The 230,686-nt window shown below is 73.8% G+C and carries 193 protein-coding genes and 1 other RNA gene (1 of these 194 cut by a window edge); 74 read left to right on the top strand and 120 right to left on the bottom strand.

Features of this window, described 5'->3' with window-relative positions; genetic code table 11:
* The 3 genes from HS048_RS09920 to HS048_RS09910 all read left to right on the top strand — a co-directional run.
* Positions 1 to 1,443, top strand: partial view of a hypothetical protein gene (locus HS048_RS09920; protein ID WP_196466770.1) — the 3' portion only. The gene continues 48 nt to the left of window position 1, outside the view; only the last 1,443 of its 1,491 coding nucleotides appear in the window; its start codon lies off the left edge, out of view; the stop codon is at positions 1,441 to 1,443.
* Positions 1,444 to 1,636: 193 nt separating this feature from the next.
* Positions 1,637 to 2,383: a class F sortase gene (locus HS048_RS09915; protein WP_196466769.1), complete on the top strand. Its 747-nt coding sequence runs from the start codon at positions 1,637 to 1,639 to the stop codon at positions 2,381 to 2,383.
* A gap of 164 nt (positions 2,384 to 2,547) precedes the next feature.
* The gene (locus HS048_RS09910; protein ID WP_196466768.1) at positions 2,548 to 3,363 is read left to right on the top strand and encodes a crotonase/enoyl-CoA hydratase family protein; all 816 of its coding nucleotides are present in this window, start codon (positions 2,548 to 2,550) and stop codon (positions 3,361 to 3,363) included.
* A gap of 124 nt (positions 3,364 to 3,487) precedes the next feature.
* Here HS048_RS09910 and HS048_RS09905 read toward each other — a convergent pair whose 3' ends face one another.
* Complete coding sequence (locus HS048_RS09905) at positions 3,488 to 5,044, bottom strand: alpha/beta hydrolase (RefSeq protein WP_196466767.1); 1,557 nt, start codon at positions 5,042 to 5,044, stop codon at positions 3,488 to 3,490.
* 189 nt (positions 5,045 to 5,233) lie between these two features.
* Between HS048_RS09905 and HS048_RS09900 the strand changes: the two genes are divergently transcribed.
* Positions 5,234 to 6,409, top strand: a complete 1,176-nt coding sequence (locus HS048_RS09900; RefSeq protein WP_196466766.1) for a sensor histidine kinase — start codon at positions 5,234 to 5,236, stop codon at positions 6,407 to 6,409.
* Complete coding sequence (locus tag HS048_RS09895) at positions 6,406 to 7,077, top strand: response regulator transcription factor (protein WP_068894637.1); 672 nt, start codon at positions 6,406 to 6,408, stop codon at positions 7,075 to 7,077. The genes HS048_RS09900 and HS048_RS09895 overlap by 4 nt, the downstream gene beginning before the upstream one ends.
* A gap of 63 nt (positions 7,078 to 7,140) precedes the next feature.
* Here HS048_RS09895 and HS048_RS09890 read toward each other — a convergent pair whose 3' ends face one another.
* The 6 genes from HS048_RS09890 to HS048_RS09865 all read right to left on the bottom strand — a co-directional run bounded on the left by HS048_RS09890 (position 7,141) and on the right by HS048_RS09865 (position 12,975).
* Positions 7,141 to 7,491, bottom strand: a complete 351-nt coding sequence (locus tag HS048_RS09890; RefSeq protein ID WP_196466765.1) for a hypothetical protein — start codon at positions 7,489 to 7,491, stop codon at positions 7,141 to 7,143.
* A gap of 258 nt (positions 7,492 to 7,749) precedes the next feature.
* Positions 7,750 to 8,865: a nitronate monooxygenase family protein gene (locus tag HS048_RS09885; protein ID WP_196466764.1), complete on the bottom strand. Its 1,116-nt coding sequence runs from the start codon at positions 8,863 to 8,865 to the stop codon at positions 7,750 to 7,752.
* A 106-nt stretch (positions 8,866 to 8,971) separates the two neighbouring features.
* Positions 8,972 to 9,718: an SDR family NAD(P)-dependent oxidoreductase gene (locus tag HS048_RS09880; protein WP_068894634.1), complete on the bottom strand. Its 747-nt coding sequence runs from the start codon at positions 9,716 to 9,718 to the stop codon at positions 8,972 to 8,974.
* A 55-nt stretch (positions 9,719 to 9,773) separates the two neighbouring features.
* A complete protein-coding gene (locus HS048_RS09875; RefSeq protein WP_196466763.1) occupies positions 9,774 to 11,120 on the bottom strand; it encodes an FAD-binding oxidoreductase in 1,347 nt (448 codons plus the stop codon).
* Positions 11,117 to 12,034 (bottom strand): decaprenyl-phosphate phosphoribosyltransferase, encoded by a 918-nt coding sequence (locus HS048_RS09870; protein WP_196466762.1) that lies wholly within the window; start codon positions 12,032 to 12,034, stop codon positions 11,117 to 11,119. The genes HS048_RS09875 and HS048_RS09870 overlap by 4 nt, the downstream gene beginning before the upstream one ends.
* A 20-nt stretch (positions 12,035 to 12,054) precedes the next feature.
* Complete coding sequence (locus HS048_RS09865) at positions 12,055 to 12,975, bottom strand: DUF3068 domain-containing protein (protein ID WP_196466761.1); 921 nt, start codon at positions 12,973 to 12,975, stop codon at positions 12,055 to 12,057.
* A 123-nt stretch (positions 12,976 to 13,098) separates the two neighbouring features.
* Here HS048_RS09865 and HS048_RS09860 point away from each other — a divergent pair, with 123 nt between their 5' ends.
* Positions 13,099 to 14,337: an acyltransferase gene (locus HS048_RS09860; RefSeq protein ID WP_307832408.1), complete on the top strand. Its 1,239-nt coding sequence runs from the start codon at positions 13,099 to 13,101 to the stop codon at positions 14,335 to 14,337.
* 50 nt (positions 14,338 to 14,387) lie between these two features.
* On the opposite strand, the gene HS048_RS09855 is transcribed toward HS048_RS09860, so the two are convergent.
* Positions 14,388 to 16,253, bottom strand: coding sequence for a hypothetical protein (locus tag HS048_RS09855; protein WP_196466760.1), 1,866 nt, complete (start codon positions 16,251 to 16,253; stop codon positions 14,388 to 14,390).
* 143 nt (positions 16,254 to 16,396) lie between these two features.
* On the opposite strand from HS048_RS09855, the gene HS048_RS09850 reads away from it, so the two are divergent.
* Positions 16,397 to 17,140 carry a class I SAM-dependent methyltransferase gene (locus tag HS048_RS09850; RefSeq protein WP_068894629.1) on the top strand — a complete coding sequence of 248 codons (744 nt, stop codon included), beginning with the start codon at positions 16,397 to 16,399 and terminating at the stop codon, positions 17,138 to 17,140.
* On the opposite strand, the gene HS048_RS09845 is transcribed toward HS048_RS09850, so the two are convergent.
* The 7 genes from HS048_RS09845 to HS048_RS09820 form a co-directional block, all read right to left on the bottom strand.
* Positions 17,090 to 18,187 (bottom strand): DUF3068 domain-containing protein, encoded by a 1,098-nt coding sequence (locus tag HS048_RS09845; RefSeq protein WP_196466759.1) that lies wholly within the window; start codon positions 18,185 to 18,187, stop codon positions 17,090 to 17,092. The genes HS048_RS09850 and HS048_RS09845 overlap by 51 nt on opposite strands.
* Positions 18,184 to 22,323, bottom strand: coding sequence for an alpha-(1->3)-arabinofuranosyltransferase family protein (locus HS048_RS09840; RefSeq protein WP_196466758.1), 4,140 nt, complete (start codon positions 22,321 to 22,323; stop codon positions 18,184 to 18,186). Before HS048_RS09840 ends, HS048_RS09845 begins: the two co-directional genes overlap by 4 nt.
* Before the next feature lie 19 nt (positions 22,324 to 22,342).
* The gene (locus HS048_RS09835) at positions 22,343 to 23,689 is read right to left on the bottom strand and encodes a glycosyltransferase family 4 protein (RefSeq protein WP_374058757.1); all 1,347 of its coding nucleotides are present in this window, start codon (positions 23,687 to 23,689) and stop codon (positions 22,343 to 22,345) included.
* A gap of 169 nt (positions 23,690 to 23,858) precedes the next feature.
* Positions 23,859 to 23,981 (bottom strand): hypothetical protein, encoded by a 123-nt coding sequence (locus HS048_RS38055; RefSeq protein ID WP_255529714.1) that lies wholly within the window; start codon positions 23,979 to 23,981, stop codon positions 23,859 to 23,861.
* Between the two features lie 142 nt (positions 23,982 to 24,123).
* A complete protein-coding gene (locus HS048_RS09830; RefSeq protein WP_196466757.1) occupies positions 24,124 to 25,863 on the bottom strand; it encodes a hypothetical protein in 1,740 nt (579 codons plus the stop codon).
* An 85-nt stretch (positions 25,864 to 25,948) separates the two neighbouring features.
* Positions 25,949 to 28,216, bottom strand: a complete 2,268-nt coding sequence (locus HS048_RS09825) for an acyl-CoA dehydrogenase (protein WP_196466756.1) — start codon at positions 28,214 to 28,216, stop codon at positions 25,949 to 25,951.
* Between the two features lie 54 nt (positions 28,217 to 28,270).
* Positions 28,271 to 29,632, bottom strand: a complete 1,362-nt coding sequence (locus tag HS048_RS09820) for a hypothetical protein (protein ID WP_196466755.1) — start codon at positions 29,630 to 29,632, stop codon at positions 28,271 to 28,273.
* Between the two features lie 131 nt (positions 29,633 to 29,763).
* Between HS048_RS09820 and HS048_RS09815 the strand changes: the two genes are divergently transcribed.
* Both HS048_RS09815 and HS048_RS09810 read left to right on the top strand, forming a co-directional pair.
* Positions 29,764 to 31,248 carry an AMP-binding protein gene (locus HS048_RS09815; RefSeq protein WP_196466754.1) on the top strand — a complete coding sequence of 495 codons (1,485 nt, stop codon included), beginning with the start codon at positions 29,764 to 29,766 and terminating at the stop codon, positions 31,246 to 31,248.
* A 163-nt stretch (positions 31,249 to 31,411) separates the two neighbouring features.
* Positions 31,412 to 32,488 (top strand): S1C family serine protease, encoded by a 1,077-nt coding sequence (locus HS048_RS09810; protein WP_196466753.1) that lies wholly within the window; start codon positions 31,412 to 31,414, stop codon positions 32,486 to 32,488.
* 203 nt (positions 32,489 to 32,691) lie between these two features.
* Here HS048_RS09810 and HS048_RS09805 read toward each other — a convergent pair whose 3' ends face one another.
* Positions 32,692 to 33,537, bottom strand: coding sequence for an isocitrate lyase/phosphoenolpyruvate mutase family protein (locus tag HS048_RS09805; protein ID WP_196466752.1), 846 nt, complete (start codon positions 33,535 to 33,537; stop codon positions 32,692 to 32,694).
* A gap of 151 nt (positions 33,538 to 33,688) precedes the next feature.
* The gene (locus HS048_RS09800) at positions 33,689 to 35,056 is read right to left on the bottom strand and encodes a D-arabinono-1,4-lactone oxidase (protein ID WP_196466751.1); all 1,368 of its coding nucleotides are present in this window, start codon (positions 35,054 to 35,056) and stop codon (positions 33,689 to 33,691) included.
* 309 nt (positions 35,057 to 35,365) lie between these two features.
* Here HS048_RS09800 and HS048_RS09795 point away from each other — a divergent pair, with 309 nt between their 5' ends.
* Positions 35,366 to 35,686 (top strand): type II toxin-antitoxin system Phd/YefM family antitoxin, encoded by a 321-nt coding sequence (locus HS048_RS09795; protein WP_196466750.1) that lies wholly within the window; start codon positions 35,366 to 35,368, stop codon positions 35,684 to 35,686.
* The gene (locus HS048_RS09790; protein ID WP_196466749.1) at positions 35,683 to 36,105 is read left to right on the top strand and encodes a type II toxin-antitoxin system VapC family toxin; all 423 of its coding nucleotides are present in this window, start codon (positions 35,683 to 35,685) and stop codon (positions 36,103 to 36,105) included. The genes HS048_RS09795 and HS048_RS09790 overlap by 4 nt, the downstream gene beginning before the upstream one ends.
* 144 nt (positions 36,106 to 36,249) lie before the next feature.
* On the opposite strand, the gene ssrA is transcribed toward HS048_RS09790, so the two are convergent.
* The 5 genes from ssrA to ftsE form a co-directional block, all read right to left on the bottom strand.
* Positions 36,250 to 36,637, bottom strand: a transfer-messenger RNA (tmRNA) gene (gene ssrA / locus HS048_RS09785).
* A 449-nt stretch (positions 36,638 to 37,086) separates the two neighbouring features.
* The gene (locus HS048_RS09780; RefSeq protein WP_307832407.1) at positions 37,087 to 38,946 is read right to left on the bottom strand and encodes a penicillin-binding transpeptidase domain-containing protein; all 1,860 of its coding nucleotides are present in this window, start codon (positions 38,944 to 38,946) and stop codon (positions 37,087 to 37,089) included.
* A 26-nt stretch (positions 38,947 to 38,972) separates the two neighbouring features.
* Entirely contained in the window at positions 38,973 to 39,440 is a 468-nt protein-coding gene (smpB, locus tag HS048_RS09775) for an SsrA-binding protein SmpB (RefSeq protein ID WP_068894618.1), read from the bottom strand.
* Positions 39,441 to 39,462: 22 nt separating this feature from the next.
* A complete protein-coding gene (gene ftsX / locus HS048_RS09770) occupies positions 39,463 to 40,371 on the bottom strand; it encodes a permease-like cell division protein FtsX (RefSeq protein ID WP_068894617.1) in 909 nt (302 codons plus the stop codon).
* 47 nt (positions 40,372 to 40,418) lie between these two features.
* Positions 40,419 to 41,108, bottom strand: coding sequence for a cell division ATP-binding protein FtsE (ftsE, locus tag HS048_RS09765; RefSeq protein ID WP_043620538.1), 690 nt, complete (start codon positions 41,106 to 41,108; stop codon positions 40,419 to 40,421).
* 234 nt (positions 41,109 to 41,342) lie between these two features.
* On the opposite strand from ftsE, the gene HS048_RS09760 reads away from it, so the two are divergent.
* Positions 41,343 to 41,534, top strand: coding sequence for a hypothetical protein (locus HS048_RS09760; RefSeq protein ID WP_068894616.1), 192 nt, complete (start codon positions 41,343 to 41,345; stop codon positions 41,532 to 41,534).
* Positions 41,535 to 41,578: 44 nt separating this feature from the next.
* On the opposite strand, the gene prfB is transcribed toward HS048_RS09760, so the two are convergent.
* Entirely contained in the window at positions 41,579 to 42,697 is a 1,119-nt protein-coding gene (gene prfB, locus HS048_RS09755; RefSeq protein WP_191894230.1) for a peptide chain release factor 2, read from the bottom strand.
* Between the two features lie 123 nt (positions 42,698 to 42,820).
* Between prfB and HS048_RS09750 the strand changes: the two genes are divergently transcribed.
* Complete coding sequence (locus HS048_RS09750; RefSeq protein ID WP_196466747.1) at positions 42,821 to 43,870, top strand: hypothetical protein; 1,050 nt, start codon at positions 42,821 to 42,823, stop codon at positions 43,868 to 43,870.
* Positions 43,871 to 44,007: 137 nt separating this feature from the next.
* Here HS048_RS09750 and HS048_RS09745 read toward each other — a convergent pair whose 3' ends face one another.
* Positions 44,008 to 48,921 carry an NAD-glutamate dehydrogenase gene (locus tag HS048_RS09745; RefSeq protein WP_068894613.1) on the bottom strand — a complete coding sequence of 1,638 codons (4,914 nt, stop codon included), beginning with the start codon at positions 48,919 to 48,921 and terminating at the stop codon, positions 44,008 to 44,010.
* Between the two features lie 639 nt (positions 48,922 to 49,560).
* Between HS048_RS09745 and HS048_RS09740 the strand changes: the two genes are divergently transcribed.
* From HS048_RS09740 to HS048_RS09710, 7 genes are read left to right on the top strand one after another with little or no spacing between them, the layout of a single operon-like run.
* Positions 49,561 to 50,763 carry a sugar transferase gene (locus tag HS048_RS09740; protein ID WP_196466746.1) on the top strand — a complete coding sequence of 401 codons (1,203 nt, stop codon included), beginning with the start codon at positions 49,561 to 49,563 and terminating at the stop codon, positions 50,761 to 50,763.
* On the top strand, positions 50,753 to 52,354 hold the full coding sequence (locus HS048_RS38755; RefSeq protein ID WP_196466745.1) for an O-antigen ligase: 1,602 nt from the start codon (positions 50,753 to 50,755) through the stop codon (positions 52,352 to 52,354). Before HS048_RS09740 ends, HS048_RS38755 begins: the two co-directional genes overlap by 11 nt.
* Positions 52,351 to 54,111, top strand: coding sequence for a lipid II flippase MurJ (locus HS048_RS09730; protein WP_196466744.1), 1,761 nt, complete (start codon positions 52,351 to 52,353; stop codon positions 54,109 to 54,111). Before HS048_RS38755 ends, HS048_RS09730 begins: the two co-directional genes overlap by 4 nt.
* On the top strand, positions 54,108 to 54,824 hold the full coding sequence (locus HS048_RS09725; RefSeq protein ID WP_231647170.1) for a polysaccharide deacetylase family protein: 717 nt from the start codon (positions 54,108 to 54,110) through the stop codon (positions 54,822 to 54,824). Before HS048_RS09730 ends, HS048_RS09725 begins: the two co-directional genes overlap by 4 nt.
* Positions 54,821 to 56,059 carry a glycosyltransferase gene (locus tag HS048_RS09720; protein ID WP_196466743.1) on the top strand — a complete coding sequence of 413 codons (1,239 nt, stop codon included), beginning with the start codon at positions 54,821 to 54,823 and terminating at the stop codon, positions 56,057 to 56,059. Before HS048_RS09725 ends, HS048_RS09720 begins: the two co-directional genes overlap by 4 nt.
* A complete protein-coding gene (locus HS048_RS09715) occupies positions 56,056 to 56,808 on the top strand; it encodes a Wzz/FepE/Etk N-terminal domain-containing protein (RefSeq protein ID WP_196466742.1) in 753 nt (250 codons plus the stop codon). The genes HS048_RS09720 and HS048_RS09715 overlap by 4 nt, the downstream gene beginning before the upstream one ends.
* Positions 56,805 to 58,178 carry a glycosyltransferase gene (locus HS048_RS09710; RefSeq protein WP_196466741.1) on the top strand — a complete coding sequence of 458 codons (1,374 nt, stop codon included), beginning with the start codon at positions 56,805 to 56,807 and terminating at the stop codon, positions 58,176 to 58,178. The genes HS048_RS09715 and HS048_RS09710 overlap by 4 nt, the downstream gene beginning before the upstream one ends.
* Here HS048_RS09710 and HS048_RS38750 read toward each other — a convergent pair.
* Complete coding sequence (locus HS048_RS38750) at positions 58,097 to 59,293, bottom strand: glycoside hydrolase family 26 protein (protein ID WP_196466740.1); 1,197 nt, start codon at positions 59,291 to 59,293, stop codon at positions 58,097 to 58,099. The genes HS048_RS09710 and HS048_RS38750 overlap by 82 nt on opposite strands.
* A 200-nt stretch (positions 59,294 to 59,493) precedes the next feature.
* Here HS048_RS38750 and HS048_RS09700 point away from each other — a divergent pair, with 200 nt between their 5' ends.
* The 5 genes from HS048_RS09700 (at position 59,494) to HS048_RS09680 (ending at position 66,833) form a co-directional block, all read left to right on the top strand.
* Positions 59,494 to 60,783, top strand: coding sequence for an ATP-grasp domain-containing protein (locus HS048_RS09700; RefSeq protein WP_196466739.1), 1,290 nt, complete (start codon positions 59,494 to 59,496; stop codon positions 60,781 to 60,783).
* An 82-nt stretch (positions 60,784 to 60,865) separates the two neighbouring features.
* Positions 60,866 to 62,122, top strand: coding sequence for an NAD(P)-binding domain-containing protein (locus HS048_RS09695; protein ID WP_191894239.1), 1,257 nt, complete (start codon positions 60,866 to 60,868; stop codon positions 62,120 to 62,122).
* Positions 62,123 to 62,308: 186 nt separating this feature from the next.
* Complete coding sequence (locus HS048_RS09690) at positions 62,309 to 63,775, top strand: FAD-binding oxidoreductase (RefSeq protein WP_196466738.1); 1,467 nt, start codon at positions 62,309 to 62,311, stop codon at positions 63,773 to 63,775.
* 251 nt (positions 63,776 to 64,026) lie between these two features.
* Positions 64,027 to 66,207, top strand: a complete 2,181-nt coding sequence (locus HS048_RS38745) for a histidine kinase (RefSeq protein WP_196466737.1) — start codon at positions 64,027 to 64,029, stop codon at positions 66,205 to 66,207.
* Complete coding sequence (locus tag HS048_RS09680; RefSeq protein WP_196466736.1) at positions 66,204 to 66,833, top strand: response regulator transcription factor; 630 nt, start codon at positions 66,204 to 66,206, stop codon at positions 66,831 to 66,833. Before HS048_RS38745 ends, HS048_RS09680 begins: the two co-directional genes overlap by 4 nt.
* On the opposite strand, the gene HS048_RS09675 is transcribed toward HS048_RS09680, so the two are convergent.
* The gene (locus HS048_RS09675) at positions 66,805 to 67,479 is read right to left on the bottom strand and encodes a hypothetical protein (RefSeq protein WP_196466735.1); all 675 of its coding nucleotides are present in this window, start codon (positions 67,477 to 67,479) and stop codon (positions 66,805 to 66,807) included. The two genes, HS048_RS09680 and HS048_RS09675, sit on opposite strands and share 29 nt — an antisense overlap.
* Before the next feature lie 154 nt (positions 67,480 to 67,633).
* Positions 67,634 to 68,257 carry an NAD(P)-dependent oxidoreductase gene (locus HS048_RS09670; RefSeq protein WP_196466734.1) on the bottom strand — a complete coding sequence of 208 codons (624 nt, stop codon included), beginning with the start codon at positions 68,255 to 68,257 and terminating at the stop codon, positions 67,634 to 67,636.
* Positions 68,258 to 68,346: 89 nt separating this feature from the next.
* Between HS048_RS09670 and HS048_RS09665 the strand changes: the two genes are divergently transcribed.
* A complete protein-coding gene (locus HS048_RS09665; protein WP_196466733.1) occupies positions 68,347 to 68,700 on the top strand; it encodes a helix-turn-helix domain-containing protein in 354 nt (117 codons plus the stop codon).
* Between the two features lie 58 nt (positions 68,701 to 68,758).
* Here HS048_RS09665 and HS048_RS09660 read toward each other — a convergent pair whose 3' ends face one another.
* Positions 68,759 to 70,231, bottom strand: coding sequence for an ATP-binding protein (locus tag HS048_RS09660; protein WP_230880791.1), 1,473 nt, complete (start codon positions 70,229 to 70,231; stop codon positions 68,759 to 68,761).
* Positions 70,232 to 70,399: 168 nt separating this feature from the next.
* On the opposite strand from HS048_RS09660, the gene HS048_RS09655 reads away from it, so the two are divergent.
* Positions 70,400 to 71,056 carry a GNAT family N-acetyltransferase gene (locus HS048_RS09655; RefSeq protein WP_068894600.1) on the top strand — a complete coding sequence of 219 codons (657 nt, stop codon included), beginning with the start codon at positions 70,400 to 70,402 and terminating at the stop codon, positions 71,054 to 71,056.
* Here the strand turns inward: HS048_RS09655 and HS048_RS09650 are convergent.
* The 5 genes from HS048_RS09650 to HS048_RS09630 form a co-directional block, all read right to left on the bottom strand.
* Entirely contained in the window at positions 71,041 to 71,889 is an 849-nt protein-coding gene (locus HS048_RS09650) for an endo alpha-1,4 polygalactosaminidase (protein ID WP_307832406.1), read from the bottom strand. The two genes, HS048_RS09655 and HS048_RS09650, sit on opposite strands and share 16 nt — an antisense overlap.
* Positions 71,890 to 72,173: 284 nt before the next feature.
* Positions 72,174 to 73,637 carry an ATP-binding protein gene (locus HS048_RS09645; protein WP_196466732.1) on the bottom strand — a complete coding sequence of 488 codons (1,464 nt, stop codon included), beginning with the start codon at positions 73,635 to 73,637 and terminating at the stop codon, positions 72,174 to 72,176.
* Between the two features lie 64 nt (positions 73,638 to 73,701).
* Positions 73,702 to 75,723 carry an acetoacetate--CoA ligase gene (locus HS048_RS09640; protein ID WP_196466731.1) on the bottom strand — a complete coding sequence of 674 codons (2,022 nt, stop codon included), beginning with the start codon at positions 75,721 to 75,723 and terminating at the stop codon, positions 73,702 to 73,704.
* A gap of 184 nt (positions 75,724 to 75,907) precedes the next feature.
* Positions 75,908 to 76,759 carry a serine hydrolase gene (locus HS048_RS09635; RefSeq protein ID WP_196466730.1) on the bottom strand — a complete coding sequence of 284 codons (852 nt, stop codon included), beginning with the start codon at positions 76,757 to 76,759 and terminating at the stop codon, positions 75,908 to 75,910.
* Positions 76,760 to 76,907: 148 nt separating this feature from the next.
* On the bottom strand, positions 76,908 to 77,837 hold the full coding sequence (locus HS048_RS09630; RefSeq protein ID WP_196466729.1) for a LysR substrate-binding domain-containing protein: 930 nt from the start codon (positions 77,835 to 77,837) through the stop codon (positions 76,908 to 76,910).
* A gap of 108 nt (positions 77,838 to 77,945) precedes the next feature.
* Between HS048_RS09630 and HS048_RS09625 the strand changes: the two genes are divergently transcribed.
* Entirely contained in the window at positions 77,946 to 79,511 is a 1,566-nt protein-coding gene (locus HS048_RS09625) for a penicillin-binding transpeptidase domain-containing protein (RefSeq protein WP_196466728.1), read from the top strand.
* 99 nt (positions 79,512 to 79,610) lie between these two features.
* Here the strand turns inward: HS048_RS09625 and HS048_RS09620 are convergent, their stop codons facing one another.
* The 6 genes from HS048_RS09620 to HS048_RS09595 form a co-directional block, all read right to left on the bottom strand.
* Entirely contained in the window at positions 79,611 to 80,324 is a 714-nt protein-coding gene (locus HS048_RS09620; RefSeq protein WP_196467838.1) for an HAD family hydrolase, read from the bottom strand.
* Between the two features lie 138 nt (positions 80,325 to 80,462).
* Positions 80,463 to 81,098, bottom strand: a complete 636-nt coding sequence (locus HS048_RS09615) for an HAD family hydrolase (RefSeq protein WP_068894592.1) — start codon at positions 81,096 to 81,098, stop codon at positions 80,463 to 80,465.
* 63 nt (positions 81,099 to 81,161) lie between these two features.
* Positions 81,162 to 81,668, bottom strand: coding sequence for a hypothetical protein (locus HS048_RS09610; protein WP_068894591.1), 507 nt, complete (start codon positions 81,666 to 81,668; stop codon positions 81,162 to 81,164).
* A 239-nt stretch (positions 81,669 to 81,907) separates the two neighbouring features.
* Positions 81,908 to 82,552 (bottom strand): HAD family phosphatase, encoded by a 645-nt coding sequence (locus HS048_RS09605; RefSeq protein WP_068894590.1) that lies wholly within the window; start codon positions 82,550 to 82,552, stop codon positions 81,908 to 81,910.
* Between the two features lie 92 nt (positions 82,553 to 82,644).
* Entirely contained in the window at positions 82,645 to 83,853 is a 1,209-nt protein-coding gene (locus tag HS048_RS09600) for an RNA polymerase sigma factor (RefSeq protein WP_196466727.1), read from the bottom strand.
* On the bottom strand, positions 83,850 to 84,221 hold the full coding sequence (locus HS048_RS09595; RefSeq protein ID WP_196466726.1) for a YciI family protein: 372 nt from the start codon (positions 84,219 to 84,221) through the stop codon (positions 83,850 to 83,852). The genes HS048_RS09600 and HS048_RS09595 overlap by 4 nt, the downstream gene beginning before the upstream one ends.
* 221 nt (positions 84,222 to 84,442) lie before the next feature.
* Between HS048_RS09595 and HS048_RS09590 the strand changes: the two genes are divergently transcribed.
* A complete protein-coding gene (locus tag HS048_RS09590; protein ID WP_230880790.1) occupies positions 84,443 to 85,888 on the top strand; it encodes an MFS transporter in 1,446 nt (481 codons plus the stop codon).
* A gap of 163 nt (positions 85,889 to 86,051) precedes the next feature.
* On the opposite strand, the gene HS048_RS09585 is transcribed toward HS048_RS09590, so the two are convergent.
* From HS048_RS09585 to HS048_RS09560, 6 genes are all read right to left on the bottom strand, one after another.
* Positions 86,052 to 87,392, bottom strand: coding sequence for a glycoside hydrolase family 3 protein (locus HS048_RS09585; protein WP_230880789.1), 1,341 nt, complete (start codon positions 87,390 to 87,392; stop codon positions 86,052 to 86,054).
* 145 nt (positions 87,393 to 87,537) lie between these two features.
* A complete protein-coding gene (gene ptsP, locus HS048_RS09580; RefSeq protein WP_196466724.1) occupies positions 87,538 to 89,223 on the bottom strand; it encodes a phosphoenolpyruvate--protein phosphotransferase in 1,686 nt (561 codons plus the stop codon).
* Complete coding sequence (locus tag HS048_RS09575; protein WP_068894585.1) at positions 89,220 to 89,477, bottom strand: HPr family phosphocarrier protein; 258 nt, start codon at positions 89,475 to 89,477, stop codon at positions 89,220 to 89,222. Before HS048_RS09575 ends, ptsP begins: the two co-directional genes overlap by 4 nt.
* Positions 89,478 to 89,734: 257 nt before the next feature.
* Positions 89,735 to 90,181 (bottom strand): PTS glucose transporter subunit IIA, encoded by a 447-nt coding sequence (locus HS048_RS09570; protein ID WP_068894584.1) that lies wholly within the window; start codon positions 90,179 to 90,181, stop codon positions 89,735 to 89,737.
* Positions 90,182 to 90,379: 198 nt separating this feature from the next.
* Positions 90,380 to 90,616 carry a glucose PTS transporter subunit EIIB gene (locus HS048_RS09565; RefSeq protein WP_068894583.1) on the bottom strand — a complete coding sequence of 79 codons (237 nt, stop codon included), beginning with the start codon at positions 90,614 to 90,616 and terminating at the stop codon, positions 90,380 to 90,382.
* A 46-nt stretch (positions 90,617 to 90,662) separates the two neighbouring features.
* Positions 90,663 to 91,697, bottom strand: coding sequence for an SIS domain-containing protein (locus HS048_RS09560; RefSeq protein WP_068894582.1), 1,035 nt, complete (start codon positions 91,695 to 91,697; stop codon positions 90,663 to 90,665).
* 161 nt (positions 91,698 to 91,858) lie between these two features.
* On the opposite strand from HS048_RS09560, the gene HS048_RS09555 reads away from it, so the two are divergent.
* From HS048_RS09555 to HS048_RS09545, 3 genes are all read left to right on the top strand, one after another.
* Positions 91,859 to 92,599, top strand: coding sequence for a GntR family transcriptional regulator (locus HS048_RS09555; protein WP_068894581.1), 741 nt, complete (start codon positions 91,859 to 91,861; stop codon positions 92,597 to 92,599).
* A 93-nt stretch (positions 92,600 to 92,692) separates the two neighbouring features.
* Positions 92,693 to 94,117: a PTS transporter subunit EIIC gene (locus HS048_RS09550; RefSeq protein WP_196466723.1), complete on the top strand. Its 1,425-nt coding sequence runs from the start codon at positions 92,693 to 92,695 to the stop codon at positions 94,115 to 94,117.
* 279 nt (positions 94,118 to 94,396) lie between these two features.
* A complete protein-coding gene (locus HS048_RS09545) occupies positions 94,397 to 94,906 on the top strand; it encodes an Rv3235 family protein (protein ID WP_068894580.1) in 510 nt (169 codons plus the stop codon).
* Positions 94,907 to 95,021: 115 nt separating this feature from the next.
* Here the strand turns inward: HS048_RS09545 and HS048_RS09540 are convergent, their stop codons facing one another.
* Entirely contained in the window at positions 95,022 to 95,615 is a 594-nt protein-coding gene (locus HS048_RS09540) for a helix-turn-helix transcriptional regulator (RefSeq protein WP_068894579.1), read from the bottom strand.
* A gap of 146 nt (positions 95,616 to 95,761) precedes the next feature.
* On the opposite strand from HS048_RS09540, the gene HS048_RS09535 reads away from it, so the two are divergent.
* Positions 95,762 to 97,258 (top strand): MFS transporter, encoded by a 1,497-nt coding sequence (locus HS048_RS09535; RefSeq protein ID WP_196466722.1) that lies wholly within the window; start codon positions 95,762 to 95,764, stop codon positions 97,256 to 97,258.
* 103 nt (positions 97,259 to 97,361) lie between these two features.
* On the opposite strand, the gene secA is transcribed toward HS048_RS09535, so the two are convergent.
* Entirely contained in the window at positions 97,362 to 100,160 is a 2,799-nt protein-coding gene (gene secA, locus HS048_RS09530) for a preprotein translocase subunit SecA (protein ID WP_068894578.1), read from the bottom strand.
* A gap of 264 nt (positions 100,161 to 100,424) precedes the next feature.
* Here secA and HS048_RS36985 point away from each other — a divergent pair, with 264 nt between their 5' ends.
* Complete coding sequence (locus HS048_RS36985; protein ID WP_230880788.1) at positions 100,425 to 100,823, top strand: HGxxPAAW family protein; 399 nt, start codon at positions 100,425 to 100,427, stop codon at positions 100,821 to 100,823.
* Positions 100,824 to 100,927: 104 nt separating this feature from the next.
* On the top strand, positions 100,928 to 102,106 hold the full coding sequence (locus HS048_RS09520; protein WP_196466721.1) for a winged helix-turn-helix domain-containing protein: 1,179 nt from the start codon (positions 100,928 to 100,930) through the stop codon (positions 102,104 to 102,106).
* Between the two features lie 51 nt (positions 102,107 to 102,157).
* Here the strand turns inward: HS048_RS09520 and HS048_RS09515 are convergent, their stop codons facing one another.
* The 6 genes from HS048_RS09515 to mtrA form a co-directional block, all read right to left on the bottom strand.
* A complete protein-coding gene (locus tag HS048_RS09515) occupies positions 102,158 to 102,862 on the bottom strand; it encodes a response regulator transcription factor (RefSeq protein WP_189235314.1) in 705 nt (234 codons plus the stop codon).
* Positions 102,863 to 102,956: 94 nt separating this feature from the next.
* Positions 102,957 to 103,604, bottom strand: a complete 648-nt coding sequence (gene hpf / locus HS048_RS09510) for a ribosome hibernation-promoting factor, HPF/YfiA family (RefSeq protein ID WP_068894575.1) — start codon at positions 103,602 to 103,604, stop codon at positions 102,957 to 102,959.
* 520 nt (positions 103,605 to 104,124) lie between these two features.
* Positions 104,125 to 104,829: a phosphoribosyltransferase family protein gene (locus HS048_RS09505; RefSeq protein WP_307832405.1), complete on the bottom strand. Its 705-nt coding sequence runs from the start codon at positions 104,827 to 104,829 to the stop codon at positions 104,125 to 104,127.
* A gap of 137 nt (positions 104,830 to 104,966) precedes the next feature.
* Complete coding sequence (locus HS048_RS09500) at positions 104,967 to 106,754, bottom strand: LpqB family beta-propeller domain-containing protein (protein ID WP_196466720.1); 1,788 nt, start codon at positions 106,752 to 106,754, stop codon at positions 104,967 to 104,969.
* Complete coding sequence (gene mtrB, locus HS048_RS09495) at positions 106,744 to 108,483, bottom strand: MtrAB system histidine kinase MtrB (RefSeq protein ID WP_191894259.1); 1,740 nt, start codon at positions 108,481 to 108,483, stop codon at positions 106,744 to 106,746. Before mtrB ends, HS048_RS09500 begins: the two co-directional genes overlap by 11 nt.
* A 40-nt stretch (positions 108,484 to 108,523) precedes the next feature.
* Positions 108,524 to 109,201 (bottom strand): MtrAB system response regulator MtrA, encoded by a 678-nt coding sequence (gene mtrA, locus HS048_RS09490; RefSeq protein WP_030907316.1) that lies wholly within the window; start codon positions 109,199 to 109,201, stop codon positions 108,524 to 108,526.
* Between the two features lie 348 nt (positions 109,202 to 109,549).
* On the opposite strand from mtrA, the gene HS048_RS09485 reads away from it, so the two are divergent.
* Genes HS048_RS09485 through HS048_RS09465 form a run of 5 tightly spaced genes read left to right on the top strand, consistent with a single transcriptional unit; the run spans position 109,550 to position 115,580 of the window.
* Positions 109,550 to 111,085: a glycerophosphoryl diester phosphodiesterase membrane domain-containing protein gene (locus HS048_RS09485; RefSeq protein ID WP_196466719.1), complete on the top strand. Its 1,536-nt coding sequence runs from the start codon at positions 109,550 to 109,552 to the stop codon at positions 111,083 to 111,085.
* Positions 111,082 to 111,741 carry a DUF4129 domain-containing protein gene (locus HS048_RS38490; protein WP_231647163.1) on the top strand — a complete coding sequence of 220 codons (660 nt, stop codon included), beginning with the start codon at positions 111,082 to 111,084 and terminating at the stop codon, positions 111,739 to 111,741. Before HS048_RS09485 ends, HS048_RS38490 begins: the two co-directional genes overlap by 4 nt.
* Positions 111,738 to 113,042 carry a DUF4350 domain-containing protein gene (locus HS048_RS09475; RefSeq protein ID WP_307832404.1) on the top strand — a complete coding sequence of 435 codons (1,305 nt, stop codon included), beginning with the start codon at positions 111,738 to 111,740 and terminating at the stop codon, positions 113,040 to 113,042. The genes HS048_RS38490 and HS048_RS09475 overlap by 4 nt, the downstream gene beginning before the upstream one ends.
* A 31-nt stretch (positions 113,043 to 113,073) precedes the next feature.
* Positions 113,074 to 114,258, top strand: a complete 1,185-nt coding sequence (locus tag HS048_RS09470) for a MoxR family ATPase (protein ID WP_307832403.1) — start codon at positions 113,074 to 113,076, stop codon at positions 114,256 to 114,258.
* Positions 114,258 to 115,580 carry a DUF58 domain-containing protein gene (locus HS048_RS09465; RefSeq protein WP_068894570.1) on the top strand — a complete coding sequence of 441 codons (1,323 nt, stop codon included), beginning with the start codon at positions 114,258 to 114,260 and terminating at the stop codon, positions 115,578 to 115,580. Before HS048_RS09470 ends, HS048_RS09465 begins: the two co-directional genes overlap by 1 nt.
* Positions 115,581 to 115,593: 13 nt before the next feature.
* Here the strand turns inward: HS048_RS09465 and HS048_RS09460 are convergent, their stop codons facing one another.
* From HS048_RS09460 to HS048_RS09450, 3 genes are all read right to left on the bottom strand, one after another.
* A complete protein-coding gene (locus HS048_RS09460) occupies positions 115,594 to 115,794 on the bottom strand; it encodes a hypothetical protein (protein WP_196466718.1) in 201 nt (66 codons plus the stop codon).
* Between the two features lie 38 nt (positions 115,795 to 115,832).
* On the bottom strand, positions 115,833 to 116,735 hold the full coding sequence (locus HS048_RS09455; protein ID WP_307832402.1) for a hypothetical protein: 903 nt from the start codon (positions 116,733 to 116,735) through the stop codon (positions 115,833 to 115,835).
* 146 nt (positions 116,736 to 116,881) lie between these two features.
* Positions 116,882 to 117,874, bottom strand: a complete 993-nt coding sequence (locus tag HS048_RS09450; RefSeq protein WP_196466717.1) for a stage II sporulation protein M — start codon at positions 117,872 to 117,874, stop codon at positions 116,882 to 116,884.
* 80 nt (positions 117,875 to 117,954) lie between these two features.
* Between HS048_RS09450 and HS048_RS09445 the strand changes: the two genes are divergently transcribed.
* Entirely contained in the window at positions 117,955 to 118,959 is a 1,005-nt protein-coding gene (locus HS048_RS09445; RefSeq protein ID WP_196466716.1) for an RDD family protein, read from the top strand.
* 114 nt (positions 118,960 to 119,073) lie between these two features.
* On the opposite strand, the gene HS048_RS09440 is transcribed toward HS048_RS09445, so the two are convergent.
* A complete protein-coding gene (locus tag HS048_RS09440) occupies positions 119,074 to 120,495 on the bottom strand; it encodes an LVIVD repeat-containing protein (RefSeq protein WP_196466715.1) in 1,422 nt (473 codons plus the stop codon).
* Between the two features lie 182 nt (positions 120,496 to 120,677).
* Here HS048_RS09440 and HS048_RS09435 point away from each other — a divergent pair, with 182 nt between their 5' ends.
* On the top strand, positions 120,678 to 121,313 hold the full coding sequence (locus HS048_RS09435; protein ID WP_196466714.1) for a DUF305 domain-containing protein: 636 nt from the start codon (positions 120,678 to 120,680) through the stop codon (positions 121,311 to 121,313).
* A 182-nt stretch (positions 121,314 to 121,495) separates the two neighbouring features.
* Here HS048_RS09435 and HS048_RS09430 read toward each other — a convergent pair whose 3' ends face one another.
* Both HS048_RS09430 and ahcY read right to left on the bottom strand, forming a co-directional pair.
* Positions 121,496 to 122,737: an adenosylhomocysteinase gene (locus HS048_RS09430; protein ID WP_068894564.1), complete on the bottom strand. Its 1,242-nt coding sequence runs from the start codon at positions 122,735 to 122,737 to the stop codon at positions 121,496 to 121,498.
* A 101-nt stretch (positions 122,738 to 122,838) separates the two neighbouring features.
* Positions 122,839 to 124,266 (bottom strand): adenosylhomocysteinase, encoded by a 1,428-nt coding sequence (ahcY, locus tag HS048_RS09425; RefSeq protein ID WP_068894563.1) that lies wholly within the window; start codon positions 124,264 to 124,266, stop codon positions 122,839 to 122,841.
* Positions 124,267 to 124,368: 102 nt separating this feature from the next.
* On the opposite strand from ahcY, the gene HS048_RS09420 reads away from it, so the two are divergent.
* Positions 124,369 to 124,704, top strand: a complete 336-nt coding sequence (locus HS048_RS09420) for a MerR family DNA-binding transcriptional regulator (protein ID WP_196466713.1) — start codon at positions 124,369 to 124,371, stop codon at positions 124,702 to 124,704.
* Positions 124,705 to 124,980: 276 nt separating this feature from the next.
* Here the strand turns inward: HS048_RS09420 and HS048_RS09415 are convergent, their stop codons facing one another.
* The 5 genes from HS048_RS09415 to HS048_RS09395 all read right to left on the bottom strand — a co-directional run bounded on the left by HS048_RS09415 (position 124,981) and on the right by HS048_RS09395 (position 129,036).
* The gene (locus HS048_RS09415) at positions 124,981 to 125,916 is read right to left on the bottom strand and encodes a cation diffusion facilitator family transporter (RefSeq protein ID WP_196466712.1); all 936 of its coding nucleotides are present in this window, start codon (positions 125,914 to 125,916) and stop codon (positions 124,981 to 124,983) included.
* 42 nt (positions 125,917 to 125,958) lie between these two features.
* Complete coding sequence (locus tag HS048_RS09410; RefSeq protein ID WP_068894560.1) at positions 125,959 to 127,065, bottom strand: SIS domain-containing protein; 1,107 nt, start codon at positions 127,063 to 127,065, stop codon at positions 125,959 to 125,961.
* Positions 127,062 to 127,235: a Trm112 family protein gene (locus tag HS048_RS09405; RefSeq protein WP_084008000.1), complete on the bottom strand. Its 174-nt coding sequence runs from the start codon at positions 127,233 to 127,235 to the stop codon at positions 127,062 to 127,064. The genes HS048_RS09410 and HS048_RS09405 overlap by 4 nt, the downstream gene beginning before the upstream one ends.
* A gap of 4 nt (positions 127,236 to 127,239) precedes the next feature.
* On the bottom strand, positions 127,240 to 128,604 hold the full coding sequence (locus HS048_RS09400; RefSeq protein WP_068894559.1) for a phosphomannomutase/phosphoglucomutase: 1,365 nt from the start codon (positions 128,602 to 128,604) through the stop codon (positions 127,240 to 127,242).
* A gap of 63 nt (positions 128,605 to 128,667) precedes the next feature.
* Complete coding sequence (locus HS048_RS09395; protein ID WP_068894558.1) at positions 128,668 to 129,036, bottom strand: DUF3499 domain-containing protein; 369 nt, start codon at positions 129,034 to 129,036, stop codon at positions 128,668 to 128,670.
* A 310-nt stretch (positions 129,037 to 129,346) separates the two neighbouring features.
* Between HS048_RS09395 and HS048_RS09390 the strand changes: the two genes are divergently transcribed.
* Positions 129,347 to 129,802 (top strand): metallopeptidase family protein, encoded by a 456-nt coding sequence (locus tag HS048_RS09390; protein ID WP_084007999.1) that lies wholly within the window; start codon positions 129,347 to 129,349, stop codon positions 129,800 to 129,802.
* 69 nt (positions 129,803 to 129,871) lie between these two features.
* On the opposite strand, the gene HS048_RS09385 is transcribed toward HS048_RS09390, so the two are convergent.
* The 6 genes from HS048_RS09385 to HS048_RS09360 all read right to left on the bottom strand — a co-directional run bounded on the left by HS048_RS09385 (position 129,872) and on the right by HS048_RS09360 (position 138,157).
* Positions 129,872 to 130,282 carry a VOC family protein gene (locus tag HS048_RS09385; protein WP_068894556.1) on the bottom strand — a complete coding sequence of 137 codons (411 nt, stop codon included), beginning with the start codon at positions 130,280 to 130,282 and terminating at the stop codon, positions 129,872 to 129,874.
* A gap of 20 nt (positions 130,283 to 130,302) precedes the next feature.
* The gene (locus HS048_RS09380) at positions 130,303 to 130,737 is read right to left on the bottom strand and encodes a helix-turn-helix transcriptional regulator (RefSeq protein ID WP_153054077.1); all 435 of its coding nucleotides are present in this window, start codon (positions 130,735 to 130,737) and stop codon (positions 130,303 to 130,305) included.
* Between the two features lie 121 nt (positions 130,738 to 130,858).
* Entirely contained in the window at positions 130,859 to 132,343 is a 1,485-nt protein-coding gene (locus tag HS048_RS09375) for a DUF5719 family protein (protein ID WP_196466711.1), read from the bottom strand.
* Entirely contained in the window at positions 132,340 to 135,195 is a 2,856-nt protein-coding gene (locus tag HS048_RS09370) for a glycosyltransferase family 2 protein (RefSeq protein WP_196466710.1), read from the bottom strand. Before HS048_RS09370 ends, HS048_RS09375 begins: the two co-directional genes overlap by 4 nt.
* A 178-nt stretch (positions 135,196 to 135,373) precedes the next feature.
* On the bottom strand, positions 135,374 to 135,634 hold the full coding sequence (locus HS048_RS09365) for a WhiB family transcriptional regulator (protein ID WP_068894552.1): 261 nt from the start codon (positions 135,632 to 135,634) through the stop codon (positions 135,374 to 135,376).
* 222 nt (positions 135,635 to 135,856) lie between these two features.
* Positions 135,857 to 138,157 (bottom strand): hypothetical protein, encoded by a 2,301-nt coding sequence (locus HS048_RS09360; protein ID WP_196466709.1) that lies wholly within the window; start codon positions 138,155 to 138,157, stop codon positions 135,857 to 135,859.
* Positions 138,158 to 138,408: 251 nt separating this feature from the next.
* On the opposite strand from HS048_RS09360, the gene cofD reads away from it, so the two are divergent.
* The 4 genes from cofD to HS048_RS09340 all read left to right on the top strand — a co-directional run bounded on the left by cofD (position 138,409) and on the right by HS048_RS09340 (position 143,240).
* A complete protein-coding gene (cofD, locus tag HS048_RS09355) occupies positions 138,409 to 139,473 on the top strand; it encodes a 2-phospho-L-lactate transferase (RefSeq protein WP_196466708.1) in 1,065 nt (354 codons plus the stop codon).
* On the top strand, positions 139,470 to 140,798 hold the full coding sequence (locus HS048_RS09350; RefSeq protein ID WP_196466707.1) for a coenzyme F420-0:L-glutamate ligase: 1,329 nt from the start codon (positions 139,470 to 139,472) through the stop codon (positions 140,796 to 140,798). The genes cofD and HS048_RS09350 overlap by 4 nt, the downstream gene beginning before the upstream one ends.
* Positions 140,799 to 140,888: 90 nt before the next feature.
* Positions 140,889 to 142,379 carry an ATP-binding protein gene (locus HS048_RS09345; protein WP_196466706.1) on the top strand — a complete coding sequence of 497 codons (1,491 nt, stop codon included), beginning with the start codon at positions 140,889 to 140,891 and terminating at the stop codon, positions 142,377 to 142,379.
* A gap of 42 nt (positions 142,380 to 142,421) precedes the next feature.
* Positions 142,422 to 143,240 carry a sugar nucleotide-binding protein gene (locus HS048_RS09340; protein ID WP_068894549.1) on the top strand — a complete coding sequence of 273 codons (819 nt, stop codon included), beginning with the start codon at positions 142,422 to 142,424 and terminating at the stop codon, positions 143,238 to 143,240.
* A gap of 72 nt (positions 143,241 to 143,312) precedes the next feature.
* Here HS048_RS09340 and HS048_RS09335 read toward each other — a convergent pair whose 3' ends face one another.
* The 6 genes from HS048_RS09335 to HS048_RS09310 form a co-directional block, all read right to left on the bottom strand.
* Complete coding sequence (locus tag HS048_RS09335; protein WP_307832401.1) at positions 143,313 to 144,983, bottom strand: substrate-binding and VWA domain-containing protein; 1,671 nt, start codon at positions 144,981 to 144,983, stop codon at positions 143,313 to 143,315.
* Positions 144,984 to 145,144: 161 nt separating this feature from the next.
* Positions 145,145 to 147,730, bottom strand: coding sequence for a bifunctional FO biosynthesis protein CofGH (locus tag HS048_RS09330; protein ID WP_230881336.1), 2,586 nt, complete (start codon positions 147,728 to 147,730; stop codon positions 145,145 to 145,147).
* A 557-nt stretch (positions 147,731 to 148,287) separates the two neighbouring features.
* On the bottom strand, positions 148,288 to 149,196 hold the full coding sequence (locus tag HS048_RS09325) for a DNA-3-methyladenine glycosylase (protein ID WP_196466703.1): 909 nt from the start codon (positions 149,194 to 149,196) through the stop codon (positions 148,288 to 148,290).
* Between the two features lie 91 nt (positions 149,197 to 149,287).
* The gene (locus HS048_RS09320) at positions 149,288 to 150,382 is read right to left on the bottom strand and encodes a sugar phosphate nucleotidyltransferase (RefSeq protein ID WP_068894547.1); all 1,095 of its coding nucleotides are present in this window, start codon (positions 150,380 to 150,382) and stop codon (positions 149,288 to 149,290) included.
* A 122-nt stretch (positions 150,383 to 150,504) separates the two neighbouring features.
* A complete protein-coding gene (locus tag HS048_RS09315) occupies positions 150,505 to 151,434 on the bottom strand; it encodes a lysylphosphatidylglycerol synthase transmembrane domain-containing protein (protein ID WP_196466702.1) in 930 nt (309 codons plus the stop codon).
* Positions 151,431 to 152,285: a class I SAM-dependent methyltransferase gene (locus HS048_RS09310; protein ID WP_196466701.1), complete on the bottom strand. Its 855-nt coding sequence runs from the start codon at positions 152,283 to 152,285 to the stop codon at positions 151,431 to 151,433. Before HS048_RS09310 ends, HS048_RS09315 begins: the two co-directional genes overlap by 4 nt.
* Before the next feature lie 102 nt (positions 152,286 to 152,387).
* Here HS048_RS09310 and HS048_RS09305 point away from each other — a divergent pair, with 102 nt between their 5' ends.
* A complete protein-coding gene (locus HS048_RS09305; RefSeq protein ID WP_230880787.1) occupies positions 152,388 to 153,365 on the top strand; it encodes a lysylphosphatidylglycerol synthase domain-containing protein in 978 nt (325 codons plus the stop codon).
* Here HS048_RS09305 and HS048_RS09300 read toward each other — a convergent pair.
* The 5 genes from HS048_RS09300 to HS048_RS09280 form a co-directional block, all read right to left on the bottom strand.
* Positions 153,308 to 154,417: a glycosyltransferase family 4 protein gene (locus HS048_RS09300; protein ID WP_196466700.1), complete on the bottom strand. Its 1,110-nt coding sequence runs from the start codon at positions 154,415 to 154,417 to the stop codon at positions 153,308 to 153,310. The genes HS048_RS09305 and HS048_RS09300 overlap by 58 nt on opposite strands.
* Positions 154,418 to 154,430: 13 nt before the next feature.
* A complete protein-coding gene (locus tag HS048_RS09295) occupies positions 154,431 to 155,360 on the bottom strand; it encodes a glycosyltransferase family 2 protein (RefSeq protein ID WP_068894544.1) in 930 nt (309 codons plus the stop codon).
* Positions 155,361 to 155,444: 84 nt separating this feature from the next.
* Positions 155,445 to 156,371: a permease-like cell division protein FtsX gene (locus HS048_RS09290; RefSeq protein WP_196466699.1), complete on the bottom strand. Its 927-nt coding sequence runs from the start codon at positions 156,369 to 156,371 to the stop codon at positions 155,445 to 155,447.
* Positions 156,355 to 157,323 carry a permease-like cell division protein FtsX gene (locus HS048_RS09285; protein ID WP_196466698.1) on the bottom strand — a complete coding sequence of 323 codons (969 nt, stop codon included), beginning with the start codon at positions 157,321 to 157,323 and terminating at the stop codon, positions 156,355 to 156,357. Before HS048_RS09285 ends, HS048_RS09290 begins: the two co-directional genes overlap by 17 nt.
* A 95-nt stretch (positions 157,324 to 157,418) precedes the next feature.
* Positions 157,419 to 159,566 carry a hypothetical protein gene (locus HS048_RS09280; protein WP_196466697.1) on the bottom strand — a complete coding sequence of 716 codons (2,148 nt, stop codon included), beginning with the start codon at positions 159,564 to 159,566 and terminating at the stop codon, positions 157,419 to 157,421.
* 216 nt (positions 159,567 to 159,782) lie between these two features.
* On the opposite strand from HS048_RS09280, the gene HS048_RS09275 reads away from it, so the two are divergent.
* The 5 genes from HS048_RS09275 (at position 159,783) to HS048_RS09255 (ending at position 166,846) form a co-directional block, all read left to right on the top strand.
* Entirely contained in the window at positions 159,783 to 161,237 is a 1,455-nt protein-coding gene (locus HS048_RS09275) for a hypothetical protein (protein ID WP_230880786.1), read from the top strand.
* 174 nt (positions 161,238 to 161,411) lie between these two features.
* Entirely contained in the window at positions 161,412 to 163,001 is a 1,590-nt protein-coding gene (locus tag HS048_RS09270; protein WP_196466696.1) for an LCP family protein, read from the top strand.
* Positions 163,002 to 163,228: 227 nt separating this feature from the next.
* A complete protein-coding gene (locus HS048_RS09265) occupies positions 163,229 to 164,932 on the top strand; it encodes an acyltransferase family protein (RefSeq protein WP_084007995.1) in 1,704 nt (567 codons plus the stop codon).
* 100 nt (positions 164,933 to 165,032) lie between these two features.
* Positions 165,033 to 166,124: a glycosyltransferase gene (locus HS048_RS09260; protein ID WP_230880785.1), complete on the top strand. Its 1,092-nt coding sequence runs from the start codon at positions 165,033 to 165,035 to the stop codon at positions 166,122 to 166,124.
* On the top strand, positions 166,109 to 166,846 hold the full coding sequence (locus tag HS048_RS09255) for an acetoacetate decarboxylase family protein (RefSeq protein ID WP_196466694.1): 738 nt from the start codon (positions 166,109 to 166,111) through the stop codon (positions 166,844 to 166,846). Before HS048_RS09260 ends, HS048_RS09255 begins: the two co-directional genes overlap by 16 nt.
* A 101-nt stretch (positions 166,847 to 166,947) precedes the next feature.
* Here HS048_RS09255 and HS048_RS09250 read toward each other — a convergent pair whose 3' ends face one another.
* The 6 genes from HS048_RS09250 to HS048_RS09225 form a co-directional block, all read right to left on the bottom strand.
* The gene (locus HS048_RS09250) at positions 166,948 to 167,829 is read right to left on the bottom strand and encodes a glycosyltransferase family 2 protein (protein WP_084007994.1); all 882 of its coding nucleotides are present in this window, start codon (positions 167,827 to 167,829) and stop codon (positions 166,948 to 166,950) included.
* A 196-nt stretch (positions 167,830 to 168,025) separates the two neighbouring features.
* Positions 168,026 to 168,793 carry a CDP-alcohol phosphatidyltransferase family protein gene (locus tag HS048_RS09245; RefSeq protein ID WP_068894537.1) on the bottom strand — a complete coding sequence of 256 codons (768 nt, stop codon included), beginning with the start codon at positions 168,791 to 168,793 and terminating at the stop codon, positions 168,026 to 168,028.
* Positions 168,771 to 169,811, bottom strand: coding sequence for an iron-containing alcohol dehydrogenase family protein (locus HS048_RS09240; RefSeq protein WP_068894536.1), 1,041 nt, complete (start codon positions 169,809 to 169,811; stop codon positions 168,771 to 168,773). The genes HS048_RS09245 and HS048_RS09240 overlap by 23 nt, the downstream gene beginning before the upstream one ends.
* Positions 169,812 to 169,816: 5 nt before the next feature.
* Positions 169,817 to 170,551, bottom strand: coding sequence for a sugar phosphate nucleotidyltransferase (locus tag HS048_RS09235; RefSeq protein WP_068895200.1), 735 nt, complete (start codon positions 170,549 to 170,551; stop codon positions 169,817 to 169,819).
* Positions 170,552 to 170,641: 90 nt separating this feature from the next.
* On the bottom strand, positions 170,642 to 171,304 hold the full coding sequence (locus HS048_RS38050; RefSeq protein WP_255529572.1) for a DUF5941 domain-containing protein: 663 nt from the start codon (positions 171,302 to 171,304) through the stop codon (positions 170,642 to 170,644).
* A complete protein-coding gene (locus HS048_RS09225; protein ID WP_196466693.1) occupies positions 171,301 to 172,992 on the bottom strand; it encodes a CDP-alcohol phosphatidyltransferase family protein in 1,692 nt (563 codons plus the stop codon). The genes HS048_RS38050 and HS048_RS09225 overlap by 4 nt, the downstream gene beginning before the upstream one ends.
* A gap of 149 nt (positions 172,993 to 173,141) precedes the next feature.
* On the opposite strand from HS048_RS09225, the gene HS048_RS09220 reads away from it, so the two are divergent.
* Entirely contained in the window at positions 173,142 to 173,924 is a 783-nt protein-coding gene (locus tag HS048_RS09220; protein WP_230880784.1) for a 2-C-methyl-D-erythritol 4-phosphate cytidylyltransferase, read from the top strand.
* 56 nt (positions 173,925 to 173,980) lie between these two features.
* On the opposite strand, the gene HS048_RS09215 is transcribed toward HS048_RS09220, so the two are convergent.
* Positions 173,981 to 175,003, bottom strand: a complete 1,023-nt coding sequence (locus tag HS048_RS09215; RefSeq protein WP_196467831.1) for a glycosyltransferase family 2 protein — start codon at positions 175,001 to 175,003, stop codon at positions 173,981 to 173,983.
* 64 nt (positions 175,004 to 175,067) lie between these two features.
* Between HS048_RS09215 and HS048_RS09210 the strand changes: the two genes are divergently transcribed.
* Positions 175,068 to 176,579 (top strand): LCP family protein, encoded by a 1,512-nt coding sequence (locus HS048_RS09210; protein ID WP_084007993.1) that lies wholly within the window; start codon positions 175,068 to 175,070, stop codon positions 176,577 to 176,579.
* A 58-nt stretch (positions 176,580 to 176,637) separates the two neighbouring features.
* The gene (locus HS048_RS09205) at positions 176,638 to 176,997 is read left to right on the top strand and encodes an STAS domain-containing protein (protein WP_084008061.1); all 360 of its coding nucleotides are present in this window, start codon (positions 176,638 to 176,640) and stop codon (positions 176,995 to 176,997) included.
* A gap of 239 nt (positions 176,998 to 177,236) precedes the next feature.
* Here HS048_RS09205 and HS048_RS09200 read toward each other — a convergent pair whose 3' ends face one another.
* The gene (locus tag HS048_RS09200) at positions 177,237 to 178,400 is read right to left on the bottom strand and encodes an acyl-CoA dehydrogenase family protein (RefSeq protein ID WP_068894531.1); all 1,164 of its coding nucleotides are present in this window, start codon (positions 178,398 to 178,400) and stop codon (positions 177,237 to 177,239) included.
* A gap of 149 nt (positions 178,401 to 178,549) precedes the next feature.
* Here HS048_RS09200 and HS048_RS09195 point away from each other — a divergent pair, with 149 nt between their 5' ends.
* A complete protein-coding gene (locus tag HS048_RS09195; RefSeq protein ID WP_068894530.1) occupies positions 178,550 to 179,869 on the top strand; it encodes a UDP-glucose/GDP-mannose dehydrogenase family protein in 1,320 nt (439 codons plus the stop codon).
* 83 nt (positions 179,870 to 179,952) lie between these two features.
* Positions 179,953 to 180,249: a YciI family protein gene (locus tag HS048_RS09190; RefSeq protein WP_068894529.1), complete on the top strand. Its 297-nt coding sequence runs from the start codon at positions 179,953 to 179,955 to the stop codon at positions 180,247 to 180,249.
* Between the two features lie 55 nt (positions 180,250 to 180,304).
* On the opposite strand, the gene HS048_RS09185 is transcribed toward HS048_RS09190, so the two are convergent.
* The 5 genes from HS048_RS09185 to HS048_RS09165 all read right to left on the bottom strand — a co-directional run bounded on the left by HS048_RS09185 (position 180,305) and on the right by HS048_RS09165 (position 183,963).
* Positions 180,305 to 180,727, bottom strand: a complete 423-nt coding sequence (locus tag HS048_RS09185; protein WP_196466692.1) for a PIN domain nuclease — start codon at positions 180,725 to 180,727, stop codon at positions 180,305 to 180,307.
* Positions 180,724 to 180,939, bottom strand: coding sequence for a type II toxin-antitoxin system VapB family antitoxin (locus HS048_RS09180; protein ID WP_231647153.1), 216 nt, complete (start codon positions 180,937 to 180,939; stop codon positions 180,724 to 180,726). Before HS048_RS09180 ends, HS048_RS09185 begins: the two co-directional genes overlap by 4 nt.
* 148 nt (positions 180,940 to 181,087) lie before the next feature.
* Positions 181,088 to 181,570: a 5-(carboxyamino)imidazole ribonucleotide mutase gene (purE, locus tag HS048_RS09175; protein WP_068895197.1), complete on the bottom strand. Its 483-nt coding sequence runs from the start codon at positions 181,568 to 181,570 to the stop codon at positions 181,088 to 181,090.
* Positions 181,571 to 181,614: 44 nt separating this feature from the next.
* Positions 181,615 to 182,772 (bottom strand): 5-(carboxyamino)imidazole ribonucleotide synthase, encoded by a 1,158-nt coding sequence (locus tag HS048_RS09170; RefSeq protein WP_307832400.1) that lies wholly within the window; start codon positions 182,770 to 182,772, stop codon positions 181,615 to 181,617.
* Between the two features lie 207 nt (positions 182,773 to 182,979).
* Positions 182,980 to 183,963 (bottom strand): hypothetical protein, encoded by a 984-nt coding sequence (locus HS048_RS09165; RefSeq protein WP_196466691.1) that lies wholly within the window; start codon positions 183,961 to 183,963, stop codon positions 182,980 to 182,982.
* 322 nt (positions 183,964 to 184,285) lie between these two features.
* Here HS048_RS09165 and HS048_RS09160 point away from each other — a divergent pair, with 322 nt between their 5' ends.
* The gene (locus HS048_RS09160) at positions 184,286 to 184,783 is read left to right on the top strand and encodes a GtrA family protein (RefSeq protein WP_307832399.1); all 498 of its coding nucleotides are present in this window, start codon (positions 184,286 to 184,288) and stop codon (positions 184,781 to 184,783) included.
* 108 nt (positions 184,784 to 184,891) lie between these two features.
* Here HS048_RS09160 and HS048_RS09155 read toward each other — a convergent pair whose 3' ends face one another.
* The 9 genes from HS048_RS09155 to HS048_RS09115 all read right to left on the bottom strand — a co-directional run bounded on the left by HS048_RS09155 (position 184,892) and on the right by HS048_RS09115 (position 192,181).
* On the bottom strand, positions 184,892 to 186,169 hold the full coding sequence (locus HS048_RS09155; protein WP_068894523.1) for an ATP-binding protein: 1,278 nt from the start codon (positions 186,167 to 186,169) through the stop codon (positions 184,892 to 184,894).
* 3 nt (positions 186,170 to 186,172) lie between these two features.
* Entirely contained in the window at positions 186,173 to 186,841 is a 669-nt protein-coding gene (locus HS048_RS09150) for a response regulator transcription factor (RefSeq protein WP_012888073.1), read from the bottom strand.
* A 259-nt stretch (positions 186,842 to 187,100) separates the two neighbouring features.
* Entirely contained in the window at positions 187,101 to 187,583 is a 483-nt protein-coding gene (bfr, locus tag HS048_RS09145; RefSeq protein WP_068894522.1) for a bacterioferritin, read from the bottom strand.
* A 15-nt stretch (positions 187,584 to 187,598) separates the two neighbouring features.
* Positions 187,599 to 187,778, bottom strand: a complete 180-nt coding sequence (locus HS048_RS09140; RefSeq protein WP_084007991.1) for a bacterioferritin-associated ferredoxin — start codon at positions 187,776 to 187,778, stop codon at positions 187,599 to 187,601.
* A gap of 198 nt (positions 187,779 to 187,976) precedes the next feature.
* Positions 187,977 to 188,588, bottom strand: coding sequence for an MBL fold metallo-hydrolase (locus HS048_RS09135; protein ID WP_068894520.1), 612 nt, complete (start codon positions 188,586 to 188,588; stop codon positions 187,977 to 187,979).
* Complete coding sequence (locus HS048_RS09130) at positions 188,585 to 189,670, bottom strand: S-(hydroxymethyl)mycothiol dehydrogenase (protein WP_196466689.1); 1,086 nt, start codon at positions 189,668 to 189,670, stop codon at positions 188,585 to 188,587. Before HS048_RS09130 ends, HS048_RS09135 begins: the two co-directional genes overlap by 4 nt.
* 115 nt (positions 189,671 to 189,785) lie before the next feature.
* Positions 189,786 to 190,766, bottom strand: a complete 981-nt coding sequence (locus tag HS048_RS09125; protein WP_068894518.1) for an adenylate/guanylate cyclase domain-containing protein — start codon at positions 190,764 to 190,766, stop codon at positions 189,786 to 189,788.
* Positions 190,763 to 191,284, bottom strand: a complete 522-nt coding sequence (locus tag HS048_RS09120) for a PH domain-containing protein (protein ID WP_196466688.1) — start codon at positions 191,282 to 191,284, stop codon at positions 190,763 to 190,765. Before HS048_RS09120 ends, HS048_RS09125 begins: the two co-directional genes overlap by 4 nt.
* A 33-nt stretch (positions 191,285 to 191,317) precedes the next feature.
* Positions 191,318 to 192,181 (bottom strand): biotin--[acetyl-CoA-carboxylase] ligase, encoded by an 864-nt coding sequence (locus HS048_RS09115; RefSeq protein ID WP_196466687.1) that lies wholly within the window; start codon positions 192,179 to 192,181, stop codon positions 191,318 to 191,320.
* A 179-nt stretch (positions 192,182 to 192,360) separates the two neighbouring features.
* Between HS048_RS09115 and HS048_RS09110 the strand changes: the two genes are divergently transcribed.
* The 3 genes from HS048_RS09110 to HS048_RS09100 all read left to right on the top strand — a co-directional run bounded on the left by HS048_RS09110 (position 192,361) and on the right by HS048_RS09100 (position 197,201).
* A complete protein-coding gene (locus HS048_RS09110) occupies positions 192,361 to 194,598 on the top strand; it encodes an FdhF/YdeP family oxidoreductase (protein ID WP_196466686.1) in 2,238 nt (745 codons plus the stop codon).
* Positions 194,595 to 195,632, top strand: coding sequence for a formate dehydrogenase accessory sulfurtransferase FdhD (fdhD, locus tag HS048_RS09105; RefSeq protein WP_307832398.1), 1,038 nt, complete (start codon positions 194,595 to 194,597; stop codon positions 195,630 to 195,632). The genes HS048_RS09110 and fdhD overlap by 4 nt, the downstream gene beginning before the upstream one ends.
* A 102-nt stretch (positions 195,633 to 195,734) precedes the next feature.
* Entirely contained in the window at positions 195,735 to 197,201 is a 1,467-nt protein-coding gene (locus HS048_RS09100; RefSeq protein WP_068894515.1) for an ATP-binding protein, read from the top strand.
* 199 nt (positions 197,202 to 197,400) lie between these two features.
* Here the strand turns inward: HS048_RS09100 and HS048_RS09095 are convergent, their stop codons facing one another.
* The 3 genes from HS048_RS09095 to HS048_RS09085 form a co-directional block, all read right to left on the bottom strand.
* Positions 197,401 to 200,037 (bottom strand): phosphoenolpyruvate carboxylase, encoded by a 2,637-nt coding sequence (locus tag HS048_RS09095; protein WP_068894514.1) that lies wholly within the window; start codon positions 200,035 to 200,037, stop codon positions 197,401 to 197,403.
* A 75-nt stretch (positions 200,038 to 200,112) separates the two neighbouring features.
* Positions 200,113 to 201,888, bottom strand: coding sequence for a hypothetical protein (locus HS048_RS09090; RefSeq protein ID WP_307832397.1), 1,776 nt, complete (start codon positions 201,886 to 201,888; stop codon positions 200,113 to 200,115).
* Positions 201,864 to 202,646, bottom strand: coding sequence for an ABC transporter ATP-binding protein (locus tag HS048_RS09085; RefSeq protein WP_068894513.1), 783 nt, complete (start codon positions 202,644 to 202,646; stop codon positions 201,864 to 201,866). The genes HS048_RS09090 and HS048_RS09085 overlap by 25 nt, the downstream gene beginning before the upstream one ends.
* A gap of 143 nt (positions 202,647 to 202,789) precedes the next feature.
* Between HS048_RS09085 and HS048_RS09080 the strand changes: the two genes are divergently transcribed.
* The 5 genes from HS048_RS09080 to HS048_RS09060 all read left to right on the top strand — a co-directional run bounded on the left by HS048_RS09080 (position 202,790) and on the right by HS048_RS09060 (position 207,931).
* Positions 202,790 to 204,382 carry an acyl-CoA carboxylase subunit beta gene (locus HS048_RS09080; RefSeq protein ID WP_196466685.1) on the top strand — a complete coding sequence of 531 codons (1,593 nt, stop codon included), beginning with the start codon at positions 202,790 to 202,792 and terminating at the stop codon, positions 204,380 to 204,382.
* Complete coding sequence (locus tag HS048_RS09075; RefSeq protein ID WP_191894313.1) at positions 204,379 to 204,576, top strand: acyl-CoA carboxylase subunit epsilon; 198 nt, start codon at positions 204,379 to 204,381, stop codon at positions 204,574 to 204,576. Before HS048_RS09080 ends, HS048_RS09075 begins: the two co-directional genes overlap by 4 nt.
* A gap of 101 nt (positions 204,577 to 204,677) precedes the next feature.
* The gene (locus tag HS048_RS09070; protein WP_068894511.1) at positions 204,678 to 205,619 is read left to right on the top strand and encodes an NYN domain-containing protein; all 942 of its coding nucleotides are present in this window, start codon (positions 204,678 to 204,680) and stop codon (positions 205,617 to 205,619) included.
* Positions 205,620 to 205,800: 181 nt separating this feature from the next.
* On the top strand, positions 205,801 to 207,402 hold the full coding sequence (locus HS048_RS09065) for a DNA-3-methyladenine glycosylase 2 family protein (protein ID WP_196466684.1): 1,602 nt from the start codon (positions 205,801 to 205,803) through the stop codon (positions 207,400 to 207,402).
* A 28-nt stretch (positions 207,403 to 207,430) separates the two neighbouring features.
* Positions 207,431 to 207,931: a methylated-DNA--[protein]-cysteine S-methyltransferase gene (locus tag HS048_RS09060; protein ID WP_068894509.1), complete on the top strand. Its 501-nt coding sequence runs from the start codon at positions 207,431 to 207,433 to the stop codon at positions 207,929 to 207,931.
* Between the two features lie 94 nt (positions 207,932 to 208,025).
* Here the strand turns inward: HS048_RS09060 and HS048_RS09055 are convergent, their stop codons facing one another.
* Both HS048_RS09055 and HS048_RS09050 read right to left on the bottom strand, forming a co-directional pair.
* The gene (locus HS048_RS09055; protein WP_196466683.1) at positions 208,026 to 208,691 is read right to left on the bottom strand and encodes a response regulator transcription factor; all 666 of its coding nucleotides are present in this window, start codon (positions 208,689 to 208,691) and stop codon (positions 208,026 to 208,028) included.
* Between the two features lie 96 nt (positions 208,692 to 208,787).
* A complete protein-coding gene (locus HS048_RS09050) occupies positions 208,788 to 209,765 on the bottom strand; it encodes a HAMP domain-containing sensor histidine kinase (RefSeq protein WP_068894507.1) in 978 nt (325 codons plus the stop codon).
* 216 nt (positions 209,766 to 209,981) lie between these two features.
* On the opposite strand from HS048_RS09050, the gene HS048_RS09045 reads away from it, so the two are divergent.
* The 4 genes from HS048_RS09045 to HS048_RS09030 all read left to right on the top strand — a co-directional run bounded on the left by HS048_RS09045 (position 209,982) and on the right by HS048_RS09030 (position 213,335).
* Positions 209,982 to 210,698, top strand: coding sequence for an SPFH domain-containing protein (locus HS048_RS09045; RefSeq protein ID WP_196466682.1), 717 nt, complete (start codon positions 209,982 to 209,984; stop codon positions 210,696 to 210,698).
* 41 nt (positions 210,699 to 210,739) lie between these two features.
* Positions 210,740 to 211,012 (top strand): hypothetical protein, encoded by a 273-nt coding sequence (locus HS048_RS09040; protein ID WP_068894505.1) that lies wholly within the window; start codon positions 210,740 to 210,742, stop codon positions 211,010 to 211,012.
* 137 nt (positions 211,013 to 211,149) lie between these two features.
* Complete coding sequence (locus HS048_RS09035) at positions 211,150 to 211,608, top strand: CBS domain-containing protein (protein WP_196466681.1); 459 nt, start codon at positions 211,150 to 211,152, stop codon at positions 211,606 to 211,608.
* Positions 211,609 to 212,048: 440 nt separating this feature from the next.
* Positions 212,049 to 213,335 carry an SLC13 family permease gene (locus tag HS048_RS09030; RefSeq protein WP_196466680.1) on the top strand — a complete coding sequence of 429 codons (1,287 nt, stop codon included), beginning with the start codon at positions 212,049 to 212,051 and terminating at the stop codon, positions 213,333 to 213,335.
* A 34-nt stretch (positions 213,336 to 213,369) separates the two neighbouring features.
* Here the strand turns inward: HS048_RS09030 and HS048_RS09025 are convergent, their stop codons facing one another.
* The 12 genes from HS048_RS09025 to HS048_RS08970 all read right to left on the bottom strand — a co-directional run bounded on the left by HS048_RS09025 (position 213,370) and on the right by HS048_RS08970 (position 224,897).
* On the bottom strand, positions 213,370 to 214,356 hold the full coding sequence (locus HS048_RS09025) for a hypothetical protein (protein WP_068894502.1): 987 nt from the start codon (positions 214,354 to 214,356) through the stop codon (positions 213,370 to 213,372).
* Positions 214,353 to 215,039: a hypothetical protein gene (locus HS048_RS09020; RefSeq protein ID WP_196466679.1), complete on the bottom strand. Its 687-nt coding sequence runs from the start codon at positions 215,037 to 215,039 to the stop codon at positions 214,353 to 214,355. The genes HS048_RS09025 and HS048_RS09020 overlap by 4 nt, the downstream gene beginning before the upstream one ends.
* Positions 215,040 to 215,197: 158 nt before the next feature.
* Positions 215,198 to 218,149: a hypothetical protein gene (locus HS048_RS09015; RefSeq protein ID WP_196466678.1), complete on the bottom strand. Its 2,952-nt coding sequence runs from the start codon at positions 218,147 to 218,149 to the stop codon at positions 215,198 to 215,200.
* A gap of 66 nt (positions 218,150 to 218,215) precedes the next feature.
* Complete coding sequence (locus tag HS048_RS09010) at positions 218,216 to 218,632, bottom strand: pilus assembly protein TadG-related protein (RefSeq protein ID WP_231647149.1); 417 nt, start codon at positions 218,630 to 218,632, stop codon at positions 218,216 to 218,218.
* Entirely contained in the window at positions 218,629 to 219,072 is a 444-nt protein-coding gene (locus HS048_RS09005; RefSeq protein WP_196466677.1) for a TadE/TadG family type IV pilus assembly protein, read from the bottom strand. The genes HS048_RS09010 and HS048_RS09005 overlap by 4 nt, the downstream gene beginning before the upstream one ends.
* Positions 219,069 to 219,539, bottom strand: coding sequence for a pilus assembly protein (locus tag HS048_RS09000; protein WP_307832396.1), 471 nt, complete (start codon positions 219,537 to 219,539; stop codon positions 219,069 to 219,071). The genes HS048_RS09005 and HS048_RS09000 overlap by 4 nt, the downstream gene beginning before the upstream one ends.
* A 34-nt stretch (positions 219,540 to 219,573) precedes the next feature.
* A complete protein-coding gene (locus tag HS048_RS08995; RefSeq protein WP_230880783.1) occupies positions 219,574 to 219,843 on the bottom strand; it encodes a Flp family type IVb pilin in 270 nt (89 codons plus the stop codon).
* A complete protein-coding gene (locus HS048_RS08990) occupies positions 219,840 to 220,826 on the bottom strand; it encodes a type II secretion system protein (RefSeq protein WP_196466676.1) in 987 nt (328 codons plus the stop codon). The genes HS048_RS08995 and HS048_RS08990 overlap by 4 nt, the downstream gene beginning before the upstream one ends.
* Before the next feature lie 29 nt (positions 220,827 to 220,855).
* A complete protein-coding gene (locus HS048_RS08985; RefSeq protein ID WP_068895181.1) occupies positions 220,856 to 221,743 on the bottom strand; it encodes a type II secretion system F family protein in 888 nt (295 codons plus the stop codon).
* A complete protein-coding gene (locus tag HS048_RS08980; protein ID WP_196466675.1) occupies positions 221,740 to 223,041 on the bottom strand; it encodes a CpaF family protein in 1,302 nt (433 codons plus the stop codon). The genes HS048_RS08985 and HS048_RS08980 overlap by 4 nt, the downstream gene beginning before the upstream one ends.
* Positions 223,042 to 223,093: 52 nt before the next feature.
* Positions 223,094 to 224,191 (bottom strand): hypothetical protein, encoded by a 1,098-nt coding sequence (locus HS048_RS08975; protein ID WP_230880782.1) that lies wholly within the window; start codon positions 224,189 to 224,191, stop codon positions 223,094 to 223,096.
* A gap of 1 nt (position 224,192) precedes the next feature.
* A complete protein-coding gene (locus tag HS048_RS08970) occupies positions 224,193 to 224,897 on the bottom strand; it encodes a hypothetical protein (protein WP_230880781.1) in 705 nt (234 codons plus the stop codon).
* 346 nt (positions 224,898 to 225,243) lie between these two features.
* Between HS048_RS08970 and HS048_RS08965 the strand changes: the two genes are divergently transcribed.
* Positions 225,244 to 225,600: a hypothetical protein gene (locus tag HS048_RS08965; RefSeq protein ID WP_196466673.1), complete on the top strand. Its 357-nt coding sequence runs from the start codon at positions 225,244 to 225,246 to the stop codon at positions 225,598 to 225,600.
* Positions 225,601 to 225,768: 168 nt separating this feature from the next.
* On the top strand, positions 225,769 to 230,631 hold the full coding sequence (locus tag HS048_RS08960) for an FtsK/SpoIIIE domain-containing protein (RefSeq protein WP_196466672.1): 4,863 nt from the start codon (positions 225,769 to 225,771) through the stop codon (positions 230,629 to 230,631).
* The last annotated feature ends 55 nt before the right edge of the window (positions 230,632 to 230,686 follow it).

Below are 230,686 nucleotides of genomic sequence, written 5' to 3'. Positions count from 1 at the left end.
GTACTGACCGCTTCCCCGGCGTTCGCCGACGACATCGACGGCGTCCCGGCCGGTTCCGTCGTCGATCTGACCGAGGCGCGGGGCGACCTCGACGTCACCGCCTCCGAGGGGGTGACCCCCGAGGCCGCGCCCGCCGCCGCCCCGGAGGCCGCCGCCCCGGAGGCGGAGGCCGAGGCGCCCGCCGCGGAGCCCGCCCCCGCGGCCGAGGCCGACCCGGTCCCGGCGCAGGCTCCCGCCGAGGAGCCCGCCGAGGAGCCTGCCGAGAAGCCCGCGCCCGCCCAGGACCCCGTCCCGGCGCCGCCGGCGCAGGACCCCGCGCCCGCCCAGGGCCCCGGGTCCGCGCCGAACCCCCCGCCCGGCGACGTCGTGGAGGTCAAGCGGCCGGTCATCGACTCGGCCGTCGTCACCCCCGGCGCCATCGTGCGCGGCGGCGCCTACACCGTGACGGTCCGCACCCTGGAGGTGCCGAACGGCGCCCGCGTCTTCATCCGGGGCATCGGCGGCAGGAGCGCCGCGGGCATCATCCGCTCGGGCCGGGCCGTCATCGGGATGACCGTCCCGGCCGACGCCCGCCTCGGCGAGCACACCCTGCGCGTCAGCGTCACCCGCGCCGAGCCGGTCGAGACCTGGGCGGTCGTCAAGGCCGCACCGGTCGCCTCGCTGGACCTGCGCACCAGCCCGGGCAGCGTCCGGGCCGGGCAGACCTACCAGGCCGTCGTCAACACGAAGCGGGCCAAGCCCGGCACCGTGGTCACCGTCAAGGACCTGGCCGGCCGCCTCCACCGGGCGAAGCTCGACGCGCACGGCTGCGCGCGGATCACCCTGACCGTGCCCAAGGGCACCAGGCCCGGCCGCTACGCGGTCTCGGCCTCACTGCCGGACGGCGCCCGCGACTCCGCCGCGCTGACCGTCGTCAGGACGCCGCTGCCCGCGGGCCGGATCGCCCTGGACCTGACCCCGGACACGATCACCGCGGGCGGGAAGTTCACCGCGCTGATCGCGACCACGTACGTGGCCCCCGGCACCCGGGTCACCCTGGTCGACCCGGCCGGCCGCAGGTTCACCCTCAAGCTCGACCGGAACGGCGCCGCCATCAAGCGGTTCCACGTCCCGTCCAGCACCGACGCGGGCTCCTACTGGTTCACCGCCAAGCTGCCCACCGGCCAGAAGTCGTCGGCCCGGCTGACGGTCAAGAGCCCGCGGGCGCGCACCGGCGCGCACACGCACGTGCACACGCAGACGAACGTCTACACGAAGATCTACACCTACACCTACACCCCCCGGGGCGGCGCGCAGACCGGCGGCGGCCGCATCGAGCAGAACCTCGCCGCGAACACCACCGGCACCGGTTCATCCCCCCTCGCCGCGCTGGCGCTCGGCGGCACGCTGATCGCCGGCGGCACCGGCGCGGCCCTGTTCGGCCGCTTCGGCCGTCAGGGCTGAGGCTCCACCGGAGCCGACGCTCCATCGGGGTGCGGACCCGATCCCGGGTCCGCACCCCCGGCCCCCGGACGGCTTTCCCCGTCCCGGCCTCCCTCCCAGGCCGCACCCGGCCACCCGTGGTCGCCGGCCCGGTGACCGACCGTCTCCCTCGGACCCGATCCGACCACCCCGACCTGAGGCAGGTGTCCCGGCCATGTCCGGCTCCACTCCGTCCAAGCGCCGCATCGCCGTCACCACGGGAGCGGCCCTGGCGATCTTCTGCGGCGTACTCGTCACCGGAGCCGCCCTGGCCAACGACCCGCCTTCCGCCCTCCCGCTCCCGGGTACGGCCCAGGAGGACTCCGCCGGATCCGAGGCGCCGGAGTCCTCGGAGTCCGGAGGTTCCGAGGACTCCGCCAAGTCCTCGAAGGCGGATGAGTCCAAGAAGTCCGGCAGGTCATCCGGCACCGCCGGCAAGCCGGCGTTCACCACCGCCGAGGCGATGACCGGGTCCGAGCCGGTCAGCCTGGACATCCCGGCGATCGGGGTGAAGGGCGCGCCGATCGACCCGGTCGGCCTGAACGCCGACCGGACCGTCGAGGTCCCCGCACTGGACCGCCCGGAACTCGTCGGCTGGTACAAGCACCGTCCGACGCCCGGCGAGGCGGGCCCCGCCGTACTGCTCGGGCACGTGGACGCCTACGGCAGGCCCGCGGTCTTCGCCAGGACGCACACCCTCGAGCCCGGCGACACCGTCAGGGTCAAGCGCGCCGACGGCAGGACCGCCGTCTTCACCGTGGACGAGCTGGAGCGGGTGGACAAGGACGCCTTCCCCACCGACCGGGTGTACGGCGAGACCGCCACGCCCGAGCTCCGGCTGATCACCTGCGGCGGCGCCTTCGACCCGGCGACCGGGCACTACGAGGACAACATCATCGTCTACGCCCACCTGAAGGCCTGACCTCCGCCCCCTCGCGCTCCCCCGACCTCCTGAGAGCGCCGGGAGTCCCGCGGCTCCCGGGAACGGCCCGCGCACCCCGGATCCGGCCCGGCCGTCTGGCGGTCCGGGCGGCGGCCGATCTAGGATCACCTAGCAAGCGCTTGGGGCAACGACGGAGGTCGTCCGTGGAACAACTGCCGATCAGCACGCCGCACTGCCGGGTCGAGCGCGACGGCCACGTCGTCGTCGTGACCATGGACCGGCCCGAGGCGAAGAACGCCCTCTCCACGGACATGCTGGTCGGCCTGGCCGACGCCTGGGCCTACGTCTCCGACGAGCCGGAGGTCCGGGTCGCCGTGCTGACCGGCGCGAACGGCACCTTCTGCGCGGGCGCCGACCTCAAGGCCATGGGCCGCCCGTCGTCCGATCCGCGCGTCGCCGAGCGGGCCGCGCAGATCCCCGACTACCACTGGAAGGGCCTGCTGCGCGACTCCGGCGCGCTGCCGACCAAGCCGGTCGTCTGCGCGGTCGAGGGCCACGCCGTGGCCGGGGGCACCGAACTGCTCGTCGGCACCGACCTGCGCGTGGTCGCCGAGTCGGCCGTCCTCGGCCTGTTCGAGGCCCGCCGCGCGCTGTTCCCGATGGGCGGCTCCGCGGTCCGCCTCCCCCGGCAGATCCCCTACGCCTTCGCCATGGACATCCTGCTGACCGGCCGGGCCGTCACCGCGCAGGAGGCCCTGGCCATGGGCCTGGTCAACCGGGTCGTCCCGGACGGCACCGCGCTGGAGTCCGCCCTGGAGACCGCCGCGCAGATCGCCGCCTGCGGGCCGCTGGCCGTACAGGCCATCCTGCGCGCCTGCCGCCAGACCGAGGGCCTGCCCGAGCCCGAGGCCCTGAAGGTCTCCGACGCCATCGGCTGGCCGGTCATCGGCTCCGAGGACGCCAAGGAGGGCTCCCTGGCCTTCCGCGAGAAGCGCCCACCGGTCTACCGGGGCCGGTGATGTTCTCCCGGCCGACGAGTACGGACCTGTTCCGCCGGCTCATCCCGGTGCTCCCTCCCCGTCGGCCGTCCGGCCGGAGAGAGGGGCGGGCGGTCCCCGGCCAGGGAAGCCGACGGCATGACGGTCAGGGCCGGGGGCCGTCGCAGGTGACGTCCTCGGCTGGCAGGGTTCCCTTGATCAGGAACGCGACGGTGGCCTTGTCGGCGCAGGTCGAGCCGGTGCCGTAGACGAAGTGGCCGCCGTGCTCGACACCGAGGAAGCCGGCGCGGTCACCCAGGGCCCTGCGCATCCCCCGGCCCGCGGCCCACGGCGTGGCGTTGTCGCGGCGGTTCTGCAGGATCAGGATGTTACGCGGACCGTGCGAGGTGATCTTGACCACCGGCTCGATCGGCTTCTGCGACCAGAACGCGCACGGCAGGATGTTGTCGGGCATGCCAGCGCTCAGCGGGTACTTCGCGCGGGCGGCCGCGGTGGCGTCGGCGTAGGAGCCCACGTCTCGCGACCAGGTGGTGTCCCCGCAGAGCATGGCCAGGACCATGGTGGCCTGGTTGTCCACCGGCACGCCCTTCGCGGCCGGGGTGTCGGCGAGGATCCGCCGGAGCACGGCGACGTCCGCGTCCGCCGGGGCCTTGCCGGCGGACAGGTCGGCCGCCGCCTTCCAGAATCGGGTGAGCGGGGCGAGCATCTCGTTGCGCTGCAACATCTGGTACGTGACGCCGCGCAGCAGCGCCCCGCTGATGGCCACCGGTGTGCCCGGCATCATGACCGGTTTCCGGTCGAGGCGGTCGGCCAGCGCGAGGAAGGTGTCGGTGACCTCGCCGGCGGTGCCGCCCAGCCCGAGGCCGGCGTCGTCCGCCGCGGCCACGCGGGCGGCGTCCGGGAACCGGTCGTTCATGCCCTGGTTCCAGGTGTGCAGCATCTTCGCCCACACCTTGCCCGGGTCGACGTTGCCCTCCAGCACCATCCGGTCGGCGTTGCGGGGGAACAGCGAGGCATAGACCGCGCCGAGGTAGGTGCCGAAGGACTGGCCCCAGTAGGAGATCTTCCGTGCCCCGAGCGCCTGGCGGATGCGATCCATGTCGCGCGCCGTGTTCGCGCTGTTGAAGAAGCGGAGCCTGTCACCGATCGTGGCGCACTGCCGGGCGACGGCGCGCGCGGTGGTGACGTTGTCCTCGATCGAGCCGCCGGCGCCGGGGTAGGGGAAGACGGTGAGAAGACTGGTGCCGGACAGACCGCAGCTCATCGGGGTGCTGTGGCCGACGCCGCGCACGTCGAACCCGATCAGGTCGTAGGAGTCCAGCACCCCCTTCGGGAGCGTGAGTGCCATCTGGCCGGGCATGTCCAGGCCCTGCAGCCCCGGACCACCCGGGTTGAGCAGCAGGTCGCCGCGCTTCCTGCCGTGCTTGGCGGTGGCGATCCTGGAGACCGCGACGGTGATGGTCTCTCCGCCGGGGCGGCGGTAGTCCAGAGGCACCTCGACCGTGCCGCAGGTCTGCCTGGGGTCCCGTTCGGCACCCGGCGCGGGTTCCGGGCACTCACCCCACTTGATCGAGGTCTGGACGTGACCGGCGGTCGCCGCGGCCCGGGCGCCGGCCGGCTGCCCGCCGATCACCGCCCCCGCTGCCGCGACCGCGGTCAGGGCGCCGGCGACGACGACGCGTACGCGGATGGTGTTTCCCATGGTGCTGTCCTCCGAACTACCGATGTGCCGTGATCCGGCCTCGCGGTCGACCGTGGTCGCCGGCCGCTGATGAGAAAGGTAGGAGCGGAGGGCCCTGTCCCGAATCACTGCGTTGCGGACATTCCGTGTAGCTCACATGAGGGACAAGCACGGGAACATCGGGAATCAGAGATCGCTAGGCTCTGAGCCATGTCGGGGACCTGGGCCGGTGACCGCCTGCGGAGGTTGCGGGAGGTGTGGCGCGTCTACGACGCCACGGTGTGGGACCGGTGGCTGGCCGTCGTGTCCACCGGGCTGGCGTTCGTGCCGGCGCTGTCGATCATGAGCGTCCAGTTCGGCGACCTGTCGGGACGCCCGGCCGACGCGTTCCAGATCGTCCTGATCCTGGCCCAGACGGTGCCTCTGGCCGTGCGTACCCGATGGCCCGCCGCGTGTCTGGCGATCAACGGCACGGCTTTCGCGATCCACGAGACGCTCGGCTACCCGATGCAGTTCGGCACCGTGACGGTGTACATCGCGCTGTACTCGGCGGGCGCGCACCAGGAGCGGTTCCGGCGCGTCATCGCCGCCGCGGCATCGGCCGCGTACGTCGTGCTGTGCGCGGCCGCGGTCCTGCTCGGCTCACCGGTCCTGCAGAGCGAGTTCCTGGTGTTCTACCTGCTTTTCGCCGCGTGCTGGCTGGGCGGTGCCTTCGTACGCGGGCAGCGGCTCCAGGAGGCCGGGCGACGGCGGCTCGCCGCCGAGGCCGCGGCCGCCGCAGAGCGGGCGCGCATCGCGCGGGAGCTGCACGACGTGGTGACCCACCACGTCACCGCCATCGTCGTGCAGGCCGACGCCACGCAGTTCGTGGCCACGTCGCCGGAGCGCGTGGCCACGGCACTGTCCACGATCGGCGGCGCCGGCCGCCGGGCCCTGGCCGAACTGCGGTATCTGCTGGACGTGCTGGAGGCGACCGGAGAGTCGGCCACGCCCGTCGTGGGCAACGTGCGAGACCTGGTCGAACGGGCCCGGAGCGGCGGCCAGCCGATCGAACTGGTGGAGGACGGCGACCGGCCCCCGCTCCCCGTCGGCGTGGGGCTGGCCGTGTACCGGGTGGTGCAGGAGGGCCTGACGAACGCCGTCAAGTACGCCGAAGGCCGCCCCACCACCGTTCGCATCGGCTGCCGGGACGACCGCGTGGAGGTCGAGGTGACGAACGCCCCCGCCGCGGTCCCCGTCGGTGCGAGAAGCGGCCTCTCCGGCGGCCGCGGCCTGGCCGGACTGCGCGACCGGATAGGCGCGCTGGGCGGCGCGCTGGCCGCAGGCGAGCAGCCGGACGGCGGTTTCCGAGTCTCCGCGTCGATCCCCGTAGGCGGTGCCGAATGACCATCCGCGTCATGATCTGCGAGGACCAGGAGGTCGTCCGTACCGGCTACGTGACGGCGTTCGACGCGCAACCGGACATGGCGGTGGTCGGCGTGGCCGCCGACGGCCCGGCCGCGGTCGAGGCGGTCGCCGGCCTGAGGCCCGACGTGGTGGTCATGGACATCCACATGCCGCTGATGGACGGCATCGAGGTGACGAGGCGCATCGCCGGCCCCGGTGTCGCGGCGCCGCCGAAGGTACTGGTGGTGACCACGTTCAACGTGGACAAGTACGTCTACGAAGCCCTGCGTGCCGGAGCCAGCGGCTTCCTGCTGAAGGACGCCCCTCTACTGGAGCTGGTGAACGGCGTCCGCACCGTCGCCCGCGGGGAGTCCCTGCTGTCCCCCACCGTGACCCGTACCCTGATAGGTCGCTTCGCCGACCGCCTCCGCCCGGCCGTCCCCACCCCCGACGAGGATCCGCTGGCCGTCCTGGCCCCCCGCGAACGCGAGGTGCTGCGGCTGATCGCCCGTGGCCTCTCCAACGCCGAGATAGCCGCGGAACTGGTGATCAGCTTCGAGACCGTCCGGACCTACGTCTCCCGGATCCTCACCAAACTGGGCTTACGCGACCGCGTCCAAGCCGTGGTGTTCGCCTACCGCACAGGCTTCGCCGACGACGACCGCTGAAACCGGCGAGCGCATTCACCGCCCGCCGTCCACGGCGAACGGCCCAGGCCTCCGGCGGGCATGTCACACGCGAGCCCTGCGGCGGCCGATGACGAGCAGCCCGGCGCCTCCGGCGAGACCGGCGACCGCACCGGCGGCCAGGAGCTGCGCGCCCTGCGTCTGGGAGTCGTGCTCCTCCTGGTCGAGCTCGGCGAACTGCGCGCGCCGCCCGGCCTCGCCCGTCAGCTGCTCGTAGCGGGCCGGGTCGCTCTCCTTGACGGACTCGGCCTCGCGGAGCAGGTCCTCCGACGCCTGGAGGCTCGCGTCGATGCGCGCCGCGGTCTCACCGGCCCGGGAGAACGCGAACGCGCTCAGCCCCGCGGCGACCAGACCGACCACCAGCAGCCCGGCCCCGACCCACGACATCCACTTCACTGCGATCTCCTCCGTACGCGCTCACTCACGGCCCCGGTGACTCCGGGCCGCGCGCAGGCAAGGGTAGTGCCGCGTTTCACCTAGTCGCGCCCGCCGTACGGGTGACCCGGCCTCCCCCGCCCGGGTGACCCGCCGGCGTGCGACCGGGCCGGGGTACGGCCGGGCCCGGGCACGGCCGCCGTCCGGGCCGGAGACCGCGCGGCCGCCGCCGGGCCGGTCGGCCGATCCCGGACGCGTACCGGGCCGCGGCGCCGGAGGTCAGTCCCGCGTCAGGCGCTCCAGGCGTTCCATGGCCTCGACGTACTGCTCGACCATGCCGAAGACCACGTCGCGCGCCGACTTCACCTGGTTCATGGTCCCGATGATCTGGCCGGCCGGGAAGGTGGCCAGCTCCGAGGCGTCGGAGCGGCCGATCCGGCGCAGCGCGTCGGAGATCAGCATGAACTGCAGCGGCATCGGGAGCGTGCCCGGGGACTCGGCCGACTCCCAGGCGTCGGTCCACTCGTTCCTCAGCAGCCGGGCGGGCTTGCCGGTCCACGAGCGGGAGCGGACCGTGTCGCGGGAGGTGGCCGAGAGGATGCGCCGCCGGGCCGGTTCGGGGGTGTCGGCCTCCTCCACGGTCAGCCAGATGGACCCGGTCCACACGCCCTCGGCGCCCAGCGCCATGCCCGCCGCCATCTGGCGGCCGTCGCCGACGCCCCCGGCGGCCAGCACGGGCACGTCCACCGCGTCCACGACCTGCGGGACGAGCACCATCGTGGAGATCTCACCGGTGTGCCCGCCGGCCTCGGTGCCCTGGGCGACGACGACGTCCACGCCGACCTCGACCTGCTTGACCGCGTGCCGGGGGGTGGAGGCGAGCGCCGCCACCTTGACCCCCCGGGCGTGGGCGAGCTCGACGATGTCGGCGGGGGGCGGGCCGAGCGCGTTGGCGAGCAGCGCGATGGGATGCCGGAGCGCCACCTCGACCTGGGGCCGGGCGGTGGCGTCGGTCCAGCCGAGCAGGACCCGGCCCGCCTCGCTCCCCTCCGCCAGCGGCGGCACGCCGTGCGCGGCCAGCAGGTCGTCGACGAACCTGCGGTGGCCTTCGGGGATCATCCCGGCCAAGCGCCCCACCAGGTCCTCCGGGGAGTCCACGCCGAGGTCGGCCCCCGCGTAGGAGGCGGGCATGACCACGTCGACGCCGTACGGCCTGCCGTCGACGTGGTCGTCGATCCACTTGAGCTCCGTCTCGAGCTCTTCCGGGGTGAAGTAGAGGGCGCCGAGCACGCCCATCCCGCCGGCGCGGCTGACCGCGGCGACGACGTCCCGGCAGTGGCTGAACGCGAAGATCGGAAACTCGATTCCGAGCATGTCCGTGACACGTGTCCGCATGCGCCCACGGTACGACCGGCGAGCCGGTAACTGCAACGCGTTCTAGTACAGAATCTTCCGATGAAATTTCCGCCGTACTGACTGGTAACAGCGGCCAGAACAGGTTTCAGCGCGGCATTCTGCGCCAGACCGCCCGGGGCAGCACGCGCATCACCGCGAACATCGCCCGCAGCGCGCCCGGCACCCACACGGTCTCGGCCCCCGACCGGAGCCCCGCCACCACCGCGTCAGCGACCTGGCCCGGTGTCGAGGACAGCGGCGCGGGGGTCATGCCCTCGGTCATCCGCCCCACGACGAAGCCCGGCCGGACCACCATCACCCGGGCCCCCGAGCCGTGCAGCGCGTCGCCCAGCCCCTGCGCGAACCCGTCCAGTCCCGCCTTGGCCGAGCCGTACACGAAGTTGGCCCGGCGCACCCGGATCCCGGCCACCGAGGAGAGCACCACGAGCGTCCCGTGGCCCTGCTCGCGCAGCCGCCGGGCGGCGTACAGCCCGGCCGACACGTGCCCGCCGTAGTTGACCGCGACCGCCTCGGCGGCGGCCACCGGGTCGGCGTCGTAGTCCGCCTGCCGGCCCAGCACGCCGAACGCGGGGATCACCACGTCCAGGTCGCCGACCAGCTTCGCGGCGGCCTCGATCACCTCGCCGTGCGTCTCGGGACGGGAGGCGTCGAAGTCCAGCAGGTGGACCTCCGCGTCCCCGATCACCGGCGGCTCGCCGCCGGCCGCGCCGCGGGCGGCGAGCACGACCCGGCGGGCGCCGTCGCGGACCAGCCGCTCGACGATCGCCAGCCCGATCTCGCTCCGGCCGCCCAGCAGCAGCACCGTGTCCACCGAACCCAGCGCGTTCCTCACGGGACCGCTCTCCTCTCCGTTCCCGGCCGCCGGGGACCGGGATCCGTGCCCGGCTTCACAGCCCGAGCCTCCTGGCCAGATCGGTGCGGAACACCCCGTCGGGGTCCGCCTCGTCGCGGACCTTACGCCACTCGGCGAGCCGGGGGTACGTCGCGGCCATCGTCCCGGCCGCCATCCGGGAGTCCTTCGCCAGGTAGATCCGCCCGCCGGCCTCGGCCACCTGCGCGTCGAGCGCGCGCAGCAGCCCGGCCAGGCCCCGCTGCCCGGCGGGGATGTCCAGCGCCAGGGTCCAGCCGGGCATCGGGAACGAGAGCATCCCCGGCGTGCCGGGGCCGAAGCGCTTGAGCACCGTCAGGAACGAGACCACGCCCTCGGCCGAGAGCCGCGCGACGATCCGCCGCAGCGTCGCCTCCTGGCCGAACGGCACCACGAACTGGTACTGCACGAACCCGCGCGGGCCGTACGCGCGGTTCCAGCCGTCCACGAAGTCCAGCGGGTGGAAGAACGGCGCCAGGCCCTGGACGGAGGTCCCGGGCCTGGACTTGAGGTACCAGGCCTCGTTGAAGGCCCGGACGGTCAGCGGGTTCAGCAGGCCGTCCGGCGCCCACGGCGGGGCCTTGACCAGGGCGCGGGGGGCGAACTCCAGCGGGTCGGCGCCGCGCGGCAGCTCCTCGCGCGCGGCGTGGTCGCCGCGGGTGAGCACGCTGCGGCCCATCCGGCCGCCCCGGGCGAGCAGGTCGATCCAGGCGACCGTGTAGCGGTACCGGCCGTCGGTGGCGGCCATCGTCTCCAGCGTGTGGTCCAGGTCCCGGGTCCGCTCGGTGTCCACCCGGACCCGGGAGGTCTCGATCGGCACGCACCGGAAGACCGCCTCGACGATCACCCCGGTCAGCCCCATCCCGCCGACCGTGGCCCAGAACAGGTCGTCGGCCGGGGTCAGCGTCCGGATCCCGCCGCCGGCGGTGACCAGGGTCAGCGAGCGCAGGTGCGCGCCGAAGGAGGAGTCCACGTGGTGGTTCTTGCCGTGCACGTCCGCCGCGACGGCCCCGCCGACCGTCACGTGCCGGGTGCCGGGGGTCACCGGGACGAACCAGCCGCGGGGCACCAGGGCCGCCATCAGGTCGTGCAGGCTCAGCCCGGCCCCGGCGGTGACCAGGCCGGTGGCCTCGTCCAGGGACCAGGAGGTCAGCGCGGTGCAGTCGACCACCAGCCCGCCGGCGTTCTGCGCGGCGTCGCCGTACGCGCGGCCGAGGCCCCGGGCGGCGACGCCCCGCTCCGGCGCCCGGCGCACGGTCTCGGCGACCTGCTCGGCGGTGGCGGGCCGGACCAGCCGCGCGGGCGTCGGCGAGGTACGGCCCCAGCCGGTCAGGAAGGTCGTCCCGGGCGGCGCGGCGGAGCTCATGTCAGGTAGATACCGATCGTCAGGAGGGCCACGAGGGCCGCGATGAACAGCTGGATGGGCCGGTCGCGCAGGGCGAGCTCCTCCGGCTCCTCCCCGATGCCCCGGTCCACGAGGAGATTGTGCCGCAGCACGATGAGCACGAAGGGCACGATGCTCATCGAGTGGAACGGCCCGCCGGGGTGGTCGTTCAGCGCCCACAGGCAGTAGGTGACGATCATCGCGCCCGACGACATGGTGCGGACCTGCGCGAGGTAGGCGGGGGTGTAGGCGGCGAGGATGGCCCGGGTGGCGTTCCCGGTGGCGTTCTCCGCCGCGGCGCGCACCTCGGCCTCGCGCTTGCCCGCCACCAGCTGCAGGGAGCCGAGCGAGACCACCACCAGGAACCAGCTCGTCACCGGCACGTCCACCGCGATCGCGCCGGCGAAGGCCCGGATGACATGGCAGCCGGCGACCGCGACCAGGTCGACCACGGGCTGGTGCTTGAGCCAGAAGGTGTAGGAGAACGTCAGCGCCAGATAGCCGGCGACGACCGCGGGCAGCCGCCAGTCGCCGGGCAGCGCGGCGACCGCCGGGGCCAGGAGCACCAGCAGGACCCCTGCGACCCGGGCGAGTGCGACCGGGACCAGCCCCGCGGCGACCGGGCGGAAGCGCTTGCGGGGGTGCCGCCGGTCGGCCTCGACGTCGGCGGCGTCGTTGAGCAGGTAGGCGCCGCTGGCGGCCAGGCAGAAGGCGGCGAAGGCGACCAGCGCGCCCCGCAGGCCCGCGGCGGTGCCCAGCACCCCGGCCGCCGCGGGGGCGGCGAAGACCAGCGCGTTCTTCAGCCACTGGCGCGGGCGGCAGGCCCGCAGCAGCGCGACCGGGGAGAACCCCCGGGACGCGCGGACGGCCGCCGGCGGGTCCGCCGGCGGCCGCACGGCCGTTCTCTCCTCGCCGGTCACGCCTTGCCGTCTGCGCCGCGCGCCACGAAGAACCCGGTGACCAGCAGGACCAGCCCCAGCAGGAGCAGGACCAGCGGGATCGTCACCTTGATCATGGAGATCTGGTTCTTGCTCTCGGTGGCGTTGGACACCAGGTCGTTGACCGTCTCGGGGGTCATCCTGATCGTGGCCGCGAGGGCGGTGACGCTGTGGGCGCCGTCCTGGGTGCGCAGCACCTCGTCGCGCCGCTGCTCCTGCTTGACCGGCGAGCCGGTCACCGGCTCGATCCAGAACGTGTTCTTGCCCTTGTAGATCCGGTCCACCTGGACGTCGCCGGTGACGTCGGTGACGCCCATGACGGAGGCGGGCACGCTGCGCGTCTCGGTCTTGGTCTCCGGCACGTCCTGCTCGAACTTGTAGGCGGTCAGGCCGTTGACCTGCTCCTCGCCGACGAACCTGGCGTCGAACGCCCTGCCCGCCACGGAGTTGAAGACCTTGTAGGTCTTCTGCTCCACGTCGAAGGGCCACTTGTAGATCTGGCCCTCCATCGTGACCGGCCTGTCGTCGATGTTCACCGAGCAGCAGGTGACGCCCTCGCCGGTGTACTTGTTGAAGGCGCTGCGCCGCTCGGTGATCGTGATGTTGGGGTTGTTGTTCGTCACGTCGTTGACCGCGGTGAACTCGTCCCAGACGACCGTGTCGCCCTTGGCCTGGCTCACGTCGCCGCGGGTGGTGACCGTGACGCCGAGCTGGGCGGTCATGACCTTGAGGTCCCTGGCGCTGAAGTACTGCGCGCCCTCGGCCTCCAGCTTGCTGATCCCGTACTGTGCGGCGGGCGCGGCGACCAGGCTGCCGGCCACCTGGAACCGCACCAGTGGTGCCAGGACGATGAGAAAAGCTCCCAGGGCTAAGAGAACGATCCCGACTATTCGGCGCATTGATCCTCCTGGGGGGTCCCTGGATGGGCAGGTGGTCATGGGGGGTGAAATGTACTTAAATCGCGAGCTACTGGCCAGTATGTTAGTGACGCCGATCACCCACGTCACCAGGGATGCGGAAAAGTGACCGAAACAAGTTCTAGGTCGGTGCCCGCCGTCCGCCCCGCCGTCCGTCCCGCCGTCCGCCAGGAGGCGGCCGGTGCCGGCGGCCGTCTGGACGCCCTCGACGGGGTGCGCGCGGTGGCCTCGTTCACCGTGCTCCTCTACCACGTGGCGAACGAGACCGGGGCCGCGCTGCAGGAGGGGTTCGCCGGCGCGCTGCTGTCCCGCGGCGACGTGGCCGTGCCGATCTTCTTCGCGCTCTCCGGCCTGCTGCTCTACCGCCCCTTCGCCACCGCGGTCCTCACCGGCGCCCCGGCGCCCCGGGCCGGGGCGTACCTGTGGCGCAGGGCCGTCCGCATCCTGCCCTCCTACTGGCTGGTGGTCGCGGTCGCCCTCCTCCTCTGGTCGCGCGAGCACCTGGCCGACGTCTGGAACTGGATCGTCCTGCTCACGCTGAACCAGAACTACGCGGTCGAATCGTGGTGGCACGGCCTCGGCCCCAAGGGCCTGGCCCAGATGTGGAGCCTGTCGGTGGAGGCCGCGTTCTACCTGGCCCTCCCCCTGCTCGCGGCCGGGATGGCCGCGTTCGCCCGGCGCGGCGGCGCCGACGCCGACCGGCGGGCCCGGCGGCTCCTGGCCTGCCTGGGCGCGCTGGCCGCGACCTCCTTCGCCTGGACGCTGCTGGTCTACTACCCGGAGTACCGGCCCCACCTGAATCTCTGGCCGCCCCGCTCCGCGGTCTTCTTCGCCGCCGGGATGGCCCTGGCCGTCGTCATGGCGTGGGCGCGGGCCCGGCCAGACGGCCCCGCCGCCCGCTTCGGCCGGGGGGTCGCCGCCTCCCCCGGCTCGTGGTGGCTGGTCGCCGCCCTCGCCTACGCCGTCGCGGCCTCCCCGGTGACCGGCACCCGGTTCCTCGGCATCGACGGCGTCTGGTCGGGCCTGTTCGAGCTGCTCCTCTACACGGCCGTGGCCTTCTGCCTGCTCGCCCCGGCGGCGCTGCTCCCCGACGGCGGCTCCCCGGTCCGGAGCCTGCTGGGCAACCGGTTCACGGGCTTCCTCGGGCGCATCTCCTACGGCGTCTTCCTCTGGCAGTTCGTGGCGATCTACGCGTGGTACGGGTTCACCGGGCAGCAGCCGTTCACCGGCGACCTGCTCGCCAACCTGGTGCCCGTCACCGCCCTCACGGTGGGCCTGGCCACGCTGACCTACCTGCTCGTGGAGCGGCCCTTCCAGCGGCTGAACGCCCTGGTGAAACGCTGACCCGCCTGCTCGCGGAGCCGTTCTTCCGGCAGGTCCCCCGGCCGGAGCCCTCAGGCGGGCTCCTCGCCCTCCGCGACCGGGGTGCCCAGCGCCATGCCCGTCAGGCAGACCTGCGCGGCCGGGTCGTCGATGACGATCCGGACGCCCTCGCCCACGCCCCGCACCGGGAAGTGGATCAGGTCGCCCGGCGTCGCCCGCAGGCTGAGCGCGAGGCGCTCCTCCCCCACCTCGAACGTCACCGAGGCGGGCCGTACGGCCGAGTAGGACAGCGAGCCCGCGGTGGCCGGTCCGCCCGGGGCGGTCACGTCGGGGAAGACCACCGCGCCGTCGGTCACCGGCAGGCACCGCTCCCCCGGCCGCACGGCCTGGAAGAAGCCGAAGAGGCCCATGTCCGCCAGCCGGCCGTGCCGGTCGAACACCTTCGCGTCGTGGGTGGGCTCGGGATTGGCCATCCTGAACCGCAGGGCGGGGCGGGCCAGCGGGGCGAGCGCCCGGCTGCTGAGGCGCTCGTCGCCCAGCCACGGCACCATGACGGTGCGCGGCACCGGGGTCGGGTAGATCACCGCGTCGTCCGGCGCGGCGGCGAGCTCCGCCTCCGCGGTGGTGAGGTAGGCCCGGGCCAGATCACCGGTGAGGGTCGCCCGGTAGCCCTCGATCGAGACCGTCGACACCGCCAGGTAGGCCCCCGCGGCCAGCACCGCGGCCACGGCGCGCGAACGGCCCGCCGGCAGCGGGCGGCGGTACGCGTCGCGCTCCCCCTCCACCGGCAGCAGCGCGAACCCCAGGCAGAGCATGAGCATGACGACGGCGTCGGCCACGTAGCGGGGCTCGGCGCCGCTCACCGCCATGGCGCCGCCCCGGGCGACCACCGTGGGGACCGCGTCCGCGGCCAGCAGGTAGGCCCCCAGCAGCACCCAGGCCCGCAGCGCCCGCCGCCGGTAGGCCAGGCTGATCCCCACCAGGGCCGCGGTGACCAGCCAGGCGACCGCGACCAGGGCGTCGGGGGGCGCCGCCAGCCCGCCCGTCGCGCCGCTCCCCGTCCAGGTGAGCGGGCCGCCGACCGCGCCGGCGGGGAAGGTCCGCCCCAGCATGGTCCCGACCAGCTCCAGCGCGACGCCCGGCACGGGCGGACCGCCCCCCGCCTCGGCGGACAGGCTCCGCAGCACCAGGTAGAGCCCGGTGTAGGCGGCCATCACCGCCGCGTAGGCCCCCCAGAGCCGCCGGTGCCCGCGCAGTTCCGCGATCACCGACCGGGCCCAGCCCGTCTCCCGGTCGCGCAGGAAGGCGGTGGTGACACCGAGGAGCACGAAGCCGACGAAGATCCCCTTGGTGCTGAAGGCCATGCCCGCCACGAACCAGCCGAGCGCCCGCAGGCCGTACCGGACGCCCTCGCCGCGGGCGAACCGGACCTGGGCGGTCAGCGCGAGCACCAGCGCGAGCTGGAGCGGGACCGCGTTGATCGCCGCCGCCCACCAGCCGAACGAGGGGATCGTCAGCGGGCAGAACAGCAGCACCGCCAGGAGCGGCAGGATCATCGGGCGGGTGCCGAACAGGAGCCGGAGCAGCCGGAGGGCGAGCACGCCGAGCAGCGCCTGCGCCAGGAGCGTGACCCCGGCGGCCAGCGTCCAGTCGTAGGGGGCGACGCGGGAGAGCACCCAGGTCAGCGCGAGCGAGCCGGGCATGAGGTGGCCGCTGTGGATCCGCGTCACGAAGTCGAGCGTGAGCCCGCTCTCGTAGGCGTTGCCGACGAAGACGAGGTCGTCCTCGACGAAGTAGGAGTCGCCCAGGACCAGCACGCGCAGCGCGAGCGAGACCCCGATCAGCAGCCCCGCGGCGAGCACGACCGGATCGCGGAGCGCCGCCGTGCGGCCGGGCGGGGCGCCGCGCGCCGCACTCCCGAGTGGGACACCGCGCACCGTCCGCGATCCGCCCTTCGCCACTCCCACCGGCCCGTCCCTCCTCGGTCTCCGAATGATCACCCTACGGTCCGGTAACATCGCGCACAATACGGTGTTATGCTCCGGCGCACCCGATTCGTCCATCGCGGTGAGGAGCACCATTGGAGACTCCCCGGGCCCCGTTCCGCGCCACCCTGGGCCGGTCGGTCAGGCTGCTCGGCGCCTTCCGCAAGGAGCAGAGCGACCCGGACTTCTTCTACGGCCTGCTCGCCCGTGACACCGTCGCCCAGCTGGCCTCCTACGCCGACCTGAACGGCGCGCTGGTCGCCGACATCGGCGGCGGCCCGGGGTACTTCACCGACGTGCTGCGGGCCGCGGGCGCCCGGCCCGTCTGCGTGGACTGCGACGCCGGGGAGATGATGGCCCGCCGGGGCGCGGCCCCGGAGGGCGCGGTGCTCGGCAGCGCCCTGGACATCCCGCTGGCCGACGGCGCGGTGGACGTCTGCTTCTCCTCCAACGTGCTGGAGCACGTCCCGGACCCGTGGCGGATGGCCGCCGAGATGGTCCGCGTGACCAGGCCCGGCGGCGTGATCTACCTGTCCTTCACCAACTGGCTCTCCCCGTGGGGCGGCCACGAGACCTCCCCGTGGCACTACCTCGGCGGCCACCGCGCCGCCGCCCGCTACGCCCGCCGGTACGGCAGGCCGCCCAAGAACGTCTACGGCACCAGCCTGTACCCCGTCTCGGTCGGCGCGGCGCTGCGCTGGGCCCGCCGGCGGCCCGACGCCGAGATCCTGGACGCCCTGCCCCGCTACCATCCCCGCTGGGCCACCCCCGTCGTCCACGTCCCGGGCCTACGCGAGATCGTGAGCTGGAACCTGCTGCTCGTCCTGCGCCGCCGCTGACGGCGGCACCGGCCGGCGCAGCCGTACGGCGACCAGCAGCAGCACGGCCCCCAGCAGGCAGAACGCGCCCGGCAGCACGTCCCGGACCAGCAGCGCCCACCGGGTGAAGGCCCGGGCGGCGGCGACCTCGGCCGCGACGTCCTCGGGGGACATGACCAGGTCGGCCCGGAGGCTCACCGCGCGCTCGACGCCGTCCACGGTGCGCAGGGTCTGCCGGTGGCTCTCCATGGTCTTCACCGTCAGGCCGCTCTCCGGTTCGACCCAGAGGGTGCGGGTCACCTCGGCGTACCGGGAGACGCCGAGGGCCGGCCTGCCCGGCAGGCCCAGGGCCCGGCCGGGGAGCGACCCGGGCACGTCCTCGATCTTGATCGGCCCCACCGTGTAGCCGTAGCGGTGGGCGCGGATCCCCTGGACGTCCCCCTCGCCCTCGAACCGCAGGGTGACCGCCCGCCGCAGCACCGTGTCGTACATCGGGTAGGAGCGCGGCTCCGCGCGGAACGGCAGCCGGAAGGCCAGTCCCGACTGCCGCGCCTGGGCGTCCTCGTCGACGTACTCCCCGCAGCAGTTCACCGTCATCGCCGTCCTGCGGTCGAAGGCGGTCCGGCGCTCGTGGTAGTCGATCCGGTTCCCCCGGGCGTCGGCGAGCGAGGTGAACTCCGTCCACACCGCGGTGTCGCCGTTCCCCGCCGCGGGGTCGCCCTTCAGCGTGACCGTGGCCACGAGCGGGACGCCCTCCCTGAAGGAGAGCGTCCCGTGGTCGAAGTAGTCCCCGTCCGACGTGGCCAGGTGGTAGGTCCTGTCCTGCTCCAGCGGCAGCGCCAGGACGCCCTCGTAGACGTGGAGGCGGAGCAGCGCCGCGAGGGTGAAGAGGAAGGCGGCCGCGCCCAGGGCCGCGGTCCAGAGCATCCGCCGCGTCGGCCCGGACCCGCCGGACGCCACCGCCCCGCCGGCCGCGGCGATCCCGCCGCCCGCCACGGGCCCGCCGGACGCCACGAGTTCACCGGTCGCCGCAGGCCCGCCGGTGGCCGCCGTCCCATCGCTCGTCACAGTCCCACCGTCAGTCTCTCCGGCCGCCGCACGGCGGCGACGGGCTGCGGGTGCCGTTCCTCCGGGACGCCCTCGCGGGCGGGGACCGCCGCCAGCAGCCAGCCGATCCCGACGAGGCAGAGCACCTGGGGCACGGCCCCGAGGAGCGCGCTCTCGTCGAAGTGCCCGAGCGCCCGGCCGGCGGCGAAGGACGCCCCGGCCAGGCCGAGCAGGACCACCGAGGCCCACGGCGCGGTCACCGCGGCCGCGACGCCGGGCAGCGGCCCGCTCCGCGCGTGCCGGGCCCGGGCCACCCGGTCCAGCCAGGCGTGCAGGCCCAGCGCCGCGCACACGATCACGGCCCCGGCGAAGCCTCCCGTCCACAGCCCCAGCAGCGGGGCGAGGCCCCAGGCCCAGGCAGCGCGGACCGCGGCGGGGGCCGTGCCCGCCGGGTGCCGCGCCGTACGGCGGGCGGGCACGAGCGCCGCCGCGGCCACCAGGAGCACCAGGACCAGCCCGCCGAGCAGCGCCGCCCGGTAGGCGGCGTCGGGCTCGTAGCGCATGGTCACCACGCCCGTCGCCGCGGGCGCCTCCCAGGCCTGCCGCCAGCCGTCCAGCCGGACCGGGACCAGGGGCTCGCCGTCGAGGTAGGCCTTCCATCCCCGGTTGAAGTTCTCGTTGACCACCAGGTAGGACGGCTCAGAGGTGGAGATGCGCACGCGCCGCTCCGCCGGTCCCCACGTCTCGGTGCCGACCGGCGCCGCGTCCGCCTCCCGCGCGGCGGCCGTCTCCGGCGCGCGCAGGAGCACCGACTCGATCCGGAAGGCGTCGGTGTGCGCGGCGCTCACCCGGGCGGGCCCGGCGGCCAGCTCCACCGGCGCGCAGGAGCGGTACCCGAGCGGACGGCCGTTCAGCACGTCGTCCAGCGTGCCGGTCACGATCTCGGTGGGCACGGCGTTGCCGTTCACGGTGAGCCCCGGGCCGAACCCGCAGGGCAGCCGGATCGGGAAGGACGCCAGCGAGCCGAGCTTCCGCACGCCCGGGATGCCGACCTCCGCCACCTCGATCTGCCGGGCCGCGGAGGAGGTGAACGTGATCTCCAGGCGGTCGGCCCGCAGCGGGGTGAAGGTGATCCGGCCCTCCGCCCCGGTCCAGGCCCGCACCGTGCGGCCGCCGCCCCGCACGGTCACCCTGACCGGCGGCCGCCCCAGATAGGAGTCGGGAAAGAGCACCCGCAGCTGCGAGATGACCGTCTTCCTGCCGAGTTCCACGGTCAGGGTGGGGTTCCGGTCCGCGGGATGGGCGTACCAGAGCGTGCTCAGGTCGCCGTCCACGGCCGCCCGCCCGATGACCGCCGGATGGTCGGTGGCCGTGGAGGAGGCCGTCACCCTCGGGAAGACCCGGGGCAGGGTGGTGAGCCGCCGGGCCGCGACGGGGTCGGTCAGCACGGTCCGCCCGGTGACGGCCCGCGGACCTCCGGTCCTGACGGTGAACTCCCGGCTGAAGCCGTAGCCGTCCTCCCCCAGCACCTCCAGGTGCGGCGCGCAGGTCCACGTCTTGACCCCTCGCATGCAGGCGGACGCGGAGCCCTGGCGGGTGAGCAGCACCGTGCCGGGGTCGCGCTCGGCCGCCGGGGGGACGGTGATCCTGCGGCCCGCCCGCACCCCGGGGACGGTGATCTCGGAGATGCCGACGCGGTTGCCCACCGACATCCCCTCGCCGCGGGCCACCCCGGTCACCCGGATCCTCAGCCAGGAACTCCGGCCCGGCGGCGGGTCGACCGCCTGGGGATCGCTCGTCTCCCGCACCGGGACCCGGCGCGTCCCCGCGGCCGTCTCCACGGAGATCTCCGCCACCGGCGGCCCGACCGCCTTCTCGAACGCCACGGTGATCCGCGGGATCTCGATGCCCTCGACGAACCGCACCTCCAGCCACTGCCCGACCATGCCGTTCCAGCCGTCGGAGCGCCAGCTCGTGCGGTGGTCGCCGTCGATCGCCGCGTACGGCTGCCGCCCGGGATCCCGGTGCGCCCCGATCGCGGTGACGTCCGACTCGGCGGAGGAGGCGAGCACGTCGGCGACGCCCGAGTGGTCGGCCGTGGCGGTGGATCCCTGCCACGCCGGGTCCACCAGGTCGGAGGCGGTGTCGCGCCGCGGGGCCTGCCCCTCGGTGAGGGTGGCCGTGCCGGACCGGCGCAGGTCGCCGAAGACGATCTCGCGGCGGCGCAGCGTGTCGGTCGCCACCGTGTCGCGGGCGGGCAGCGCCCGCGCCCCCGGTTCGTCGCCGACCAGCACGGGCCGGTCGTCGGCCAGCAGCCCCTCCTCCGCCAGGGACAGGACCGCCTCCGGCGCCCCGGTGACGCGGACCGCGCCCTGGCGGGGCACGGTCCCGGCCGTGGGCGCGGGGTCGGGTACGGCGTAGACCTCCAGGGCCGGGTAGGACTGGTCCAGCCAGCCCGAGGCCGTCGGATGGGTCTCGGTGCCGGCCTGCGGCCCGAAGGAGGCGACCCGCCGCAGGCCGGTGGACTCCTCCAGGGTCTCGTGGACCCGGGCGGGCCAGGCCGTGCCGAGCGTCCCGCGCGCCAGGTCGTTGCGGACGAGCAGGTAGGTGACGCCGATCCGGCGCAGCGCGGAGGTCAGGCCGGGTGATCCCTTGCCGGTGGCGAAGCGCTCGTCGACCGCCTGGAGCAGCCGGGCCAGGCCGGGTGATCCCCAGGGCACGTTGGTGTGGGTGGCCCAGCGCACGGTCAGCAGCGACTGCATGGGCTCGTCGATCGGGCGTCCCCACACGTACTCGCCCCGGCGGGAGCCGGGCACGGCGAGCACCATCCCGTCGCCGGTGCGCTCGTTGAGCCAGTCGGCGGCCTGCCGCCAGTAGGCGGGCAGCTCGGCGAACGCCCCCTGCGGGGTGACCCCGGCGGAGGCGACGGGTACGGCGGCCAGCACGACGACGCCGGAGAGCCCGGCCAGGACGGGCCTGCGGAGCGGGAGGCGGACGGTCAGCGGGAACGCGGCGAGGCCGAGCGCGAGCGGGAGCCGTACCAGCGCGTCGAACTTGTGCAGGTTGCGGAAGGGCGCGAGCGGGCCGTCCAGCAGCGCCCGCACCTGGTCGGTCCAGGGGTGGGCCAGCGCGTCGGCGTGGCCGAAGGAGATGACCGCGACCCCGGCGAGCGCGGTCAGCACGAGGAAGGAGCGCTCGGGGGTGGTGCGGGCGGCGAGGCCCGCGACGCCGAGCCCGGCGGCGAGCGCGGTGGCCGCGATCAGCCACGGCACGGTGGCCTGCTCGAACGCGGCGGGCAGCCACGGGCTGCCGTCCACCGGCAGGAACGCCATCCAGCCGGAGGTGCCGCGCAGGATGTTGAGCAGCGAGGTGACGCCGGTGGTGGCCGAGGCGGTCTCGATGAACGGCAGGAAGGAGAAGATGTAGCTGCCCATCACCAGCAGCGGCACCAGCCACCACAGGGACACCGCGCCGACGCACGCCAGCCACCAGGCCAGCAGCCTGCGCCTGCGCGGCCCCCGGCGGCGGGTGAGCAGGTACAGCAGCGGGACGGTCAGCACGGCGAGCTCGGCCACCGCGTTGATCCCGCCGGCGAACAGGAACGCCAGCGCCGACAGGGCCGCCGCCCGGCGCGGGCTCACGTCCCCGGAGGCGGCGCGCACCAGCGGCAGCATGATCCACGGCAGCACGGCGCTCGGCTGGAACTCCGAGGAGTTGATCCCGATCAGCGCGACCGCGTGCGGGGCCAGCGCGTAGGCGAGGCCGGCCAGGATCCGGGTCGCGGGCGTGCCGACGCCCATCGCCCGGGCCAGCCGTTCCACGCCCAGGAAGGCGGCGCACAGCACGGCGGTCATCCACAGGCGCTGGATGTTCCACGGCGGCATGTCCAGCGCCTCGAAGAGGGCGTAGAACGGGCCCATCGGGAAGAAGTAGCCGTGCGCCTGGTTCTGCAGGTGGCCGAAGAACGCCCCGTCCCACAGGTGCACCGCCCTCGACAGGAAGCCCAGCGGGTTGAGCGCCATGTCGAGCTTGGTCTCGGAGATGATCCGGCCGGGCGAGGTGTTGAACGCGACGGCGCCCAGCAGCAGGCAGCCCGCCAGCAGGCGCAGCCGGTGCCGCATCCGCGCGGAGGCGGCGGCCGTGCTGTCAGGGGTCATCGGGAGGTCACCGCGGGGCTCACGCAGGGTCGGTCTCACTTACGGCGAGACGGAGGTCGGGGGCTCCGGCCGGCGGGCGGCCCGCGGACCGGCGTCGACGGTCAGCTATGGAGAGATCTGTGGTGATAAGTCTGGTTATCGTAGCGCCGGTCCGCCCCCAGGTGAACTCCCCCGCCCAGGCCCGGCACGCCCGCTGGATCTCCACCCGCCGCACCGGGTCGGACAGCTCCCGGATCGCCCGCTCGACCGCGGCCGCCAGCGTCTCCCCGTCCCGGACCAGCCAGCCGGTCTCCCCGTCGCGGACCGAGTCGCGCAGACCCGCGACGTCGTAGGCGACCGTGGGCACGCCGAAGGCCGCCGCCTCGATCACCGTCAGGCCCCAGCCCTCGAACTCCGAGGCCGTCACGTTCAGCAGGGCCGAGCTCAGCACGGCGTTCTTGTCCGGCTCGGAGAGGAAGCCGTGCAGGTGGACGCGGTCGGCGACGCCCCGCTCGGCGGCGAACGCGGCCAGCGCGCCGGACTCCGGTCCCCGCCCGACGACGTGCACGTGCAGGCCGGGACGGCTCTCCCCGAGTTCGGCGGCGAGACCGACCACGCGCTCGACGCGCTTGTGGCCGACCAGCCGACCCAGGTAGACCACGGCCGGGTCCCCCGGCACGGTCCGCTGCGTGACGGGCCGGACCGCCGGGCCGCCGTTGGGCACGACCTGGATCGGGGCCGTCCAGCGCAGCCTGGCGCGCAGGTCGTCCCGGGAGGACTCGGAGACGGTGACCGTCATGCGGCGGCGGTAGAGCAGGCGGGCCACCGGCCCCTCGATGAAGCAGCCGATCCTGGCCAGCCAGGCGGGGAAGAACGCGTAGAACTGCCGGTCGTGGACGTGGTGCACCAGGCAGATGACCGAGGTGCGGCGGCGCACGACGAGCGGGGAGAAGAACGGGATGCCGTTCATCGAGTCGATGACGACGTCGAAGGAGCGGCGCCGCAGCAGCAGCCAGAGCGGGACGAGCAGGTAGACCAGGTAGCGGTTGCCCATCCGGTGCAGCGTGATGCCGTCGAGGTGCTCGCTCCCGGCCTGGCCGGGTTCCCGGCTGGTCGCGAAGTGCACCGTCGCACCCTGGGCGACCAGGTGGCGGCTGACCTGCCAGGCGTACTCCTCCGCGCCGCCCGCCACCGACTGCTGCGGCTCCCGGAAGTTCAGCACCGCCACCCTGACGCCCTCCAGCGGGGCCGCGGCGGCCTCCCCCGTCCCGCCCCCGGCCTCCGTCCCGCCGGCCTCCAGGCTCAGCCGGGGCCGCGGTGCGGCCGGCGGGTACGACGCGGCCGGCCGGTACGGCGCGGCGGCCGCCTTCCCACGGGATAGGACCACGATCTCTCCTCCACTCCGCGCTCCGCGCACGGCCGGATCAGGGCATGGCGAAGCCAGGCCCCGAGCTGATCAGGGCATGACGAGGTCAGGCCCCGAACTGATCACTGATGTCCGGCCCCGCCTGGCCGGTGAAGAGGTGCCCTCGGGGGCCGCCGGACGGCCCCCGAGTTCACTTGTCGCCGTAGTTGTACAGCGGCCTGTTGGGCGGCTCCGGCGTGGGCGCGGCCACGTTGACTACTGCCACGGAGGCACCGACCGCAAGGACCGCTCCGACGGCCAGTGCTGCGAGCACGCGTATCACTGGGCTCTCCCTCACAGATTCGGACAGTGTGCCGAGAGTAGAACGTGATTCATCTCATAAGCCATAGGCTTAGTAAAACCGTGACAAAGCAAGTTACCCTCCGGTATGCCTTCCGGGGCCGCGTATTTCCAGGTCAGGACGGGTAATCGAGACGGAGAAGACGGAGCTCCCGACCCCGGAAAACGGGCATGCCGCCCTGGAACGCGTTCTCGGAAGAGTGTTCGAGAACGTATCGCACCCCGAGCCCGGCCAGGGCCGCGGCCCGCCGCTCCGGGTCACCGCGCAGCACCGCCCCGACCCGGACGGCCAGCGGGTCCTCCGCCGCCACCCGGATCCGGCCGCCGCCGGGCAACCCCACCAGCAGCTCGTCGTTCCAGACCACCCGCCGCGCGAACAGCTTGGTCGCCGGGTCCAGGACCACCCGCCCGCCGTTCCAGGCGAACGCCCGGTGCGCCCCCCAGGGCAGCGAGAGCAGCGCCCCCGGGACCGGGTCGGCGTTCACGATCGCCTGGACCCGCCGCCACTCCTCCGGATAGCCGACGGCCTCCAGCCGGCCGAACGCCCCCAGCGCGAAGGTGGGCAGCACCAGCACCGGCACCGCCACCGCGACGACGGCGGCGGCCCGGGAGGCGAGCAGCCGTACGGCCGACGCCAGGCCGAGGGCCTGCAGCAGGGCGAACGGGGCCAGGTAGAGCTGCCCGTCACGGAGCGGCCCGAACCCCGGCCACCAGCCGACCAGCGCCTTCAGCACCCCGGGCGCGAGGGCCCCCAGGCACGCGACGCCCAGCCCGGCCACCGCCGCCCCGGCCACCCCCGCCCGGTACGGCGGGGCCCCGCGGCCCTGCGTTCCGGCCGAGGAGCTCCTGACCCGGGACTCCGACGGCCCCGGGGAGAGCGCCTGAGTCCGGGACCCCGGCGCCGATGCTTCCGCGGCGGAGACCGGCGGCCCGTCACCGCGGAGCCGTACGAAGCCCCAGACGGCGACCCCGGCCAGCAGCAGCCGCACGCCCGCCGACCACCAGGACTCCTGTCCGGGCACCACCGCGTGCGCGTTCCAGATCCCGCCCAGTCCGAGCAGGCTGCCCACCACGCCGAGCGGGCCGTCCGCGCGGGCCGCGAACGCGTCCACCCCGGCGGGGTCGGTCGTGGCCCTGCTGAGCAGGGCGGGCACCAGCCACGGCAGGCTCAGCACGCCCAGGACGAGCGCCGCCTCCCCCGCCCTGCGGACCCGTGTCATCGCACCCGGCAGCGGCCGCGGGGGCGGCGGACCGCCCGCTGCGCGGTCTCCGCGGCCACCGCGCCCCGGGGAGCCCGTACCGCCCGGGAAGCCCGCAGCGCCGGGCAGCGTCACGGCGGTGGCGAGGACGACCAGAGCCGAGACCAGCATGGCCTGGAAACCGCCGACGGCCGCCGGGAGCAGGGCGGCCGCGAGCCGCAGCCGCCCGCCGAGCACCACCGCCCGCACCGCCCAGGGCAGCCCGGCCACGCCCAGCAGCAGCGCCCACTGGCCGAGCAGCAGCCGCTGGGCGAGATAGGCGTTCCAGGCGTAGAAGGCCGCGGCGGCCAGGCGCGGCCCGAGCCGCCCGGAGGGCACGAGTGCCGCCGCCCCCGACGCGGCCAGCACGAAGATCCAGAGCAGGAGCGCCTTCTGCACCGCCTGCCCGGGCAGCACCGCCGACAGCAGCGCGACCACCAGGTCGCTGGGCACGGCCCGGGGGAAGCCCTGCTCCGGAAGGGCGAGCGGCGGATCCGGGACGAACACCATGTCGTAGCGGAGCACGAACCCCGGGCCGAGGGCCGGTCCCAGCGCCAGCAGCCCGAGCAGCAGCCCGAGCAGCGCCGGCGCCAGCGCTTTAGCCCGATCTGTCCGCATATCGCCAGACCTTACGGTAGCCCCGGCAACGTCCGCAGAGGCCGCCGACACCGGTGGTACCGGCACGGTGTCGGCGGCTCCGGGCCTACTTGCCCGGCTCCGGATCGCGCGGCAGGCCGAGCATCCGCTCGGCGATGATGTTCAGCTGCACCTCCGTGGTGCCGCCGTAGATCGTCATGGCGCGGGTCGCGAGCACGGCCCGGTTCCAGAAGCCCGGGTCGCCGAGCTTGACGTCGGCCGCCAGCACCGCCGAGGCGCCCAGCAGCCCCACCGCGCACTCCGAGACGTGCTGCGCGTGCGAGGTCGACAGCAGCTTGCGGACCGAGGCGTCGGCGCCCGGCTCGGCGCCGGCGAGCTGCTTCATCGTCACCCGCAGGCTGAGGGCGTTGATCGAGTGTCCCTCGCAGACCACCCGGGCCAGCTCCTGCCGCTCGGCCGGGTTCAGCTCCCGGCCCAGCCGCCCGGCCAGGCCGAGCAGGTCGGGGACGGAGGCCCCGGTGCCGCCCGAGCCCGACGAGAGCGAGACCCGCTCGTTGGACAGGGTGTTGCGGGCGACCTTCCAGCCCTCGCCGACCTCGCCGACGACCAGGTCGTCCGGGACGAAGACGTCGTCGAGGAAGACCTCGTTGAACAGGTTCTCGCCGGTCATCTCGGTGAGCGGCCGGACGGTGACGCCGGGCGCCTTCATGTCGACGAGGAAGTAGGTGATGCCCTCGTGCTTGGAGCCCTCGGAGGAGTTGCGGGCGATGCAGATGCCCCACTCGGCGAAGTGCGCCACCGAGGTCCAGATCTTCTGGCCGTTGAGCCTCCAGCCGCCCTCGACCCTCTCCGCCTTCATCTGCAGCGCGGCGAGGTCGGACCCGGCACCCGGCTCGGAGAAGAGCTGGCACCAGATCATCTCTCCGGCGAGCGTCTTGGGCAGGAAGCGCTCCTGCTGCTCGCGCGTGCCGTACGCGGCGATCGACGGCACCACCCAGGCACCGATGATCATCTGCGGGAGCTTGACCCTGGCGGCCTTGAGCTCCTGGAAGATCAGCACCTGCTCCAGCGGGCTCGCGCCGCGCCCCCACGGCCGGGGCAGGTGCGGCATGACGAACCCGCCGTCGGCCAGCGCCCGCTTCTGCTCCCTGCCCTCCAGCCGCGCGATCGCGGCGATCTCGGCGCGGATCGACTCGCGCAGCACGGCCGCGTCCTCGGGGAGCTCGATCTCCATCTCGCGGGAGACGCCGTTCAGCGCGAGCTCGGCGACCGACTCGGCCCACTCCGAGCTCGGGCCGAGCAGGGCGCGCAGGGTGAGCGCGCGGCGGTAGTAGAGGTGGACGTCGTGCTCGTAGGTGTAGCCGATGCCGCCGAAGATCTGGACGGCGTCCTTGGCGCACTGCACCGCGGCGTCGGGAGCGGTCACGCCCGCGATCGCGGCGGCGTAGGCCGACTCGTCGCCCGCGCCCGCTCCCTCACCCTCGGCCGCGCCCGCTCCGCCCGCCGCGTCCGCCCGCCGCTCCGTGTCCGTCGTCGCCCGGGCGGCGTCCCAGACGGTGGCGCGGGCCTGCTCCAGTGCGACGAGCATCCGGGAGGCCTTGTGCTTCACGCCCTGGAACTGGCCGATCGGACGGCCGAACTGCACCCGCACCTTGGCGTACTCGGCGGCGGAGGCCACACACCACGACGCGACGCCCGCGGCCTCGGCGCCCAGCAGGATCGCGGCCAGGTTCAGGACCGCCGAGCCCTTAAGCCCGTCCAGCACCCGGTCGGCGGGCACGGCGACGTCGTCGAGCTCGACCCTGGCCACGCCGCGGGTGAGGTCCAGGGACCCGACCGGCGTCACGGTCGCCGCGGAGGCGTCCACCGCCACCCACACCTCGCCCCGGTCGGTGTGCACCGGGAGCACCAGGACGTCGGCGAGCGCCCCGCCGAGGACGAACTCGGCGGTGCCGCCGACGGTCAGCGCGCCGTCCGCGCCCCGCCCGCCGGAGATCGAGCCCCGCAGCGCGACCGCGCCGGTCAGCGTGCCGTCGGCGAGGCCGGGCAGCAGCTCGGCGCCGGCCTTGCCCTCGGCGGCGAGGATCGCGGCACTGGCGAGCACCGTCGGGACGTAGGGGCCGGGGGCGACCCGCTCACCCAGGGCCTCGACGGCCACGGCCGTCTCCAGCAGGCCGTACCCGCTGCCGCCGTGCTCCTCGGGGATGTGCAGTCCCAGCAGGCCCTGGTCGGCCAGGCCGGACCAGAAGGCGGGACGCGCCTCGCTCTCTGCCGCGATCGCGGCCCGTACGACCTCGGACGGGATGTTCCGCTCGGCCCAGCCGCGCACCGACTCGTGGAGCGCCTCGTGCTCCTCGCTCAACCCGATCGCCATGACAGCCTCCAGAAACGATTCAGTAGCAGAACCATATTCTAGAAGGTGCTTCCATCACAACGCGCGGACGCTCGTCACCAGAGGCGCGATGTCCGCCCACAGCCGCTTGCGGCCGTCCGGTACGGTCACCAGGAACACGGCCGGCTCGGCCCGGCGGGTCTCCAGCAGCGCGAGCGCCGCCTGCGAGCTGCGCCGGGCACCGCCGAGCCCGTAGTCGACGCGGTAGCCGAGCACCCAGCCCCGGCCCGCGGCGGGCCGCTGCGAGGCGGTCCACTCGACCCGGGCGCCCGGCGGATAGTGGTTGCGCAGGGCCCACCGCACCGCGCTCAGCGCCGCGGCGCGGAAACCGGCGTCGGTCCGCGGGCCGGTCCACGGCGTCCTGCCGGGCAGCGGGAGCGAGACGGCCAGCGTGCGCGGCAGGCGCACCCCGCCCACCCGCTGGCCCGCGGCGAACGGCGGCACCGGCCCGTCCGCCCACGGCCGCCCCAGCCTGACGTAGGTGATCCCGCTCCCCTGGTCGACGACCGCGCCGACCACCGGGCTCGCCCTGCCGGGCAGCGCCGCCAGGGGCTTGGACCTCGGCGGTTTCGGGAGCCTCGGCCGGACCGCCGCCGCGGGGGACGCGCTCGGCGGGGCGAGCCCGGTGGTCGGCGCCGCGTCCGGGACGGGTTGGCGCAGCGGCACCGGGTCGGCGGGCTCGTCGCCGGAGAACAGGGCGAAGACCGAGAAGATCGCCAGGACCGTCACGACGGCGGCCCCGGCGCTGTAGACCAGCCTGATCGGGATGTCGGCGATCCGCGCCCCCAGCCCGCGCCGCAGGACCCGCCCGGCGGGCGGGTCCTGCGGGAGGAGACCGCCGGCGGGGACCGGAGCGGCGGCCGGGGCCGAGGCGTCGGCGGAGGACCGGGTGGAGGCTTGGGCGACCGGAGCCGGGACGTCGACGGAGGACCGGGTGGAGACCTCGGCGGCCGAGGCCGAGGCCGAAGCGTCGGCGGAGGACCAGGTGGAGACCTCGGCGGCCGAGACGCGCCCGCGCGCGGGCGCGTCGGGCGGAGCCCCGACGCGGAACGGCCCGGCGGCGTCACCGCAGTCACTCGAACCACCGGAACCAGCGGAACCGCCCGAACCACCGGAACCGCCCGAACCACCGGAGTCACGGAAGTCACCGGAACCACCCGCGTCGTCGGCGTCGTCACCGCCGGACGCGGCCTTCGCGGAGCTGGCGGGTTCCGATCCCGACCGGCCGGGACCGGACACCTGGACGTCCGCTCTCTCCTGCGGCCGCCGGGGCACGCGCGGGGTGACGACCGGGTCCCCGTCCGGGCGGACGACGGGCATGGGCGTGGTGGGCGCCTCGTAGGACGGGACCCGCCCGTCCCGAGAGCGTCCGGAGGAGGTGCCGTCAGCGTCCGCCATGGCCGCCAGATTACGTCGGCTGGGTGGCCGACACACCGTTTCCCGCCACGCTTGTGCCGCGAGCACACGCCTCGCCGGAGGCGGCGACCCCCTCTTCCAACACCAGAATCTAGTTCTGTATGGTCGCGCTCATGAGGGGCTTCTACGAGATCGCCGCCGCCGACCCCGCACGCGCCGCCGTCCTGGGAAGCACCGCTCCCGGCCGCGACGCCGTGCCGGTGACGTACGGCGACCTGCACGACCGGGTCAACCGCGTCTCCCACGGACTGCTCGCCCGCGGCGTCACCCCCGGCGACACCGTGGTGACGGTCCTGCCCAACGGCGTCGACGCGATCACGATGATGCTCGCGACCTACCAGATCGGCGCCTACCTCGTCCCGGTGAACTGGCACTACACCGCCGAGGAGATCGGCTACATCGTCACCGACTGCGCGGCCCGCGTCGTGGTCGGCTGCGAACGGTACGCCGACGCCGTACCGGGCGGCTACGAGGAGGTCGACGCGCTCGCCGCCGGCCGCCCCGCCACCCCGCCCGCCGAGCGCCGGGCCGGATCGATGATGCTCTACACCTCGGGCACCACCGGCAGGCCCAAGGGCGTGCGCAAGCGGCTGATCGAGGTCACCCCCGAGGAGCTCTTCCCCATCCTGGTCCGCAAGAGCTGGCGTCACTTCCGGCTGCCGCCCGACGGCGTCCACCTGGTCCTGTCGCAGCTCTACCACTCCGCCCCGTACGGCCAGGCCATGATGGCGCTGCAGTACGGCCACTCGCTCGTGCTGACGGAGCGGTTCGACGCCGAGGAGGTCCTGGAGCTGGTCGAGCGGCACCGGGTCACGAACACCTTCATGGTGCCGACCATGTTCCACCGGCTCCTGGCCCTCCCCGCCGAGGTCAGGGGGAAGTACGACCTGTCGTCCCTGACGCACCTCTACCACGGGGCCGCCCCCTGCCCGCCCGCCACCAAGCAGGCGATGATCGACTGGCTCGGCCCGGTGCTGTGGGAGTACTACGGCTCGACCGAGGCCGCCGCGGTCACCATGGTCTCCTCCGCGGAGTGGCTGGCCAGGCCGGGCACGGTCGGCCGGGCGGTCGAGGGCATGCGGTTCTCCGTCGTCGGCGAGGACGGCGAGGAGCTGCCCCCCGGAGAACCCGGCCTCGTCTACATCGGCGGCATCAACCGGTTCGAGTACCACCGGGACCCGGCCAAGACCGCCTCTTCGATGCTCGGCCGCCTCTACACCGCCGGCGACATCGGTTACCTCGACTCCGACGGTTACCTGTTCCTCTGCGACCGGCGGACCGACCTGATCATCTCGGGCGGGGTGAACATCTACCCCGCCGAGGTGGAGGCGGTGCTCCTGGAGCACCCCGCGGTGGCGGACGTCGCGGTGATCGGCGTGCCGGACCCGGAGTGGGGGCACAAGGTCGTCGCCCTCGTCCAGCCCGCGCCCGGCGCCGAACCCGGCCCGGACCTGACCGCCGACCTGCTGGCCCACTGCGCCGGCCGACTCGCCAGGCTCAAGCACCCCCGGCTGATCGAGTATCGCGAGCGGCTCCCCCGCACGCCCACCGGCAAGCTCAGCCGCACCGGCGTGCGCGAGGCGTACCTGTCGTCCTGACCGGCCCTCCGGGTCTTCCCGGCCTTCCCGGCCCGGCGGGCGGCGGGCGGCGGGCGGCGGGCGGCGGGCGGCGGGCGGCGGGCGGCGGGCGGCGGGCGGCGGGCGGCGGGCGGCGGGCGGCGGAACCGTAATCTTTTCCCATGGGCCGGGAAGGTAAGCCCGCATGGAGAGACCGCTCGCGCATCTCGCGCTGCTCACCGCCGTCGCGGTGGCGCTCACCGGCTGCAGCGCGGACACCGGCGCCCGCCCCGCCGCAAGCCCCGCAAGCCCTGCCGCCACCGCCTCCCCCGCCGCCCCCGGAGGCGAGCCCGCCGCGCTGGAGGCCGCCTACCAGAAGGTCATCGGCGACGTCCTCCCGTCCATCGTGCAGATCAACACGAAGACCGGACTGGGCTCGGGCGTCGTCTACGACACCGCGGGCCACATCGTCACCAACGCCCACGTGATCGGCGAGGCCTCGCAGTTCGAGGTCACCCTGGCCAGCGGCGGCGCCCCCCGGCCCGCCCGGCTGGTCGAGGCCTTCGAGCTCGGCGACCTGGCCGTGATCAAGGTGGACGACCCCACCGGTCTCACCCCGGCGAAGTTCGGCGACTCCGGGAAACTCCGGGTCGGCCAGATCGTCCTGGCGATGGGCAACCCGCTCGGCCTGTCCGGCAGCGTGACCAACGGCATCGTCTCCGCGCTGGGCCGCACGGTCAGCGAACCCCAGACGCAGGGCTCGCCCGGCGCCACGATCACCAACGCCGTTCAGACCTCCGCCGCGATCAACCCGGGCAACAGCGGCGGCGCCCTGGTCAACCTGGCGGGCGAGGTCATCGGCATCCCCACCCTCGCCGCCACCAACCCCGAACTCGGCGGCGGCGCGGCCCCGGGCATCGGCTTCGCGATCCCGTCCAACACCGTGACCGACATCGCCGGTCAGATCATCAAGGGCGGCAAGGTCGTCAACACCCGCCGGGCCGCGCTCGGCGTCTCGGTGCAGACCGTGGTCGGCGGCCGGGGCGGCGCGGTGGGCGTCGGCGTCATGCGGGTGACCGAGGGCGGCGGCGCCGACCGGGCGGGCATCGAGCCCGGCGACGTGATCGTCTCGGTCAACGGCACCGAGACCCCGACCACACAGGCGCTCTCGGAGGTGCTCGCCACCCTCAGACCCGGGGACGAGGCCAAGGTGGGGCTCCTGCACCCCGACGGCTCCACCCCGACCGTCACCGTCACCCTGGGCGAGCTCTCCGAGGAGTGACCCCTCGCCCGTGCCGACCGATCGGGAGGGCGCCGGACCGGGCGCCCCTCCGACCGGCCGGGAGAGTGCCGGACCCGGCACCACCGCCGAAGCGGTGAGGACAGCGGACCCTCAGCCCTCCCGGCGGACCGAAACGGACCCTCAGCCCTCCCGGCGGACCGAAACGGACCCTCAGCCCTCCCCCGGCGGGCCGAAGCGGAGCCTCAGCCCTCCCCGCGGGCCAGGAGGCCGTTGATCTCACCGAACTCGACCCCTCCGGCCAGCGCCGTGTAGGTGCCCTCCTGGTACAGCTCCCGCGCCGCCCGCCGGGCGAGGCCGTAGGCGGCTGCGGCGAGGTCCGCGCCCGCGCTGACCCGCGCCACGCCGAGGGCGGCCAGCTCTCCGACGGGCGGCGCGCCCGGCCCGCAGGGGACGTTCAGCGGCAGGCCCACCCCCTTGACCAGGGCGGCGATCGTGCCGGAGTCGGGCGCGCCGATGACGAAGATCCCGCTGGCCCCGGCGTCCCGGTAGGCGGCGGCGCGCTCCAGCGTCTCCGCCAGGCGCGTCTCCGGGTCTCCGGCGCCGCGCAGATAGACGTCCACCCGGGCGTTGATGTAGAGGGGCACGCCCGCGGCGTCGGCCGCCGCGCGGGCCGCGGCGATCCGGGCCGCCTGCTCCCCGGCCGGGCGCAGCGCCGGGGTAGCCCCGTCCCGGACCGTGTCCTCGATGTTGACCCCCACCGCGCCCGCCTCGATCACGCCGCGGACGGTCTCGGCGAGCGCCTCGGGCGTGTCGCCGAACCCGCTCTCGATGTCGGCGGTGACGGGCACCCGCACCGCGGCGGCGATCCGCGCGACGAGGTCGAGGGCGCGGTCCCGGTCGAGCCGGTCGCCGTCGGGGGCGCCGAGGCTCCACGCCACCCCGGCACTGGTGGTGGCGACCGCCTCCGCACCCGCCTCCTCCACGAGCAGGGCGCTGGCGACGTCCCAGGCGTTGGCGAGGACCAGCGGACGGCTTTCCCGGGTGTGCAGGGAGTGGAAGAGGTCGGCCTTGTCACGGAGATTCGTCATGGTGATCAGTAAACCAGTGTGATCCGGCGGCTTCCGGACGTACCCGGCGGCACGCCACGGCATCTGGTCTCCCACCTTCCCTGGCCCCGCGGCTCGCCACGGCACCGGGCCCGCCGGTGCCTCCGTACCGCCGGGCCCCGGCAAGCCCGTCTCAGAGGTCCCGGAGGAGGTGCCGCTCCAGGAAGTCGCCGGAGAACTTCCCGGCCGGGTCGTACTCGCGCACCAGGTCCAGGAAGTCCGGCAGCCGCTCGTAGCGGGACCGCAGGACGGCGGGCGGGGTGGCGAAGAGCTTCCCCCAGTGGGGCCTGGCCTCGAACGGCTCCAGGACCTCCTCCAGCAGTCCGATCACCGGGAGCACCGCAGGGGTGTCCTTGACCCAGGTGAAGTGCACCGCGACGGTGTCCCTCCGGTAGGACGGGCTCATCCACAGCTCGTCGGCGGCCACCGTGCGGACCTCCGAGACCTGCAGGACCGGGGCGATCCGGTCCCGGACCCGGTCCAGCGCGCGCAGCGCCGCGACGGCGTGCCGCCGGGGCAGCAGGTACTCCGACTGCAGCTCCTCCCCGCTGCTCGGGGTGAAGTCCGGCCGGAAGTGCGGCAGCCGCTCGAACCACGGCCCCGGCACGCCCAGCTGCTCGGTGCAGTGGACGGTGGACATGCCGGGCACGGGGTGGCGCGGGCCGTCCGCCGGCCGCGCGCCGTACAGGTCTGTGAGCCGTGCGCCGTACGGGTCCGTCTCCGGCGCCGGACCGCCGTCCGCGCCCGCCCGGACCACCGCCGGTGCACCACCGGCCGCGCCGCCTGCGGCGGCCGCCCCGTCCGCGCCTTCCGGGCCGATCCGGTGCTTGACCCACACCTGGTCGATCAGCGGGCCGCTCCAGCGGGTGAACAGGCTCACGCTGTACGCGCCGGAGACGATCGCGTCGAAGTGGTCGTCCAGTGCCTCGAACGGCAGCCCCTCGTAGACGTACTGCCGCACGCCGAAGGCGGGCACGACGTCCAGCGTCATCGCGACGACCACGCCCAGGGCCCCCAGGCCCACGACCGCTCCGCGGAACCGGTCGCCGTCCGCGTCCCGGGAGAGGGTCACCAGATCGCCGTCCGCGGTGACCAGCTCGAGCGCGGAGACCGCCGTGGCGAGGTTGCCGTTGGCGTCGCCGGAGCCGTGGGTGGCCGTGGCGCAGGAGCCGGCGACGGAGATGTGCGGCAGGGAGGCGAGGTTGGGCAGGGCGTACCCCGCCTCGTGCAGGCGGCGGCCCAGCTCGGCGTAGCGCACGCTCGCGGCGACCCGCACCGTCCCGGTCCCGGCGTCCGTCTCCACCTCGGGCGGCAGGCCGGCGAGCGAGACCAGGTCGCCGGGCGAGTCGGCGATGTCGTTGAACGAGTGTCCCGTGCCCAGGGGCCGGATCCGCCCGCTCCGCGCGACCAGGGCCCGCAGTTCCGGGACGGAGGACGGACGGTGGACCCGCCCGGCACGGAAGGCTATGTTGCCCGCCCAGTTCGTCGCTGTCGTGGTCATCCTGCGGCCCCTTCCGGCTCCGGCGGGAACGGCGCGTCCCGGCCCTCCGCCTCGCACCTTAGAGCCGGCGCGCCCCCGGCCGATCACCGCCCTCGCACCTCCGGCTTCCGTTGGGCGTCCGGTTTCGTTCTGCCGCCCTCTACGAGGCCACCGGCCGCGCCACCACGCCTCTCAGCGTTCCGGTCTGAGAAGCGCACGGTCACGCGGACGCGACGACGGCGCATGAAGTGTTCCTCCGCCCCACCCCCACTCCCGAAAAGGAGTGCCACTTGATAGCACCATGTAGCACATAAGGCGTAGAGTCGGTGCATGAGCATGCCGGAACCCAGCGGTGCACCTGAGATATCGCAGCGCGACCTGCGTAATCGTTCAGCGGAGATCATGGACGCCCTTGAACGCGGCGAGCGGTTCGCCGTGACCCGGAACGGCCATCACATCGGCGACCTGGTTCCCATCCGCCGACGGCGACGCGCCGTCTCCCGCGCCGAGTTCGCCGCCATGTCACGGGGCATGCCGCGCCTCGACGATCGGAAGTTCCGCGCGGACATGGACCGTCACGTCAACGACGACCTCTACGACCCCTACGATCGCGCCTACGGCAGGGGCGAGTTCTCCGAGGAGCAGCGGTGACCCATCCGCTGGGACTGCTCGACACCGACATCCTCATCCTGCGGGCGGACATCGACCCCGACGAGCTGCCCGACGAGATGATGATCAGTGCGATAACGACGGCGGAGCTCTCCGTCGGGGTGCTGGTGGCCGACGGACCGCAGGAACTCGCCCAGCGGATGAAGATCCTGCAGGGCGCCGAAGCCGAGTTCGATCCTCTGCCGTTCGACGACACCGCCGCCCGTGAGTACGGTCAGCTCTGGATCTCCGTCGTCGCCTCGGGCCGCAAACCTCGCCCTCGGACCGCGGACCTGATGATCGCCTGCGTCGCCATCGCGAACCGGTTGCCGCTCTACACCTGCAATCCTGGAGATTTCAAAGGCCTCGACCATCTCCTCACCGTGGTTCCCGTGACCCGCCCGAGGCGTGAACCCGCGTGACAGGATGCCGCATCTCCCGGTCTTCGGAGAGACGGCGGTGCGCAGCCGTACCGCGTCCGGGAAAGCCGAAGGGCGGCCGGTCGGCGAGGTCGCCGGCCGACCGCCCTTCGGCGATCTGCTCCACACGTTTCGAATGCGGAGCGGGGGTGGAGGTGGCGGGAATCGAACCCGCGTCCTTCAACTCCAAGACAGGGCTTCTCCGGGTGCAGCCTGCTGTGCTTTTCTCAGCCCCGGCGATCACGCAGGCAAGACGCCGACGGGCTCAGCCACTGTTAGATTTCCCGCTCGACCCCGTGGCCGGGTCTCGCGGTTGAGCCTCCTAGCGATGCCGGATCCGGGCCGGAGGCGCTCCCGGGCCGACAGAAGCCACTCGCTGCTTAGGCGGCGAGGGCCAGGTTGCCCTGGCTCTTGACTTCGGAGTGCGTCTTATTGGCACTTATTGGTCGCGGTCACAGGATTAACGAGGTTATGTCCGCAGTCCTCGACCCGCTTCTCCTGACTTGCAAAGCCAAAGTCGAAACCAGTCACCCCCCTGTTGAGTTGTCAACCCGCTCCCCACGAGGAGGGGCGGACGATCCGAAGATACCGGTTACAACGCCGTCCGCGCCAACCGGATTCCCTCCGGCCGGACGGACCTTCGTCCGGGACGTCTTCGAAAGCCGTCGGGTACAACGCCTCCCGCGCCCGCCGGATTCCCACCGCACCCCTCCAGGACGGAGGAACGGCGAAGCCCCGGAGGCGCGGCGTCTCGCACGCGCCCCCGGGGCCGACCGGCAGGGTCGAGCCGGTCGTGACGGCAGGGCCTCCCCCGAGACGAAGCCCTGATCTCATCACGGCGACTGAGCCCGCAACCCCCCGAGCGGTGCTCAGTCACTGGGGAGGACGCACGGGGAGCCCCGGATGGTTGCTCACGGTGACGAATCTTCTTCCCGGTTCTTCCTCGGCTCGCATCCCGGCCGGGACTCGCACCCCGGCCGGGACTCACATCCCGGCGCGCAGGTTCCGGAAGAACCGGCCGGCGGCGACCGCCCCGGCCGTGGAGTCCGGGCTCTCCACGAGCGCCGCCACGGCCACGTCCCCCTGCCAGCCGACGAACCAGGACAGCGGCTTGTCGTCGGCGGACGCGGCGGCGGTGATCCCGTGGACCGGGTCGCCCGGCGCCGCGGCCGCGCGGGCGGACCCCGAGGTCACGCCGGCGCGCATGAGGGAACGCAGCGCGGCGGTCGTCTCCTCGTCGAGGTCGATCGGGGAGACCTGCCTGGGCGCCTCGGCCTCGTCGGACGGGTCCTGCGTCGCCGGCTCCTTGACCAGGATCGGCGGATGCCAGGTGCCGGAGGCCATCGCCCCCGCCACCAGCGCCATGGACAGCGGGCTGACCGAGACGTTCTGCCCGGCCAGGGCCCTGGCCGTGGCCGCGTCGTTCTTCAGCGGCTGCACCTTCCCGCTGAAGGACTTCAGCGGGAGCGTCCACGGCACGCCGATGCCGAACTTCGCGGCGGCGGCCGTCAGCGCGGTGCCGTCCACCCTGCGGGCGAGCGAGGCCAGGGCCGTGACGCATCCGCCGGCGAAGCTGGCCTGGATCGTCGGGGTGCCGCCGGCGGACGCGCCCGCCTGCCGGAACCGGATCCCGCCCACGGTCCGTTCGGCGGGGCAGTCGAGTTTCTGCTCCAGGTCGACCCGGGACTTGAGCAGCCCCTCCACGGCCATGACGGAGAACGCGGTCCCGGCGGGGAACTCCCCGGCGAAGGCGTGCTTCTCCTGGTGGTAGTCCTTGGTGCCGCCCACGGCCAGCACCTCGCCGGTCGAGCCCTGGACCGCGACCAGCATGCCCGGGCCGGTCGCGGCCAGCGCGGAGTCGGCCGCCGCCTGGGTCTTCCGGTCGAGCGTGGTGCGCACCGGCGAGGCCGTACGGCCGGGCCGCCACTTGGCGAGCTCGGTGACGGGCTCCAGCGTCTTGAGGTCCACGGTGATGACGCTGGTCTCGGTCGAGCCGGTCAGGTGCTCCTGGTAGGCCTTCTGCAGCCCGCTCCGGCCGACGGTGTCCCCGGCGCGCTGCGGGCCGCCGAGCTGCTGCTCGGTCTCCGGCGTGACCGCGGTGACGGTGCCGACGATCTGCGTGGGCGCGTCCGGCGCGACGGACGCCTCGCGCACGGAGAACTTCAGGCCGTCGATGGCCTCCAGCTTCGAACGGAGCTGGGCGAAGCGGAGCCGGCCGAAGGTGACCAGCGGCAGCTCCTCGCTGGGCGGGGCCGAGCGGATCCGGCTGAGCAACCGGTCCTGGGGGAAGCCGGTCACCGCGGCCAGCCGCTCGCAGAGCCCGGCCGCGTCCTGCAGCCTGGCCGGGGTGACGCTGGCCACGTGCAGGTTGGCGGGCTGCTGCAGGGGGTCGTTGTTGCGGTCCACGATCGGCTGGCGGTCCTCCGGATCGGTGTCCACCGCGAAGCGCTGGCCCTCGCGCAGCTCGGGGTGGAGCACGGCAGGCGACCAGCGCACCTTCCACCGGCCGTCCACCAGGCGGAGCGGGAGCCTGCCGTCGTACTCCCACAGGGGGTTGTTCTCCCCCAGGTCCACCTCGGCCTCGAAGGTCGCCTCGGCCTCGTCCCCGGTCCGGCGGACCCCCTTGAGACCGAAGCGGAAGGAGGCCGCGTCGAGCTGGATCCGGACGTCCTCCAGCGCCTGGCGCACCTTGCCCTCGTCACCGTCGGTACGGCGGGCGGCCATGGCGTAGTCACCGGTCTGCCAGCCGACCAGGAAATCGCGGACCGCGTCGTGGGCCGACGGCTCCTCGAAGCACCCGGACAGCATGGGGGCCGTCACCGCCAGCGCGAGCGCCGCCGTCACGGCCCTGCGAGCCCTCCCCGTCACGGTCACCGGTTCCGGTGCCTGACCGCGCGGGCCATCTCCCGCTTGGCCTGCTTCTCGGCCAGCGTCTGCCGCTTGTCCCAGTCCTTCTTGCCGCGCGCGAGACCCAGCTCGACCTTGGCCCGGCCGTCCTTGAAGTAGAGGGAGAGCGGGACCAGGGTCAGGCCGCCCTCCTTCGTCTTGGCGACCAGCTTGTCGATCTCCTTGCGGTGCAGCAGCAGCTTGCGGGTGCGCCGCGCCGCGTGGTTGGTCCACGTCCCCATGGTGTACTCCGGGATGTGGATGTTGATCAGCCACGCCTCGCCGTCCTTGACGGTGGCGTATCCGTCGACGAGGGAGGCGCGGCCCAGTCGCAGCGACTTCACTTCGGTGCCCTGCAGCACGAGGCCGGCCTCGTAGGTGTCCTCGATGTGGTAGTCGTGCCGGGCACGCTTGTTCTGGGCGATGACCTTCCGCCCGGTCTCACGTGGCATGCCTGGAGCCTACCGGGATGCCTTACACACGGAGGTAACGGCGGAGCGTGACGAAGGAGGCGAAGACACAGATGAGCACGCCGATGATCATCGTGAGGCTGATCGCCGAGGCGACGGTCTCCCAGGAGAGCTGGGCCGTCCCGCCGAGGTAGAGCTGCACGCTGTCGAAGAGGAACACCTTGCTGACGATCAGCAGGACCGCCGCGATCACGCCGCCGATCAGGCCGGCGATGACGCCCTCCATCACGAACGGGAGCTGGATGTACAGGTTCGAGGCGCCGACCAGCCGCATGATGCCCGTCTCACGGCGGCGGTTGTAGGCCGACAGCCGGACGGTGTTGCCGATCAGCAGGGCGGCCGCGAAGACCAGGGTGATCGCGATCGTCAGCGCCGCCCAGCGGAGCTTCTCCAGCAGGCCGAAGAACTTCTCCAGGATCTCCTTCTGGTTGATCACGTTGGAGACCCCGGGCGCCCCCTGCAGCCCCTCGATCACCGCGCCGTACTCGTCGGGGTTCTTGAGCTTGACCCGGAAGGACTCGGGCATGTCCTCGACCTGGATCGCCGAGATCAGCACGTTGTTGCTGGCGTTCTGCGCCTTGAAGTTCTCGTAGGCCTTGGCGGCGTCCTCGAACTCGACGCGCTCGACCTGCGGCATGGCCTCGATCGTCGCCTTCAGCGCCGCCTGCTCCTGCGCGTCGACGCCGCCGCTGCCCTTGCACTGGGGGAAGGGGTCGTTCTTCTTGCACAGGAAGACCGAGACCTCGACCTTGTCGAACCAGGAGTCCTTCATGCCGGAGATCTGGGAGTTGATCATCAGACCGACGCCCAGCAGCGCCATGCCGATCGCCACGGTCACGATGACCGCGATGGTCATCGTGAGGTTGCGGCGGAGGCCGATCCAGACCTCGGAGAAGATGAAGTTTGCCCGCATGCTCTTCCTGTCGCTGTCGCTTTCCGGGTTCCGGGACGTCCTGGGACTCAGTACGCCTGGCCGTACACGCCACGCGACTGGTCACGGACGATCTTGCCGTCCTCCAGTTCCACCACGCGTTTGCGCATGGAGTCGACGATGGCCGCGTCGTGCGTGGCCATGACGACCGTGGTGCCCGTCCGGTTGATCCGGTCGAGGACCTTCATGATGCCGATGCTCGTCGCCGGGTCGATGTTCCCGGTCGGCTCGTCGGCCAGGAGGATCATCGGCCGGTTGACGAACGCGCGGGCCATCGCGACCCGCTGCTGCTCGCCGCCGGACAGCTCGTCGGGCATCCGGTGGGCCTTGCCCTCCAGGCCGACGAGCTCGACGACCTCGGGCACGACCTTGCGGATGAACCGCCGCGGCTTGCCGATGACCTCCAGCGCGAACGCGACGTTCTCGTACACGTTCTTGTTCGGCAGGAGCCGGAAGTCCTGGAAGACGCAGCCGATCCGGCGGCGCAGGTGCGGGACCTTGAAGTTCGACAGCCGGGCAAGATCCTTGCCGGCGACGTGGATCGCCCCGGAGTTGGGGCGCTCCTCCTTCAAGATCAGTCGAAGGAAGGTCGACTTCCCGGACCCCGAGGGGCCGACGAGGAACACGAACTCACCCTTGTCGACGTCGACGCTGACGTGGTCCAACGCGGGGCGGTTCTGGTTCGCGTAGACCTTGGTGACATTATCAAAATGGATCACGGGCGCATCACGGCATGCCAGTCTAGGGGTTAGGACGGTCGCGGTAGTGGCAGAGGTCCACTTTCCGCCTCTCGCCGGCCGGGGGGCGCCGATCTTTACCTGGATCGACGTTCCGGTTGGCCGGAGCCCAGTCTAGGGGGAAGACCGGCATGGAAGGTCCATAACGGAAACAAAACGATTCGGCGCCCGGTAACGACCGCATAAAGTGGTTCCGACTCCGAAGGGGAGGACCCCATGAGCTGTGACGACCTGGTCTGCGCGCGGTGCGCCCATCCCGTCGCCGAGGGCCGCTGCCCTCTGTGCCGGGCCAACCGCGACCGGATGCACCAGGCGGGCCTGGGCGGGATGACCCCGGCGATGGTCTCGCTGGCACTGATCGTGCTCTTCTTCCTGACCCTGGTGCTGGAGCACCTGGCGAAGGGCTGAGCGGCCCGGGGGCCTCCCGGCCGCCGGGACCGCCCGGACCCGGTCTAGGCGTCGGTGCCCGCCTCCTGGCGGCGCAGCCAGCGGATCTCCGACTCGATGAACCCGTCGATGTCCCCGTCGAGCACCGAGCCCGGGTTGCCCGCCTCGGTGCCCGTCCGCAGGTCCTTCACGATCTGGTACGGGTGCAGCACGTAGTTGCGGATCTGGGTGCCCCACGAGGTGGTGGACTCGCCGCGGATCTCGTTGAGCGCCGCCGCCTCCTCCTGCCGCTTGCGCTCCAGCAGCTTGGACTGCAGGACGGCCATCGCGGTCGCCTTGTTCTGCAGCTGCGAGCGCTCGTTCTGGCAGGAGACCACGATGCCGGTGGGCAGGTGGGTCAGGCGCACCGCGGAGTCGGTGGTGTTGACGCCCTGCCCGCCGGGGCCCGAGGACCGGTAGACGTCGACCCGCAGGTCGTCCTCGTTGATGTCGATGTGGTCGGTGGTCTCGACGACGGGGACCACGTCCACGCCCGCGAAGGAGGTCTGCCGGCGGCCCTGGTTGTCGAACGGGCTGATCCGGACCAGCCGGTGGGTGCCGTGCTCGCCGCGGAGCGTGCCGTAGGCGTAGGGCGCCTTGACCGTGAAGGTCGTCGACTTGATCCCGGCCTCCTCGGCGTAGGAGGTCTCGTAGACCTCCGTCGGGTAGCCCTTGCGCTCGGCCCAGCGGAGGTACATCCGCTGGAGCATCTGCGCCCAGTCGGCGGCGTCCACACCGCCCGCCTGGGACTGGATGGTGACGACCGCCTCACGCGCGTCGTACTCGCCCGAGAGCAGGGTCCGGACCTCCAGGGCGCCGATGTCGCCCCTGAGGGACTCCAGCTCGCGGCCGGCCTCCTCCAGGGTGTCGGCGTCGTCCTCGGCCGCGGCGAGCTCGTAGAGCACCACCAGGTCCTCCAGGCGCCGCCCCAGGGACTCGATCCTGTTGACCTCGCCCTGCATGTAGGACAGCTTGCTGGTGACCTTCTGGGCCCGATCCTGGTCGTTCCACAGGTCGGGCGCGGCGGCCTGCTCCTCCAGCTCCTCGATCTGCTTGCGCATCGCGTCGAGGTCCAGCACGTCCTGGATGCTTCTCAGCGTGCCGGTAAGCTCGTTGATCTCTTCTGCCGGATCGATGACTGCCACGTCTGTAAAGGGTACGCGACCACCGCACCCCGTTGTGTACGGCACGGTTGTGTACGGCACGAGCCCTCACGACCGGACAGGCCATAGCATGGGCGCCGCGACGGGGACCATCGGGAGGTTGGCGTGCGGGGACACGGGCGACGAGGGCTGCTCGCGCTGACCGTGGCCGTGGCCGTGGCGTCCGCGGCGGCCTGCTCCGGGTCCGGCGACGCCGCCCCCTCCCCCAGAGCCTCGGCCGGCGGCACCGCCCCCGCGCCGACGCCCTCCGTGCGCCCGCAGGTCACGCTGGAGGAGGCGGGCCGGGCGCTGCGGGACCTCCTCTCCGCCGACGAGGTCCTCGGCGCGGCCGCGCCGCACCTGCTGGCCGACCGGCACCACCTGCTCAAGCAGGCCCGCGACGGGCACCTGGCGCTCACCCAGGCCGCCTACGACAGCGCGGAGGCCGAGGGCGGGGACCCGCCCCGCTACACCTGGGGCGAGCCGCGGCTGCTGGTCCCCCGCCTGGCGCGGGGGCCCGTCTGGTTCGCCGCCGTGGCGGACCGCCGGGACGCCGCCGGGCGCGCCCGCCCCGCCGTGCTGACGGTGGTGCGGCAGGGCGCGGACGACTGGCAGGTCAGCTCCCTGTCGCTGCTGGACGACGCGCTCCCCGAGATCGCCCTGGACGCCGAGGGGTACGCCACCGCCCTGGCCGAGGACGACATGACCGTGGCGATCAGCCCCCGGCTGATGGCGCCGCTCCACGCGACCACGGCGGAGGAGGGGGCGGCGGGCTTCTCCGCCGGGCTGATCGCCGAGGGCCCGCACACCACCGCCCACGCGACCGAGATCGCCGCCGCGCGCACGGCGGAGAAGCGGGACGGCTGCCTGGGCTACGACTCGATCTTCGCCGCGGCCGGCTACCCGGTCCACGCGCTGCGCACCGGAGACGGCGGGGCCCTGGTGATGTACTCCCTGGTCAGGACGACGACCAGGACGATCAAGGTCGATCCCTGCGCGCCGTACATCGCGGTCCCCCGGCAGGCGCGGGGGCTGACCACCGAGCCCTACGCCCGCAAGGAGCTGCGCACCGTGGAGACGCAGCAGTACGTGAGCGTGGTCCCGGCGAAGGAGAGCGGCGAACCGGCCAGGGTCGTCGGCTACCTCGGCGGCATCACCAAGGTCTTCGTGTCCTGACGCCCCGCCGGTCCCCCGGGGACGCGGCGTCTCCGGGGGACCGGCACCCGGACGCCCGGCCCGCTCCCCGAGGGATCGGCACGCGGACGCCCGGCCCGGTCCCCGGGGCCGGTCCCCCGGGGAGCGGCCCCGGGGACTCAGTCCTCCGCGTGCGGCAGGCCGGTGGAGGCCACCAGCGTCCGGACCGCGCGCAGCGCCACCGAGAGCGTCGCCAGGTCGAAGTCGTCGCTCTCCCAGATCTCCGAGAGCGTCTGCCGGGCCCGGGCGACCGCGGCCGAGTTCACCTCGCTCCAGCGGGCGAGCCTCTCCTCGGGCGAGAGCCCGGACTCGCTGCCCATCAGCACGCCCCGGGTGAGCGCGGCGTGCGCGGCGTAGAGATCGTCGCGGAGCGCGGCGCGCGCCATGGAGTTCCACCGGTCGTCCCTGGGCAGCGCGATGACGCGCTCCCGGAGCCCGGCCAGGCGGAGCCGGTCGGCGAGGTCGAAGTAGACCTCGGCGGCCTCGTCCACCGGGCGGCCGGTGCTCGTGGCGATCTCCACCAGGTCGAAGGTGGAGTAGGCCGGGACCATCGCGGCGACCCGCTCGGCCAGGTCGTCGGGGACCCCGCGGGCGATGAAGGAGTCCCTGCGGTCCTCGAACGCCGCCAGGTCGGAGCCGGTCAGCAGCTTGGGCAGGTGCGGGAGCAGGCCGTTCATGCCCTTGGTGAAGAAGCCCACCGTGGAGGCCAGGTCCAGCGGCGGCCGGCGGTTGCCGAGCAGCCAGCGGGTGCCGCGCTCGCACAGTTTGCGCGCCTCCAGCTCCATCGCGAGCTGGGTGGAGACGTCCACCTTGTCCTCCAGTTCCTCGACCGCCCGCCAGAAGCTCGGCAGGTCGAAGACCTCCCGGGTGACGAGGTAGGCGCGGGCGATGTCCGGGGCGGACGCGCCGCTCTCCTCGCCCACGCGGAACATGAAGGTGGTGCCGCTGGAGTTGACCAGGTCGTTCACCACGCAGGTGGTGATGATCTCCCTGCGGAGCGGGTGGTCGTCCATGAAGGGGCGGAACCGCTCGCGCAGCGCCGACGGGAAGTAGGAGACCAGCCAGGACGCCAGGTAGGGGTCGTCGGGCAGGTCGGAGCCGAGGATCTGGGCGTCCACCACCAGCTTGGTGTAGGCCAGCAGCACGGAGAACTCCGGCGCGGTCAGGCCGAGCCCGGCCTGGCGCCGCTCGGCGAGCGCCTTGTCCGACGGCAGGAACTCCAGCTCCCGGTCGACCAGCCCGTCCCGCTCCAGCCGGCGCAGGTAGCGCGCGTGGATGTGCAGCATCTCCGGCGCCTGCGCGCGGGCCGCGGCCAGCACCACGTTCTGGTCGTAGTTGTCGCGCAGGACCAGTTCGGCGACCTCGTCGGTCATGTCGAGGAAGAGCTGGTTGCGCTGCTTGTCGGTGAGCTCGCCGTCACGGACCACCCGGTCCAGCAGGATCTTGATGTTCACCTCGTGGTCGGAGGTGTCCACGCCCGCGGAGTTGTCGATGAAGTCGGTGTTGACCAGCCCGCCGCCCAGGGCGTACTCGATCCGGGCGAGCTGGGTCAGGCCCAGGTTGCCGCCCTCGCCGACCACCTTGCAGCGCAGCTCGGCGGCGTCGACCCGCAGGCCGTCGTTGGCCTTGTCGCCGACGTCGGCGTGCGACTCCGACGACGCCTTGACGTAGGTCCCGATGCCGCCGTTCCACAGCAGGTCCACCGGGGCCTTGAGGATCGCGCTGATCAGGTCGTTGGGCGCCATGGCGGCGACCCCGTCGGGGATGCCGAGCGCGGCGCGCGCCTGCGGCGAGACCGGGATCGACTTGGCCGTGCGCGGCCAGACGCCGCCGCCCGCGGAGATCAGCTCGGGCGAGTAGTCCTCCCACGAGCTGCGCGGCAGCGCGAACAGCCGGGCGCGCTCGGCGAAGCCGCGGGCGGCGTCGGGGTGCGGGTCGATGAAGACGTGCCGGTGGTCGAAGGCGGCGACCAGCCGGATGTGCTGGGAGAGCAGCATGCCGTTGCCGAACACGTCGCCCGACATGTCGCCGATGCCGACGACGGTGAAGTCGGTGGCCTGCACGTCCACGCCGAGGGTGCGGAAGTGGTACTTCACCGACTCCCAGGCGCCGCGGGCGGTGATGCCCATGCCCTTGTGGTCGTAGCCGACCGAGCCGCCGGAGGCGAAGGCGTCGCCCAGCCAGAAGCCGTACTCCTTGGCGACCCCGTTGGCGATGTCGGAGAAGGTCGCGGTGCCCTTGTCGGCGGCCACCACCAGGTAGGTGTCGTCGCCGTCGTGCCGGACCGTGTCGGCGGGCGGGACCACCTGCCCGTCGACGAGGTTGTCGGTGAGGTCGAGCAGGCCGGAGATGAACATCCGGTAGCAGGCGACGCCCTCGGCCTGCAGATCCTCCCGCCGGCCGGACTTCGGCGGGTTCTTGACCACGAAGCCGCCCTTGGAGCCGGTGGGCACGATCACGGTGTTCTTCACCATCTGCGCCTTGACCAGGCCCAGGACCTCGGTGCGGAAGTCCTCCATCCGGTCCGACCAGCGCAGCCCGCCGCGGGCGACCTTCCCGAAACGCAGGTGCACGCCCTCGACCCGGGGCGAGTAGACGAAGACCTCGATCTTCGGCCGGGGCAGCGGCAGCACGCCGATCGAGGGCGAGTCGAGCTTCACCGCGATGTACGGCTTGCGCTCCCCGTCCGCCCGCTGGAAGTAGTTGGTCCGCAGCGTGGCCTGGATCATCTCCAGGTAGGCCCGGAGGATCCGGTCCTCGTCCAGGGAGGCGACGTCGTCCAGCGCGCCGAGGATCTCCTCGTGCAGCGCGGCGGCCAGGTCCTGGCGGGCCTCCTCCGGGCGGGCCGGGTCGAGCCGGGCCTCGAACAGGCCGACCAGCAGCCGGGCGAGCCGTACGTTGCCCTGCAGCACGCGCTCGATGTAGTCCTGGCTGAAGGCGGTCCCGGCCTGGCGCAGATACTTGGCGTAGACCCGCAGGATCTCGGCCTGCTCCCAGGTGAGGCCCGCGGTCAGGACGAGCGCGTTGAAGCCGTCGCTCTCCACCCGGCCCCGCCACAGCGCGTCGAACGCGTCCTGGAAGAGCCGCTTGAAGACGTCCCGGTCCACCTCCGGCGAGGGGGTGTAGCGCAGGCCGAAGTCGTAGATCCAGGCGTCCTTCGTCGCCGGGTCGTTGTCGAGGTCGATCTCGTAGGGCCGCTCGTCGACCACCTCGACGCCCATCCGCTGGAGCAGCGGGAGCACCTGCGACAGGGAGATCGGCCGGCCGATCCGGTAGAGCTTGAACCGGCGCTCGCCCTCGGGCGCGTCGTACGGCTCGTAGAGGTTCATCCCGATCGCGTCGGACGGCTCCGGCGCGCCCGAGGCCGTCGAGGTCCCCGACGCCGCCGCCAGGGCCTCCAGCCGGCGCAGGTCCGCCACCGCCATCCGGGGCGGGAAGTCCGCCTTGTAGCCCTCGGGGAAGGCCGCGGCGTAGCGGCGGACGAGGCGGGGCGCCTCGGCCTCCGAGCTCAGGTCGGTGATGGCCGCGGCCAGGTCGTCCTCCCAGGAGCGGGTGGCGGCGGCCAGCACGGCCTCCAGCTCCCCCACGTCGACGGAGTCGGCCCCCAGCGTCCGGCCCCGCTCCCCGCGCACGACGACGTGCAGCCGGGCGAGGGCCGACTCGCCGATCATGGCGCTGTAGTCGAGGGAGGCGCCGCCGAGCGCCTTGAGGAGGATCTCCTGCATCCTGATGCGGATCTTGGTGGTGTAGCGGTCGCGCGGCAGGTAGATCAGGCAGGAGACGTAGCGGCCGTAGTCGTCCGGGCGCAGGAAGACCTTCACCTGCTTGCGCTCGCGGAGCCGGAGCACGCCGAGCGCGATCGGCAGGAGCTGCTGCACGGACGTCTGGAAGAGCTCGTCGCGGGGGTAGGTCTCCAGGATCTCGATGAGGTCCTTGCCGTCGTGGCTCTCGGCGGAGAACCCGGCCAGGTCGAGGGTCTCGGCCAGCTTGCGGCGGAGCACCGGGATGCGGGCGACCGACTCGTTGTAGGCCGCGTGGGTGAACAGGCCGAGGAACCGGCGCTCGCCGACGACCTCCCCCGCCGCGTCGAAGAGCTTGACGCCGACGTAGTCCAGGTAGGCCGGGCGGTGCACGGTGGCGCGGCTGTTGGCCTTGGTGATGATCAGCATGTGCTGCTTCTCGCGGGCCTTGGCCCTCAGCTCGGGCGGGAGCGCGGCGAAGCTGCCCGAGCCGGCCTTGTCGTGCCGGAGGATGCCCAGGCCGGTCCCGGGCACCGCGTGCAGCTCGTCGCCCTGCTCGCCGCGCTCCAGGCGGTATTCGCGGTAGCCGAGGAAGGTGAAGTGCCCGTCCGCGAGCCAGCGCATCAGCTCCAGGCTGTCCTCGACCCCGGCGGGGTCGAGCGGCGGCGGGTTCACCGAGACGTCCTCGGCGGTCCGCACGGCCAGCGCCCGCATCTTCGGGAAGTCCTCGACGGCGTAGCGCACGTCCGACAGGACCCGCTGCAGGTCGGTCTCGAGCCGCCGGAGCACGGCGGGGTCGCTCTGCCGGTCGATCTCGAAGTGCATCCAGGACTCGACGAGCATCTGCCCGGTGACGTCCTCCTCGCCGGAGCCGAGGAGCCTGCCCGTCATGTCCCGGCGCACCCGCATCTGCGGGTGGATGATCAGGTGGGTGCCGATGTCGTGGCGGTTGAGCTCCATCGTCACCGAGTCGACCAGGAAGGACATGTCGTCGGTGACCACCTCGACGACCGAGCGGCCGGGGTCCCAGCCGTGCTCCTCCAGGTTCGGCGTGTAGGCCCGCACCAGGGCCCGGCCCTGGGGGCGCCGCTCGGCGAGCTGGCGGTGGGCCGTCGCGGGGCCGTACACGTTGACCGGGTCGCGGTCCAGCAGGTCCTCCGGCGCGACGTGCCGGTAGTAGAGCCGCAGGAAGGCGAGCGCCTCCTCGGCGCTCCCGCAGTCGCCGCCGGGTGTGTGCGCACAGCTCGCGGCGGCACTCCTCAGCAGCTCGTCTTTGGCCTCTTCGAGCGGCATGTCGCTCTCACTCCTTTGTGAGGGGTATTGCTCATTTTTGACCGGATCTACACCAGATCCGCGGCGCCGTACAGGTGCCCGTACAAGGGGAAATGATGCTCGGTCCACGGGCACGGCGGTGACCATCCGCGCCGGTCATCGTCGACCGGTGCGCGGCACCGTTCCTGATACCACCCGAAAAGTTGCGAAACGTCAACGTGACGACCGGTCACCGTCACCCGGCCGCCGCCGCCCCGCCGCCCCGCCGCCGGCCCCCGGCGGGGCGGGCGGAATGAGGGCGCGGGCCGTCCCCGCGCGTTCTCTGCTCCCCGGCCCGCCCGATATACGGTCCCCGTCATCCGATATGTCGGCGCAAAAGCCAGCCCATTGGAAACTTGCCGCAGACGACCGGCAAACGCGTGGTCAGGTGCGAGATCGGCGCCGCTTCCGTCAGTAGCATCGAGAAGCTCGCAGGGGCCGAGGTTCTCGCATTCGGAGAAGGCCTGCGTCCATTACGGTCGAGGCATTCCGGAAATCACCGGCCGGCCTTCCGCGAGATCGGCGCGATATTCGCGGTGTCAAAATGGAACCGCCGAGTTGGGGGAAGCTTGACTGAATTCAGGCCGGTCGCGGAAAGAGAATTCGAATACGGAGGCACCGATGTCCGCGACCACCAGGGGTGAGCGGCTGTCCGGCGGCGCGGCCGGGACCGGCGGGGGCGGGACGGCCTCCCCGGCCGGACCGGCCGTACGGCCTCCCACCGGCCCGGAGAGCGGCACCGGCGCCCCGGACGCCATGCGGTACCGGCTCCCCACCCGGCGGGGCCGGCGGTCGCGCCGCGGCGCGCGGCCCACGATCGTGCTCGGCACCGGGCGGCACGCCCGGCGGCTCGCCTCGGTCCTGCTCGACCACCCTGAGCACGGGCTGGCGCCCATCGGATTCGTCGACGACGGGCCGGGAGCGGGACGCACGGCCGGGCAGGCGCCGGGCCGGCCGCCGGGGCGGGCACCGGACCGGGCGTCCGGACAGGCGCCGGAGCAGGCGTCCGACCGGCCCGAGCGGTTCGCCGCGGCACTGCGGGAGCACCGCGTCCGCGCGGTGATCGTCGCCTCGGAGCCCGTCCCCGGGGCGGACACCCCCGTGCTGGCCCGCATCGCCAGGGACTTCGGCTGCGAGGTCTTCCTCGCGCCGGAACCGGGAGGCCTGCTCACCGACTTCCTGCCTCCGCACGGCCACGTCCGCGGCTTCCCCCTGCTGCGGATGCGCCCCGTCCCCCAGACGCGGCCGTCCTGGCCCCTGAAGCGGCTCCTCGATGTCGCCGTCGCCCTCACCGGCCTGGTGGTCACCGCTCCGCTGCTCGCCCTGTGCGCCCTGGCGGTGCGCTGCGAGGGCGGGCCCGGCGTGCTGTTCCGGCAGAGCCGGGTCGGGCTGGGCGGCCGCCGCTTCGAGATGCTCAAGCTGCGCACGCTCCACCCCCGCGACCCCCGCGAGTCCGAGACGCGCTGGAGCGTCGCCGGCGACGAGCGCGTCGGCCGGGTCGGCCGGCTGCTGCGCAGGACCTCGCTGGACGAGCTGCCCCAGCTCTGGAACGTGCTGCGGGGCGACATGAGCATCGTCGGCCCCCGGCCCGAGCGCCCCTTCTTCGTCGACCAGTTCTCCCGCTCCCTGCCGCACTACGAGAGCCGCCACCGCGTCCCCGCCGGGATCACCGGGTGGGCGCAGGTCCACGGCCTGCGGGGGGACACCTCCATCGAGGACCGTGCCCGCTTTGACAACCACTACATCGACGGCTGGACCCTCCGGTCCGACATCAAGATCATCATCCGCACCGTCGCATCCGTGCTCCGGCCCAGTGGAGGTTAGGGAGGCGGACCCGCACGGCGCCCCCGGTCCGCGCACCGCCCCCGGTCCGCACGGCGCCCCCGGTCCGCACACCGCCGCGGGTCCGGTGCCGGGCGGCCCGGTGGGCGCGGTACGGCGTGCCGCCGGGATCGCGGCGCGGCGCGGGCCCGGCGTCCTCACCGCGGCGGTCGTGCTGTGCGTGTGCGTGCCCGACCGGCGCGACGACCTCGCCTCCGCCTTCCACGTGACGCCGGCCGACCTCGCGTCGGTCGTGCTGGTCGCGGCGGCCGCGGCGCGCCTCCTGGCCGGAGGGCGGCGGCTGCCGGTGCGCTTCCTGGTGCTCGTCCCGCCGGTGGTCGCCGTCTGCGCGGCCACCGTCGCGTCGCACGACGTCCTGGCGAGCCTTCCCGGCCTGGCCCGCTACCTTCAGGTGTTCGTGCTGGTCCCGCTGGCCGTCGCCGTCGCCCTGCGGGACCGGGCGGACCTCCGGCTGACCGGCGGGGCGGTCGTCTGCGCCGCCCTGGTCCAGGGAGCGGTCGGCTGCCTGCAGGCCCTCACCGGCACCGGCGCCTCCTACGCGGGCGAGAACGTCCGGGCGGTCGGCACCTTCGGCGCCCAGGACGTGATGGGCATGGCGACGGTCGTCAGCCACGGGCTGGTCGTCCTGCTCGGGGTCGGCCTGGCCCTGCGCGGACGGCCCCGGGCGACGGCCCTCCTGGGCGCCGCGCTGCTGCTGCCGCCGCTGGTCCTGTCACTGAGCCGGGGCGCGTGGCTGGCGACGGCGTGCGCGGCGGCGGTCATGGCGGCGCTGTCCGGCCGCCGCACCGCGGCGGGCGCCGGGCTGCTCGCCGCGGCCGCCGCCCTGCTCGTCGCCGGCTCGGCGGTGGGACCGGGGGGCCCGGCGGGACCGGCCGGATCGGAGACGGTCGGGCGGCGGCTCACCTCGATCGGCTCATCGGTCACGCAGCCGGACCGTTCGGTGAGCGACCGCTACGACCTGTGGCGGACCGCCGCGGGGATCTGGCGGGACCATCCCCTCACCGGGGCGGGACCGCGGGGGTTCCCCGCCTTCCGCGACGCCCACGCGCCCCTCGGCCTGTCGTCGGGCAGCGACACCGCCGACCCGGTGAGCGGTTTCCGGCGGCAGCCGCTGCTGTCCCCGCACAACATGTACCTCCTCGTGCTGAGCGAGCAGGGCCTGGCCGGGATCGCGGCCTTCTGCCTGATGCTGGGCTCCCTGGCGCTCTGGTCGGTCCGGCGCGTCCGCCGCGTCCGCCGCGTCCCCGGTGTCCGCCATACCCCCCGTGTCCGCCGCATCCCCGGCATCCCCGGCATCCCCCGCAGTCAAGGTGTCCTCCGTGCCCCCGGTGTCCTCCGTGCCCCCGGCGCGGCCCGCCCGCCGTACCCGCGCTCCGGGCCGTTCCCCCCGGACCGCGCCCTGGGGCTGGTCGCGGCGGGCTTCCTGACCTGGCAGCTCGTCGACTTCGCCTACTCCGACATCGGCGGCGCGCCGACACTGGTCATGTCGGTGATGCTGGGCGTCGCCCTGCGCTGGGCCTGCGCGGGCGCGCCCGCGGAGGCCCTCCCGGTGGGCCCCGGGCGGTGCCGATGACCCGGACGGCCCAGCCGAACCGGCCGCCCCGGACGGCGGAGAAGGCGGAGACGAACCGGGCGGCCGGGACTCCGGAGACGAACCGCGCGGCGGGGACTCCGGAGACGACCCGGGGGTCGGAGACTCCGGAGACGAACCGCGCGGCGGAGACCACGGGTACCGTCCGGCTCTCCGCGGCGCGCCACGCACCCGGCCGGTTCTCCCGGCTCCTCCCCGCGCGCCGCGCGCCCGGCCGACGGCCCGGCGGCTCCCCGCTCCTGCGCGCCGCCTCCGTCACGGCGGCGCTCGTCGCGCTCGGCTCCCTCCTCGGGTTCACCCGCGACCTCCTCCTCGCCCGCCTCTTCGGCGCGACCCACCGCACGGACGCCTTCCTGCTGGCGTGGACCGTGCCGGAGACGGCGGCGCCGCTGCTCATCGAGGGCGCGATGGCGTTCCTGCTGGTCCCGCTCTTCAGCCGGGCCGTGGAGCGGCGCGAGGACATCCGCCGGGTGGTCTCCGCCACGCTGCCGCACGTCCTCGCCGCACTCGTCGCGGTGACCGCCGCCACCTTCCTCGGGGCGCCGCTGCTCGTCGAGGTGCTGGCCCCCGGCTTCGCCGACCCGCACCTGGCCGTGCGGTGCACGCGGATCGTCTCGGTCACGGTGCTGCTGTTCGGGCTGGCGGGGTACCTGAGCGCGGCCCTGCGCGCGCACCAGGTGTTCGGCCCGCCGGCGGCGATCCACGTCGCCTACAACGTGGGAATCATCGCGTGCCTCGCCGCCTTCCACGACCGGCTGGGGGTGACCGCCGCGGCACTCGGGGTGGCGCTCGGCGGCCTGCTCATGGTGGCCGTGCAGGCGCCCGCCTTCCTGCGGCACGTCGGGCCGCCCCGCGGGCCGTCCGCCGCGGCGCTGGTCTCCCTGGGCGCGTTCGCGCCGATCGCCGCCTTCGCCCTGCTGCGCCAGGGCCAGGTCTACGTGGAGAGGTTCCTCGCCTCCTCGCTCCCGGCGGGCTCCATCTCGCACCTGAACTACGCGCAGAAGATCGCCCAGGTGCCGATGGTGCTCTCGCTCATCGTCGTCACGGTCTCGTTCCCCGCGCTCGTGCGCTCCATCACCGCCGGGGACCTGCCCGCGGCCCGCCGCCGGATCACCGGCGACCTCGGGCTGTCGGGCACGATCGTGCTGGCCGCCTCCGCCTTCCTCGTCGCGTTCTCCCCGGAGATCGTCGCGCTCCTGCTGGAGCAGGGCGAGTTCACCGGGGCTGACACGGAGGCGACCGCGCAGATCATGCGCGTCTACTCGCTGGGGCTGCTCGGCCAGACGGTCGTCGGGGCCGCCTCCCGGGTGTTCTTCTGCTTCGGACGCCCGCCCTGGTATCCCGTGGCCGCCATGGCCGCGGGCCTGGCCGCCACCGCCGTCCTGGCCGTCCTGGCCGTCACCGCCGCGCCCGCCAGAGGGACCGCGGGGATCGCCGCGGCCAACGCGGCGGGCATCACGCTCACCGCGGCGGCGCTCCTGCTGGGCCTGCGCAACTCGGAGCCGGCCCTGCCGGCGCGGGCCGTCGCGGCGGCCCTCGGCCGGCCCGTCCTCGCCGCCGCGGCGGCGGGCGCCGCCGGGCTGCTCCTGCGGCCCCTCCTCGGCGGCCTGCCGGCCCTCGCCGCCCTGGCCCTCGGCGCGGCCGCGGTCGCGCTCGTGTTCACCGTCGTAGCAGCACTCACCGGATCCAAGGAGATCACGCGAATGATCGGCTCCATGCCAGGAACGAGGCGGACGTGACCGGCAGAGCGGCCATGCCGTACATCCTGATGTACCACTCGGTGGACGGGTACGACAGCGACCCGCTGCTCGTCACCGTCTCCCCGCAGCGGTTCGCCGGCCAGATGGACTGGCTCCGGCGGCGCGGCCTGCGCGGGGTCTCGGTGCGGGAGCTGCTGGTCGCCGAGGCGTCCGGCCAGGCCGGCCGGATGGTCGGGCTGACCTTCGACGACGGGTACGCCGACTTCGCGTCCGAGGCGGTCCCCGTCCTGCTGCGGCACGGCTTCACCGCGACCGTGTTCGCGGTCGCCGGGCTGCTCGGCGGGCACAACGCGTGGGACCGGGACTGCCCGCGCAAGGCGCTGATGACCGCGGCGGACCTGCGCCGGGTGGCCGGCGCGGGCATGGAGGTCGCCTCGCACTCCGTCCACCACGTGTCCCTGACCGGCGCCTCCGACGCCGAGCTCGAGATGGAGCTCAAGGAGAGCCGGGCGGTCCTGGAGGACGTGCTCGACCGCGAGATCACCGGGTTCGCCTACCCCTACGGCCACGCGGGCGCCCGGGAGGTGGACGCGGTCCGCTCGGCCGGCTACTCCTACGCCTGCGCCGTCCGGCCCTCCGAGTTCAGCGGGCGGCACGCGCTCGCGCGGACCTACGCCGGCGACCGCGACGGGCCGCTGCGGCTGCGCGCCAAGCACCTCCGCCACGGCCTGCGCTGGGGGTGGAACCGATGAGGGGAGGGCAGCGGACGAGGGTCCTGCACGTCATCACCGGCCTGGCCGCCGGAGGGGCCGAGCAGCAGCTGCGGACCCTGCTGCCGCACCTGGACGCCGAGTGCGAGGTCGTCGCGCTGACCAACCCCGGGGTCGTCGCCGAGGCCGTCGCCGACACCGGCGTGCCCGTGCACTGCCTGGGCATGCGGGGCAACCGCGACCTGCGCGCCGTACGGCGGCTGGCCCGGCTGATGCGGGCCGGGCGCTACGACGTGGTGCACACGCACCTGTACCGGGCCTGCGTGTACGGCCGGCTGGCGGCGCGTCTGGCGGACGTGCCCGCGATCGTCTCGACCGAGCACTCCCTGGGCGAGGACCGGGTCGAGGGGCGCCGCGCGACCCGGGGGGTGCGCGCGCTGTACCGGATCAGCGAGGCGCTCGGCGACGTGACCGTCGCCGTCTCCGGGACCGTGGCCGACCGGCTCGCCCGGTGGGGGGTGCCGCGCTCCCGGATCGAGGTGATCCCCAACGGGATCGACAGCCAGGCCTTCCACTACGACCCCTACCTCAGGCACGAGGCGCGGGCCCGCCTGGGCATCCCGCCGGACGCGCACGTCGTGGGCGGCGTGGGGCGGCTGGAGCCCGGCAAGCGCTTCGACGTCCTGCTGGAGGCCCTGGCGGGCCTGGACGGGAGCGTCCTGCTGCTGGTCGGCGAGGGGTCCGCCCGCGGGGCGCTCACCGAGCGCGCCCGCGCGCTGGGGATCGCGGAGCGGGTGGTGTTCACCGGCGAGTCGACGGAGGTGCCCGCGCTGCTGTCGGCCATGGACGTGCTCGCCGCCCCGTCGGTGGAGGAGACGTTCGGGCTGGCCGCCGTCGAGGGCCTGGCGGCGGGGCTGCCCGTCCTCTACTCCGTCTGCCCCGCCCTGGAGGAGCTGCCGCCGGACGCCGCCCCCGGGGCGCGGCGCGTGCCCCCCGACCCCCGCCGCCTCCGCGCCAGGCTGCGCACGCTGGCCGCCGCGGGACCGGTACGGCTGCCGCCGCCGCGCGCCGTCTCCCACTACGACATCCGGCGGCACGCCGCGCGGACCGAGGCGCTGTACGAGCGCCTCCTCGAAGACGTCTCCCACTACGACGCCCGGCGGCACGCCGCGCGAGCCGAGGCGCTGTACGAGCGCGTCCTGGAGGACGTCCCCTCCGCCGTGCCGGCCGGGGCGCTTTCCGCCACGATGTACGACGCCCGCAAGGAGTACCGTTGAGAGACACGGCGCCGGCCCGGACCGGCCTGCTGCGACGCTGGTGGCCGCTGGGGGCGGCCGTGCTCGTGGGAACGCTGGCCGGGCTGGCCTTCTCCCTGGTCAGGGAGCCGGTCTACACCGCCGACGCGTACGTGGTCGCGGTCCCCGCCGACCGGAGCGACACCGCCCGGGCGGTGGACTTCGCGCAGACCTACGCCCGCGTCGCCACCCAGCCGGAGATCCTCGCCCTCGCCCTGGACGACGCCTCCCCGCCCCCCGGTCCGGACCCCGGTCTCCTCCCGCGGGGAACCTCCCCGGACACCGGTGTCCCGGCGGCCTCCGTGCCGGAGTCCTCCGTCGAGCGGCTGCGGCGCGCGGTGCAGGCGTCCGCCTCGCCGGACGCCCCCCTGGTCGGGCTGAGCGCCTCCGCGCCCGGCCCGCGGCAGGCCGCGGACCGGGCCAACGCCGTGGCGACCGCCCTGATCACGTATGCGAACTACCAGGCGGTCAACACCCGGGTCCGCCTCGTCCGCTTCACCAAGGCCCTCCCGCCCGCCTCCCCCTCGTCTCCGCCGCCCGCGGTCGGCGCCGCGCTCGGCGCGACCGGCGGCGTCCTGGTCGGCGCCCTCGTCTGCCTCACGGTCCCGGTCCGGTCCTCGGCCTCCTGCGGCCGGCCCCGTACGGCCCCGGCCCGGCCCGCCACGCGGAAGGTGACGGTGCGGGTGCGACCGGCCGAGCGCGAGGCGGCCCTGGGGGAGGTCCGGGCATGACCGCCTCCCGACGGGGCTGGCCCGCGGCGCTGGCCCCCTCCGTGCTCCACGTCAGCCGGCCCGTGGACGGCGGCGTGGCGGGCTACGTCGCCGCCCTCGCCGCCGACCAGGTACGGCGGGGCTGGAACGTGGCCGTCGCCTGCCCGGGCTCCGGGCGCCTGCCGGACGAGCTGGCCGCGCTCGGCGTCCAGTGGCTGCGCTGGGAGGCGTCCAGGTCGCCGGGGGCCGGCGTCCCCGGCGAGGCGCGGCGGCTCCGCCGGCTGATCGACGGGTTCGCCCCGCACGCCGTCCACCTGCACTCCGCCAAGGCCGGGCTGGCGGGCCGCGCCGTGCTCCGCGGCCGGATCCCCACGCTGTTCCAGCCGCACGGCTGGTCGTGGCTGGCCGCCCGGGGCGCCGCGGCGCGGGCGGCCCTGGCCTGGGAGCGGGCCGCCGCCCGCTGGGCGGGCCTGCTGGTGTGCGTGGGCGAGGGCGAGGCCGCGCTCGCCCGGGAACAGGGTCTGCGCGGGAACTTCACCGTGGTCCGCAACGGGGTCGACCTCGACCGGTTCCGTCCGGCCGGTCCCGGCGGCAGGGCGGCGGCCCGGCGGCTGCTCGGCCTGCCCGAGCACGCGCCGCTGGCGGTCTGCGTCGGCCGGGTCACCCGGCAGAAGGGCCAGGACCTGCTGGTCGGCGCGTGGGAGCGGGTCACCCGGGTCTGCCCGGACGCCCGGCTGGCGGTCGTCGGCGACGGCGACCTCCGGCCCGCCCTGGGTGCGGCGGCCGGGCCCGGCGTGGTGTTCGCCGACGCCGTCGCCGACGTCCGTCCCTGGTACGCGGCGGCCGACGTGGTCGTCCTCCCCTCCCGCTGGGAGGGGCTGCCGCTGACCGCGCTGGAGGCGCTCGCGAGCGGCCGCCCGCTGGTCGCCGCCGACGTCCCCGGCCTGTCCGAGGTGGTCACCCCGCGGGTCGGCGCCCTCGTCCCGCCGGAGGACGCCGGGGCCCTGGCCGAGGCGGTCGCCCTCCGGCTCCGCCACCCGGTGCTCGCCCACCAGGAGGGGGAGGCCGCGGTCGCCCGGGCCGCGGACTTCGGCATCCGGCCCGTGCTGGACCGGCTGGCGGCGCTGACCTGGCGCGTCATCCGGGACGTGCGGGCGGACGCGGCCGGGGCGCCGGCCGGGAGCGTCCCGGCCTCCCGGTGGGACGAGGGCGACGGGAACGACATGGACGGCGGAGACGGCGGAGACGGCGGAGACGGCGGCGGGAGGCTCCGGGGCGGCGCGGGAGCCGCCGGTGACGGGGACGGGCGTCAGGGCCGCACGGGAGCCGCCGGGGACCCGGTCCCGCCGCCCGGCCGCCCGGCCCGGCCCATCGACTCGCGGAACGCCTGAGCCGAGCGGGGGTTGTCCCGGCACTGCCAGACCCCGTGCGGGCAGTAGTCGGAGATCGAGTGGTAGGCCACGTCGTGGGTGCGGATCCACTCCAGCATCCCCCGCACGTACTCGGGGCGGTCGCCCCGGCGGAACAGCCCCCACTCCGGGAACGAGATCGGCTTGCCGCGCGCCGCCGCGAACCGCGCGTGGTGGCGCATGCCGTACGGCTGGTCGAGGTAGTCGTCGAAGGTCCCGCCGGGGGCCTGGTCGTAGCTGTCCATGCCGATGATGTCGACCACGTCGTCGCCGGGGTAGCACTCCGTCCACGGGATGGCGTCCCGGCCCCGGCTGGGCGCGAAGTCGAACCGGAAGCCCTGGCCCCTCACCGCCCGCATCACCGCGACGATCCGCCGCCAGTAGGCCTTCCAGGCCGCGGGGTCGGGCGCGCAGCGGCTGGAGTAGGTCGTCCCGTTCATCTCCCAGCCCAGCACGACGATCGTGTCGGCGGCCCCCGCCGCGACCAGCCGGTCCGCCAGCCGCCGGAAGACGGGGTCGAAGGCCCCCTTCGCGCCCGCGCGCAGCAGCCCGGCGACCTCGGCGTCGGGCAGCCGCCCCTCGTTGGGCGCGACCATGGGGACGTTGACCGCCAGCACGCGCCCCGGCGCGGCGGCGCGCCAGCGGGTCCAGGGGTCCAGGATGAAGTCCGGTCCCCGCAGGGCGGTCCAGTTCTCCCCCGGCAGGTACGTCCGGCCGACGGTCGCCCGGGGGCCGCCGAGCCAGGCCTCGAACCGGGGCAGCCGCTCGGTGCCGCGCGCGTCGGAGGCGAGGAACACTCCGAACGGGACCGCCGCCGCAGGCCGTACGGCCCGCCCGCCGCCGCCTGCGCCGGCGTCTCCACCGGTCGGGGGCGGCTCCCCCGGCGGTCCGGAGACCGCGAGCACGGCGAGCATCCCCCAGCCGAGCGCCTTCACCCGGCTTCCGCGCCCCGTCCTCATCGCCCCGGCCGCCCCCGCCATCACGCCGTCCCCGTCCTCGTCCCCCGGCCGCCCCGTCGTCTCCGTCGCCCCCGGCACCGCCTCCCGGTGGCCGCCGTCCGCCGGACCCGGCCCCCGCCGGCCGGCGGGGATCCGCACGGCCGCCGAATGAATGCGCACAACGTCCGGATTTTTCAGTGAAAGCCATGTTCGGAGCCGGTTATCGGAGGGGGTCCGATATTAATCGCACATATCGAGGAAACGCCTCCCGCGGTTCACCGTTATCCGCGGGAAGCTTATATAGTGAGCGGCGGACGACGACGGGTCCAGATTAATCAATTCATGTGGCGGGCGTATTCATGAGCACGATCGAGCCGGTGGAGAGCGGTCTGCCGCACGCCGGCCGGCCGCACGCGGTCCGGCTGGACCCGGCCGTCCCGGCCCTGGTCCTCCGGCTGGACGACAACGTGCTCCACCACGGCACGCTGGCGGCCGTCCGCTCCCTGGGCCGCGCCGGGGTGGAGGTGCACGCCGTCCTCGAAGGGCGGCACGCCCCGGCCTCCCGCTCGCGCCACCTCGCCCGGACGCACGTCTGGCCGGACGGTCCGAGGACCCCGGAGGCGCTGACCTCCGCGCTGGAGGCGATCGCCTCGGTCATCGGGCGCCGCGCGGTCCTCCTCCCGATGGACGACGCGGGCGCCGTCTTCGCCGCCGAGCACGCCGCTGCCCTCACCCCCCTCTTCCTGCTGCCCGGGCAGGTCCCCGGGCTGCCCCGCCGCCTGGCGGACAAGTCCTCCCTGGCCGCGCTCTGCGCCGGGCTGGGCGTCTCCCACCCGGAGACGCACGTGATCGCGACCGCGGTCGACGCCGCGGCCGCCGTCCGCAGGCTGGGCCTGCCGCTGATGGCCAAGTGGGCCAGGCCCTGGCTGCTGCCCCCCGGCTCCGGACTGCGCAGCACGACGCAGGTCCGCACCGCGCAGGAGGCCGCACGACTGGCGGCGCGGACCGGCGGACCCGGCGGCGACCTGCTCTTCCAGCGGTTCGTGCCCGGCACCGCGGGCTCCGACTGGTTCTTCCACGGCTACTTCGGCGACGGCTCCTCCTGCCTGTTCGGCGGCGCCGGCCGGAAGGAGCGGGCCTACCCGCCCCGCGCCGGCCTGACCACACTCGGCCGGTGGCTGCCCAACCCCCGCGTCGAGGCCGCGGCGCGCTCGCTCGCCTCCGGGCTGGGCTACCGGGGCGTCCTGGACCTGGACTTCCGGTACGACGCCGCCGCGGACGCCTACCACCTGCTGGACTTCAACCCCCGCCTGGGCGCGCAGTTCCGGCTGTTCACCGACGAGCGGGGCCTCGACCTCGTCCGCGTGCTCCACCTCGACCTCACCGGTGCCCCGGCGTCCCCGGGCCGCCCCGCACACGGCCGCACATACCTGGTCGAGAACTACGATCCGTTCCCCGCCTTCCAGGACCGGCGCGCGCACCGGCTGACCTATGCCGGCTGGCTCCGGTCGCTGCGCGAGGCCGACGAGTTCGCCTGGTTCGACGGCGACGACCCCCTTCCTTTCCTGACCATGGCGAGACAGACAATGAAACGAGGCTTTAACCGCCTCGCCCGCCGCCGCCGGAGCCTTCCCGCGGCACCGCGTTAGAATTTTCGAAGCATTCGGAGAACAAGGGATCAGCCGCGGGTCGATTCCTTTACGGGGGATTTTAAATGAGCAAGGAGAAAGCATGCGCACGCCGGTAATCGACGTCGCCGTCGTCGGTGCGGGCCCCTACGGGCTCTCCGTCGGCGCCCATGCCGTCGCGGCCGGGCTGGACGTGCGCGTCTACGGCCGCCCCATGGAGTCCTGGGAGCGGCACATGCCCCGGGGGATGCTGCTCAAGTCGGAGCCGGCCGCGTCGAACCTCGCCGACCCGCACAGGAGCTACGGCCTGGACGCCTACTGCCGCCCCCGGGGCCTGTCGTGCGCCTACGGCGAGCCCGTGCCCGTGGAGACGTTCGTCGACTACGGCAAGTGGTTCCGGGCCCGGACCGTCGGGGAGGCCCTCGATCCCTCCTCCGTGACCGAGATCCGCCCCCAGGGAAGGCTCTTCGCCGTCGAGCTGTCGACCGGGGAGACGGTGATGACCCGGACGGTGGTCCTGGCGCTGGGCTTCCTGCCCTTCGCCCACCGCCCCGCCGTGCTCTCCGGACTGCCCTCCGAGATCTGCACGCACAGCTCCGAGCACCACGACCTGTCGGCGTTCGCGGGCCGCGACGTCACGGTGGTCGGCGCCGGGCAGTCCGCCCTGGAGACGGCGACCCTGCTGCTGGAGGCCGGAGCCCGGCCCCGGGTGGTGGCCCGGGTGAACACCCTGCTCTGGAACAACGTGCCGGAGACCCGCGCCTCGGCGCTGCGGCGGCTGCTGTCCCCGGTCTCCGGCCTGGGCACCGGCTGGCGTTCGTGGATCTGGTCCGAGCTGCCCGGCAGCGTGCGCCACCTGCCCGTCGCCACCCGTCACCGCATCGTCCGCACGACCCTGGGCCCGGCCGGGGCGTGGTGGCTGCGCAAGCGGTTCGACGGGCACGTCCCGGTGGTGCTGGGGCAGACGCTCGCGGGCGCGGTCCACGGCGACGACGTGAGCCTGACGCTCCGCGACGAGAACGGGAGCATCAGGACCGTCCGCACCGAACACGTGATCGCCGCCACCGGTTACCTGGTGGACGTGGAGCGGATGGACGTCCTCGACGGCAACCTCCGCTACGCCATCCGGCGCACCGGGACCTCTCCCCTGCTGACGAGGGACTTCGAGACCTCGGTCAGCGGCCTGTTCGCCGTGGGGCTGGCCGCGGCCGGCACGTTCGGCCCGGTCATGAGGTTCGTGCACGGCACGCACTTCGCGGCCCGCCGGGTCACCCGCGGCCTGGTCGCCGCCGTGCGGGCGCGCTCGATGCTCTCCGGGGTCTCCGCGCGGCCGGCCCGGCCCCGCGAGTACATCGGCTGAGGCTCCGCATCGGACCCGCACGGCCCCGCACGGCCCTCCCGGGCTCCGGCGCCGCCGTACGGCCCCGGCGGCCTCACCCCGTACGGCTCCGCGCGGCCACCGGGAAGTGACGTCTTCGTGACGAACCGGGCGGGCCCGGCGCGCGTCTCACCAGGCGGACGACACGGGACCCTCGGGGAGAAGACCATGGAACGCACTCCGGACCGGCGGACATTCCTCCGGATCGGCGGCCTGGCCGCCCTCACCGCGGGCGCCGGGTCGCCCGCCCGCTCCGGTCCCGGCCCGTCGGACTGGAAGGCGCTGGGCCGCGGGCTGGACGGCAGGCTCGTCCGGCCCGGCGACGGCGCCTACGACGCCGCCCGCCGCCTGTTCAACCCGGCCTACGACGGAGTGCGGCCGGCGGGCGTCGCCTACTGCGCGAACCCCTCCGACGTGGCCGAGTGCGTGAACTTCGCCCGCCGGATGAGGGTGCCGCTGGCCGTGCGGTCCGGCGGGCACTCCTACGCGGGCTGGTCCACCGGGCCCGGGCTGGTCGTCGACGTCTCGCCGATGAACACGGTCGCGTACGCCTCCGGGCGGGCGACCGTGGGGGCGGGCGCCAGGCTCGTCGACGTCTACGACCGGCTCGCGGCCCGCGGGGTGAGCATCCCGGCGGGCACCTGCCCCACCGTCGGGGTGAGCGGGCTGGCGCTGGGCGGCGGGATCGGCGTAGTGTCCAGGAAGTACGGCCTGACCTGCGACGTGATGGAGTCGGTGCGGATCGTCACGGCCGACGGGCGGCTGCTGGACTGCGACGCGGACCACGACCCCGACCTGCTGTGGGCCTCGCGCGGCGGGGGCGGCGGCAACCTCGGGGTGGCGGTCTCCTTCGGCTTCCGGACCCATCCCGTCCGCGAAGTCACGGTCTTCACCCTGCGCTGGCCGTGGGCGAGGGCGGCCCGGGCGGTACGGGCCTGGCAGGCGTGGGCGCCGTCCGCCCCGGACGCGATGTGGTCCACCCTGCACCTGAGCCGCGACGGCGGCGGCACGGACGTTCGGCTCGTCGGCCTCCACCTCGGGAGCCGGGCGGAGTGCGAGCGGCTGCTCGACCCGGCGGCCGACCGGATCGGCCCGGCCTCCTCCGCCTCCGTCAGGGAGGTCCCCTACCGGCAGGCCATGATGATCATGGGAGGCTGCTCGGACCTGTCGGTCTCCCAGTGCCACCGGGGCGGTTCCCTGCCCGGTCAGACCCGCGACGGCCGGCTCTCCCGGGACCGCTTCTCGGCCAGGTCCCACCTGGCCTACCGCCCGCTGTCCGAGGGCGGGGTCAGGAAACTGGTCGCCGAGGTGGCGAAGACCGGCGACCACACCGTGCTCCTGGACGCGCTGGGCGGCGCGGTCGGCCGCGTCCGCCCGGACGCCACGGCCTTCCCGCACCGGGCCGCGCTGTACAGCGTGCAGTACTACGCCCACCGCTCCGGGGCGGCCGGCTGGACCCGCGCCGCGCGGGCCGCGATGCGCCCGCACTTCGGCGACCACGCCTACGTCAACTACGTCGACCCCGAACTGGCCGGCTGGCGCACCGCCTACTACGGGGCCAACTCCGCCCGGCTCGCCCGGATCAAGGCCGTCTACGACCCCGGCCGCCTCTTCCGGCTCCCGCAGGGCATCTGAGCCGCTCCCCGGTCCGCACCCGGCCCCGGCTCTGCTCCCTGGCCCCGCTTCGCGACCGGGACCCGCCCTGCTTCCGGGCCCGGCGCTTCTCCCGTGCCCCGCTTCGCTCCCGGCTCCGGGTCCGGGTCCGCTCCCGGCTCCGGGAACCGGAACCTGAGCGGAAGCGGATGCGGGCCGTGTCCCGGGACACCGTCCCGTCCCTTCCGGGCGCGGGCGCGGGTACGGTGTGCCCGACCGGACCCGGAGGAGCAGTGATCACAGCGGCGCGCATCGCCTGGGCGGCCTGCGCCCTGACGCTGGTCCTGATCGCGTGCGCCGCGGTCCTGGCCGGGCTCAACGGCTACGAGCCGATCACCCAGAGCCACCTGCTGCTCAACGTGGCGTGCGCGCTGGCGGGCGGGCTGATCGGGGCGCACCGGCCGGGGCATCCGGTGGGCCGGCTGCTGGCGCTCAGCGCGCTCTGCTTCTCCCTCCTGGAATCCTGCGGCGAGTACGCCGTCTACGGCGCGCTCACCCGCCCGGCCGCCTCTCCCGGCCATGGTCCCCTCCCCCTCGCCGAGGCCATGGCCTGGCCGCAGACCTGGCTGTGGATCCCGGCCAACTTCTCCCTCACCCTGGTCCCCCTCTTCTTCCCCGGCGACGCGCCGCCCTCGCCCCGATGGCGGCCGTTCGTGCGGGCGGTGGTCGCCGTGGCGGCGGCGGGCGCGGCGGTGAACGCCTTGCGCCCCGGGACGAACGAGCAGGTCGGCCCCGGTCCCGGAGTGCCGAACCCGCTCGGGGTCGCGGTGATGGCCGGGCCCGCCCAGGTCATGGAGACGGCGCTGGTGGTCCTGCTGGCGGTGGTCTTCGCCGCCGGGGGGATCGACCTGCTGGTGCGGGCGCGGCGCAGCACCGGCCGGCAGCGCGCGCAGGTCAAGTGGCTGGCCTACGCGGTCGCGCTCAGCCTGCTGGCCGCCCACGCGCGGCTGGCCGCGGGGCTGGCCGACGACGACCCCCGGCACATCTACCCGCCGGTCCACTCGCCCTGGGAACTGGTCGGCGCGCTGGCCACGGCGCTCATCCCCGTCGCGATCTGCATCGCGATCCTGCGCCACCGGCTGTTCGACATCGACCTGGTCGTCAACAGGACCCTGGTCTACGCGCTGCTGTCGGGCTGCGTGACCGGCGGCTACGTCCTGGTGGTCGGCTACCTCGGCGCGGTCCTCCCCTCGGCCGGCCTGCCGGCCTCCGTGCTGGCCGCCGGCCTGGTGGCCCTCGCCTTCGCCCCGCTCCGGCAGCGCCTGCAGAGCTGGGTCAACCTGCTGATGTACGGCGAGCGGGACGACCCCTACGCGGCGCTCACCCGCCTGGGCCGCCGCCTGGAGGCCAGCGGGGCGCCGGACGCGGTGCTGCCCGGGGTCGCGCGCTCGGTGGCCGAGGCCCTGCGCCTGCCGTACGCGGCGGTGGAGACGGCCGACGGCGAGCGCCACGCCTGGGCGTCCGCAGGGGAGGGTGTTCCGGGCGGCGCGGTACGGCTGCCGCTGACCTATGACGGCGCGCGGGTCGGTGATCTCGTCCTGTCCCCGCGGCCGGGCGAGAGCGGCTTCGGCCCGCGTGACCTGCGGGTCCTGTCCGACCTGGCCCGGCAGGTGGCAGTGGCCGCGCACGCCGTACGGCTCTCCGCCGACCTGCGCCGCTCGCGGGAGCGGCTGGTGATGGCCCGAGAGGAGGAGCGCCGCCGCCTCCGGCGCGACCTGCACGACGGGCTCGGCCCCACGCTGGCCGCGCTCACCATGCGGGCGGAGGCCGCGCACGACCTGGTCACCGACGAGCGCGCCCGGGACCTGCTGGCCGGCCTCGTCCGCGACGCCGAGGCGGCGACGGCCGACGTGCGCACGCTCGTGGACGGGCTGCGCCCGCCCGCGCTCGACTCCCTCGGCCTGCTCGGCGCGTTGCGCGCCCACGCCGCCCGGCAGCCGCCCGGCCTGCGGGTGACCGTCGAGGCTCCGGACGAGCTCCCGCCGCTGCCCGCCGCCACCGAGGTCGCGGCCTACCGCATCGCGGCCGAGGCGCTGGCCAACGTCGGCCGGCACGCGGGCGCCGCCGGTGCGGAACTGCGGATCGCGGTGGCCGGGGACAGCCTCGTGCTGGAGGTCCTCGACGACGGCGGCCTGCGGCCCGCCGTACCGGGGCCGGACGCCCCGCCGGGCGCCCCGTCGAAGGCGTGCCGGGAAGGCGGGCGTGAGGACTCCAGGCGGGAGGGCGTAGAACCGAAGGATGCCGGGCCGGAGGGTACCGGGCGGGAGGGCGCCCGGCGGGAGGGCGTCGGGCTCGTCTCGATGCGGGAGCGGGCCGCGGAGCTGGGAGGATCGTGCACGGTGGAGGAGCGCGCGGAAGGCGGGACCCGGGTCAGGGTCGTGCTGCCCGCGCGGGAGGAAGGGAGGCGGCGGTGATCCGGATCCTGCTGGTCGACGACCACGCCGGGTTCCGGGCCGGGCTGCGGGCCCTGCTCTCGGCCGCCGAGGGGATCGAGGTCGCCGACGAGGCCGCGAGCGGCGAGCAGGCGCTGGCCCTGGTCGGGCGGGCGCAGCCGGACGTGGTCCTCATGGACCTGACGATGCCCGGCATGGGAGGGGTCGCCGCGACCGAGCGGCTGACCCGCGACCACCCGCACGTCCGGGTGGTCGTGCTCAGCATGTCGGACGACGACGATTCGGTGTTCGCCGCCATGCGGGCCGGAGCCCGCGGCTACGTCCTCAAGGGCGCCCGCAAGGCGGAGCTGGTCCGGTCGGTGCAGGCGGCGGCCGAGGGCGAGGCGATCTTCAGCCCCGCCATCGCCGCCCGGATGACGGCCTACTTCGCCGAGCGCGAGCGGAGCGAGCCGGCGCTGCCCGAGCTGACCCGCCGGGAGCGGGAGATCCTCGCCCTGGTGGCCGAGCACCTCACCAACCCGCAGATCGCGGCCCGGCTCGGACTGAGCCAGAAGACCGTGCGCAATCACGTCTCGGCGGTCTTCGCCAAGCTCCAGGTGGCCGACCGGGCCCAGGCGATCATGCGGGCACGGGAGGCCGGGCTGTGAGCTCCGGCCGGTCCCACTCCGCCTGGGGCGCGCGCAGCACGCGGAGTCCGATCCAGCCGTAGGCCGCCAGTTGGAACAGCGCGCCGACGGACTGCACGGCGGGCGGCCGGTCCATGGTCGCGAACGGCACGACCGTGCCGGCGAGCGCCGCGACCGGCACCCACCAGGGCGCGTACCTCGTCGCGGCCAGTCCGATGAGGAGCGTGAACAGCCCGACGTGGGTGAGGAAGGCGGGCAGCAGCATGCCGTACAGGAATCCGGGCAGTTCGCCCGCGCGCGCGGTCACCTGCTCGGCCTGCACGGCGGGCAGGGTCTGGGCGAGCGCCAGGTCGTAGAAGTCGGTGGTGAACAGGGTCAGCGCGTGCCCGGCGCCGATCAGCCCGAGCGCCGCGCCGATGCCGCCGGTCCGGGGTGCGCGGTGCTTGAGCAGGTGGGCCAGGCCCAGGACGACGGGGATGAAGGCGAGCGCCGCCCAGAGGTAGAGCAGTGCGCTGACCTGTACGGCCCCCGGGCTCTCCCGGAAGATCCCGGGATCGTGCTCGGCGCCCGGGGGCGAGGTCAGGAAGGCCAGGAAGAGCAGTACCGGCCAGCCGAGCAGGGCGGTTCCGGCGACCATCCGGCGGAACGAGTCAGGATTTTTCAGCATGTGGCGGAGTCAACCCGCCCGCTGTCCCGGTCCACCTGAGTGGTTGTCCGGCCCGCCCGGGAGGAATGTCCCGAGCGGGCCGGCGCGTCCCGCGGACCCCCGCCCCGGGTTTCCGGCGTCACCGGAGGGGGTGGGGCGGCCCAGCAGGGGCGGCTCAGTAGGCGACGGTGATGCGGCGGCCGACGGCCTGACCGGTCTCCAGCTCGTCCACCAGGGCCACGGCGTAGTCCTCGGCGCTGATGAAGCTCCGGCCGTCGGCGTCGGCGAGCACCTGGTCGCCGCCCCGGCGGTAGGAGCCGGTGCGCTCGCCCGGCTCGATCTCGATCGCGGGCGAGACGTAGGTCCAGTCCAGGTCACCGGCCTGGGCGCGGACCAGTTCCAGCAGCTCGGCCTGGGCCAGCGCCTCGCCCTTGTAGACGGCGGGGAACTCGGGGGTGTCGACGAGCCGGACGCCCGGCGCCGCCTCCAGGCTGCCCGCGCCCCCGACGACCACCAGGCGGCGCACCCCGGCCTTGCGCAGCCCTTCCAGCACCGCGCGCCCGGCGGCGAGCAGCGGGGCCGACGGCTCCGAGCCGTCGCGCGGCGGGGCGATCGCCAGGACCACGGCGTCGTGGCCGGCGGCGAGCTCGGCGACGGCCGAGGGATCGCCCGCGTCCGCGCTCCGGGTCCCCGCCGTGCCGCTCCGGGTCACACCGGTGACCTCGTGCCCGCGGTCCCGGGCCTCGGCCGCGATCCGGCTCCCGATCATGCCGGTGGCGCCGATCAGCAGAATCCTCATGACACAACCTCCCGTGGAGTCATCGTGGGCTCGACGGTATCCATCAGATACTGGTTACTTCAACGTGCCCTTGGTACCCTCTGGAAACCATGATGAACGGCGACGCCTTCGACCCCGACTGCCCGACCCGCCTGATCCTCGACCGCATCGGCGACAAGTGGTCCGTGCTGGTCGTGCTGAGCCTGCGCGACGGCCCGCGGCGGTTCACCGAGCTGCGCGACGCGATCGGCGGCGTCACGCCCAAGGTCCTCACCCAGACCCTGCGCGCGATGGCCCGCGACGGCCTGCTGACCCGGCACGTCTTCGCCGAGGTCCCGCCGCGCGTGGAATACGAGCTCACCCCGCTCGGCCAGTCGCTGCACGCCCCCATCCAGGCCGTCGCCGACTGGGCCGAGAGCCACGTGAACGAGGTCATGGCCGCCCGCCAGTCCGCCACCGGCTGACCCGGGCACCGTCCACCGCCTCACACCGGATCACCGGTGGACGGAGGGTTCGAGCGCGTCAGCCGTACAGGATCGGCAGGTCCACGAGAAGGACCTGCCGATCCCTGTGCGCTTCTGCGCGGAGGTCCTTATCAAAACCCGCGCCGCTGTAGCAGGCGAGCACGGCGTCCTCGGCCCGGTGCCCCTGAGCGATGAGCAGATCCCTGGCCCGGCGGAGCCTCTCCAGATGCCCAAGCCCCATAACCTTGTCCCACTTGACCTCGCCCAGCGAGAGCACTCGTTGCCGCTCCTCGAGAAGCGCGGGCGTCATCACCACGACGTCAAGCTGGATCTTGTTGTTCTCCCTCCTCGAATGGTCGACCAGGAGGGCCGATCCGACCTCGCCCGGCGGCTCGTCGAAGAAGTCGTCCGCCAGGATCGCCCAGTCGCGGCAGATCTGCTCGAAATCCGGGCCGACGACCTGGGAGAGAAAACGCGGCTTCGACCCTCGCCACACACGTTCGGCCTCCCCCAGTTCGAGCGCCGCCCAGCGGGGCCGCATCACCGCCTGGTAGAAGGTGATGAGGGGCTCGGCGATGCGGTAGACGGGCTTCTTCCGCTGGATGAGATCGCGATCCTTGACGATCAGTTGGCAGTCCTCCAGCACGTGGAGCGGATGGGCGATCTCCGCAGATTTCCGGCCGACGTAAGCGGCGATCCCGCCGTTGGTGGCGTTACCGGCCGCGATCGCACCGAGGACGGAGTGGTAGAGCCCGGGGTCACGCGCTTCCACCTCTTCCGCGAGGAGATAGCGCGCCTCCCGGAAAAGCGGCGTCTGCGGGTTGAGGACCGTACGGCAGACCCAGTCGTCGAAGTCGGCCGGCCCGCCCGGGGTGTCGTTGCGCACGAACTGGCGGCCGTAGGCGGGTGTGCCGCCCACCACCGCGTGCAGGAGCGCCGCGAGTCCTGGATCGTCCGCCCCCCAGAACGCGGCGGCGGAGCGGTAGCGCAGCGGCTTGACGACCAGTTCGAGGCCCGCGCGCCCCCGGAGCGGCGCCTGGCCGGCGAGGAGGCGCCCCATCACCGACATCGCGGAGCCGCAGAGCAGGACCCGCGCGAAACACGGCTCCCGGTCGACGTGCCATCGTCTGTCGAGGTGCCGCTGGAGGATCGAAGGCAGCTCCGGGCTCGCCTTCATCAGCAGCGGGAACTCATCGATGATCAGCGGGATGGGCCGCTCTCTCGCCAGCGAGAAGAAATGATCGAGAGCGTCGTCCCAACCAGCGAACATGATCGACGCAGGAGCACCGGTGAAGCGTGCCAGGGCGGCCCCGAACAGGCGGAGCGCCTCGGCCCCGGTGGACTCGTCCGCCCCGAAGTAAAAACCGCCCGTCTCCTCGGCGAGCGCCGTCAGCAGGTATGTCTTCCCCTGTCGCCGCCGACCGCTGACCACGCCCAGCGCAGGCTCCGGAACGGCGTGCTCGACGAACGAGACGAGCGCCCTCCAGTCGGCGTCCCGGTCGAAGATGCGCTCGGGCTTCATGATCGGCATGCGCCGATTCTACTAAACCACACTTGACTCAACTGTAGTTTAGTTACTTCGATCATGTGTTTTTTTCCGCTATCGAGGATCACCCGTTTCCCCCTGTCCGCCCGTCGCGCCACGGGGTCCGAGAAATCCGGTGGATTCTCCTTGACTGCGCGGGCAGGATCGGCAGGCATGCGGCGCTTTCCCGTCTTCCGGCTCCGGGTGACCACCCCCCGCCTCGAACTGCGGCTCCCGTCCCTCGACGACCTCGACGCGCTCGCCGATCTGGCCGCTCAGGGCGTGCACGACCCGCAGGGGATGCCGTTCGCCGTCCCCTGGACCGACGCGGAGCCCGCCGCGCGCGCCCGGGGCACGATCCAGTGGCAGTTCGGCCAGTGGTCGGCCTGGTCGCCGGAGAAGTGGAGCTGCTCCTTCGTCGTCGTCCGCGAGGGACAGGTCCTCGGGACCCAGGAGATCGCGGGCACCGACTTCGCGGTCACCCGCCAGGTCTCCACCGGCTCCTGGCTGGGGCGGCGCTTCCACGGGCAGGGGATCGGCACCGAGATGCGCACCGCCGTACTCCACCTGGCCTTCGACGGGCTGGGCGCCCGCCACGCGCGCTCCGGCGCGTTCGCCGACAACCACGCCTCGGCCGCGGTCTCCCGCAAGCTCGGCTACCGCGACGACGGCTTCGAGATCCTGAACCGCCGGGGCGAGGCCGCCGAGTCGCGGCGGTTCCGCCTGTCCCGCGACGACTGGACCACCCCGCCGGGATTCGGGATCCACGGCCTCGGACCGTGCCTCCCCTTCTTCGGAGCCGGCGGGGCGCCGGATCAGCAGGCGTCGTAGACGTAGTTGCGCTGGCCGGCCTTGCGCAGCGGCACGTCGCGCAGCATCACCGACAGGCGCGAGCCGAACCGCTTGCAGGTCTTCGTGAAGTCCGCCCGCCGGTACTCGACGACGATCACGTTGGAGCCGTACTCGCCGACGTAGGTGCCGCACTCGTCGTAACGGCCGCACTCCTCGGCCACCGCGAAGTCGAAGCCCGCCTTCCGGCCCGCCCCGGCGATCTCGGCCGAGTTCTTCTGCGCGATCGCCAGGCCCTCGGCGTGGGCGGCCTTGATGAGCAGCCCGGCGAACGCCAGCGCGTGCTCCTGCTTCACCAGCCCGCCCGAGCGGGAGAAGGTGTCCAGGTTGTCGATCTCGACGGCGTCGTAGCCCTTGTCCGCGCAGCCGGCGATCCAGCCGCCGACGATCCCGGCGAGGGCGGCGCGCTTGGCCGGGGTCCGGACGTCGAGCAGCAGCTCGCCCCACTCCTCGTCCTCGACGTGGGCGCCGCCCGCGTCCTTGAGCAGGAGGTCGTCATGGGTCCGCTTCCACCAGGCGGTCTCGTCCGGCTGGGTCTGGAAGCCGTTCACGTAGCAGATGTTGTAGAGACCCGCGGCCGGAGCCTCGGTCCGGTCGCGCGAGACGATCCGCGTCCCGGCGGGAGGGGTGTACCCGCCGCCGAGCTGGTAGTCGGCCTTGGCGTTCGCCGGCGGGAGGACGGGCGCGGAGGCCGCGGCGGCGCCCGCCGTACCGGTGGGGAGCACGGCGCCGAGGAGGGCCGCGGTCGCCGCCAGGAGCGCGGCGCTCCGGCGGAAGCGGTGCGTCGGACGCGTCGTCGCTCGGGGGAAGGGCACGAAGAGGTTCTCCTGTACGGCTCGGCGCCCGCCCCGCACCCCGCACGGCGGGCATGCCGGAGGGCCGGTGGCCGGACGCGGACGGATCCACTCCGCCTCCGGCCGGGGACGCCGGCCGGAAGCGGCCATCAGGTGCGGCAGCACGCTAACAGACGGACGCCTTACCGGCCGGCCCGATTCACCACTTTTAAACGTCTTATAAGGATATACGTATTGTAATTATCTGATAACATATCGCTGAACGTGCACATCCCGCCTTGTCGCGGCTGCCGCTCGGCCCGGCCTCAGCCGTACAGCACGGGCAGGTCCACGAGGAGCACGCGGTCGTCCCCTCGAGCGGCCGAGGTGAGGTCGGCATCGAAGCCCGCACCGCTGTAGCACGCCAGGACGGTGCGGGAGGTGTCGTAGCCCTTGGCGGCGAGCAGGTCCCGGGCCCGCCGCAGGCGCTGCAGGTGCCTGACCCCCATGACCTTGTCCCACTTCGCCTCCCCCAGGGAACGCACCGCGCGGGCCTCGTTCGGGTAGGCGGGGCCGAGGACGGCGACGTCCACCTGGATCTGCTTCCTGGTGGACGGGTCCACGACGGTGCCCGCCGCGACCTCGCCCACCCCGCCCTCGAAGACCTCGCGCGCGTGACGGGTCGCGAACTCCCGGCAGAGGTTCTCGAAGTGCGGCCCCATGACCTTGGAGAGGAAGCGCTGCCGGGACCGCTCCCACACCTCCTGCGCGTGGCCCAGCCCCAGGTCGGTCCATTCGGGGCGCATGACGGCCTGGTAGAAGGAGATCAGCGGTTCGGTGATCCTGTACTGCGAGGCGGACTTGAACGCGTCCTTCTCCTTCGCCAGGAGCCCGCAGTCCTCCAGCACGTTGATCGGGTGGGCGATGTCGGATGACTTGTAGCCGATGTGACCCGCGATCCCGCCCCACGTGCCGTTCCCCTCGGCGACCGCGGCCAGGACCGAGTGGTAGAGCGCCGGGTCCCGGATGTCCGCCTCCTCGGCCAGCAGGTAACGTCCCTCCCGGAAGAGGGAGGTGCGGCGGTTGAGGACCGTGCGGACCACCCAGCCGTCGAAGTCCTCCAGCGAGGCGGGGAGGTCACCGGCCGTGAACTCGTCCCGGTAGGCGGGCGTCCCGCCCACGATCGCGTGCACCAGCGCGGCCAGCCGGGGGTCGGAGATCCCCCAGAACTCCGCGGCCTCGCGGAAGCCCAGCGGCTGGACGAGCAGTTCCAGCCGGGCGCGTCCCCGCAGCGGAGCCTGACCCGACAGGATATTCCCCATCACGGAGAGCGCGGAACCGCAGATCAGCACCCGGGCGAGGCTGCTCCCCCGATGGGTCCGCCCGCGCAGGTCGATCTCCTGCTTGAGGATGGACGGCAGCGCGGGCTCGGCCTTCATCAGGTAGGGGAACTCGTCGATGATCAGCGGGAGCGGCCGGTCCTTCGGAAGGGAGAAGAAGAACGCCAGCGCGTCCCGCCAGTCCGCGAAGGGGTAACCCACCGGCGATCCCGAGTATCTGGCCATGGCCATGCCGAAGAGCCGGAGCAGCTCGATGCTCGTCCCCTCGGCCGCCTCGAAGTAGAAGCCGCCCGTCTCCTCGGCGAGCGCCTTGAGCAGGAACGTCTTGCCCTGCCGGCGTCGGCCGCTGACCACGCCGAACGCCACCTCGGCCTGCGTGCCCGCGGCGAAGGACGCCAGGGACTCCCACTCCCACGCGCGGCCGAAGACGTGGTCCGGCTTCTCGACCATGGATGCCTCCGCATATCACTGGAGTACAGACCAGTGGACTGTACTCCAGTGATATGCGGTCGTCTCAGGATTCGGGAGTGAAGGCGAAGAGCACCTCGGGGTTGGCCATGGCGTCGAGGTTGGCGGCCTGCTCGGGCGGGACGCCGAGGAGGATCTTGCGGATCGGGACCTCCAGCTTCTTGCCGCTCAGCGTGCGGGGGATGCCGGGCACCTCGGTGATCTCGTCGGGGACGTGGCGCGGGGAGAGCTCGGTGCGCAGGGCCGTACGGAGGCGGGCCACCAGGTCGCCGGTGAGCTCCGCGCCCTCGGCCATGGCGACGTAGAGCAGCAGGCGCCCCTCCTGGCCGAGCTGGCCGGTGTCGATGACCAGGCTGTCTGCGATCTCCTCGAAGCGCTCCACCACCCGGTAGAACTCGCTGGTGCCCATCCGCACTCCGCCCCGGTTCAGGGTCGAGTCGGAGCGGCCGTAGATGACGCAGCCGCCGTCGGGCAGGATCTTGATCCAGTCGCCGTGCCGCCAGACGCCGGGGTAGTCGTCGAAGTAGCTCTCCCGGTAGCGCGAGCCGTCGGGGTCGTTCCAGAACATGACCGGCATGGACGGCATCGGCACGGTCAGCACCAGCTCGCCCACCTCGCCGGCCACCGGCTGCCCCGACGGGTCGAACGACTCCACCTTCGCGCCCAGGCACCGGCACGGAATGACGCCCGCGCGGACCGGGAGCAGGGGGACCGCGCCGACGAAACCGGTGCACACGTCGGTGCCGCCGGAGAACGAGCCGAGCTGCACCTCCGGGAGCGTGTCGTGCACCCAGGCGAAGCCCTCGGGCGGGAGCGGCGAGCCGGTCGAGCCGAGGCCGCGCAGCCGTTCCAGCCCGCCCGGCTCCAGCCCCGCCTTCATCGAGGCGGTGATGTACGGCGCGCCGGTCCCGAAGTAGGTGACGCCCTCCTCGGCGGCCAGCCGCCACAGGGCGCCGGTCTCCGGATGGGTGGCCGAGCCGTCGTAGAGCAGCACGGCCGAGCCGACCAGCAGACCGCCGACGAGGTAGTTCCACATCATCCAGCCGGTCGTGGTGTACCAGAAGAACACGTCGTCGGGGCCGAGGTCCTGGTGGAAGGAGAGCGCCTTGAGGTGTTCCAGGACGATGCCGCCGTGGCCGTGCACGATCGGTTTGGGCAGGCCGGTGGTGCCGGAGGAGTAGACGATCCAGAGCGGGTGGCCGAAGGGGACCCGCTCGAAGGCCAGGGGGCCGTCGGCCGACCGCAGCTCCTCCCAGGTCAGCACGGTCGCGGGGCCGCCCGGGGTTCCGTCCCCGTCCACCGCGCCGCCCGCGCCCGCCGTACGGCCCGCGTCCGGCGTGTCTTCCGTGCCCCGCGTGTCTCCCGTGCCCGCCGTACGGCCCGCGCCGGGTGCGGGCAGGCGGACCAGGGCGGCGAGCGTGGGAAGCCGCGCGGCGATGTCACCGGCCACGCCGGACCGGTCGAAGTGCCTGCCGTTGTAGTCGTAGCCGTCCACCGCCAGGAGCACCTTGGGCTCGATCTGGGTGAAGCGGTCGATCACACTGGGCGCGCCGAAGTCCGGGGAGCAGGAGGACCAGATCGCCCCCAGGGAGGCGGTGGCGAGGAAGGCGACGAGCGTCTCGGGCACGTTGGGGGCGTAGGCGGCGACCCGGTCGCCCCGGCCGACCCCCAGGGCCGCGAGCCCGGTGCGGACCCGGGCGACCTCGGCGGCCAGCTCGCCCAGCGTGAGCGTCCGCCGCCCGCCCGACTCGTCGCGGGAGACCACCGCGAGCCGCCCGGGCTCCGCCTCGGCGCGGCGCAGCGCGTTCTCCGCGTAGTTCAGCGCCGATCCTGTGAACCATTCGGCCCCGGGCATCGTCCCTGATATGACGGGCCCGTCACCACGCTCCCCCACCACGCCGAAGTAGTCCCAGACCGACGCCCAGAACTCCTCCGGAGCCTCCACCGACCACTGCCAGAGCGCCTGGTAGTCGACCGGCCGGCCGAGCCACTCCATGTATGCGGTGACCTTGGCGTTCTTCGTGACGTCCGGGGTGGGTTCCCAGAGCAGCGCACCTTCCTTGACCATGCTCCCATCCTTCCCGCGCCCCGCTCGGATGTCATCCCCCGGACCCACACACCCGCACCTCACGGCATGTGGACCTCTCACACGACCGTGCCCGCGGCGCCGAGACCGCGACCTCAGGCGGCTCGAGGGGGCTTGAGGAGCCGGGAGCGTCCCGGGAACCGGACGCACCCGAGCCGGAGGCGCGTCAGGAGCGCAGCCGCTCCACGGCGATCCGGGCGGCGGTGCCGATCACCGCGTCGGCGCGCGGCTGGTTCTGCGCGGTGCCGTACGAGCGGGTGAAGACCGCCACGGCGTAACGGCCCCCGTCGGGGTACTCCACCACCCCGGCCTCGTTGCGGAGCGTCGGCAGCGTGCCGGTCTTCCCGCTGACGGCGACGTCGTCGTACGGGAAGCCCGAGGCGAGCCGGTGCGGCCAGACCTGCAGGCCCAGCAGGCGGCGCATCCACGCGCAGGACTCCGGCGAGGCGGCCTCGTCCCGCCAGATCATGCCGAGCAGCCGGGTCGTCTCGCGCGGCGTGCTGCGGTTGGTGCGGGCCGGGTCGAGCACGCGCAGCCGGGCGACCACCGCCGGGTCGGTCGGCATGTCCTCCTGCCCGGCGTCCTCCACGATGCTCGCGAACAGTCCGGCGCAGTCGTGCTCCAGCCACGTGCCGGCCAGGCCGAAGGAGGCGAGCATGGTGTTGACCGCCGCCAGGCCGACCCGGCCGATCAGGGTGTCGGCGGCGGTGTTGTCGCTCACCGCGATCATCAGGTAGGCCAGGTCCCGCAGGGAGATCGTCACGTCGTCGGTCATGGCCGACACCCCGGTGGGCCCGGGGGTGTGGCCGTCCGCCACGATCCTGACCCGCTCGGCCGGATCCAGCGCCCCCCGGTCCGCCTGCCGGAAGAACTCCACCAGCAGCGCCACCTTGAACACCGACGCCGTGACCACGGCCTGGTCCGCCCCGTGGGCGATCTCGGCCCCGGTGTCCAGGTCCACGGCGTGCAGGAACCCGGTGACGCCCGCCGTGCGGAACAGCCCGTCGAAGTCCGTCACGCCCGCACCCTCCGTGCCCGCGACGTCCCGAGCGTCCCGGACGTCCTCCGTGCCCGCGACATCCCGGGCATCCCAGGCCTCCTCCGTGCCCGCGACATCCCGAACACCCCAGGCCTCCTCCGTGCCCGGCCCGCCGGGCGGGCGCCCGTCATGCCAGGAACCCCGTGGCGGGGCGGGCCCGCACCCGCCGCACCGGCGCCGCGCCGTCGTCCGTCATCCCGGCATTCTCCTTCAGCACCCGTACGGCCACCGCCCCGAAGACCTCGGCCGCCGGTCCCGCCTCCCCCCGCCAGGCGGTCGAGACCCGCCAGGCCAGCGGCTCGCCCAGCAGCGGCCGCCAGCGCAGGCCGGGCAGTTCCACGCGGGGCCCGAAGGCGATCGCGGTCCCGGCGATGACCAGCCCCAGGGTCTGCGCCTCGTGCACCTCCTCCGGGACGAACCCGTGGCGGCGGCACTCCGCGAGCGTCTCCTCCTGCAGCCCGGGCTCCCCGGGGAACAGGACGAGCCGGCGGCCGGCCAGGTCGGCCAGGTGCACCGACGGCCGCTCCGCGAGCGGATCCGACTCGGTCAGCACCACTCCCGGACGCTGGACGAGCACCGGGCCGAAGCTCAGGTCGGCGGCGGCGACCGGATGCCGGACCACGCCCACGTCGAGGGTGCCCGCGGCGAGCCCGGCCGCCTGATCGGTGCTCCACATCTCGGCGGGCGCGAGCCGCACCCCTCGGTCCGCCTCCCGGAACCCGTCGATCAGCGCGGCGATCACCGCCGAGCCCAGGTCCGGGGGGACGCCGACCCGCAGGACCTCGCCCTCGCCGCCCTCGCCGCGCTCGGCGAGGGCGCGCAACCGCTCGACCCGGGCGACGATCTCCTGTGCCTCGGGCAGGAGCGCCTGCCCGGCCGCGGTCAGCCGCACCCGGCGATTGGACCTGTCGAACAGCCGCACGCCCAGTTCCTCCTCCAGCCGGCGGATGCGCTGGCTGAGCGGCGGCTGCGCCATGCCGAGCCGGACGGCGGCGTTGCCGAAGTGCAGTTCCTCGGCGACGACGGTGAAGTAGCGCAGGTGCTTCACCAGGTCCATGGGCAGCGATGATATCTCTCCCGCTATCAATTCCTAACATATATCGATATTGGACACACAGGCGTCTCCTCTGGTCTCCTCTGCCGATGAAGACAAGGGGGAACGCTCATGAAGCCGAGAAACCGCGTCATCGCCGCCGCGGCGGCCCTGCTCGTCCCGGCCGTCGCGGCCGGCGGGGCCGTGTGGGTCCTGCGCACCCAGGGCTCACCCGAGCAGACGGCCCGGGACTTCCTCACCGCCTGGGAGCGGCAGGATCACTCGGCGATGCGGGCGCTCACCGTGGGCCCTCCCGCCGACTTCGACCGCTGGTACCAGCGGTTCCGGACCGACCTGAAGCTGACCGGGGCCCGCTTCGAGGTCACCGGCGCATCCGGCGGCACCGACGGCAGCGGCGGCCCCGGCGGCGCGGCCGTACGCTTCCGCGCCCACCTGAAGGGGGCGGTGGACTGGAGCTACGACGGCTCGCTGACACTGGTCGAGCACGAGCGGGCCTGGCGGGTGAGGTGGAGCCCGGCCGCCGTCCACCCCCGGCTCGGCCCCGGCCTGCGGATCAAGGCTGTGACGGTCGAGGCCCAGCGGGCACCGGTCCTGGCCGCCGACGGCACCCGCATCGACACCGCCTCCGCCCCCGGCTCGGTGCAGCAGCTCGTCGAAGCGCTCACCGAGACCTACCACGACCGCCTCACCGGCTCCGCCTCCGCCCGGGTGGACCTGGTGAAGAGCCGGACGAAGGTCGCCACCCTGGCCATCGCCGAAGCCAGGCCCGGCCGGGAGCTGAGGACCACGATCGACCTGCGGGTCCACCGCGCCGCCGCCGACGCGCTCACCGCCACCGGCAAGCCCGCCTCCCTGGTGGCGGTCCGCCCCTCCACCGGGGAGATCCTGGCGGCGGCCAACAAGCCGGGCGGGTTCAACCGGGCCCTGCTCGGCCACTACCCGCCGGGATCGACGTTCAAGGTCGTCACCGCCTCGGCGCTGGTGGCCGGCGGCATGACCGCCGAGGAGCGCACCGCCTGCCCGGCCGAGCAGAACATCGGCGGCTTCCCCTTCCACAACGCCGGTTTCAAGGACTACGGCACGCCCTCGCTGCGCGAGGCGTTCGCCCACTCGTGCAACACCACGTTCGGGCGGCTGAGCGTCGACCGGCTCGGCGGGGAGCGGCTGGCCGAGGTCGCCGCGGGCTTCGGCTTCGGCGCCCCGGTCCAGCCGGGCGTGCCCGCCGTACGGGCGGAGTTCCCCGCGCCGAAGGACGACACCGACCTCGCCTCGGCCTCGATCGGCCAGGGCCGCGTGCTGACCAGCCCGCTGAACATGGCCGCCGTCGCCGCGGCCGTCGCCGACGGCTCCTGGCGCCCGCCCCGGCTGGTGGACCCCGGCCTGCTTCCCCCCGCCGAACCGCGCGAGCTCGAACCCGAGGTGGTACGGGCCCTGCGCACGCTGATGCCCGCGGTCGTGGTGGAGGGCACCGCCAGCGCGGTCTCCTTCCCGCCCGGTACGGCGGGCAAGACCGGCACCGCCGAGTACGGCTCCGGCGCCGAACCGCCCTCGCACGCCTGGTTCATCGGCTACCGGGACGACCTGGCCTTCTCCGTGATCGTGGAGGGCGGCGGCTCGGGTTCGGCGGTGGCCGCCCCGATCGCCGCCCGCTTCCTGACCGCCCTGGCGGACTCCTGACCGGCCGGGCGGACTCCTGACCGGCGGGTCTCGACTCTGACCGCCCAGGCGGACTCCTGACCGGCCGGGCGCTGCGAGCGGGCGGCAGGACGGCTGGCGTCAGCCGGTCCGGGCGGAGGCGGTGAGGCGGGTCACCGCCTCGACGAGCCTGACCGGGTCGGACAGGTCCGGCAGGACCACGTCCGCGCCCGCCTCGTGCAGCTCGGCCGGGAGGGACCGCCCGGTGGCGACCGCGATCATCGAGGCCCCGGCGATCCGGGCGGCCTGCACGTCCCGGGCCGAGTCGCCGATCAGCACGGTGTTGCTCCCGTCGAAGACGGCGCCGTGCCTGCGTCCCGCGCGGCCCTGCGCCACCTGGAGCAGGCTGGCCTTGGGGTAGACCTCCTCCCCGTAGCCGCCGATCTCGAAGTCGACGTAGCGGTCCAGGCCGAACGCGGTCAGCTTGTGCACGGCGTTGCTCCTGATCGTGCCGGTGAGCACCGACTGCACCGTGCCGCCGAGCCGGGCCACGGCCTTCAGCGCGTCCTTCGCCCCGGGCATCGCCCTGCCCTCCTTGGCCAGCCGCCTGCGCCGGGCGCCGAAGGCCTCGGCCAGCGCGTCCAGGAACTCCGGGAGGTGCTCATCGGAGGCGACGACCCCGTTGATCGCCAGGGTCTCGAAGACGATCTCGGAGTCGGGCCGGCCGTTGTGCTGGGTCAGCTTCACCAGCGGCCTCCCGGTGACCCGCCGGAAGGCGTCGGCGTACGCGTCGCGGGTGACGATGGACACGTCGACGAGGGTCAGATCGACGTTCCAGAGAACGAGGCGGTTGATCGTGGCCTCCGGAAATGGGTGGGATGCCAGAGTACGGCCGCCGCCGTACTCCGGCCGCCCCCGATGCCGAAACCATCCGGGACCGTCCGGTGCGGACGGCCCGGTGCGGACGGCCCGGGAGGAACCAGGAGGACCCGCTCAGGCGTGGTCGACGGCGTCCGCGAGGGTGTCCACCACCGGGACGCCCAGCGCCTGCAGGTCCCTGCGGCTGGTCATGCCGCCGGTGTAGAGCACCGCCCGGGCCCCGACGTGCTGCGCGGCGTGGGCGTCGTCCACGCTGTCGCCGATCACGAGCACGTCGGCCGGGTCGACGCCCAGGGCCTTGATATGGGCCACCATGGACTCGGCCTTGTGCCCGCCGGGCACGCTGTGCAGCAGCCCGTCGACGCGGGTGAAGTGCCGGTCGATGCCGTACTCGGCGACCTTGGCGACCAGGCGCTCGTGCCACCACATCGACAGCAGCGACTGGCTGCCGCCCGCCCGCTCCCACTCCCGCAGAGTGGAGAGCGCGTCGGCCGTCAGGCCGCACTCCAGCATCAGCCGGTGGTAGTGGTCGTGGAAGCCCTGGTCCATCAGCTCCCACTCGCCGTCGGCCAGCGGGCGCCCGAGCATGCGCTCGTAGGCCGTCCAGATCGGGCGGGTGTAGACGGCGCGGAAGCCGTCGGCGTCGTAGGCGCCCACGCCGTACGGCTCGAAGACCGCGTTGGTCGCGCCGACCACGGCCTCGATGTCGTCGAAGAGCGTGCCGTTCCAGTCCCAAACGATGTGTCTCATATCGCCACCAAGACTAGTCAGCGCTCCGCGTGCCCCTCACCGGGATAAAACCGGGGCAGGGCTTCAGCCGACCAGGTCGGGGATCTCCTGGGTGGCGTACCACAGGAGCTCGTGGGCCTCGGCGCCGTCCACGGTGAAGCGCGCGTCGTCGTCGCCGGCGTCGGCCGCGGGCAGCGCGGCGACGGCGGCCTCGACGTCGGCGGCCGCCGACTGCTCGTCGACGTGGACGGCGGCGATCTCCTCCAGCGCGACCGCGCGCGCGAGCCGCACCCGCGACCGCTCGGCGAGGTCCGCACCCACGGCCACGGCCTCGTCCGGCACCTCCGCCGCGATCACCACCCGGCGCGCGGCGACCTCCACGCCGTCGGCGCGGTCGGCGGCCAGCATCCGCAGGGACGCCCTGGCCGCGTCGGTCAGGGCGACGTACTCCAGTTCCTCGGTGTCGCCCGAGGCGTACCACTCGATCAGCGCGGGGGTCACCGCGTAACCGGTCAGCGGGGCCGGGCCGAACTCCTTCGCGGTGGCCACGCGGGCCAGCGCCGGGAGCGTGGCCGGCAGGTAGACGCGCATCCGTTCCTCGATCTGCTCATACGATCTCTGCTGCGGCGCGGCGGCGAAGGCCGGCGCCGGATGACACCCGAGTCTGCCAGTCCCCTCGGCCCGTCCGCGAGATCCGGTCCCCCGGCGGCGAGCCGGGCTCCGGACGGGTCCCGGGAGCACCGCGGGCACGGCGGCCCCGCGAACACGGCGGGCACGGCCCCTCGCGCGACACGCACGGACACCGGGCACGGACACCGGGCAGGCCGCCCTCAGCGCAGGGAGACGCCGAGGAGCCCCTCCAGCTCGGTGATGGTCGTCTCGGCGTCCCTGTGGTGCACCCCGGTGATCCCCAGCGCGCGGGCCGCCGCGATGTTGGCCTCGATGTCGTCCACGAACACGCACTCGGGGCCGGAGAGCCCCACCAGGTCCAGGGTGTGCCGGAAGATCCGCGGCTCCGGCTTGCGCATGCCGATCTCGCCGGAGATGACCACGTGGTCGAAGAGGTCCTCCCACGCGTCCCGGGGGTAGTCGTTGGCCCAGGAGTTGGAGAGCAGGCAGGTCTTCAGGCCGGCGGCGCGGGCGGCGGCCAGCATGTCGTACATCGGCTGGACCGGCTGGAAACCGGCGAACATCCGGGTCAGCAGCCCCTCGGCGACCGGCGGCACGCCGTCCAGCGTGAGCAGCCTCCTCGCCAGGTCCTGCTCGAAGTCCAGGGCGGAGATCTCGCCGCGCTCCAGCGCGTGGATCGTGTTCTCCCCGTCCGCGGCGCCCTCGTAGGCGTGCATGATCAGCTCGCGCATCACGTCGCGGTAGCGGTCCGGGTCGATCCGCTCGGCGGCGATCCACACGTCGATCGCCTCACGCAGCCCGGTGGTGAGAACGCCGCCCCAGTCGATCAGCACGCCCTTGAACATCCCGCCTCCTCGTCTGGAACGGGTTACAGGTTAGGCGCAGCCGCCGGGGAGGCGGAACCGGGCGGGTGCCGGTGGGGGGATCGGGGCGGGGCCTACGCCCTCACCCGGCCCGCCCGGGACTCCAGGTAGCGTCGCTCGGCGAGGCTGGCGGTGGCCTTCGCGGCGCGCCGGTAGTGCTCGTACGCCCCGGCCGTGTCGCCGGTCTTCTCCAGCAGGTGCGCCCGCACGGACAGCAGCCGGTGGTGCCCGGCCATGCGCTCGTCACCGTCCAAGGCGGACAGCAGGGCCAGCCCGGCCGCCGGGCCCGCGGTCTCGGCGAGCGCGACCGCCCGGTTGAGGGTGACCATCGGGTTGGGCGCGATCCGTTCCAGGACCAGGTAGAGGGCGTGCACCTGCCGCCAGTCGGTCTCCCCGGCCGTGGCCGCGTCGGCGTGCGTGGCGGCGATGGCGGCCTGGAGCAGGTACGGTCCCAGCGCCGGGCCGGCCAGCGACGCCTTGACCAGCTCGAGGCCCTCGTCGATCAGCCCGCGGTCCCACTCCGTACGGTCCTGCTCGTCCAGCGGCACCAGGTCGCCGGCCGCCGTCGTCCGCGCCTTGCGGCGGGCGTGGGTCAGCAGCATCAGCGCGAGCAGCCCGGTCACCTCACCGTCCTCGGGCAACTGCGCGTGCAGCATCCGGGTCAGCCGGATCGCCTCGTGCGCGAGGTCGACCCGGTGCAGCTCGCTGCCCGAGGAGGCGGTGTAGCCCTCGTTGAAGATCAGGTAGAGCACGTGCAGGACGACCCGGAGCCGTTCCTCGCGCTCCGCGCCGTCCGGCAGGCCGAACGAGCTGCCGGCGGCCCTGATGCGCTGCTTGGCCCGGCTGATCCTGGCCGCCATCGTGCCCTCCGGCACCAGGAACGCGCGGGCGATCTCGGCCGTGGTCAGACCGCCGACCGCCCGCAGCGTCAAGGCGGTCTGGGAGGCCGCCGTCAACGCCGGATGGCAGCACAGGAACAGCAGGACCAGCGTGTCGTCGGTGTCCGGCACCTCGGGTGCCGCCCTGGCGGCCGTCGCCGACTCCCGTTCGCGGCGCGCGTGGTCACTGCGCATCTGGTCGATGAGCCGGCGGGACGCGACGGCCACCAGCCAGCCCCGCGGATTGTCCGGCAGGCCCTCGGCCGGCCACTGCACGGCCGCGGCGAGGACGGCCTCCTGCACGGCGTCCTCGCACTCCTCGAACCGGCCGTACCGGCGTGCCAACGCGCTGAGGACCTGCGGCGTGAGCTCGCGCAGCAGGTCCTCGATGGCCGATGCCGTCATGCCTCCAATTGTCCGTCAGCGAACATCACCTGCCGCACCTCGATCCCGAGACCCTCGATCGCGGCGTCCGGGATCCGCGCCGCCAGCTCGATCGCCCGCTCCCTGTTCTCGCAGTCGATCAGGTAGAAGCCGCCCAGGTACTCCTTGGCCTCCAGGAAGGGCCCGTCGGTCACCACCGGCTGACCGTTGCGCACGGACACCACGGCGGCCTGCGACGGGTCGGCCAGCGCCTGTGTGGTGATCAGCTCGCCGGACCTCTTCAGCGCCTCGATGAACCTGCCGTGGCCGTCGCCGATCGCCGCCTTCTCCTCGTCGGTCAGCGCGTCCAGCACGGCCGGGTTGATGTGCATGCCGATCAGGAACTTCATCTCGCACCCCTCGTGGTTCACGGGCCCCGGACCGGGCCCTTCGACCGGTCGGTCGGAGCGGTCATCGCCGTCTTGACATCCCCTCCGGAACTTTCGCACGGATTCTCTTCCCGCCGATGTCAAGAAGCCCCCGCCCGCTCCGACCGACCGGCGAAACGTCGAGAGAACAGAGAGCCTCGGATATGCGAATCAACCGGGCATGGCTGGGAGCGGCCCTCCTCATGCTGCCGACATTCGTCGTCGCGGTGGACACGACGGCGCTGCTCCTCGCGCTCCCGCAGCTGAGCGCCGACCTGGGCGCCACCGGCGTCCAGCAGCTGTGGATCAGCGACGGCTACGGATTCCTGGTGGCCGGCCTCGTCATCACGATGGGCACGCTCGCCGACCGGATCGGCCGGCGGCGGCTGCTGATCATCGGCGCGGCGGCGTTCGCGGTGCTGTCGGTCGTGGCCGCCTTCGCGACCGACCCGCTGCTGCTGATCGTCGCGCGTGCGCTGCTGGGCGTCGCGGGCGCGACCCTGGCGCCGTCCACACTCGCCCTGCTCACCGGCATGTTCCACGAAGAGCGGGAGCGCGGGAGGGCCATCGCGATCTGGGCGGCCTGCCAGTTCACCGGCGGCGCGCTCGGACCCGTCCTCGCCGGTTTCCTGCTCCAGCACTTCTGGTGGGGATCGGTGTTCCTGGCCGCCGTGCCGGCGATGGCGCTGCTGGTGCTCGCCGGGCCGGTCCTCCTGCCGGAGTTCCGCAGCGACCGGGCCGGCCGGCTGGACCCGGCCAGCGTCGGGCTGTCGCTCGCGGCGGTGCTCCTGACGGTGTACGGCGTCAAGCAGCTGTCCGTCGAAGGCGCGCGGGCGGTGCCGGTGGCGGCCCTGGTCGTCGGCGCGGCCGTCGGAACGCTGTTCGTACGCCGGCAGCTACGGCTGGAGACGCCGCTGCTGGACCTGCGGCTGCTGCGCAACCGCCGGTTCACGGCCGTACTCGTCGCACTGGTCGGCGCCGGCATCGCCATGGCCGGTACTGGCCTGCTGGTGACCCAGTACCTGCAGAGCGTGCTGGGCTTCTCTCCGGTCGCGTCGGCGGCGCTGTTCGCACCCATGGGCCTGGGCGTGGCGGTCGGCACCATGACCGCGCCGGCGCTGGCCCGGCGGACGGGGCGGACGACCGCGATCGCCGGCGGGATGGCGGGATCGGCGCTGGGCAGCCTGCTGCTCGTCGGTGTCGGCGGTACGGGTTCCCTGCCGCTGGTGATGGCCGGCATCGCCGTACTGGCGCTGGGCACCGGCCCGCTGTTCGCGCTGGGCACCGGGCTGGTCGTCGGGGCCGTACCGCCGGAGCGGGCCGGCTCGGCGGCGTCGATGTCGGAGACCGGCAACTACCTCGGCGGCTCGCTCGGCTTCGCGCTGCTCGGCGTGGTGGCCGCGGTGGTCTACCGCAGCCGGATGGGCGGCACGTCCGACTCACTGGCCGACGCGGTCGCCGCCGGCCGGCACCTGCCCGCCGGTCAGGGCGCGGAACTGCTGCACACCGCGCGGGAGGCGTTCACCGCCGGCCTGCACGTCACCGCCGTCGTCGCCGCACTCGTCTTCACCGGGCTGGCCGTACTGGTCCTGGCCATGCGCCCGGCCGTCCCGGCCGCGCTGCCCGGCTACGAGGCGACCCGGTCGTAGAACCCGCCGGGGCCGGCGCTCCCCGCCGCGGGCGGCCCGGCGGCCGGCGGAGCGGGCCGGGAGACCGGCCCGTCAGGCCGCCGGCGACGGGCCCGCCGCCGGTCCCGCCCGGTCCTCCCTCCACCATGGCCGCTCCCTCTGAAGGCCGGGCTCAGGACAGGGCCTACCGGGCCCTGGAGGTGATCAGCGAGGCGACCTTGCGGTGCGCGGCCGAACGCAGCACCCGCTCCGCCTCGGCCGGGTCCGCCACCGGGGCCTTCGCCAGGAGGCCCCGGGCGGCCTTCAGCTTCAGCAGCCGCCGCACGGACTCGTCGAGCCGCTCGCCGGAGATCCGGCCGGACCGCACCGCGGCCAGCACCGCCCCGTGCGCCTTCGGGTAGTCCGGCGGCATCAGCAGCAGGTCCGCCCCGGCCAGGACGGCCCGCACGGCCACCTCGCCGTCGCCGTACTTCTCGCGCACACCCGCCATGTTCAGCGCGTCGGTGGAGACGACGCCCTCGAAACCGAGCTTCTCGCGGAGCAGCCCGGTCAGGATCGGCTTGGAGAGCGTGGCCGGGTCCCCCGACGGGTCGAGCTTCGGCATGACCACGTGGGCGCTCATGATCGCGTCGACGTCCGCCTCGATGGCGGCGGCGAACGGCGGCGCGTCCAGCTTCGACCACTGGGAGCGGGAGTGCTCGATCACCGGGAGGCCGGTGTGGCTGTCGACGCTCGTGTCGCCGTGGCCGGGGAAGTGCTTGGCCGTGGCGGCGACCCCGGCGTCGTGGAAGCCCCTGACCGCGGCGGCGACCATCGGCGCGACCTTCTTCGGGTCCGAGCCGTAGGCGCGCGGACCGATCACCGGGTTGCGGGGGTTGACGTTCACGTCGGCGACCGGGGCGAAGTCGAGGTTGACGCCCAGCGCCCGCAGCTCGGTCCCGGTCACCTCGGCGGCTCTGCGCGCCAGCGAGGGGTCGCCGGTGGAGCCGATCACCTTCGCCGCGGGCAGCTCGGTGACCAGCGGCGCGAGCCGGGAGATCTGCCCGTTCTCCTGGTCGGCGCCGACGAGCAGCGGGATCTCCGGCGAGGCCTTCTGCATGCCGTTGGTCAGCGCGACGAGCTGCCGGACGTTCTTCACGTTGTCCGCCCAGGGGAACAGGATCACCCCGCCGGGCCGGTATTTGGCGATCACCTTGGCCGGCGTGGCCGCGCCGAAGCGGGCCTGGTTCTCCCCGGACGAGGCGGTGGCCGACGAGCCGTACAGGACGGGCATGAAGAGCTGGCCGACCTTCTCCTCCGTGCTCATCCCGGCGAGCACGTCCTCCACCGAGGAGGACGAGCGCGCCGAGCCCTCGGAGGTCGCCTCCGGCCGGGCGGCGGCCGTCTCCCGCACCGCCGGGGCGGCCTCGTTCGCCCTGCCCGCGGAGGGGCCGCCGGAGGCCTGAGAGGCGGCCCCCGAACCGGCGCAGCCGGCCGCCATCGTCACGATCACTGCAAGACCCGTCGTACGAATGCACCGAACCATGGCGACCACGCTATCCGCGCGGGCGACCGGACGGCCCGGCGCTTCGCCGTCTCTTTAGCTCCCGCCGGTCCCACCGGGCCCTCCGCGCCCCGGGCCGGACGTCCCCGTCCTGAAGGCCCCCACCGCCCGGAGCGTCCCGGACGCCTCAGAGCCCCAGCCCGGACAGGCCCGGCAGGTGCGCCCGAGCGGCGTCCCGCGCCTGTGCGGGCGAGGCGGCCGCCCGCGCGGCCCGCGCGGCGAGCCGGCACTGCTCCCGGCTGTGCCGCGCCAGGGCCGCCCGTACGGCGGGCAGCGCGGGAGCGCTCATCGACAGCGAGGCCGCGCCGAGCCCGACCAGCACGCAGGCGAGGACCGGGTCCCCGGCGGCCTCTCCGCACACCCCGCACGGCCGGTCCCGCCCGGCGGCCCCGGCCGCGGCCAGGGCGACCAGGTCGAGCAGGGCGGGCTGCCAGGCGTCGTGCAGCGCGGCCAGCGCGGCCACCTGGCGGTCGGCGGCGAAGGCGTACTGCGCCAGGTCGTTGGTGCCGACCGAGAAGAAACCGGCCTCGGCGGCCAGGTCGGCGGCGCGCAGGGCCGCGGAGGGCACCTCGATCATGACGCCTGCGGACGCCAGGCCCGCCTCCCGGCACGCGGCCGCGAACAGGGCCGCCTCCTCGGCGGTCGCCACCATCGGGGCCATCACCCGGAGCACGGCCGTACTCCGGGAGGCCGCCCGCGCCAGAGCGGCCAGCTGGGTCTCCATCACCTCGGGGTGGAGCCGCAGGAGCCGTATCCCGCGCTCCCCCAGCGCCGGGTTCGGCTCCTCGCCCGGCGGCGGCAGGAACGCCAGCGGCTTGTCCGCCCCCGCGTCGAGCGTGCGCACGACGACCTGCCCGCCGGGGAACGCCTCCAGCACCTCCAGGTAGGCCGCCTCCTGCTCCTCGGCCGACGGCGCCTCCGCCCGGCCCAGGAAGAGGAACTCGGTCCGGTAGAGCCCGACGCCCTCCGCGCCGTGCTCCAGCGCGTCCGCCAGGTCCTGCGGCCCGCCGATGTTGGCCAGCAGCGGCACGGCGTGCCCGTCCGCGGTCGCGCCGGGGCCGGTGACCGCCGCGAGCGCGGCCCGGCGGGCGGCGGCGGCCCCGCGGGCGGCGGACACCTCCTCGCCGGAGGGCGCGAGCCGTACCAGGCCCGAGGAGCCGTCGGCGAGCACCGGCGTGCCCGGGGCGACGGCGGTCGCGCCGGGGCACGCCACCACGGCCGGCACGCCCATCGCCCGCGCGATGATCGAGGTGTGGCTGGTCGGGCCGCCCTCCTCGGTGACGAACGCGGCCACCTGGTCCGGGGAGAGCAGCGCGGTGTCCGCCGGGGCCAGGTCACGGGCGACGAGCACGTACGGCTCCGCCCCGGCGGGCGGCGCGTCCGCCACCGGCCGGCCCTCCAGGACCGCGAGCGCGCGGTCCCGGACGTCGTCCAGATCGGCGACGCGGGCGCCCAGATAGCCGCCGGCCTCGGCGAGCATGCTCCGGTAGCGGCCGAATCCCTCGTAGACCGCGCGGGCGGCGCCCTTCCCGGCCCGGACCAGATCGGCGACCCCGTCCGACAGGCCGGGGTCGCGCGCCATCAGGGCCTGGGCCTGAAGGATCTTGCCGCCCTCGCCGCCGGCCCGCTCCCCCCGCTCCTGGAGGTCCGCGGCGACCCGTTCCAGCGCCAGGAGCGCCCGGTCCCGCTCCGCTCCGGCGTCCCCGCCGTGCGGGACGTCGGCCGGAGGCGGCGGGACCGCCCGGGACATCACGTGGGCGGGTCCGAACCCGGCGCCGGGGCTCACTCCGATCCCCTGGAGCGTCCCGCTCATGGCGCCGAGGCGATCTCCGCCAGCCGGTCGAGGAGTTCCTCCGCCCCTTCGCCCTCCGCCCTGATCACCACGGTGTCGCCCTGGCGGACGTCGAGCGAGAGGACGCCGAGGATGCTCTTGGCGTTGACCGGCTTGCCGCCGGCCTTGGCGACCGTGATGTCCAGCGCGGCCTTGGCCGCGGTCTGCACGAACGTCGCCGCGGGGCGGGCGTGCAGACCGACCTCGGCCTTGACGATGACGTGACGCTCGGGCACGGGCTCCTCCTGAAAGATCCGGCCGGGTGGTCTAGACCGCCCGGCTCGCCGTATGGCCGGGGAGGGCCGGTCGGCCCCGCCGGACCACGGCCGCGGGACGAGCCCGCGGCCTCCGGCGCTTCCACCCCGCGCCCCGATCTCCCTCCTCCGCGAGACCGGGTCACGGGGCCTCGTTCCCCCCGAGAGCGCGAATTGCACTTAAGTCCTATTCTTCCCGAAGATCCACTTTCCGCCTCCACCGCCGTCGCACCCGGGCCTCAGGCCCATCGGAACAGCTCGTCCCCGGCGTCCACGACCCCGTCGGCGATCTCCGTGACGGCCTCGGCGAACGCGTCCAGCGCCACCACCGGGCAGACCGGGGAACGCCCCCCCGCCTCGATCCCGGCGGGGTTCCAGGCCACCACGGGCTGGCCCGCGCTCACCCGGTCGCCCTCGGCGGCCAGCAGCTCGAAGCCCTCCCCCCGCAGCTGCACGGTGTCGATGCCCAGGTGGACCAGGATCCCCCGGCCGTCGTCCCCCACCACCACGAAAGCGTGCGGGTGCAGCTTGTGGATCCGCCCCGCGATGGGCGAGACCACCCGGCCGGGCCGGCGCACCGGGTCGATCGCCGCCCCCGGCCCGACCAGCCCTTCGGAGAACACGGGATCGGGAACCGCCGTGAGGCCGACGGCCGTCCCCGCGACCGGGGCCAGAACTGCGGTCATCACCCTCCCTCGGGCCGTACGTGCCCGCGCCGGCGGGGACGGTCCACCGCGCTCCTCGACCTGCACCGCACTCCTCGGCCCACGGACCCCGGCGGCTCCGGCGGTCCGGGCGGACCCCGACGGTCCAGCCGCCCCGACGGTCCGGGCGGCCCCCGGCGGCTCCGGGCGGGCCCGCCGGAGCGGGCCCCCGCCGGGCCCTCAGCCGATGATGTCCTCGATGTCCCCGGCGATGGTGTCGGCCTGGGGCCCCACCACCACCTGGACGACGTTGCCCGCGGCCATGACCCCGTGGGCGCCGGCCGCCCGCAGCGCGGCCTGGTCGACCTTCGAGGCGTCGCGCACCTCGGTCCGGAGCCGGGTGATGCACGGTTCGATGTCGATGATGTTCTCCGCGCCACCGAGCCCCGCGATGATCGCGTCGGCGTCTGCCGCCATGTCGTCCTCCTGCTTCGACGGTCCCCGACCAGACTAGGTCCGGGCGTCAGTCCGTCTGGGTCACCTTGTTGAGGCCGCGCGGCGCGTCGGGGTCGATCCCCAGCCGCCGCGAGAGCGCCTCGGTGAGCAGCTGGCCGGGGACGACGAGGCCGAGCGGGGCGACCCACTCGGGCAGGTCGGGCCCGTTCAGCGCCGCCGTGCCGGCCGCCGCGAGCCGGGGGCCGCCGCCCACGGTGAAGGCCGCGGCGCCGGCGCCGACGACCCGCTCGGCGAGCGCCACCGTGCCGTCCAGGGTCGGGCCGTCCCCGGCCGCGACCAGGATCGCCGGAGTGTCGGCGTCCACCACGGCGATCGGGCCGTGCAGCAGGTCGGCGTAGGACAGGCCCATGGCGTGCAGGTAGCAGGCCTCCTTCAGCTTGAGCGCCGTCTCCAGGGCGGTGGAGAAGGCCAGCCCGCGGCCGGAGACCACGACGCCCGGCTTGTCCGCCAGCCCCTCCACGACGTCGTCCAGGTCGCCCGGGTCCCCGATCAGCTTCTCCACGGCCTCGGGGACCCGCCGCAGGTCGCCGGGGTCGACGTCGGCGCCCAGACCGAGGCCGAGCACGGCCAGCGCGGCGAGCTGGGTGGTGTAGGTCTTGGTCGCCGGGACGGCCTTCTCCTCGCCCGCCAGGGTGCACAGGGCGAGGTCGGCGGCCTGCGCCAGCGGGCTCTCCTCACCGCCGTTGGTGATCGCCACGGTCCTGGCGCCGCAGTCCTTCGCCCAGGCGAGGGTCTCGACGATCTCCTCGGTCCGGCCCGACTGGGACAGGCCGACGGCCAGCACGCCGTCGAGGTCGAGCCGGCGCCGGTAGGTGGTGGCGATCGAGGGGGCGGCGAGGGTGGACAGGCGGCCCGTGTGCGCCTCGGCGAGGTATCGGCCGTAGACTGCGGCGTTGTCGGAGGTGCCACGGGCGACGAACAGCAGCTGCCGGGTCTCCCGCGCCAGGCGCTCCACCTCCCCGACCCTGGGGAGAAGGGCGTCCAGCGTGGCCTGCAACGCAGCGGGCTGCTCGGCGATCTCGCTGCGCATCTTGGTCGTCATCTCGCGCTCATCCTTCGGCTCGGACAGGCGCGATCGGGCCGTTATCGATCCGTCGCCGGTCCGTACGTTGACACCCTTTTCCGGCCTGTGGTCTAGTCCGGACTAGACCAGTACGAACCATAGCCCATCAGACATTCCATATCGAGAGGGGGCGGAATCCCATGGCGCAGATCGATCCGGACAGCCCGATCCCGAAGTACTTCCAGCTCCGCGAGATCCTGCTCGACCTCATCGACAGCCACGAACTGGCCATCGGCACGGCGATCCCGTCCGAGCGCGAGCTCTGCCAGCGCTTCGGGCTCTCCCGCATGACCGTACGGCAGGCGGTCGACCACCTGGTCTCCGAGGGCAGGCTGCAGCGCGTCGCGGGCAAGGGCACCTTCGTGGCCCGGCCCAAGATCGAGATGCCGCTCCGGCTGACCTCGTTCAGCGACGAGATGCGCGCCCGCGGCATGGAGCCCGGCTCGCGCGACCTGGACCGCCGGGTGGTGCGCGCCAGCGCCCACCTGGCCAGGGAACTGGGCATCCAGGCGGGTGACGAGGTGCACTTCATCGAGCGGCTGCGCACCGCGGCCGGTGAACCCATGTGCATCGAGCGGGCCCACATCCCCGTCTCCCTCGCGCCGGACCTCGCCGCCCACGACCTGACCGGCCGCTCCCTCTACGCCCTGCTGGAGACCCGCTACGGGCTGATGCTCGACGCGGGCGAGCTGACCATCGACGCGGGCATCGCCGACCCCGGCGACGCCGACCTGCTGAAGCTGCCGCGCGGCGGGGCCGTCCTGCTGCTCCAGCGGCGCTCGTTCGCCGGGGGCGTCTGCGCCGAACTCGGCGTCTCCACCTACCGTGCCGACCGCTACCAGCTCCGCACGGTGCTGGAGACGCCGGCGCGCCGCGCCTGACCCCGCCCCTCCCGGCCCCGCCCGCCCACCGGGGAAACACCCGGTCACACGCTCCCGGCCCGAGGGCGGGGATCTGCACGCTGGAGGCAATCGATGAGCTCCACCTCAGCGGGCGCGGCGGCGTCCGGGTCCGGACCGGGTCCCGGCTCCGCCGTGATGGGCGCGCTCCAGCGGCTGGGCCGCTCGCTCATGCTCCCGATCGCGGTCCTCCCCGCCGCCGGTCTGCTGCTCCGGCTGGGCCAGGACGACCTGCTGGGCCGTACGGACAACGCCTTCCTCGACGACGCCGCCCACGTGCTCGGCACCGCGGGCGGCACCCTCTTCGACAACCTGCCCGTCCTGTTCGCGATCGGCGTGGCCATCGGGTTCGCCCGGAAGGCCGACGGCTCCACCGCGCTGGCCGGGCTCGTCGGCTACCTCGTCTTCCACGCCGTCAGCATGAAGATGTTCTTCACGCTGTTCGACGACGGCCTGAAGAAGTCGATCACCACGCAGGTCTTCGACCCGGCCACCCCGGGCGTACCGAAGATCGTGCTCGACCTCGGCGCGCAGAACCCGACCGGGGTGCTCGGCGGCATCGCCATGGGCCTGGTCTCCGCGACCCTCTGGCAGCGCTTCCACCGGACGAAGCTCCCCACCGCGCTGGCGTTCTTCAGCGGCCGCCGCCTGGTGCCGATCCTCACCGCCTTCGCCGGACTGGTGATCGGGGTGGCCGTCGGCTTCGTCTGGCCCGTCCTGGGCGGCTGGGTCCGCGCCTTCGGGGTCTGGCTCGCCGAGAACAGCACGCTCGGAGCCGGCGTCTACGGCATGGTCAACCGGGCGCTGCTCCCCCTCGGCCTGCACCACATCGTCAACAACATCGTCTGGACCCAGGTCCCCGCCTGCGTGACGGAGACCGGCAAGCGGCTCGCGGGCGACCTGGTCTGCTTCAACAACGGCGTCCAGGGCTACGGCGGCTTCGAGGCCGGTTTCTACCCGGTCCTGATGTTCGGCCTGCCCGCCGCGGCGATCGCCATCTGGCGGGCCGCCCCGCCGCACCGGCGCACCGCGGTCGGCTCCATCATGGTCTCGGCCGCGCTCACCGCCTTCCTCACCGGGATCACCGAGCCGATCGAGTTCGCCTTCATCTTCGTGGCGCCGGTCCTGTTCGTCGCGCACATCGTCCTGACCGGCGTCTCCCTGGCCGTCGCCTCGGCGCTGGGGGCCAAGCTCGCCTTCGGCTTCTCCTCCGGCCTGATCGACCTCGGCCTGTACGGCACCGCCCCGAACGCGCACGGGGTGCCGGTCCTCATCGCCATGGGACTGGTCTACGCGGTGGTCTACTACGCGGTGTTCGGCTTCCTGATCAGACGCCTGGACATCATGACGCCGGGCCGCGAGCCCGAGCCGGACATGGACTCCGGCGGCTCCGGGGACGCGTCGCCGGGCCGCGCGCCCGAGCCGGACATGGACTCCGATGGCCCCGGCGGCTCCGGCGATGCGTCGCCGGGCCGCGCGCCCGGAGCCGCCGGCTCCTGACCGCCCCCTCCCGGGAACCCCACCGTCCTCCGGCCCTCTCCTCCGGGGAACCCCGGCCGACTCCGTGAAACCGGTTCCGGTCATCCTCCGGAAACCGCGAACGCGTCCGGAACCCGTCTCCCTGTGGGCGGGAACCACTCCAGCTTGAGGCGATCTTCTCCGCACAACGGACGGAACGGCCGCGGTTCTCCGGAAAGCTGGTGCGCGACGTATCTGGGCGGGGGACCGGAAACTCCTAGAGGTGTCAGTTCCGCACCGACCCTTCGAACCGGAGTCGCCATGTCCCCCGCGCCGTCCCCCGTGCCACTCCCCCGGATCGCCCCGTCGCCCCTGGCCGAGCCGCCCGGCGACGACGAGCGGGCCGTCCGCACGTCTCCGGCCGCTCCGCCGTACGTGCAGGGCACCCTCGCCCTCGCCCACGAGCCGGAGCCCGCCGCCCCCGCGATCCGGCGGCCGCTGGTCTGGGGGCCGCCCGGCGCGGCCCCGGACGAGCGGCGGCTGCGGGCCCTGGCGCAGGCGGTGGCCGAGATCCTGGCCGGACGACGGCCCCCGGCGAGCGTCGCCCGCCACCTGACCCGCCGAGCCCACGCGGAACTGATCCGCACAGGGAAGATCATCGACTGTCCCCGGCCCCCGCTGGTGGGCGCGCCGCACGTCTCCCAGCCCCGGGACGGGGCGGTGGAGATGTGCGTGCTCGTACGCTGCGGCGAGCGCTCCCGCGGGCTGGCCCTCAGGCTGGAGCGCCGGGGCGTGCAATGGCTGTGCACCGACTTCGAGACGACCCCCTGACTCGCCGTTCCCGGCCCCCGTACCGGGGGCCGGGAGCCCCGCGGGAGCAGTGTCCCGCGGGAGGATCCACCGCCCGGGTCAGCAAGCGGCCCGGGTCAGGAAGCGGCGTGGGCGCTCAGCCGGGCTCGTGGCGCCGGAGAGCCGCCGGGCGCGCACGCACCCGGGCCTTGTCGCCCTGCGGGCCGAAGATGTGGAGGATCTCGACGGGGGTGTCGCCGCTCGGGCCGAACCAGTGCGGCTCGGCCGTGTCGAACTCGGCCACCTCGCCGGGGCGGAGCGTGAGCTCGCGCTCCCCGAGCACCAGCAGCAGCTCGCCCGCGAGGACGAAGAGCCACTCGTAGCCGGCGTGGGTGACGAGTTTGCGGGGCTTGGGGGCGATCACCTGTTTGAAGACCCGCAGACGGCCCGGATACTGCGTCAGCGGCACCAGGACGCTCCCGTTGCGGTGCCGCCGCGGGGTCAGGTGGACCCGCGGGTCGCCGGTCGCCGGGGCGGCGATGAGCCGGTCGAGCGCGACGCGGTGCGCCCGCGCGATCGGTATGAGGAGTTCGAGGGTCGGGCGTCTCCTGCCGGACTCGACCCGCGACAGGCCGCTGACCGAGATGCCGGTCGCCGCCGACAGCGCCTCAAGGGTCATGCCGCGGTCACGGCGCAGCGCGCGCAGGCGCGGACCGATGGCGGCGAGCGTCTGCTCCAGTTCGGCGTCCATGCCCGGCAGTCTGGCCGGGCCCGCGGGTTCTTTGCAATCTTCGCAAAATTCCTACCCGATCCGTTCCCGGCGGCCCGACATTGTCATCCGGGCCCGCGGGGCCCCGAGGCCGCGAGCGTCTGCGCGGCGCCATGTGAGGAGTGATCATGAAAACGGAATCCGGCGTGCCTGGGCGTTGGACGGTGCTGGCGGTCTGCTGCCTGAGCCTGTTCCTGGTCGGGCTGGACACGACGGCCGTGAACGTCGGCCTGCCGTCGATCGGCGCCGGCCTGCAGGTGGGGACCCGCGGGCTGGAGTGGGTGGTCGACGCGTACACGCTCGTGCTGGCCGGCCTGCTCATCTCGTCCGGCGCGCTGGCCGACCGCATCGGACGGCGGCGCGTGTTCCGGCTCGGGCTGGCCGTCTTCGGCGCCGCGTCCGCGGCGTGCGCGCTCGCACCGACCGTCGGCGTGCTGGTCGCGGCCCGCGCGGTGCAGGGGGTCGGCGGGTCGATGCTCAGCCCGGTGGCGCTCGCGATCGTCGTCAACGTGATCACCGAGCCGAGGGAGCGGGCCCGCGCGATCGGCGTGTGGGCGGCCGTCTTCGGCGCCAGCATGGCCGCCGGACCCGTCGTGGGCGGCGCGCTGGTCTCGGAGTTCGGCTGGCGGTCGGTCTTCTGGATCAACGTGCCGATCGTCGCCGTGGCCCTGGCGCTGACGGCGGTCTTCGTGCCGGAGTCCCGCGCGGAACGGCCGCGCCGGTTCGACGGCCCCGGGCAGCTGCTGCTGACCGTCGTGGTCGGGGGAGCGGTCGCCGTGCTGATCGAGGGGCCGCACATCGGGTGGGACTCGCCCGCGGCGGTCGCCGGCTGCGTCGTCACCGCCGTCGCGGCCGCCGCCTTCGTACGGATCGAGTCGCGACGCGCCGAGCCGCTCGTGGATCCCCGGCTGCTCCGCCGGCCGCCGTTCGCCGCCGCCGTCGTCGGCGCGGTCACCGTCTTCGTCGCCCTCAGCGCCACCCTGCTGCTCACCACCCTCTACCTCCAGGACGCCAGAGGCATGACCCCGCTGGCCGCGGGGGTCGTCACGCTCCCGATGGCCGTCGCGGCGACCGTCTGCGCGCCGCTCTCCGGGGTGCTCACCGGACGTTTCGGCGCGCGCCCGCCGCTGCTGCTCGCGGGGGGCTTCATCACGGCCGGCGGTCTCTGCCTCGTCGGCACCGGCGACCACACCGACGTCCGGTCGCTCTCCCTCGCCTGCCTCCTCGTCGGCGTCGGATTCGGGTTCGCCAACGCGCCGATCACCAACACCGCGGTCAGCGGCCTGCCGTCCGCCCGTGCAGGCGTCGCCGGCGGGATCACCTCCACCGCCCGCCAGCTCGGCTCGGCCCTCGGCATCGCCGTCGCCGGCGGCGTCATCGCCGACACCCCGCCCGCGCAGCTCACTCAGGCGGCGCGTCCCGGCTGGCTCCTCGTCGCCGGCTGCGGGCTGGTCGTGCTCGCCGTGGCCACGGCGGCCCCGGCCGCCGGTGCGCGCCGGAGACCGCGGGCGGGCGCCGAACCGGGCGGGGACAGGAGGGCGGCGCACGTACGCGCGGACGCCGAACCGGACCGGGACACGCGAGCAGTGCGGATCCGCACGGGCGCCGACCCCGGCAGAGGCTGACGGAGAACACGGATGGCGGCGGCGGACCGAAGTCCGCCGCCGCCACCGGCCGCTCTCCTACCGCCCGGACGCCGGGCTCACCGGATGTCCCGTGGCCGCAGGATCAGGCCCCCGCGTGCTTCGGGTCGCCGTGGCAGCGCTTGTACTTCTTGCCGGAGCCGCAGGGGCAGGGGGCGTTGCGCTCGACGTCGCCGTAGGCGTCCCGCTCCTCCTTCGTGCTGACCCGGGTGTGCTCCACCTCGCCGGTCTCGCCGGGCGCGGTGTACTGCAGCTCGCTGGGCCGCTGCGGACCGCGCAGACCGCGGGCGATGATGGAGCGGGCCTCCGCGACCGACTCGTCCTCGTCGGCCGCCGCCTCCTCGACGATCGGGCTGGTCTGCACCTCGACCTCGAGGTTGAACAGGTAGCCGACCGACTCCTCCTTGATGCCCTCGAGCATCTGGGAGAACATGTCGAAGCCCTCGCGCTGGTACTCGATCAGCGGGTCGCGCTGGGCCATCGCGCGCAGGCCGATGCCCTCCTGGAGATAGTCCATCTCGTAGAGGTGCTCGCGCCACTTGCGGTCCAGGACCGACAGGATGACCCGGCGCTCCAGCTCGCGCATGGCCTCCGGCCCGAGCTCCTCCTCGCGGCGGTCGTAGGCGGCCAGGGCGTCGGCCTTGACCTTCTCGGCGAGGAACCCGGCGGACAGCTCCTCGCGGCTGCCGGCCTCCTCGACGACGCCGTCGACGGTGAGGGTGATCGGGTAGAGCTGGCCGAGCGCCTTCCACAGCTTGTCGAGGTCCCACTCCTCGGCGAAGCCCTCGGCGGTGGCACCGGCGATGTAGTCGTCGATGACGTCGCCCACGAAGCCGCGGATCTGCTCGTGCAGGTCCGCGCCCTCCAGCACGCGGCGGCGCTCGGCGTAGATCACCTTGCGCTGCCGGTTCATGACCTCGTCGTACTTCAGAACGTTCTTGCGGATCTCGAAGTTCTGCTGCTCGACCTGGTGCTGGGCGGAGGCGATGGCCTTGGAGACGATGCCCGACTCGATCGGGACGTCGTCCGGGATGTTCAGCCGCGTCATGATCATCTCGACCCGGGCCGAGTTGAACAGGCGCATCAGGTCGTCCTCGAGCGAGAGGTAGAAGCGCGACTCGCCCGGGTCGCCCTGCCGGCCGGATCGACCGCGGAGCTGGTTGTCGATGCGGCGCGACTCGTGCCGCTCGGTGCCCAGGACGTAGAGGCCGCCGAGCTCGGTGACCTCCTCGTGCTCGGCCTTGACGGCCGCCTTGGCCCTCTCCAGCGCCTCGGCCCAGGCCTTCTCGTACTCCTCCGGCGTCTCGACCGGGTCCAGGCCGCGGCTGCGCAGCTCCTGGTCGGCGCGGAACTCGGTGCTGCCGCCGAGCTTGATGTCGGTGCCGCGGCCGGCCATGTTGGTGGCGACGGTGACGGCGTGCTTGCGGCCCGCCTCGGCCACGATGGAGGCCTCACGCGCGTGGTTCTTGGCGTTGAGCACCTCGTGCTTGACGCCCCTGCGCTTGAGCTCCCTGGACAGCCGCTCGGACTTCTCCACGCTCGTGGTGCCGACCAGGACCGGCTGGCCCTTCTCGTAACGCTCGGCGATGTCCTCGACGCAGGCCTGGAACTTGGCGTCCTCGGTCTTGTAGACCACGTCCGGCTGGTCCTTGCGGATCATCGGGCGGTTGGTCGGGATCGGGACGACGCCGAGCTTGTAGGTCTGGTGGAACTCGTTGGCCTCGGTGGCCGCGGTGCCGGTCATGCCGGCGAGCGTCTCGTAGAGGCGGAAGTAGTTCTGCAGCGTGATCGTGGCGAGAGTCTGGTTCTCGTCCTTGATCTTGACGCCTTCCTTCGCCTCGATGGCCTGGTGCATGCCCTCGTTGTAGCGGCGGCCGTGCAGGACGCGGCCGGTGAACTCGTCGACGATCAGGACCTCGCCGTCGACGACGATGTAGTCCTTGTCCTTCTTGTAGAGCTCCTTGGCCTTCAGCGCGTTGTTGAGGAAGCCGACCAGGTGGGTGTGCTCGGGCTTGTAGAGGTTGTCGATGCCGAGCCAGTCCTCGACCTTCTCCACGCCGGACTCGAAGATGCCGACCGTGCGCTTCTTCTCGTCGACGGCGTAGTCGCCGGTGCTCTCCTCGCCGTCCTTGCCCTCGGTGCCCCTGCGGAGCCGGGGGACGATCTTGGCGAACTCGCCGTACCACTTGCCGGACTGCTCGCCCGGACCGGAGATGATCAGCGGGGTCCGGGCCTCGTCGATGAGGATCGAGTCGACCTCGTCGACGACCGCGAAGTTGTGGCCGCGCTGGACGCACTCCTCCAGCGACCAGGCCATGTTGTCGCGCAGGTAGTCGAAGCCGAACTCGTTGTTCGTGCCATAGGTGATGTCCGCGTTGTACTGCTTGCGGCGCTCGTCCGGCGGCATGTTGGCCAGGATCACGCCGACCTCGAGCCCGAGGAAGCGGTGGACGCGGCCCATCTCCTCCGCGTCGCGCTTGGCCAGGTAGTCGTTGACCGTGATGACGTGCACGCCCTTGCCGGACAGCGCGTTGAGGTAGGTCGGGAGCGTACAGGTCAGGGTCTTGCCCTCACCGGTGCGCATCTCGGAGATGTTGCCCATGTGCAGGTTGGCCCCGCCCATGATCTGCACGTCGAAGTGGCGCATGCCCAGCACGCGGCGGGCCGCCTCGCGGACGGTGGCGAAGGCTTCGGGAAGCAGATCGTCGAGGGACTCGCCGTCGGCGTGGCGCTGCTTGTACTCCTCGGTGAGCGCGCGCAGCTCGGCGTCGGTGAGGCTCGTGAAGTCGTCCTCGATGGAATTGACCTGGTCGGCGATCCGCTTGAGCTTACGCAGAAGCTTGCCTTCGCCTGCGCGAAGAATCTTGTCGAGAAAGGCTGGCACTTTAGGTAAAGCTCCTCGCAGGTCTTCCGCGGCCGGACAGGCCCGGATGAGGACGAGACATGGTTCTCCGCTGCCATCGTAGGCGGTTCCACCACCGGACACATCCACCATGGATGACGCGCCCCGCGGCCGCGGTGTTCCCGGAGCGTTCCCGCGTCCCCTTCGCGGGGAGTACGGCCCAGCGTGGAGGGGTAGGTCGCCTGCTGTCGCACATCGCACGAAAAAGACGGCGGACGCGCCACCCTGCACGAGGAGACGTGGAACGTGACCGAGACCGCACCCGGCCCAGCGCCCGAGACCGGCCACGGGAGCGGCCACGGCCGCGACGGTCGCGGAGACCACGGAGACCGCGGAGACCGCGGAGACCACGGCGGCCGTGACGGCCACGGAGACCACGGCGACCACGGCGACCGGGGGCACGGGGGTTCCGGCGGCGGCCACGGAGGCAGGGCCTCCTCCTGGCTGGCCGTGACGGTGAGCGTGCTGGGCTTCGCCATCGGGGGCGTCGGGCTGACCGCCGGTCCCGACTGGTTCGTCTTCTGGCTGGGCGCGGCGGTGTGCGCGCTGGGCGGGGTCCTGCTACTGGCCTTCGGCGCCTTCGGCGACGTCGTCGTCGACGCCCCCCGCACCCGGGCCGGACGGCAGGAGGGCGTCCTCGGCTGACCGGAACACCGCCGTAGTGTTCTCGTCGGTGTGAGGCGTTAGCCTCGCCTCATGCTGATGCGGTGTTTTCATCGTTCCCTCCTGGATCCCCGCGGGGGGCGGCCGTGACGGTCACGCTCCCCGCCGACGAGGCCCGCCGGATCATCCTGCGCGCCCAGGGTCTCCTGGGCGCCGACGCCCGCCGCGGCGGCGCCTCCGCCGCCCTGCGCCGCCTGGGCGCCGTCCAGCTCGACACGATCTCCGTGCTGGCCCGTTCCCACGAGCTCGTCGCCTACGCCCGTCTCGGCGCGGTCGGCAGGCGGCAGGTCGAGCAGGCCTACTGGGACGTCCCGCCCCGCGCCTTCGAATACTGGTGCCACGCCGCCTGCATCCTGCCCCTCGACGACTGGCCCCTCTACGCCTTCCGGCGGCGCGCGTTCCGGGAGCGGAAGTACCGCTGGCACGAGGTCCCGCCGGTCGTGGACAAGGTGCTGGAGCAGGTGCGCGAGAGCGGCCCCGTCACGACCACCGACCTCGGCGGCGCCAAGAACGGCGGCCCCTGGTGGGACTGGTCCGACACCAAGATCGCCATCGAGTGGCTGCTGGACACCGGGGAGGTGGTCTGCACCCGGCGCGTCGGCTGGCGCCGCGTCTACGACCTCGCCGAGCGGGCCGTGCCCGCCGCCCTGCTGGCCGAGGACCCTGCCGACGCCGAGTGCGTCGCCCGCCTCGCCCGCACGGCCGGCCGCGCCCTCGGCGTCGCCACCCGGGCCGACCTCGTCGACTTCCTCCGCCTGACCGGCCCGCACGCCGCGCTGCTCGACGCGGCGCTGGCGGACGGCGCCGCGGGACTCGCCGAGGTGCGGGTCGAGGGCTGGACCGGTCGTTCGGCGGTGGCCTGGGCCGACCCGGCGGCGCTGGCGACCCCGGCCCGGGGCCGCCACCGGACCACGCTGCTCTCGCCGTTCGACTCGCTGGTCTGGGACCGCGCCCGCACCGCCCGCGTGTTCGGCTTCAACCACCGCCTGGAGGCGTACGTCCCCAAGGACAAGCGCGTCCACGGCTACTTCGCGATGCCCGTGCTGAGCGGGGGGCGGCTGATCGGCCGGGTCGACCCGGCGCGCGAGGGCTCCACCCTGGTCGCCCGCCAGATCGGCGTCGAGCCGGGGATCGACCCGCGCAGGGCGGTCGAGCCGCTGGCCGAGGCCCTGCGCGAGGCGGCGGGCTGGGTCGGCTGCGACGCCGTCCGCGTCGAGCGCGCCGAGCCCGCCCTCCGCCAGGCCCTCGCCGCGGCGATCCCCTGACCTGCGGGGCGCCGCGGGCCGCGCGGCGGCCGGGACCCGGCCGCCGCGCGGTCAGGTGATCTCGAGCATCCGCTCCCGGACCGCGTAGACCACCGCTTCCATCCGCGAGTGCAGCTGGAGTTTGTCCAGGATGTTGCGGACGTGGTTCTTCACGGTGTTCTCGGAGATGAACAGCTGCTTGGCGATCTCGCGGTTGTTCATCCCCTTGGCCACCAGGCGGAGCACCTCCATCTCCCGGTCGGTCAGCCGGGGGACGGGGAGCTGGGGAGGCCGCTCGGCCTCCTTCCGGCTCATGGTCGCGAACTCGTTGATGAGCTTCGTGGCCATCGCCGGGTTGATGAGCGACTGCCCCTCATGGACGCCGCGTACGACCTCGGGGACCTCGTCGAGCTGGACGTTCTTCAGCAGGTAGCCGGTGGCCCCCGCCTTGATCGCCTCGAAGAGGTCCTCCTCCTCGTCGCTCACGGTCAGCATGATGATCCGGATGCTCGGCGCGGAGGCCTTGATCTCGCGGGTGGCCTCGATGCCGCTGCGCCGGGGCATCCGGACGTCCATGAGCACGACGTCGGGGGTGAGGCGGTCGGCGAGCTCGACCGCCTCCTGACCGTCGCTCGCCTCGCCGACCACCTCGATGTCCGCCTCCGCGGCCAGAGCCATCTCCAGGCTGCGGCGGATCAGCGCGTGATCGTCGACGATCAGCACGCGGATCGGGTCGCCGCGCTCGGCAGCGCGGGCCGCCTCGTCGGGTTCCGTCACGCCTCCTCCTCGGGGGGCCAGAGCCGTTGGACCGCCATGATTACACGGGTTCAGGGTCCTCGGGTTGGTCGGAGAGGATCTTCGAACGCTGCGGTCAGGGCTCCACGAGCCGCAACACGCCGTAGTTGTAGCCCTTGCGCAGATAGACGACGCTGGGCAGGCCGCTCTCCTTGTCGCGGAAGAGGTAGAAGTCGTGGCCCACCAGCTCCATCTCCAGGAGGGCCTGGTCGATGGTCATCGGGTCGGCCTTGTGGAACTTCTCCCTGACCACCAGGGGGCCGTCGCCCTCCATCTCGATCGGGACGATGGTCTTGTCCTCGAGGACCTCGCCGCCGGCCTCCGGCTCCTCCTCGGCCGTCTGCAGCCGGATCCCGGCGCCGTCGGCCTCGAAGGACTCGGCCACCGCCGTGGCGGTCAGCTCGGCGACCGACGTGCCGTGGTGCACCTTGCGCCGGTCGGCCAGGCGCCGGAGCCTGCCCTCCAGCTTGCCGAGGGCGATGTCGAGGGCGGAGAAGCGGTCCTCGGCCGAGGCCTCCGCCCGGACCGCGGGACCGCGGGAGTGGATGGTGAGCTCGACCCGCTCACGCTGATCGGCCATGCGCGGGTTGCGCTCCTTGGACACCTCCACGTCGACGCGGATGAGTTTTTGGTCCAGACGCTCGATCCTGGCCAGCTTGGTCGTCACATGGTCGCGGAATCGGTCACTCACTCCGGTGTGCCGACCCTTGACGATGATGTCCATGCACAGCCCCCCTTAGGCTCTCGACTGTGGTACTGCTGCGGCACCCGCCCGGCCGACCTGGTCTTCGTCCCCACATCCGCCTGCTGAGGGTCTCGCAGCTCTTTGCCACTACTGCCCTTCTCTTCTGGCGAGGAACATCTGGCTCCTCGGGAAGGCAGGACTTACCTCTAAGCCGCACCGTGATCGGTCGACAAAAAGTCGCCTTACGTGGACCGTTTCGCCTGCGGCTGGCATCGGCTAGCCGGACCGGCCCCCTTGCGGGAGTCGATCCGGTGCAACCACGGACCCGGGCGGGTGCCATGTCTCGACGCTATCCGTATCGCGACCGAATGTCAGCCTGGCAACCGTCCCGAGGATCACTTTGGGTGATTCATCCAGGGGTTCGGGGCGCCGGAGATGACCGCTTCCGCCATGCGCCATCCCTTACGTGAAGCCTTCTCATGTCCTCCAAAGGGCACCGGAGCTGCGATTGGGACACGGAGGCGGGGTCCGCGGGCGGGACCGATACTTGACCCGCCTTTTACCGTGAGTGATCGTCGCGCGCCCGCCCCCGTCGGCGTGTCGCCGCCACCGTGACGGCGACCGCCGGTTCGGCGCCCGCCGCGCGGAGCGTCCGCGCGGCCTCCGCGAGCGTCGCACCGGTCGTCACGACGTCGTCGACGAGCACGATCACCGTCCCGCTCTCCAGGAGGGCCGCCATGGACGCGCCGCTCCCGGGGGCGAGGCGGAACGCCGAGGAGAGGTTCTCGGCTCTCTGGATCGCGTTCAGCCCCGCCTGGTCGGCGACCCGGCGACGCTGGGCCAGCACCTGCGCCGCGCTCGCGGGCCAGCCCGCGGCCCGGAGGTAGCCGGCCGCGAGCACGGCCAGCCGGGCCACCGGATCGTGCCCGCGCCTCCGCAGGGCCGGGCGGGCGCTGGGCACCGGGACGAGGACCACGGGGTGCCCGCCCACGGCGGTGCCGACCGCCAGCGCCAGGGCCCCGGCCAGCGGGTGGGCCAGGGCCGTGCGGCCGTGCTCCTTGTAGGCGAGGATCGCCCGGCGCGCGGCTCCGGCGTAGACGGTGGCCGACCAGCAGTCGGGCAGGCCGGGCGGGGACGGGACCGGCATCCGGCGGGCGGGCTCGCCGCGCAGCTCCGCCGTACAGCGGGCGCAGACGAGCACGCCGGGCGCGTCGCACCCGGCGCAGCGCGGCGGCAGGACGAGGTCGAGCAGAGCGGTCGTCACGTACACCAAAATGCCAGGTCCCACCGACAGAACCGGGGGCCGGGCGGTGCCGCGGGGCCCCGGCCACCCCAGGGGGAAGGCCGGGAAGGCGGGGCCCGGGCTACCCCAGGGGGAAGGCGGGGAAGGCGGGGCCCGGGCTACCCCAGGGGGAAGGCGGGGAAGGCGGGGCCGTCCCCGCCGAGGACGGCGGCGCCCTTCTCGTCCTTGACCTGCGGCTCCCAGGTGTCCCCGTCCCAGTAGAGGACCTGCAGCTTGCCGTCGTCGTCCTCGACCCCGGCCAGCAGCGAGTTGTTCTTGTTCAGGGCGGCGATGCTCCGGATCCCGGGGGGCGACGGGATGCTCTGCGACGGCTCGGCGATGAGCGAGGCCTCGAACAGCTCGGACTTGCCGGTCAGCACGTAGAGGGCCGTGCCGTCCTTCCAGGCGATGTCCTCGATGGTCTGCTTCTCGTCGCCGTCCATCGCGATCTGCAGGTTGCCGATGCGGCTGTCGGCGCGGTCTCCGACGATCGCGCCGATCATGACCTTCTCCCCGGTGCCGTCCTTGACCGCGACCGCGACCCGGACCCCGTCCCGGGCGACCTTGAGCGCGGTGACCTCGACCGTGTCCAGCTCGGGCGCGGCCACCCGGTACTGCCGCCTGTCGTCGGCGTACTGGCGCAGCACCACCGAGGTCTGCGGACCGGTCCGGTCCACCGTCCACATGGAGTCGTAGCGGTCCCAGGAGGGCGGGACGAGGTCGTTGCCGACGGTCCACTGCTCCCACTGCCCGTCGGGGGTGAGCGGCGCGACGGAGATGCGCCTGCCGTCCTCGGACACCGCCGCCACGTGCCTCGGGGCGGACCCGCTGATCGCCGGAGCGGCGGCGGGCGAACCGGTGTACTCCCGCCCGGCGCCGCCCGGCACCGGGCCGCCGACGTTCTCCTTGCCCAGCACCCGCAGGGCGCCGTCCTGCAGGTAGTACGGGGCGGCGTCCACCGCCGCCATCCACCGGTCGAACCTCAGGTGCTCCTGGGCGTCGATGTACAGCGGGACGCCGGAGCGGTACGGCTCGCCGTTCACCCGCACCTCGAAGCTCGAACCGCCGGCGAGCTTGGAGAGCGTCCCCGCCAGCTGGGCGGACATCGCGGCGGCCCGGTCGGCGGGCACCCCCTCGGTCAGGTCGACGACGACCCGGTTGTTCTCCGTGGTGACGTCGATGAGCCCGGTGCCGGTGTCGAAGGCCGTCTCCACCGCGCCCCGCAGGGACCCGCTCGGCCCCTTGATCAACCGCTCGACCGTCGTCTTGGCGAGGGTCGAGGCCGGGTCGACGGGCATCTGGACCCGGTCGATCACCAGGCCCTGCCGCTTGGTGTCCAGGAAGTACAGGTCCACCGGCTCGTAGGCCCGCTCGACGTCGGCCTGCGAGAGCAGCAGCCCGTCCGGGCCCGCGCTGATCCGCCAGCCCTTGGGCCCCTTGACGAGGGTGAAGAGCTCGTCCAGCGTGCCGCCCCGCGGCCGGTACTGGCCGTCCTGGTCGATGCTCGCCGTCACGGCGCCCTTGAGCGTGACCCTGGCCTCCGTGGCGCCCTCGGCCAGCGGCGCCGTCACGGACGGGGCCGGCTGGTAGACCGTCACCCCGGTCTCCGGCTTCCACCGCGCGGCGAAGTCGTCGGTGAGGTACCGGCGGGCGGCCGCGTACCGGACGTCGCCGATGCTCGCCATCGCGGCGCGGAACCCCGTGACGACCTGCTCGGGCGTCCAGGAGGGGTTCGGCTCCATGGCGATCACCCGGGCGTACGGCGGGTCGAGGGGGTTGCCCTGGTCCCGGTCCTCCACGACCGTGGACCGGCCGGTCGGCACGACCGAGCAGGCGGCCGCCGACCAGGACAGCGCGGCGGCCAGGAGCACGGCGCCCGCGCGCCGCCGCATCCGGCTAGTCCGCATCCTGTCCTCCGTCCGCCGCCGCCGGAGAGAGCACCGGCGTCATGTGTCCGCGCCACGTCCGCCGCATCTCCACCTCCGGCGGGACCAGCGGCAGCGGCGACCCCCGCAGCGGGACCCCGGCCGTCCGGGGCAGCGAGAGCCGGAACTGCGACCCCTCGCCCGGCGCGCCCCACGCCTGGAGCCAGCCGCCGTGCAGCATCGCGTCCTCGCGGGAGATGGCCAGGCCCAGGCCGGTGCCGCCGATGGTCCGCGCCCGGGACGGGTCGGCCCGCCAGAACCGGTCGAAGACCATGGTCTCCTCGCCCGGCTTCAGGCCCACCCCGTAGTCCCGCACCGCCACCGCGACCGCGTCCCGGTCGGCCCCGACCGAGACGACGACGTCCCTGCCCTCGCCGTGCTCGATCGCGTTGAACAGCAGGTTGCGCAGGATGCGCTCGACCCGCCGGCTGTCCATCTCGGCCATGCACGGCTCACCGGGCAGGCGCAGGTCGAAGCGGGTGGAGTGGCGCTCGGCCAGGGCCTCGGAGTCGGCGACGGCGCGCAGCACCACGTCGCGCACGTCGACCGAGTCGACGTCGAGCGTCGCGGCCCCCGCGTCGTAGCGGCTGATCTCCAGCAGGTCGGCCAGCATCGACTCGAACCGCTCCAGCTGGTTCTGCATCAGCTCCGCCGAGCGGGCGGCCATCGGGTCGAAGTCCTCGCGGGCGTCGTAGAGCAGGTCGGCGGCCATCCGCACGGTGGTGAGCGGGGTGCGCAGCTCGTGCGAGACGTCGGAGACGAACTGCCGCTGGACCTGGGAGAGCTCCTCCAGCTGATGGATCTTGAGCGCCAGGTTGGCCGCCATCTCGTTGAACGAGGTGCCCAGGCGGGCGAGGTCGTCCTCGCCCCGCACCTTGAGCCGCTCGTCCAGCTTCCCGGAGGCCAGGCGCTCGGCGGCCTGCCGCGCGAGCCGTACCGGGATGACCACCTGCCGGGTGACCAGCGAGGCGATCGCGGCGAGCAGCAGCACCAGCCCGGATCCGACCACGATGAGCATCTGCTGGAGCGACCCCAGCATCTTCTCCTCGCGGTCCAGCGGGACCAGGTGGTAGATCTCGTAACCGCCGTCGAGCCGCGGCGCGCCGATGGTGTCCAGGCGCGTGCCGATCACCACTCCGGGGACCGCGTCGGCCCTGCCCTCGTAGTACAGCGGGAGGAACCAGGGGGCGTTCCGGCCCGGCTCGTTCTTCTTCACCTCGGCGCGGAGCCGGTCGGGCACGCTCCGCGGGTCGATGTTGGTGGTCCCGAAGAACTCCCCCGGCAGGTTCTCGTTGCGGATGATCACCGAGTAGCGGCTCGCCGAGCCCGCCCGCTCGGCCAGCGCCTGGGTGGCCCGGCTGAGCGGGCTGTCCCCTCCGCCCTGCGGCGCCTCCCCCTGGTCGGCGGGGCGCTCGGAGGTGTCGTTCTCCGGCTGGGTCAGGAAGCCGAGGACCGCGTTGCGGTCGGCCTGCGCCTCGCTGATCGCGGCCCGCACCCGCGACTCCAGCACCGACTGCTGGATCTGCTGCATGAGGAAGACGCCCAGCACCGCGACCACCACGATGGAGATGACCATGGTGCTGGTGACCACGCGCAGCTGCAGGGAGCGCCAGAAGACCCGGCGCAGCCGGCCGGCGGCGCGGCGGGTGCGCCGCCGGACCCCCCGCACCAGCTGGCGCGGGGTACGGCGGTGCTTCTTCGCGGGGACCATGTCGGATTCCGAGGGGAGCGGTGAGGAGCCGGGGGGCTCGTCAGGCGGGTCCGGCCTTGTAGCCCACGCCGCGGACCGTCACCACGATCTCCGGGTGCTCCGGGTCCTTCTCGATCTTGGCGCGGAGCCGCTGGACGTGCACGTTGACCAGGCGGGTGTCGGCCGCGTGCCGGTAGCCCCAGACCTGCTCCAGCAGGACCTCGCGGGTGAAGACCTGGCGCGGCTTGCGGGCGAGCGCGACCAGCAGGTCGAACTCCAGCGGGGTGAGGTTGATGGTCTCCTCCTCCCGCTTGACGGAGTGGCCGGCCACGTCGATGGTGATGTCGCCGATCTGCAGGATCTCGGGCGTCGGCTCGTCCGTGCGGCGCAGCCGCGCGCGGACCCGGGCCACCAGCTCCTTGGGCTTGAACGGCTTGACGATGTAGTCGTCGGCGCCGGACTCCAGGCCCAGCACCACGTCGATGGTGTCGCTCTTGGCCGTCAGCATGACGATCGGGACGCCGGACTCCGCGCGGATCCTGCGGCACACGTCGATGCCGTCGGCGCCGGGCAGCATCAGGTCCAGCAGCACCAGGTCCGGCCGGGTGTCGCGGAACGCGTCGAGCGCCTTGTCCCCGTCGGAGACGAAGGAAGGTTCGAACCCCTCTCCGCGCAGCACGATGCCGAGCATCTCGGCGAGAGCGGCGTCGTCGTCGACGACCAGCACGCGTCCTTTCATGGCCCCTCATTCGTTTTACGCAGTTAGGGAGTATCTATGGCAAACCACACGATTACTGAAGGTTACCCTTGTCCGGCCACCAGATGACACGATCCACCATTCGGCCGCCCGGGTGCTGAATCTTAGGCGTATCGCCACGTGGAACACACGGCGATCCCCCACCCCGTCGGCCGCCTCCGCCCCGGCGACTGCGGGCGCCGGGGGACGGGGACGGCCTCCTTCCCAGTCTGCGGCAGACGACGGCGTCTCTGCCATCCCTCCGGCATCTCCCGCCGGGTCCCGCCCGGGAAAACACGGCGGGATCCCCCGAACGGCCCGATGCGGTAGCCGACATGCCAGGATTGGGATATGTCAGACGGTCACGGCTCCAGTCCCGACACGCCATCCGGCTGGGCGTCCAACCAGCCGCCGCCGTACGGCGGGCAGGGCCCGGCGCCGTGGGCCGCGCCCGGCGCCGGCGGGACGCCCCCTCCCCCCGGACCCCCGCCCCAGCAGGGCCCGTACGGCCGGCAGCCCCCGCCCCCGGGCGGACAGCCGTACGGCCAGCCCCCGCCCGCCGGCCAGCCCTACGGCGGGCAGCCGTACGGGCAGCAGGCGTACGGCGGAGCACCGTACGGACAGCAGGCGTACGGCGCGGCGCCCGGGCCCTACGGCTACGGGACCCCGCCCGCGCTCAAGCCCGGCGTCATCCCGCTGCGGCCGCTGACCCTCGGCGACATCTACAACGGCGCGGTCCAGTTCATCCGCGACAACCCCAAGGCGACCCTCGGGCTCTCGGCCGCGGTGGCCGTCGCCCTGCAGGTCATCTCTCTGATCATCACGGTGGTCGTCCTCGGCTCCCTGGCGGTCACGCTCACCGAAATGATCACCTCGCAGGGCCGGTCAGGTGACCCCGACCAGGTGCTCGCCGTGATGGGCGGCGCCATCGCGGGCGTGTTCGCCCTCGTCTTCGTCACCCTCGTCATCCAGATGCTGGGGACCGTGCTACTGAGCGGCATGCTGACCAGCGTGCTGGGGCGCGCGGTGTTCGGCGAGCACATCTCGATCGGGGAGGCCTGGCGGCTCACCCGCGGCCGGGTGCTCCCCCTGCTGGGTCTGGCCGTCCTGTCGGCCGTGATGGTCTACGGCGCCTTCATCGCGATCTTCCTCGTCGGCAACGTCCTGCTCGCCGTCCTCATCGCGGCGAACGGGCCCGCCTGGCTCGCCATCCTGCTCTTCATCGCCTGCCTGCTGGGGGCCGTCGTCGTGGCGGCGTTCCTCTACACCAAGCTCAGCCTGGCCGGACCGGTGGTCGTGCTGGAGCGGGCCGGGGTGGGCGCCGCGATCGGCCGCTCGTTCCACCTCGTCAAGGGCGACTTCTGGCGGGTCTTCGGCATCCTCCTGCTGACCGCGATCGTCACCGGGCTGGTCGGCATGGTCATGGGCCTGCCGTTCAGCTTCGCCGGCGAGGCGATCAGCCCCGCCGACCCCCTCACCGGGCTCCCCACGGGGATCGCCGGCCTCACGCTGACCGGGCTGGGCGGCATCATCGCCTCGACGATCACCTACCCCTTCTCCGCCGCCGTCACCGCCCTGCTCTACGCCGACCGCAGGATGCGCGGCGAGGCGTTCGACCTGGTGCTGCAGACCGCCGCCACGGACCGCGGGCGGGGCCTCGGCACGTCCCCCGAGGACCTGTGGCACCCGTCCCACGCCGCGAGCCACCAGGCCCACGGCTACGGAGCCCCGCAGGCGTACGGCCACCCCGGTCACGGAGCCCCGCCCCAGGGTCCCGCACAGGGCTACGGCGGGCCCGAGCAGGGCTACGGGGGCGGCTACCCGCCCCAGGACCCCGGGCAGGGCTACGGCCACCCGCCCCAGGACCCCGGAGCATGGCCGCGGTGACCGTTCCGCCCGTCGTCCCGCTGACCGACGGCGTCCCGGTCGACATCGCCCGCGACGCCGCCAGGGAGGCCGCCGTCCGCGAGCTGGCCAGGCCGATCTACCCGAGGGAGTCCTGGTGGGAGCGGATCTCCGGCGCCGTCCGGGACTGGCTGGAGGACCTCCTCGACGCCGCCTCCGGGCTGCCCGGCGGATGGTTCTCGATCCTCCTGCTGGCCTTCGTCATCCTGCTCGTCGCCCTCCCCGTCCTGTCGATGGCGCGCCGGGCGACCCGCGCCCGGACCGTCCGCCGGGGCGAACTGTTCGAGGCGGCGGCCCGCCCGGCCGCCGAGCACCGGGCGGAGGCCGAGCGGCACGCGGCCGGGCAGCGGTGGGCGGAGGCGATCAGGGAGCGCCTGCGGGCCGTCGCCCGCGACCTGGAGGAGCGGGCCGTCGTCGAGGAACTGCCCGGCCGCACCGCGGACGAGCTGGCCGCCGAGGCGGGCCGGGCGCTGCCCGGCTTCGCCGGTGAGCTGGCGGCGGCCGCCCGGCTCTTCGACGACGTCACCTACGGCGACCTGCCCGGCACCGCCGAGGGCTACGGGCGCCTGGCCGACCTGGACGACCGGCTCCGCACCGCCAGGCCGGTGCTGTCGGGGCACCCGGGAGGAACCGCGTGACCGCCGGCACCCCCGCCTCCCCGCACGGGACCCCGGAAACCTCCCCGCACAGGGCCCCGGAAGCCTCCCCGCACGGGGGCCCGGAAGCCTCCTCGCGCGGGACCGCCGACGTCGCCGTCCCCGGGCAGCCCGTGCCCGGGGACGGCGTCCCCCCCTCCCCTGACCGGGCCCCGAGCGCGCCCGCCTCGCCCCGGGTGCGCGACGCCTGGGCGCGCTGGCGCGGACCGCTGGGCGTCCTGGCGCTCCTGGCCGCGTTCGCCCTGGTGACCGCGCTGGTCACCCGGCCGGGCACCGGCGGCTACCTCAGCGCTGAGTCGACGACCCCGCGGGGCGCGCACGCCCTCGCCCAGCTCCTGCGCGACCAGGGCGTCGACGTGCGGCCCGCGGGCACCGTCGAGGAGGCCCGCGAGCTGACCGGCCCCGACTCGCTGCTGGTGGTGGCGCAGAGCCAGTTCCTCGCCGACGAGGCGCTCCTGCGCGACCTCGCCGCGCTGCCCGGCGACCGCCTGCTCGTCGAGCCGGTGACGCAGGCGCTGCAGGCGCTCGCCCCCGAGGTCGGCGCGGGTGCGCTGACGGACGTGGAATCGCGGGCGCCCGACTGCGACCTGCCCGCCGCGGTGCGGGCGGGCACCGCCGTGACCGGCGGCGTCTCCTACAACCCCCCGCCCGGGGCGCGCAGCTGCTACGGCGGCGCCCTGGTGAGCTTCTCCTCCGGAGGCCGGACCGTCACCGTGGTCGGCTCCGGCGAGTTCATGACCAACGAACGGCTGGCCGACGACGGCGACGCCGCCCTCGCGATGAACCTGGCCGGCACCAGGCCCGCCGTGACCTGGCTGGCCCCCTCGCTGCCCCAGGCCGGAGCGGCGGAGGGGAAGGCGTCCGTGCAGGACCTGATCCCGCCCGGCGTCACCTGGGCCGCCGTCCAGCTCCTGGTCGCGATCGGTCTGCTCGCGCTCTGGCGGGCCCGCCGGCTCGGCCCGGTCGTCACCGAGCGGCTGCCGGTCGTGGTGCGCGCGGCCGAGACCGTGGAGGGGCGGGGACGCCTCTACCGGTCCCGCGGGACGCGCGACCGGGCGGCGGCGGCGCTGCGGGCCGCGGCCCTGGACCGCATCGTCCCCCGCCTCGGACTGACCGCCGACGCCACCCCCGCCGAGGTGGTGGCCGCCCTCGCCGTGCGGACCGGGCAGAATGCCCAGCAGGCGGGCGCCGTCCTGTACGGCGCGCCGCCCGCCGACGACGCCGGTCTCATGGCCCTGGCCCGGCACCTGGACATCCTGGAAAGGCAGGTATCTAACGCGTGAGCGAGCACAGCACCTCCGGGGAGGGGAACCCGTGACCACGCCCGACTCCCCGCGGCGGCCGTCCGACGAGCGGCCGGTCTGGCCTCCGGCGGACGCCGCGCCTCCGGCGGGCCCCCCGGCGGACGCCACCCAGCCGATGGGCCCCCCGTCCGCGCCCCCTCCGACCGGTCCCCCGGCGGCCGCGCCCCCGCCCGCCGGTCCCCCGGTGGCCGGGCCTCCGCCGGCGGCGGACCCGCGGCCGGTCGCCCCCGTGCCCGCCGAGAGCGAGGAGAGCCGGGCCGCCCGCGCCTCGCTGGGCGCGCTGCGCGCCGAGGTCGCCAAGGCCGTGGTCGGCCAGGACGCCGTGGTCTCCGGGCTGGTGATCGCCCTGCTCTGCCGGGGCCACGTGCTGCTCGAAGGCGTCCCCGGCGTCGCCAAGACCCTGCTGGTGCGGACGATGGCCGCCGCGCTCTCCCTGGACTTCAAGCGCGTGCAGTTCACCCCGGACCTGATGCCGGGCGACGTGACGGGCTCGCTGGTCTACGACGCGAAGACCTCGGAGTTCGAGTTCCGCGAGGGGCCGGTCTTCACCAACCTGCTGCTCGCCGACGAGATCAACCGCACCCCGCCCAAGACCCAGGCCGCCCTGCTGGAGGCCATGGAGGAGCGGCAGGTGAGCGTCGAGGGCGAGGCCCGCAGGCTGCCCGACCCGTTCATCGTGGCCGCCACGCAGAACCCGATCGAGTACGAGGGCACCTACCAGCTGCCCGAGGCCCAGCTCGACCGGTTCCTGCTGAAGCTCACCGTCCCGCTCCCGGCCCGCGAGCAGGAGATCGCGGTGCTGGAGCGGCACGCCCTCGGGTTCGACCCCCGGGACCTGTCCCACGTCAAGGCCGTGACCTCGGCCGAGGACCTGGCGGTGGGCCGCGCGGCGGTCGCCCGGGTGCACGTCGGTCCGGAGGTCCTCGGCTACGCGGTGGACGTCGCCCGCGCCACCCGGCAGTCGCCGGCCCTGCGCATGGGCGTCTCCCCGCGCGGGGCGACCGCGCTGCTGGGCGCGGCGCGGGCGTGGGCGTGGCTCTCCGGCCGCGGTTACGTCACACCGGACGACATCAAGGCCCTGGCCCTGCCCGCGCTCCGGCACCGGATCCAGCTGCGGCCCGAGGCCGAGCTCGAGGGCGCCACCCCCGACGGCGTGCTCGACGGCATCCTCGCCTCCGTCCCCGTACCTCGCTGATGGCGCTCACCGGACGCACGGGGCTGCTCGCCGCCCTCAGCGCGCTCGTGGTGCTGTTCGCCCCCCGGCCGGAGGCCGCCGCGGCCGGGCTGCTGCTGGTGCTGGCCGCGCTCGTCACGGTGGACCTGCTGCTCGCCGGGAGCGTCCGCCCACTGCGGCTGGAGCGCTCGGGGGAGCACAGGGTACGGCTCGGCGACTCCGCCCGGGTGACGCTAACCGTGACCAACCCGGGCACCCGCCGGGTGCGCGGCCTCATCAGGGACGCCTGGGCGCCCAGCGCCGGCGCCCGGCCGAGGGAGCAGGCCCTGGACGTCCCGGCCGGGGAGCGCCGCCGGGTGGCCGTCACGCTGACGCCGCTGCGGCGGGGCGACCGCGACTCCGCCGTGGTCACCGTACGGTCGGTCGGGCCGCTGGGCCTGGCCGCCCGGCAGGGATCGCACGCCGTACCGTGGACGGTGCGGGTGCTGCCGCCCTTCCTCAGCCGCCGCCACCTGCCCGCCAAGCTCTCCCGCCTGCGCGAGCTCGAAGGCCGCAACCCCGTCTCGATCCGCGGGCAGGGCACCGAGTTCGACTCCCTGCGGGAGTACGTCCCGGGCGACGACGTGCGTTCCATCGACTGGCGGGCGACCGCCAGGCGCAGCGACGTCGTGGTGCGGACCTGGCGTCCGGAACGGGACCGGCGGGTGCTGATCGTGCTCGACACCAGCCGCACCTCCGCCGGACGCGTCGGCGTCGACCCGGCCTCCGGCGACCCCTCCGGCTGGCCCCGGCTCGACTGGTCGATGGACGCCGCGCTGCTGCTCGCCGCGCTCGCGGCCCGGGCGGGCGACCGGGTGGACTTCCTCGCCCACGACCGGACCGTCCGCGCCTGGGTGCCCGGCGCGTCCCGCACCGAGCTGATGTCGGTCCTGGTGAACGCCATGGCGCCGCTGGAGGCGGAGCTGGTCGAGGCCGACTCCGAGGGCATGGTCGCGGCGATCCTGGCCCGGGCCCGGCACCGCTGCCTGGTCGTGCTGCTCACCGACCTCAACCCGGCCGCGCTGGAGGAGGGACTGCTCCCGGTCCTGCCCCAGCTGGCCGCCCGCCACCAGGTCCTGCTCGCCGCCGTCTCCGACCCTCGGGTCGCCGCCATGGCCCGGGGCCGCGACACCCTGGAGCAGGTCTACGACGCCGCCGCGGCCGAGCACCTGCGGAACGGACGGCGGCGGATGACCGCACGGCTCCGGCGGCACGGCGTCGAGGTCGTCGACGCCGCCCCCGAGCACCTCGCCCCCGCCCTCGCCGACGCCTACCTGGCCCTGAAGGCCGCAGGACGGCTCTGAGCGGGTGTCCGGGTCAGGCCGCCGAAGAGCGGCCGTCCTCGGATGCCTCGTCCGGGTGCGGACGGTGATGCGGGGTGAAGACGAAGGTCGAGTCGTCGTCCAGCCGGACGGTCAGGGAGGCGTCCAGAGCACCGGCGAGACGGGTCAGCAGGGCCAGGGTGGGCACGGAGTCGCCGCCTCCGACGGTGGAGATCCGCAGTCGGGGCATCTCCACGCGGCGGGTCACCTCGGCCGGGCCGGAGACCGTTCTCGTCAGTGGTCCGCTTCGTCCGTCTCACCGAACAGGTCGTGCACGGACCGGACGGTCACCGCGCGGGTCGCCCAGGACTCCAGCCGAGCGAGGTCGGTGCAGGCGGTGATCCGGGCGCGGGCGTCGTCCGGCACCTGCAATCCGCGGGTGTCCAGCACCAGCAGCACCAGCCGGGCCGCCTCCTCGGCTCTGCCTTCCGCCTTGCCCTCGATTTTGCCTTCTTCCAGGCCGCGGCCGTAGTGCTCGCGGGCGAAGGGGCTGTAGACCGGCCAGGTGGTGGACGTCATGATCTCCTCCAGGAGGCGCCGCACCTCGGGTGCGGACATGCTGTATGCGTGTTCATAGTACTTCGGAGCGTGATCGTCGGGCAGTTCCGCGAGCGCCGCGGCGAACGCCTCGACGACCTTGCGCTGGCGGCCGTGCACCATGACCGCCATCGCCGCCAGCTCCGGCCGGGCCGCGGCCTGCTGCGGGTCGGTGATGACGGGGATGCCGTCCGGTCCCAGCACCTGGGCCTGCAGCCGGTAGCCGGGCAGGCCGGAGTCGATCGGCCGGGCGTAGTAGTCGGCGGTCCTGGCGTCGGGGCAGACGACCATGACGGTGACCGCGCAGCGCAGCAGCAGCCAGAGCGCGGCGGCGTAGCGGGCGAGCTGCCGGGGGTCCTTGGAGGTGTCCTGCTGGATCTCGACGATGATCGCGTGTGCGGGGGCGGTCGGCGGCCCCAGGACGATGACCAGGTCGGCTTCGATGTCGTCGGAGGGCCGGGTGTTGAAGGTGGTGTTCTCCAGCCGGACCAGCGGAGTGGCGGGCAGGTCCTGTCCCAGCAGGTCGCGCAGGATTTCCACGGCCAGTTCGGGGCGGTCGCGGAACAGGTTGATGAGTGAGTCGTGTCGGGGAGATGGCACGCGACTGATTGTGACATATCAATCACACAAAGCGATCAAATCTGCGATGAAACGTGTGCTCGGGCGACCGCGCCGCCTCAGCCTTCCGGCGATCGCACAGACCCGCGGTGCGGTCCCGGGGCCGGCCGTACCGGTTCTCCGGGGTGTCAGGCCGCCGGGGCGACGTCCGGGGCGCGCTCGACGTCGCCGGTCTCGCCCTGCCGTACGGCGCGGCGACCGAAGTACACCACGTAGCCGAGGAAGGCCGCCTCGGCGAGCACGCCGATGCCGATCCGCGCCCAGGTGGGCAGCGGGGAGGGGGTTACCAGGGCCTCGATCAGGCCCGAGAGGAACAGCACGGCGACCAGGCCGAGGGCGACGCTCACGATCGCGCGGCCCTGCTCGGCGAGCGCCTGGCCGCGCGGGCGGTGGCCGGGGTCGACCGCGGTCCAGCCGAGTTTCAGGCCCGCCCCCGCCGCCAGGAAGACCGCGGTGAGCTCCAGCAGCCCGTGCGGGGTGATCAGCCCGAAGAAGACGTCGCTCTTGCCCGCCGCCGCCATCAGGCCGCCCGTGACGCCCACGTTCAGCGCGTTCTGCAGCAGGACGTAGAGGATCGGCAGGCCCAGCAGGATGGAGAAGGCGATGCACTGCGCCGCCACCCAGGCGTTGTTCACCCACACCTGCGCGGCGAAGGACCCGGCGGGGTTCGCGCTGTAGTAGTCGGCGAAGTCGTGCTCGACGAGCTGCCTGATCTCCTCGGGGGTGCCGACGGCCGCCTGCACCTCGGGGCTGCCGGCCACCCACGCCCCGAAGGCCACGGCGACCGCCGTCGAGGCGACCGCGGCCCCCAGCCACCAACGCCAGGCGCGGTAGGCGACGACGGGGAAGGAGACCGTCCAGAACCTGGCGAACTCCCGCCAGAGGGGGGCGTGCGCCCCGGTGACGGCCGAGCGCGCCCTGGCCACCAGGGAGGAGAGCCGCCCGACCAGCAACGGGTCGCGCGAGGACGAGCGCACGATGGACAGGTGCGTCGAGACCCGCTCGTAGAGCTCGACCAGTTCGTCGACCTCCTCCCCGCGGAGGGACCTGCGCCGCCGCACCAGCTGGTCCAGGCGGTCCCAGGTCGGCCGGTGCACGGTGACGAAGGCATCGATGTCCACAGGAAAAGAGCCTATTCGCCCCGGCCGGGACACCGCCACGCGGCAGAACCGCACGGTACGGCGGGCGGTAGGGTCGGGGCATGTCCGATCTGGTGACCGGTGACGCCGTCGTCCTCGACGTCTCGACCGCGCAGCTGCCGATCCGGGCGGCCGCCTTCCTGATCGACCTGGCCGTGCAGGCCGCGGCGGTGGTCTCGGTCTTCCTGCTCGTCGCCAACACCGCCAGCGTCACCGACTCGGCGCTGCTGACGGCCTTCATGATCCTGTTCGTCGTGCTGGTGTTCGTGGGATACCCCGTGCTGGTGGAGACGCTGACCCGGGGGCGGAGTCTCGGCAAGCTCGCCCTCGGGCTGCGGGTGGTCGGCGACGACGGCGGACCCGAGCTGTTCCGCCAGGCGCTCTTCCGGGCGCTGGCGGGTTTCGTCGAGCTCTACCTGCTCACCGGCGGCCCGGCCGTCATCTGCTCGCTCCTGTCCCCGAGGGGCAAGCGGCTCGGCGACGTCTTCGCCGGGACGATGGTGATCTCCGAGCGCGGCCCGCGGAGCCCGGCCGCGCCTCCGGAGATGCCGCCCCAGCTGGCCGGCTGGGCGGCGACGGTGGAGCTGTCCCAGCTCCCGGACGACCTGATCCACACCGCCCGGCAGTACCTCTCGCGCAGGGACGACCTCTCCCCCGCCGTCCAGCAGGAGATGGGCGCGCGGATCGCGGCCCGGACGGCGGCCTTCGTCTCCCCGCCCCCGCCGCCCGGCGTGCCGCCGCACGTCTACGTCTCGGCGGTCCTGGCCGAACGGCGCCGCCGCCACCTGGAGCGGCTGACGCTGCGGGCGGAGGCCCGGCGGGCCGCGGCCGGGCAGGGGGTGCCGCGCTACGCCGCGGCGGTCTACGCGCCCGCACCACTCCACACCGCCGCGCCGTACGCTCCGCCGGGTGCCGCGGTCCCCGCGACCCACGCGCCGCCCGGTACCGCCGCCCCGCCGGTGCAGGCTCCCCCTCCCGCTCCCGCTCCGGCCTCCGCCGCCCGCCCCGGCTCCGCGTCCGGGTCCGGGTCCGGGGCTTCGGCCGGCGGTTTCGCCCTCCCCTCCTGACGGCCCCCGGACGCCCCGTCCCGGCCGCCCTCCGGCGTTCCGGGACGCGCCGAGGGGGCGGCGGGAGTTCCGCGCCGCCCCCTCGGGGTCGTCGGGTCGTGGTGATGCCCGCGATCAGTGGTGGCCGTGGCCCCGCTCGCGGTAGGACGCCTGGGTCTGGGCGTTCAGGATGTCGAATCTGACGCCCTGGGCCGACCTCGTGCGCGGGTCGTTGATCTTCAGGATGTCGAGTCCGAGGTTGAAGTCGCTGCCGTAGATGTAGCCGTTGTAGTAGTACGCCGACCAGTGGCCGCCGCTCAGCGCGGGGGCGGTGGTGTCGGGACCGCGCTCGAAGTAGGCGATCTCCTTCGGGCTGGCCGAGTCGGTGAAGTCCACGACCGAGATGCCGCCCTGGTACCAGGCCTGGACCATGATGTCCTTGCCCTTGACCGGGATCAGCGAGCCGTTGTGGGCGACGCAGTTCTCGGTGTCCGCCTGGTGGCGGGCGATCTTGAAGTAGCTCTTGAAGACGAGCTGCCCGTCGACGATGTCGAAGTAGGCGTTGGCTCCGCGGTTGGGGCCGATGGCCTCGTTGCAGGTGGCCTGGGTGCCGCCGCCGAGCTCGTCGGTGAAGACGACCTTGGTGCCCTCGTTGTTGAACGTCGCCGAGTGCCAGAAGGCGAAGTTCTCGTCGTCCCGGACGGTCGCGGTGACCTTGGGGCTGACCGGGTCGGAGATGTCCATCAGGATGCCCTCGCCCATGCAGGCGCCGGCGGCGATGTTCTTCTCCGGGTAGGCCGTGATGTCGTGGCAGCCGCTGGTGGCCGACGTGCGCTCGGGGTACGGCAGGCCGTCACCGGGGTTGCCGCCGTCGGGGAAAAGGTTCGGCGTCGCGACGACGGCCGCCGCGGTGGGGTTGCGCAGCGGCACCTTGATGATCGAGATCAGGTCGTGCGGCGGCTGGCAGTCGGGGAAGGTCGCCGACGGGTTGTAGGAGGAGACGTAGACGTAGACGTTCCGCCGGTCGCGGCCCTTGCCCGGCACCAGGGTCAGGGTGTGCGAACCGCAGTTGGTCTCGACCGACTTGATGTACTTGGGGTTCTTCTTGTCACTGATGTCGAAGATGCGGACGCCCTCCCAGGAGTCCTTGTTCGACGCGGGCTGCGCGGTGCTCTGACAGGAGTCGTCGCTGCGGGAGGAGTCGACCGCGCCGAAGAGCAGGTTCCCGTAGACCGAGACGTCCATCTGGCCGCCGGGGCAGACGAGCGAGCTGACCGGGGTCGTCCTGTTGGGCCGGCGGATGTCGTAGATGGAGAAGCCGCTGTAGTTGCCGACGTAGGCGTAGTCGCCCTGGAAGGCCATGTCGGTGTGGATGTCCGTCAGTTCGGCGGGCCTGGGCACGTTGCGGACGTGCTCGATGTTGGCGCTCTTGACGATCTCGCCTGGAGCCGGGATGTCCGCCGCCTGGGCGGGAACGGTGGACAGCGCCGTCAGCGCCGCGACACCGGCTGCGATCAGGAGGCGCCTGGTGAGGCGTCTTCCGTGCGGGGTGAACACTCGCGAACCTCCTTGTCATGCGCTCCGTAGGAGGCGCATAAATGACTGAATCGTTCATCCCGAACAACCAGCCCGACAAGGTGTCATAGTGTCAGTAGATACTTCCGACCTGATCCCTTTACTCCGGAGATAGGGCGGTATTAGTGTTTTCCGGCACGAGTCCCTCCCCGAAAGGAGAACGGGTGCGCGCCGCCCTCCTCCTCCTGGCCGCCGCCCTCTCCCTCACCGCCTGCAGTGCCGGGTCCGAGCCGCCCCCGCGGGCCTCCGGACCGACCGTGCCGATCATCGTGCCGGGCAGGCCCGGAGAGGACGCCAGGACCGTCGGCCCGGCCGAGGCCGCCACCCTCGTGCCGACGCCCACCGCCAACGCGGCGGACGTGAAGTACGTCCAGGACATGATCGTCCATCACCGGCAGGCCCTCGACATGGCGGACCTGGCCCCCGCCCGCGCCCGGTCCGTCCCGCTGAAGGGCCTGGCCTCGCGCATCGCGGACTCCCAGGGACCGGAGATCCAGTTCATGACCTCCTGGCTCCAGCAGCAGGGCCAGCGGGTCCCGGACCACCACGCCGGCCACGAAGGCATGCCGGGGATGGCCGCCCCGGAGCAGTTGGAGTCGCTGAAGGCCGCCTCCGGCGAGGACTTCGACCGGCTCTTCCTCGACCTCATGATCGCCCACCACCGCGGCGCGATCACGATGTCCGAGCAGGTCCTGGGCGCCGGGTCGCACATCAAGATCGAGGAACTCGCCAACGAGGTGTCCGTGACCCAGGGCGCGGAGATCCGCCGCATGCTGGAGATGCGGGCCGCGGCGGGCTGACCGCCGCCCGTCGTCCGCCTGCCGGACCGCCGGCCGACGGCACGACCGCCCGCGGAACGGCACGGCCGCCCGTCGTCCGCCTGCCGGACCGCCGGCCGACGGCACGACCGCCCGCGGAACGGCACGGCCGCCCGGCGAGCTCGCAGGCCGCCTCACGAGCCGGCCCGAGCCGGCCGCGGCGTCTACGAGCCGGCCCGCCAGGAGCGGAGGTAGCGCTCCTGGTCGGCGGTGAGTTCGTCCACCTCGATGCCCGCCGCGGCCAGCTTGAGCCGCGCCACCTCCGCGTCGACCTCCTCGGGCACGTCGTAGACGCCGGGCGCCAGCAGCTCGTGCTCCCGGACCAGCCACGCGACCGCGAGCGCCTGCGCGGAGAAGGACATGTCCATGACCGCGGCCGGATGCCCCTCCGCGGCGGTCAGGTTGACCAGGCGCCCCTCGGCGAGCAGCAGCAGGCGGCGGCCGTCGGCCAGGACGTACTCGTCGGTGCTGGCCCGCACCCCCCGGTGCACGGCCTGCGCCAGGTCGTCCAGGGCGCGCACGTCGATCTCGACGTCGAAGTGGCCCGCGTTGGCCAGGATCGCGCCGTCCTTCATCACGGCCAGATGCTCGCCCCTGATCACGTCGCGGTTCCCGGTGACCGTGACGAACACGTCCCCGGCCTGCGCCGCCGCGGCCATCGGCCGCACGTCGTAGCCCTGCAGCGAGGCGTCCAGCGCCTTGACCGGGTCGATCTCGGTGACCACCACCCGGGCGCCGAGGCCCCGGGCCCGCTCGGCCACGCCCCGGCCGCAGTAGCCGAACCCGGCGACCACCACGGTCTTGCCCGCCAGCAGCGTGTTGGTGGCGCGCATGATGCCGTCGAGCGTGGACTGGCCGGTGCCGTACCGGTTGTCGAACATCCGCTTGGTCCGGGTGTCGTTGACCGCGACCACGGGGAAGCGCAGGGCCTCCTCCGCGGCCATCTGCCGCAGGCGGATGATGCCGGTCGTGGTCTCCTCGCAGCCGCCGCGGACCCCGCCGAGCAGTTCGGTCCGCTCGGTGTGCAGGATGTTCACCAGGTCGCAGCCGTCGTCGAGGACGAGATCGGGGGCGATGTCGAGCGCCTGGTGGATGTGCCGGTAGTAGGCGTCCCGGTCGGCCCCGGCCCTCGCGTGGACCGCGATCCCGTAGTCGCCGAGCGCCTGCGCGACGTCGTCCTGGGTGGAGAGCGGGTTGGAGGCGGCCAGCGCTATCTCGGCGCCGCCGGCCCGCAGGGCGCCCATGAGCACCGCGGTCTCGGCGGTGACGTGCAGGCACGCGGCGATCCGCCAGCCCTCCAGCGGGCGCTCCGCGGCGAACCTCTCGCCGAGCGCCGTGAGCACCGGCATCGCCCGCGCCGCCCAGCCGATCCGCCGCTCCCCGGCCTCCGCCAGCGCCCTGTCCACGTCTTCTCCCCCTGATCGCCCGAGGGCCCCCGCAGGTCTGCGGGGGCCTGGGTGGAGCCGTCCTCGGCGCCCCGGCCCGCGACGGGCCGGGTCGGGGTCTCTCAGTAGCGGTAGTGGTCGGGCTTGTAGGGGCCCTCCACCGGCACGCCGATGTAGTCGGCCTGGGCCTTGGTCAGCTCGGTGAGCTTCACGCCCAGGGCGTCGAGGTGGAGGCGGGCGACCTTCTCGTCGAGGTGCTTGGGCAGCACGTAGACGCCGACCGGGTACTCCTCGGTCTTGGTGAAGAGCTCGATCTGCGCGATCACCTGGTTGGTGAACGAGTTGGACATGACGAACGAGGGGTGGCCGGTGGCGCAGCCCAGGTTCATCAGGCGGCCCTCGGCGAGCACGATGATCGAGTGGCCGTCCGGGAAGGTCCAGGTGTGGACCTGCGGCTTGACCTCCTCCTTCACGATGCCGTCGATCTTCGCCAGGCCGGCCATGTCGATCTCGTTGTCGAAGTGGCCGATGTTGGACACGATGGCGTTGTGCTTCATCCGCGACATGTGGTCGGCGGTGATGATGTCGAAGTTGCCGGTCGTGGTGACGAAGATGTCGGCGATCTCGACGACGTCCTCCAGGGTGGTGACCTGGAAGCCGTCCATGGCCGCCTGGAGCGCGCAGATCGGGTCGATCTCGGTGACGATCACCCGGGCGCCCTGGCCGCGCAGCGCGTCGGCGCAGCCCTTGCCGACGTCGCCGTAGCCGCACACGACCGCGACCTTGCCGCCGATCAGCACGTCGGTGGCGCGGTTGAGGCCGTCGATGACGGAGTGGCGGCAGCCGTACTTGTTGTCGAACTTCGACTTGGTCACCGAGTCGTTGACGTTGATCGCCGGGAAGAGCAGCGTGCCGGCCTTGAACATCTCGTACAGGCGGTGGACGCCGGTGGTGGTCTCCTCGGTGACGCCCTTGATCTGCGAGGCGATCTGCGTCCACTTCTTGTCGTCGGAGACGGTGCGGCGGAGCAGGTCGAGGATGACCTTCCACTCCTCCGGGTCGTCCTCGGCGGCGCTGGGGACGGCCCCGGCCTTCTCGTACTCGGCGCCCTTGTGGACGAGCAGCGTGGCGTCGCCGCCGTCGTCGAGGATCATGTTGGGGCCGTCACCGCCGGGCCACAGCAGGGCCTGCTCGGTGCACCACCAGTACTCCTCCAGGGTCTCGCCCTTCCAGGCGAAGACCGGCACGCCCTTGGGCTCCTCGACGGTGCCCTCCGGGCCCACGACGACGGCCGCCGCGGCGTGGTCCTGGGTGGAGAAGATGTTGCAGCTGACCCAGCGGACCTCGGCCCCGAGCGCGACCAGCGTCTCGATGAGCACGGCGGTCTGGATGGTCATGTGCAGCGAGCCCATGATCTTCGCGCCGGCCAGCGGCTGCGCGGCGGCGTACTCCTTGCGGACTGCCATCAGACCGGGCATCTCGTGCTCGGCGAGCCGGATCTCCCTGCGCCCGAAGGCGGCCAGGGAAAGGTCGGCGACCTTGAAGTCCATGTGCTGTTACCCCTCTACCGGATGGTCGACGGATGCGAGTCTAGACGCGCGCGGTTACCAGACGCACACCTGAAGCGGGGAAACTGACATAAGATTGTCAGAATGCGAATCATGGAGGCCGCCCGGCGGCTGGGCATGTCCCCCCGGATGCTCCGCTACCGCGAGGCGCTGGGCCTGCTCCCCCCGGTCCGGGGCCGGGGTGCGCACCGGCGCTTCGGCCCCGAGGAGCTCGCGGCCGTCGCGCAGGGCGTGGAGCTGGAGAAGCGGTTCGACATCTCCCCGAGCGAGCTGGCCTTCGCCCTGCGGGTGCTGAGCGAGCCGGCGGTGGCGCAGGCCGTACGGGACCTGGGGCTGCGGATCGGCCGGTTGCAGGCCCCCCGGCGGGCCCTGGACTTCGAGAAGGAGAAGGCCCTGCGCCTGCTCCAGGGCCGCCCGTAGGGCCGGGGGCACTCGGGGGCCGCCCCGCGGGGCCGGGCGCGCTCCGGGAACGCCCCGGGGAGCCGTTCTCCGGCGGACGGCGGACGCGTTCCAGGGTCGCCTCCGGAGAACGGCGAACGCCGTACCACCCGCCGCGGAGGAATCCGGCGGCGGGCGGTACGGCGTTCGCGGACCCGGACGGGTCCCGGGCGAGAGGGCGGGCGGAGGGGCCTGCTACGGCGTCCGCCCGGCAGAGGGCGGGCGGAGGGGCCTGCTACGGCGTCCGCCCGGCAGAGGTCAGGCGGAGGGGCCTGCTACGGCGTCCGCCCGGTAGAGGTCGGGCTCCAGGTAGATGACGCGGGCCTCCGGGACGGCGGCGCGCACCCGCTTCTCGGCCTCGTCGATGCCCTTGGCGATCTCCGAGGCCGTGTCGTCGTTCTCCACCGCGATCTTGGCGGCGACCAGGATCTCCTCCGGGCCCAGGTGCAGGGTGCGCATGTGGATGACCCGGCTCACCTCGGGGGTGCTCTCCAGGGCCGCGCTGATCCGGTTCTCGACCTCGGGGCCGGCGCCCTCGCCGATCAGCAGCGACTTGGTCTCGACCGCCAGGATGACCGCGATGACCGCGAGCAGGACGCCGATCATCAGGGTGCCGATGCCGTCCCAGATCGGGTCGCCGGTCACCACGGCCATCGTCACGCCGAAGAGCGCGAAGATCAGGCCGAGCAGCGCGCCGAGGTCCTCCAGGACGATGACCGGCAGCTCGGGGGACTTCGACCGGCGGATGAACGCCCACCAGGACTGGTCGCCGCGGACCGCGTTCGACTCCTTGATCGCGGTGCGGAAGGAGAACGCCTCGGCGATGATCGCGAAGATCAGCACGCCGAACGCCCACTGCGGGGTCCGTAGCGCCTCGGGGTGGGAGAGCTTGTGCCAGCCCTCGTAGAGGGAGAACAGCGCGCCGATGGTGAACAGCACGACCGCCACCACGAAAGCGTAGAAGTAGCGCTCCCGGCCGTAGCCGAAGGGGTGCTCCGGAGTGCGCGCCCGGGTCGCCCGCTTGCCGCCGAGCAGCAGCAGCGCCTGGTTGCCCGAGTCGGCCACGGAGTGGATGCCCTCCGCGAGCATGGCCGACGAGCCGGTGAAGACGAACGCGACGAACTTGGCCGCCGCGATCGAGAGGTTGGCGGCCAACGCCGCGATGATCGCCTTTGTACCGCCGCCCGCGCTCACGGCAGCCTCCACTCATGTATCAGGAAAAACAGGGACACGATCCTATTGGGAAATTCTCGTCTTGAGTTCCGTGATCGCCGACACCGGGGTCGGGTCGATGCCGTACCCCAGGGCGAGGTAGGTACTCGCGTAGTCCCCCAGCTCGATCAGGGAGGCCAGCCGCTCCAGCGGATGCGTCCCCTCGGCGGCGATCTCGGTGACCGGCACGTTCCGGTCGTGCGCCAGCCGTACGGACGCCTCGCGCCGCTTGGCCACCTGCGGGTGCTCCTCCGTGTCGCGCAGCACGAACAGCCGGAGCGACCGCCCGGCCTCGTCGGCGAAGATGTCCCGCTCGGCCAGCGGCCCGTCGAAGGTCACCACCTGGTTGTGGCCGGCCTCCGGGATCTCGCCCCAGATCGCCGGATACTTGCCGTTCTCGTTGAGCTGGCAGGCCCACCGGTGGGCCGCGACCGCGGCCAGCGGCGACGACCCCCAGACCATCGGGATCGTCTCGGCCAGCTCCATCGCCAGCGACTTGCCCGGGTTGATGAACGACTCGCTCGCCGGGCGGCAGCGGTTCGCGATCTCCTCCAGCCGCCCCGCCACCGTCTCGAACGTCTCCTCGTCCACCCGGAGCAGGCCGAGTTCGGCGGCGGCGGCGAGCAGCGGGACCGAGAGCGCCCACACCCCGGCGCGCGGCTGCCCCCCGGAGGTGACGGGCACGAACGGCGCCCCCGCCTGCCGGGCGATCGCCTCCAGCGCGGAGCCGGGACCGCCCACCGCGAGCAGGCGGCACCCGCGGCGCACGGCCTCGGTCGCCGCCGCGAGCGTCTCCTCGCTGGATCCCGAGCACGACACCGCGATGACCAGGTCGGTCGCCCCGACCCAGCCGGGCAGCCGGTAGGAGCGCACGGTCACGATCGGCAGCGGCGCCCCGTGCCCGCACACCGCGGCCAGGACGTCTCCCGCGATGCCCGAGCCGCCCATCCCCGCGACCACGACGGCCCGGGGGCGGCCGTCGCGGGCCAGCGACGACACGCCCGCCTCACGGGCCGCCCGGTAGGAGGTCCGTATCTGGGCCGCGGAGGAGGCCACCGCCCGCAGCATGCCGGAGGGGTCGCCCTCCTCCAGCCACCGGGGGTCGTCGAGACGGCCGGCCTCCCAGCTCACGGCTTGCGCGCCTCGTCCACCAGCAGCACGGGGATGTCGTCGCGGACCGGGTAGACCAGCCCGCACTGCGCGGAGGTGCAGGACAGCTCGTCCGCCTCCGGCTCGGCGCGCAGGGGGGACTTGCAGTTCGGACAGGCCAGGATCTCCAGCAGCCAGTCGTCGATCTTCACGCGTTCAGCTCCTCACGACAGCCAGGACCTCGTCCCTGATCGCTGCCATCTGAATCTCGTCGGCCGCCTCGGCGTTCAGCCGGAGCAGCGGCTCGGTGTTGGACGGACGAAGATTGAACCACCATCCGGGGCCGGACACGGTCAGGCCGTCCAGCTCGTCGAAGGTGACGCCGTCGCGGCCGGCGAAGGCCGCGCGGACGCGGCCGGTCGCGGCGGCCTGGTCGGCGACGGTGCTGTTGATCTCCCCGGAGGCGGCGTAGCGGGAGTAGGCCGCCAGGACCTCCGAGAGGGGCCGGTCCTGCTCGCCCAGCGCGGCCAGCACGTGCAACGCGGCCAGCATGCCGGAGTCGGCGAACCAGAAGTCCCTGAAGTAGTAGTGGGCGGAGTGCTCCCCGCCGAAGACCGCGCCGGTCCTGGCCATCTCGGCCTTGATGAAGGAGTGGCCCACCCGGGTGCGGACCGGCTCGCCGCCGTGCTCCGCGACGATCTCGGGCACGCCCCGCGAGGTGATCAGGTTGTGGATGACCACGGAACCGGGGTGCTTGGCCAGCTCGCGTGCGGCGACCAGCGCGGTGACCGTGGACGGCGAGACCGACTCGCCGCGCTCGTCGACCACCCAGCAGCGGTCGGCGTCGCCGTCGAAGGCCAGGCCGATGTCCGCGCCGGTCTCCAGCACGGCCTGCTGCAGGTCGCGGAGGTTCTCCGGCTCGATCGGGTTGGCCTCGTGGTTGGGGAAGGAGCCGTCCAGCTCGAAGTAGAGCGGGACCAGCTCGATCGGCGCCCCGGCCCGGCGGCCCAGCACCTCGGGGACCGTGTGACCGGCCATGCCGTTGCCCGCGTCGACGACCACCTTCAGCGGTCGGACGCCGGACAGGCCGACCAGCGTCAGCAGGTGGTCGGCGTAGCCCGCCAGCAGGTCGGCCCGGGTGACCCGCCCCGAGCCGCCGCCGCCGGGACCGCCGGCCGCCAGGATCTTCGCGGCCCGGTCGCGGATCTCGGTCAGGCCGGTGTCGCGGCCGATCGGCACCGCGCCCGCGCGGCACATCTTCATGCCGTTGTAGCGGGCCGGGTTGTGGCTGGCGGTGAACATGACGCCGGGCAGCTCCAGGTGGCCGCTCGCGTAGTAGAGCAGGTCGGTGGAACCGAGGCCCGCGTGCACCACGTCGGCGCCCCGCGAGACCGCTCCCCGCGCGAAGGCCGCGGCCAGCGGCTCGGACGAGGTGCGCATGTCGTGGGCGACCACGAGCCGGTCGGCCCCGGTCACCTCCACGAAGGCCGCGCCGACCGCCTCCGCGGTCTCCTCGTCGAACTCGTCCGGCACGACACCGCGAACGTCGTACGCCTTGAAGATCCTGGCGAGATCGCCCACTCCAGCTCCGCCCCCCTTGTGATGTCTGCTGGTCCCCAGCCTAGGGGGTGACCGGTGTCCGGGTCAGCGATCGCGCTGGGGCTGCGCCGAACGGAGCACCCGCAGGTGCCCGCGCCGCCCGACCTCGACCCCCTGGCCCACCGGCTCGGTGCCGCTCCCCGGCGCGGGGCGGGCCGCCTCGCGCACGGCGTTGGCGAGGGCCTCCAGGTCGTCCGTACTGGGCGGGGCGCCGTCGGTGGGCAGGCGGACGACCTCCCAGCCGCGTGGCGCGGTCAGGCGCTCGGCGTGCTCGGCGCACAGGTCGTAACAGTGCGGCTCGGCGTACGTAGCCAAGGGCCCGAGGACTGCGGTCGAATCGGCGTAGACGTACGTGAGCGTGAAAACGGCAGGCTGACTGCACGCGGTGCGGGAACAGCGGCGGACGGGGCTCACGGTGGGACCGTATCCGGTAAGCGTCCGGGGCGCCACTATCTGGACGCTCTTAACGAGCGTGTCGCCACAATTCGGACACGTGTCGCGGCTTTTGCCCAGGTGTTCGGCTTCCGCACTCCGCGGTCCCCGCGGTCGCCGGAACCATGCGTCCCGGCCGCCTCCCGGGCGTGCGTCCCGGGGCCGTCCCCGCCCCGCGGGACGCGTCCGGCCGCCTCCCCGACGCCCGCGCGTCCCGGGCCGTCCCCGCCCGGGGCGCATCGGTCGCCTCCACCCCTCGCGGGCCCTTCCCCGGCGCGTCTAAGCTTTACAGGTGAGTTCGGCACCCGGAAGACCCCGCCCGCCGCGCAGGCGCGACCGGCACGGCCGCGGCATGCGCGGCCCGCTGGCCCCCTCGCACGTGCCGATCGCCAAGTCCCGCAGCGAGCGCTTCGACGACCTCGTCCTGGACGCCGTGGACCGGCTCAAGCCCCGGTGGGGCAAGCAACTGGCCGTCATGGAGTTCGCCGTCGAGGAGGTGCCGCCCGCCGACGACCTGGGCGACGGCCCCGGATCGCTCACCGGTGAGCCGATCCCGTTCGGCCGGGCCGAGCCCGCCGCGGCGGACCGCCCCGCCGTGGTGATCGTCTACCGGCGGCCCCTGGAGGCCAGGGCCAACGACCGCGACCAGCTCGGCGCGATGGTCCACGACACCGTGGTGGAGCAGGTCGCCGGGCTCCTCGGGCTCTCCCCCGAGTCCGTCGACCCGGGCTACGACGAGCGCGGCTAGGCCGTGCCCGCCGTCGGCGGGGCCCTGCCCGTGCCGGTGTCCGCCGGCCCGGGCGGCCCCTGTCGCGCGTCAGGTGAGCTGGTTGATGCGGATGAGGTTGCCCGCCGGGTCGCGGAAGGCGCAGTCGCGGATCCCGTAGTCCTGGTCGATCGGTTCCTGGACCACGTCGGCGCCGGCGGCCTCCAGACGCTGGAAGAGGCCGTCGAGGTCGTCGGTGGCCAGGGTGATCGCGGCGTAGGTGCCCTTGGCGATCAGTTCCAGGACGGTACGGCGCTCCTCCTCGGTGACACCGGGGTCGGCGGCCGGCGGGTGCAGCACGATGGAGGTCCCGGGCTGCCCGGCCGGCCCGACGGTGATCCAGCGCATGTCCTCGTAGCCGACGTCCTTGCGGACCTCGAAGCCGAGGACGTCGCGGTAGAAGCCCAGGGCGGCCTCGGGGTCGGTGTGCGGCAGGAAGGCGTGGTGAATGGTGATGTCCATGCCGCTCACGCTAGGCGCGGCTACGGAAGGGGCGCTTCTCGATTCCTGACCGGTCTGGTCACCTGCTTGGCCAGGCACGGCGGGATGCCCGCCGCCGCCTGCGAGTGGTCCTGGCGGTAGACGCTCGGCGGCACGCCGACCAGCTCGGTGAACCTCGTGCTGAACGTCCCCAGCGAGGACGAGCCCACCGCGAAGCAGACCTCGGTGACGCTGAGGTCCCCCCGGCGCAGCAGCGTCATCGCCCGTTCGATCCGCCGGGTCATCAGGTACGAGTACGGCGACTCGCCGTAGACGCGGCGGAACTCCCTGCTCAGGTGCCCGGCCGACATGTGCGCCCCGCGGGCCAGCGCCTCGACGTTCAGCGGCTCGGCGTACTCGCGGTCGATCCGGTCGCGGACGCGGCGGATGGCGGCGATGTCGCGCAGCCGCTGCTCGTGCGCGCGCCTGTCGGACATGGATGCCATCCTCCCACGCCTCGCCCCGGGCGCACCGGCCGGGGAGAGGGTCGCCCCTCGCCGGGCAGGCCGCGCGCCGGACCCCACCGGGGTCCGCCCGCGTCACCACCGATGAGAGCCGTCAGGGCACGACGGTGGCGACCGACTCGGTGATCGGCGGCACCAGCGCCCACATGCGGGCGGCGGCCAGCGGCTGGACGGTCAGCGCGAGCCCGTCCTTGATCCGCTCGTCCATCACCCGCGCGCCGTACACCGGGCCCGAGCCGGGCAGCGGGAGCACCACCACCGCGAAGGAGCCGTCCATCTCGGGCAGCTTGACCTCCTTGACGCGGGAGGCGGCGATGCCCAGCTCGAACGCCTCCGGCGCGTCGCCCGAACGCGGCAGCACCTGGACGCTCACCTTGCCCTCCGCCTCCGGCGCCGCCAGCACCAGCCGGGATCCCCGCTTCCCGTCCGTGCGGTTGTCGGCCACCACGCTGCCCAGGTCGATCGGGGCCGCCCCGGCCGTGAAGGCCACGTCGGGCTTCTTCCCCGTCCCGGTGGCGGCCAGCCCGGCCACGACCGGCGTCTCGGAGGTGAGCACGAGGGCGGCCGGCTGCCCGCCGATCCCGGTGGACAGGTCGACGGAGACGACGGACCCGGCGGGCACGTCGACCAGCTCGCGGCCCTTGAGCGCGTAGGTCCCGTCGGGGGTCAGCACCTTGACCTCGACCAGCGTGTCGACCTCGGCAGGGGAGGCCACCAGCAGTTCACGCTTTCCGCCTCCGCCGGGGACGCCCGGCACCACGACCCGGGTGGCCGGGGCCGCCGCGGCGGGCAGCCAGTCGACGCCCCGACCGCCGTTCATGATCGCGCGGGCGGCGGCGGTGACCCGCCCGGTGGCGGTGCGCACCTCGACCGCCATGACGAGCGGCGACGGGGCCAGCTCCTTCAGGTCGACCGTACGGCTCCCGCCCGGCTCCAGGACGATCGTGCCTCCCGTCCCGCCCGCCACCGGGCCCTCGCCGGAGTAGACCAGGACCTCGACGACGGCCCGGGCGGGATCGGGGTTGGACAGGTACAGCCTGACGTCGGCCGCGGCCGGGCCCGGACCCACCAGCCAGGTGCTCGCGGCCGGCTCCACGCACCGGACCCCGGCCAGGCCCCGCTGCCCGCCGGAGGTCTCCCGGCGCGTCTGCGCCGACTCCAGGCCCGCCGCGCTGCTCCCGGTGGCGGTGACCGTGATGGGACCGCTCCCGGCGGGGACCTCCTGCTGCCAGAGCCTCCCCGGCGTGTCCAGGGTGTCCAGGACCTTGTCTCCGGCGGCCCCGGCGGTCCCGGTGTCCCCGGCGTCCCCGCCTCCGGTCCCCTCGGCGGTGATCGTGGCCGTCCCCGGGCCCGCGTCACCGCCGTCCGGCGGCGTGACGACGCCGACCCGGGTGTCCGCCGGGGCGGGGCAGACCGTCGTCACCGAGGAGATCGGCACCCTGCGGGGTTCGGGCGCGGCCGCCGCACCTCCGGCGGCCGTCCGGTCCGGGCGGGTGGCCGCGGCCGTGCCGTACAGCGCCAGCAGCGCCACCAGCACCAGGACGAGGAGACCGAACCGGTTCTCGATCAGGGACTTCACCGGGCCGCCAGCTCCCTCTCCGTCTCGGGCTCGTCCTGCGGGAGCTCCTCCTCGCTCCGCGAGCCGGGCGCCGCCAGGACCGCCACCACGCACACCAGCAGCGCCTGCACCCAGAGCCAGCGGGCGTGCCAGGGGTCACCGGGCGGCACCGGGGGCATCCCGACCGGCTGGGTCAGCCGCCACACGCCGAGCTCCCGGGACAGACTCATCCTGGCCAGCGCGGGCTGGGAGTCCAGGGTCCGGCTGATCTCCGGGCCCACCGGGCTGGCCACCACCACGAACCGCACGCCGTGCGCCGCCAGCACCCGGGCGTCGTCGCCCCCCCTGCCGGAGACCAGCCCGGCCGCGGCGACGCTCACCAGGTCGCGCGGTCCCCCGGGCGAGGGGATGTCGGCCTCGCCGATCAGCGGCATGCGGCCGCGCAGCACCGTGAAGGTCAGCGCGCCGTCGCGGGAGCGCAGCAGCAGGGTCCGCTCGCCCCCGCCGGAGTTGGCCGCGACCAGCGCGGGTACCGCGTCGCGCGCGTTCCCGCTGATCGGTCCGGGGGTGCCCCGCGCCATCCACATGCCCGCCGCGAGCAGCGGGGTGGAGAACGCGACCGCCACGACCAGCAGCGCGGCGATCCGGCGCAGCCCTCCGGCGGCGCGGAACTCGGCGACCCGGCCCGCGGTGAGGGCCGCCACCACGAGCATGCCCAGGGCCGCGAAGGCCAGCGGCACCCCCGGCCAGGCGGGGGCCTCGGTGTCGCCACCCGGCGAGGTGACCGTGATCCGGCCCGCCAGCACCGCCACCAGGACGCCGAAGAGGGCCACGCCCCAGCCGATCGCGATGACCATCCGGTTGCGGCGCATGAGCAGCGCCGCCAGGCACGCGGCGATGAGGCCGGCGGTCACCCAGAACGGCGGCATCCCGGGACCGCCGGGACTGAGCAGGAGCAGGGACTCGGCCGGCAGCGCGGGATCGACCAGCTCGGGCCGGTGGAGCCCGGCCTCCAGCAGGAACCGGCCGGGGTCGGCGACCAGCTGGACCAGCCAGGGCAGCAGCAGCACGACCGGGACGCCGAACGCGACGGCCACCGAGACGCCGAGGCCCCGCCGCGGAAAGGCCAGCACGGCCAGCGCGCCGAGGAGCAGCGTGAGCGGGTAGACGACCGGGGCGAAGGCCGTGCCGACCGCGAGCAGGAGCCCGAGCGCCCAGGCGGCGCGGCGGGCCCGGCGGCCCTCGCCGGAGAGCAGCGTGGTGGCCAGCGCCGCGTAGACGGGCAGCAGGACGAAGACCACGGCCGTGCCGAGCCGCCCGGCGGCGACCGCGCCGGTGGCCACGGGGAGCAGCGCGTAGGAGGAGGCCAGCCAGACGCGGGTCCACCGGCCGGAGACGATCCTGCGGGTCGCCGCGTAGGCGGAGAACCCGGCCAGCGGGACGCAGCCGAGCAGCAGCACGGAGACCGCCAGCCAGGTCTTGCCGAGCAGCACCGACGAGAGCGCGGCCAGCACCGCGACGTACGGCGGGGCCCAGGCGTCGCTGCCCAGCCCCGTCGGGTGGTACCCCTCGGTGTACAGCCGCCACAGGTCGGCGGCCCCGCCGGTCACCGGGACGAGCGCGCCGCCGCCCAGCCTGGTGCCGCCGACCAGGCCCCGCTCGGCGATCAGGGTGACCGCCAGCAGCGCCAGGAAGAGCAGCACGCCCGGGTTGCCGAAGACCCGGCGGGTCGCCCCGGCGTCGTCGGTGAGCAGTTCCTCGCCGTCCTCCTGCGCCCGGACGACGGCGTGGTGCCGTCCGGCGGACTCCACCGGACCGCCGGACAGGTAGTTCTGGATCCGGTCCACCAGCCGCCGGTAGCCCGCGCCCGGTGGGGTGAGCAGGCGCTTGACCGCGTTGTAGCGCTGCTTCCTGCCCTTGGCGCGGGCGCGGCGCGCCCGGAGCAGGCGCCAGGGGTGGGCCAGCACCGAGCCGAACGCCACGACCTCGTCCAGCGCGTTGGCGGGCTGCTTGGCCAGCAGGAACATGGCGGCCCGGAAGAGCGATCCGGCCAGGTTGCGCAGCAGGGCCCGGAGCAGCGGCCCCGTCGGCAGGTTCGCCAGGACGACGAAGATGGCGTTGCGGCGGTCCAGCCGCCGGGGGTGGGCGCCGCTGACGGTGATGCGGCGGCGCCGCCGGGAGGCGGCCTCGGCGTGCCAGGCGACCGCGCGGGTGACGTTCTGCACCCGGTGGCCCGCGTTCCTGACCCGCCAGCACAGGTCCAGGTCGTCACGGAAGATCCGCAGGAAGGGGTCGAGCCCGCCCACCTCGTCCCAGACGTCGCGGCGGATGAGCATCCCGGCGGTGGAGACCGAGAGCACGTCCCGGACGCCGTCGTACTGCCCCTGGTCGAACTCCCTGGCCTCCAGGCCGGTGTCCCTGCGGCCCGTCCGGTCGACCGTGACCCCGACCTCCAGCAGGAGCCGCCGGTCCAGCCAGTCGCGGAGCTTGGGGCCGAGCACCCCCGCCTTGGGGTCGGCGTCGGCGGCCCGGAGCAGGTGCTCCAGCGCCCGGGCGTCCGGCGCGCAGTCGTCGTGCAGCAGCCAGATCCACTCGTTGCCCCCGGCGGGCTCCAGCCTCTTCAGCACCTCGGCGACGGCCTCGCCGAAGCCGGTGGAGCGCGGCAGGGTCAGCACCGCGTTCGATCCGAGGGTCCGGGTCAGCAGGTCGGCGCCGCCGTCGCGGCTGCCGTTGTCCGCCGCGACGACCCGGTCGACCGGCCGGGTCTGCCGGAGCAGCGCGTCGAGGGTCTCCCCCAGCCAGCGGGCTCCGTCGTGGGAGACGACGATCGCGGTGACGGTGTGGGGCGTGCGGGGGGAGTCGGTGATGGACATGCGTCCCGTGGTCCAGGAGTGGGTGATCGGCGGCGACCACGATACGGCACCTTATGTCCGTATATACCGGCGGCACGAAAAAAGGCCACGCGGCCGGCAGCCGCGTGACCTCATCGAGATATCGTCGAGCGCCCCGGAGGGCGCCTTGGATTTCTTCAACGCGTCGGACGTCGTCCCCTCAGACGGCCTGACGCTTCATCCGGCGACGCTCACGCTCGGAGAGCCCGCCCCAGATGCCGAACCGTTCGTCGTGCTCGAGTGCGTACTCCAGACACTCGGCACGCACCTCACAGGAACGGCACACCTTCTTGGCCTCCCGAGTCGATCCCCCCTTCTCCGGGAAGAACGCCTCCGGGTCGGTCTGCGCGCACAGCGCGCGTTCCTGCCAACCAAGCTGCTCTTCAGCGCCGCCGTCCTGTGCGATGACCAGGTCGGCCACTGCACACCTCCTTGCCGCCCGCAATGGAGCCCCCTATGAACGCCTCCCCCTTACCCACCCGGAGGGAGACGTAACAACACGCCTGTAATTACACGCGCGTGGCTGGTGTGGCGTCAAGCGGCATGCCGCTATCCGGGGAAAGACCCGCTCTCCCCGGCTCTGAGGCGTGTGCCTGCGACGATGGCAATTGCCCCCGGCGATCGTGAAGATCGCCTTGGGCCTTCAGTGCTCTCGACGGTCGGAACCGTACCAGGACATGTTCGGCTCCTGACCAGGTCCCGTCCTCTCCCTGTCGAGGTTTTCCTCTCCCGTTGCCTGGCCCGGGCGCTCCGGCGTGTAGATCGCCGTGGGGTCGATGGGCTGGGAGTCCCAGCCCCGGCCCGCCGTACCCGCCTGGTCCCCCGGGCCGGGGGCGTTGAGCGGGTCGTTCCGGTAGGCGCCCGGGTCGAACCTGAGCGTCGCCTCCGCGGGCGCCTCCCACGGCTGCCCCTGGCCCGGCTGCGGGGCCTGCGGCTGAGACTGGTGGGCCTGCGGCTGAGACTGGTGGGCCTGCTGCTGGGCCTGCTGCTGGATCGGGGACGCCTGCGGGGTCTGCGGGTGCCCGAACGGGTCGTCGTATCCGGCGCCCGGCGAGGAGGTGTACTCCGGCACGCGCAGCTGCGGCTCGGTCCCGGATGACTGCTGGTAGCTCTCCGCCTGCTGGTACGCCTGGGCGATCTGCTGGGAGCGGGGGTCGGCCGGGTCGGGGTACGGCAGGCCCGGGTCGCTCTGCCGGGCGAACTCCGCCCCGGAGTAGCCGGTGAGCGGCTGGCCGTAGTTCTCCGGCGGCTGCGGGAACGCCGATCCCTGCGGCTGTGCGTCGAAGGACAGGCGCGGCCGGCTGTCGGCCGGCGTGTACGGCGCGGGCTGCGACGCGGGGAACGGGTCCTGCGACAGCGGGTGGGACTGCGGCTCGCCCTGCGGCTGGGCGTAGGACTCAGCCTGCTGCCCGTAACCGGACAGCAGCGGGTCGGTCGGCTGCGGCACGTAGTTCGACGGCGAGGAGTCGCCGTACCCCTGGGACGCGCCCTGCGACTGGGCGGCGTACCCCTGGACCTGGGCGGACGACTCGTATCCCGGGGACTGCGCGTGGGTCTCGTAGCCCTGGGACGGGGACTGCGCGGGCGGGAACGGCTCGGCGGGGGCGGCGTAGGCCTGGGCGGGCGGCTCGTAGGAACCCGCCGGAGGCTCGTAGGGCGCCGGGGCCTGGGGCTTGACGTCCGCCGCGACGTACGGGCTCGGGGTGTAGGCCTGCGGCTCGGCGTGCTGGGCGGGGACCTGGTCGTAGCCGGGGGACGGAGCCCCGTAGGGCCGGCTCTCCGCGGCCGCGCCGAACGGGTTCTCCGAGGCGGTGCCGAACGGGTTCTCCGGGTTCGTGCCGAACGGGTTCTCCGGGGCGGCACCGTACGGCAGGCCGCTCTCGGCGGACGCCGCGCGGCGCGGGTCCTCGCTCTGACCGCCGTACGGCAGGCCCTCGTTCTGGCCGCCGTAGGGCGATCCCTCGGCCACCGCTCCGTGCGGCCTGCCCTCCGTGCCGTAGGCGGACGCCTGGCCGGTGTGGCCGTCGCTCCCCTGGGGGGCGTAGCCGTTCTCCTGCTGCTGCGCGGCGTGGGAACCCTCCTGCGGCGCGTACGCGCTCTCCGGCTGCCGGCCGTACTGGTCGGAGGGGGCGGGCGGGAGCGCCGGGGGGCTCGGCGGGCTGTACTGCGCCTGCGGGGCCGGGGCTTCGGGGAAGGCGTGACCCTGGGCGGGGGTCTCAGGGAAGGCGTGACCCTGGGCGGGGGCCTGGTGCGCGGGGGTCTCGGCGAAGCCGTTCCCCTGGACGGGCGTCTCGGGGTGACCGTGGCCCGGAACGGGAGCGCCCTGCGGCGCCCGGTCCTGCGGCTGGTGGAAGGGGGCCTGCGGCACGGACTCGTGCGGCTGGGGGCCCGCGCCGTACGCCGGGGCCGCGCCGTACTCCGCCGGCCGCCCGCCGAAGCCGCCGTCGGGGCGGAACCCCGGGGTGTCCCAGGACTGCACGGGGCGGGCCGCGCCCGCCGGGGCGTTCGCGGCCTTCGGGAGCAGGAAGAGCGCGGCGAGCACGGCCAGCGCGAGCACGGGCACGTTCAGGAGGAGGAACTCCACCTTGCCCATGAAGCCGGTGTCACCGGCGAACACGCCGCCCAGCAGCCCGATGGCGCCGAAGAGGACGGCGAGGCCGAGCGTGGCCACGGCCAGGTACACCATCGGCTTGAGCCGCGCGGACGCCGGGCCGGAGCCGCCCGCCAGCAGGACCGCGCCGACGAGCAGGGCGATGGTCACCGGCGAGACGAGCTGCTGGAGGAAGACCGCCGCGCGCAGCGCGAAGGACGACCCGCCGAGCGACGAGCCGAACAGCAGCCGCTCGATGCCGACGAGCACGCTCCCGGACGCCGCGGCGACCATGAGCCACGCGGCAGGCTCCCGGAGCCGGCCCGCATCGACGTTGATCACAATTACCCCCATTAGGGTCCTTGGGTAAACCCGGGCCAAGTTTTACACATGGCCGACTTCAGCGTCGGTGGACCCAGGAAGCTCATGAATCCCACAAGTGTCCCATTACTCGGTATTCACCGCGAATTGAGGCGCGTCGTGAGAGGGTCCCGCCGTCCGCCGCCTGCCCCGGGATGATCTGCGGAAGCCGCTCCCGCCCTGGTCTCCCGGTGGATCCGGACCTTCGGACCGGAGCGTCGCGAGCCGGTGGGAGACTGGACGACATGCGCATCGTGTCCCTCGCCGGCGGCATCGGCGGCGCCCGCTTCCTGCGGGGTCTGCTGGCCGCCGCCCCCGACGCCGAGATCACCGTCATCGGCAACACCGGTGACGACATCACCCTCTACGGCCTGCGGGTCTGCCCCGACCTCGACACCGTGATGTACACCCTGGGCGGCGGCATCGACGAGGAGCAGGGCTGGGGACGGCGGGACGAGTCGCACGTCGTCAAGGAGGAGCTCGCCGCCTACGGCGTCGAGCCGCAGTGGTTCGGCCTGGGCGACCGCGACTTCGCCACCCACATCGTGCGCACGCAGATGCTCGACGCCGGCTATCCCCTCTCGCAGGTCACCGAGGCCCTGTGCGCCCGCTGGAACCCCGGCGTGCGGCTGATCCCGATGAGCGACGACCGGACCGAGACCCACATCGTGATCAACGACGGGCAGGGCCGCCGGGCCGTGCACTTCCAGGAGTGGTGGGTGCGCATGCGCGCCTCCGTCCCGGCAGAGCGCATCCTCCTGGTCGGCGCCGACGAGGCGAAGCCCGCGCCCGGGGTGCTCCAGGCCATCGAGGAGGCCGACGCGGTGATCCTGCCGCCGTCCAACCCGGTGGTCAGCATCGGCACGATCCTGCAGATCAGGGGCATCCGCGAGGCCCTGGAGGACAAGACCGTCGTCGGCGTCTCCCCCATCGTCGGAGGAGCCCCGGTCCGCGGCATGGCCGACGCCTGCCTGACCGCGATCGGCGTGGAGACGACCGCCCAGGCGGTCCTGGAGCTGTACGGCGCGGCGCTCGTCGACGGCTGGCTGGTCGCCGAGGAGGACGCCGGGGTCCGCCTGGACGGGGTCCGGGTCGAGGCCCGGCCGCTGATCATGCACGACACCGGGTCGGCCGCCGCCATCGCGCGGGCCGCCCTCGACCTCGCCGCCGAGCTCTCCGCCGCGCGGACGCGACCGGATGGCGGCGCCGACGCCGAAACCGGCAACGGCGGAGGCACCGGCACCGGCGGGGACACCGCTGGCAGCGGGGACGCCGGCCTCGGCGGCGGCGCCGGGGAGGGGGGCCGATGAGCAGGATCCGGCGCTTCCGGCAGGACGAGGCCGAGCTTTCCGAGGTCCGCATCGAGGTCTTCGCGGTCGACGGCATCCCCGAGGTGCGGGAGGGCGACGACGTCGGCGCGCTGATCGCCGCCGCCCGGCCCGACCTGCGCGACGGTGACATCCTCGTGGTCACCTCCAAGATCCTGAGCAAGGCGGAGGGCCGGGTCCGCCGCGGAGCCACCCGCGCCGAGGCCATCCGGGACGAGACCGCCCGGGTCGTGGCCCGCCGCGGCGAGACCGTGATCGCGCAGACCGCGCACGGCTTCGTCATGGCCGCCGCCGGCGTGGACGCCTCCAACACCGAGCCCGGCACCATCGTGCTGCTCCCCGCCGACCCCGACGCCTCCGCCCGGGCCGTGCGCGCGGGCGTCCGGGACCGGCTCGGCGTCTCGGTCGGCGTGGTCGTCTCCGACACCTTCGGCCGCCCCTGGCGCAACGGCCAGACCGACATGGCCGTCGGCGTCGCCGGGGTGCCGCCCATGCTCGACTACCGCGGCCTGTCCGACGACCACGGCAACGCGCTCGAGGTCACCGTGACCGCCATCGCCGACGAGTTCGCGGCCGCCGGCGACCTGGTCAAGGGCAAGCTCGCGCAGACCCCGGTGGCGGTCGTCCGCGGCATGGCCGAGTACACCACCGAGGACGACGGTCCCGGCGTCCGCGAGGTCGTCCGCCAGTCCGAGGACGACATGTTCCGGTACGGCTCGCGCGACGTGGTCTTCGCCCGCCGTACGATCCGGGAGTTCTCCGCCGAGCCGGTCGACGGCGCCAAGGTGCGGCGGGCGGTGGAGGCGGCCATCGCCGCGCCCGCGCCGCACCACACGACGCCGTGGCGGTTCGTGCTGCTGGAGTCGGCGGGGGTGCGGGAGAAGCTGCTCGACGCCATGCGCGAGGCGTGGATCGCCGACCTGCGCGGGGACGGCTTCTCCGAGGAGTCGATCGCCAAGCGGGTCCGCCGCGGCGACGTGCTGCGCAACGCGCCCTACCTGGCCGTGCCCTGCCTGGTGACGGACGGCTCGCACACCTACCGCGACGAGCGCCGCAACGCGGCCGAGCGGGAGATGTTCGTGGTCGCGACGGGCGCCGGGGTGCAGAACTTCCTGGTCCAACTCGCCGTGGAGGGCCTGGGCTCGGCCTGGGTGTCGTCCACCATGTTCTGCCGCGAGGTGGTCCGCGAGGTGCTCGGCCTGCCCGCGGACTGGGACCCGATGGGCGCCGTCGCCATCGGCCGCCCCGCCGCCCCGCCCCGCGACCGCGCCCCCCGCGCCGCCGCGGACTTCACGATCGTGTTGTGAGCCGGCTTCCCCGGAACTCCCGCACAGAAGTGTAAATCGGCTTACGTTGTTCGACGCTAACCGATTTACACTTCTGTGCGGGAGGTCATCGTGGAGAAGCCCGCGAACATCGTCGGCAGAGATCGGCAGTGGCGGACGGTCGAGCGCTTCCTCTTCGAGGGGGGGCAGACCGACGGGCCGCTCCGGCTGGGGCTGGTGTCGGGGCGCCGCCGTACCGGCAAGACCCAGCTGCTGACCGCCGCCTGCGAGGCGGTGGGCGGCCTCTACACCGCGTGTGTGCAGGATGAGGGGGACCGCGCGGCCAGGGCCAGGTTCACCGCCGCGATGACGGAGCACGCCGGACTGGGGACGGTGCTGAGGGGCGAGCCGGAGTCATGGGACCGGCTGTTGCGCGCCGTCCTGGAGACCGCGGCCCGCACGGCCTCCGCCGGGTCGCCGGGGCTCGTCGTCATCGACGAGTTCCCCTACGCGATGGCTCACGCCCCGCAGCTGCCCTCTCTCATCCAGCATCTGTACGACGACTCCCAGAACGGGCGGGCGCCCGGAGGGCGGCTGGTCCTCTGCGGTTCCGCGCTGAGCGTCATGCACAGCCTGCTGTCGGGGACCAAGCCCCTGCGGGGACGCGCGATGCTGGACATGCGCCTGTCCGCGCTCGACTACCGCGAGGCCGCACGACTCTGGGGGATCCGGGATCCGGATGTGGCACTGCGGATGCACGCCTGCGTGGGGGGGATCCCCGGCTACCGCCCCCTCATGGCGAGCGTCCCCGCGACGGTGGCGGACTTCGACCCCTGGGTCGTGGAGAACCTGCTCGCGGTGGACGTCGGCGTCTTCACCCGGACCGAGGTCGACTACCTCCTGCGGGAGGACCCGAGGATCACCGCCCGCGCCGTTTATTACGACGTCCTCAGCGCGGTCGCGGCCGGCGCGCACACCCCGTCCAAGATCGGTGCGGCCATCGGCAGGGACAACAACGCGGTGCGCTATCCGATCGACGTCCTGGAGTCGGCCGGCTATCTGACGAAGACCCACGACCTGCTCCGTTCGCGGAAACCTGTGATCACCGTCTCCGACCCGGTCATCCGCTTCGACCGCCTGATCACCGCACCGTACCTCGGGCAGCTCCAGCTGGGACGCGCCGAGCAGGTCTGGCGGGCCACCGCCCCGACCTTCCGGTCCAACATCCTCGGCCCGCATTTCGAGGAGCTCGCCCGCGAATGGGTCCGCCGCTTCGCCCCGGACGAGCTGGGCCGGCCCGAAGGCTTGGGCGAAGTCGGGTTCGCCAGCGTCCAGGACCACAGCGGCAGAGCGAAGCACGAGATCGACGTGATCGCCCTCGACGGCAGGCGGGTCCGCCTCCTCGGTGAGGCCAAGGCAACCCTCGCCCGCCGGGGCCTTCCCGACCTCGAACGCCTCGACGGCATCCGCGGCCTGCTCGAACGGGAGGGCTACGACACCTCGGAGACCGTCATCGCGCTGTTCTCCACCACGGGCTTCACCTCCGACCTCGAACAGACGGCGGCCGCCCGCCCCGACCTCGAACTCGTCGACCTCGACCGGCTGTATCAGGGCACCTCCTGACTTCACCGCTTCAGAGCGACTGATCAACTATGGTGACCGGTCATGAGGTTCCTCATCGTCGGCGGCAGCGGTCTCCTCGGCGGCGAACTCGTCCGGCGGTGCTCGGCGGCCGGGCACGAGGTGGCCGCGACCTACCTGACCCGGCCGGGAGAGACCGCGGGTGTCGAGTGGTCGCCGCTCGACGTGCGCCGACGGGAGGACGTCGGCGCGCTGATCGGCGCGTTCCGCCCGGAGGCGGTCGTCAACGCCGCGTACCGGCAGGCGGACTGGACGACCACGGCAGTCGGAGCCGCGAACGTGGCTCTCGCCGTCTCCGCGGCGGGCGGGCGCCTGGTCCACGTCTCCAGCGACGCGGTCTTCTCCGGTGCCGCGATCCGCTACGACGAGACGTGCGTCCCCGACCCGATCACCCCGTACGGCGCGGCCAAGGCCGCCGCCGAGACGGCGGTGACCGCGATCGCGCCGACCGCGGTGATAGCCCGGACATCCCTGATCATCGGCGACGGCGGCTCCCCGCACGAGGCGCTGGTGCATTCGCTGGCCACCGGCCGCGAGCGGGGAGTGCTGTTCACCGACGACGTGCGCTGTCCCGTGCACGTCGCCGATCTCGCCACAGCCCTCCTCGAACTCGCCGCGTCCGGGCATCACGGCGTCCACCACGTCGCCGGAGCCGACGCGGTGAGCCGGTACGAACTGGGGTTGCTCATCGCCCGGCGCGACGGACTCGACGTGGACCGGCTGCCCTCAGGCCGGCGAGCGGACTCCGGCGTGCCCGGCCCGCTGGACGTGCGCCTGGAGTGCGGCACGACCCGGCGACGGCTCCGCACCGAACTGCGCGGCGCGCGGCGGTTCCTGCGGTGAGGCGTTCACCGGCGACCCCGGCCTTCGGCAGGTGGAACTCGCCGCTGCCGGATCCCGGCCGGGCCGGGCAGGTCAGGCCTTGCGGCAGGTGGGGTGGCAGAGGCGGCGGGCGAGGGCGGAGAGGAAGACGTCGATGATCTCACCGGGCTCCCGGGCGACGTGCAGGGAGCCGTTGGTGATCGAGGCGACCTGGTCGAGGGTGGCCCGGTCGAGGTCGTCGCCGAAGGCCAGCACGACGACCTGGACGGGGTACTGCGGGTCCCACTCCTCGCGCAGCTTCTCGGCCAGCTCCCCGCCGGAGATCCCCCTGCCGTCGTCCTTGCCCGCGGTGATGACCAGGAGCGTGTTGTTCATGCCCTCGTCGTAGGCCCCGGTCAGCTCGCGGAACCCGGCCAGGATCGAGTCGTGCAGGGAGCTGTCCCGCTTCGCGTCGGCGCGCAGGGTCCGGGTGAGCTCCTCCAGGCGGCTGCGCCGGACGACCTGCCCGTCCTCGGCCTCGGTGATCGGGCCGAGCCCCACCCGCTCGCGGTGGTCGCCGCCCGTGCCCCTGGCGTCGGCGAACTCCCACATGCCCATGTGGGTCGAGTTCGGGAAGAGCTGCAGGCCCAGCCGGGCGGCGTCGAGGGCGACCGTCAGCTTGGTCCGCCCCTTGTCCCCCCTGATCGGCTCGGCCATGTGCCGGGAGGCGTCGGCCAGGACCAGGATGTTGGTCGGCGGGGCCAGCCTGCTCCACGCCTCCAGCGCCTCGTCGATCACCGCGGGCACGATGGTCGGGCGGGTGCGGGGCGCCGCGGTGGGGATCTCGGGGCCGGGCGCGTAGGGACCCAGGCTGCCGTCGGCCGAGCGGAAGCCCGCCCGCCGTACCGCGTCCTGGGTCTCCGGGGCGCGGAGCCAGGAGGCGAAGGCCCGGGAGCCGGCCGCCTTGGCCGGGTCGCCGGAGGTGACCACGTAGGGGTAGTCCAGGTTGATGGTCCCCTCGCGCGGGTGGAGCGCGACCAGCGGGTCGGCGGAGGGCCGCTGGTTGTGCTCCCAGACCGACTGCTCCGGGACGATCACCACGGGCCGTTTCCAGAACGAGCGCTCGTCGATCGCGTCGAGCATGCTGCGGTAGTCGGGCGCCGCCCCGGCCTGGGCCCACCGGACGAACGCGGTCAGCGCCCGGTCCGCCTCGGCGCCGCTGCCCACCACGTCCCTGGCCGCGGCCACGGTGGCGATGCCGGCCCCGGCCAGCGACGGGTCGGGGACGCGGACCACGTCGGGCTCGTTCTCGGTGGGCTGGACGCGGCCCCGGGTGGTCGGCGGGAAGACCATCCGCCAGTTCATCTCCGTCCTGCCGACCGCGAACCGCTTCGCCAGCGAGGTCCGGGTGGCGAAGACCAGGGGCGAGGTGGCCATCACGGTCTCGGTGCCCGCCAGGTCGGCCGCGCCCTGCTTGCGGGCCAGCCGGATCCAGGCGGAGGAGTCGGAGATCCAGCCGTCGGGGCGGGCGGCGAGCACGCCCGCGGTGTCCCCGATCAGGGTCCGCAGCACGGTGGCCGGGGGCCGCTCGGTCACCTGCACCAGCACGCACCGGCCGTCGGCCTCGGTCCTGCTCGCGTTGAACCGCCCGGCCGCCTCCATCACGGTGGGGGCGATGTCCACCGCGGCGGCGACGTCCACCAGGACCGGCTCGCCGGAGCAGTCCGCACCGATCCGGTCCGTGATCACCACCACGGCTCCGGCGGCGGCGACCGCCAGGGCCACCGCGGCGAGTGAAACACGTGTCAGCGCCTGATGCCGGCGCCTCTCGGCGCCGGCGGCCACGCGATGTCGACCGGAGGAGGGCACGCTGGGACCTCTCGCTTCAGGGGAATGACAATTCTCCCAACACCCCCCTTACATAGCGCAAGTCAACAGAGAACTTGTTATAGACGCTCAAGCGGCACGAAGTTACGCACACTTTGACAAACGCCGTCGCTGGTCGCCGCGGCGGCCAGCCGTTCCGCGCCCGGCACGCCGTACGAGGTGGTCCGCTGCCGCACCGGCCGGCCGGTCGGGGCGACCATGGCGGCGAGCTCGGTGATCGTCTTGAACGAGCCGTTCTCCGATCCGGCCATCCGGCTGATCGTCTCCTCCATCAGTGTGCCGCCCAGGTCGTTGACCCCGCCGGAGAGCACCTGGCGGCACAGGTCGTCGCGGAGTTTCACCCAGGAGCACTGGATGTTGCCGATCGCGCCGTGCAGCAGGATGCGGGCCAGCGCGTGCACGGCCCGGTTCTCCCGCGCGGTCGGGCCGGGGCGGGCGATCCCGGCCAGGTAGATGGGCGCGCTGTGGTGCACGAACGGCAGCAGCACGAACTCGGAGAACCCGCCGGTCTCCTCCTGGATGCGGCGGATGAGGCGGATGTGCCGGACCCAGTGGGCGTGGGTGTCGACGTGGCCGTACATCATCGTGGAGGTCGTCGGGATGCCCAGCCGGTGGGCGGTGGTGATGACCTCCACCCACTCGGCGGCGGGCAGCTTGCCCTTGGTCAGCACCCAGCGCACGTCGTCGTCGAGGATCTCCGCCGCGGTGCCCGGCAGGGAGTCGACGCCGGCCTCCTTGGCCGCGGCCAGCCAGTCCGCGACGGACAGGTTCGTCCGGCTGGCGCCGTTGACGACCTCCATCGGGGAGAAGGCGTGCACGTGCATCTCCGGCACCCGCGCCTTTACCGCGCGGGCGATGTCGAAGTAGGCGGTGCCCGGCAGGTCGGGGTGGATGCCGCCCTGCATGCACACCTCGGTCGCCCCGGCCCGCCAGCCCTCCTCGGCCCGGTCGGCGACCTGGTCGAGCGAGAGCGTGTAGGCGTCGGCGTCGGTACGGCGCTGCGCAAAGGCGCAGAACCGGCAGCCGGTGTAGCAGACGTTGGTGAAGTTGATGTTCCGGTTGACGACGTAGGTCACCTCGTCGCCCGCGGCCTCGCGGCGCAGGCCGTCCGCGATCCGGCAGAGCTCGTCCAGCCCCGCGTCGTCGGCCCCCGCTCCGTCGGGCCCCCCGGCCAGACCGAGCAGGGTCAGCGCCTCGGCCTCGGTCAGCCCCGCGGGGTCGGCCTCCGCCCGGCGCAGCGCCCGCAGCACGTCACCGGAGACGGCGCGACCGCCTCCGGAGCCGTCCGACTGCGCGGCGGCGGGCAGGCGCTCCTTCAGCGCCTCCCAGTCCCCGTAGACGTGGTCGAAGTCGTCGCGGCGGTCGGCGGTGCGCCCCTCGGCGTCGACGGCGGTGTGCAGGTCGGTCCGGCCGGAGGAGGCGAAGCCGCCGTCGGGCTCCTGCCAGGGGCGGCCGGTGATCTCGGCGCCCTCCCTCGCGAGCCCCGTGGCCGGGTCGGCGAGGGCCGCGACGTGCGCGGCGAGCCGCGGGTCGAGCCAGGGCTCCCCGGCGAGCACGTACTCGGGGTAGATCGTCAGCCGCTCGCGCAGGGTGAACCCGGAGGCGGCCGTGCGGGCGGCGAGCTCGTCGATCTGCGGCCAGGGGCGCTCGGGGTTGACGTGGTCGGGGGTCAGGGGCGACACCCCGCCCCAGTCGTCGATCCCGGCCCGGATCATCAGGTCGTACTCGGCGTCGACCAGGTTCGGCGGGGCCTGCAGGCGCGTCTTCGGCCCCAGCACCAGGCGGGCCACCGCGATCGTGGCGGCCAGCTCCTGCAGGTCGGCGTCCGGCATGCCGCGCATCGCCGTGTCGGGCTTGGCGCGGAAGTTCTGGACGATGACCTCCTGGATCCCGCCGTACTCGCGGGCCGTCTTCCGCAGCGCGAACAGCGACTCGGCCCGGTCCTGCACCGTCTCGCCGATGCCGATCAGGATGCCGCTGGTGAAGGGCACGTTGGAGCGTCCGGCGTCCTCCAGCACGCGCAGCCGTACGGCGGGGTCCTTGTCGGGCGAGCCGTGATGGGGCTGCCCCTTCTCCTCGAACAGGCGGCGCGAGGTGGTCTCCAGCATCATGCCCATCGACGGCGCGACCGGCTTGAGCCGCTGCAGGTCGCGCCAGGTCATCACGCCGGGGTTGAGGTGCGGGAGCAGGCCGGTCTCCTCCAGCACCCGGATCGCCATGGCCCGCACGTAGGAGAGCGTGTCGTCGTAGCCGTGCGCGTCCAGCCACTCGCGGGCCTGGTGCCAGCGGTCCTCGGGCCGGTCGCCCAGGGTGAACAGCGCCTCCTTGCAGCCCGCGGCCGCGCCCTGCCGGGCGATCTCCAGGACCTCGTCGGGGCCGAGGAAGGCGGACTCCAGCTTGTGCGGGGCGGTGGCGAACGTGCAGTAGCCGCACCGGTCCCGGCAGAGCCGGGTCAGCGGGATGAAGACCTTGCGGCTGTAGGTGATGATCCCCTGCCGCCCGACGGCCTCCAGCCCCGCGTCCCTGACCCGTCCGGCGTGGCCGAGCAGGGTCTCCAGGTGGGAGTCCCTGGCGTGCAGCAGGACGGTGGCTTCGGACGGGTCGAGGGCTTTGCCGTCGCGTGCCCGGGCCAGGGCCCGGCGCATCGCGGTGTCGGTGGGAGTGACGCTCATGTACGCACATTAGGTCAACGCCGCAGGACCGGAGTCCCTGGCCTCCGCCCGCCGGTCCCCGGCCGGGCCGGAAATCGGCGGCAGCACATGATCCCGTCTAAAAATAATAAGAATTGACATAGAAGGCGCAGGGATGGTCTGCTGGTGTCATGCCGCCGGACACACTTCGGCCGGGCGGTGCGGGACCCGGGACGCCACCCCGGCGGGCGTCCCGGGTCCCGGCGGCCGCTCCGGCGCCGGAACGGCCGGGCACCCGGGCGCGGAGCGACCGGGTGCCCGAGCACTCCGGCATGGACAGTTGAGCATTGCTAAACGACCGACGCAAGCAAGTCTCGATGGACGTAAATGCTTGTGCTTGCATAGATTAGAGACATCGCACCGGAACCTCCCCCAGGAGCAGAAAATGATCTGGTTCTTCGTCGTCCTCGCCGCCGTCGCCGTCCTCGCCCCGCTGATCGGAGCCGACACGCGCGACGGTCGTGACTGGAGACCGTCCGACCCCGAGCCCTACGGACCCGGAGCCCGCGGTTTCAGAACGATCGGTAGTCCCGTGCCGGCATCCGCGGCCCGCGAGCGGGCGGCCGCGCACCGGCCAGCCTCAGCAGTCGGCTGACCCGGTGGCGGTGCCCCCGGTAGGGGGCCAGCAGCCGGAGCATGCCCGCGTCGTCGACCCTCTCCCCCGCCAGCGACCATCCCACCAGCGACGGCAGGTGGTAGTCGCCCACCGAGACCGCGTCGGGGTCGCCATGGGAACGCTGGCGCACCTCGGCCGAGGTCCACACCCCGATCCCGGGCAGCGCCCGCAGCAGCCGGTCCAGCTCCGCGCTGTCCCCCGCCGCCTCCAGCTTCGCCGCGTGCCGGGCGGCGTTCGCGATCGTCCTGGCCCGTACGGCCTCCGCGCCGGCCCGGTGCCAGTCCCACGACGGGATCGACCGCCAGACCTCGGGCTCGGGGAAGACCCGCATGCCCTCGGGGGCGGGCCCCGGCGCGGTCCCGCCGTACTTCAGGAGCAGCCACCGCCACGCCCGCCGGGCCTCGGCCAGCACGACCTTCTGCTCCAGCACGGCGGGCACCAGCGCCTCCAGCACCCGGGAGGTCCGGCAGATCCGCAGACCGGGGTGGCGCCGGGCCGCCTCGCGCAGCACGCGGTGCCCGGGGACGAACCCCGACGGGTCGTCCTCGGCCCCCAGCAGCGCGGGCAGCGTCTCCAGCAGCCATTCGGCCCCCGGCCCCCAGGCGGTCCCCACCACCTCCCCGCCGCGCCGGGCCATCCGGAGCGTGCCGGGGCCGTCGGGCGTCCGGCAGGTCCGCCAGACCGCCCCGTCGGGCGTCCTCCGCCAGGCCGGGTCGCCGCTCCCGCGCCGGCACGGCCGCAGGACCAGCTCGAGGTCGAGCGGCCCGTCCCAGCGCAGGCACCGCTCGGTCGCGGTGACGCTCACCGGCGGCCTCCGAACGTCGCCGGGGAGGCCGGGCCGCCCGCCCGCGGCGCTCCGGCACCGCCGGTGAAGCGGTGACGCCCGTCCATCCCGCTCAGACGTCGCTGGAGAAGCGGACCGCGCACTCGGGGAGCACGACGCCGGGCCAGACCCGGCTGCCCGCCAGGAGCTCGTTTCCGGCGCCGACCACGGCGCCGTCGCCGATGACCACGTCGCGCAGGACCGTCCCGGACGAGACGCGGGCCCCGATGCCGACCACCGAGTCGACCACCTCCGCGTCGGCGTGGACCACGCAGTCGTCGCCGAGCACGCTCCCGGTGATCCGGGCCCCGGACTCCACGACCGCGCGGGCGCCGACCACCGACCCGCCGGAGACCTTGGCCTCGGGCGAGATCATCGCACCGGGCAGCGCGAGGAAGTCACCGGGCGGACCGGGCAGCGCGGGCGAGGCCAGGCGGCCGAGGACCAGGTCGCGGGAGCCCTTGACGAAGGCGGCCGGGGTGCCCACGTCCAGCCAGTAGGACGCGTCGGCGTAGCCGAGCACCAGGGCGCCGTCCTCGATCAGCCCGGGGAAGGTCTCCCGCTCGACCGAGACGACCCGGCCCGCCGGGATGGAGTCGATCACCGAGCGGGTGAAGACGTAGCAGCCCGCGTTGATCAGGTTGGTCACCGGGTTCGGGGTCTTCTCCAGGAAGGCGGTGACCCGGCCCTCCTCGTCGGTCGGCACGCAGCCGAAGCGCGAGGGGTCGTCGACCTCGGTGAGGTGCAGCGTGACGGCGGCCCCGCGGGACACGTGCCGGGCGACCTGGTCGCCGATGTCGTGCCCGGACAGGATGTCGCCGTTGAGCACCAGCACGGGCGCGTCCGGGCCGCAGGTCAGCGCCTCGGCGGCGTTGCGGATCGCGCCGCCGGTGCCGAGCGGGGTCTCCTCTGTCATGTACTCGATGGAGAGCCCGAACGCCGAGCCGTCCCCGAACGCCTCGGAGAACATCTCCGCCCGGTAGGACGTGGCGAACACGATGCGGCCCACGCCGAACGAGCGGGCCCGCGCGAGCTGGTGCGCCAGGAAGGGGACCCCCGCCGTGGGCAGCAGCGGCTTGGGGGTGCCCAGCGTCAGGGGACGCAGCCGCGTCCCCTGTCCTCCGACGAGGAGGATCGCCTCAAGATCCGACAAAGGGGTCTCCGCCATTCCGAGAGGTTAGCCCACTATTCGACAGCGCGTTGATAGGAACCGGTCCCGCCGCCGACCGCGTGGGACCCGACCTTCCCGCTCCGATTCACCCTACGGGGAGAGTCCCCGGAATCGTGGGATCAATCGCATGTCTTTTCGCTGGTCGCCAGGGCGCTCGGATCCTCCGTACGGCGGGCCGCCAGCCCGGCCGCGCCCGCGCAGACCAGGTCGCCGAGGACGATCACGATCCGCGAGCAGAGCGCCGCGGTGATGGCCGATCCCCGGTCCAGCACGGGCGCCAGCACCGCGACCATCGCCACCTCGCGCACCCCGGCCCCGGCCGGGACCACGAACGTCATGATCCCCAGGCACCAGGACAGCGCGAAGGCCCCGACCGAGAAGACCGCCACCGACGGGCCGGACGGGCCCAGCTCGTACAGGATCGCGGCCAGGTGCAGGCCGTACGCGGTCCAGCCGAGCAGCGCCCAGCCCAGGGCGGTGAGCATCCCGCGCCGGGTGAGCGGACGCTCCAGCGGCTCGCGCCCGAGCCGGCGCAGCCCGAACCCGATGACCGCGTTGACCACCCGCGGTTCGAGCGCCACCGCCAGCACGGGCACCAGCAGGAACGCCCACGCGTACGGCGCCGCGGAGCCCGGCGGGGCGGCGAGCAGCGTCACCGCCGAGACGAGCAGCCCACTGCCGAGCTGGACCGGCATCGTCAGGAAGAACGCCGCGGCGCTGCGCGGCCGGGGCACGCCCAGCTCGCGGCCCATCTCCATCTGGGCGACGACCGGCCAGAGCGAGCCGGGGATGTACTTGCCGAGCTGGCCGACGAAGAAGACCTTCGCCGCGGGGCGGAGCGGCAGCGGCGAGCCGAGGTCGGCCAGCAGCGCCCGCCACGTCATCATCCCGCCGCCCAGCGCCGCGACCACCGCGACCACCGATAGCGCAAGCGCCGGCCACGACAGCCGGGCGAACCCGGCCCGCACGGCCTCCCACTGCCCCGCCACCGCCCACGCGCCGAAGCCCAGCGCGACGAGCAGGAACGCGATCCGGACCAGCCGCTTCACAGCGGGACGACCGGGTCCGGGGGCTGCGGCAGGCGCGCCCCCGCCGGGCGCCGGGTGCTCTTGGTGGCCACCCACAGGTAGGTCGGCACCACCGGCAGCAGGGCGCGCAGCACGGCGCGGGGCAGCCGGGACAGCACGGCCTCGGCGGCGCGGCCGACGGCGCCGGGGAACAGCTCGGAGCCGGCGAAGGCCGCCGGGGTGGCCAGCACCGGGAACGTGTAGTCCCAGACCCGCAGACCGCGGACCATCTTCCGCAGGCCGCGCCGGGTCCGGTAGCGCTCGTAGTAGCTGTCGGCCCGGCCGGACAGGCGCACGTAGCGGTCGGCCAGCGCGGGCGGCAGATAGGACAGGAACGGCAGCCTGTAGTGCGGCTCCATCACCCCGAGCCGGTTGCCCAGGCCCAGGTAGAGCACGCCCTCGTCGGACAGCACCCGGCGCATCTCCGCCATGATCGCGTCGGGGTCGACCACGTGCTCGTAGATGTGGTTGAAGACCAGCACGTCGATCGAGCCGTCCGGGAAGGGCAGCGCGGTGCCGTCCGCGCAGACGAACTCCACCCGCCCGCCGAAGCGCGCGGCCGCCTTGCGCAGGCCCGGCACGTCGATGTCCACGCCGAACGTGCGGGCGGCGCCCGCCTCCGCCAGCTCGTCGGCGATGAACCCCGCCGAGCAGCCGATGTCGGCGACGGTCAGCCCCTTCAGCACATCGGTGTCCCGGCCGAGGAAGTGGCCGAGCACGGCCACGATCTTCGCGGCCTTCCTGCGGCGCTTCTCCTCGTCCAGCATCGCCGCCTGGAACTCGGAGTACTCCAGCTGCGCCTGCCGCTCCGCACCCGCCCTGCCCGTCGCCATCCGCTCCACCGTTCCTCGTCCGCCTGCTTGCGCGCGGTGCCCAAGGCTACCGGCGAGCCGCGACCCTACCGCCGGGTAACCTCCACGTCGTACCCTGAGCGGATGCTCAGCCGTCTGCTCAGCCGCCTGCGGACCAGCCGCCTGCTCCGGGTCCTGCTGGCCCTGGTCGCCCTGGCCTTCGCCGGGTACGGCCTGCACCGCAACTGGGACGGCACCGTCTCCGCGCTCGCCCGGCTGTCCTGGTGGTCCCCCGCCGGGGCGTGCGCGGCGACGCTGGCCGGGGCCGGCCTGCTGATGGTCGCCTGGCAGCGGGTCGTCGCCGGGCTCGGCTCGCCGTTCCCGCTCGGGGTGGCCGCGCGGGTGCTCTTCGTCGGCCAGCTCGGCAAGTACGTCCCCGGCTCCGTCTGGGCCTACGCCGCGATGATGGAGCTGGGCCGCGACCACGGCTGCCCGCCCCGGCGCACCTTCAGCGGCACCTCGATCGCGCTGGTGGTCTCGCTCGGCTGCGCGGTCGCGCTGGCCGCCGCCACGCTGCCGTTCACCGCCCGGTCGGTGGCCGAGCAGGCGTGGTACCTCGCCCTGGTCGTCCCGGTGATCGCCGTCTGCCTGCACCCCAGGGTCCTGACCTGGGGCCTGAACCTGGTCCTGCGCCTGGCGCGCAGGGACCTCCTCGACGAGGTGCTGCCCGGCCGCGCCCTGCTGGGCGCCGTGGCCTGGACGGTCTCCGGCTGGCTGGTCTACGGCCTGCACGCCTGGCTGGTCATCGGCGACCTGACCGGCGACCTCTCCGCGTCCGCCTACCTGCTCGGCGCCGGGGCCTACGCGTTCGCCTGGGCGAGCGGCCTGCTCGCCGCGTTCGTCCCGGCGGGCGTGGGCGTGCGCGAGGGCGCGATGGTCCTCGTGCTCGCACCCTCGGTCGGCACCGGCAACGCGGTGGTCGTCGCCGTGCTCTCCCGCCTGGCCTTCACCTTCACCGACGTGGCCTGGGCCGGGATCGGCTTCCTGCTGGGCCGCCGGGCCGCTCAGGCCTCCCCGGAGGAGGCCGCCGAGACCAGCGCCTCGACGTACGCCGCCCAGTAGGGCCCGGGATCCACGGCCTTCACCCCGGCGCGCAGCCGCTCCGGCTCGCCGGGCGCGTAGAACCGCGCCAGGACCTCGCGCAGCGACTCCACCGAGCCCGGCTCGGCCAGCAGGCCGTCCACCCCGTCGGTGACGTGGTCGCCGAGCGTGCCCACCCTGGTGGCGATCACCGGCACGCCCTGCTCGTGCCCGAGCCACACCTGCTGGCTGGCCGTACCGCCGCGGTAGGGCAGGACCAGCGCGTCCACGTCCTCGAACAGGCCCGGCACGTCCTCGGCGGCCACGTAGCCCGGCCGCAGCTCCACCCGGCCGGTCAGCCCGAGCTCGGCGACCAGCGCCTCCGTCTCCGCCTGCCCGCCCCAGAACTCCCCGGCCACCCGCAGCGCGACGCCCTCGGGCAGCGCCCGGATCAGCACGTCGAGCCCCTTGTACGGCCGGACCAGCCCGAAGAAGAGCAGCCGCCGGTGCACCCGCCGCCCGGCGTCCGGCTCGGCCCGCTCCCGCGCCCCGGCCGGCAGGTGCGGCGCCATCTGCGCCGTCGTCACCGGCGCGGGCGCCAGCGCGCGGGCCAGCTCCGCCTGCGCCGCAGAGTGGACCAGCACCCCGTCCACCCGGCGCAGCAGCGCCCGCATCAGCGGCGTGTCGTACGGCTTGCGCTCGTGCGGCAGCACGTTGTGGCACAGCGCCACCACACGGGGGGCCGCCGCCTCCGCCCGGCGGCGCAGGCCGTACAGGATGCCCAGGTACGGCGGGACCTGCACCGGGCTGAGCACGGCCAGGACCACCAGGTCGGCCGAGCGCAGCCGCCGCCCGCAGGCGACCCAGCCGTCCGGGCGGCGCCAGTCGAGCACCCGGCGGACGTTCCCGAACGGCTCGCCGTCGGGGGTGTCGGCGGTCTGCCGCCCCGGATAGAGGAACGAGGGGTACTGCGCCCGCCACGACTCGATCACCACGTCGTGCCCGGCGGCCCTCAGCCGGTGGGCGAGCTCGGTGGTGTGCGCGGCACCGCCGCCCTTGTAGGGGTAGGTCGGCCCGACGATCGCGATCCGCATGCCGCTTCCGCCCCTACTCGCTGCGGGAGCGCACGATGAGGTCGGCCAGCAGCGCCAGCGAGCCGATCAGCAAACCCGTGACGAAGATGATGATGGTGTTGTTGGCCAGGTAGAACGGGGTCTTGACGTTGTCGTAGACGCCCTTCGCCAGGCCGATGCAGACCAGCCAGATGGCGGGCGGCATGAGGACCTTGAGCGGGTTGAAGTACATGACCATCCGCAGCACCTGCAGGATGTAGCGGTAGGCGTCGGAGACGAAGCTGAACTTCGACTTGCCGGCCCGCTTGCTGTACTCGATCGGCAGGTAGTGGACGTCGTGCTGGTTCGACAGGAACGACAGCGTGATCGTCGTGACGCAGGAGAACCCGGGCGGCAGCAGCCGCAGGTACGGCCTGGCGACCGACTTGCGGAAGGCCCGCAGGCCCGAGTTGAGGTCGGGGATCCGCTGTCCGGCCAGCCACTCGGCGATCTTGCGGATGACCCACTTCGCCGGGACCCGCAGGAACTTGTGCGAGCCCTCCTCGGTGGTGCGCGCGCCCACCACCTGGTCGATCCCGGGGTCCTTGTCGAGGATCTGGACCAGCTCGGGGATGCGCTCGTTCGGGTAGGTCATGTCGGCGTCGGTCCACACGACGATCTCGCCGCGCGCCTCCTGGCTGCCGATCCGGCGGACCGTGCCCGACCCGCCGTTGCGGTGGAACGCCCTGATCCGCATGTGCGGGAAGCGCGGCGCCGCCTCCTTCAGCCGGGCCAGGGTCTCGTCGGTGGAGCAGTCGTCCACGGCCACGAGCTCGTAGGTGTAGCCGCTGTCGTCCATGGCCCGGCAGATGCGCTCGACCTCGTCGATGACGTGGTCCTGCTCGTTGTAGCAGGGCAGGACGATCGTGACGTACGGCGTTGCGTCCACAGCTGGTCCACTCTCGGGGGTCTCGGGCGTGCTCACGGCAGGCGAGGATACTCTGCCCGGCCGGACCCCGGACCCACATCACCCGCTTCGGGCGATCCCGGCGCCGTCGTCGGCGGGCCGCTACTTCCCGGGTTCGACGCGGTACACCGTGCTGACCCCCGGCAGCGACTTCAGCGCCTCGGCCGCGGCGGGGAAGGCGGCCGGGTCGGAGAGCTTCACGTAGAAGGTCTCCCTGGACAGGTCGACCCGGAACAGCCTGCCGCCGGCCGGCTCCTCCGGGTAGTAGTGGCGCATCAACCGGGCGTGGTGCTCGCGGTCCTGGAGGTAGACCGTCTCGGCGTCGGGCAGCGCCCAGATCCGGTCGAGGACCGCCTGTCTCTCCGCCGCGCTCACCGCGCCGGTGACCCCGGCGGGCCGGTTCTTCGGGCACGCGTACCGGGACCAGTCGTCCGTCCCGCACAGGACGACGGCGAGGTCGGCCCTGCCCCACCAGAAGTCCGTGGGATCTCGCTCCACCCGGTCGACCTCGGGCATCGCCTTCACCCGTTCGGCCACCGCCGCGAAGTCGCCGCTCCGGCGGAGGACGGCCCTGACCGTGGGGAAGGGCGTCACCTCCCCCGAGGGCTCCTCGCCCAGGTCGGCGTAGTAGGCCAGCGTCTCGCGGCGGTTCTGCTCACCGCTCACGAAGACGACCTCGGCCAGCTCCGGTATCGCCCGCATGCGCTCGGCGACCGCCCGGCCCTCGGCGTCGGTGGCCTTGCGCCGCCCGGGGCAGCGGCCCCCTCCTCCGGGACCGTAGCCCTCGCACAGGAAGACCGTGAGCCCCCGTTGCTCGGGGAACGCCGCCTCGGGCGGGGGCAGCGGCTCGAACGAGCGCTCGTACAGGTACCGGCCCCCGATCCCGGCCGCGCCCAGCACCAGCAGCACCGCGGCGCAGACGGACAGCATCCTGACCGGCCCGGCGTGCGCCCGCACCCACGCCTGGAGCCACGGCTCCCGGTCCGGATCACCGCCGCCGAAGGAGAGCTCTTCATGACCCGACGACATCGCCGCCCCGCCCCTCCGCGAGCGAGTGCCCCTCGGGGTGCCCCTCGGCGCGGACCGGAGCCACCGACCGGACGCCGGGCAGGGACTTCAGCGCCGCGGCGGCCGCCGGGAGGTCGGCCGGACCGGAGAAGCGGACGTAGAAGGTCTCGTAGGACCTGTCGAACCGGAACAGCGGGTCGCCTGCCGGGCGCTCGGGGTGGTAGTGCCGCAGCAGCCGGATCCGGTGGTCGCGGCTCTCCAGGTAGACCGTCTCGGCGCCGGGCAGCGCCCAGATCCGGTCCAGGACCGCCCGCTTCTCCACCGGACTCGCGGAACCCGTGGCCCCGGCGGGCCGGTGCTTCGGGCACGCGTACCGGGACCAGTCGTCCGTCCCGCACAGGTGCACGGCGAAGTCGGCCCTGCCCGCCCAGAAGTCGGTGGGGACGCGGAGCACCCGGTTGACCCCGGGGAGCTCCCTGAGCCGCTCGGCCACCGCGGCGAAGTCCGCACTCCGGCGGAGCGTCCCCTCGACCCGCGCGTGCAGGAACGCGAGCTCGATCTTCTCCGGCTCGCCCGCGTCGGTGTAGTAGGCCAGCGTCCTGCGGCGGTCCTCCTCCTTGCTGACGAGGACCGCCTCGGCCAGCTCGGGCATCGTCCTCATCCGCGCCTCGACCGCCCGGCCGTCGGCCTCCGTCGCCTCGCGCCGCTCCCGGCACGCCCACGCCTCCGCGCCCAGGCCGCACAGGTGGGCCGCGATCCGCACCTGGGCGGGGAACGGCGCGTCCGGCGGGGGCAGCGGTTCGCGGGACCGCTCGTACAGGTGCCGGCCCCCGGCTCCCGCCGCCACCAGCACGGCCGCCACCGTGAAGCAGACCGTCAGCGCCCGGGCGTGCGCCCGCACCCACGCCTGCAGCCACGGCTCCCGATCCGGATCACCGCCGCCGAAGGAGATCTCTTCATACCCGGACGACATTCAAGAAACTATGCCTAATCGAGGAGAGAATCACCATACGGACATCATTCATCAGGTGTGATCGCTCGCCGGTCCCGTCGGACTCCTCCGCTCCGTCAGGGCACGGCCGTCCAGACGTCGACCGACAGGGACCAGGTGCCGTTCGGCGCCTCGGTGAGGGAGCGCTCGTCCTGGCGGGTGCGCAGCGCCATCGCCCGGACCGGCGTGCCGTACGGCGCGAGCTGGCCCGCCTCGGCGGCCAGGAGAACCGGCGTACGGCCCGCCGCCCGGATCCGGCCGATCAGCCGGGTCACGTCGGCCGGGGACGGCAGGTCGGTGCCGGGGACGACCTCGACCCGGGCCGCGGGCACCCCGCAGACCCCCCGGACGAGCTGGGTGAACCGGTCGGCGGTGACCCGCTCCACGGTGAGCACCGAGGCGTCCCGCGGAAGGGACGCGCACAGCGACCCGACCGCCGCGCGCTCCCCCCGCCCGACCGGCGTGAACGCGGTCCCGATGGAGGTGACGGCGGCGGGCGCGACCAGCAGCACCGCGCCGAGGACGGCGGCGCCCCTCCGCGCGCCGGGGCCGTGCCCCCGCTCCCGGACCGCCCGGAGGATCCGCTTCAGGCCCCAGACCGCGAGCAGGATCAGGCCGGGCAGCACGACCGGGACCAGCCGCCGGGCGGCCCACGGGTGGTCGGGGGTGATCGCCGGGCGGTAGAGCGTGGTGACCGTGGTCCAGCCGATCACCGCCAGCGGGAGCAGCCACCCGCCCGCCCTCCCCCGCACCAGCCTGCGGGCCAGTACGGCGGCGGCCAGCGTGGCCAGCAGCACGGCCGGGACGCCGACGTACCAGGCCGCCCAGTGCAGCGAGTCCTCGTAGTAGAGCCTGGTGCCGTCGGCGGCGAGCCCGTTCGCCACCTGCGTCTTCTCGATGAACTCCGCGGTCGTCCGGTCCTCCTCGGTGACCGCCCGGCGGGTCACGGTCTGCAGCCACGGCCGGACCGCGAAGGCCGCCATGACCGCCGCCGCCAGCCCGGCCGCGGCCTCCGGCAGCCACCGCACCCGCGCGGCCCGCCGGAGCGGACCCGCCAGCCGGGGCGCGAGCGCGGCGGCCGCCAGGGTGAGGAGCAGCACGGCGCCGCAGACGGCCAGCAGGGGCTTCCACGACGCCTCGAGATAGTCGAGGTACGGCTCGGCCAGCAGGAACGCGGCGGCGAAGCCGAGCCCGGCCCCCGCCAGCAACCCGCCGAGCAGCGGCGGACCGAGCCTCCCGCCCGGTGCCCCCGCCCGGCGCAGGGCGATCAGCAGCCCCGCGTAGGCCAGCACCGGCAGCACGTCCCGCAGGCCGTCGATCCGGACGAGCACGGCCAGCCCGAAGACCAGCCCGGCCAGCGCGGCCCCGAGCCGGGAGCGCGCGTCCAGCAGCAGCGACAGCCCGCCGAAGAGCAGGATCAGCGACGGGATCTCGCTGAAGGTGGTCCGCGAGGTGTAGAGGACCGGCAGGCAGACCGCGAGCGCCAGCGCGGCGAGCGGCGCCCACCGGGCCCCGGCCAGCCGGGCGGCGGTCCCGGCGAACACCAGCACGGCCAGCGCCCCCAGCACCGGCGGGGTCAGCAGGAGGCCGGGCAGCCCGCCCAGCCAGTGGCCGATCGCGTAGACCATCGGCGGGCCCGGCATGAACTGCGGCACCACCGCGCCGCCGTGGTCGAAGAAGCCCACGCTGTCGAAGCGGAGCGCCGCGTCCGGCCCGCCGAAGGCCGCCTCGCCGTACGGGATCGGCAGCGCGCCGCGGGTGGCCAGCCAGACGGCGTACTGCGCGTAGGTGGCGGGGTCGCGGCGGACGACCAGCTGCTCGCTGTGCAGCAGCGCGTTGAGGACGCCCGAGCCCGCCGCGACGGCGAGCACCCCCGCCACCTGCCACCGGGTCGCCCCCTCGACCCCGGGCGCCCTCCCCGGTTCGGACCCGCGCCCGGACCCGTCGCCGGACGCGGAGCCGGTCGTGACCCCGGCCCCGGACGCGGCTCGGCTCCCGGGTCCGGACCCGGCCCCGGGCGGGCGGCGCAGGCCGTACCGGCACAGCAGCGCGGCGGCGGCCAGGCCCAGCGGGACCGCGGCGAGCGGCCGGAACCAGCCGAGCAGCAGCAGCGGGAGCCCGGCGAGCAGCCAGCCCGCCAGCACGAGCGCGGGTGCGGCCGAGGCCACGGCGAGCACCCGGCCCGCCGAGGGCCTGCGCACGCGTTCCGGCCAGGTGGTCCTCATGATCCTCTCCGCAGGGTAGTCGCGACCCGCCGGTACGGCCCCGCCCGCCGGAGCCGATAGCGTACGCGCAACGCGCGAAGGGGGCGGTGGGTGGCCGGAGTGGCACGGGGACGTCGGTGGCTCACGGGCGGACGCGCGGCCCGGGAGCACGAGCCGGTCCCGGAGGCGCCCGACCGCACCCGGAGACGCCGGTGGTCCCCGTGGGCGCCGGGCCGCATGCGGGAGCACCGGTGGTCCCCGTGGGCGCCGGGCCGCGCGCGGGAGCACCGGTGGTCGCCGGAGGTCCGGAACCGCGCCCGCGAGCACCGGTGGTTCCTGGGGGTGCTGGGCCTGGGCGCCGTCCTGCGGGTGATCACGATGCTCGGCTACCGGCCGGCGATCTGGTTCCCCGACTCCTACACCTACGTCGTCACCGCGCTGAAGCCCCGCCCGGACCTGGTCCGCCCCGCGGGATACTCCATGTTCCTGCGCCTGCTGGAGCCGCTGCACAGCTTCGCCCTCGTGGCCCTGGTCCAGCACCTGGTCGGGCTCGGGATCGGAGTCCTGGTCTACCTCGCCGCCCGGCGGCTGCGCGCCTCCGGATGGGCGGCGGCGCTCGCCTCCGCGCCCGTGCTCCTGGACGCCTACCAGATCGAGCTGGAGCACCTGCTGGTCTCCGACACCCTCTTCGCCGCGCTGGTCGTCGCGGCGGTCCTGCTCGCCCTGTCCCGCGAGGTGACGCGGCGTACGGCGTGCGGGATCGGCCTGCTGGTCGCGGCGGCGACGCTCACCAGGACGGTCGGCCTCCCGCTGGCCGCCCTCTTCGCGGGCTGGCTGCTGTACCGGGCGCGGGGCCGCACGGTGGTCGCCGGGGTGATGCTGGCGGCGGCGGTGCTGCCGGTCCTGGGGTACGGGGCGTGGTTCCACGCGACCTACCAGCGGGTCGGCCTCGTCGGCGCGAACGGCGTCTTCCTCTACTCCAAGACGATGGCGTTCGCCGACTGCGCGGTGATGAGGCCCCCGCCGGACCTGGCGGTGCTCTGCGACCCCCGGCCCCCGGCCGAGCGGCCTCCCTCCCAGGAGTACATCTGGAGCGCCGACGCCCCGCTGGTCCGGCTGCCCGGCATCACCTTCAGCCGGGAGAACGACGCCCTGGCCGGGCGGTTCGCCTCACTGGCCCTGCGCAGCCAGCCGCTCGACTACCTGGGTTCGGTCGCCGGGGAGCTGGCCCGCTCCTTCACCTGGGACCGCCCGGTCTACCCGGACGCGGAGGTCTACGGCTACTACGAGTTCCCGGCCGAGCCGCCCCCGCCGCCGGGCCGCTACCCCGCCACGGTGGGCGCCGAGTTCGCGCAGCGCTACGAGCGGGGGCCGATCGGCACGGAGATCGTCGAGCCGTACGCCGGCTGGATGCGGGCCTACCAGGACGCGGTCCGGCTGCCCGGCACGGCGCTGCTGGCGATCCTGGTCGCCCCGCCGGTCCTGGCGGGCCTGCGGCGGTGGCGGCGGAGGGCGGCGCGGGAATCCGGGCGGTCGGCCTGGGCGTTGCCATGGGCGGTGGCGCTGCTGCTGCTGGTGATGCCCGCGGCGACGGCGGAGTTCGACTACCGGTACGTGCTCCCGGCGGTGCCGGTCGCGTGCCTGGCGCTGGTTCTCGCGGCCGGTAAACCTAATTTGCCAAACATTCCATGAAATGTCCGAATTTGAGTATGCTGGGCGACCGGATCATCACGGTGGCGAGCAAGAGGATGGGCATGACCAAGTTCAGCCCATCACAATCCCTCGCACCGGCAGTGTGTCCTACTCTTTGGGCGCGATGAGCGAGCAGAGGCAGCACGACGCGTTGCCGCCAGTCGAGGAGGGTGCATGAGCGACCACCGGCATGTCGCCGTGAAGGACCGGACGCCTCCGTCCGGCCCGGGTCCCCGCCGCTCCCGGCGCGGCGGCGACGACGGCCCTCCCCCGGCGGAGACCTCGCCGGGCGCCGCACCCCCCCGCGGCAAGAGCCGGTCCGCCAGGCGGATCGGCGCGGGCGGCTGGGCGAGCATCGGCCTGACGGGCCTGCTGGTGCTGGGCACCCTGGGCGGCTACAAGGTCTACCGGGACACCTTCGGCGGCATCTCCACGGTCGACGTCAACAAGAAGCTGGGCGAGAACCGCCCGGTGAACGCCACCGGCGCGCTCAACGTGCTGCTGGTCGGGTCGGACACCCGCGAGGGCGACAACCTCAGGTACGGCCAGAAGATGCTCAACGCGGGCAAGCGCACCGACACGATCATCCTCATGCACATCTCGCCCAACCGAGACAAGGCGACGCTCGTCAGCTTCCCCCGCGACTCCATGGTGGACATGCCCGCCTGCGAGGGCGACAACGGCAACCAGGTCGCCGCCCGGCACGCGATGATCAACACCGCCTACAACGACGGCGGCATCACCTGCACCATCGCCGCGATCGAGCACCTCACCGACATCCGCATCGACCACTTCGTCGAGGTGGACTTCACCGGCTTCAAGAACATCGTCGACGCCCTCGGCGGCATCCGGGTCTGCCTCAAGACGCCGGTGGACAGCAAGAAGGCCAAGCTCACCCTGCCCGCGGGCTGGTCCAACCTCAACGGCGAGAAGGCCCTGGGCTACGTCCGGCTGCGCGACTACGGCGACAACAGCGACATCCAGCGGATCAAGCGCCAGCAGGTCTTCCTCACCCAGGTCGTGAAGAAGGCCACCAGCAGCGAGCTGCTCACCGACGTCGGCAAGCTCACCGGCTTCATCTCCGAGGCCACCAAGTCGGTCAAGATGGACCCGGAGCTGGCCGACGACCAGCAGGCCCTGATCGACATCGCGATGAGCGCCAAGGCGCTGACCGCCAGCGGCGTCAAGTTCATCACCGTGCCCTGGGGCGCCGACCCCGCCGACAAGAACCGCGTCGTCTGGCGGCAGCCGGCGGCCAGCGAGCTCTTCGAGTCGATCAAGAACGACACCGAGGTGACCCCGACCGCCTCCCCCACGGCCTCCGCCAAGCCCGCCGTCAAGCACGAGCAGGTCCGGGTCCAGGTCCTCAACGGCACCGACAAGCCGGGCCTGGCCTCGGAGGTCGCCGGCAAGCTCGCCGCGCAGGGCTTCGTGGTGACCCAGGTCGGCAACGCCCGCCCGGCCACCGGCAACGTGCCGAACACCTCCGTCCGCTACGCCAAGAAGGACGCCGCCGAGGGCCCCGCCTACGCCGACGCGCTGGCCGCCCGCCTGTCCGGCGAGAAGCTGCCCGCCACCGCGGGCAAGGTCAAGCCCATCAGCGCCGACAAGTACTCCCCGGCCACCGCGATCACCCAGTCGCCCACCGGCCCGGTCGTCCAGCTCGTCATCGGCGACGACTGGAAGGGCGTCCGGGTCCCCACCAAGATCCCCGACTCCCTCAAGGACCAGGTCGTCGACACCAAGACCAACCCCTGCCAGTGACGGGCGGGGCCGTACCGGAAAGCGCGGATTCCGCCGTCTCCGGAAGGGTCACGATTTCCCGCGAACCCCGGGGAACCCCGTTCCTCGTGCGACAGGTGGCGCACGGTCGGTTTATGGTGGGCAGGTCGGCGAGGAGAACCCACGGGGCCCACGCGGCCGCATCCTCCGGGGCGTCCCCGCCAGCGCGTCCGACCCCCGTCTCCGACAGATAGCTGAGCGTTTCCCCCGTGAGCGACACCCGATCCTCCTTCCCGGTTCCGGCCTCCAGGGACGACGGCGCCCAAGGCGCCGCCCCCGCGGGGCCCGCCGACGGACGTGGCCGGACCCCCGCCCCGTGGCCGATGCCCGGACACGCGCAGCCGTCTGCGACGCCCTTCCCGCCGTCCGACGCCTCCTGGCCGGATCCGCCGGACTCCGGGCAGCCCGCCTCCGGCTGGGGGAGTCGCCGCAGGCCCGCCGAGGAGGAGCCCGGCGAGGTCACCGCGTGGGGCTACCCGCCGTACCGCGAGGCCCGGCCCGGACCCCGCGAGCCCCAGCCGCCCGCGCCCCGCGACCCGCTGGACACCGGCACGGCCCCGCCTGCGGCCCCGTCCGCCCCTCGGCCCGCAGGACCCGCCCCCGTGCGGGGACAGGAGCGCGACGCCGTACAGGCCCCCGAATGGGCCCGGGGGCGGGAGCACGACGCCCTGCAGACCCCCGAGCGGGCTCCCGCGTGGGCGCCGCAGCCGTCCCCCCGGCAGGCTCCCCCGGAGCGGCCCTTCTCGGCCTGGGAGACCTCTCCCGGGCAGGAGGCGGGTCCCCCGTTCGCGGGCGCCGCCGCGGAGCGGCCTCCCGGCGGGGAGGACCTGCCCGCCGACGAGCCGGCGGCCCCTCCGGCGAGGAAGAAGCGCGAGCCGTACCTCGACAACGTGAAGTTCGTCCTGATCGCCCTGGTCGTGGCCGGGCACTCGCTGGTCCCGACGATGGACGCGCACTCGGCCAAGTCCGCGTACATGTTCATCTACACATTCCACATGCCGGCGTTCGTGCTGATCAGCGGCTACCTCGGCCGGAACTTCTGGAACTCCAACGCGAAGATCAACAAGCTCGTCGACACCATGCTGGTGCCGTACGTGGTCGTGGAGATCGGCTACGCGGTGCTCCGCTACGCGCTGGGCCAGAAGTGGACGCTGACCATCATCGACCCGGCCTGGCTGAACTGGTATCTCCTGGCCCTGGTGCTCTGGCGGATCTCCACCCCGATCTGGACCCGGATGCGGCAGCCCCTGCTGGTCGCGGTGGTCATCTACATGGTCGCCGGCTTCTCCGAGATCTCCGGCGACTTCAGCATCGACCGCTTCTTCGGCCTGCTCCCGTTCTACGTGCTCGGCCTGATGCTCAAGCCCGAGCACTTCGACCTGCTCAAGCCGCTCTGGGTCAGGATCGTCTCCGGGGTCGTGGTCGCCGGCGGCGCCGGGGTCGCGATCTTCCTCGCCCCGCACGTCAACCTCAAGCCCGTCTACTTCCGCTACAGCTTCAAGTCGATGGACATGAGCTGGTGGGTCGGGCTCGGCGTGCGCGGGGCCATGCTGGTCGCCGCGCTGGCGCTGTCGGTCGCGCTGCTGGCGCTGGTGCCCCGGCGCGAGACCTGGTTCTCCGACCTCGGCACCCGCACGCTCTACGCCTACCTCCTGCACGGCGTCGTGGTGCTCATCGCCAAGGACCAGGGCTGGCTGGACGTCTCCTGGCTGCACGGCCCCCTGGGCGTGCTGGCCATCATGTCGAGCTCCGTCGCCCTGGCCATCGTCCTGTGCCTGCCGGAGACCCGTACGGCCTTCAAGTGGCTGCTGGAGCCGCGCCTGGTCTGGCTCTACCGGCGGCCCGCGGAGTCCCGGGGCACCGGCGGGGAGCCTCCGGCGCCCCGGGAGAGTTCAACCCCGGTTCCCCGGTAGTTCACGCGACGCACCCGGTGACGACGGAACCACCGCTCAACATCGGGATATGCGGGTATGTTTCGGGACGGTCGTCCATCACCCCGAAGACGCCCGGATCATGCATCGGCAGATCCGGGCGCTCCTCGACGCCGGGCACGAGATCACCTACGTCGCGCCCTTCAGCGACTGCAACGTCACCCCCGATCCGCGGATCCGGGCGGTCGATGTGCCCCGCGCGGCCGGCCGCCGCCGACGGCGCGCGCTGGGAGCCGCCCGCGCGGCGCTGGAGCGCGGTGTCGAGGGCGCCGACCTGCTGGTCGTGCACGACGTCGAGCTGCTGCTCCGGCTGCCCCGGCGCCGCCCCGCCACCGTCTGGGACGTGCGGGAGGATCCCCGGGACCTCACCGCCGACCTGGCCGCCGACGCCCGCCTCCCGGCGGGTCTGTTCCGGTCCCTGCCCGCGCTGGTGCGCCGGATCGAGTCCCGTGCGGAGCGCCGCCTCCACCTCGTCCTGGCCGGGGAGTCCCATCAGGAGCGCTTCGCCGGCCCCCATCCGGTCGTCCCCGACACCGCGCGCGTGCCCAGGCGTCCTCCGCTGCCGCCCGGGCACCAGAGCCGGGTCGTCCACCTCGGCCGGATCTCGCACTCCAGGGGCGCGGCCGAACTCGTCGAGCTCGCCCGCCGGCTCGCCCCGCACGGGATCAGACTGGACCTGATCGGTCCCGCCGACGGCGGGACCCGGCCGCTGCTGCGCGACGCGCAGCGCGCGGGCCTGCTCGACTGGTACGGCCACGTCCCCGACCGGCACGCCCTGCGGATGGCCGAGGGCTCGATCGCCGGGCTCTCGTTCCGGCACGACTCCCCCGGCCGGGAGCGTCCGGCGCCCACCAAGATCATTGAATACATGTCCCGGGGGATCCCGGTGGTCACCACCCCGGTCCCGGCCGCGGCCGCCCTGGTCGACCGGGTCCGCTGCGGTGCGGTCGTGCCCTTCGGGGACGTCGGCGCCGCGGTGCGGGCCGTGCTGGCGCTGCGGGACGACCCCTCCGGCGCGACGGCCATGGGCGCCCGCGGGCGCGCCGAGGCGGCGCTGCACCACGACTGGTCGGCCCACGCCGCGGCCTTCGTCAACCTGCTGGAGGAATGGGCCGGGGAACCGGTGACGGCGGGCCGGGAGCTTGGTTCACTGGAACCATGGCACGCCATCTGATCCAGGGACGCGACGTGAGCATGCCCGTGCGCGTCCGGGACGCCACGGTCTGCAGCGCTTCCTATCTGGTGCGGGCCGACGCGGCCCGGGCGGTGCTCGCCTACTCGGGGCTGGACGCCGCCGAGGTCCTGCCCGGCAGGGCCCTGTGCACGCTGGCGTTCGTCGACTACGCCGACGGGGACCTGGACGCCTACCACGAGTTCGGCGTCGCCTTCATGATCCGGCCGCCCGAGGCGGGCCCGCCGCCGCGCCGGGGGCTGCGCGCCAACCTGGCCGAGCTGCGCCGCTCCGGGGCCGGGTTCTTCATCCACTGGCTCCCGGTGGACCAGGGCTTCACCCTGGAGGCGGGCCGGTCGATCTGGGGGTTCCCCAAGGAGATCGCGGACATCGACCTGCGGCTGGCCTCGCCGTACAAGCGGTGCATCGTCCGCAAGGACGGCCGCCTGGTGCTCGACCTGCTGGTCAGGCCGGGGTTCCGAGTGCCGGCGCCCGGCGCCGCGACGCCCGCCGACGCCTACAGCCACCTCGACGGCGTGACCCGGCGCATCCCCTGGTCGGTCTTCCCGCGCGGGGTGCGGGCGCGTCCCGGCGGCGCGCTGGTCCGCCTGGGCAACCACCCCGTCGCCAGGGAGCTGAGCGAGCTCGGCCTGCCCAAGCGGGCCCTGATGACCCTCACCGTCGACCACACCGCCATGGCCTTCGGCGAGGCCAAGGCGCTCTGAGGCGGGTCGGGAGGCGGGTCGGGGCGCTCCGGGGCGTCCGGGCCCTCCCCAGGGGGCTCCGAGCGCTCCGGGGACGACCCGGTCCGGCAGGACCGGGCAGGTCAGACGATGGGCGGGCGGCCCAGGCGGAGCATGCGCCAGGCGGTCTTCCAGCCCATGGGGCGGCGCTCGCCGGCGGGCTCCCGCAGGCCCTCACGGAACCCCTGGAACCAGGCTTTCAGCGCCGGGCGGGAACGCTCGCGGACCAGCGTGAGGACGACCCAGTTGAGCAGGTAGAGGAACGCCAGGGGCCAGGGGAGGTTGCGGCGGGCCAGCCAGACGCGGTTGCGCGCGTTGAGCCGGTAGAAGTCAGCGTGGCGGGTCGGCGGGACCTGCGGGTGGTACATGACGGTCTGCGCGTCGTATTCGATGCGGTAGCCCTCGCCGAGCAACCGCCAGGCCAGGTCGGTCTCCTCGTGGGCGTAGAAGAACCGCTCCGGCAGGCCGCCGACCTGGAGGAACGCCGAGCGGCGGATCGCGCAGGCGCCGCCCAGGAAGGTGGTGACCGGGGAGGAGCGCTCGGGGTCCCCCGCCCGCAGGCGGGGGACGTGGCGGCGCTGCCCGGCGCCGCCGTCGGGGTCCATCACCCGGAAGGAGACGACCGCGAGGTCGTGCTCGGTGGAGAAGCGCTCCCGCAGATGGGAGACGAGGGTCCGCTCGCCGTACCAGCCGTCGTCGTCGAGGAAGAGCACCACGTCGCCGGAGCACTCCTCGACGCCGCGGTTGCGCCCCGCCGGGATACCCGCGTTGTGCGAGAGCCGGACCGTCTTGATCGTCGCCGACGAGCCGGGGGGCACGCCGACCGAGAGCTCGGGGACGTCCGCGCCGTTGCCGACGATGACCACCTCGACGTCGCCGTCGTCCTGGTTCAGCGCGGACTCGACCGCCCGGTCCAGCTCGGGGATCCGGTTGCCCATGGTGAGGATGACGCACGAGATCTTCAACGGGTCATCGCCTTGACGCGTCGAGAGCACGTGCGGGACATACTTTCATGATCACCGAGTCTGCTGGGGCGGACGATTGTGGCTGAACCGCGGTCTGGCGATCCACCAGGGGACAAGCGTATCGGAAGCGTCGGCGAACACCCACCGAACGGCAAGGTGTCCGCACCTACGACGCACCGGGACGCCGTCCGGTTCCTCATGACAGCCGCCGGGACGCCAGGATGCTGACCAGGTGCAGGACCATCTGCAGGGCCGCGACCGCCACGCAGGCCACCGCGAGCACCCGCGTCGCGGCCAGGCCGCCGCTCACCAGGTCCCAGACCGCGGCCACCACGACCAGCAGCGAGAGCTCGACCGCCTGCACGACGCGGTGGAACTTCAGCGCCGCCGCCGCCTTGCGCGCCAGGCCCAGGCCGCGCGACCGGAACTGCTCGGCCGAGGACTCCGTCGCCGCCACCAGACCCGAGCGGGCCCGCGCCACGTCGACCAGATCGGTCTCCGCCTTGATCAGGATCGCGCCGAGCGCCGCGCCGAAACCGGCCACGGTGTACCAGTCGGGGAGGGTCTCCGAGGCCCGGAAGCCCAGCCCGATCAGCAGGGCCGCCTCGGCGAAGTAGTGGCCGACCCGGTCGAGGTAGACCCCGGTGATGGAGGTCCGCCGCGTCCAGCGGGCCAGCTCCCCGTCGGAGCAGTCGAGCAGCAGGTAGACCTGGACCAGCAGGGCCGCGCCCACCGCCGCCCCGAGACCGGGCAGCGCCAGGACGGCGCCCGCCGCCAGGCCGCACAGGATCATCAGCCAGGTGGTCTGGTTGGGCGTGATCGGCGTCTTGGCCAGCACCCAGGTGACGTAGATCGACAGTTTGCGCATGTAGAGCACGCCGGCCCAGTGCTCGCCGCTGTTGCGCTCCATGGTCGAGTGCGGCTGGGCCACCGCGCGGAGCTCAGCGACCGACGGCCCGGACATAGTCCTCCACCCGATCCCTGATCTCCGACTCCGACAGGCGCAGGTGCTCCAGGATCGTGTAGCGCCCGGGGCGGGTCGAGGGCGCCAGCTCGACCGCCGCCGTGAACTGCTCGGCACTCAGCCCCACGTCGCCGGGGGTGACCGGGAGGTCGTGCCCGCGCAGGCAGTCGACGACCTGGGTCAGCCGCACGGGGTCCTCGCGCAGGAAGAAGCAGAAGGCCGCTCCGATCCCGGCGAGTTCGCCGTGATTGGAGGTGCCGGGATAGAGCTGGTCCACGGCATGAAGGATCTCATGGTCTCCGCCGCTCGAGGGACGGGACGACCCGGCGACGACCATCGACATCCCGGACAGGATGAGCGACTCGGCCAGCACGGTCAGGAAGGCGTCCGACTCGATCGAGTCGCGGCGGCCGATGACGGCCTCCGCCGAGGTGCGGGCCATCGAGCAGGCCAGGCCGTCGATCGGCTCGCCCCGCTCGGTGCTGCCCAGCTGCCAGTCCTCGATCGCCGAGAGGTTGCTCACCACGTCGCCGACCCCGGAGCGGACCAGCGCCGGGGGCGCGTCGTGCACGAAGTCGAGGTCCACCATGATGGCCAGCGGCATGGGCACGCCGAAGGAGCCCTTGCCGCTGTCGTGGGTGAGCGAGGCCACCGGCGAGCAGATCCCGTCGTGCGACAGGTTGGTGGCCACCGCCACCATCGGGATGCCGGCCAGCGAGGCGGCGTACTTCGTCGCGTCGATCGTCTTGCCGCCGCCGATGCCGACGACGGCCTCGTAGGCGCCCTTGCGCAGGTCCGCGCCGAGCGTCACGGCGGCGTCGACGGAGCCGTCGGGCACCCGGAAGACCTGGGCCTCGCCCAGGGAGGGCGCGATCACCGAGGCGATCCTGTCGCCCTGGCCGGCGCCCACCGCCACCGCCACCCGCCCGGAGGTCGCCACCCGGCTGTCGGCCAGCAGCGAGCCGAGCTCCGCGATGGCGCCCCGCCGTACCTCCATGGTCAGCGGGGCGGGGAGCATCCTGGCTAGTATCGGCACGCGATCTCCCGCGCCTTCGCCAGGTCGTCGTGGTTGTCGACCTCGACCCACGGGACGTCGCCGATGGGGGCGACCGCGATCTTCTCGCCGCGGGCGACCAGCTCCTGGTAGCCGTCCTCGTAGTACAGCTGCGGGTCGCGCTCGAAGGTGGCCTGCAGCGCGTCGGCCAGGCGCGCGCCGACGCCCGGGCGGATCAGGGTCGCGCCGATGTACTCTCCCGCCGCGGAGGCGGGGTCCATCAGCTTGGTGATCCGCTCCAGGTGGCCGTCGCCGTCGAGGACGACCTTCATCTCCTCGTCGGCCAGCTTCTTGACGTCGTCCACCGCGAGCAGGATGTCGCTCGTGGCCGGGGCCGACAGCAGCGTGTGCTCGACCGAGACCGGGTGCACGGTGTCGCCGTTGACCAGCAGCACGCCCTGGTCGAAGTAGTCGCGCGCGCACCACAGGGAGTAGGCGTTGTTCCACTCCTCGGCCTTGTCGTTGTGCACGAGGGTGAGCTTCACACCGTGCCGCCGCTCCAGCTCGGCCTTGCGCTCGTGTACGGCCTGCGCCTGGTAGCCGACGATGACCACGACGTCACGGAGGTCGGCGGCCGCGAGGTTCCGCAGCGAGATGTCCATGATCGTGGTGTCACCGTCGACCGGCACGAGCGCCTTGGGCAGCGTGTCGGTGTACGGCCGCAGGCGTCGTCCGGCCCCGGCGGCCAGCACCATTCCCAGCAACGTGCACTCCTCATCCAAGTGAGACCCTCGGCGGGTTCTCCTGGCCCCAAAGGTTAGTTCCCTTTGACCCCTGATCGTGTAATCCGGGGTTCACCAGGCATTCTCCTCCCGGCGCCCGGCCTCCGCGGGGCCCGTTCCGGGGCGCGGGACCGCCGCCCAGTAGGTGAGGCTCTCCCAGCAGAACAGCCCCCACAGGTAGAGCGAGAGGAGCACCAGGAACGGCGTCGCCTGGCCGATGAGCCCGCCCAGGGCGACCAGCAGCATCCGCCCGTCCCAGCCGAGGCCGGCCGCGGCCAGCCAGGGCGGCGGATGGGCGTCCTGGCGCACCCGGTTGACGACGTCGTAGTGGTGGAAGGCCACCGCGCCGAGCAGCGCGAAGACCAGCCACGGCGGCACGTCGTGCGCGAACCCCACCGAGGCGGTGAAGCCGTACTCGGTCAGCCGCAGGATCGGCGGGACCAGCCAGTCGAGCCGCCCGTCGTGCCGGTGGGAGCTGCCCGGCCCGGCCAGCAGCAGCACCACGACGGGGGCGAACACCGCCAGGTCGTCGCTCCCGGCCACGCCGATGCTCAGCAGCACGCCGGTCACGAACATCCCGACGAGCGCGGGCGGCAGCGGCGGGATCTGCCCGGACACCAGGGCCCCCATCCCCCGGGACGGCACGCCGTCGTCGCGGTGGGTCGCCACGGTGCCGCGCGGCGGGGCCGTGCGCGGAAGCGGCCCCGGAGCGGGGCCCGCGGGGGAGGCGTTCATCGCGCCATCGACCTGCCCATCCGGCCTCCGAGCATGTAGAGGGTGGCCAGGCCGCCCCAGGCGAGCAGGGACAGGAAGGTCACCCGGGCGTCGAACACCGCCGCGGTCACCGCGATCAGCGCCATGCGCTCCCCGATCGGGAGGACGATCGCCCTCTTGAGCCAGCGGGCGAAGGCGTCCCGCTCCAGGCGGCGCGAGAGCCCGGCGACACCGCCCGCCTCCCGTCCGGCGTCCGGCCGTCCGGCGCCCCGTCCCGTGTCCGCGTCCTCGTCCCCGGGCGCGCCGGAGGGCGGGCCCGGGGCCGGGGCCTGCGCGGGGACCAGCGGCGGTCCCGTCCCGGCGCGGACTCCCGGCAGGGCCCGGCCGGCGGCCGCGCGGGCCGCCGCGTCGGCGCGGGCGCCCGAGTAGGCGGAGTCGACCATGTGCCGGAGCACCTGCAGGACCAGCGCGGCCACGGCGAGCGTCCAGATGTCACGCACCGCGGCGGCCCGGGCGGCCCCGCCGGCGGCCACCGTACCCTCCGCTGTGCCTCCCAATGTGCTCACTGCCGTGCCCGCGGCGTATCCGGCGGCGAGGCCCGCGTAGACGGCGTACTCCTTGACCCGGTCGAAGGTGGCGTCCAGCCACGAGCCGAGCGGGGAGAACGCGCGGGTGTAGCGCGCCAGCTGGCCGTCCACGCAGTCGAGCACGAACGACAGGTAGAGCAGGACCGCCCCGGCGACCCGCGCCTCGCGCGTCCCCGCCGAGAACCAGACGGCCGAGAGCGCGGCCAGGCCGACGGAGAACCCGGTGACCGCGTTCGGCGTCAGCCGCAGCCCGGCGGCCAGCCGGACCAGGTGCGGCGACCAGGAGCTCACGAAGTAGGTGGTGAAGAAGCCGTCGTCGCCCTTGACCGCCGCCTCCAGGCGGGCGCGGTCCTCGTCCACCTCGGTCAGGCGCCGCACGGCGGCCTCGGCCGCGATCCTGCCGGCCACCCGGTCGCAGTGGAGCCGTCCCGGCCCGGCCGCGCGCACGGCGACGCCCGAACGGACCAGACCGGCCAGGAGCAGCTCGCCCGCCCCCGCGCCGCCGGGCCCGGACCCGCTGGGACCCCCGGGTCCCTCGGCCTCGGCCCGCGCGGCCAGCTCCTCCGCGACCTCGGCGAGGCTCGCCAGGTCGCCGTCGCCCACCTGGAGCACCCCGCGGAAGGTGCCGTTGGCCCCGGCGACGCGCCGCCCGGGGAGACCCGCGGCCACCACCCGGCCGTCCTCGACCCGGACGGGCGGGTGCAGCGGGCCGTCGCCGTCCTCCTCCACCGCCACCACCGCCCCGGTGCCGCGCGCGGGATGGTCCAGCAGCACGGCCAGCGACTCGGTGTGGGCCACCAGGTCGCCCGCCAGCACGGCCACCGGCCCCGTGGCCTCACGCGCCACCCGGGCGATGCGGCGCAGGTCGTCGGCGAGCCCCGCCGAGCCGTGCGACCCGATCAGGTGGGTGCCGTCGGAAGCCCGGATGACGGCGCCGGACCGGCCCACCACGTGCACCTCCCGGACCGGGAGCGTGCCGAGCTGGGCGGTCAGCCGGTCGACCAGGGTGCCGTCGCCGCAGCGCAGCGACGCCGCCGCGGTGGTGGCCAGGATGACGGCGGTCGTCGGGGAGGTGCCGGAGGGGGGTGGCGGAGACGGGGGGACAGGGGTGGAGTCGCGCAAGCCGGGCTCCTTCGCATCCGACGGGATCACCGTGCGAATCGGGGAGAGCGCACCCAGCGTAGCGAGATCCTGACGGGATATCACGGGAGCGCGACCGGCGCGCCCAACCGCTAACCTCGCTCTACGCGCATCACCGGAGGATTGCCGCCTTGACCGTTCCTGAACCACGCCGCCCGGCCGTCGCGGTCGTCCTCGCTGGCGGGGTCGGCCAGCGGGTCGGCCGGGGCACCCCCAAGCAGCTCATCGAGATCGCCGGAAAGACGATCATCGAGCACGCGATCGCCGTGTTCGACGCCGCTCCGGAGATCGACGAGGTCCTCGTGCTGATGACCCCCGGCTTCACCGCGGAGGTGGAGCGGCTGGTCGCCCGCAACGGCTTCGGGAAGGTCGGCCGGGTGCTGGAGGGCGGCGCGAGCCGTACCGGGACCACCTGGCGGGCGCTGGAGGCGCTGGGCGACCGGGACTGCGACGTGCTCCTGCACGACGCCGCGCGCCCGCTGCTGGAGCCGCGCATCATCACCGCGTGCGCGGAGGCCCTCCGGGTCCATCCGGCCGTGGAGGTGGCCGTCCCGAGCTCCGACACGATCGTGGTGACCGCGCCCGGGCCGTACGGCGAGACCGTCGGCGACGTCCCGGACCGGTCGCGGCTGTGGCGGGCCCAGACCCCGCAGTGCTTCCGGCTGCCGGTGATCCGCGAGGCCTACGAGCGGGCGCTGGCCGACCCCGGCTTCGCGGACCGGCCGGCCACCGACGACTGCGGCGTGCTGCTGCGCTACCTGCCGGACGTGCCGATCCACATCGTGCCCGGCAGCGAGCTCAACATGAAGGTCACCCATCCCGTGGACGTGCTCGTCGCCGAGACGCTCCTGAGGTTCGCCGCCGGTTCCGCCCACCCGCCGCAGACGCCCGCCGCGGGGGCCCCGGAGGCCTGAGACCCGCCGGACGCGGAGACCGCCCGCTCCGGAAGCCCGCGGACCGGGTCCGCGGATCAGCGCTCCGGCCTGGCCAGGCTCGCCGGGCTCGTCAGGAAGCCCCAGCCCCACGAGACGTGCATGGTGGCGTAGACGAGCGGGAGCCGCAGGAGCGCGCCCGGCGGCAGGCCGCTTCCGGTCACCGCCGAACCGGCCACGATCGCCGCGACGTAGCCGCCGGGGATCAGCAGGCCCGGCCAGAAGAACGGCGAGACCAGCAGGCCGGCCAGCATGGCCAGCACCGCCATCGGGGGCGCCAGGTAGCGCAGGTTGATCGTGCCCTCGTGGGTGCGGGCGACCACGCGCCGCCAGCGGCCGTAGTGGAAGTACTGCTTGGCGAGGGCCCTGATGTCCGGCCGCGGCCGGTAGGAGACGCGCATCCGGGGCTGGAACCAGACCAGGCCGCCGGTGGAGCGGATGCGGTGGTTCATCTCCCAGTCCTGGGCGCGCTGGAAGTGCTCGTCGTAGCCGCCCACCCGGTCCAGCGCCTCGCGCCGGAACACGCCCAGGTAGACCGTGTCGGCCGGGCCCGCGGTGCCGCCGGTGTGGAACCGGGCGCCGCCCACACCGATCTTGGAGGTCATGGCCCGGGCCACGGCCTGCTCGAAGGGGGTGGTCCCCTCGGCGGCCATCACGCCGCCCACGTTGTCGGCGCCGGTCTCCTCCAGCGTCTCCACCGCGACCTGGAGGTAGTCCTCCGGGAGCATGGCGTGGCCGTCCACCCGGGCGATGATCCCGTTCCTGGACGCGGCGATGGCGGCGTTGAGGGCGTTGGGGGTGCGGCCGGTCGGGTTCGGGACCACGGTCACCCGGGGGTCCTCGGCCGCGATCGCGTCGGCGACCTCCTGGGTCCGGTCCCGGGACGGGCCGATCGCCAGGACGACCTCGATGGGTCCTCCGTACTTCTGCGAGAGGACCTGGTTCACCGCCTCCCGTAGGTGGCGCTCCTCGTTGAGCACCGGGATGACGACGGAGACGGGGGGCCAGACGCGTGTCTCGGGAGACGACGCCGGCGCGGGCGAGTCGGGGAACTGCTTCATGGCGTCGCTCACGCTACTGTACGAACGGGTACCTCATCGACCCAGTCAGAGCTTAGGGGGGCTGATGCGCGACCCGGAGGACGAGGACTCGGGTGTGCACGTGGGCGGCGACGCCTACGGAGGCGTCCGGGTGGCTCCGAGGCGCGACCGCAGGTCCGCCAGGGGCGCTCGCTCCCGGCGGCGCAACCTGGTCGCGGCCGGGGCGCTCTCGCTCCTGGTCCTCGCCGGCTCCGGGGCCGCCTGGGCGCTGACGGACTTCACCACCAGGAAGATCACCCCGGTCGACGCGGGCGTCCCGGGAGCGCGCTCCACCGGCGCGATGAACATCCTGCTCGTCGGCGTGGACCGGCGCGACGACCTCACCCGCAAGCAGCAGAACCAGCTCAAGCTGGGCCGCGAGTCCGGGCAGCGGACCGACACCATGATGGTGATCCACCTTTCGGAGGACCACCGCAGGGTCACCGTGGTCAGCCTCCCCCGCGACACCTGGACGACGGTCCCCGGCAAGGGCGAGCACAAGATCAACGCCGCCTACCAGCTCGGCGGCCCCAAGCTCGCCGTGCGCACGGTGCAGAACGCCACCGGTCTGACGATCCACCACTACGTCGAGGTCAACGTGCTCGGCTTCATCAACGTGGTCGACGCGCTCGGCGGCGTCTCGGTGTGCACCCCGGTCGCGATCAACGACCCGAAGACCGCCCTCGCGCTCCAGCCGGGCACCTACGAGCTCGACGGGGTCAAGGCCCTCGCCTACGCCCGCACCCGGGCCACCGCCCGCTCCGACCTCGACCGCATCGACCGCCAGCAGCAGGTCATCTCCGCCCTGCTGAACCAGGCGCTGAGCAGCGACACGCTGACCAACCCCGCCAGGCTCGCCGGCTTCCTCGACACCGCGCTCTCCACGATCCGCGTCGACGACGCCCTGCGCCAGGACCTGCTCGGCCTGGCCGAGCAGCTCAAGGACGTCTCCACCGACGACGTCGCCTTCGCCACCGTGCCCATCGCCGACGTGGACCACAAGACCCCGACCGGCGAGTCCGCCGTGCTCTGGGACACCGCCGCCGCCCGCGCGCTCTTCCGCCGGATCGCCGCCGACGAGCCGCTCACCGGGCCGTCCGGGCCCGCCAAGGCGGCGACGCCGAAGCCCACCCCGGCCGCCACCCCCTCGGCCGGCGCGCTGACCGTGCCGCCCTCGCGGATCTCCCTCAAGGTGCTCAACGGCACGACGGTCACCGGTCTGGGCGCGCGGGCCAGGGACGCCCTCCTCAAGGCCGGCTTCCTCGTCCCCCAGGCCGCCGGGAACACCCAGCGCAGGGACCACGACGCCCCGGTCGTCCGGTACGGCCCCGGCCGCGAGGACTCGGCCCGGACCGTGGCCGCCGCCCTCCCCGGCGCGGAGCTGCGCCTCGCCGAGGAGCTCGGCGACGGGATCGAGGTCATCGTCGGCCGGAAGTACTCAGGCGTCCGGGAGGTCGCCGTCACCGAGACCTCGACCACCCCGACCACCCCGGCCAGCGCCGCCCCCACCGCCTCGCCCACCGCCAGGACCGCGACGCAGAACATCTGCAAAAAGTGACATACGACGCATAGCAGCCCTGATCTCGGGCAGTGGGAAGCCGGCGGAGGTGATGATCGTGGTTCCTGCACTCAACGTCCGGACATGGCGCGACGACTCCTGCACGGTGATCAAGGCGGAGGGCGAGCTCGACATGGCGTCCGCTCCCCGGTTCCGGGCCGCGATCGACGAGGTGCTCGATCCTCCGGGCAGGCCCTGCCTGGTGATGGACCTGACCGAGGTGCCCTTCTGCGACTCCGTGGGGCTCGGCGTCCTGGTGGGGACGCTCGCCCGGGTGCGGGACGCCCGGGGCCGCCTCGTCCTAGTGACCGCCCCCGGGATGATCACCCACCTGCTGACGATCACCAACCTCGACCGCCACTTCGAGACGTGCGGCAGCCTGCACGAGGCCCTCGCGACCTTCGACGCCGCGGCCTGACCCCTCCGCCCGCGGAGCCCCCGCTCTCCGGGCGGACGCCCGGCTCCGGGCGGCACCCTCTGGTACGGTCCCGCCTCGCCGCGTCACGGCGACGGCCCGGTGAGCGAACGGATACGGGACGTCCCCGTTCCGCCCCCGCTCCGCGTCGCACGGATCGGGGACGGAAGAGAACACTTCGGAGATCGCCCCGCCGTCGAGGAACGATCCCGGCGGGAAACGCGCTTCCGCCGCCCGGCCGCCTACTTCAGCAGCTGGCGGGCCATGACCATGCGCTGGACCTGGTTGGTGCCCTCGTAGATCTGGGTGATCTTGGCGTCGCGCATCATGCGCTCGACCGGGAACTCGCTGGTGTAGCCGTACCCGCCGAGGAGCTGGACCGCGTCGGTGGTGATCTCCATGGCGGCGTCGGACGCGGCGCACTTGGCGGCGCTGGAGAAGAAGGTGAGGTCGGCCTGGGGCTCGCCGTGCATGGCCAGCTCGGACTTGGCGGCGGCGGCGTAGGTGAGCTGGCGGGCGGCCTCGAGCTTCATCGCCATGTCGGCGAGCATGAACTGCACGCCCTGGAACTCGGCGATGGCCTTGCCGAACTGCCTGCGCTCCTTGACGTAGCCGACCGCGTAGTCGAGCGCGCCCTGGGCGATGCCGAGCGCCTGGGCGGCGATCGTGATGCGGGTGTGGTCCAGGGTGGCCAGCGCGGTCTTGAAGCCGGTGCCGGGGGCGCCGATCATCCGGGACGCCGGGATGCGGACGTCCTCCATGATGACCTGCCGGGTCGGGGAGCCCTTGATGCCGAGCTTCTTCTCCTTCGGGCCGAAGCTGACGCCCTCGTCGCCCTTCTCCACGACGAACGCGGAGATGCCCCGCGCGCCGGCGCCGGGTTCGGTCACGGCCATCACCGTGTAGTACTCCGACACCCCGGCGTTGGTGATCCACATCTTGGCGCCGTTGAGCACGTAGTGGTCGCCGTCGGCCACCGCGCGGGTCTTCATGGCGGCCGCGTCGCTGCCCGCCTCGGCCTCGGACAGGGCGTAGGAGAACATCGCCTCGCCGCGCGCGACCGGCGCGAGGTAGCGCTGCTTGAGCTCCTCGGAGGCCGACAGCAGCAGCGGCACGGTGCCGAGCTTGTTGACGGCGGGGATCAGCGAGGACGACGCGCAGGCACGCGCCACCTCCTCGATGACGATCACGGTCGCGAGCGCGTCGGCGCCGGCGCCGCCGTACTCCTCGGGCACGTGCACGGCGTGCAGGTCGGCGGCGGCGAGCGCCTTGTAGGAGTCCCAGGGGAACTCGCCCGTCTCGTCGGCCTCTGCGGCCCGAGGGGCGATCTTCTCGTCGGCGAGGGCACGGACGGTCTCCCGGAGCATCTGGTGCTCCTCGGGCAGCGCGTAGAGAGGGAAGCTCATGGGAAAATACTAGGACGTCCAACAAAGTGGGCACCGACCGGACGTCTGTGATGTGCGCCGCTGCGCCCCGCAGGTCGGGCGGCAAAATTCCGGTCAAGGATGCCGATACCCTGTCCGGGTCGGATTGGGCAGAACCGAAAGGATCCACCGTGGCCTATCGCCTGACCGTGCTGGGGACCGGATACCTGGGTGCCACGCACGCGGCGTGCATGGCCGAGCTCGGCTTCGAGGTGCTCGGCCTGGACGTCGACGCCGCCAAGGTCGCCAGCCTCCAGGCGGGGAACCTGCCCATCCACGAGCCCGGCCTGGAGGACATCCTCCGCCGCAACCTGGCCAACGGCCGGCTCCGCTTCACCTCCTCCTACGAGGAGGCCGCGGACTTCGGCGACGTGCACTTCGTGTGCGTCGGCACCCCGCAGAAGAAGGGCGAGTACGCCGCGGACGTCTCCTACCTCGACGCCGTGATCGAATCGCTCGCCCCGCACCTGAGGCGCGACTGCCTGGTCGTGGGCAAGTCCACGGTGCCGGTCGGCACCGCCCAGCGCCTGTCCGACAAGCTGGCCCGGCTCGCCCCCGTCGGCGAGGCGGCCGAGCTGGCCTGGAACCCGGAGTTCCTGCGCGAGGGCTTCGCCGTGAAGGACACCCTGCACCCGGACCGCATCGTGCTCGGCGTGCACTCGGAGAAGCCCGAGAAGATCATGCGCGAGGTCTACGCCTCCATGCTCGAGCACGGGACCCCGCTGGTGATCACCGACTACCCGACCGCGGAGCTGGTCAAGGTCGCCGCCAACGCCTTCCTGGCCACCAAGATCTCCTTCATCAACGCCATGGCCGAGGTCTGCGAGGCCGCGCACGCCGACGTCAAGCAGCTGTCGCTGGCGCTCTCCTACGACGAGCGCATCGGCGGCCGGTTCCTCAACCCGGGCCTGGGCTTCGGCGGCGGCTGCCTGCCCAAGGACATCCGCGCCTTCATGGCGCGCGCCGGGGAGCTGGGCGCCGACCAGGCGCTGACCTTCCTGCGCGAGGTGGACGCGATCAACATGCGCCGCCGGGCCCGCATGGTCGACCTGGCCCGCGAGCTGTCCGGGGGCTCCTTCCGCGGCTGCACGATGGCCGTGCTGGGCGCGGCGTTCAAGCCCAACTCCGACGACATCCGCGACTCCCCCGCCCTGGACGTCGCCGTGAAGATCGCCGAGCAGGGCGGCAAGGTCACCGTCTACGACCCCGTCGCGCAGGAGAACGCCCGCCGCGCCCACCCCGAGCTGAACTACGGCGCCTCCGCCCTGGAGGCCGCGCGCGGCGCCCACGTCGTGCTGCTGCTGACCGAGTGGCAGGAGTTCGTCGACCTCGACCCCGAGGAGCTGGGCTCCGTCGTCGCCTCCCGGAAGATCGTGGACGGCCGCAACGCCCTGGACGCCGAGACCTGGCGCGCCGCCGGCTGGCACTACCGCGCCCTCGGCCGCCCCTGACCCCGGCCCGTTACGCCCCTCGGGCCGCCCCGGCCCGCACCCCCACCTCTCGCCCCTCGGCCCCCCACGAGGGAGGACCCCGCGTGTTCGTCCTGGAACTGACCTACCTCGTCCCCGCCGAGGAGGCCGACGCCCTGCTCGAGGCGCACGTCGCCTGGCTGGACCGGCAGTACGCCGCCGGGTTCTTCCTGGCCTCGGGCCGCAAGGTGCCGCGGGACGGCGGGATCATCCTCGCCACGGGTCTCGACCGGGCCGGGGCGGAGGCGCTGGTCGCGTCGGACCCGTTCGTCACGGCCCGGATGTGCGCCTACCGCATCACCGAGTTCGTCGCCACCAGGACCGCCCCCGCCCTGGAGCCGTACCGCGAGCCGCCCGCCTGACGACGCCCCGACGAGAGCTCACCGGGTATGCCGCGGCGGGGAAACAGGAGGCGTCCTACTTCCCCGCCCCGGGCCCGTACCACTGGAGCGCTTGGCCGGTGACCGCCGCGATGCGGTCGAAGTCGTGATCGCGGTGCAGCAGGGTGAGTCCGCGCAGCTCGGCCGTCGCCGCCACCACCAGATCGACCGGTCCGCCACTGCGATGCCACCCCTGCGTCGTGAGCATGCCTTGGACCTGCCACGCGCGGTCGTAGGCACGATCGTCGACGGGCACCCAGCCGAACAACTGCCGCATGTCCTCGATCCCGCGCTCGCGGTCCGCCTGTGATCGTGCGCTGTAGAAGAACTCGAGCTCGGTGATCGGACACACGGCGACCAGCCCCGCCGCGACCGCCTGGTCCCAGCCGTAGCTCTCGGCTTCCTTCCGCATGAGCCCGGCCAGCGCGCTGGTGTCGATGAGGAACTGCGCGGGACTCACCGCCGGTAGTTCCCCTTCTCTCCGAAGAGTTCCAGATCGAAGCCGCCCTCGGCCGCGGCGCTACGCAGCCGTGCCAGTGCCAGCGCGCGCCGCCGGTTCTCCAGCACCTCGCGCAGAGCGCTGTTGACCGTCTCCTTCTTCGTGCTGGTCCCCAGAGCCTTCGCGACCTCGGCCACCAGCTCGTCATCCAGGTCGATCATCGTTCGGCTCACGACACTCCTCCAGGCATATTGGAATGCATCCAAGGTACATCGGCATATGCCTAAGTGGCCCGTCCTTCCCCAGAACACTCCTCGCGGCGTCCGAGCATGCCGGATCCCTCGGGTGAGGCCCCTCCCGACCGGAGAGGCCGCTCCGCGGTCAGCCGCCGAGCCGGGCGGCCTCCTCGCGGAGCCGGGCGCCCTTGGCGTGGGCCTGGTCCCGCAGCTCCCCCTGGAAGCGCTCCATCTTCGCGCGCAGCTCCGCGTCCGCCGCCGCGAGGATCCGTACGGCCAGCAGCCCCGCGTTGCGCGCACCGCCGACGGCCACGGTGGCGACCGGGACGCCCGCGGGCATCTGGACGATCGAGAGCAGGGAGTCCATGCCGTCGAGGTACTTCAGCGGGACGGGGACGCCGATCACCGGGAGCGGGGTCACCGAGGCGAGCATGCCCGGCAGGTGGGCGGCTCCCCCGGCCCCGGCGATGATCACCTTCAGGCCGCGCTCCGCCGCCCGGGCGCCGTAGGCGATCATCTCGTCGGGCATGCGGTGCGCGGAGACCACGTCGGCCTCGAACGCCACCCCGAACTCCGCGAGCGCCTCGGCGGCGAGCCGCATCACCGGCCAGTCGGAGTCGCTGCCCATCACGACGCCGACGGCCGGAACGGCCGCGCCGTCCTGTGCGGTGCTCACGTGTAGGTCCCTTCGCAGAGGTAGACGGCGGCGTGCCGGGCGCGGGCGCGGACCTCGTCGAGGTCGGTGCCGAGGGCGGTGACGTGCCCGATCTTGCGGCCGGGCCGTACCTCCTTGCCGTAGAAGTGGACCTTGATCCCGGGGTCGTGGGCCATGACGTGCTCGTAGCGGGAGAACACGTCCGGGTCCTCGCCGCCCAGCAGGTTGGCCATCACCACGACCGGCGCGGTCGGCGCAGGCGAGCCGAGCGGGAGGTCGAGCACGGCGCGCAGGTGCTGCTCGAACTGGGAGGTGCGGGCCCCCTCGATGGTCCAGTGACCGCTGTTGTGCGGGCGCATGGCCAGCTCGTTGACCACGAGTCCGGAGGCGGTGGCGAACATCTCCACGGCCAGCAGCCCGGTGACGCCGAGGTCCTTGGCGATCCCCAGGGCGATCCGCTGGGCGGCCGCGGCCGCCTCCGGGTCGAGGCCGGGCGCGGGCGCGAGCACCTCCACGCAGATGCCGTCGCGCTGCACGGTCTCCACCACCGGGTAGCTGACGCCCTGCCCGTGCGGGGAGCGCGCGACCAGCACGGCCAGCTCCCGCTCGAACGGCACGAACGCCTCGGCCAGCAGCGGCACCCCGCTCGCCAGGACCTCCGCGGCATCGGCGGCCGACCGGCAGATCCAGACGCCGCGGCCGTCGTAGCCGCCGCGCACGGCCTTGAGCACGACGGGCCAGCCGTGGTCGGCGGCGAACCCCTCCACGTCGGCGGCGGTGGCGACGCGCCGCCAAGCCGGGCACGGAGCGCCGATCGCGGTCAGCCGCTCGCGCATGACGGCCTTGTCCTGGGCGTGCACGAGCGCCTCCGCGCCGGGGTGCACGGCGAAGCCGTCCGCCAGCAGCGCCTCGATGTGCTCGGTGGGCACGTGCTCGTGGTCGAAGGTGACCGCGTCGCACCCCTTGGCGAAGTCGCGCAGGTCGGACAGGTCACGGTGGTCGCCGAGGCGCACGTCGGCGACCACCCGGGCCGCGCTCTCGTCCCGGGACCCGGCCAGCACCCGGAGCTCCACGCCCAGGGCGATGGCCGCCTGCTGGGTCATCCGGGCCAGCTGGCCCGCTCCGATCATGCCGACGACGGGCCCGCCGGGACCGCTCAAGGAAGGGCTGCTCACGTCCGCCGAGCTTACCGGCCCCCGGTACGCCGCCGGGCACGGGCAGGGGCCCGCACGGGCGGCACCCCGGCACCGATGCCGCCGGTCCGGGCTGTGCGGTGCGGAAAAGGTCCGGGCGGGCGGGCCGTCGGGACCGGCCGGGCCCCGGTACGGCTCCACCCGATCCCGCCGCTTCCGTGGTCGGGCCGGGCGCCCGGGCCGGGCCCGTCACTTCGCGGTCAGGTCGGCCAGGGCGCGCCGGGAGGCGACGGTCGAGACCTCGCCGTCGTCCCCGACCTCGGTGACGAGGAGGACGATCTCGGTGCCGGTCAGTTCGGCGGCCCTGGACCTGCCGGTGAAGGCCCGCAGTTCCGCGCCGCCGTGGACCGGCCGGGAGAGCGAGGAGCGGCCGGGCCGGGGCCGCTGCCGGTACTCGATCTCCAGCGCGTGGACCACCAGCGCGCCCCCGCGCAACGGGAGCACCCGGCGCGGGCCGACGACCAGCCGGACGTCGGTGGTGAGCCGGTCGGGGGCGGCCGCCGTCCGGCGCGCCCCAAGGTCCGCACGCAGGACGGCGGCGGCGTCCCCCTTGGGGAAGGTCACCCCGCTCACCCCCGCCGGGTCGGTGAGGTAGGTCAGGTAGCGCTGCGGCACCAGGCGGGCCCTGACCCCGGTGCCGGAGGCGACGGCGGTGGACCCGGAGGAACCGGCGGCGGTGTCGGGGGCGGCCTCGGAGGCGGTGTCCCCGGTGGCCGGAATGGGCCCCGCGCCGAGCCGCCAGCCGTCGCCCTCGTCGACGAACAGGAAGTAGGCGGGATCCGGTTCGCGGGCCAGGGCGACGAACCAGCGGTCCTCGCCTCCGGAGGCCGGCAGCAGGAACTCCGGTCCGGCGTACTTCCCCACCGTCCCGGCGGAGGCGGGGGCCGGGCGGCCGTTCCGGGTCGCCTCGCAGGCACGGCCGCCCAGCGTCTTCTCCGCCCAGGCGGTCAGCCTCCCGACCGCCGCGCAGTCCCGGTCCCGCCAGGCGTCGCCGAGCCCCTGGAGCAGCTCGAACGCCTGGGCCGCCTCGGCGGCGCCGACCGCGCCCGCGGACGCCTCGGCCGACGGTCCGCTCCCGGAGTCCCGGTAGGCCGGGGTCCGCCCGTCGCTCCGCGCACCGCAGCCGGTCAGCAGGGACAACCCGAGGATCAGGGCGAGCAGTCGGCGAGGCACGGGAGGTCCTGGGGAGTCCGAGAGGGCCGGCGGCCCGGTGGTCCGATGAGCCATGCCGTGTACGGCGGGCCGTACACGGTGATCACGGAGAGCGGACCTCCCCCGGGGGCTCCCCGCGATCGACGGGATCAGCGTAGCCTCAGCTCTACGGATTTATCCGGTTTTACACGACATTTGCGGAAACGTTCTTTGGGTAATGGGATGTCCGTCCGGCCGACCGCCGGGCGGGCCCCCGAGGGCTCCCGGTAGCCTGAGGGAAACGCCCGAGGTCTCGCCGCGTGGCGGATCCGCAGCCGACCCGAGAAAGGATCGTGCAGGAAACGTGCGGTTTCTTCGACACGCCTACGAGCGGTTCGCCGATCTGTTGCACGAGCTCGCGAAGTTCGGGACCGTGGGCGCCTTCGCCTTCGTCATCGACGTCGGCGGCTTCAACCTGCTCCAGTACGGCCTGCAGTGGGGCACCTTGACCTCCAAGGTCGTCGCCACCGCGGTCGCCACCACCTTCGCCTACTTCGGCAACCGCTACTGGACCTACCGGCACCGGGAGCAGAGCGGGCTGACCCGCGAGTACTTCCTGTTCTTCCTGCTCAACGGCGTCGCACTGCTGATCGGCCTGCTCATCGTCGGCTTCACCCGCTACACCCTCGGACTGACCGACCCGGTGAGCATCAACGTCGCCAACCTGTTCGGCATCGGCCTGGGCACGCTGTTCCGCTTCTTCTCCTACAAGAAGTGGGTCTTCCTGGCCGCCACCGAGGACCTCGACACCCCGCGCGAGCTGCCCGAGACCGACGGCGCCCGGACTCGCGAGACCCGCTGAGCCGGGGCCCTCGCGACCCCGCCCGCCCTCACCGCAACAGGCCGCCCCGGCTCCGCAGGATCCGGCGCCGGGTCCACGTGGTCCGCCTGCCCCGCCCGCTCTGCCGGCTCACGCCGGCCCGCTGACCACCCGGTTCCTTCCGGGGTCGCCGACCGGGCGCAGGAAGATCGCGAAGGCCGCCGGGCGGGGCCGTACCAGCTCCAGGCGGCCGCCGTCGGCGGCGGCCAGCGCCCGGGCCAGGGTCAGCCCCAGGCCGGTGCCCCCGGCGCCGCTCATGTTCCGCTCGAAGACGCGGGGCGCGAGGTCGTCGGTGATGCCGGGCCCCTCGTCCGCGACCTCGATCACGATGGACTTGCCGGTGTTGCTGGTGGTCACCGTCACCGGGCCGCCGCCGTGCCGCAGGGAGTTCTCCAGCAGCGTGGAGACCACCTGGCTGATGCCGCCTCCGGTGCCCAGGGCCCGCAGGCCGCGCGTGCCGGACAGCACCAGCTTGCGGCCGTCCCGGCGGAAGGCCGGACCCCACTCGATGAACTGCTGGTCCAGCAGGGCGTCGAGGTCGACCACCGCGGTCTGGGCGTGGCGCTGCCGCCGGGCGGCGGCGAGCAGCTCGTCGATGACCGCGGTGAGCCGCTCGGCCTGCACGATCGCCGCCTCGCCCTCCTCCTTGACGACGCTGGGGTCGTCCGCGGCCGCCACGATCTCCTCCAGCCGCATCGTCAGGCCGGTGAGCGGCGTCCGGAGCTGGTGGGAGGCGTCGGTCGCGAACTCCCGCTCCCTGGCCAGCAGGTCGGCGATGCGGGTCGCGCTGCGGTCCAGCACCTCGGCCACCCGGTCGAGTTCCTGGATGCCGTAGCGGTGCTTGCTCGGCCGGGCCTCACCGGAGCCGAGCCGCTCGGCGATCATGGCCAGATCGCGGAGCGGGAGCGTCAGGCGGCGCGACTGGACCACCGCCAGCCCCACCGCCACCGCCATGGCGGCCGCCGCGAGCGCCAGGATGAGCAGGAGCCAGGCGCGGACCTGCTGCTCGACCTGGGTCTTGTCCCGGCTGACCGAGACGTAGACCCCGCTCTCCGACTGGGCGTCCGCGCTCATCTTGCGGTCCTCGGGAGGCTCCGCGCCCACCGTGGTCACCTGAGGAGGGGTCCCCCGGGCGTAGATCTGCACGTAGCGCTCGGGATACTTCCTCCCCAGCTGCTCACGGGTGATGGGCTGCTCCTGGATCCGGGCGTACTCCACCTCGTTGAGCAGGCTCTTCGCCTCCCCCGACAGCTCCTGGATGGCCTCCTCCTGGATCAGGCGGTTGACCGCCACCCCCAGGGGGATACCGAGCAGGAGCACCGCGATGACCGCGACGAGCAGGGTCGAGGAGAGCAGGCGGCGGCGCATTCCCTACTCGCGTTCGAACCGGAAGCCGACCCCTCGAACCGTCGTGATGTAGCGCGGCTTGGCCGCATCGTCGCCGAGCTTGCGGCGCAGCCAGGAGATGTGCATGTCCAGGGTCTTGGTGGAGCCCCACCAGTTGGTGTCCCACACCTCGCGCATGATCTGCTCGCGGGTGACCACCTTGCCGGCGTCGCGGACCAGCACCCGCAGGAGGTCGAACTCCTTGGTCGTCAGGTGCAGCTCCTTGTCGCCCATCCACGCGCGGCGGGAGTCGGCGTCGATGCGCACGCCCTGGACCACGGGCGTCTCGGAGGTGCCGCGCCGCAGCAGGGCGCGGACCCTGGCCAGCAGTTCGGCGAGGCGGAACGGTTTGGTGACGTAGTCGTCGGCCCCGGCATCGAGGCCCACCACCGTGTCCACCTCGTCCACGCGGGCGGTGAGGATGAGCACGGGCGTGCCGTGCCCTTCGGCGCGGATGCGCCGGGCCACTTCGAGGCCGTCCATCTCGGGCAGGCCGAGGTCAAGAACGATCAGGTCGATGCCACCCGATAGAGCTCGCTCCAGGGCCTGCGGGCCGTCGGGGCTCACCTCCACCTGATAGCCCTCGCGGCGCAGCGCACGCGCCAGTGGCTCGGAGATCGAGGTGTCATCCTCGGCGAGAAGTACGCAGGTCATGTTGAGGATCGTAGGACCTTAAGCGATCGTTTCCCGGGCACAGCGCGCGGTTTGACTCGCCGTTGACCTATCTATTGACCTGGGCAAACACTGATAAATCCCGGACAGACCTCCGGCAGCGCGGCACGGCGGGGGAGTACGGCCCCGCCCGGGGAGCCGCCGGAGGGGGATGCGCCCCGGGAGGACCCCGCGAGCTCGGGGACAAAACAGAACACGCCCGACCTGAGTGAACTTGACGGGCGTGTTCCGGCGATTCGCCTCAGGAGGCCGACGGCGGCTCCGTGTAGCGGGCCAGGTAGAGCTGCTCGCCGAGGCTGTCGATCAGCGACAGCTCGGTCTCCAGGTAGTCGATGTGGTGCTCCTCGTCCTGGAGGATCTCCTCGAAGAGACGGGCGGAGGTGATGTCGCCCTTCTCCCGCATCAGGGCGATCCCCGGCTTGAGCCGCTGGACGACCGAGAGCTCGATGTCGAGGTCGGCGCGGAGCTGCTCGGCGACGGTCTGGCCGATGTGCAGCGTGCCCAGCCGCTGGTAGTTGGGCAGGCCTTCGAGGAAGAGGATGCGGTCGGTCAGCTTCTCCGCGTGGCGCATCTCGTCGATGGACTCTTCGCGGGTGTACTTCGCGAGCTTGGTGTATCCCCAGTTCTCCTGCATCTTGGCGTGCAGGAAGTACTGGTTGATGGCGGTCAGCTCGGCCGTGAGCTGCTCGTTGAGAAGTTCGATTATCTGCTTGTCGCCCTGCATGGCGGGCTCCTCGTGCTATGCGGTCGGCATCAGGTCTTCAGACCGTTTCAGGATCGCACAGATCCTCCGGACGCAGGACGCGCAGTCCCCTCCCGCCCCGGTGGTGTCGCGGATCTGCCTGGCGCTCCTGGCGCCGGCGGCGATGCAGTCGTGCACCTCGTTCTCCGTGACCGCACGGCAGACGCATACGTACATGGCGGGCGAGGCACCTCTCGGGAAGACGATCGCATAGGTAAGGCATGCCTAAGGTAACTCACTTTGGTTAGGCTTGCCTACCTGACGGCCGACATATTTTCGTACCTCTTCATGCCAAGAAGGCGTGGATCATCCGTTCCACGCCTTCCAGGGGCAGTACGTACCTTTTCCCGGAGTTCAGCAGCCTCGCGGCCGCCGTCAGCGCTTCAGCCACTCCTCCAGGTGCGGGGCCTCCGCGCCGATCGTGGTGGAGTCGCCGTGCCCGGTGTGCACGACCGTGCGCTCCGGCAGCGTCAGCAGCCGGTCGCGGATCGAGTCGATGATCGTCTCGAACGAGGAGAAGGACCGCCCGGTCGCGCCGGGACCGCCCTGGAACAGGGTGTCGCCGGTGAAGACCGCGCCCACGTCCGGCGCGTGCAGGCACACCGCGCCCGGCGCGTGACCCGGCGTGTGCAGCACGGTCAGCTCCACCCCGCCCGCCGTCAGCACCTGGCCGTCGTGCAGCGGCGTGTACGGCGCGCCGGGATGGACCATCTCCCACAGCACCTGGTCGGCCGGGTGCAGCAGGATCGGCGCGTCCACCCGGGCGGCGAGCTCGACGGCGGCGTTGACGTGGTCGTTGTGCGCGTGGGTGCACACGATCGCCGTCACCGACCGGCCGCCGATCCGCTCGGCGATGGCGCCGGCGTCGTGGGCGGCGTCGATCACGACGACCTCCTCGGCGGAGCCGACCAGCCAGACGTTGTTGTCGACGTCCCAGGTCCCGCCGTCGAGCGAGAACGTCCCGGAGGTGACGACCCTGTCGATCACAGGACCACCACCGAGCGCAGGACCTCGCCGCGGTGCATCTTGGCGAACGCGGCCTCGACGTCGCCGAGCCCGACCGTCTCGGTGACGAACCCGTCCAGGTTCAGCCGCCCCTGCAGGTACAGGTCGATCAGCATGGGGAAGTCGCGGCTGGGCAGGCAGTCGCCGTACCAGGACGACTTCAGCGCGCCGCCGCGGCCGAAGACGTCCAGCAGCGGCAGCTCCAGCGTCATCTCCGGGGTCGGCACCCCGACCAGGACCACCGTCCCGGCCAGGTCGCGGGCGTAGAACGCCTGCTTGTAGGTCTCCGGGCGGCCGACCGCCTCGATGACCACGTCCGCGCCGAAGCCGCCGGTCAGCTCCCGGACCGCCTCCACCGCGTCGGTCTGGCGCGAGTTCACCGTGTGGGTCGCACCGAAGCCCTTGGCCCACTCCAGTTTGCGGTCGTCGACGTCCACCGCGATGATCCTCGCCGCACCGGCCAGGGAGGCGCCCAGCACGGCCGCGCTCCCCACACCGCCGCAGCCGATCACCGCCACGCTGTCGCCCCGGCTCACGCCCCCGGTGTTGATCGCCGCGCCGATGCCCGCCATCACCCCGCAGCCGAGCAGGCCCGCCACCGCCGGGGCCGCCGCCGGATCCACCTTGGTGCACTGCCCGGCCGCCACCAGCGTCTTCTCCGCGAACGCGCCGATGCCCAGGGCCGGGCTCAGCTCGGTGCCGTCGGCCAGCGTCATCTTCTGAGTGGCGTTGTGGGTGGCGAAGCAGTACCACGGCCGGCCGCGCAGGCACGCCCGGCACTGGCCGCAGACCGCCCGCCAGTTGAGGATCACGTGGTCGCCGGGCTCCAGGCCGGTCACCCCCGCGCCGACCGCCTCGACCGTCCCGGCGGCCTCGTGGCCGAGCAGGAACGGGAACTCGTCGTTGATCCCGCCCTCGCGGTAGTGCAGGTCGGTGTGGCAGACCCCGCAGGCCTGCACGTTCACCACCGCCTCACCGGGCCCGGGATCGGGCACCGTGATCGTCTCCAGCGAGACCTCCTGCCCCTTGCCGCGTGCGACCACGCCCTGCACGGTGTACGGCATACGCACCTTGCCCTTCGAGTCTTGATCCCGGCTACCGGCGACAGCCTTTTTCATGGCCCGCCCCGAGTCAATCCCTATCAGACCCGGCCCCGCGCACCCGGCTCCCGGACGCTCCTCAGGGCCGTCGCAGGACGTACGGCTGCACGACGCCCAGCCCCCGGGCGGGCCGGCGCCGGATGCGGCGCACCTCGATCCCGGCGGTCCCCTCGACCGCTCCGGCCAGGGCCTCGTCGGCGACGACCGAGCCGGGGCGGGCGATGGCCGTCAGCCGGGCGGCCAGGTTGACCGTCGTCCCGAAGACGTCGCCCATCATGGGCAGCACCGGCCCGTAGGCCAGCCCCACCCGGACGTCGGGTCCCTCCCGCCGGACCGCCTCGCCGAGCTCCAGCGCGATCTCGGCGGCCGTGGCGGGCTCCGCCGCGGTGAACAGCACCTCGTCGCCGATGGTCTTGACCAGCCGCCCGCCGTGCGCGGCCACCACGTCGGCGGCCCGGGACTCGAAGCCCTCGACCAGCTCGGCGAGGCCGTACTCGTCCAGCTCGCGGGAGACCCGGGTGAAGGAGACCAGGTCGGCGAAGCCCACGGCGAGCGTCAGCCGGGTGGGCGGGGCCGGCTCCTCGGCCAGGTCGGCGATGGCGAGCAGCCGGGTGCCCGCGGCGGCGAGCTGGGCGCGCCAGACGTGGACCAGCACCCGCTCGAAGTCGGGCAGCAGCTCCCGCGCGAGCTCCATCACCGCCGCCAGGTCGGCGTCGGCGGGCGGCCGGTCCGGGTCGAGCATCGCACCGATCACGATCTCGGCCTGCCACTGCGCGAGCCTGGCGGTGGTCTGGCCGAGCGCCCGGGTCATCCGGATGACCGTGGTCTCGTCCAGCAGGCCGCTCTCCATCATCGCCCGGACCCGCGTGAGGACGGCCACGTCGGCGTCGGTGAAGGCCACCTCGTCATCGGGGAGCGTGGCGAACCCCAGCGCCCGCCAGATCCGCTCGGTGAACGCCTGGGGGATCCCGGAGATCTCGGCGACCTGGATCCTGGTGTACCGGGGCGGCGGGCCGACGAACAGACGCTCGATCTGCTCGGCCGTCGGACGGCCCGTCACCTCCGCCGCACCTCCTCGTCCGGTTCACCGTCGGCGGCGTCGTCCAGCGCCTGGAACAGCTCGGCCCGCACCTCCTGGATGCGCGGGATGTCGCGGAGCGTGATGCGGCCCTGCTCGCCCGCCGACTCGACGTTGAGGGTGCCGCAGCCGAAGAGCCGCTCCCAGAGGGTCTGGTCCGCGCTGACCGTGTTGACCTTGCTCATCGGGATGTCGTCGTGCGACTTGCTCAGCACGCCCGTGCTGATCGTGAACCGGTGCGAGGTGAGCACATACGAGGTGTTCCGCCACTGCAGGTACGGCACGAACGTCCACACGGTGAGCAGGCCGACGGAGACGACGGCCACGGCCGCCCGCGCGTACCCCTCGTACTCGAAGGCGGGCATGAAGTACATCGCGGCGCCGGAGGCGGCGGCGATGAGGAGCAGCGCCAGGAACGGGACGGCCAGGCACTTCCAGTGCGGGCGGAACGACCGGATGCGCCGCTCCCCCTCCGTCAGGTGGTGATCGGGGAGACCCATGGGACGAATCGTGGCACGACCCGGGGTCCGGCGTCAGGACTCCCGGGGGCGGACGTGCACGACGTCGCCCGCGCTGAGCGTGTGCTCCCGCCCGTCCGACTCCACGACCAGGTGCCCGGCCGGGTCGACGCCGGCGGCCAGGCCGGTGAGCATCCGCTCCCCCGGCAGCTCCACCCTGACCTGCCTGCCGACCGTCGCGCTGACGCCCAGGTAGGCGGCCCGCAGCCCGCACGCGTCGGCGTCGCCGTCCGCCTCGGACCACTCTCGGTAGTGCGTCTCGACCTCCCGCAGCACCGCCCGGACGAGGGGGTCCCGGTCGGCGCAGACGGCGTTCTCCAGGGCGAGCGAGGTGGCCGTCTCCACCGGGAGCTCGTCGGCGCGCAGGCTCACGTTGAGCCCGACGCCGACGATCACCGCGTCGCCGACCCGCTCGGCGAGCACTCCGGCGAGCTTGCGCTCCCCGACCAGCAGGTCGTTGGGCCACTTCAGGCGGACGTCGACCTCCGCCACCCGGCGCACCGCCGACGCCGCGGCCAGGCCGACGAGCAGCGGGAGCCAGCCCTGGCGGGCCGGGGACGGGCCGGGCCGCAGCAGCATCGAGAAGGTCAGGCCCGCGCGCGGCGGCGCCGACCAGAGCCTGCCGAGCCTGCCGCGCCCGGCCGCCTGCGACTCCGCGATGACCACGGTCCCCTGCGGAGCGCCGTCGCGCGCGGCCTGCGCCAGGTCGGCGTTGGTCGAGCCGGTCCTGCCGACGACGGTGATGCCGGACCAGAGCCCGCCGGGACGGACGAGCGCGCGGGTGAGCGCCGCCTGGGAGAGGGGCGGGCGGTCGAGGTCGGTGAAGGGGGACGCCGGAGACGCCGGAGACGCCGGAGACGCCGGAGACGCCGGAGACACCGGAGACACCGGGGACGACGAGGACGACGAGGACGCTGTCACCTCTCCATCTTCCCTCCCCGCACGACCGCCCGGTGCCCGCCGAGGGCGGCCGCCGACGGATTCCGCGAACGTATATTGGGCCGGCGGACGGGTCCCGGCCGCCCGTACCTGCCGGAAGAGGGCGAAGAATGGAACGCATGAGGAACGCGCGCACCCGGAGACGTCTCGACCCGCGCAACTGGGCGAGCTGGAAGCCCTTCGGGATCGGCGAGCGCAAGCCGAACAACTACCTGGAGCTGGTCAAGGCGTTCCGGTCGGTGAAGGGCAACCGCCGCTACGCCTGGCGGCTCCTCACTCAGGGGACCTGCGACGGGTGCGCGCTGGGGACCAAGGGCATGCGCGACTGGACCATGGACGAGGTCCACCTGTGCAACATCCGGCTCCGGCTGCTCAAGCTGAACACCATGCCCGCCCTCGACGTCTCGCTGCTGGCCGACGTCTCCGGTCTGGAGCGGATGCGCAGCGCGGAGCTGCGCGACCTGGGGCGCCTGCCGTACCCGATGCTGCGGCGGGCGGGCGAGCCCGGCTTCACCAGGATCGGCTGGGACGAGGCGCTGGACCTGGCCGCGCCGCACCTGCGCGACGGCTCCCGGTTCGGGGTCTACCTGACCAGCCGGGGCGTGCCGAACGAGAACTACTTCGCCGCGCAGAAGGCGGTGCGGGCGCTGGGCTCCAACTCGGTGGACAACGCGGCCCGCATCTGCCACTCGCCCTCGACCGTGGCGCTGAAGCAGTCGATCGGCGCGGCGGCCACCACCTGCTCCTACACCGACTGGATCGGCTCGGACCTGATCGTCTTCATCGGCTCCAACCCGTCGAACAACCAGCCGGTCGCGATGAAGTACCTCTACCACGCCAAGAAGGCCGGGACGAAGGTCGCGATGGTCAACGCCTACCGCGAGCCCGGCATGGACAAGTACTGGGTGCCGTCCAACGCCGAGTCCGCGCTGTTCGGCACGAAGATCACCGATCACTTCTTCGGGGTGAACGTCGGCGGCGACATCGGGTTCCTGAACGGCGTGCTCAAGCACCTGATCGAGGACGGCCGGGTGGACGAGGCCTGGGTGGCCGAGCACACGACCGGTTTCGAGGAGGTGCGCGAGGCCGTCGCCGGGCAGTCCTGGGAGGAGCTGGAGGCGCTGTCGGGCGCGACCCGGGAGCAGATGGCCGAGCTGGCCGGCCTGCTGGGCGAGGCGAGGTCGGCGGTGCTGGTCTGGTCGATGGGCATCACCCAGCACACCTACGGCGAGGACAACGTCCGGGCGATCGTGAACCTGGCGCTGGCCAGGGGCTTCGTCGGCCGCGACCACTGCGGACTGATGCCGATCCGCGGCCACAGCGGCGTGCAGGGCGGCGCCGAGATGGGCGCCTACGCCACCGGCCTACCCGGCGGCCTGCCCGTCACCGGGGAGAACGCCCGGCGCTTCGCCGACCTGTGGGGCTTCGAGGTGCCCACCACGCCCGGCCTGACCGCGACCGACATGATCGACGCGGCCCACGCCGGCGAGCTGGACGCCCTCGTCTCCAGCGGCGGCAACTTCCTGGAGGTCCTGCCCGACCCGGCCTACTGCCGCGAGGCCCTGTCGCGCCTGCGGCTGCGCGTGCACGTCGACATCGTCCTGTCCTCGCAGATGCTCGTCCCCGCCGAAGACGGCGACGTGCTGCTGCTGCCCGCCCAGACCCGCTACGAGATGGCCGGCGGCGTCACCGAGACCTCCACCGAGCGGCGGATCATCTTCTCCCCCGAGGTCGAGGGCCCCCGGATCGGCGAGGCCCGGCCCGAGTGGCGGATCTTCACCGAGCTGGCCGCCCGCGCCCGGCCGGAGCTGGCCGACCGGCTCCGCTACTCCGGCACCCCGGAGATCCGCGCGGACATCGAGCGGGCCGTGCCGTTCTACGCGGGCATCGCCGGGCTGTCGGAGTTCGGGGACAACGTGCAGTACGGCGGGCGGCACCTGTGCCCCGGCGGCCGGTTCCCCACCCCCGACGGGCGGGGCCGCTTCGCCCCCGTCGCCCTGCCGGCCCTGGAGCGCCCGGACGGGTCGTTCATGGTCGCCACCCGGCGCGGCAAGCAGTTCAACAGCATGGTCCACGAGCGGCGCGACGGCTTCAACGGCGCCACCCGCGAGGCCGTCCTGATCAGCGCCCACGACGCCGACCGGCTCGGCCTGGCCGACGGCGATCCGGTGGAGCTGCGCTCGGTCGCCGGGGAGCGGGCGTTCCGGGGCCGGGTGCTGCGGGCCCCGCTGATGCCCGGCAACCTGCAGATCCACTGGCCGGAGGGGAACGTCCTGCTGGACGCCTCCCGCCGCTCCCCCGACGCCCGGATCCCCGACTACAACGCCCTCGCCACGATCACGAAGCTCCCCGCGTGACCACCGGCGACGGCGCCGTCCGGGGCGGGCCGGGCCCGTCGCCCGGCGGGGACGGTGCCCCGAGCGGAGGGCAGGAACCGCCGGTGGACGAGGCCGGACACCTGACCGGGGAACGGGAACCGCAGGTGGACGAGGCCCGGCCGCCGGGGCCGACCACCCGGGTGCGGATCCGGGAGTTCTCCGGCGGCGCCGTGCGCGACCGGCGCGACGACCTGTCCACCGAGGAGCCGCTGGAGATCCGCCTGGCGGCGGGCGGCGAGCGCCGTACCGTCGCCGTCACCATGCGCACCCCCGGCCACGACTTCGAGCTGGCCGCCGGGTTCCTGCACGGCGAGGGCGTCGTCCCCACCGGAGGATCCGCTGAGGGATCCGCTGAGGGATCCGCCGGCGAGCCCGGCGGCATCGCGTCGATCTCCTACTGCACCGACGCGGACGTGGCGCCCGAGGCGCGCCGCAACACGGTCACCGTACGGCTGCGCGGCGCGCGCCTGCCCGCGCTGCCGTCGCTGGAGCGGCACTTCACGACCTCCAGCGCCTGCGGCGTCTGCGGCGCCGCCGGCCTCGACGCCCTGCACTCCCGGCACCCGGCCCCGGTGACCGAGCCCGGCCCGCTGCTGTCCCCCCGGACCCTGTACGGCCTGCCGGACGCGCTCCGGCGGGCCCAGGGCGTGTTCGGCAAGACCGGCGGCCTGCACGCGGCGGGGCTGTTCACCCCGGACGGCGCCCTGGTGGCGCTCCGCGAGGACGTGGGGCGGCACAACGCGGTGGACAAACTGGTCGGCCGGGCCCTGCTGGACGGCCGCCTGCCGCTGACCGGGCACGTGCTGATGGTGAGCGGCCGGACCAGCTACGAGATCCTGCAGAAGGCCCTGGCCGCGGGCCTGCCGGTGGTCTGCGCGGTCTCCGCGCCGTCCTCCCTGGCGGTGGACCTGGCCCGCGAGTTCGGCATCACGCTGGTCGGCTTCCTGCGCGGCGAGCGCTTCAACGTCTACTCCCGCCCCGACCGCGTCCGCGCTCCCGCGCCCGGCTGCTGATCCGCCCGGTTTCCCAGACCGAGGCCGGCCGACTTCCTCCATCATGACGACTCTGAGAGAAGTACAGTTCTGATAACTGCACTTCTCTCAGAAGGTGAGCGGATGCGGAAGCCGGAGGACATGTTCGACCGCGACCGCGAGTGGGCGGCGCTGGTGAAGTTCGCGACCGACGAGCAGCCGGGGGCCACGCTGGGCGTCGTCTCGGGCCGCCGCCGCCAGGGCAAGAGCTTTCTGCTGGAGGCACTCTGCCAGGAGCTCGGCGGGTTCTACTTCTCGGCGCAGGAGGCGACCGACACCGAGTCCCTGACGCTCATCGGGGACGCCCTGACCAGGCATCTCGATCCGGTGATCCCGTTCACGCCGTCGAACTGGTCCATGGTGATCGATGTCCTGCTGCGGATCGGGCAGAACCGCCCGGTTCCGGTGGTGATCGACGAGTTCCCCTACCTCGCCCGCGCCAACCCGGCGCTGCCCTCGATCATCCAGGGCGCCTACGCTCCGCGCCGGGCCGAGCGCACGTCCTCGAAGACGCGCCTGCTGCTGTGCGGCTCGGCCATGTCGTTCATGGGGAGGCTGCTCTCCGGCAACGCGCCGCTGCGCGGCCGGGCGTCGCTGGACCTGCCGGTCAACACCCTCGACTACCGGCTCGCCGCGCGGTTCTGGGAGCTGGACGACCCCCGGCTCGCCCTGATGGTCCACGCCGTCGTCGGCGGCACGCCCGCCTACCGCACCGAGATGATCCGTTATGACGCGCCCCGCGACACCGCCGACTTCGACGACTGGGTCGTCCGTGCCGTCCTGTCTCCGGGCAGCCCGATGTTCCTGGAGGCACGCTACCTCCTCGCGGAGGAGCCCGATCTGCGGGACGGTGCCCTGTACCACTCGGTGCTGAGCGCCATCGCCGAAGGCAACAGCGGACGGGGCGGGATCGCCGGGTACGTGGGCCGCAAGAGCAACGAGCTCTCCCATCCGCTGACCGTCCTGGAGGACGCCGGACTCATCGAGCGCGAGACCGACGCCTTCCGCGGCAACCGCACCGACTTCCGGATCAAGGAGCCGCTGCTCGCCTTCTACCACGCGATGATGCGCCCCTTCTGGCCGCAGCTCCTGCGCGGCACCGCCACCGAGCGGATCTGGCAGCGCGCCCGGCAGCGGTTCACCGGGAACGTGCTCGGGCCGCACTTCGAACGGGTGTGCCGGGAGTGGACGCTGTACTTCGCCGAGGAGCGCTTCGGCGGCTGGCCCTCCCAGGTGACCGCCGGGACCGTCAACGATCCGGCCGCTCGGACCACGCACGAGGTGGACGTCGCGGCCGTCGGCCACGCCGAGGACGGCAGACCCCCGCTGCTCGCCATCGGCGAGGTCAAATGGGGCGAGACGATGGGACTCGGGCACCTGGCGCGGCTTCGGAACATTCACGGGCTGATCCGCCGCAACGACAGATACGACAGCTCACAGACCCGGCTGGTGTGCTATTCCGGGGCCGGATTCACCGAGGAACTCCTCCAGGCGAGGGACCGCGGAGAGGTCGACCTGGTCGGGCTCGACGACCTGTACGGCTCGGCCTGAACCCACCCGACCGGACCGCCCCGGGGCGTTCGGGAAACCACTCGGTTCCGTCAGCAGCGAAACCCGGCCGTTTCCCGAACAGACGGCTGTTCCGCGAACAGAGGAAGCCAGAAAGGCATGGGTGTTCCGGAGCGGACGGCCTGCGGGGGCGTGAGGCGCCGTACGGCCCTGTGGCGGGGGCCGTACGGCGCGGTCCGGGTCAGCCGGTGTTCTGCAGGCCGGCGGCGACGCCGTTGACCGACAGGAGCAGGAGCGTGGACAGGCGGTCGCGCTCCTCGTCCGGCAGGTCGTCGGCGCGGAGCCGGGACAGGGCGCGCAGCTGCAGGTGCGAGAGCGCGTCCACGTACGGGTCGCGGAGCTGGACCGCGCGCGACAGCACCCGGCGGTTCTCCAGCAGGCGGGTGTGGCCGGTGACCTCCAGGACCAGGCGGCGGGTCAGGTCGTACTCGGTGAGGACCTGCTCCAGGAAGTCGTCCCGGCCGCCGAGGGCCAGGTAGCGGGAGGCGATGTCCCGGTCGGTCTTGGCCAGGGACATCTCCGCGTTGTCCAGCAGGGAGGCGAACAGCGGCCACTCGCGGTAGGCGGCGCGCAGCTCCTCCATTCCGGTCTCGGAGGCGACCGCCGCCAGGCCGCTGCCCAGGCCGTACCAGCCGGGCAGGTTGACCCGGGTCTGCGCCCAGGCGAACACCCACGGGATGGCCCGCAGGTCGTCCAGCGACTTGGGGGCGCCCAGGCCGCGGCGGGCCGGGCGGGAGCCCAGGCGCAGCGAGCCGATCTCTTCCAGCGGGCTGACCAGCGAGAACCACTCGGGGAAGCCGGGCGCCTCGGTGAGCGAGCGGTAGGCCTTCTCCGAGGCGGAGGCGACCTGCTGGGCCAGCGTGCGGAACCGCCCGGCGGCCTGCGCCGTGCGGGCCTCGACCGTCGGGGTGGAGGCCAGCAGCACCGCCGAGGTGACCTGCTCCAGGTGGCGGCGGGCGATGGCCTCGTGGCCGTACCGGGCGAAGATGACCTCGCCCTGCTCGGTGACCTTGAACCGGCCGCCGACCGAGCCGGGGGCCTGGGCGAGCACCGCCCGGTTGGCCGGGCCGCCGCCCCGGCCCAGGGCGCCGCCCCGGCCGTGGAAGAGCGTCAGCTTCACGTCGTGCTCGGCGGCCCAGGCGGCCAGCGCCTCCTGCGCCTCGTACAGCTTCAGGGTCGCCGCGGCCGGGCCGAGCTCCTTGGCGGAGTCGGAGTAGCCGAGCATGACCTCCAGCCGCCTGCCGCTCGCCGCGAGGCGGGCCTGGACGGCGGGGATCTCCAGCATCCCGGAGAGCACGGCGGGCGCGGCGGCCAGGTCGGCGCCGGACTCGAAGAGCGGCACCACGTCGAGCACCGGGGCGCGCTCGCCGAGCGCGTGCGCGGCCAGGTCGTAGACGGCGGCGATGTCGGCGGCCGAGCGGGTGAAGGAGACGACGTAGCGGGAGCAGGCGGTCACCCCGAACCGCTCCTGGATCCAGCCGATCGTCCGGATGGTGGCCAGGACCTCCTCGGTGCGCTCGGAGGTCTCGCCCTCGGCGATCTCGGCCAGCGCGGCGGCGTGGACCTGGGAGTGCTGGCGCACCTCCAGCTCGGCCAGGTGGAAGCCGAAGGTCTCCGCCTGCCAGATCAGGTGCTGCAGCTCGCCGTAGGCCTGCCGCCTCGCCCCGGCGGCCGCCAGGGAGTCCTGGACCAGGCGCAGGTCGGCCAGGAACTCCTCCGGCGAGCGGTAGGCCAGGTCGAGGCCGCGCTGCCGGGTGGCGGCGATGCGGGCCGCGACGAACAGCAGCCACTGGCGGTGCGGCTCCCGGGGGGAGCGGGTCGCCATCTCCGAGACCAGCTCGGGGTGGTCGTGCTCGGCCTGGGTCAGCGCGGCCCGCAGCTCCGGCGAGGCCGGGGTGTACTCGGCGGTCACGGTGAGGGTCCGGCCGATCCGCGAGGTGGCGTTCTCCAGCGCGATCAGCACGTGCTCGGCCTGGATGAGCACGGCGTCGCGGGTGACCCGGGCGGTGACGTTGGGGTTGCCGTCGCGGTCGCCACCGATCCAGCTGCCGTAGCGGATGAAGGGCCGGGCCAGCGGCTCGCGGGTGCCGCTGCCCTCGCCGAGCGCGGCGTCCATCGTCCGGTAGACCTGCGGGACCATCCGGAACAGGGTCTCGTCGAAGGCCGCCATGGCGGTGCGGACCTCGTCCAGCGGGTCGAGCTTGGTGTGCCGGAGCTGGGCGGTCCGCCAGAGCAGGTCGATCTCCTCCAGCAGCCGCCGCCGGGTCTCGGCGCGCTCGGCGGCGCCCCGCTCGGGGCTGTTGTAGGCGGCGAGCTGGGCGCTGATCCGCTGGATCGCGGTGACCACCGCGCGCCTGCGCGCCTCGGTGGGGTGCGCGGTCAGCACCGGGTGCAGCCGCAGGTCGCCGACCAGCTCGGCGACGCGCTCGCCGCCGAGCTCCTGGACGGCCTGGGCCAGCGACTCGGGCAGCGGCTCCTCGCCGGTGTCGCGGACGCGGAGCGTGCGGATGCGGAAGTGCTCCTCGGCCAGGTTCGCCAGGTGGAAGTAGCAGGTGAAGGCGCGGGCGATCTTGACCGCCCTGCTGACCGGCCATCCGGCGACCATCGAGGTGATCTCGTCGACGGAGATCTCCCCGCGGCGGGCCGCGATGACGGCCTTGCGGAGGCGTTCGACATCGGCGAGCAGGTCGTCGCCGCCGTGCTCGGCGATGACCTGGCCCAGCAGCCCGCCGAGCAGCCGCACGTCCGCGCGGAGCTCGTCGGGCATCTCGGTGACAGCGGAAGAACGTTCTGCCTGGTTGGGCGCGCTGGCGGACATGCCGACAGGGTATCGAGTCCGTTTTCCCCCGCGACGACCGGTCTCACCTATTGGACTAGACCAATCGCGGGCCGCTCAGCCGGGCTGGGAGATCGACCCCAGGATCTCCGGATACCGGGCGAAACCGAGGTTCCCGGCGATCCTGCGGCCCACCGCGGCGACCAGCACGCCGTACGGCACGGCGACCGCGCAGACCCAGGTGACGCCGAGCAGCACGGGCAGCGCGACGGGCAGCGCGAGCAGGGCGGTGCCGATCATCGTGGCGAACGACCCCGCGAAGGCGATGCCGCCCTGGCCCGGGGCCGCGCCGGTGAAGGCGTTGAGCCGCTCGGGCACCGTGTACGGCATCAGCACGCTGCTCAGCGCGCCCACGCCCAGTCCCACCCCCAGCACGCCCCAGGCGGTGAGCACCGCGGGCACCGCCCAGAGCGGGTCCCCGGCCAGGAAGCCCGCGACCACGGCCAGCACGGCGAGCGCGGGGACCGCGATCACGGCCACGGCCAGATGCCGCCCGGCCAGGTCGGTCCGCCAGTCCCGGGCGGTGCCGTAGACCATGGAGTTCATCCACAGCGAGCGGCCGTCGATGCCGAAGGAGTTGCACGACTGCAGGCCGATCATCAGCGCGCCCAGGCAGGCGGGGCCGATGGCGAGCGCCGGGCCGGGGGTCGCGCCCTCGCCCCCGTTGTTGAGGGAGAAGGCCATCACGCCGGTGACCGCGAGGGCGGCGAACCAGCCGACCCGGCCGCGGGGGTCGCGGCGGGCGTACCTGAGCTCCTTGGTGGCGACCGCGGCGAGCGGGCCGTCGGGCAGGAAGCGGGCCAGCAGGCCGCGGGAGTTGCGGACGGAGGCCCCCTCGGTGGAGGCGTCCGTGGTGACCATGGCCCGGCGCAGGGCGGCGATCCACAGGAAGCCGAGCCCGGCGGTCAGGAGGGCGAGGAAGGCGACCTCGGCCAGGGCCGCGGGCCCGCCGTCGGCGACGGCGTGCGCGGCCATGCCGGGCGGGGTCCAGCGCAGCACCGAGGCGATCCCGTGCAGCATCTCCCGCGGATTGCCGGAGAAGCCCTGGTTGAGCAGGAGGTTGGGCAGCTGGGCGGCCAGGATGAAGAAGACCACCGAGACCGCGAGCACGTCCCGACCGCGGCGGGTGCGCAGCACCCCGGAGAGCGAGGTGGTGACCAGCCGCGAGGTGACGATGCACAGGGCGAACTGGAGCAGCACGGCCAGCGTGCCGAGCAGCACGCCTCCGGCGCCCGCCGCCAGGCCGGCGATCGCGCCGAACGTGACGAACAGCGTGGCGGCGGGCCAGACGCCGGTGACCGAGGCGGTGAACATGCCGGCCGCGAGCCGGCCCGTGGTCAGCGGGAACAGCGCGAGGCGGGACGGGTCGAGCGTGTCGTCCAGGCCGAAGGCGAGCAGCGGGACGACCACCCAGCCGACCAGGAGCATGGTGAACAGCACGGTCACCGCGTCGGCGGCGATCTGCGGGGGCGCCGAGCGGAGCATGGCCATGGCGGAGAAGCCCAGGGCCGCGACGACGAGCGCGGCCAGCAGGGTGAAGATGAAACCGAGCAGCCGGGTGGTGTCGCCGCGCAGGTTCCCGGCGATCAGCCGGAGCTTGAGGCGGGCGAACACCGCGGGCCCCACGGGGACGGCACCCGGACCCGCGGCCGTGGTCACGCCGGATCCGGTGGCGGCACCCGAGCCCGCGGCCGCGCCGGGGCCCGTGGCCGGGGCCCGGGCCGCATCGGGACCCGTGGCCGCGGCCGTACCGGAGCCCGCGGCCGCCGTGTCCGGGCCCGCGGCGGGGCCGGTGGGGCCGTCGCCGCTCACGCCGAGGTCGCGCCCAGCCACGAGAGCCCCTCCTCTCCGCCGCCGTGCTCGGCGTGCGCGCCGACCAGGCTGAGGAACGCCTCGTTGAGGCTCCGCCCGCCGCGCACCTCGTCCAGCGGGCCCTGCGCGACGATCCGGCCGCGGCTCATCACCGAGACCCAGTCGCACAGCCGCTCGACCAGCTCCATGACGTGACTGGAGAAGACGACGGTGGAGCCGGAGGCGGTGTAGCGCCGCAGCACCTCGACCAGCGTGTTGGCGCTGACCGGGTCCACGCCCTCGAACGGCTCGTCGAGGAAGAGCACCCGGGGGTTGTGCAGCAGCGCGGCGGCCAGGCCGATCTTCTTGCGCATGCCGGTGGAGTAGTCGACGACGAGCTTGTCGGCCGACTCCGCCAGGTCCATGACGCGCAGCAGCTCCTCGGCGCGCCGCGCCACCTCGTCCTTGGGGATGCCCCGGAGCTGGCCGTTGTAGGACAGCAGCTCGCGACCGGACAGGCGCTCGAACAGGCGCAGCCCCTCGGGCAGGACGCCGATGCGGGCCTTGACCGCCACCGGGTCGCGCCAGACGTCGGCGCCGCCGATCCACACGCCGCCGCCGTCCGGGCGGAGCAGACCCGTGACCATGCTCAGCGTGGTGGTCTTGCCGGCGCCGTTGGGACCGACCAGCCCCGCGAAGCTGCCCTGCGGCACCACGAGGTCGACACCGCCCACGGCCACCTGCTGCCCGAATCTCTTCAGCAGCCCCTGCGTCCGTACCGCATCCGCAACGTCCACCATGGCCCCTAATTTGCCGAATTTACGGTTTACCCAGCCTATCCCTACGGCGTGCGACGAACGGGCGCCCCCGTTGGTTCTGGATGTCAGCGAGCGGTTACCCTGCTGCGCATGGACCTCCGGAGATGCGAGCATGGAGCCGCCGAATGAGCGCCGAGCCGGTTTCCCCCGGGATCGACATCCACACCACGGCGGGCAAGATCGCCGACCTGGAGCGCCGCCTGGACGAGGCCGCCCACGCCGGTTCCGCCCGCGCGGTGGAGAAGCAGCACGCCAAGGGCAAGATGACCGCCCGCGAGCGGGTCGCCGCGCTGCTGGACCCGGGCAGCTTCGTGGAGTTCGACGAGCTGGCCCGGCACCGGTCCACGAGCTTCGGCCTGGAGCGCGAGCGTCCCTACGGCGACGGGGTGGTGACCGGCCACGGCACGGTGGACGGCCGTCCCGTCGCGGTCTTCGCCCAGGACTTCACCGTGTTCGGCGGGTCCCTGGGCGAGGTCTTCGGCGAGAAGATCGTCAAGGTCATGGACCACGCGCTCAAGACCGGCTGCCCGGTGATCGGCATCAACGACTCCGGCGGGGCCCGCATCCAGGAGGGCGTCGTCTCCCTCGGCCTCTACGCCGAGATCTTCAAGCGGAACGTGCACGCCTCCGGCGTGATCCCGCAGATCTCGCTGGTCATGGGCCCGTGCGCGGGCGGCGCGGTCTACTCCCCCGCCCTCACCGACTTCGTCCTGATGGTCGCGGAGAAGTCGCACATGTTCATCACCGGGCCGGACGTCATCAAGACGGTCACCGGCGAGGAGGTGACCTTCGAGGAGCTCGGCGGCGCGCACACGCACAACTCCCGCTCGGGCGTGGCGCACTACGAGGCCTCCGACGAGGCCGACTGCCTGGAGTTCGCCCGGGCGCTGCTGTCCTACCTGCCGTCCAACAACATGGACGAGGCCCCGGCCTTCGACGCCGACCCGGTCCTGGAGGTCACCGAGGCCGACCGCGGGCTCGACACGCTGATCCCGGACTCGGCCAACCAGCCGTACGACATGCACACGGTGATCGAGTCCGTGCTGGACGACGGCGAGTTCCTGGAGCTGCACGCCCAGTTCGCGCCCAACATCCTGGTCGGCTTCGGGCGGGTGGAGGGGCGCTCGGTGGGCGTCGTCGCCAACCAGCCGATGAGCTTCGCCGGCACGCTCGACATCGCGGCCTCGGAGAAGGCCGCGCGGTTCGTGCGCACCTGCGACGCCTTCAACCTCCCCGTGCTGACGTTCGTCGACGTCCCCGGCTTCCTGCCCGGCACCGACCAGGAGTGGAACGGCATCATCCGCCGCGGCGCCAAGCTGCTGTACGCCTACGCCGAGGCGACCGTGCCGCTGGTCACGGTGATCACCCGCAAGGCGTACGGCGGCGCCTACGACGTCATGGGCTCCAAGCACCTGGGCGCGGACGTCAACCTGGCCTGGCCGACCGCGCAGATCGCGGTGATGGGGGCGCAGGGCGCGGTCAACATCCTCTACCGGCGGGAGCTCGCCGCGGCCGCCGATCCGGACGCCGAGCGGGCGCGGCTGGTCACCGAATACGAGGACACGCTCGCCAACCCGTATCTCGCGGCCGAAAGAGGGTATGTGGACGCGGTGATCCGACCGTCCGACACCCGGGTGCAGATCGTCAGGGCACTGCGCGCGCTGCGCAACAAGCGCGCGGCCCTGCCGCCGAAGAAGCATGGGAACATCCCGCTATGACCCACCTGAAGATCGTCCAGGGCGACGCGACGCCCGAGGAGGTCGCCGCGCTGGTCCTCGCCCTGACCTCGCGCAGCATTTCGCCCGAGAAAGTCACACGAAAATCAGAAAATTGGCGTAATCCCGCCCATCGAATGCGAAAGCCGCTTCCGGTCGGACAAGGCGCGTGGAGATCGAGCGGGCTGCCAAGATAGATCCCCGGAACAGGGTGTCAAGTCGCTTGAGAGTTGGGACCATCTAAGAAATGGGCGCATATAGTCAGCCGATCAGCTAGCCACGAGGCCTGGAGGACGACATGGCCATCCTTGACCTCACCGCTCACCCCGTCGCCGCGAAGTACGCCGTGCTGGTCGACGTGGGTTACCTGTACGCCGCGGCGGGCGAAGTGCTGCTGGGCGCCAAGGAGCGCAAGGAGTACAAGGTCGCCGCGGACGAGCTGATCCAGGCACTGCAGAAGCACGCCGAGGCGCGCATCCACGGCGAGCTGCTCCGGATCTACTGGTACGACGCCGCCCGTGACCGCGTGCCCACCGTCGACCAGCGCGTCATCGCCCAGCTCCCCTGGGTCAAGGTCCGCCTGGGCAACCTCAACGCCCGCGGCCAGCAGAAGGGCGTGGACGCGCAGATCAGGAGCGACCTGGAGGCGCTGGCCCGCCACCACGCGGTCAGCGACACGATCCTGCTCGCCGGGGACGAGGACATGGTCCCCGCGGTCGAGGCCGCCCAGGCCTACGGCGTGCGCATCCACCTGTGGGGCGTCGAGCCGCCGTACGGCACCAACCAGGCCGAGCGGCTCGTCTGGGAGGCCGACACCGTCGAGATCCTCAGCGCCGACTTCCTGCGCGACTTCTTCAGCCGCGCCCCTCAGCCCGTCCCGGTCCCACCGGCCGCCCCCTCCCCCGCGCAGGTCTTCGCCGGCCGCACCCCGGCCGCGATCAAACCGAAGATCCCGGCCGGTCAGGTCGCCAAACTCGGCCCCAGCCGCCCCCGCGTCGAGGAGGTCGGCGAGCACGTCGCCCAGAAGTGGATCCTCACCCGCGGCCGCGACAACATCCGCGACCTGCTCCCCGGCCCGATCCTGCCCACGGTCATCGACACCGAGCTGCTGATCGAGGCGGAGAAGGAGCTCGGCCACTCCCTGCGGCCGTTCCCCGAGGCCCGCGTCTGGCTCCGCGACGGCTTCTGGGCCCGCGTCTACCGCGAGTTCGACCTGGGGGTCGGCATCTCCTCCAAGTGATCGCGACGCGAACGGTTCCGGTCCGAGCGGGCACGATCCGAGCGGGCACGATCCGGGAGGGCACGATCCGGGAGGTTGCGGCCGGCGGTGCGGACACCCGCCGCCGGCGTTCCCGCCGCGGTCACGGTCGCGTCCGATTCCCGCCAGTCGTACGGCGTGCGCTGCGGATAGCGTCGTAGACGTGTCCGTGAGAGAGCTCGACTTCGATTCCTGTTACCGTGCCGTCGCCGCGCGGGACGCCCGGTTCGACGGGCGGTTCTACACGGCGGTCACCTCGACCCGGATCTACTGCCGCCCGATCTGCCCGGCCCGCACGCCCGCCTCCCGCAACGTGCGTTTCTACCGGCACGCCGCCTCCGCCGAGGCGGCCGGGTTCCGGCCCTGCCGGCGGTGCCGCCCGGAGCTCAGTCCCGGCGATCCCGGCTGGGACCACCGGGGCGACCTGATCGGCCGGGCGCTCCGGCTGATCGACGAAGGTGTGGCCGACGATGCCGGGGTGGCGGGGCTGGCCGGACGGCTGCACGTCACCGAACGGCACCTGCGCCGGCTGTTCACCGCCGAGCTGGGCACCGGCCCGCTGGCCGTGGCCAGGACCAAGCGCCTGCTGCTGGCCAAGCAGCTGCTGACCGAGACCGGCCTGCCGATCACCGACGTGGCGTTCGCCTCGGGATTCGGGAGCGTGCGGCAGTTCAACGCGACGATGAAGGAGACCTACGGCTTCACCCCCGGCGACCTGCGGGCCGCGGCCGGGCGGGCGGGTCGACCGGCCGGGACCGGCGTCCCCGTCGGCGGAGGCGGAACGGGCGCGGCGGGCGGCGGATCCCGGGCCGCCGCTCCCGTCGGCGGGTCCGGCGACGCGCTGACGCTCCGGCTGCACGTGCGGGAGCCGTACGACGCCGGGGCGCTGATGCGGTTCCTGGCCGGCCGGGCGATCCCGGGCTTGGAGCGGGTCGCCGGCCCGGGCGGCGCGCACGGCCCCGGCGCCTCCGTCGCCTTCGGCCGGGAGGGCGACGCCGGACCGGGCGGCGCGGGCGGCTGGAGTTACACCCGCGCCGTCCCCGGAGGGGTGATCACCCTGACGCCCCTGCCCGGCCACGTGCGTCTCGACGCGCGTCTCGGCGACACCCGCCACCTGGCCCGCGTCGTCGCCCGCTGCCGCCGCCTCCTCGACCTCGACGCCGACCCCGGGGCCATCGCCTCCGCCCTCGGCGAGACCGCGCTGGGCCCGCTCGTCGAGGCCCGTCCCGGCCTGCGGGTGCCCGGCGCGTGGGACGGGTTCGAGGTCGCCGTCCGCGCGGTGGTCGGTCAGCAGATCTCCGTGGCCGGGGCCCGCACCATCCTCGGCCGCATCGCGGCCCGGGCCGGGCGGCCCGCCGTACCCGGGATGGAGGGCGGCCCGCCCGGAGCGGACGCCCCGGAGGTCCACCACCTGTTCCCCACCGCCGGGGAGCTCCTGGAGGCCGACCTGGACGGGCTCGGACTGACCGGGCGGCGCATCGCCACACTGCGGGCGCTCGCGGAGCGCGTCGCGGGCGGCGAGATCGACCTGGACGGCGCGCAGGAGCCCGGCGAGGCCGTGTCCGAGCTGCTCCGTGTGCCCGGGATCGGGCCGTGGACGGCCGGTTACGTCGCGCTGCGGGCGCTGCGCGACCCCGACGCGTGGCCCGAGGGCGACCTGGGGTTGCGCCGGGCCATGGCGTGCCTGGGCATCCCCGACGACCACGTCGAGCGGTGGCGCCCCTGGCGGGCGTACGCCGCCCTCCACCTCTGGAGTTCCGAATGACCGCCTTTCCCACGACCGAGGAGCCACGATGATCCAGGCACAGATCCTGCCCACCCCGGCCGGACCGCTCTCGCTGCTGTCCCACGAGGGGGTGCTCGTCGCGGCGGGCTTCACCGCCGACCCGGACGAGATGCTCGCCCGGCTCTCACCCGCGCTCCGGGCCCTGGGCATGACCCGGGTCGACGACCTCGGCCACGCCGCGCAGGCCGTACGCGACTATCTGGACGGCGACCTGAAGGCGCTCGACGGCGTGGCGGTGAGCCAGCCCGGCACGCCCAGGCGGCAGCGGTTGCTCACGGCGCTGCGCGAGGTGCCGCCGGGCGCCACGGTCACCTACGCCGAGCTGGCCGAGCGCGCGGGCATGCCCCGGACGGCCGCCAGGGCCGCGGGCGGGGCCTGCGCGCAGAACCTGATCGCCCCGTTCGTGCCCTGCCACCGCGTCCTGCCGTCCACCGGCGGCTACGGCGGCTACTACTACGGCACGCCGGTCAAGCAGTGGCTGCTCGCCCACGAGGCCGGGACGCTCTGACCGGCCCCGGATCCCTCGCACTCCTGGGCGCGACACCCGGGGATGCGTCCGGAGTCCGGCGCGCGGCAGGCCGCCCGAGCGTCCCGGAACGGCCTCAGGGTTCGACCAGTCCGGCCCGGATCGCGTACCTGGTCAGTTCCAGCCGGTCGCGCATGCCGAGTTTCTGCAGGATGTTCGCGCGGTGCCGGTCGACCGTCTTGACGCTGATGAACAGCGTCTCGGCGATCTCCTTGGAGGAGTTCCCCTCGGCGATCAGCTTGACGATCTCCTCCTCCCGGGGGGTCAGGATGCTCTCGGGCAGGCGCCCGCCCTGCCGGTCGCGCTGCAGGTACTCGCGGATGAGCGCGGTGACGGCGCCCGGATAGAGGAAGGGCTCGCCGCGCATGGCCGCCCGGCAGGCCTCCAGCAGGTCCCGGTCGGCGACCGACTTGAGCACGTAGCCCGAGGCCCCGGCCTTGAGCGACTCGAAGAAGTACTGCTCGTTGTCGTACATGGACAGCATCAGGATGCGGATGCCCGGAGCCCGCCGGGAGATCTCCCTGGCGGCCTGGATTCCGGTCATCCGGGGCATCGCGATGTCCAGGATCGCCAGGTCGACCTCCGCCTCCGAGGCGGCCTCGACCGCCTCGGCGCCGTCCGCGACCTCCGCGACGACCGCCAGGTCCGGCTCGGCGTCGAGGATCAGCCGCAGCCCGTGCCGGACCAGGGCGTGGTCGTCCGCCAGCAGGATCCGCGTCGGGGAAGGGTTCACCGGGTTCATCTCCGATCCGCCGCCACAGGCACGAAAGGGTTCACCGGGCTCATCCCCGGTCCGCCGTCACAGGCACCGTCACAGGCACGAAAGGGTTCACCGGGCTCATCCCCGGTCCGCCGTCGCGGGCACGACCAGGCGCACCTCGGTGCCGCCCCCGGGCGCGGGGGCGAAGGTCAGGCGGGCGCCGATGAGGAGCGCGCGCTCCCGCATGCCGCGGATGCCCGCGCCCTCCCTGAGCTCCCCTCCCCGCCCGTCGTCCGTGATGCGCAGGACCACCGCGCCCTCCTCGGCGGTCAGCGAGAGCTCCGCCCGGGTGGCGCGGGCGTGCCTGGCCACGTTCGTCAGGCCCTCCTGCGCGATCCGGTAGAGGACGAGCTCGGCCGCGGGCCCGAGCTCGGGCAGGTCGGCGGCCAGCTTGCGGACCACCCGCACACCGCTGCCCTGGGAGAACTCCGCCGCCAGGCTGTTGAGCGCGCTGAGCAGCCCCAGGTCCTCCAGCACGCCGGGGCGGAGCCTGCGGGCCACCTGGCGCACCTCGTCCAGACTGGCACGGACCGTCTCCTGCACGGCGTGCAGCTCCTCCCGCAGCTCCTCCGGCGCGCGGTCCACCACCCGCTTCAGGCCGAGCAGCACCACGGTGAGGCTCTGTCCGATCTCGTCGTGCAGCTCCCGGGCGATGCGCTGCCGCTCGCCCTCCTGCGCGGCCAGCGCGTGCGCGCTGCTCGCGTTGCGCTCCGCCTCCAGCCGGTCGAGCATCGCGTTGAAGGCGTCGATCACGTACGTGAGGTCGCCGTTGCCGCTGTCGGTGAGCCGGTCGCTCGGCCTCAACAGGTCCACCCGCTGCATGAGCGCGGTGAGCGCGCCGAGCGGGGCCAGGCTGGTGCGGAGCAGCAGCGCGTTGGCGGCGAGGATCAGCGCCAGCCCGACCGCCAGGACGGGCACCTCGGTGAGCAGGACCGGCGAGGAGACCGTGGCGGGCGAGAGCGCCAGGACGAGCGTGCCGACCGTGAACACCAGGCCGTTGATCGCGAACAGCCTGCGGAACAGCGCCTGCGCCGGTGTCCTCTGGGAATCGCCCATGTCTCCAACCTCATCGCGACCGGGCCCGTCCGTCCATGCGGGGCGCCCCCCACAGGGCCGCGCCTCCTCCCATTCCCACCTGGTCCCTCTACATGTCGTCCCCCACCGGAGATGGGTGTCGGCCCCGATGGTCTCGCGAGAGGGTCCGGCACACAATTGAAACAGGGCGATTTGCGCAAAATGTCCAAAACAGGGCAGTCAGTTCAGGGGGACGTCATGACCGTACTCGGAAACGGCCCGCAGGCGGGGCTCGCCGTCGAGGCGCTGCCCGCCTGGATCGTCGCGGGCACCGTGGCGCTGGGCGCGCTCGCGGCCCTCGCCGCCTGCTCGGTCCGCCTCGTCCGCCCCGGCGAGCGCCTCGTCGTGTTCAGGCTCGGCCGTCCGGCCGGGGTGCGGGGTCCTGGGATCGTCCTCGTGCTGCCGCTCCTGGAGCGCGGCGTACGGGTCCCGCTCCGTCCGGTCCGCATCGACCTGCTCTGGGTGGAGGCCACCACCCGCGACGGCGTGGCCGTGACGGTCAACGGCGCCGTGCTCGCGGCGGTGCGCGACCCGGTCCGCCACTGCCTGGCCGGGGACTCTCCGCTCTCCGCGGTGACCACCGCGGCGGAGGATGAGGTCCGCCGCCACGTCGCCGGGCGCGACCTGGCGGAGCTGTACGCACCGCCCGGCGGTGAACTGCGCGAACCGGCCTCCCGGATCACCGGCAGGACCCGGGAGCAGGGCGTCGAGGTCACCCGCGTCGAGCTCGGCCGGATCGAGGTCCCGCTCAGCACGGGTCTGATCCGCTGGGCGGAGGGCTTCCGCGCCCGCACCCGCCCGGCCGCCCGCAGCCGGCCGTCCACCGCCCGCATCCGCCCGGCCGCCCGCGGCCGGCCGGTCCGCACCCGGCAGGAGCGCTCCCGAGCGGACCGCGTCCTCCACCCGCGCCCCTGACCCGTCCTTCTCCACTCCGCCCACACGAACGGAGGCACAACATGGACATCACCCACACCACCGTCCCGGGCACCGGAACCGTGCACCACTTCGAGACCAGGAACGGACAGCGGTTCTGCGTGCTGGTGGACGAGAACGACCGTCTCTCCCTGATGATCTACGGCCCCGACGACCCCGACCTCGCGGTGGAGTGCGTCGTCATGGAGCGCGACGAGGCCGCCCAGGTCGCGGAGATCCTCCAGCCCCGGCCCATCGCCGACCGGATCGCCGACCTCGAACACCGCGTCGCCGCACTCACCGGAGGGCCGTCGTGACGAGAACGGGCAGGGAGGGCGCGCCTTTCCCGAGGACCCGGGAGAGGCACTTCCGGATCCCGGCGGCGCACGCCCCCGACACGAAACGCCACCGCCCGGAATCGGGCCGCACCCGGAGAGCCCGGAGGGACGGTGTCATGCAGGCACGCGATATCGCCGTGAAACTGCCCACGGTGACGATCCAGGACCCGGTCACCAGAGCGGTGCGGGTGATGACACTGGCCCGCCTGCCGGGACTGATCGTCGTCGACGACGACTCGCGGCCCCGCATGGTGCTGCCCGGCACCCAGGTGCTGCGGATGACGGTCCCCGGCGCCTACCAGGAGGACCCGGCGCTCGCCCGGACCGTCGACGAGGCCCGTGCCGACCTGTTCTGGCAGGAGCAGGGCGATCTGACGGTGGGCGACTGCCTGCCGCGCCAGCCCGTCAAGCCCGCCACGGTGGCCCTCGACGCGACGCTGCTGGAGGTGGCGGCCCTCATGGCACGCCTGCGCAGCCCGCTGGTGGCGGTGGTCGACCACGCGGGGGTCCTGTTCGGCACGATCACCCTGGACCGCCTGCTCACCAGCCTGGCCCTGGCCGGTCCGGACGACTGACCCCGCCGGGGCGCTCCCGGACCGTCCCGCACGGAGCGCCCGGACGACCTTCCCGGCCGGAACCTCACCGACCGTCCCGCACGGACCGCCCCGGGCGGTCTTCCCGGCCGGAGGCTCGCGGAGCGCCCCGGCCGGGCCTTTCCCGCCCGCCGCACACCGCCACGGTCCTCACCCGCCCGCCGTACACCACCGCGGTCCTCGCCCGCCCGCCGTACACCACCCCGATCCTGTTCCGCCCGCCGTACACCCCGATCCTGTTCCGCGCGCCCGGGATCCCGCACGCCCCGCGGGACCCCTCACACGCACACGCCGTTCGGAGGCTTTCCCATGCACGACTTCCGGCGACGCCCTCTGGGCATGCCCCGGCCCTCGACACCGTCCCGCCGGACCCGGCCCACCGTCCCGGCCGTGACCCGGACCGGACCGCCGGGGCGTGGCCGATGAGCGCCCTCGCCGCGCTCGCCGTCTTCGTGGTGGCGTTCTTCTACATCGCCACGGAGAAGGCGGACAAGGTCAAGGTGGTGCTCATCGCCGCCGGGGTCATGGCGGTGCTCGGGCTGATCCCCGGCTCGGAGGTGTTCTTCTCCGAGCACGAGGGCGTCGACTGGAACGTGATCTTCCTGCTGCTGGGCATGATGATCATCGTGGGGATCCTCAAGCAGACGGGGGTCTTCGACCACCTCGCCATCTGGGCCGCCAAGAGGTCCCAGGGCAGGCCGTACCGGCTGATGGTGATGCTGATGATCATCACCGCCGTCGCCTCCCCGTTCCTGGACAACGTCACCACGGTCATGCTCGTCGCCCCGGTCACCGTCGTCGTGTGCAACCGGCTGGGCGTCCCGGCCCAGCCCTACCTCATCGCCGAGATCCTCGCCTCCAACATCGGCGGCGCGGCCACGCTCATCGGCGACCCGCCCAACATCATCATCGGCAGCCGGGCCGGGCTGACGTTCAACGACTTCCTCGTCCACATGGCGCCGATCGTCGTGGTGACCTTCACCGGGTTCGTGCTGCTGACCCGCGTGCTGTTCAGGAAGTCGTTCCGCTACAACCCCGACCGCGTGGCCGCCGTCATGGCGCTCCAGGAACGGCGCGCCATCACCGACCCGCGCCTGCTCACGCGCTGCCTGGTCGTGCTCGGTCTCGTCATCGCCGGCTTCGGACTGCACTCCGTCCTGCACGTCGAACCGTCGATCGTCGCACTGGTCGGCGCCGGAGTGATGGTCCTGGTGTCGGGCACCGACGTCTCGGAGACCCTCCGCGAGGTCGAGTGGCCGACCCTGGTGTTCTTCACCGGCCTGTTCGTCATGGTCGCCGGGCTGGTGCACACCGGTGTCATCTCCACCGTGGGCGGCTGGGCGATCGACGTGGTGGGCGACGACTTCTTCGGCGCGGCGACCGCGCTGCTGTTCGGCTCCGCCGCGCTGGGCGCCTTCTTCGACAACATCCCCTACGTCGCCACCATGGCGCCCGTCGTCGAGGGGCTCGTGGCCCAGGCGCCCGACCCGGCCACCGGGCAGGCGCTGTGGTGGGCCTTCGCGCTGGGCGCCGACTTCGGCGGGAACGGCACCGCGGTGGCCGCCAGCGCCAACGTCGTCGTCATCGGCATCGCCGCCCGCTCCGGCCATCCCATCTCCTTCTGGCGGTTCACCAGATACGGCATCCTCGTCACGGCCCTGAGCTCGGTGGTGGCCTGGGTCTACGTCTGGCTCCGCTACTTCGCCTGAGCCGGCCGGGACACCGCCGGGACACCCCGGGCGCTCAGTCGCCCCGGACGACGCTCTGCACCTCGCCCACCGGGACGTCCCGGGTGGCGCCCACCTGGACGGGGTCGTAGGGGTCGAACGCGAACGGCGCCACACCGCTCTGGTCCTGCCCCTGGGCCGTCACCTCCCACACCGAGGTCACCGTCAGCTCGTAGACCCCGCGCGGCTGATCGACCGAGGCCCGCAGGTAGCGGACACCGCAGGTGAACTCCTGGCCCCTGGCGTACGGCCTGCCGCGTGCGCCGCAGTCCTTCCGCACCTCGGCCCGGTCGGCGGTCGTACCGGGATCGATCTCGATGTCGTCGAGCGTGGCGGTCACGGTCGCGCTCATGACGCCCGGGAGCGTGGCCGTCACCGACCGCGTGGTCGCCCCCGCCCCGTCCAGCCAGACCCAGGTCGGCAGGTTGACGTAGCTTCTGACGTCCGGGTTCAGCCTGATCCTCGGCTCGGGCACGGTCAGCGCGGCGCGGGCGATGTCGGCGAGCTCGGCCATGGTGATCCCGCCGGGCGGGGGCGGGGAGCCCTCCGGCACCCACACGTAGGAGTCCAGCCCCTGCGCGCACGCCAGCCCCGCGGGGTCGCCCTCGTTGTGGGCGGGCAGCCACCAGCGGCCCTTCTCGCCGGCCTTCTCCTTGAACTGCTCGACGAACTTCTGCTGCGCCTTCGCGTTCTCCCGGTCGCGCGTCCACCACGCCTTGCCCCGCTGCTGCTGCGCCAGCATGTCGAGGCCGTCCAGGGACGGCTCGTACCAACACGGGCGCTTGAGGCGGTAGCCGTCACCCTTCCCGGCCCCGGCGCCGTTCCCGCTGATCACGATCCGGGAGTTCTTCAGCCAGACACCGGCCCGCTTGCCGTCCTGGGTCACCCCGCCCGACGGCGGGTCGCCCGCCGCCGCGCGGGCCGCCGTGCCCCCGGCGGCGTGTGCCGCCCCCACCGTCGCCAGGGCCAGCAGGATCGCGCCGGCGGCTCTTCTCACGGTCATCGCAGACATCTCTTCGCATCCTCGCTGGGGTACAGGGCGTGACTGAAGGACTGGATGCGCAGGACGCCGCCGTCCTCGCGCAGGTCGGCGGCGTGCAGGAAGGGCTCGGCCATCCACGCGTCCCGCGGCGTGGCCTCCCTGCCCGTGCGCGTGTCGACCGTCCGCGTCCCGGCCATGTCCACACACGCGCTGAGCCGTACGCCGCCCTGCGCGAGCGGCTCGGTCGCGAACCCGTACAACCGGACCGTCCCGTGCAGCGCGTGGTGGTCGCGCCAGTAGGAGGCCACCCAGTCGTAGTCCTGGCGCACCGCCTCCTCGCCGAGCAGGTCGAGGTAGGCGGTCTCGCTCCCGGTCGGGTCCCGGTCGCCGAGGGAGACGATCCGCAGGGACCCGGCGTAGTAGGCGCGGAAGGCCGCGACCGCCCCGGCGGTGGCCGCGTCGGCCGCGACCGGCGGCTCGACCACCAGCCGCATGTCCGGCCCGGCCTGCACCGTCTCGGCCCGCGGGCTCCGCCCGGCCCGCGGTGTGCCGTCCGCTCCCGGCGTTGGGGCGGAGGGTCCGGACGCCGCAGCCGTACCCGCCGCTCCGTCCACCGGGACGAACGGCTCCGCGGCCGACGGGGCGCACCCCGCGAGCGCGAGCGGCACCAGCACGGCCGCCGCGGCCAGGATCCCGCGCCGCACGGCCAGGATCCCGCACCGCACGGCCGAGAACCCGCCCGGGACCGCCGCGATCCCGTGCCGGACCGCCCCCGGCGTTCCCCGCGGCCCTTTCCGCGGGATCTTCCGCGGACTCTCCGCCGAGGTGTCCATCCCTGCCTCCGTCCCGGTCCGCCCGCCGCTCATGCCGACGGCGCCGAGCTCATCCGCCACGCGGGCAGCAGCTCGTCGATGAGGGCCTCGGTCTCCGGGGCCATCCCGCCCCCGTAGGGGTGGGACTCGGCCCGCCGGTGCAGGGCCTCGGCCACGGCCCGCAGGCGGGCGGGGTCCCCGGTCCGGTGGGTCGCCCGGAGCAGGTCCCGCCAGAGCCCCTCGTCGTCGGCGGCCAGCAGCAGCCCGGCCCGCACCGCGGCCACCGCCCGGCCGGGTTCGCCGGCGGCCAGCCACACCTCGCACGACCGGTGCGCCGCGTCGGCCACACCCGCCGCCACGTCGTACTCCAGGTCGTCGGCGGCCAGCCACGCGTAGCGGCCGCGCGGGCGGCCGCTCAGCAGCGGGCCCCGCACCAGGCCGAGCGCCTGCTCCAGCAGTACGGCACGCGCCGCGGCGTCCGCGTGGGACCGGCGGACCAGCTCCCGGAAGAGCATCCAGTCGGTGCGCACCTCCGGACCGAGGCGCAGCCGCCCGGACTCGTCGGCGTACAGGTTGGGCCTGCCCTCGGAGTCGGCGCCCAGCCAGGCGACGACGCGGGCGATGGTGGCGTCCCTGACCACGGCCTGCACGCCGCGCGGCCACAGCACCCCGCCGAGCACGACCGGGTGCACGCCGCCCGGATGGGTCGCCAGGTAGACGACCATCTCGACGGCGAGCCCGGCCCGGCCCTCCTCCATCGGCGGCGGGCCCGCGATCTCGATCGGGCCGAGGATCCGCACCTCCACCGACGGGTTCGGGGTGACGGGCCCGGCCTCGTCGTCCACGGGCTCGCCCTCCAGCCGCCGGGCGGTCGAGAACAGCTCGACCAGGGCCCGGTACTGGCGGCGGGGCAGCAGCTGCGCGGCCACCTCGAAGCCGAGCGCGTCCACCCGGAGCCGGCCGTCCCCGTCGATCTCCCAGTTCCACGTGGCGTGCGGGACGTCCCCGGCGATGACGTACCCGGCGGCCGTCCGGGCGCCCGTGCGGGCCAGCACCGCCAGCCTGCGGGCCTCCTCGGCGCTCGGCGGGACCGCCGAGAGCAGGTAGTGCGGCGACCAGACGGGGTCGCCGGCCCGGCCGTGGATCCGCCCGGTGAGCACCTCGGCGCCGTGCCCCCGGTCGGCCGCCGCCCGGGCCTCGGCCTCCAGCTCGGGCAGGACCTCCTCCAGGCCGCTCGCGCACCTGATCCGCTCGGGCGCGATCACGGTCAGCTCCTCGCCGAAGCCGACGAGCGTGACGCGCATCCGGTCCGACCAGCGGTTGGTGGCCAGTTCCACGGCGAGCGCGGCCAGGGCCGCGGTGGTCTGCGCGCCCCGGACGGCGATCAGGCCGTGGGCGGCCTCCAGGTCGACGAGCACCCGCCCCTCGCCGTCCCCGCCCAGGGAGACCAGTCCCGGGTAGGGCGCGGGCGCGTCGGCCAGCGCCGCCTCGTCCAGCATCCGGCCCTCGTGGGCGGGGAGCCGCCAGACCTGGCCCCCGTCGTGGGCGGCCCACGGCGCGGGGGCGTCCGGGTCCGGAGGATGGATCCACAGGTCGAGGTGGCGCGGGGACAGGTGCGCGGCGTAGACCGTCGGGGGGACCCGCCCGGCCGCCGCCAGGGACCGGCCGAGCAGCCGCAGCCCGATGTCCAGCATCCGGCTCCCGGGGGCGTCCGCGCCGAGCCTGAGCGCGAGCTCGGCCTGGGCCGCGTCCTCCCGGGGGCGGACGATCCGGCGTCCGAACGCCCGGTGCCAGAGCTGCTCCCTGCGCCTGCGTCCGAGCGCCGCCAGCAGGCCGGCCGCGGCCAGCGAGGCCCCGGCCAGGTAGTCGAGCATCCCCAGGCCGGACTCGCCGGACTCGCCGGAGCCGCCGGAGCCGAAACCGGGTTCCGCCGACTCCGCCGAGCCCGCGGAACCCGGTCTCTCGGACCCCGGACCCTCCGCCCCCGGGGAACCGGTGGAGTCCCCGGACCCCGGGGAACCCTCCGCCTCCGGAGCGGCGGGGGCCCGGTCGGCCTCCGCGGGCGGATCGGCCCGCTCAGGGACCGGCTCGGGCCGTACGACCGGCCGTTCCGGGACCGGCTCGGGCCGTACGGCCGGCCGCTCCCGCGACTCGGCGGGAGCCTCCGCGGGGAGGTCGGCCCCGCCCGGGACGACGTACCGGGTCCGGCCGTCGAGCTCGGCGGGCCTGCCCGGATGGTCGTCGAGGGTGTCGGGCCGGGGCTGGGCGGCCGGCACGATGTGGACGTTGCGCGCGTCGTCCGGCATGTCGAGCACCCAGCCGGGCCTGATCAGGTCCGCGATGCGCAACCGGCTCCCGTCGGGCTGCTCCTTGTGCTGGTTGAGCCGGTAGATCTCCGGGTAGCGGCGCCCGTCCCCGAGGCACTTCTCCGCGATCTCCCACAGGCTCTCGTGGTGCCGCCCGTGCGGCGGCTGGACCACGTAGACCTTCTTGGCCTTGCCCACCGGCACCAGCGGCGCCCGCTCCGCGGTGGCCGGCGCGGCCAGCGGGGACGTCCCGGCCGCGACGGCGGCCGGGCGGTCGGCGGGCGGACCGGCCGGCCGCAGGAGCGGGACCGCCACCGCCGAGACCGTGAACAGCAGCAGGACCGCCGAGACCAGCCGGTTGGCCAGCGCCTGCGTGCCCCCGGCCAGCGGGACCCGGGCGGGCATGCCGACCCGGCGGATCCCGGCGTACAGCTCGACGAGCACGCACACGACCAGCTGCAGCCAGGCGAGCCAGACCAGCAGCACCAGGATCGCCACGATCGTGCCGGTGCCGACCCGGCTGGTCAGCAGGTCGAGGTCGAGCAGCTCAGGGGTGAGCGGCGGCCCGGCGAGCCGGAGCAGCGCGTACGGGACGCCGCCGAGCAGCGCGACCAGCACCGCCAGCGCGCCGAGCCCGGCGAGCAGGTCGCCGGTCGTGCGCCTCGGCCTGATGCGCATGGGCTGTCGCGTCGGCATGCGTCTTCCTCCGTGTCCAGATTCGTCGTCCTTCACCCGCTCGGCCAGTGGTTCGGCGCATTCGGTCTAGGTCTGTTCGCCGATGTCGGGACCGGCGGTGACCGAGGCCTCCATCGCCGAACCCGGGAAGCCGAGCGCGGCCAGGAAGAACGCCTCCCAGCGGACGGAGACGGTCACCTCCACCTGCTCGCCACCGGGTTCGCACGCGACCAGCTCGACGTCGCCGCCGCCGTGCGCGGCGACGATCTCCCGGGCCTCGCCGCAGACGGCGTCGCCCTCCAGCAGCCGGGCCTGCCCGGTCTCCCGCAGGTGCTCGACGTCGATCCGGTCGGCGGCGGCGCGGGCGGCCTGCTCGGCGACGTCGGCGGCCCGCAGCCGCGCGTTGATCGCGGCCCCGCCGTCCACCAGCAGCCCGGCCAGCAGGAAGACCACCGCGGAGAAGAGCACCGTGAAGACCGCCATCGACCCCCGGTCCCCGTTCACTCCTCCACCCGCCTGAACTGCTCCAGCGGGACCACCGAGTCCCCGCTGACCTCCTTGGCCGCGCCGAAGCCGAGGAAGCCCAGGTCCAGGGAGCAGGTCACCTCGACCCTGACCTGCCCGCCCGCCTCCCAGCCGTCGTCGGACACCTCGACCGAGGGCTCGCACTCGCCCTCCAGCGACGCCCCGGCCGCCTCGGCGGCGGAGGCCTGCGCGTCGGCGCGCGTGCGCTCCACCGACGCGGCCCGCGCCGCGTCCCTGGCCGCGCCGTTGACCTCGCCCTGGGCCTCCACGAGGCGTCCCGCGCCGACCAGGAAGAGCAGGAAGAGCAGGAACACCGGGGCGAGCAGCACCGTCTCGGCCGAGAGCGACCCGCGTTCACCCCCGTACCGGCGGCTCTCGGCCGAGAGCGATCCGCGTCCGCCCCCGTACCGGCGGCTCACTGGCAGTCCTCGCCGCCGTCGTCGGGGCGGAAGCACTCGACGGGACCTCCGAATCGCGCGGTGACGGTGAACGTGGTGGACGGCAGCAGCGGGACGACCTGGACGGCGGTGGCGGTGATCTCGACTCCGCGCCGGTCGCCCTCCTCCCAGGCCGTGGCGGTGGCGCCGGAGAGCAGTTCCGGGCCGACCGCCCGGAGCACCTCAGCGGCCCGCGCCTCGGCGTCCTGCTGCCAGGAGTCGGTGTCGAGCCGGGCCAGCCGGGCTCCTTCGCGTGCGGCGGCGTCGGCCACCTGGCGGCCGTGGAACCAGAGGGCGAACTGCACGACGAGCAGGATGACGACCAGCACCACCGGCATGATCATCGCCAGCTCCACGGCGGTGGCGCCCCGCTCCCGGCCACCGCCTCTCCGGGCGCCGTACGGCCGGGCCCGCCGCTCCGGATCGCGGGAGACCGGATCACGCCGCACCGGATCACCGGGCGGCCGGTGCCCGGGCGGCCGGTCACGGCTCGGTGGAGCCACCGCCGCCACCTCCGGTGTCCCCGCCGCCACCGCCGCCGCCGCCGAACTGGTCGGAGATCTCCGCCTGCTTGTCCTGGACCAGGGTCCTGATGAGCGTGGCGAGGCCGAGGGCGACCCCGGCGATGATCGCGGTGATGATGACCCACTCGACGGCCGAGGCGCCGCGGGTGGGGGCGCTGCGCGCCCTGTCGATGCGCACGTTCAGCAGGGCGACCGTGTAGACGATCCACGGATGGTTGATCATGGTCATGACCCCAACATCTTCATAGCGGCCGGGAAACTCAGGAAGATCACGAAGCCCGCGCAGAGCAGGAGCTGGGCGACGAGCATCGACTGGGACCGCTCCCCCGCCTGGCCCTCCACCTCGGCGAGCTCACGCCGGCGCAGGGTGGCCGCGCGGGCGGTCAGGGAGGCGCGGACCTTGGCGCCGTCGTCGGCGACCAGGCCGAGCGCGGCGGACAGGTCGCGCAGCTCGTCCACGTTGATCTCGTCGCCGAGCTGGCCGAGCGCCTGCCACGGGGTGATGCCGACGATCCTGGCGTTGCCGAGCGCCTCGCGGATCCGGGCCATCGCCCAGTTCGCCCCCTCGCCGGAGTCGGGCGCGCCCCCGGGGCCCCCCGCGCCCCCGGCGCCGGGCGCGCCGGACGCCCCCGGCGTGCCGACGGAGACCGCCATCATCAGCGCCTCGGGCACGCCGCGCCCACCGGCCAGGTTCATCGCCACCAGGTCGAGGAAGGCGCCGACCACGTGCCGGAAGTCGCGGCGCATCCGGGCGGCGTCCCGCCTGATCTGCAGGTCGGGCAGGAAGAAGAAGACCACGGCGACGGCGAGCGCGGCCCACAGCGGCACCGTCGGCGAGACGCCCCACCCCATCAGCGCCAGCCAGCCGGCCAGCAGCGGGAAGGCCAGCAGACCGGAGGCGGACAGCAGCGCCTTCGTCGCCAGGAAGCCCTCGAAGGACTTGCCCAGCAGCGCCAGGTCGGCCCTGGCGGAGCGGACCTCCCAGCCCCGGGCCGCGTAGAAGCGGGCCAGCCGCACGCCCAGGCCGCGCCGGAACGCGCTGACCTCCTCGTCGGGCAGGACCAGCTGCATCCGCGGGGCGTCGGTGCCCTCCCGGGCCGCGTCCAGCGCCAGCAGCCGGGTCACCAGCCCCGGCCGCGCCGGGAACAGCGCCCGGACCAGCAGGAACAGGCCGAGGCCGAGCACCCCTCCCGCGAACAGTGCCTCAGTCATCGCGCCCCCCGCCTCCCGCGAGCAGTGCCTCAGTCATCGCGCACCTCGCCTCCGGTGGACAGGCCCAGCAGGCGGGCGGGTTTGTCGAAGCGGGCCAGGCGGCGCATCCAGGCGAACCCGGCGCCGAAGAAGGCCGCGACCACGACCAGGACGGCCTGGCCGAGGGCGTCGTCGTACTCGGCGACGTAGTCGGGGTTGAACACCACCAGCATCGCCGCGAAGGCGACCGCCGTGCCGACCACGATCTGCACGCTGCGCCGGGTGGAGCGGCGCTCGGCCTCGACCCGGCGGCGCATGTCGAGCTCCTCGCGGGCCGAGACGGCGAGCGCGCCGAGCACGTCGCGCAGGCCGGGACCGCGGAGCCGGGAGTTGAGGATCAGCGCGGCCACCACCAGGTCGGCGGAGGGGTCGTCCAGCTCGTCGGCGAACAGGCGGAGCGCGTCGGGCAGCGGCATCCGGGTGTGCAGGCGGTCCACCAGCCCGCGCAGGTGCGGGCGGAGCGTGGGCGACGCGGCCCGGATCGACGACGGGATCGCCTGCTCCAGCCCGGAGGCCCCGGCGATGGTGTCGCGCAGGGACTCGGTCCAGGCGGCCAGCCCCTCCAGCCGGTGCATCGCCGTGCGCTCCTCGGCCGCCCCGCCGGACAGGCCGCGCCAGCCCAGGGCGAGGAGTACGGCGCCGGCCGCCATCACCGGCCACCCCGTCACCAGGAGCACCGCCACCCCGGAGATCGCCCCGGCCGCCGTCCGGGTGGACAGGGCCCGGAGGAACTCGCGTCTGGCGGCCTTCCGGCCGGGGGCGGCGGGCCGGGGGCGCACGCCGTACAGGGCGAGGCCGAGCAGGAACAGGCCGCCGCCGACCGCCGCCCCGGCCAGCAGCGCCAGCGGGTCGAACAGCCCCGGCGGGACGGGGATCATGCCCACTCCCCGGGGTCGTAGCCGTGCCGGGCGAGCTCCTCCAGGCAGGACAGCGGCGCGTGCGGCAGGACGCGGCCGTCCGGGGCCGCGGCGAAGACCTCCGAGGAGAGCACCCGGCCGTCGACCCCGGCCACCTCGCGCACGCTCGACACGAAGCGCCGCAGCGTCCCGCCCCTGGCGTACTCGTTGCGCTTCTCGATGAAGACCACGAAGTCGATCGCGCCCGCGATCAGCATGTGGGTCGCGTCGATCGGCAGACGCTCGGCGGCCTGCAGCGCGTAGGTCGCGATCCGGTTGAAGACCTCCATCGAGGAGTTGGCGTGGATGGTGGAGAGCGAGCCGTCGTTGCCCTGGGTCATCGCGTTGAGCATGGTGACGATCTCGTCGCCGAGGACCTCGCCGACGATCACCCTGGAGGGGTTCATCCGCAGGGACCGGCGGACCAGCTCGGCCATGCTGATCTCGCCCTGGCCCTCGGAGTTGGGCAGCCTCTGCTCGAAGGCCACCACGTTGGGGTGGAGCTCGGGGAACTGGTCGAGGCCGAGCTCCAGCGCGCGCTCGACGGTGATCAGCCTCTCGTGCGGCGGGATCTCGTTGGCCAGCGCCCGCAGCAGGGTCGTCTTCCCGGCGTTCGTGGACCCGGCGATCATGATGTTCTTCCTGGCCGCCACGGCGGCCGACAGGAAGCGGCCCAGCTTCGGGGTGAGCGTGCCGTTGCCCACCAGGTCGCTGAGGAAGACCTTGCCCAGCCGGGCGCGGCGGATGGAGATCGACGGGCGGACCGTCACGTCCATGACCGCCGAGAGCCGCGAGCCGTCCGGCAGCCGCAGGTCCAGCTGGGGGTTGGCGGTGTCGAACGGCCTGCTGGACAGGCCGCTGTAGGCGGCGAGGACCTGGATCAGCTCGACCAGCTCGTCGTCGGACTCGGCGACCGGCTCCCCCATGAGCTCCTGTCCGTCGGCGTAGCCGATGAAGACCCGGTCGCAGCCGTTGATGTCGATGTTCTCGACCTCGGGGTCGTCCAGCAGCGGCTGGAGCCGGCCCACGCCGAAGAGCGCCGCGTGGATGCCGGAGGCGAGCGCCTCCTCCTCCTCGGCGGTGGGCGGGGTGCGGCCGACGCCGATCTCACCGCGGGCGTACTCCTCCAGCACCTGCGCGATCAGTGCGCGGGCGAACTGGCGCTCGTCCTCTCCGGTCATCGGGGGCAGGCCGCTCGCCTGGTCCAGCCGCCGCTGGTGGGCCAGCCGGTCGCCGACCTCCTGCCGGAACCGCTTCACCAGGGTGTGGTCGATGCTCATGCGACCCCCTCCGTCGGCCGCGCGGGTGCCGCCGCACCTCCGGTCGGCCCGCTCACGTGCCCTCCTCCCGCCATCCGGCCGGTGCGGGGTACGGGGTCGGGGCGCCGTTCGGGGCGGGGGCCTCGCCGTACGGGCCGGGGGCCGTGCGGGGAGCCGCGGCGGCCGGGCCGGTGCCGTGGGCGGCCCCCAGGCCGGTGCCCGGGAGAGCGCCCGGGACCGCGCCCCGGAGGGTGCCGGTTCCGGGATCCCGGTCGGGAGAGGTACGCGGCGCCGCGCCGGGGATCGGGCGGTGCGGCGCGTTCGGGGCCGCACCCGAGATCGTGGCCGGGACCGTTCCCGGTGCGGAGGCGGCGCCCCGGATGCCGGGCGGGGCCGTTCCCGGTGCCGGGACGGCGGTGCTCCGGGCCTCGCGCGGGGCCGTCTCGGCGGCCAGGCGGCCGGCGAGCTCCCGGGCGGTGCGGATGAGCAGTGAGCGGTCCAGGCGGCCGCCCCACTGGCCCCGCAGCAGCTCCGCGCCCTTGGGGTCGTGCGCCAGCCCCGCCACGAAGGCGACGTCCTTGCTGGTGGCGGCCACGATCCGGCGGACGTCCTCGATCGTGCCGCGGTACTGGCGGGGGTCGGCGATCACCACGACCCCGACCCGCGCCCCCCGGGGCATCACGTGCAGGCGTTCGCGCAGGTGCGCGACGTGGTCCAGGCTCCCCCGGGTGAACAGCACCACCAGTCCCGCCTCGGCGATCAGCTCCCCCAGCTCCGGGTGCCCGCCCAGGCGCCCGCAGTCGGCCAGCACGTCGGCACCGGGCAATGCGGCCAGCGCTCTGCCGAGCGGCCCCCAGAGCCAGGTCAGCCCGGCCGCCTGCTCCCCGTGGGTGAGGCCGGCCAGCACGTCCAGCCCGCCGACGATCTTCTGGGTGTGCTCGTGGATCAGGGCCGTCGTCAGGCCGCGGCGGGCCGTGGCCCCGAGCGTGAGCAGCCCCCGCCCGGGGTTGAGCACTCCCCCGTCGGCGGCCGGCAGCCGGTAGGCGACGTCCCCTCCCGCGGGGTCGCACTCGGCCAGCAGCACCGGGCGCGGCCAGACCGCGCCGAGCGCCGTGGCCGCCGTGGTCACGCCGGGCGCTCCCTTGTCGGCGGCCAGCACGATGAGCGCCACGTCAGCGCGCTCCCGGCAGCTCGGCCAGGGCGATCTCGCCCCGGGCGGCGTAGGTCACGACCGTGGGCGAGATGGTCGCGTCCACGATGATCGTGATCTGCCCGGCGGAGCCGTTCCGGCCCGACGAGCCGACGCCGTGGACGAGCGCGCTCTGCGCGAGGATCCGCCCGGCCGCGGCCTCGGAGTCCCCGCCCCGGCCCGGCACGTGGACGACCTGGACCCGGTCGCCGGGGCGCAGCGTGCCGGGCAGCTGGCCGGGCTTGAGCGCCAGCCCCACCTGGGCCTTGCCCGGACCCAGCTCCTCGCTGGAGGACAGGACCATCTCCCTGGTCAGCAGGGTGCCCGGAAGCAGGGTGACCCGGGCGAAGTTCTCGGCGACGCGGGCGCGCTCGGCGTAGGGCACGTACCCGATGCCGGTGTCGGCGATCTGCACCTCCCGCATCGCGGTCTGGGCGATGGGCTGCCCGGTGCCGACCTGCTGGACGATCTGGATCGCGGAGACCCGGTCGCCGCTGCGCAGCACGAGCAGGGTGGTGGCGAGCGCGCCGCCCAGGATGAGCAGTACGGCGAGCGCCGCGAGCGCGGGCTTGCGCTCTCTGGGGGAGACGGGCAGTTTGCGTGACGCCGGTCCCGACAGGGTGCCCGCCGGAACAGGCCGGTCGGCGTTCGCCGGCGCGCGGCTGGATGGCTTCTCGCTCGTCCTCATGGGCGTGGGGGCTCCCAGAGTGATCATTTTGTGGGTTACTGATCGAATTTACGCCATTATGCGCACCTTGCCGATGTCCCGTGGGGCAAAAGCGAGGACCAATGCTCGTTTGGTAGGAACGGGTTTGTCAATGGAGATCCACTGAAACCTTACGCTTCCGGCAGGTGACATCTGACTTATCCGGATGATAAGGACAGCAACAAATCCCGATAACAACCGTCACAATGGTTTCAGCCGTCATTCGGCCCACGGGCCGGACGCCTTCACACCCTCGGGATCGGCGGTTGTGCACCGCTTTTCGCGGTGATTCATCCTGAACCAGTTCAAAAAGTGGCACTCTGGAGGCATGGGAACGTGGTTCGGGCGGATCCCGCCGGGCTCGGGACGGTTCCGCCTCGCCGTCCGGAAGGCCGCCGCACGGTTGCGCCGCGGAGGCGTCCGGACGCCCTGGCGTCCGCCCGTCGTCCGGGTCACCGAGCGGACCGCCGTGCGCTTGCACCGGGCGGCGGCCGGACTGGCCGAGGCCACCTCCGAGGTCAACGCCTATGCGGAGCTGCTGGAGGAGAAGGCCCACGAGCTGCGGGTCCGGGCCCGCAACCGGGAGCGCGCGCCGGGTCCGCCCGCTTCCCGGGAGTTTTCCACCGAGTTTTCCACAGGCCGGCCTGGCTGCTCCCCAACTGACGGGAGGCTCCCATCGCGGTGACGCCCCACATGAACCGCCATAACAACTCGGCATCGACCGGTGGTTATCCACAGGTTGCCGCGTTTTCCACATGCTGCCCCCGAGGCCGCACTTCTGCCGCGAACACCCCTTCCCCTGCCGTTCCCAGTCATTAGGTTTGGGCGCAGGGCCGGACCGAGGAGAGCGGCGATGCGGATCATGCTCACCGTGCTCAGCGAGCACGCCGACCGGGACGTCCTGGTCGAGGCCGACGAGTCGACCACGGTCGCCCGGCTCGCCGAGGCGCTCGCCGGGCAGCCTCCGGGCGAGCGCTCCGGCAACGTGGTGCGGCTGACCCGCACCCGGGCCCCCTACGGCCTGGGTCGCGCCGGCGCCGGGGCCGCGCCCCCCGACCTGTGGCTGGACGGCCGGGTCCTCCCCGCCGACGCCCCCGCGCTCGGGCTCCTGCGCGACGGCGACCTGGTCACCCTGGACCGGCGCCTGGCCGTCTCCACCTTCGCCGAGGAGCCCGCCGGCATCGTGGAGATCCGGGTGTCCGGCGGGCCCTGCGCCGGGTCCGTGCACCGCCTCGGCTTCGGCGTGCACACCATCGGCTCCGATCCCGCCTGCACGGTGGCCCTGCGGGATCCCTCGCTCCCCGGGCGGGCCGCCGTGGTGCGGCTCACGCCCGACGCCATCACGGTGGAGCCCGCCGTACCCGGCGCCGCGGGGCCCGCGCTGGACGGCGAGCCGGTGGGGGAAGCGGTGGACTGGCCCGAGCACGCGGTGCTCACCTGCGGTTCCTCGGTGCTGACGCTGACGGCCGTCGAGCCGCCCGACGCGCACCTGGACGACCGGCCCGACGGCGGGCTCGCCTACAACCGGCCGCCCCGGATCCGTCCCCCGGAGCCCGCACGGCGGCTGGAGGTGCCGGTGGAGCCCCGGCGCGCCGAGGGCATGCGACTGCAGCTGCTGACCGCGTTCCTGCCCCTGGTGCTGGGCGTGGGCGTGGCCTGGGCGCTGCAGATCTGGTACTTCCTGCTGTTCGCGCTGCTGAGCCCGACGATCATGATCGGGCAGTGGTGGAGCGACCGGCGGCACGGCCGTAAACGGCACCGGCAGCAGATGAAGGACTACCGGGAGCGCCTGGCCGTCTTCGAGGCCGAGCTGGAGCGGGCCCGCGCCGCCGACGAGGCCGCCCGCCGCGCCGCCGCGCCCGACCCCGCCGAGGTGCTGCTCACCGCGACCGGCCCGCGGCGCAGGCTCTGGGAGCGCCGCGACCACGACCCCGACGCCCTCCGCCTCCGGGTCGGCCTCGCCGAACTCCCGGCGGCGCTGGAACTCGTACCGGAGCGCGGCGCCCCGCCGGACTCCCCGCTGCCGGAGCCGCCGGCCTGCCGGGCGGTGCCGGTGGCGCTGGCCATGCGGCGGCTCGGCGTGGCCGGTCTGACCGGCCCGAGGGAGACCGTGTCCGGCCTGGCCCGCTGGCTCGTCGGCCAGGCCGCCGCCCTGCACAGTCCGCGCGACCTGGCGATCGTGGTGCTGTCCGCGCACGGCGACGGCGAGGAGCGGTGGAACTGGGTGCGCTGGCTGCCGCACTGCGCCCCGCACGGCGGCGAGGACTGCCTGGCGCTGGTCGGCGCGGACCCGGAGGCCGCGGCCCGCCGGGTCGCGGAGCTGACCACTCTGATCGACGAGCGCCTGGGCGAGGGCGACGGGCCGCTCAGACCCGCCGCTCCGCGCGTCCCGTCCGGCTGGGGCGGTCTCGGCGGCGACTCCGCCGATCCGCCCCGCTACGACGAGCGCCCCTACGACGTGCTGGTCCTCCTGGACGGCGCGCGGGTGCTGCGCGCGCTGCCCGGCATGCCGCAGGTGCTGCGCCAGGGGCCCCGCGCGGGCGTCCACACCCTGGCCCTGGACGACGAGCAGCGGCTGCTGCCCGAGGAGTGCGCCACCGTCGTCCAGGCGGGCGCGGACGGCCGGCTCCGGCTGCTCGGCGGCGGCATGGAGAGCCTCGGCGAGATCCTGGCCGACCAGGTCCCGGCCTCCTGGTGCGACCGGCTCGCCCGCTCGCTGGCCCCGATCCGCGACGTCAGCCGCGACGAGGCGGGCACGGCGCTGCCCGGCTCCGCGCGCCTGCTGGACCTGCTCGGGCTCCCGTCCGCGGGCCCCGCGGGCTCGCCGGACCCGCTGGGCGGCAAGATCCTGGCCGGGCGGTGGGGCCGCTCCACGGCGGCGGTGATCGGCGCCGGACCGGACGGCCCGTTCTCCGTCGACCTGAGCCGCGACGGGCCGCACGCCCTGATCGCGGGCACCACCGGCGCGGGCAAGTCGGAGCTGCTGCAGACCCTGATCTGCTCGCTCGCGGCGGCCAACCGGCCGGACGAGATGACGTTCGTGCTGATCGACTACAAGGGCGGAGCGGCCTTCAAGGAGTGCGTACGGCTCCCGCACACGGTCGGCATGGTCAGCGACCTGGACGGCCACCTGACCCAGCGGGCCCTGGCCTCCCTGGCCGCCGAGATCCGGCGCCGGGAACGGCTGCTGCTGGCCGCCGGGGCCAAGGACATCGAGGACTACCACGCGCTGCGCGACGCCCAGACGGCCCGCGCGTCCCGCGACCTGCTGGTGGCGGGCGGCCCCTCCCCGATCGGCGCCCCGGCCGGGGCATCGGCCGGATCCCCGGTCACGCCGCTGCGGGGGCGGGGCGGCGGCCCCCTGGCGCCGCTGCCCCGGCTGGCGCTGGTGATCGACGAGTTCGCGGCGATGGTCAGCGAGCTGCCCGACTTCATGACCGGGCTGGTGGACATCGCCCGGCGGGGCCGGTCGCTGGGCATCCACCTGATCCTCGCCACCCAGCGGCCCGGGGGCGTGGTGACCGCCGACATCCAGGCGAACACGTCGCTGCGGATCGCGTTGCGGGTGACCGAGGCCGCCGAGTCCACCGACGTCATCGGCACCCCCGACGCGGCGCACATCTCCAAGTCCACGCCCGGCCGGTGCTACGTGCGGTCGGGGACGGGCACCCCGGTGGCCGTGCAGACCGCGCGGATCGGCGGGCGGAGCCCGGCCGCGAGCGAGGCCAGGACGCGGGTGACGGAGGTCGGCTGGCGGGCGCTGGGACATCCCCCGGCCGCGCCGGAGGCCGGACCGGAGGGCGCCGCCGCCACCGACCTGTCGCTGCTCGTCGACGCCCTGGTGGACGCGGCCCGCGTCGCCGGGATCCCCGAGCAGCCCAGTCCCTGGCTGGAGCCGCTCCCCGGCCTCGTCGTGCTCCCCGGTCTCCCGGACCCGTCCGGCATTCCGGGTCTTCCGGATCATCCGGATCGCTCGGACCGCTCGGATCATCCGGATCGCTCGGACCGTCCGGACCGCTCCGATCGCTCGGGCCTCTCCGGCACCGGCGGGTCCGGCCGGACGGGCGGAGTGCGGGGGGCGGCGAGGACGTCCCGGGACGTGGCCGGCGGCGCGCCGCCGTACCGGGCGGGGAGCGAGGAGGTGCCGCCGCTGCCGTTCGGGGTGACCGACCTGCCGTGGGCGCAGGACCGGCGGGCGCTGACGCTGGACCTGCCGCACGGCGGGCACCTGCTCGTCGCCGGTACGGCTCGCAGCGGCCGGTCCACCGCGCTGCGCACGCTGGCCGGGGCGATCGCGGCGGGCGCCTCCCCGCAGGACGTGCACCTCCACGCGATCGACTGCGGGTCCGGGGCGCTGCTGCCCCTGGTGGCGATGGCGCACTGCGGCGCCGTCGTGACCCGGGACCAGCTCGACCGGGTCGAGCGCCTGCTGACCCGGCTGCGGGCCGAGGTGGGGCGGCGCCAGCAGCTGCTGGCCGAGGCCGGATACGCCTCCCTGGCCGAGCTCCGGGCCGCCGGGGGGACTCCACGACTGCCCTGGATGGTGCTGATGCTCGACCGCTGGGAGGGATTCGTCGCCGCGTTCGAGGGCTACGACTACGGCCGGTTGATCGACTCGATGCTGCAGCTGCTGCGGGAGGGCCCGGCGGTCGGGCTCCGGGCCGTGGTGACCGGCGACCGGTCCGCGCTGATCGGGCAGATCTCCACGGTCTTCGACGACCGGCTGGTCCTGCGCCTCGCCGACCCCGCCGACTACGGCCTGGCCGGGCTGCCCGTCAAGGACCTGCCCGCCTCCCTCGGACCCGGCCGGGCGCTGTCCATGGGCGAGCACGGCCTGACCGAGAGCCAGATCGCCCTGCTCGACGACGACCCCTCCGGTCCCACCCAGGTCGCCGTGGTGCAGTCGCTCGCCCGCACGGTGCCCGCCAGGTTCCCCGGCACGGCCGGAGCCGGGGGGCCGGACGAGATCGCGGGGGGCGTCGGAGAGGTCTCCGGGAGGCCCGGTACGTGGATCTGGGACGGCGAGCCGCCGCTGCGGGTGGACCCGCTGCCCACTCGGATCACCGCGGCCCAGGCGATGGACCTGGTGCCGTCCTTCGAACCGTCCTCCCCCCTGTGGGCGCTGCTCGGCGTCGGGGGCGACTCGCTGACGCCGCTCGGCGTCGACCTGCTCGCCCAGGGCCCCGGTGCGGTCATCGGCGGCCCGCCCCGGTCCGGCCGCTCCTCCGCGCTGCTGACGGCCGCCCGGTCGCTGCTCTCCCGGGGCACCCCGGTGGTCCTGGTCACCCCCCGGCGCAGCCCGCTGCGCACCCTGGAGGGCGTCGAGGGGGTGCTGGCCGTACTCGACGGCAGCGGCGACCTGGGCCAGGCGGTCGCCGGCCTGGAGCGCTACGTCGTGCTGGTCGACGACGCCGAACTGGTCTCCGTCGACAGCCCGCTCGGCACGGCCCTGGAGCAGGTGCTGCGCACCGGGCGGGACGGCGAGCACGGCTTGATCGTCGCCGGCGCCACCGGCGATCTGACCACCGCCTACCGGGGATTCGCCGCCGAGGCCCGCAAGTCCCGCACCGGGCTGCTGCTCTCGGTCCAGAGCCCCGCGGACGGGGACCTGTTCACCGTACGGCTGCCGCGCGGCGCGGTCGGCGGCCCTCCGGGACGGGGTCTGCTCCTCACCCTGGGCACGGTGACCCCGGTGCAGACGGCACTGCCGGGGTGAGGCGCCGTGGGCGATGAAACGCCACGGCGCCGCCCCGGCAGCAGTTCAGTGCCAG

It is taken from the genome of Planomonospora sp. ID91781 (assembly GCF_015711595.1).
In the GTDB taxonomy this organism is placed as follows: Bacteria; Actinomycetota; Actinomycetes; order Streptosporangiales; family Streptosporangiaceae; genus Planomonospora; species Planomonospora parontospora.
The sequence above is the reverse complement of the archived record's forward strand: the minus strand, read 5'-3'. Positions and strand labels throughout refer to the sequence as shown.

What these genes read in the sequence shown, in the direction of transcription:
- HS048_RS09915 (WP_196466769.1), top strand. Translation starts at nt 1,637, where the DNA reads ATGTCCGGCTCCACTCCGTCCAAGCGCCGCATCGCCGTCACCACGGGA.
- HS048_RS09905 (WP_196466767.1), bottom strand. Translation starts at nt 5,044, where the DNA reads ATGGGAAACACCATCCGCGTACGCGTCGTCGTCGCCGGCGCCCTGACC.
- HS048_RS09900 (WP_196466766.1), top strand. Translation starts at nt 5,234, where the DNA reads ATGTCGGGGACCTGGGCCGGTGACCGCCTGCGGAGGTTGCGGGAGGTG.
- HS048_RS09895 (WP_068894637.1), top strand. Translation starts at nt 6,406, where the DNA reads ATGACCATCCGCGTCATGATCTGCGAGGACCAGGAGGTCGTCCGTACC.
- HS048_RS09885 (WP_196466764.1), bottom strand. Translation starts at nt 8,865, where the DNA reads ATGCGGACACGTGTCACGGACATGCTCGGAATCGAGTTTCCGATCTTC.
- HS048_RS09875 (WP_196466763.1), bottom strand. Translation starts at nt 11,120, where the DNA reads ATGAGCTCCGCCGCGCCGCCCGGGACGACCTTCCTGACCGGCTGGGGC.
- HS048_RS09865 (WP_196466761.1), bottom strand. Translation starts at nt 12,975, where the DNA reads ATGCGCCGAATAGTCGGGATCGTTCTCTTAGCCCTGGGAGCTTTTCTC.
- HS048_RS09840 (WP_196466758.1), bottom strand. Translation starts at nt 22,323, where the DNA reads ATGACCCCTGACAGCACGGCCGCCGCCTCCGCGCGGATGCGGCACCGG.
- HS048_RS09830 (WP_196466757.1), bottom strand. Translation starts at nt 25,863, where the DNA reads ATGCGGACAGATCGGGCTAAAGCGCTGGCGCCGGCGCTGCTCGGGCTG.
- HS048_RS09825 (WP_196466756.1), bottom strand. Translation starts at nt 28,216, where the DNA reads ATGGCGATCGGGTTGAGCGAGGAGCACGAGGCGCTCCACGAGTCGGTG.
- HS048_RS09820 (WP_196466755.1), bottom strand. Translation starts at nt 29,632, where the DNA reads ATGGCGGACGCTGACGGCACCTCCTCCGGACGCTCTCGGGACGGGCGG.
- HS048_RS09815 (WP_196466754.1), top strand. Translation starts at nt 29,764, where the DNA reads ATGAGGGGCTTCTACGAGATCGCCGCCGCCGACCCCGCACGCGCCGCC.
- HS048_RS09810 (WP_196466753.1), top strand. Translation starts at nt 31,412, where the DNA reads ATGGAGAGACCGCTCGCGCATCTCGCGCTGCTCACCGCCGTCGCGGTG.
- HS048_RS09805 (WP_196466752.1), bottom strand. Translation starts at nt 33,537, where the DNA reads ATGACGAATCTCCGTGACAAGGCCGACCTCTTCCACTCCCTGCACACC.
- HS048_RS09800 (WP_196466751.1), bottom strand. Translation starts at nt 35,056, where the DNA reads ATGACCACGACAGCGACGAACTGGGCGGGCAACATAGCCTTCCGTGCC.
- HS048_RS09795 (WP_196466750.1), top strand. Translation starts at nt 35,366, where the DNA reads ATGAGCATGCCGGAACCCAGCGGTGCACCTGAGATATCGCAGCGCGAC.
- smpB (WP_068894618.1), bottom strand. Translation starts at nt 39,440, where the DNA reads ATGCCACGTGAGACCGGGCGGAAGGTCATCGCCCAGAACAAGCGTGCC.
- ftsX (WP_068894617.1), bottom strand. Translation starts at nt 40,371, where the DNA reads ATGCGGGCAAACTTCATCTTCTCCGAGGTCTGGATCGGCCTCCGCCGC.
- HS048_RS09760 (WP_068894616.1), top strand. Translation starts at nt 41,343, where the DNA reads ATGAGCTGTGACGACCTGGTCTGCGCGCGGTGCGCCCATCCCGTCGCC.
- HS048_RS09745 (WP_068894613.1), bottom strand. Translation starts at nt 48,921, where the DNA reads ATGCCGCTCGAAGAGGCCAAAGACGAGCTGCTGAGGAGTGCCGCCGCG.
- HS048_RS09740 (WP_196466746.1), top strand. Translation starts at nt 49,561, where the DNA reads ATGTCCGCGACCACCAGGGGTGAGCGGCTGTCCGGCGGCGCGGCCGGG.
- HS048_RS09730 (WP_196466744.1), top strand. Translation starts at nt 52,351, where the DNA reads ATGACCCGGACGGCCCAGCCGAACCGGCCGCCCCGGACGGCGGAGAAG.
- HS048_RS09720 (WP_196466743.1), top strand. Translation starts at nt 54,821, where the DNA reads ATGAGGGGAGGGCAGCGGACGAGGGTCCTGCACGTCATCACCGGCCTG.
- HS048_RS09710 (WP_196466741.1), top strand. Translation starts at nt 56,805, where the DNA reads ATGACCGCCTCCCGACGGGGCTGGCCCGCGGCGCTGGCCCCCTCCGTG.
- HS048_RS09700 (WP_196466739.1), top strand. Translation starts at nt 59,494, where the DNA reads ATGAGCACGATCGAGCCGGTGGAGAGCGGTCTGCCGCACGCCGGCCGG.
- HS048_RS09695 (WP_191894239.1), top strand. Translation starts at nt 60,866, where the DNA reads ATGCGCACGCCGGTAATCGACGTCGCCGTCGTCGGTGCGGGCCCCTAC.
- HS048_RS09690 (WP_196466738.1), top strand. Translation starts at nt 62,309, where the DNA reads ATGGAACGCACTCCGGACCGGCGGACATTCCTCCGGATCGGCGGCCTG.
- HS048_RS09675 (WP_196466735.1), bottom strand. Translation starts at nt 67,479, where the DNA reads ATGCTGAAAAATCCTGACTCGTTCCGCCGGATGGTCGCCGGAACCGCC.
- HS048_RS09670 (WP_196466734.1), bottom strand. Translation starts at nt 68,257, where the DNA reads ATGAGGATTCTGCTGATCGGCGCCACCGGCATGATCGGGAGCCGGATC.
- HS048_RS09665 (WP_196466733.1), top strand. Translation starts at nt 68,347, where the DNA reads ATGATGAACGGCGACGCCTTCGACCCCGACTGCCCGACCCGCCTGATC.
- HS048_RS09660 (WP_230880791.1), bottom strand. Translation starts at nt 70,231, where the DNA reads ATGCCGATCATGAAGCCCGAGCGCATCTTCGACCGGGACGCCGACTGG.
- HS048_RS09655 (WP_068894600.1), top strand. Translation starts at nt 70,400, where the DNA reads ATGCGGCGCTTTCCCGTCTTCCGGCTCCGGGTGACCACCCCCCGCCTC.
- HS048_RS09645 (WP_196466732.1), bottom strand. Translation starts at nt 73,637, where the DNA reads ATGGTCGAGAAGCCGGACCACGTCTTCGGCCGCGCGTGGGAGTGGGAG.
- HS048_RS09640 (WP_196466731.1), bottom strand. Translation starts at nt 75,723, where the DNA reads ATGGTCAAGGAAGGTGCGCTGCTCTGGGAACCCACCCCGGACGTCACG.
- HS048_RS09630 (WP_196466729.1), bottom strand. Translation starts at nt 77,837, where the DNA reads ATGGACCTGGTGAAGCACCTGCGCTACTTCACCGTCGTCGCCGAGGAA.
- HS048_RS09625 (WP_196466728.1), top strand. Translation starts at nt 77,946, where the DNA reads ATGAAGCCGAGAAACCGCGTCATCGCCGCCGCGGCGGCCCTGCTCGTC.
- HS048_RS09615 (WP_068894592.1), bottom strand. Translation starts at nt 81,098, where the DNA reads ATGAGACACATCGTTTGGGACTGGAACGGCACGCTCTTCGACGACATC.
- HS048_RS09610 (WP_068894591.1), bottom strand. Translation starts at nt 81,668, where the DNA reads ATGCGCGTCTACCTGCCGGCCACGCTCCCGGCGCTGGCCCGCGTGGCC.
- HS048_RS09605 (WP_068894590.1), bottom strand. Translation starts at nt 82,552, where the DNA reads ATGTTCAAGGGCGTGCTGATCGACTGGGGCGGCGTTCTCACCACCGGG.
- HS048_RS09600 (WP_196466727.1), bottom strand. Translation starts at nt 83,853, where the DNA reads ATGACGGCATCGGCCATCGAGGACCTGCTGCGCGAGCTCACGCCGCAG.
- HS048_RS09595 (WP_196466726.1), bottom strand. Translation starts at nt 84,221, where the DNA reads ATGAAGTTCCTGATCGGCATGCACATCAACCCGGCCGTGCTGGACGCG.
- HS048_RS09590 (WP_230880790.1), top strand. Translation starts at nt 84,443, where the DNA reads ATGCTGCCGACATTCGTCGTCGCGGTGGACACGACGGCGCTGCTCCTC.
- HS048_RS09585 (WP_230880789.1), bottom strand. Translation starts at nt 87,392, where the DNA reads ATGGTTCGGTGCATTCGTACGACGGGTCTTGCAGTGATCGTGACGATG.
- ptsP (WP_196466724.1), bottom strand. Translation starts at nt 89,223, where the DNA reads ATGAGCGGGACGCTCCAGGGGATCGGAGTGAGCCCCGGCGCCGGGTTC.
- HS048_RS09570 (WP_068894584.1), bottom strand. Translation starts at nt 90,181, where the DNA reads ATGACCGCAGTTCTGGCCCCGGTCGCGGGGACGGCCGTCGGCCTCACG.
- HS048_RS09565 (WP_068894583.1), bottom strand. Translation starts at nt 90,616, where the DNA reads ATGGCGGCAGACGCCGACGCGATCATCGCGGGGCTCGGTGGCGCGGAG.
- HS048_RS09560 (WP_068894582.1), bottom strand. Translation starts at nt 91,697, where the DNA reads ATGACGACCAAGATGCGCAGCGAGATCGCCGAGCAGCCCGCTGCGTTG.
- HS048_RS09555 (WP_068894581.1), top strand. Translation starts at nt 91,859, where the DNA reads ATGGCGCAGATCGATCCGGACAGCCCGATCCCGAAGTACTTCCAGCTC.
- HS048_RS09550 (WP_196466723.1), top strand. Translation starts at nt 92,693, where the DNA reads ATGAGCTCCACCTCAGCGGGCGCGGCGGCGTCCGGGTCCGGACCGGGT.
- HS048_RS09545 (WP_068894580.1), top strand. Translation starts at nt 94,397, where the DNA reads ATGTCCCCCGCGCCGTCCCCCGTGCCACTCCCCCGGATCGCCCCGTCG.
- HS048_RS09540 (WP_068894579.1), bottom strand. Translation starts at nt 95,615, where the DNA reads ATGGACGCCGAACTGGAGCAGACGCTCGCCGCCATCGGTCCGCGCCTG.
- HS048_RS09535 (WP_196466722.1), top strand. Translation starts at nt 95,762, where the DNA reads ATGAAAACGGAATCCGGCGTGCCTGGGCGTTGGACGGTGCTGGCGGTC.
- hpf (WP_068894575.1), bottom strand. Translation starts at nt 103,604, where the DNA reads ATGGACATCATCGTCAAGGGTCGGCACACCGGAGTGAGTGACCGATTC.
- HS048_RS09500 (WP_196466720.1), bottom strand. Translation starts at nt 106,754, where the DNA reads ATGCGGACTAGCCGGATGCGGCGGCGCGCGGGCGCCGTGCTCCTGGCC.
- mtrB (WP_191894259.1), bottom strand. Translation starts at nt 108,483, where the DNA reads ATGGTCCCCGCGAAGAAGCACCGCCGTACCCCGCGCCAGCTGGTGCGG.
- mtrA (WP_030907316.1), bottom strand. Translation starts at nt 109,201, where the DNA reads ATGAAAGGACGCGTGCTGGTCGTCGACGACGACGCCGCTCTCGCCGAG.
- HS048_RS09485 (WP_196466719.1), top strand. Translation starts at nt 109,550, where the DNA reads ATGTCAGACGGTCACGGCTCCAGTCCCGACACGCCATCCGGCTGGGCG.
- HS048_RS09465 (WP_068894570.1), top strand. Translation starts at nt 114,258, where the DNA reads ATGGCGCTCACCGGACGCACGGGGCTGCTCGCCGCCCTCAGCGCGCTC.
- HS048_RS09445 (WP_196466716.1), top strand. Translation starts at nt 117,955, where the DNA reads ATGTCCGATCTGGTGACCGGTGACGCCGTCGTCCTCGACGTCTCGACC.
- ahcY (WP_068894563.1), bottom strand. Translation starts at nt 124,266, where the DNA reads ATGGACTTCAAGGTCGCCGACCTTTCCCTGGCCGCCTTCGGGCGCAGG.
- HS048_RS09420 (WP_196466713.1), top strand. Translation starts at nt 124,369, where the DNA reads ATGCGAATCATGGAGGCCGCCCGGCGGCTGGGCATGTCCCCCCGGATG.
- HS048_RS09385 (WP_068894556.1), bottom strand. Translation starts at nt 130,282, where the DNA reads ATGGACATCACCATTCACCACGCCTTCCTGCCGCACACCGACCCCGAG.
- HS048_RS09380 (WP_153054077.1), bottom strand. Translation starts at nt 130,737, where the DNA reads ATGTCCGACAGGCGCGCGCACGAGCAGCGGCTGCGCGACATCGCCGCC.
- HS048_RS09370 (WP_196466710.1), bottom strand. Translation starts at nt 135,195, where the DNA reads ATGTCCATCACCGACTCCCCCCGCACGCCCCACACCGTCACCGCGATC.
- HS048_RS09360 (WP_196466709.1), bottom strand. Translation starts at nt 138,157, where the DNA reads ATGGGGGTAATTGTGATCAACGTCGATGCGGGCCGGCTCCGGGAGCCT.
- cofD (WP_196466708.1), top strand. Translation starts at nt 138,409, where the DNA reads ATGCGCATCGTGTCCCTCGCCGGCGGCATCGGCGGCGCCCGCTTCCTG.
- HS048_RS09350 (WP_196466707.1), top strand. Translation starts at nt 139,470, where the DNA reads ATGAGCAGGATCCGGCGCTTCCGGCAGGACGAGGCCGAGCTTTCCGAG.
- HS048_RS09340 (WP_068894549.1), top strand. Translation starts at nt 142,422, where the DNA reads ATGAGGTTCCTCATCGTCGGCGGCAGCGGTCTCCTCGGCGGCGAACTC.
- HS048_RS09330 (WP_230881336.1), bottom strand. Translation starts at nt 147,730, where the DNA reads ATGCGCCGGGCCCTGGCCCGGGCACGCGACGGCAAAGCCCTCGACCCG.
- HS048_RS09320 (WP_068894547.1), bottom strand. Translation starts at nt 150,382, where the DNA reads ATGGCGGAGACCCCTTTGTCGGATCTTGAGGCGATCCTCCTCGTCGGA.
- HS048_RS09310 (WP_196466701.1), bottom strand. Translation starts at nt 152,285, where the DNA reads ATGGCGACGGGCAGGGCGGGTGCGGAGCGGCAGGCGCAGCTGGAGTAC.
- HS048_RS09305 (WP_230880787.1), top strand. Translation starts at nt 152,388, where the DNA reads ATGCTCAGCCGTCTGCTCAGCCGCCTGCGGACCAGCCGCCTGCTCCGG.
- HS048_RS09300 (WP_196466700.1), bottom strand. Translation starts at nt 154,417, where the DNA reads ATGCGGATCGCGATCGTCGGGCCGACCTACCCCTACAAGGGCGGCGGT.
- HS048_RS09290 (WP_196466699.1), bottom strand. Translation starts at nt 156,371, where the DNA reads ATGTCGTCGGGTCATGAAGAGCTCTCCTTCGGCGGCGGTGATCCGGAC.
- HS048_RS09285 (WP_196466698.1), bottom strand. Translation starts at nt 157,323, where the DNA reads ATGTCGTCCGGGTATGAAGAGATCTCCTTCGGCGGCGGTGATCCGGAT.
- HS048_RS09280 (WP_196466697.1), bottom strand. Translation starts at nt 159,566, where the DNA reads ATGAGGACCACCTGGCCGGAACGCGTGCGCAGGCCCTCGGCGGGCCGG.
- HS048_RS09275 (WP_230880786.1), top strand. Translation starts at nt 159,783, where the DNA reads ATGCGGGAGCACCGGTGGTCCCCGTGGGCGCCGGGCCGCGCGCGGGAG.
- HS048_RS09270 (WP_196466696.1), top strand. Translation starts at nt 161,412, where the DNA reads ATGAGCGACCACCGGCATGTCGCCGTGAAGGACCGGACGCCTCCGTCC.
- HS048_RS09260 (WP_230880785.1), top strand. Translation starts at nt 165,033, where the DNA reads ATGCATCGGCAGATCCGGGCGCTCCTCGACGCCGGGCACGAGATCACC.
- HS048_RS09255 (WP_196466694.1), top strand. Translation starts at nt 166,109, where the DNA reads ATGGCACGCCATCTGATCCAGGGACGCGACGTGAGCATGCCCGTGCGC.
- HS048_RS09245 (WP_068894537.1), bottom strand. Translation starts at nt 168,793, where the DNA reads ATGTCCGGGCCGTCGGTCGCTGAGCTCCGCGCGGTGGCCCAGCCGCAC.
- HS048_RS09240 (WP_068894536.1), bottom strand. Translation starts at nt 169,811, where the DNA reads ATGCTCCCCGCCCCGCTGACCATGGAGGTACGGCGGGGCGCCATCGCG.
- HS048_RS38050 (WP_255529572.1), bottom strand. Translation starts at nt 171,304, where the DNA reads ATGAACGCCTCCCCCGCGGGCCCCGCTCCGGGGCCGCTTCCGCGCACG.
- HS048_RS09215 (WP_196467831.1), bottom strand. Translation starts at nt 175,003, where the DNA reads ATGAAGCAGTTCCCCGACTCGCCCGCGCCGGCGTCGTCTCCCGAGACA.
- HS048_RS09210 (WP_084007993.1), top strand. Translation starts at nt 175,068, where the DNA reads ATGCGCGACCCGGAGGACGAGGACTCGGGTGTGCACGTGGGCGGCGAC.
- HS048_RS09200 (WP_068894531.1), bottom strand. Translation starts at nt 178,400, where the DNA reads ATGAGCTTCCCTCTCTACGCGCTGCCCGAGGAGCACCAGATGCTCCGG.
- purE (WP_068895197.1), bottom strand. Translation starts at nt 181,570, where the DNA reads ATGGGCAGCGACTCCGACTGGCCGGTGATGCGGCTCGCCGCCGAGGCG.
- HS048_RS09155 (WP_068894523.1), bottom strand. Translation starts at nt 186,169, where the DNA reads ATGCGCCGCCGCCTGCTCTCCTCGACCCTGCTCGTCGCGGTCATCGCG.
- HS048_RS09150 (WP_012888073.1), bottom strand. Translation starts at nt 186,841, where the DNA reads ATGACCTGCGTACTTCTCGCCGAGGATGACACCTCGATCTCCGAGCCA.
- bfr (WP_068894522.1), bottom strand. Translation starts at nt 187,583, where the DNA reads ATGCAGGGCGACAAGCAGATAATCGAACTTCTCAACGAGCAGCTCACG.
- HS048_RS09140 (WP_084007991.1), bottom strand. Translation starts at nt 187,778, where the DNA reads ATGTACGTATGCGTCTGCCGTGCGGTCACGGAGAACGAGGTGCACGAC.
- HS048_RS09130 (WP_196466689.1), bottom strand. Translation starts at nt 189,670, where the DNA reads ATGCCGTACACCGTGCAGGGCGTGGTCGCACGCGGCAAGGGGCAGGAG.
- HS048_RS09120 (WP_196466688.1), bottom strand. Translation starts at nt 191,284, where the DNA reads ATGGGTCTCCCCGATCACCACCTGACGGAGGGGGAGCGGCGCATCCGG.
- HS048_RS09110 (WP_196466686.1), top strand. Translation starts at nt 192,361, where the DNA reads ATGAGGAACGCGCGCACCCGGAGACGTCTCGACCCGCGCAACTGGGCG.
- HS048_RS09100 (WP_068894515.1), top strand. Translation starts at nt 195,735, where the DNA reads ATGCGGAAGCCGGAGGACATGTTCGACCGCGACCGCGAGTGGGCGGCG.
- HS048_RS09095 (WP_068894514.1), bottom strand. Translation starts at nt 200,037, where the DNA reads ATGTCCGCCAGCGCGCCCAACCAGGCAGAACGTTCTTCCGCTGTCACC.
- HS048_RS09085 (WP_068894513.1), bottom strand. Translation starts at nt 202,646, where the DNA reads ATGGTGGACGTTGCGGATGCGGTACGGACGCAGGGGCTGCTGAAGAGA.
- HS048_RS09080 (WP_196466685.1), top strand. Translation starts at nt 202,790, where the DNA reads ATGAGCGCCGAGCCGGTTTCCCCCGGGATCGACATCCACACCACGGCG.
- HS048_RS09075 (WP_191894313.1), top strand. Translation starts at nt 204,379, where the DNA reads ATGACCCACCTGAAGATCGTCCAGGGCGACGCGACGCCCGAGGAGGTC.
- HS048_RS09070 (WP_068894511.1), top strand. Translation starts at nt 204,678, where the DNA reads ATGGCCATCCTTGACCTCACCGCTCACCCCGTCGCCGCGAAGTACGCC.
- HS048_RS09060 (WP_068894509.1), top strand. Translation starts at nt 207,431, where the DNA reads ATGATCCAGGCACAGATCCTGCCCACCCCGGCCGGACCGCTCTCGCTG.
- HS048_RS09055 (WP_196466683.1), bottom strand. Translation starts at nt 208,691, where the DNA reads ATGAACCCGGTGAACCCTTCCCCGACGCGGATCCTGCTGGCGGACGAC.
- HS048_RS09050 (WP_068894507.1), bottom strand. Translation starts at nt 209,765, where the DNA reads ATGGGCGATTCCCAGAGGACACCGGCGCAGGCGCTGTTCCGCAGGCTG.
- HS048_RS09045 (WP_196466682.1), top strand. Translation starts at nt 209,982, where the DNA reads ATGACCGTACTCGGAAACGGCCCGCAGGCGGGGCTCGCCGTCGAGGCG.
- HS048_RS09040 (WP_068894505.1), top strand. Translation starts at nt 210,740, where the DNA reads ATGGACATCACCCACACCACCGTCCCGGGCACCGGAACCGTGCACCAC.
- HS048_RS09035 (WP_196466681.1), top strand. Translation starts at nt 211,150, where the DNA reads ATGCAGGCACGCGATATCGCCGTGAAACTGCCCACGGTGACGATCCAG.
- HS048_RS09030 (WP_196466680.1), top strand. Translation starts at nt 212,049, where the DNA reads ATGAGCGCCCTCGCCGCGCTCGCCGTCTTCGTGGTGGCGTTCTTCTAC.
- HS048_RS09025 (WP_068894502.1), bottom strand. Translation starts at nt 214,356, where the DNA reads ATGACCGTGAGAAGAGCCGCCGGCGCGATCCTGCTGGCCCTGGCGACG.
- HS048_RS09015 (WP_196466678.1), bottom strand. Translation starts at nt 218,149, where the DNA reads ATGCCGACGCGACAGCCCATGCGCATCAGGCCGAGGCGCACGACCGGC.
- HS048_RS08995 (WP_230880783.1), bottom strand. Translation starts at nt 219,843, where the DNA reads ATGACCATGATCAACCATCCGTGGATCGTCTACACGGTCGCCCTGCTG.
- HS048_RS08990 (WP_196466676.1), bottom strand. Translation starts at nt 220,826, where the DNA reads ATGACTGAGGCACTGTTCGCGGGAGGGGTGCTCGGCCTCGGCCTGTTC.
- HS048_RS08985 (WP_068895181.1), bottom strand. Translation starts at nt 221,743, where the DNA reads ATGATCCCCGTCCCGCCGGGGCTGTTCGACCCGCTGGCGCTGCTGGCC.
- HS048_RS08980 (WP_196466675.1), bottom strand. Translation starts at nt 223,041, where the DNA reads ATGAGCATCGACCACACCCTGGTGAAGCGGTTCCGGCAGGAGGTCGGC.
- HS048_RS08970 (WP_230880781.1), bottom strand. Translation starts at nt 224,897, where the DNA reads ATGAGGACGAGCGAGAAGCCATCCAGCCGCGCGCCGGCGAACGCCGAC.
- HS048_RS08965 (WP_196466673.1), top strand. Translation starts at nt 225,244, where the DNA reads ATGGGAACGTGGTTCGGGCGGATCCCGCCGGGCTCGGGACGGTTCCGC.
- HS048_RS08960 (WP_196466672.1), top strand. Translation starts at nt 225,769, where the DNA reads ATGCGGATCATGCTCACCGTGCTCAGCGAGCACGCCGACCGGGACGTC.